Below are 230,686 nucleotides of genomic sequence, written 5' to 3'. Positions count from 1 at the left end.
AATCACCGCAGTGAGCTGATGTCGTCTTTCTTGGCTATAACCTGCTGAGTCCAACGACACACGCTCGCTCTCAGTGGCCAGAATCTGCAAGTACTGATTAATTTGATCGTGTCTTAAATGCCATTCGCCCAGCGGATAACCTAAGTATTCAGCTGGCAAGGTAATATCAGCGTTGATGTCTTCGCTGAGTAATCGTTGATTAATTCGTGTGTCTGCCGCGCTCGTCTGTGAAGATGCGCTTAAAGAAACAAAAAGTGGCAAGCTTGCCATCACAGCAATGAGTAGACGAACAAGGTGGCTTGGTAAACTAATCATAGGAGAAACAACATCATAAAATAAAACAATGCAATTACCATAAAGTGATTAAGCTTAAATCTCCATTAAAAACCCGCTTAAATAGGATATTTTTTGTCACACTTGCGAGATGAGGGCTATAAAGCAGGAGCAAGTAGGAGTATCATAGCGCTAAATCTTAGTAAATCACTCAAGTACTATTTAGATGGTGCACCATGTTGTACGGGTACTGATTGAGCTAAGTAGCATTTTTTTAAGTTTTTCAACGGAGCAGTTATATGATCAACATTACTGATACGGCTCAGGCGCATTTTGTAAAATTACTGGCCGATCAACCTGAAGGCACTCATATCCGTGTGTTTGTCATCAGTCCAGGCACCGCTCAAGCTGAGTGCGGTGTATCTTATTGTCCGCCAGATGCTGTAGAAGCAGATGATACTGAGCTTCCTTTTAATGGATTCAGTGCCATGGTTGATGAAAAGAGTGCACCATTTTTAGAAGAAGCTAGCATTGATTTCGTGACCGATCAGCTGGGTTCGCAACTCACGCTAAAAGCCCCTAACGCTAAAATGCGTAAAGTGGCTGCAGATGCACCGCTAAAAGAGCGTATTGAGTATGTGATTCAATCAGAAATCAATCCACAGTTAGCCAGCCATGGTGGTAACATCATGCTAGTTGAAATCACTGAAGAAGGAACCGCTGTTCTTCAATTCGGTGGTGGCTGTAATGGTTGTTCTCAAGTCGATATCACCTTAAAAGATGGTATTGAAAAGCAGCTATTAGACATGTTCCCAGGTGAACTAACAGGCGTTAAAGACGTGACTGATCACCAACATGGTGCTCACTCTTATCAATAAGTGTTAACGCAATATTGATACTAAAAACGCGGCAATATATGTCGCGTTTTTTTTATGGCTTTTTCAAGCTGAATGCCATTGAATATAGCCAGTTATTTACCCTTCCTTATTCTTTACCTTGTTACACTTGTAATGCTTTTGTTTGATGTAATGGCAGATGAGTATTAAACTTGCGCTATACCTGAAAGTATTATTAAGGAGAAACAAATGGTGTTTTTTGTAAATACTCGTAATGTTTCTTCTGCCAAAGGCTTCACCATAATCGAACTGGTTGTCGCGATTATTGTGTTGGCCATTTTAGCTGTTATCGCAGCGAGTCAGTTCATTGATGTGAAACGTGATGCTGAAATCAGCCGCGTAAAAGCAGTGGCGGCTTCGTTTGAGCAGTCAGTTACCTTTGCGCATACTCGCTGGCAAATTATTGGTGGAAGTGAACCAATGAATGATTTGCCTGATTTTGCTGATAACGATTTAGATATGAATGCCTTTGGCTATCCATTAGGCACAGGCAAAGGTAATCCAATGGGGAACCCAGTTAATATTGGCCAAGGTCAGGCTGGGTGTGTGGATTTGTGGAATGCATTGATAGAAGACCCACCTAGCGTTGCCATTAGAAATACATCTGATGATGTTGATTTTGAATCCTATCGCCATAGTGCAGATGGCGGTACTGGTGCGACGCAATGTACTTATGTATTAAGAACACTGGGAGATACCAGAGGACGAAATCGCGCAGAAATCAAGATTGTTTATGATTCGGTAGCAGGGACTGTCACTCCTTTCATTGAAGATTAACCCGTACTCCACAGGGAGAGTTTGGTGTAATTTCAACGTTTAATAAAACAAAACGGCTTACTGTTTCCAGTAAGCCGTTTTTTGTTGTCATTTTAGCGGTAACTAGCGTTTCTTTTTAAAGATTCGGCGGTAAAAAGTCACCGCACTGAATATTAAGATTACTGTGCCAATCAATGCGATGACAGTGATAAATGCCACATACTTAAACGGCATATTCATTGCGTCATGCAAAGGTCTAACAAACGTAGCGATTTGGCCTGAAAGTGGTCTATCGCTGTGAAGCAGTGCCGACTTAATTGTGCCTTTATCATAGTTCATGTTGATACTATCAGCTTGACGTAACCAAACGTCATTATGGGTATTAAATCGATAGCTATAAATTGCGTCAACAGGCTTTTTAGGTGCCTCTGCCTTCGCTTTTGGATCCGGTCTAGGCTGACGTGGCTTGCTGATTGATACTAACTCAGAATCTGGCCATACACTTTGTGCCGTTTGAATTTGGCTTTGCCAATCTTTTGCTTGGCTGATTGGGTATTGAATACTGCTATCTGGCGTTGTTTTAAGTGCGCCTGTCCACAACCCTTTGTAAGTAATTAAAAAGCCAGTAATACACAGTAAAAACAAAGGAACTGAGATGAAAAGTCCTAGTTGAATGTGGCTTTTTACTAAGCTGCTTGACTTAGTATTGCTTGGGATTGAATGCTTTAATCTGAATGTTTTGCGAACACGCCACCAAAGATAAATACCCACTAAGGTAATAACACCACCGATCATCGATGCCCATGCATTAAGGTATTTACCAAAATCGCCTAATAAGAAGTTGCGGTGTAGCCAGAACATGGTGCTATAGAGTGGAATATCTCTCATTTTATAGGTTGAGAGTTCATTTAAATCGTTATCAAAAGCAATGGAGTGGCCTCTTGCAGCGATTTCGACATACGGAGAGTATTCAGTTGGAAAGCGAACCGTGCTCATTTCAGGGTAACGTTCAAAAAGTGTTTCGGTAACGTGCGCTTTTTGCTCAGACGTTAACGGCACATATTGCTGCCCTTTGTCGTCCATTCTTTTAAGCATATCCATGCCGCCAAGATAAACACCTGTCGTTAACACAATCAGCATAGAAACACTGATAACGAAACCAACCCAGTTATGAAACCATTTTAAAGCAGGGACTACATTCATAGTGAAGTTCTCAAAGTACGTTATTAATGGCCAGTCAAAGATTGATAAGCCTGCTTCACTGTCAATAAATGACCGTCAAAGCAAAAATTTTGGGAATGATAATTAATCTCATTTATTTACACAATTAAAGAAATGTAAAGACGCAACTTAATCAGAAAGATTGCCAAACAGGTCACAGTTTTTAATGAATGTTAAAGATTGGGTATTTTAACAAGTGCATAACTATTCTCTATTTATTCACGTGTGTAGAAGGTGCTTATTTCAATTAAACCCTTTTCATATAAGAGATATGAGCTTATACACTTTGTTATAGTTATGTTAACTATTGATTTTAATCGATTGTTGGGTTTGTTTTGGGTTTCGGTGGTTTTGTGATGGAAAGTAAAATTTTTTATTCTGTTAACATTAAAAACAGTTAATACGCAATATCTATTCAACAACCGTAATGGGATTTGTTCTCATTAGTGCGGTTGTTCACAGTTCTTAACTCCATTCATAAATAAAACTTCACAAAACAAAGAACGCAAATGATAATCCATCTCATTAACGATAACTGCCAAATTAAGGGCTATTTTGTATGAGAATTTCACCAATTGCGTTCGCTGTTGTAGCAAGCTTAGCGTCAGCATCAGTTGCAGCAGAAGAAGCTGCGAATAACACTGAGTCAAGTCAGGGGTTTACCGCTGAAATTGAGCGCATTCAAGTCACTGGGATGAACTTCAACAACTACAAAGTGGGTTCTTCTTCTGGCGCAATGCGTGGCGATATCGACTTAATGGACACGCCGCAGTCTGTGAATGTGATCCCTGATTTTGTTACCGACGAGCAGTTAGCAAGAAACTTATCAGAAGTACTTGTTAACGATTCAAGTGTGACCGGTGGTAGTGAAAAGTGGAACCGCCAAGTATTCAATATTCGTGGTTTTGAATTAGATTCAGGTAGCGGCTTTTTAATTAATGGTCAGCAACAATGGTCTCACTACGTACAGCCAATTGAAACGCTACAACAAGTTGAAGTGTTGAAAGGTCCATCAAGTATGTTATACGGTCAGTCAGGTCCTGGTGGCTTGATTAACATGGTCACTAAAAAGCCAACTTATGACACGCTATTTGATGTCGCATTTGATACCGATGCTCACGGCTCTACTCGTTTTCAGTTAGATGCAGGCGGCGCATTAAACGATGCTGAATCTATTCGCTACCGCACTGTGTTAGTGAAGCAAGATACGAAATACTGGCGTGAATACCAAGACGGTAACGGTGAGCAAGAACAAGAACGTGACCGCTTTTTAGGTTACATCAACCTTGAATTTGACTTACACGATGACGTGATGCTGTCGGTTAAATATGACTACACCGATGACAAAACAGGTATCGATAGAGGTGGTTGGTTAGACGACAATGGTGACTTAGTTGGCGACCGTGAAGATATCTGGGATATGTCTTGGGCATTCACTGACAACAACGTAGAAAACTTAGGTGCTGACTTAACTTGGTATATTTCTGACGACTGGAAAATGACCACAGGTTATAACCACCAAACCTTTACTCGCCAACGTTTAGATTCGTCTCCTTCTATGGTGTCGGGTATGGATCCTGTGACCGAAGGTTACCAAATTAAAGCCTTTGACCGTTACGATGATTGGCAACACAAAACAGCTTATATGGATTTCACGGGTATCGTGAATGCCTTTGGCATGGAGCACCAATTATTAGTCGGTGCTAACATTCTTGATTATTACTACGGTCAGCTAAGAGACAGTGGCGATGCGCAAATTGTCATGCCTGGTCAAGATGTTCCAAGACCTGATCTTGATTACAACAATGACCCGACCAAGTCAGAATCTAGCTACAAGCATTATGGTTTCTATGTTCAAGATTTAATGACCATCAACGATGAGTGGCAAGTGCTTGCTGGCGTTCGTTATGATGAACAAAAGAAAGATGGTGAAGGTGAGAACAGTTATGCCGTATCACCTAAGTTTGGTGTGATTTACTCACCATCTGAGAATGGCAGTATTTATGTTAACTACTCAAAGAGCTTCAACCCTCAATCAATCGTGAGTAGTGATAACGATGTCAATGAAGGCATGAACTTAGAGCCTGAGTACGGTGAGCAATATGAAATCGGTACTAAGTGGGAACTGTTTGATGGTGGCTTATTGCTAACGGGTGCGGTGTTCGATACCACTGTGACAAACGTGACTGTGCAAGAGCAACTTGAACAACCAATTGGCGATAAAGAATACATCACAACTCAAAGTGGTAAGCAGCAACACCGTGGTTTCGAAATGGGTGCACAAGGTCAAGTTAGCGACAATGTGTTCATAACGAGCTCAATGATGTACTTAGATGCTGAATACATTACTAGCGCAGAAGATACTGCACAGCTTGATGGTAAAACACCTGTTGATGCACCTGAATGGTCAGCTAATATCTGGACACGTTACGAAGTCACTGAAGATTTAGCGTTTAACATTGGTGCAATTTATGTGGGTGAGCGTTTTGCTAATACACAAAACACCATTGTTAAAGATGACTATGTTCGTTTTGATTTTGGTGCAGCATATACATTTGCCGTGCAAAACACTGATATGAGTGTTCGTTTTAACGTTAAAAACCTATTTGATACTGACTACTTAGGTGGCGGTACTAACACTGACGTCACTGTGGGTGAAGGTAGAAACTTTAGCTTAGCGTTTGAAGCAAAGTTCTAAAATAAGTGTAAAACGGCCTTTAAGGTAAACCGTGTTTTAGTGAAAAGCCCTAACGTCAGCGATGATGTTAGGGCTTTTTTTATTTAGATAAATACTGCAAAGCAAGAATGAGGGCTAAGCTCACTTTATAGGTTGGTAGCAAGGAATTTCTCAATCGCTTTGAAAGTCATTAAACGATGTTGATTATTGCTTAGGTAGTGATTGCCATTTTCAATTTCGACATATTCAACTGGTTTATCTAATGCGTCTAACTTGCGATACATATCTCGGCTTTGACTGACTTGAACCACCTTATCGTTGTCGCCGTGGATCAATAAAATAGGCACATTAATTTTGTCAGCATGGCGAATAGGCGAGTATTCATAAAGTTCATCATAATCATCACCAAGGATTTTCTTAGTTAATTCATGGGTCGTATAAAAACGCGATAGTTTTACTAAATCCTCTACATCAGCGACACCAGCAAAACTGATGACACACTGATAAAGCCCTGGGTTCATGGCTGCGCCCATCATGGCTGCATAACCGCCGTAACTGCCACCAACAATACAAATTTTGTCAGGGTCTGCGATACCTTGGTTGATTAAATAGCGTGTGCCTTGATCAACATCGCCCTGCATGGCCTTACCCCAACCTTGCATCCCCGCCTTCTTGAATTCATAGCCTAAGCCTGTAGACCCCCTGAAGTTCATTTGCAATACTGCGTAGCCTCGGTTGGCAAAAAACTGAGTCCAATAATCAAAACTGTCAGAGACATAACTATGAGGACCACCATGTGGAAAAATGATCGTAGGCAGTTTTTTGGCTTCAATGCCCTTCGGCAGGGTGAGATAAGCTGGAATTTCTAAACCATCTTTCGCTTCATAGCTGATTTGTTGTGGCTCAACTAATAGCGCGGGTGTTAATTGAGAATATTTAGCAGCAATCACTTCCAGTCGGTTGGCATCACGATCGCCATACAAAAACAATCCGGGTTGAGTGGGGCTGGTGGCATACACCATATAGCGGCGTTCATTGTTGCTAAATTGAGTCAGGTAATTTTGGGTATCTGGCAGCGCAGCTTTTAAACGATTAACTAGCTTTTTATAGTTTTTATCCCAAAAATGATATTCATTGTCGTCACCAGTAGCTATACCAATTGCTTGACGCGTCACTTTAGAATGGATCAGAGTGGCATGCACATCAGTATTATCTTGTTTATATACCAATTCTTTTGTCAACTTAGGATCGGTTAAATCCACTTTGAAAACGGCATAAAAGCCTTCATGGTAAGCTTTTACATAAAGCGTGTTGGGATTGACATCAAACCCCAGTGGAATAACGGTTTCTTCAGAATAAGCTTCACTTTTCCACAACAGTCGTAAGTCGCCATTGGCTTCGGTTTGTTCATAAATTCGGTACTCGGTGGTGTCCCGATCTTGATAAGTGGCAATGCGTACCCGATGTTGTTGATCCGTCATCCAATCAATAACGTGTTCTCGATAATATTGTTCAGTGGTAAAGCTGCCGTTATATAAATTGACTTTGATGACTGTTGGTTCGCTGACTCGTTTACTGAAACCCGATACAGATAACAAAATATGTTCAGGATCTTTAGGCAATATATCAATAATGTCATGTTGATATTGTGGAATAAAGTCGAAACGTTTTAAGGCCTTTTTGGTTAACACACTGCTGGCTTCACCCGTGCTCAAATTGTATTTAATCAGTAAGGATTCATTGTATTTTTTACCGAATCGCTTAGAAGGCATGAATGCGGAGACTAGGAGTATCTCATCGCTCGCCCAAGTCAGATTAGCGATCATGAACTTTTCGTGATCGTTTTTCATTGGGATATGAAACTGACCTGTTTCAGTATTAAATAAGGCCACAATTTTATGTGGTACTTCTGCAGTATCGTCTAAAAGAAGTGAAGCAATATGCTTACCGTTGGGGGACAGTCGTACATGACTTACATCAGGAATACTGGCAAAAGCCTCAACAGGTAATTGGGTGACTTTTGATGTTTGCGCAGGGGCTGCAAAAGGCGTACTGGTGATACATAACAACAGTATCAACATAAAAATCCGTTTCATGTAAAGCTCTCTTTGGTATTGCCCACCCTCAATGTGAGGGTGGTGTTCAGTTGGTTAAAGTAAGTTTTTTTGTAGGAAGGCTTCGATTGCCATAAAGGTGTTAATGCGGTGCTTGTTATTACTTAAATAATGATCACCATTTTCAAGTTCGATATATTCAACTGGCTTGTTAAGGTCTTCGAGTTCATCAAACATATCTTCACTGTGTTGTACCCGTACCACCCGATCTTTATCGCCATGGATAAGTAACACTGGCACATTAATATCTTTGGCTTTACTCAGAGGGGAACGATCATACAGGGCATCATAATCATCGCCGATTTGTTTTTTGACGATTTCAAAGTTGGTGTAACGTCTTGACGACTTCACTAAATATTCGATGTCAGTGACACCGGCAACACTGACAGCACATTGATAAAGATCTTGAGTGGTAGCAACACCCATTAGTGCGGCATAACCACCATAACTAGCTCCCACAATGCAGATTTTATTGGGGTCAGCAGTGCCACGTTCAATTAACCATCGCGTGCCATCTTCAACATCATTTTGCATATCGAGCCCCCAGTTTTTAAGGCCCGCTTTCATGAAGTCATAGCCATAACCCGCAGAGCCCCTGAAATTCATTCTTAACACCGCATAACCTCGGTTGGCAAAGAACTGGGTCCAATAATCAAAACTGTTTGAGTCATAACTAATTGGGCCACCATGGGGGAAAATAATGGTCGGTAAGTTTTTAGCTTCTTGGCCTTTGGGGGTGGTTAGAAACGCTTGGATGTCTAAACCATCACGGGCTTGATACGTCAGAGTTTCGGTATCGGCTAACACATCAGGTGACAATTGCTTGTAGCGATAAGCAATAGGTAAGAGTTGGCCAGCATCTCGGTCGCCAAAAAAGTAGATCCCTGCCTCTTTCGCGTTGGTTGAATAAACGATATAGCGGCGCTCATTTTCACTAAATTGAGTGATATAGTTGCGGTAATCTGGCAGAGCTTTGTTCAATCCGTTAGCAAGGCCAATGTATTCTTTGTCCCAAAACGTGTATTCAGACTCATCACCATCATCAATGCCGATCACTTTCTTTTTTAATTTTGAATAAATTAGCGAACCATTGACGTCACTAAACTCTTTGCTGAAAACTAATTCTTTAGTGAGCTTAGGATCTTGTAAGTTAACTTTAAAAATAGCCTCATAGCCTTCATGGTAAGCTTGTACATAAAGTATGTCTTTATCTTCTGCAAAGCCCATTGGCCATACTTGGTCTTCTTCAAATGCTTCGAACTCCCAAAGGAGCCTGCGGTCTTTATGGGCATCAGCTTGCTCATAAATTCGATACTGGGTGTCTTTACGATAAATACCAACTCGAATTCTATTTTGTCGGTCTGTTACCCAATCGGTAATATTACTTTCAGCAGGTTGTTTGAAGCGAACGTTGCCATTATTTAAATTCACCTGAATGACGGATTCATATTGAGGTTTGTTTCCTAAGCCATTGATACCAAGTAATATATGTTTTTCATCATTAGGCAAGTAATCAATAATGTTGGATTGAATTTGCGGCATCCACTTAAACTTTTTAAGACCAAAACGGCTGAGTAAATTCGAGATTTTTTTCTTACTGACAGAGTAGGTAATAATGCGAGTTTCAGTGGTGGGAGTACCGTAACGAACGGCGGGAAATTTTGCTTCAACAAGAAGCAAGTCATCACTGGCCCAACTCATTGACAATATGACAAATTTTTCATTATCTGTTTGGACAGGAAAAATGGACTCACGGGTATCAATATCTAAGATATTGATGATTGCGCCTTGTTGTTTATCAGTATTAAGTCTGACTAACGAAGCGATAAGTTTGCCATTAGGTGACATGGTGACATGACTGACATCAGGAATGCTGGCAAAAGCTTCTAGTGGCAGTAGCTGATTTTTCGCTACAGCGATATTGGCAAACAGCATCACAAAGGCCGTAAGCGAGGTTAAAATCCGTTTCATTGAACTATCCGTACAGAAATATGTGTTAATTTAATGTTATCAGTAAAAAGGTGGAGATTGATAGTCCATCGATGCTTAAACTACTGAAAGTCATATATTTGCTTGAAGGTTTTACTGTAACGATAATGTAACCCTAACGACAGGCTCCGACACAGCATAAACGCACTCATCGCTGCCCATAAGCCATGATTGCCATAATCTTGAAATGCATACCAACAGGGAAAAAACACCGCAAATGTGGCGATGACCATACTATTACGCATAACTTTGCCTTGAGCTGCGCCAATATAAACGCCATCAAACAGGTAAGAGCCAAATGCCAAAAGCGGCATAAACACTAACCAAATTAGGTATACCTCAGCTTGTTGTTGCACGACCTCAATGCTGGTAAGCATAGTGATAATCGCATCACCCCCCAGATAAAATAATACACAAAAGCCCAATGAGAATAGTAACGACCAATAGCCCGCTAATGTCACTGAGTCATGCAATAGCGCTAAATCTTGTTGACCTATAGCGCGTCCGACTTCGGCTTCGGCATAATAAGCAATACCATCCAAAGCGTAAGAGATAAGCATCAACAAGTTAAGTAAAACCGCATTCGCAGCTATGATGTCATCACCTAAGCCAGCACCATAAAATGTCATAAAGGTAAAACTGGCTTGTAAGCATAGGCTGCGAATAAAAATATCACGGTTGAGTTTTAATAAGCGTGAATAACCTTTTAGGCTTAAATGAACTAAAAGCTGACGGAAGTGAAAATCGTCTTGTTGGTATAGCGCTCGTTTGACGATAGTCGCTGCAACTAAAAACGCACAAATATCGGCAATCACAGAAGCAAGAGCCGCCCCTTTGACGTTCCATTCAAAACCAATGACGAACAATACATCAAGGATAATATTCACTATGTTGGCAATGATTAACTGCCACATTGCCGCTTTGGGTGCTTGCCTGCCAAGTAACCAGCCCAATAACACTAAATTTACTAATGCAAAGGGAATCGACCAAATACGGATGTTAACGTACTCGCGACAAAAGTGTTGTACCTGTTCACTGGCTTGACTTAATGACAGAGCAAAATCGATTATCGGTTGCTGTAATAAAATCGCCGTAAAACCAAACATCAATGCCAGGCTGCAACCTTGAACCAGCAATTTTTGCTGAGTTACGTTATCATTAGCACCATAAGCTTGGGCAACCAGACCAGTGGTCGACATACGTAAAAAGCCCAACAGCCAGACAATTAAGGTAATTATTGTACTGCCTAGTGCCACACCGCCTAAGTAATAGGCTTCACTTAAATGACCAATAACAGCGGTATCGACTAAACCTAATAGTGGGATAGTGATATTGGATAAAATCATCGGCAAAGCTAATGCAAATAGCTGACGGTTTTTTTGGCTGTTAAATAGTAATACTTTTAAGGACATAGGAATCTTATGTTAAAACAAAGTCTGTTGGGATTAATTTGGCTTTTTTCTGTTAATGCGCATGCCGTGGTCATTTTGCAATACCATCATGTATCAGAAACAACGCCAGCAATTACCAGTGTGACGCCTGCTCAATTTGAAGAGCAGATGCAGTATCTTGCTGATAACGAGTTTACCATCATTAGCTTACAAGAAGCGGTTGATGCCATAAAACAAAATAAGCCAATCGCGGATAAAAGCATTGTCATTACTTTTGACGATGGCTATGACAGCATTGCAAAAGCGGCTGCTCCTGTGCTGAAAAAGCATAACTTTTCTTACACTTTGTTTGTGTCGGTTGAACCGATTGAAAAAGGGTATGCAGGGATGATGAGCTGGGATGACATTAATCAACTTGCTAAAGATGGTGCGACGATTGCCAATCACAGTTGGGCGCATGAGCATTTGAATCGTAAGCTTGAAGGCGAAACTAAGCAGCAGTGGTTAACTCGTATTGAGAAAAATTTATTAGACACCGAAGCTGAAATTAAAAAGCACACAGGCCAAAGTGTGAGAATGCTGGCTTATCCATATGGTGAATACAATGCTGATGTTGAAAACATCCTCAAGCAGCATGATTTTATAGGATTAGGCCAGCAATCTGGTGCCGCAGGTAAATACTCTGCATTAACCGCATTACCTCGTTTTCCTGTGGCAGGCCCCTATGCAGACTTGGATAGTTTGAAAGTTAAATTTACCAGTTTGAACATGCCCGTTCTCAAACAAAATATCAGTGACCCTTTATTAACTGCTGGTAATTGGCGTCCAGAGCTGACTGTTGAGCTGGATACTAGTGATATTTACCCACATCAAGTCATGTGCTTTGTTCAAGGGCAAGGGGCTAAAAAGCCAACGTGGATTTCTGAAACAGAATTTAGTATTCAAGCACCAGCTAGCTTACCAGCAGGGCGCAGCCGCTATAACTGCACAGCGCCAAGTAAGACCCAAAATGGCTATTATTGGTTTTCACAAGCGTGGGTGAGACCGAATAATGATGGAAGCTGGCCAAAAGAATAGGCTTTTGGTTTGATGTTTTGTTGATTTCCAAACTTCGTTTGGAATAGATCAAGATCGTGGGTTGTCCACCCACACCCGACCAAAAGGGAGTGAACACTGACTCCCTTTTCGTTGATTTTTATAAAACCTTTGCCGTAGCGGCTATGTTTTATTCATCATTTGAAATCAAAAGCCAATCAAGAGCGTGGCGCTTCGCCCACACCCGACGAAAGGGAAACAACAGCATTTCCCTTCTCGACATCCCTTGCCGCTCCGACGAAGTGTTCTTCCTCATGCTAAATGAGCGAATTTACTACCGCCTCAGATTCGCCATCCATGGCTCAACTGAGGCTATGTCGGCGTCCTGCCTCCATCACGTAAATTAGCTCAACGCATTCGGACACTTCCAACGGAGACTATTGAGCCCGCAGGTTAGTTTGTTGTGTCTGTGCGATAAATCGAGTACATAGGTTTTTAGGTGATTTTGATCTTCTTTGAATGTTCAATTTGAATTGAGGTAAGCAAGAAAATTACGTGAGTCTGGCCATGGCCTTTCTCGCACATCCATGTGCTTCAAGGCATTTAGTGCATCCTGTACTTAAGATTCTGGCTAGCTTTTGAGGGGAAGGGGCGCCCCATCGGAAGCGTTAGAGCTTCATTAAACCAAAGTTGTAGCTTGCTGAAGCGGACTACAAAAGAAGGTTAACGCTGGATGTGGCTCCCATTGAAATCTATCGCTTTTCAGAAAATTTCGTAGGGGCGGATGGGTGTTCCAAGAGGGAGTTGCCGTTCACTCCCTTTTGGTCTGGTGTGGGCGAAGCGCCATGACCTTGATCCTAATTCAAACGAAGTTTGGAAATGAATTTTGGGAAATGACGATCATAATCAAGAATGCGTTTTACAAATTTAAGATCTAGCTCATTTCTGCCCCGAAGTTAGTTAGAACCAAAGATCTATTTAAGAATGCTTATTTTCGTTTACCATTCAACATTTAATTGAAATTGCTCTTTTAAAGTTGCCATCCTTACTGCCTAGATTGCACCAGTTCTAATTAACTAGTTTTATATATAGGTATAATGAGATTTGGTTTAATTTAAATCAAAAAACTCATTAAGTATGTCTAAAGTCGTAATGTTGGCTTAATTTGAAAACTATAATTGATTGATAATATAAAAAATAAAATCAAAAGCTTATTTTTTAAACGATATTATCGCGCAAGCTCGTTTTGTTTTATGATGTTGAGAGTATTTTATTGCTTTACATCAAAGAGATAGAAAATGTACGATGATATAAATCAATAACTTAAACGGTCGGCTTTATCGGGCGCGCCGTTCAATAAGCTGTTATGTGTACAAGGTGCCATGGAAAAGTTTAGAGTTCGACCCGGCCATAAATCAAAAGGGCTTTTGATTGAGTTTTGGGGTGACCATCGAAGTGAAGATTATCCTAATATTCAAAAAATATTAGAAGTTGGTCTTTCGGCTAAACCGAAAAAACATCCCAGCTTAGATATTGTAAGCATTGGGCTTGCTACTGATGAATTTATCTCTCTGTGGGAATACGCAAACGGGGTATACGAGTTAGACGATGATATTTGGGCTTACTTTATTATGGCAACGGATAATAATGCTCAGGTTGTAAGTGATATTGAGCAGGTTTTATTAAAGTCTGGTGAGTTTGTAAAAGAAGAAGCAGACTTCAGCAAGTACACATAACAAGGGTTTTCAAGTCGGACTCGTAACAGCTTGCTCGGTTCCACTTCGTTTCACATTTTAGCAAGCTATTACTCGCCGCTTAAAACGGCGTTAGCATGAATATGAAACTTGTCGAAAATTCAAAGTTTGTTTTATTAATGACCGTAGGGAGTTTTGCTCTCGTGGCTTTAATGTTATTTCTTGGGTACGTGGACGATCCACGGTTCGCAGATAATGAACTCACTAATGATGAGATGTATTGGTGGGAAAGAATACTACTCATTCAAGGTGTAGTATGTGCAATTACATTGTGGGCTTGTTCTTCGTTTCATTGCTTTAAATTTAAAAGCAAATTGCTAGCAATAATTATTTTTGTAGTTTGGCCTTTAGCTTATTTATATAGTTGGGTAATTGCCATAATGTCTAGCATGCAGACGCAAGCTAACAAGAGTTCAAGCTGTCAACTTTAACTAGATACTTCTAACTCATTTTTGTCCAAATATGATTTAGTTCTCAGTATCAACCTTATAAAAAAGCCTCAATATTTTCATATTGAGGCTTTGTCATAATTCAATTTCTAATCAAAAAACACTATGCACTTTCAATAATCAATTTCAAATCAGCAACCAGTTCTTTATTCAAAATCTGTGGGATCTTCCCTGGTTGTTGTTTGGGTTTAAACACCGCAAACTTTTCCCCTTTAGGCGACACTAAAACATAGCTGGCACTGTGGTCTACCTGATAATCAGCGCCGTCACCTACCATGGCATAGGCGAAACCTAAATCACGGGTGAACGGGAACAGTTGAGTGTGGTCAGCTGTGACAGCTTTAAAGTCTCGATTAAAAAAATTGATGTAATCTAAGCGCTTTGTTTGCGTGTCTCTGTCTGGATCAACTGATACAAACACCACTTGAATATCTTCTGATACTGATTGCAGTTCAGCATAAGCGGCATTGAGTTTATTCAACGTTGTTGGGCACACATCTGGGCAAGAGGTAAAACCGACAAACAGTAAACTCCACTTACCGAGTAATTGTTGATTGCCAAACTCATTGCCCAACTGATCATGCAGGGTAAACGGTGCCAGTGGTCTTGGGTTATCAAAAAGATAACTACTTTGAAGGGCTAAGTCAGGCACCTGAGTCATCAAAGCCGTATTTGCTGATTGGCGAGGGAATAGCGCTGCAACCGCAACGCCTAAGCCCAACATGATGACGGCTAATAAAAGGATTTTTTTCAATCGGTCACTCCCCGTTTATTCATTGCAGCATTGGTTATTGCTATGCGCATAACTTAAGCCCATAGCTTAAACCCACAAGTAGTGATCAACTAATAGCACTAAGAATAAAATCATTAAGTGGTAAATAGAGAACTTGAATACATCCATTGCCAGACCTGGTTTGTCATGGAACTTTAATTGCCAAGCTTTATAGATAAACCCACAACTTAATAAAGTTGAACCGACTAAATAAACAGGTCCACACATGCCCACTAACACAGGTAATAAACATGCGATGGCCAGTAATAAGGTGTAAAGCAATATGCAAGTTTTAGTGAACTCTACACCATGGGTGACGGGCAACATCGGCACGTCGACTTTGGCGTATTCTTTTTTACGGTGAATCGCTAACGCCCAGAAGTGTGGTGGTGTCCAAGTGAAGATGATGATCACTAAAAGCAGGGCATTACCATGTAACTCGTTGGTGACCGCTGTCCAGCCTAGTAATGGTGGCATGGCGCCAGCTAATCCGCCAATGACGATATTTTGCGGTGTGGCACGCTTTAAATATGCGGTGTAGACCACTGCGTAACCAATTAAACTGGCGAATGTTAGCCATGCGGTTAGCGGGTTAACCAACGCATACAGAATAATGAACCCACCTAAGCCGATTGAAGTGGCGAAGGTCATGGCTTTGATTGCTGATACTTTGCCTTTAGGTAAAGGGCGGTTGTAGGTACGCGCCATTAAGCCATCAATACGGCGATCGATAAGGTGGTTATAGGCCGCTGCAGCACCTGCCATCATGGCGATGCCAATCATGCCAAAAATAAGCGGTTGAAGTGGAACAGCGCCGGGGAGCGCAAGACACATACCGACCAGCACTGTTAGCAGCATCAGTGCGACCACCTTGGGTTTGGTCATTTCAAAATAAGCGCGCCACTGTAGTGGGCTAGTGTTGGTTTTCGTTGCGCTTGCGGACAGTGAAAGTGATTTAGCCATAATAGAATCCTTGCTTAAGCTTTACGCCACAGCGCATAGTTAATGAAAATAACGGTTAGCAGTAATAATGCTGCGCCGCCATTATGTGAAACCGCAATACCAAGCGGCAGGTGCATAACAATATTGCTAATGCCTAATCCCACTTGGATTACGACGAGTGCGAACAACAACCAAGCACTTTTACGCATCACTGATGACTGTGCTTTTAGTAATTTAAAGGCCAGCCAACATAAACAAGCGGCAGTGATAATGCCCCAAATTCGATGGGTTACATGAATAGTCATGCGGGCTGGGTATTCTAATACGCCAAATTCAAAGCTAGGGTGATCGCCTTGAAATGGCGAAAATGCTTTGGCAAACGCTAAGTTATCCATCCAATTGCCTTCACATATCGGTAAGGTTGTGCAGGCTAATGCGGCGTAGTTTGATGAGGTCCAGCCACCCAGTATGATTTGTAATATCAGTACTAGCATGCTGACCATAGCAAGCGGTGCAAGCTTTCTGGCGTAGGCATCACCACCTGGGATCCGCAAAGGTTTGGTTCTAAGATAGAGTAATAGCAGTAACGAAAATAAACTGAATCCACCAATTAAATGACCCATTACGATAATGGGCATTAGCTTCATGGTAACAGTCCACATCCCGAGTGCGGCTTGAAATAGTATTAAGGCTGAAATAAATATCGGCAGTTTTTTAGGTGCATCTGAACGCTTCAAGCACACAATTAAAATGGTTAATACTAAAAGTCCTAGGGCTCCTGCAATATAGCGGTGAATCATTTCGAGCCATGCTTTTTTAGGCTCGACGGTTTGGTTAGGGAAATTTTCTTCGACTTTGGCTAATGCGGCGGAGTCACTTGGTACGCCAATATGGCCATAACAGCCGGGCCAGTCAGGGCAACCTAAGCCGGCATCAGATAAACGGGTATAAGCGCCCATTAAGATCACGGCAAAGGTAAACACCAAAGTGAATTTGAGTAAGGTTTTGATGTTCATTAACCGACCCTCGACAATTTGAGCATTTTGCGCAAGTCGCTGATCATGGATTTACCTTGCGCAATATTCTCTTCTTCGCCAGCAATACCTGGATATTGCATGACTAAGCTACCGAGGGGATCAACAATAATAAGCTGTTGCTTTTCCATCATTGAAGTTAGCTGTGGGCTGGCTTGAGCGGTTGCAAAAGGCACATTTAAACTGGCTAAAATTTGGGTGTCACTGCCGTCTTGTAACAAAACAATAGGGCTGACACGATCTTGATGTTTACCCAATGCCACATGACTTTGATGTAAAATGTATAAACGTTGTTGGCATTGCTCAAGGCATTGTTTTGGCAGTAGATAAAGTAGCTGCCACGACTGAGGCTGAGGGTTGTCCATTGATAAGCTCTGATAGCTTATTGAAGGCGAAATCAGTTGGCCTTTATTGGTCGCTGCACCATTATAAAGATCCATACTGAGCACGAGTTTGGCCATAGCTACGGGTAGAATAAATACCAACAGCAGTATATAAAGCGTCTTGTTGCTCTTTGGTTTTGCTGGGGAGTTCATACTTGCTCCTCTTGTTACGACTTATTTTGTTATAGGGTGTGTTGATTTCTTCAACGTTTTAAAACCAATCCATAGCATGAGCCCTAAAAAAACCGCTGCCATGGTGAACCATTGCAATGCATACCCTTGGTGTTTCTGTGCTGATAAGGGAATGGGTGTCCAAGGTTTTGCTAATGTCATTGTTGGAGTCACATCTGGCTGCAATACTGCCGGTGCCAGTTCGTGGCCTACTTTCTCTGCTAAGGCCACAAGGTTTAAATTTTGAAACCGAATCACTTCATGGTTATTCATTGAAAATGTTTCGGCATATAGCGCTTCGCTTAATGGGTTTGTTTGTTTTTGATAGACCCGCCCCGTTAACTCATATGGCTGATTAGGCATGGGAGTCAGTGCAGGCAGAATACGTCTGTCTTTATTAGCGCCAACAAACCCTAGTTCAACCATTAACCAAGGTTGTGACTCAGACACCTTGACCAATTGATATGCGAGATAACCCACTTGACCGTTATGAACTTGATTATCAAGTAATAAAATTTGTTCGCTGACTGCGATGGTATCGACAGTTAATCGGTAACCTGTCACAGGGTCATTGTTAGCTAAATTAAGTAAACTTTGGTAATCCAATGCGCTGGCGGCTTGTCGTTCAGCTAGCGTGGTTTGCCATGCTTGTTTGTACTCCGCTCTATCGAGTTGCCATAAACCTAACTTGACCAAAATAGAAAACACACTCACAGTAACAAGCAGCAATAACCCAGTAGATAGTCGCCAGACTCGCAAAGGAGAGCCCATGGCAGCGTTAGATACCTTAGTTATTTTCAAGCTTGTATTAGTACTACTGCTTGTATTCATATTATTTAATTTAGCTAGAGCCTTGTTTATTATGGTTAAAGCTGAAAACAAACAGCCAATGAGTCAATATTTGGGGCGACGCGTTATCTTTTCTGCTGTGGTGATGTTGTTATTGTTGCTGGCCCTAGGATTAGGCTGGGTAACACCTAACCCTAGGCCGTATTAGCTCGCCTCTGTAGAGGTGAGCCATACTCTTAAATGACGTAGACAAAAATAAATAAGCATAACCAGACTACGTCGACAAAATGCCAGTACCAACTACCAGACTGGAAGGCAAAATGACTCTCAGGGGTAAAGTGGCCTTTGAGCACCCTAAAGAACAGAATAATCAAGAACACAGTCCCCAATGTGACGTGCATACCGTGAAAACCCGTCAGTAAGAAGAAAGTGTTGCCGTAGATCCCTGATGATAGTGTCAGTCCCATTTCTTGATAGGCATGAATATATTCTTCAACTTGTAAAAATAAGAAGCCAATACCCAATAAGATGGTTAGTCCTAACCAGACTTTTAATGCCCCACGCTTAGACTTTTCAAGAGACACATGGGCAAAGTGTAAAGTGACTGACGATGCGAGTAATATCAGGGTGTTGTATAGGGGTAACCCTGTCCAAGGCATCGCTTCAGTCGTGGTGCCATCAGGTGTTTTAGTGAGTGGCCACATGGCCTCAAAAGTCGGCCAAAGCACTTCATGGGTCATGGCATTGTTTGAAGCACCACCTAACCACGGAATAGCGACCATTCGTGCGTAAAATAGTGCGCCAAAGAAGGCGCCGAAGAACATAATTTCAGAGAAAATAAACCAGCTCATTCCTTGTCTAAAAGAACGATCCATCTGCGCTGAATATAAGCCAGACATTGATTCATCAATGACGTTTTTAAACCAACCAAACAGCATAAAAATGATGACTGCGATACCAGCCACGAGGATATAGCCGCCCGATGTTTCTTCGGTGGCGAGTTGTTGTACGTACGAACCTGCGCCAAAAGCAATCAGGAATAACCCAATAGCGCCAATGATTGGCCAGGCACTTTGCGCTGGCACGTAATAAGTTTCATGTTTTGTTGTCATCTTGCTGCTCCTTGCTCTATGGCCGCAGTTTGTTTGTCTGTGATGTCATAGAGGGTATAAGAGAGAGTCAAAGTTTTAATGGAATCGGGTAAGTCAGGATCCACATAAAAGATTAATGGCAGTTCAGCATCAGCCTTTGCAGCTAGGGGCTGTTGATTAAAACAGAAGCATTCCGTTTTATTGAAATATGCAGCGCCTTGGCCAGGCGATACCGAGGGTATCGCTTGGCCCACAAGAGGTTTAGCAGAAAGGTTTTTTGCTAAAAATGCAGTGCGAGTTAGCTCACCTGGATGAACCTGTATTCTGTTCACTTTGGGGCCAAACTCCCATGGCATACTGCCTTGCACTTGGGCGATAAATTCAATAGTAATGGTGCGTTCTTTATCAACGACCACCGCTTCATAACGACTTGCTGTACCTTGAGGCTTTCCGTTAATGCCTAAGGTTTCGCAAAGCACGTCATAAAGCGGTACCAGCGCAAAACCAAAGCCGAACATACCTATTGATCCTAATACCAGACCTATAAGTAAGTTACGGTTTGATTTTGTTGGCTGGCTCATATCACTTCACCTCTGGTGGTGTGGTGAATGAATGGTAAGGTGCTGGGCTGGCAATGGTCCACTCCAGTCCTTCAGCGCCTTCCCAAGGTTTATCAGCCGCTTTCTCGCCACCTTTGACACATTTAATCACTACGGCTAAGAAAATTAGCTGTGATAAGCCAAATGCGAACCCGCCGATTGAGACAATTTGATTAATATCAGCAAATTGAATGGCGTAATCTGGAATTCGGCGAGGCATGCCTGCTAATCCTAAAAAGTGCATCGGAAAAAACAGCACATTGACTGAAATCACGCTACACCAGAAATGCCAGCGCCCTAGGGTTTCGCTATACATATGGCCAGTCCATTTTGGTAACCAATAATAGGCAGCAGCCATAATAGAGAACACCGCTCCAGTCACCAGTACATAGTGGAAATGCGCCACCACGAAGTAAGTATCATGGTATTGGAAATCAGCTGGTGTTATCGCCAGCATCAATCCTGAAAAACCACCAATGGTAAAGAGAATAATAAAGGCAATCGCAAATAACATAGGGGTTTCGAACGTGATTGAACCACGCCACATCGTTGCTACCCAGTTAAATACTTTTACCCCTGTCGGCACCGCAATTAACATGGTGCAGTACATGAAAAACAGTTCAGCAAATACTGGCATCCCTGTGGTAAACATGTGATGCGCCCAAACCAAGAAGGATAAAATCGCAATACTGGACGTGGCGTAAACCATCGAAGCGTAGCCAAACAACTTTTTACGACTAAAGGTGGGAATAATGGCCGAGATAATCCCGAACGATGGCAAAATCATGATGTAGACTTCAGGGTGACCGAAGAACCAGAAAATATGCTGGAACATGACGGGATCACCGCCACCTGCGGCATCAAAGAAACTGGTACCAAAGTATTTATCGGTTAATACCATGGTAACCGCACCTGCAAGTACGGGCATAACCGCAATCAGCAAGAATGCAGTAATGAGCCATGTCCATACAAATAATGGCAACTTCATCCAAGTCATGCCTGGTGCACGCATATTAACAATGGTCACGACCACGTTAATTGCGCCCATAATCGAACTGATCCCCATGATATGCACCGAGAAAACAAATAGTGCAGTGCTATCAGGGCTATAGGTTGTTGATAGCGGTGCATAGAAAGTCCAGCCAAAGTTAGGGCCGCCGCCTTCCATAAACAGTGAACTCAACAGAATCGCGAAGGCAAATGGTAAGATCCAAAAGCTCCAGTTATTCATTCGAGGCAGTGCCATATCAGGTGCACCAATCATCATTGGGATCAGCCAGTTGGCTAACCCTGTGAAGGCGGGCATGACGGCACCAAATACCATAATAAGACCGTGTACTGTGGTCATTTGGTTAAAGAAGTTAGGGTCAACTAACTGTAAGCCTGGCTGAAATAGCTCTGCACGAATGACCATTGCCATCGCACCACCAGTGAGGAACATAATAAAACTGAACCATAAATACATAGAACCAATGTCTTTATGGTTAGTGGTTAATATCCAGCGCATGATGCCTTTTGGCGCGCCATGATGGTGATCATCATGGCCGTCATGAGAATGTTCATCATGAGCTGGGGTAGTATCTTGTGTAATTGTGCTCATCTGTATCCCTTACTTTCCATGACCAACAACATCGGTGGCTTGAACAGCATCACCAGTATTATTTCCCCAAGCATTTCGCTCATACGTCACAACAGCTGCGAGTTGCTGAGGTGAGAGTATGGAGCTAAATCCTTGCATTGCTGTACCCGGTTGGCCATTGATAACCACTTCAAGGTGTCCTTCAACAGGCCCCATGACTAACGGACTGCCCACTAACGCAGGGAATGCGCCAGGTAAACCTGTACCAGCGGCTTGGTGACATGCAGCACAGCTGCTGAGGTAAACTTGCTCACCCATTGCCATCAGCTCATCCATAGATAAGTCATCCATAACAACGTCAGGCGTTGCTTCTTCAACGACGTCAGCAACCACTTGTTCTACCTCAGGTTGTGTCGCTGGTAACTCAGCAGGCAAAGTGACAGGCGTTGGCTTATCACTTGCATCGCTAGGTGCCCCACCAGAGTTCACATCTGCAGCTTGAACCACATCACCAGAATCATTACCCCAAGCGTTTCGCTCGTAGGTCACAACAGCTGCAATTTCTGTTGCAGTAAGCTGTTTCGCGAAGGCTTGCATGGCAGTACCAGGCTGGCCGTTGACGACAATATCAATGTGGCCAGCAACTGACCCTTTAATGATTGGGCTGCCGATAAGAGACGGGAATACACCAGGTAGTCCTGCACCATTTGGTTGGTGACAAGCGGCACATCGGCCCATGTAAACTTGTTCACCTTGAGCCATCAACTCATCAAAGGTCAGGGTTTGCGACAGTGACGCTTCGGCCGCGGCTTTTGCATCAGCAGTTAGTTGTTTTTGATCTTTTAGCCATTGCTCAAAGTCTGCTTCAGAAACGGCTTCAACTACCACCGGCATGAATCCGTGGTCTTTACCACACAACTCAGCACATTGACCTCGGTAGGTACCAACCTTATCAATCTTGGTCCAAGCTTCATTAATAAAACCTGGGTTAGCATCTTTTTTCACCGCAAATGCAGGAACCCACCAAGAGTGAATCACATCATCTGAAGTCATTAAAAAGCGTACTTTACGATTGATTGGCAGAACGAGGGGCTTATCGACTTCTAGTAGGTAAGTTTCAGTTTTCGTTTCTGTCCCAGTAATTTGATCGGCAGGGGTGGAAAGTAAACTGTAAAACTCGACGTCTTCATTAAAATAGCTGTAATGCCATTTCCATTGAGAGCCGGTTACTTTGATAGTTAACTCCGCATCACTTGGGTCTTCCATAGCAATGAGGGTTTTTGTGGCAGGAATTGCCATACCAATGAGGATAAGAAACGGCACGACAGTCCATGCTATTTCCACTTTGGTACTATCATGGAAATCAGCAGGTACTGCACCCTTTGATTTTCTATGATAAATCATGGAGTAAATCATGATTCCAAATACCACAACACCAATAGCACAACAGATATAAAGAATGATCATATGGAGGTCGTAAACCTTACCACTGATCTCTGTTACCCCTTGGGTCATGTTAAGCGGCATATCAGCCGCTGCAAGTGGCACTGCAAAAAACAGCACCATTAATCCATACAACAATCGCTTCACAAGACTACTCCTCTGCCAATTGCGATTTGCAATAACAACAAGGAAAAGTCACACAGTAATACTCTGCTCTATGCAAACTTTTCTATTCCCGAAAAAGTTTGATCACTTCAAAGTACACGGTGGCAGTGAGTATTAATACTCGATTATTCTATTGGGTTTTGGTGGCCACACTTGTACCTAATACTGAACTTTTCAATTCTTAAATTGACGCTTTTTATTCAAGGCTTTCTATACCGCATGGTACCAGCACAATCTTTACAGCGTTTTATCACTTATGTTCATTTTTACCACTAAGAGAGGTCAATAAATGTTACTCCCTTGTTAACTACATTACTTGGAGATTAAATATTGATCAAGATCACTTTATCATCTAATTTGCTGAAAAAAGGCGCAAAAAAAAGCCCGTCACCGAAATGAAGGGCTTTTTTAGCAAATAGACTTTAGTGAAATGCAGATAAATTCAATTGGGTTGCAGCCACAGGATTACTGGCGTTTAATTGGTCAACACGTAAGTGAGTATTTACATCTTCAATAATGACACCTTGCGCTAAGGCGCTTTTAGCGACTAATTGAATGCGACGATTATCACGAGCATCTAATGGGGTTGTCCATGTAATCACTGCGCTGGATGTACCACTTGTGAGTGCTTTTTCCATTGCCCACAGTGTTTCGACTTCATCTTTAGTGTGAACCAGTAATACACGGTCCATTCTGACATTGGCGTTCGCTAGAATTTGTTTGTAACCAATGTGAGGCGGATTAATCAGTACAATCCATCGCCCTTGTTGACTTAATACGGCTAACTGGCCGCATAGCTGAGTTAATTCAGTTAACCCTTGGTTAGCTGTTTGTTTGGTTTCGATACCTTGCTTTACTGGCGCAGCTGCTGATGCCATGTCCATCCATAAACCTGGGTGACGTGGTGCATTACCTATTAATGTGTTCATAACCAACCTCCATTACGGATAACGCCAACAGCGAGCCCTTCAATCGTAAGGCTTTGGCATGTTAAATCGACTTTTATCGGCGAGTACTGCTCGTTTTCTGCATGCAGATAAACAACGTTGCCTTTCTTTTCAAAACGCTTCACGGTGACATCATCATCAACACGGGCAACAACGACTTGACCATTTTTAGCTTGCTGCATTTTGTGAACCGCTAATAAGTCACCTTCAATAATGCCAATATCCTTCATACTGTCGCCACGAACACGTAGTAAGAAATTAGCATTGGGTTTAAACATTTCAGGATCAACTTGAAAGTATTGTTCAACATGTTCTAACGCCAAAATTGGTTCACCAGCCGCAACCTGACCAATCAGTGGTAAGCCTTCTTCGACTTCCTCTTCTTCTTGGACCATACGGATACCGCGAGAGGTACCTGGAATAATTTCAATGCAACCTTTTTTAGCGAGTGCTTTTAAATGTTCTTCTGCAGCATTAGCACTTTTAAAGCCTAATCTAGTGGCAATTTCTGCACGAGTTGGTGGCATACCTGTCTCGGCAATATTGCATTTAATTAATTCTAGAATTTCAGCTTGTCGTGGCGTTAAAGGTCTCATGTTGATTCCTGTTTTTTTATACAGTGACTGTCATTATATACAGTATCTTTGGTCGCGCAAGTATTAACCAACATTTTTTGCTGATAAAGCAATAGATATGAATTTTTATCGAAGTTTTTAGTTATTTAAAGCTAATTAAATCAGTGATTTATTGTTTTTGTGGGGCGTCGGTAAATTAGTGTGTTTTATTATTGATGACTCAAGTGAATAAGCCAAAAAGTACTGGATACCGTCTATTTATACAGTACTGTACCTAAATGTTTTGCTACTTACTAAGTGATTGATACTTGATGTTAGAACCAACAAAACTTGCTACTTAAATGTTAACTAGATTTACCGAGGTTAGTGTAACTGAATGATATTCTGGTATCCTATGCGCAATAAATCGTTGTTGATAATGCGAAGACCCATGTTAAAACCAGATTCTATCATTGCTAAATCATTACGTTGGATTCAGAAATTAATGGTACACAGTGTTGTTGTGCCTGAGGATCCGTTCGCTGACCTTAACTTAGATCCTGACAAACCAGTGGTCTATGTGATGAAAACGGAGTCGCTGAGTGATATTGCTGCCTTACATGAAATGACAGCTAAATATAACTTGCCAAGTCCGTATGAACGGTTAGATGTTGATGGTTTCAATACCCCTAGAATTGTGTGTGTGGAAGGGCGTAAACCCTTGTTTGGTAAGCGCCATAGTAGCGATAAATTTGTAGCAAACTTTACTAAGTTGCTCGAATTACACCAAAAGAACAAAGAACTCGACATCCAGCTTGTGCCTGTAAGCCTATATTGGGGTCGTATCCCAGGTAAAGAAGATGACACCATGACCGCTGCGGTTTTTGAGCGTGAAAACCCAACATGGTTACGTAAATGGTTAATGATTCTATTTTTAGGTCGCCATAATTTCATTCAATTTTCTAATGCCATGTCGCTGCGTTATATGGCTGATGAACACGGCACAGATGTCAGTATTGCGCATAAGCTTATCCGTGTGGCTCGTGTGCATTTTCGCCGTCAACGTAAAGTGATGACGGGGCCTCAGCTTCCTAATCGTCAAGCGATGTTCAATTCGCTGTTAAAGTCAGAATCCATCAAGCGTGCCATTCAAGAAGAAGCCGTTAACAAAAAAATTCCCGAAGAAAAGGCACGTGAAAAAGCCATTGAGTACCTTGATGAAATCGCAGCAGACTATTCGGATAACTTGATTCGTATTGCTGAGCGTTTCTTAACTTGGCTTTGGAACAAGTTATACAGTGGTATTAGCATCAAGAGTGCGGAGCAAGTTCGTAAACTGCATCATGATGGTCATGAAATCGTTTATGTGCCGTGTCATCGAAGCCATATGGATTACTTATTACTGTCATATATTCTTTATTATCAAGGCATGGTTCCACCGCATATTGCGGCAGGGATTAATCTTAACTTTTGGCCGGCAGGTCCAATGTTCCGCCGTGGTGGTGCCTTCTTTATCCGTCGTAGTTTTAACGGTAATAAGCTTTATACCGCAGTATTCAGAGAGTATTTAGATCAACTATTTGCTAAAGGCTATTCAGTTGAGTATTTCACTGAGGGTGGTCGTTCACGTACTGGTCGTCTACTTGCTCCTAAAACGGGCATGCTAGCGATGACGGTAAACAGCGTATTGCGTGGTATCGAGCGTCCTGTGACCTTAGTGCCAGTGTATCTTGGCTACGATCATGTCATGGAAGTGTCGACTTATCATAAAGAATTAAGTGGTAAGAAAAAGCAAAAAGAATCTGTATGGCAAGTGTTTGGTGCATTGCGTAAGTTGGGTAACTTTGGACAAGGTTACGTTAACTTTGGTGAGCCAATTAACGTGCAGCAGTTCTTAAATCAGCAGTCGCCAGATTGGCGTGAAGAAGTGGCTAAAGATCCTGAGCAAAAACCAACATGGTTAACGCCTGCGGTTAATCAATTAGCCAATAAAGTGATGACAAACATTAACAGTGCAGCAGCTGCGAGCTCTGTTACGTTAACCAGTATGGTGTTATTAGCCGCTGAACAAAATGCATTAGAGCGCACAGAGCTGGAACGTCAGCTAGATTTATATCTTAAATTGATGAAAGAAGTGCCTTACACTGATTACACCTCAGTAGCTCAAGGCAGTGCTAGTGAATTAGTTGATCAATGTCTATCACTGAAAAAGTTTACTTCGCACACTGATCAAATTGGTGAAATTATTGCGATTGAAGAGTCTTCAGCAATTGCGATGAGCTACTACCGTAATAACATCATCCATTTAATGGCAGTTCCTTCGTTAATAGCGAGTTGCTTGGTGCAATACGAAGAGTTTAATCGTCAAAAAATTCATGAAATCGTTAATGACTTCTACCCGCTACTCAAAGCTGAGTTGTTTATGGGGATTGAAGACTTACCCGCTTACATCGATAGCGTATTAAACTTATTTGTTGAGCAACAGCTTATTTCGGGTACAGACGAGTTTGAACTCAATCAAAGTAATATTACCCAGTTAATGTTATTGTCTGAAACTGTCAGTGAGACATTACAACGTTACGCGATTATCTTTAATTTATTGGCTTATAAACCGGATATTGAACGTTCAGATCTAGAAAGCGCGAGCCACTTATTAGCTCAGCGTTTAGGTGCTTTACACGGAATTACTGCGCCAGAGTTTTATGATAAAAAACTCTACAATAATTTGAGTGTAAAATTAAAAGAATTAGGGCACTTGTCGGGTAATGACAATCAGTTTGCTGTCATCCGAATTCGCGACCATGCCAATGGTATGTTGCGTTTATCTGTTCGTAAAACCATAGTAGATAGCGTCACTATGGAACATGGGTAACCACTAACTTTATGAGTTCAACACAATCACAACCGCACAATAAATCATTATTAGGCGGTGCTATGATTATTGCCGGTACCACAGTCGGTGCCGGTATGTTTTCCCTTCCTGTTGTCAGTGCTGGTATGTGGTTTGGCTATTCCATTGCCATGCTAATCGGTATTTGGTTTTGTATGTTGGTGTCAGGCTTAATGCTACTTGAAACCAACTTGCATTTTAAACCTGGCGACAGTTTCGACACGTTAACCAAAGTGACATTAGGCCAATTCTGGCGGATAGTTAATGGGCTTTCTATTACCTTCGTATTATATATTCTGACTTATGCTTATATCAGTGGTGGTGGCTCTATTGTGAACCACACCTTGTCAGGTATGGGCATTCATTTACCACAAAGTATTGCAGGCTTAGTTTTTGCCCTTGTGCTTGCTGCGATTGTGATGATTAGCACTAAAGTGGTCGACCGTATTACGACAGTAATGCTTGGCGGGATGATCATTACTTTCTTTTTAGCCGTCGGTAATTTGCTGATTGATGTGGAAACCGTGAACTTGTTAGTCCCTGACGGACAGGCGAGTTTTGCTCCATATATTTTAGCTGCCATTCCTTTTGGTCTGACAAGCTTTGGTTATCACGGCAATGTGCCAAGCTTAGTCAAGTATTATGGCAAGCAGCCTAATGTGATTATCAAGGCGATTTGTATCGGTACCTTTATCGCGTTAGTGATTTATACGTGCTGGTTAATTGCCACCATGGGCAATATTCCTCGTAGTCATTTTAGCGATATTATCGCTCAAGGTGGGAATATGGGCGTATTGGTTGCGGCATTGTCAGATGTGATGTCCAGTGCTTGGCTAAATACCATGTTAACTCTGTTTGCTAATTTGGCCGTTGCGTCATCTTTCTTAGGGGTGACCTTAGGTTTGTTTGATTATTTAGCAGACTTATTTGATTTTGATGAGTCGGCTAATGGCCGAATCAAGACCGCTGCAGTGACCTTTATACCGCCAACCATCTTAGGCTTATTATTCCCAGATGGTTTTTTAATCGCTATCGGTTTTGCCGCTCTTGCCGCGACAATTTGGGCTGCTATTGTGCCAGCGATGATGGCGTATAAGTCACGTAAAATGTTCCCTGATGAGAATAGCTTTAGAGTTCCTGGTGGTACACCGTTAGTGGTTGTAGTGATTCTTTTTGGTGTGCTAACAGCAGCTTGTCACTTATTGGCAATGGCTGATTTATTACCTGTTTATCGATAAGCTATACGCAATATTGATAATCTAAAAAAGCCCTCTATTGAGGGCTTTTTTGATGCAATTTTTCAACGTACTGAGTCGGTGATTGATGATGTAATCGCCTAAAACTTTTACTGAAGCTGCGTACACTGGCATAGCCAAGTAGCTGCGAAATCTCTTTAACCTCTTTGCCTTCAAGCATATATTTCACTGCTAAATTTCCTAAGATATAGCGCATTAACTCTGTAAAACTAAAGCCATTACGCTGCAATCGTCGCTGTAATTGTTGTTTCGAAAAACCACATAATTCCGAAAGGGAATCTAATGTGGGTAAACCATAAAAACGTATGTAATTCACCAGCTCATAAAGCACTTTAGGCGTGTCATGGGGTTGAGGCATATTTAAATATGAGTCGAGTTGATTGAGGCTAATACTACTTTTGTTATTGCGCTGAATATGTTGGGAGGTGGATAGCGAAGCCAAAAAGTGTTGTTCAGAGCTAATCAAGGAGTCGACATCAAGCCATATCTCGGTTTGCGGCGCATTCCAGGTCACTTTGGTTCCAAATATCGCTTCGCTCTCCTGTTGGTTAATGGCGGGGCCGCTGAGCATCACTTTAATCGGGGTGAAGTCTTTGCCTAAAAAGTGCTTGCAGGTATTTAGCAGTGTTAAGGCTATGCGGAGCGAGTCATGGGATTTGGCTTTGCCGCTGACATAGTTATTGCGATAGCACCATTTAATAATCTTATTCGACTGAGCACCGTAGTAACTTGCACCTGAATGAAAACAAGCCATGGCATAGTTAATGCGCCGAAAGGTAATTGCCAAGTCTGGAGTCGCCAAGAACCAGTTGTTAGGCATATTAAATTGGTTGACGGTTAAGTAGTGTTGGAGCGTCAACATATAATCTTGAACATTCGATAATTGCTCAATCTTACTCAGCCACATTGATACTTCCGAGTAAGGGATTAATGTCATGGGCTCATTCAACAAGCTTTGAGGGATCGATAGATCCTTTGCAGTGATGCCATAGTGAGCTTCAACCCCTTTTAGCACGGGTAAAATACAGCAAACTCGAATAAATGAAACTTCAAACGCCATGTCAATTTCTCGTTAAGTGCTTGGGTTCGGTAGATGATATTTAAGTAACTATATATATCAAAAAACATTGATAATTGATACGTATGGTTACTTTGTGTTGTGGTTTTGTCGTTTGGGTGCACACTACGCAGCATCTAAGTTAACAAGAGGTGCAATCACTATGAGTTTATTCAGTATGCCATTCGTCGATTCTGGAGTTGATGTTGCACTTCATGGTGTGGCTTTAGTTGTATTGGTCGGGGCTGTCGCTGCCGCAGGATTCGGTTTTTGGAAAGTTCACGAGTTGCCGATTCATAAAGCTCACAAAGAAAAACATCAACAAATAGGACTGATTACTGCGCTCACATGGATAGGGTTTATCTGGCATTGGGTTTGGGTGTTAGCAGTCATGGTCGCGTTTATTGATAGTGGTAAAGCATTAAGAAGGATCAGAGATATTTGGCGAGAGAATGAACGGGAAGAGCCTGTTACCGCCACTCCAGCAAAAGAGGAGATTAGCTCATGATTGAAGGTTTAGCAGTTTGGGCGTTGTTTATCTATATTTTACGCTTGGTAGGCATGCCTTGGAACAAAGGCACAAAAGCTTTTTCATACTTAGGCGGTGCTGGCTGGTTACTGTTTGTATGGGTAGGACTATTAAACTATGCGCCTATGGATATTACAGGTGGCTCTGTTGTGCAATCTCCGCATATTCAATTGCGTCCAGCTTCGACACAAATTAAAGGTAATGTAAAAGGTATCTATGTCGAACCTAACCAAAGAGTAACAGCAGGACAATTAATCTACGAGATAGATGATGAGCCTTATCAAATAGCGCTGAATAAGGCTAAAGTGCAGCAACAAACAGCTAAGGTTGCATTGTCACTTGCTAAAGAAGATATAGGTATCGCTGAAAAAGTGTTACACGCTGCGCAGTCTGATGTTGCGATTAATCAAAACCAACTGCATGCGAGTAAAAAAGACTTGGTGTGGAAGCAAACCACCATGAATCGTTATGTTGAACAAAACAGTAAAGTGGCTGACACCATTACTGAAAGTCAGCTGGATGAGCAACAAACGGCTGTCGATTTAGCGCAAGCGAAAGTGGATTCGTATGTGACACAAATTGCCAAATCGAATACCCAAGTACAAAAAGCAAAGTTAGATATTCAAAAAGCGCACTTAACAGTAGAAAGCCGTCAGTCTGATTTAGACAGTGAACTTGAAAATGTGGCTCAGGCGCAATGGAACTTGGACAATACCAAGGTTTTTGCACCTGCAGATGGTTATTTAACGAACTTCATCATGCGTGAAGGGCAGTATGTGGGGGTTGCACCTCGTATCCAAATGTATACCGATGAAAAGTACGTGCTTATGCGGGTGAATCATCAAGCGATTCGTAATGTGAAAGTTGGCCAAATGGCAGAGTTTGCTTCAGCAGTATATCCTAGCAAAATTTTCAATGCAGAAGTTGAAGGGATTATTGAAGCAACAGGTGAAGCTCAAGGTAGTTTGTTGGCTCGAGATGACAATGTTAGACAAACAACGGGGCAGAACATTAATAACAAGCATCACTTTGTGCGCTTAAAGTTACATGAGGCTGAAGGCTTTGATATTCCAGTAGGCTCTGTTGGCTTAGCATGGGTATCGGCGGCTAAACCTGTTGAGTTCCTCGCATTTTTAGATGTGATACGTGGAATTATTATCAGAATGAAGTCGCAAATATACTACATCTGGTCAATATAACCTCAGCTTATACAACCAAAGTTTGAATGGTATATCGCGTTAAAAACGCTCTCGCAAGAGGGCGTTTTTTTATGGTGCAAATTAAACTGATTATTCCCTCGACAGGCTAACTAAAACGGTCTTAACTATAGACATGATTTCCAAAATATTTGCAGTGTCAGTTTTAGTCTTGATAGTGAATATCAGATAACTTTGCCGTTAATCGCACTGAGCAAATATACATTTCAAGGATAGGTTTATGAATGTGACTCACTACATGCAAGGTCAGCCTTGCTGGGTGGAACTGGCCACTCATGATTGGTATTCCGCAAAAGGATTTTATCAAGCGTTATTTCAATGGCATCCTGATGATATGCCTATGCCAGAAGGGCATTACACTATGCTACAAATAGACGGAGATGATATTGCCGCTATGTATCAAATGCCCAAAGAAATGGCCAGCCTTCCCACGCATTGGGAGTTGTACTTTGCGGTTGATGATGTCGCTGAAACCGTTAAAGCTATTCAGCATGCTGGTGGAGAAATTATCGCAGGGCCACATACTGTGGGTGATTCTGGAAAAATGGCCGTCTGTCGCGACCCTGAAGGTGCTCGTTTTTCAATTTGGCAGGCGATAGAACATATAGGTATCAAGCGGACTTTTGAGCCAAACACCTTATGTTGGGTCGAGTACATGTGCCGCAATGTTGGCGTGTCGAAGAATTTTTATTGTCAGGTTTTGGGTTTTGATACTGAGTCAGTGGATATGTCAGAGGTGGGTGTTGCTGAATATGTGCAGTGGCTTGTTGCTAAGCAAGCTGTTGGCGGCATGATGGAGATGACCGAAGAGTTTGGTGATATGCCATCGCATTGGATGTTGTATTTTAGTGTCGATGATTGCGACATGATGGCGCAAAAGGCAGAGGAATTGGGCGGTAAAGTTTGCGTGCCTCCTACTGATATTCCAGATGTTGGCCGCTTTGCAGTGATAGATGACCCTCAAGGTGGGACGTTTTCTATTATCAAATTAAGCTTACCTGTTGCTAATGGATAATCTGCTTTAACTTAGGCTTTTGGTTTGATAGCTTAATGATGCTTTGCTGATGGTTTAGCAAAGCCTTCACGGAAATCAACAGAGCTCAAGGAAGCAGCATGCAGCAAACGAAAGAACACAAACTCGCTGAAATTCAAAAGAAAATGATGCTGGTGGCAATAATTGATTTACCTGGGACATTGCTATTAGCGATAGGTCTATATGGGATAGTTGTTGGCTACAGGCTTGAGGCTTTGCCAATGTTAGATAACCCCAATGTGCTTTACGTTATGATGGCCGTCGGTGCGAGTATCATGTTATGGGGTTTAGTCAGTATGTTTCGGCTTGCTCGTATCAAACAGCAAATAGAACACGATGATTCTTAAATAATGTGATTATTTTTACAAAAAAAGGCGCTATTTGCGCCTTTTTTAATGTGTTATTACTAGGTGTTAACTAAGTTTAGTTGATTGTTTTTGGAAGCTTTCTTCCGTAAATCAACAAGTAAATAGCAGGTATAACAAACAAGGATAATAACGGCGCAGTGACCATGCCACCGACCATAGGGGCGGCAATTTTTTGCATCACCTCATTACCTGTACCACTGCCCCACATGATTGGTAGCAAGCCGAAGAAAATGGTCGCAACCGTCATCGCTTTCGGACGAATTCGCATCACCGCTCCATGAATTAATGCTTCGGTTAAGTCGCTGCGTTGTTGGTATTGGCCTTGGCTTTTTCTATCTTTAATACTGTTATTTAAATAGACTTGCATGACGACCCCAAATTCAGCAGCCACGCCAGCCAGCGCAATCATGCCGACAGAGACTGCAACCGAGAAATTGAAGTCCAGTAAATACAATAGCCAAGCACTTCCTACTAATGAAAATGGCAAACTCAGCATAATCACTGAAGCTTGAGTGAATGAACCAAACGTCATCATTAGCAGCATAAATATCACCGCAATCATTAAAGGAATGACTAACTCCATTTTGGCTTCGACTCGCTGCATATACTCATATTGCCCAGCGAAGGTATAGCTATATCTTGCTGGTAATTGGATCTGCTCATCTAATGCTGCTCGAGCTGTCTCGATATACTCACCGATAGATATATTGTCTAAATCGACAAATACCCAACTGATTAACCTGCCGTTTTCGCTGGCCAACATGGGAGCCCCATCGCTAATCGTAATGCTGGCTAAATTGCCTAATGGCAAATATTTCCCTGTTTTTGTCAGGACAGGTAATGCGGTAAGTTTTTCTATGCTGTCACGCAACTCTCTTGGGTATCGAATATTAATGGGATAACGCTCTTGCCCTTGAATCGATTGCCCGACTTGCATACCGCCAATGGCCATTTGTACTACATCTTGTATGTCTTTCAATGTCATACCATATCGAGCAGCGTTTTTAAGATTTGGCTCAATATCAATATAACGTCCGCCGCTGGTTCGTTGGGCAAAAGCTGACTTAGTGCCAGGTAGTGAACTGACGACAGCTTCAATCTCAGTACCAATACGCTGTAACTCATCAATATTGGCGCCTGAAATCTTGATGCCAACGGGGGTACGCACCCCCGTGGAGAGCATATCAATACGGGTTTTAATGGGTTGAACCCATGCGTTGGTCATACCGGGGATTCTGACTGTTTGCTGCAACTCTGCAATGATCCCTTCAAGTGTCATACCTTCACGCCATGTATCACGAGGCGCTAACATGATTGTGGTTTCTAGCATGGTTAACGGTGCGGGATCTGTTGCGGTCATGGCGCGTCCGACTTTACCAAACACCCGCTTAACTTCAGGTACAGTCTTAATTAATCGGTCTGTTTGCTGCAAAATTTCAGCGGCTTTACCAGCGCTAACACCAGGTAAGGTTGTGGGCATATAAAGCAAGTCGCCTTCTTCGAGTTCAGGCATGAACTCACTGCCCATTTTCGTCATAGGATAAACCGCGCTACCTAGGGCGATTATCGCTAATAAAATGGTGAACTTGGGAAAGCGTAATACCAATCTGAGTAAGGGCTCATACATTGCAATGAGCAAGCGGCTGAGTGGGTTCTTTTTCTCGTCAGGGATCTTGCCTCGAACAAAATATCCCATTAATACAGGGATAAGGGTGATAGCCAGCAAAGCACTGGCTGCCATCGCAAATGTTTTAGTGAACGCTAACGGATGAAATAAACGTCCTTCTTGAGCTTCAAGAGCAAACACTGGAATAAAGCTTAAGGTGATAATCAACAGACTAAAGAAAAGCGCCGGACCGACTTCGATAGAGGCTTTGCGTACCAGCTCCCAATGCGCTTCTCCTGTGGGCGCTTGGCCTTGATGTTGCTGTCGGTAATGTTCAAGATGTTTGTGGGTATTTTCCACCATGACAATGGCTGCATCCACTACCGCTCCAATGGCAATGGCAATGCCGCCTAAACTCATGATATTGGCATTAACGCCAATCAAGTTCATCGCAATAAAGCTGATTAAAATTGAGATAGGCAGTGAAATAATCGCTACCAATGTTGAGCGAGCATGAAGTAAGAAAATCAGACAAATGATGCCAACAACCAACATCTCTTCTAAGACTTTGTTTTTAAGGTTATCCACTGAATTAAGGATGAGCTGTGAACGGTCATAAGTGATGACTAACTCCACCCCATCGGGTAAGCCGTTTTCGATTTCTGTCAGCTTTTGCTTAACATTGTTGATAGTGGATAAAGCGTTTTCGCCGTAGCGCATGACAACAATGCCACCGACCACTTCACCTTCACCGTCTAATTCTGCGATACCACGTCTTGCGCTTGGGCCTGTGCGCAGTTGGGCGACATCTTTCATCAATACAGGAATACCTGAATCAGAAACAATGCCTAATGGAATTTCGTTAAAATCAGCCAAGGTTTGGCGATAACCGGTTGAGGTAATCATGTATTCGGCTTCAGCCATTTCGATGACTGACCCGCCGGTAGAACTGTTGGAGTTATCGAGCGCATTTTTAACCGTCATCAAATCAATTTGATATAAGGCCAGCTTATGCGGATCGACAATGATTTGATAAGACTGCTCCATACCGCCAATCGTTGCGACTTCTGAAACGCCAGCCACACTTTGTAATTCAAGCTTTAAAAACCAGTCTTGCAGTGAACGAAGTTGGGCTAAATCATGCTGGCCTTTGCGGTCAACTAACGCGTACTGAAATACCCAACCAACCCCAGAGGCATCAGGCCCTAATGTTGGGGTGACATTATCAGGTAGCTGGGTTTGGGTTTGCGAAAGGTATTCCAATACTCTTGAACGAGCCCAATAAATATCGGTGCCATCTTCGAAGATGATGTAGACATACGAGTCGCCAAACATGGAAAAACCACGCACCGTTTTTGCGCCAGGTACAGCAAGCATGGCTGTTGATAACGGGTAGGTAATTTGATCTTCCACAAGCTGTGGTGCTTGCCCAGGATACGATGTTTTAACAATCACTTGTACGTCAGACAAGTCAGGCAAAGCATCCAGCGGTGTTGTTCGCATCGCTTGATAGCCAACTAATGCAACAACAAGGGTCAGTAGTAACACCATTGCTCGCTGCTTAATCGAAGTACTGATTATTTTTGCTAACATGACAGTCTCCGATTAATGATGCGCATGCGCATCTGATGTGTCAGTGGTGTTGTCTGCATTACTGCCACTTAGACGTTGTAAACTGCCTTGAATGCTGGCTTCGGAATCTAACAAGAATTGACCAGAAACAATGACTTTTTCACCTTCATCTAAACCATCAATAATCTCGGCTTTACCTTGAGCAATCATGCCAACTTTTACGGGAACTGAGGCAAAGCTGTTATTGTCACGCTGAACAACAACGCGATTTTCTCGTCCAGTAAGAATGAGCGCTTCAGTTGGAATTGAAAGCACATTACGTTTTGGCCCACCAAACAATTTTACATCGACCAGAGTGCCGGGTTTTAATTGCTTACCTGGGTTATCCAGCTTGATACGCACACGCATTGCTTTTGAGACGGGATCCAGCTCTGGGTATATGTAGTCAATGGTCGATTCTAAATCGAAAATCCCTTGAGCCGCAGAAGACACTTCAACGGGGCGTCCAATCTCAAGCCAGCTTTGCTCGTTTTCAAATACATCAGCAATCACCCAAACACTTTTTAAATCAACGATTTCAAATAATGTTGTGCCAGGTTCAACAAACATGCCGTGCCTTACCGACAGTTTGCTGACAAACCCATCTTGGTCAGCGTAGTAAGGTACGCGGTAAATGGTTTCACCTGTGCGTTCAAGTTGTTTGATGGTGCTATCACTCACTCCTAATAGCTCTAGACGCATGCGCGCTTTGCGCAGTAAGCTTGCGCCGCGTGCTTTATCTTGTTTAAGGTAATCAATGGCTTGCATATAATCATCTTGTGCAGTAATCAACTCTGGCGAATAGAGCTCATAAAGCAGTTGACCTTTTTTTACTTTCTGGCCGACATTGTGGACCATTAACGTTTCCAGCCAGCCATCAACACGAGTATGGGCGTGACCAATTCGGTTTTCATTGTATTCAACGGTTCCGATTGTACGTACTAATTTCCATAAGGTTCCGCTTGTAACTTGTTCACTGCGCATACCTAAAGCTTGTTGCATACCGCCTGATACGCCGACAAGTATCTCACTAGAACTTGCATCGCCCATGGTGACTTTTTCTAAATCCATACCACAAATAGGACAGCTGCCAGGTTCATCTGAAACCACGTGAGGGTGCATAGGGCAAACGTATTTAATATGACTCGTCTGTGCTTGCTTGTTAGCAGGTGTTAGCGTGGGTTTAGGTTGGCTTAGGATATTGTCTGCTTGCGTTTGGGTAGAAGTATCGACGACACTGGACGCCATTGCATGGGCATGTCCGGCATGTTCATCTGCGGAAAATTCCTCCTCTTCTTCTTTCACTAAAAACATATTGCACTGAGGGCAGCGGCCTTTTTCGTGGCTGGTTTCTTCTGGATGCATTGGGCAAACATAAGTAGAGGTATTTTTAGTCTCTTCTTGAGCGATATCTTTGGCAGCATGGGAGCCGGATACTTGTTTTGTCGACTGGTGAACTAAAAACATGTTGCACTGAGGGCAACGGCCTTTTTCATGGCTGGTTTCTTCTGGGTGCATTGGGCAAACATAACTCTGCTCAGTCGCTTGATGTATTTGACTATGCTGTTGTGCCTGAGATGGCATCGAAACAAGCGAGAACCCAACAGAAATCGCAATCAATATACAGTTTATGTGTTTCATAAAAACCTCAAATGGCGCTTATATGCGTCGCTGTGACGCTCAAATTCGCCTAAATATCTTGTCAGTAAAGCATTGAAATTGGCTGTGGCTATAACAGCTGACTTTCAGTATGAACAAGCGGTATTACTCTGTGATGTATCTCAGTGTATACCTACCGTTGTGCTCATGCCTTCTGTACCTATGCTTTGGCACAAGTAAAGCGGCTGATATAGCAAAGGTTGTTATACGATGGGAGGTTTGAATGCGGGTAAAGTTTGATGGAAAAAGAAATGCGGCAGAGCTGTGGCTTCTGCTTTGATATTAATGGGTGTCGCTAAGGTGATATCCAGGCTTTGCAAGTGACCGGTCATTGAGATTGTTAAGCAATGTCCACAGTCGATGCTGCATCCAGACACTGAATCACAACAGGCACTTGATGCCATTTGCACCATTTCAGGCATGGTGTCACAACATGAATGATCTTCTTCATCTGCTGAAGATGCCATTGCACTGCCCATGTGGTGCTTAACATTTGTATTAGAGGCGAGTTCGTAAGCGTCATGTGTCATGCTCGGCATAACCATCGCATAGCCATTAGTCACCAAACCTTGTCCGAGTAAAGCGAACAAAGCGAGGAAAGTCATGATGTGATGCGATAATGAAAGCTTCATGGTTCTCCAATCGGTGCCAACAAACAAATAAGTGATGAACATTTGAGGCAAGCAATGATACAAGTGCCAAATATAGCTTGTTAACAACTTGCCAGCAATCAAAGTGTCATAAAAAGCTTAACTTCTCATCTAGACCCATTAAAACCAAGATAGTTCAATGCGTTAATATGGCGTGTTTGATATGAGGAGTATTGTATCAAGTTAAAGAATCTTTGCGAATATGCTCAGCTTGTATTAGGTTTAAGTAAGTTGTATTGAGTCACTATTTATGTGGTTATTTAGATCTGGCTCTCATTTTGAGCATAATTTGGCAACTTATTAATTAAAACATGTCCTTAAATCATTTTTTTAAGGTTAAAACAACCTAGAATATAATTATTATTTTTAGAATTTAAAAATTATATTTTAGAGTTCAAAAATTATAAATTAAATATTCTATATTGGAGATGAGTGATGAACTGGCGTGCACTTTTTAAACCTAGCGCAAAATATTCAATTATTGCACTGATTATTGTCGGTGTGGTTATGGGTGTAGTGGGCTACTTCGCTACTCAACAAACTTTACATGCAACCAGTACAGATGAATTCTGTATGACTTGTCATAGTAACCATTCACTGAAAGATGAAGTCCTTGCTTCAGCTCACGGCGGCGGTAGTGCTGGTGTGACAGTTCAGTGTCAAGATTGTCACCTTCCACACGGTCCAGTTGATTACTTGATCAAGAAAATCATTGTATCGAAAGATCTATATGGTTTTGTGACTATCAAAGACTTCAACACGCAAGCTTGGTTAGATGAAAACCGTAAAGAACAAGCTGACTTAGCACTTGAGTACTTCCGCGCAACGGACTCAGCTAACTGTCAACATTGTCATACTCGCATCTACGAAGACCAGCCTGAAACAATGAAGAAAATGGCTAAAAGAATGCATGAACGCAACGCCAAGCAAGAAGGCGATAAGAGAAAGACTTGTGTAGATTGTCATAAAGGTGTTGCTCACCCTTACCCTAAAAAGTAAGTAGACCTATACAAGGGTAGTTCATTAGGAGTGATGACCTGAGAGACTACCGATTAAAAAAACCTCGCAATAGCGAGGTTTTTTTATGGCTTAAATTTGGAATCACCTCTTAAGAATAGAAGAAACGAATAAACAGAAAAGGAAATCAAAAGGCCGGCCGTTATTACGAATTTAACAATATGACCAGTTAAAAAACGATACCAATTACCATATCGCCGACACTCAAAGTTTGTATCCTCATATTAATTGAGCTGGGTAGCAGAGTTTGTTGCGAGCCATAATGTAGGTAATAACAAGGTAGGTAATGACAAGGTAGGTAATGACAAGGTAGGCAATTAAAAAAGCCCCACAACTGTGAGGCTTATATCAAAGCAGAAATATGATTATTTTTCTGCTGGTGGTAGGTCTAATACCTTTTGGCGGTAGACTAATAACCCAAAGACACCGAAAAAATATACCTTAATATAATCAATGAGTTTAAGTTTAAGTAAGCTGCTAAACATCGTATGGAATATCAGTAGCTGGAAGAAATGCATCATCACTGTAATCAGCAACAAGATATTTAAAATAATACTGACTTGCCCTTCAAAAGGAATAAACAGGTTATAAAACATCACTAACCAAGTGAGTAGGGTAAAGCTTTTACCTGCAGTAATAAAAAACTTCATTATTGACCTTTAATCGATTTGATATTGGAATAAACGGTAGATCACTTGACCTGCCTTTTTCTGTTTTAGCTCCACCCAAGTATTGGGTAGCTCAAGGACATCAAGTTCAGATTCCGTCTCGACATAAATCTGTGCATTCTCGTTGAGCCATTGCTTTTCATCCAGTAAAGCAATGGTCTTGTTCGCTAAGTTTTTTCGAAACGGTGGGTCGACAAACACGATATCAAAGCCTTGTTTATCCATTGGTCCTTTTTCAAGTATAGCCAAGCTGTCGCCATTAATGACGTCAGCATTGTCGCACTGTAAGGTTTGCAAATTTTGAGTTAGCTGTTTGGCTGCGCTGGTTTGTAATTCAAAAATGCGTGCATAACTGGCGTAACGAGAAAGCGATTCAAGACTTAATGCTCCGCTGCCTGCAAAGCAATCTAATACTCGTGCACCACGAACATCACTTGAAAGCCAGTTAAACAGGGTTTCTCGTACTCTGTCAGTGGTTGGACGTAAACCTTCAAGGTTATGAATAGGGAGCTTACGTGAACGCCATTGCCCTGAAATGATTCTGACTTGGCCGCTTGCCGAGTTATTTTTGGACATTTTGCCCTCGTGATTTTGCCTGAACAAAGAAAGTGGTAGACTATGCAACCAATTAGAATACTCGATATTTTATACCAAACTGAAGTGTAAGGGTGAGCAATCCTTTGTACATTATGATGAATGGGCTATCGAGACTATTTTTCCGAATTTTTTAGCTCAATAAGCACTGGTAGTAGACATGGCAAAGAAAGGTTTTTTTTCGTGGTTTCGTAAAGACAAAACCAAAGAACAAGAGAAAGTAACAACCGAGAGCGCACAAGAGCAAATTGATACCAGTCATGCTGATCAGCAAGCGCAAGAACAGGAAGCAGCACGCATTGCTGAAGAACAGCGTCTGCAACAAGAACATGAGCAAGCCAAGCAGGAACAAGCGCGTCTAGAAGCCGAACGCCTTCAACAAGAACGCCTTGAGCAAGAACGTCTTGAACAAGAAGGTTTAGCTGCGGAACAACTTGCTGAGGAACAAGAAGCTGCTCGTATTGCTGAAGAACAGCGTCAGCAACAAGAACGTGAGCAAGCAGAGCTTGAGCAAGCCAAGCAGGAACAAGCGCGCCTAGAAGCCGAACGCGTTGAGCAAGAACGCCTTCAACAAGAGCGCCTTGAGCAAGAACGTTTAGCTGCGGAACAACTTGCTACGGAACAAGAAGCTGCTCGTGTTGCTGAAGAACAGCGTCAGCAACAAGAACGTGAACAAGCCGCCCTTGAGCAAGCCAAGCAGGAACAAGCACGTCTAGAAGCCGAACGCGTTGAGCAAGAGCGCCTTCAACAAGAGCGCCTTGAGCAAGAACGTCTTGAACAAGAACGTTTAGCTGAGGAGCAACTTGCAGCAGAGCAAGAAGCAGCCGAACAAGAGGCGGCACGTATTGCTGAAGAAGAACGTTTAGCCGAAGAAGCGCAGCAAACTGATGCTGAACTCATTGATGAGCCGCAAGCAAAACCTGCTAAAGAAGGCTTATTTGCACGACTAAAGCGTGGCCTATTACGCACCAGTGAAAACATTGGTAGCGGGTTTATGGGTATTTTCCGCGGGAAAAAAATTGATGACGAGTTATTTGAAGAACTCGAAGAGCAACTACTGATTGCAGATGTGGGCGTTGAAACCACGACTCGCCTAATTGATAGTTTGACAGAGAGTGCATCACGTAAACAGTTAAAAGATGCTGAAGCTTTATATGAGCTGATGCGTGATGAAATGCAAAAAATTCTCGATCCTGTTGCTATCCCTCTTGTACCTGAAAACAGTGACGGCCCTTATGTTATTTTAATGGTTGGTGTGAATGGTGTTGGTAAGACAACCACCATAGGTAAATTGGCAAAACAGTATCAAAAACAAGGCAAATCTGTCATGTTAGCTGCGGGCGATACTTTCCGTGCAGCAGCTGTTGAGCAATTACAAGTATGGGGTCAGCGTAATGATATTCCGGTTGTTGCGCAACATACTGGTGCAGACAGCGCATCCGTGTTATTTGATGCATTGCAAGCGGCTAAAGCACGAAACGTTGATGTATTAATTGCAGATACCGCAGGACGTTTACAAAACAAAGGTCACTTGATGGAAGAACTGAAAAAAGTTGTTCGTGTCATGAAAAAATTAGACCCTAATGCACCGCATGAAGTGATGTTAACGCTAGATGCAAGTACAGGACAAAATGCCATTAGCCAAGCGCAATTATTCCAAGAAGCGGTTGGTGTAACAGGCATTACCATCAGTAAGTTAGACGGTACAGCAAAAGGCGGGGTTATTTTTGCTATTGCTGATAAGTTTACTATCCCAATCCGTCATATCGGTGTGGGTGAGCAAATTGATGATTTACGTACCTTTAATTCAAACGATTTTATCGAAGCATTATTTAGTCAAGACAAGGCAGAATAGTCATATATGATCCATTTTGAGCAAGTCAGTAAAATTTATCCAGGTGGCCAAAAAGCCTTGTCAGAAGTCAATTTTCGCCTGCATCAAGGTGAAATGGCGTTTTTAACCGGACATTCTGGCGCTGGTAAAAGTACCTTGCTCAAATTGATCACTGTGATCGAACGTGCTAGTGCAGGTAAAGTCTCAATTAATGGCCATGATATTGCTAAGTTAGGCAAAAAACATGTGCCATATCTTCGCCGTAATATCGGTATGATATTTCAAAACCATCACCTATTAATGGATAAAAGCGTATTTGATAACGTGGCTTTGCCTCTTGTTATTGAAGGCTTTTCCCATGGTGAAATTCGAAAGCGAGTTGCTGGTGCTTTAGATATGGTTGGTTTATACGGTAAAGAGCGCCATCTACCGGTCATGTTATCAGGCGGTGAGCAACAACGTGTTGGTATTGCCCGAGCGATTGTTAATAAACCGCCTTTATTACTTGCCGATGAACCAACGGGTAACTTAGATCCTAAGTTATCGATGGATATTTTGCGGTTATTTGAGACCTTTCATGATGCGGGAACAAGTGTGCTTATCGCAACCCATGACTTGGGCTTAATTGCTCGGATGAAATATCGCACCTTAACCCTACGCCAAGGCAAGATGCTAGGTGGTGATGAGATTTACACGACAGATACTCAGGGACAGGCGTAATGACAAATAAGGTGAGCATTACCGCAAGCAAACTACCGTTTACTGGTCGATTAGTGATGTTTTTCGTTCGTCATATTCAACAAGCGATGGCGAGTATTGGTGAGTTGTGGCGAAACCCTATTTCGTCAGTGATGACCATGGCAGTATTAGGGGTCAGTTTAAGCTTACCTGCGGCGCTGCAAGTCTTAGTAAAAAATGCAGAGAATATTACCCAATCGTGGAATAACGCTGCAGAAATTTCATTATTTATTAATGAAGGCCGAAGTGAGCAGTCCATTCAAAGCCTAATTTCCCGTATAAAAGTGTATGCCGAAGTGGATGTGGTTGATTATATTAACCGAGACCAAGCACTAGAAGAGTTTCAACGTTTATCTGGTTTTGGCGAAGCATTATCTTATTTAGATTCAAACCCGTTACCTGCCGTGGTGGTGGTCACACCTTTAGCGCGCCATTCTAGCCCAGAAGGGGCAAGGCAGTTGCTGGCTAAGCTTGAGCAAGAGCCTGAAGTGAGCTTTGGCCGCTTAGATATTGAATGGCTAGAGCGTTTGCAAGCCATGGTTAGATTAATAGAGCGTACTGTTTTAGCCATAGCGGCCTTATTGGTTTTGGCTGTGGTATTGGTTATTGGTAATACGATTCGCCTGGCTATTATGAATCGCCGCACTGAAATTGAAGTGATGAAACTTGTCGGTGCGACAGAAGCGTTTATCCAGCGTCCCTTCCTTTATACAGGTATTTGGTATGGTGTAATCGGTGGCGTTTTGGCGTGGATTATTATCAATTTACTGGTTTGGTACCTCGATTCTGCACTTGCTGAGCTATTGGGTTTGTATGGTAGTCAGTTGCAGATCCAATCTTTGAGTGTGGCTGAGTTAGTTAAGCTAGTACTGCTAGCTTCGTTCTTGGGGTGGTTGGGTTCATATTTGTCTGTTAGGCAACATCTTCGTGCAATTGAACCGTCTTAATAATTCTGTCGTATAGGCATGCTAGATTAAGACTATCGAAAAAATGAACATTTGTTCACTTGCATTTTCTTATGTTTCAGACGACTATCATTTAGCGCATATTTTATGTGCATTTCGGTGTTGAACCACTGTTGACATATCTTGTCTTATAATAGATAGTTCACCACTTACTTAAAATCTTTTAAGTAAAAAAAGTGTTCAAAACGCAGTAACTAGTAGGAGCTTTAATGGCCTTTCAATCGCAATCTATGTCACTCACTGTCCCTAGAGGAAGTAGCAGCTTAGAAGCATACATGCAATCAGTCACAGGCATCGAGATGCTTGGGGCAGAGGAAGAGCATGAGTTAGCTAAACGTTTGCAAGAAACTGGTGATCTACAAGCTGCGAAGAAATTAATTATGTCTCACTTGCGCTTTGTTGTGCATGTGGCGAAAGGTTATTCTGGATATGGTTTGCCGCAAGCGGACCTTATCCAAGAAGGCAACATTGGTTTGATGAAAGCAGTAAAACGCTTTGATCCTGATGTTGGTGTGCGTTTGGTGTCTTTTGCTGTGCATTGGATTAAAGCGGAAATTCATGAGTACGTGCTTAAAAACTGGCGTATCGTGAAAGTTGCAACCACTAAAGCGCAACGTAAATTGTTCTTCAATATTCGTAAAACTAAAAAGCGTTTAGGCTGGTTTAGTGATGAAGAAGTTGGCATGGTTGCAGAGAATCTTGGTGTGTCTAAAAAAGACGTTACCGAAATGGAGTCGCGAATGGCGGCGCAAGATCCTGCATTTGACTTAACCAACGACAATGACGACGACAGCAGCGCTGATTTTGCTCCTGTTCATTACCTAGAAGATCACTCTTCTGATGTGGCATTAGAAGTTGAAAATGAAAACTGGGAATCGGATTCACAAGCTCGTTTATTCTCAGCGATTAAAACCCTTGATGAGCGAAGCCAGCATATTTTGCGTTCTCGCTGGTTAGATGACGATAAAACCACATTGCAAGAACTTGCAGCCACTTATCAAGTATCGGCTGAACGTATCAGACAGCTTGAAAAGAATGCAATGAACAAATTGAAATCTTGTATGGAAATCTAAGTTAATTAGTGATGCTACCAAGATGATTAAAACCTGCTCCGGCAGGTTTTTTTATGCCTTGAAAAGACTGAGTATGTCTTTAGTTGTTTACTTCATTCAAGTTGGCTTTAACCGCAGCAATGATCGCTTTTCGAGGAACTTTAAGGCTTGTAGTGATGACATTTTCAGGCCATGAATAATACTGGCGAGGACGTTTAAAGCGTGCCACTTTCGCCAGGACATGTTGCTGTAACGATTCGATTACCTTTGCTGTAAGGGACGAGTGTTTATCTGTTAGCTGGATAATGGCAGCGGGTAATAAGCTAAACTGTGGGTCAGCTTGAGCAAATACCACTGCATCATTAACTAGAGGGTGCGACTTTAGCGCAGCTTCAATCTCCTCTGGGTGAATATTTTCGCCGCCACAGATAAACATATTATCAGTGCGTCCAAGCAAGTATAAATTGCCTTTTTCGTCCTGCTTTGCTCGGTCTTGAGTATTGAACCAACCTTGTGAATCCAGTGGCAATGTTAGTGATGCTTGGGTGATTGCTGCGTGTGAAGACTCATTTTTATCTGAGTCAGCCAAATAACCCAAGAATAGGCAGTCGCCTTTAACCCAAATGGTGTTATCGACGATGTTAAGTTGGCGATGCAATAATACTTGGCCGAGATGCCCCTGTGGATTGATAGCTGCCGTGGTGATTTGCGAACTCATCTCAGACATACCGTAACTGCAATAAGCATTAACTTGTTTGTCAGCAAGCGCTGAGACTAAATGAGGTTCTATAGCGCCACCACCTAATAATAAGGCTTTGACACTATCTAATGCGTGGGGATGTTGTGCAAGTAGCTTACTTAATTGCGCCGCAACCAGCGAAACGTGAGTCACTTTGCTTTCAATGATCTGTTGCCACAAAGCTTGGCTATCATTTAACACCACTGCTGCACCAGCAAGAGCGCATCGATTAATGATGGCTAAGCCACCAATATGAAATAGCGGCAAGGATAATAACCAGCTATCACCCTGTGCTAACGCGATGTTGTTAGCAGAACCTACTGCACTAGCAATGTGGTTTTCCAAGCAATGTACAACGGCTTTTGGCGCACCGCTAGAGCCTGAGGTCAAAATGATATTTAACGGTTGCTGGGGATTTATTTTAGGTATCGCGCCACCTAAAGCAGCGTTAGATAGCGAGATGGTAAGTTGCTGCTTGTTTACGACGCGATTATTGTCCGCTTTGTTATTGTGCTTAATGCTTGATTCATCCATAAATGAAGGTTCAAGCCATATCGCATCAATGTTAAAGCGTTGACATAATTGGTTAATTTGCTGTGCAGGAAAGCGTGGGGAAATGGGTAACAACACGGCACCCAAGTCAACACAAGCCCAATATAAGCAAACCATTTCGAGATTATTTTTGCTGACACAAGCGAGTCGGCTATGTTGTTTAATACCCTGAGTTTGCAACGTCTTAACTAGGTGGCAAACCATGGCACTGAGTTGCTGATAGGTTAACGAACCCACTGAACTTGATGCTTGCTTGATGGCGATAACATTCGGTTGATTAAGGGCTGTTTGATGCAATGGAGAAATCATCTTCATACCTATTTTATGCTGCCTACTTTTGCTCAATAGCGACCAGAATTAACCTTGGTAGTGTTGAAGCAGTTGACATACCTCAAGGTTAAGTTGATTGTCTGAGTTCATTAATGGCTGAGTAAAACTGGCAAGTGTGTCAAGCCCAGGAATTTCGTCTGGTGTTAACACTGCAGCAAGTTTCGCAAGATCCCCAATCCCAAGATTGGCCTCTAAACTTGAACTTAAAATACACCGCACGCCATGGCTAGTAGCAAGGTTAATCAGCTGAACTAATTTATCAATATTACCGAGTACCATAGGTTTGATTATCAAGGCTGCTAGTCCTTCAAGCATTTCAAACTGGTAATGACCATCATTTAAGGTTTCATCAAGTGCAAAGGGGATATGTAGGCTTTGGTATACAAGTTGGCTTTGCTCGGGCGTTTTACAAGGCTCTTCGATGTACTCTATAGCTTGTTTAGGTAGGCAAGCTAAGAACTCAATAGCTTGCTCAACGCTAAAACCTTGATTGGCATCAAGGCGTAATTTCAGTTTTGGATTAATAGCTAAAATTTGATGAATAAATGCAATTTCTTGCTCGATACTTGCCTGAGCAACTTTAACTTTAATGGAATAAGTCCCTATAGGTAACGCATTAACTTGCTGCGTTAAGGTCTCAATACTGGTGTCGTCTTTATAATAAAATAGGCCAACTTTACGTTCATCAACATGGGCATATTGAAATTGTGATGACGATTTAAACCCGAGCAAACTTAACCCTAAACCTATAGATGCAAAGGGCGCTTGATTGGCAAGTTCATTCAGTGCCTTGATAGGTTGCCCTATCAAAGAAGGTAACTGTTGTTCAAGGTATTCAATGACCTGTGATAATGATTCAGGACTAAACCCAGTTAGCGGTTCACCTTGAATATCAACACCTGACAAAGGGGCTATTTCAACAAACTCTGGGGCGCAGTTATCAAATGTGGCACTGATGATTAGCCCTAAACGTTGATTAATTCGCTGACTGGCGACGGGCAGAGCCGGTTCAAGGTCAATTTTATATTGATGTATGCTCAGTTCTCGGATGCTTGCTTGCGCCACATTGTCAGTCGTTTCGCCAATTTGAGTAGAGCATGAATGGCTTAAAGGTTGTGGGGCATCAAAGTGCATAAAGCAAATATCCTATAAAGCGATGGCCACCTCGGTTAAGGTGGCTAAATTTCATTTACCGTTAAAGGTTAGCTAAGGATATAAAAGTTGTACTATCCTTGCGGCAAACATCTGTGGTTGGGCTTTATGGGTATTGTGGCCAGAATTCGGAATACTGATCACCGACATATCGATTTTTTCTTGCCACTTAAGCGCCAGCTTAGAAAACTTGCTGTCTTGCTCACCCACCAACATGTATCTTGGGCAGTGTAATTGTTTCAACACTTTTTGGCCATTATCTTGTAAACTCAATGAAGTGCTTCTAAAGCAATGGAGTAGCGCTTGCGGATCATTTTTACTGCGTATACTAATCAGCTGCTCACGCGCGCTGTCTTGTAGATCTGCAAATACAGGCTGCTGATACCATTGGGCTAAAAAGTCAGTTATCGGCATATTATCGAGTTTATCTGCCCACTTTTGGTCATGTTTCAAACGAGCTTGTTTATCTCGAGTGGAACATAAGCCTAAATGGGCGGATTCTAGCATTAAACTTAACAATGCTTGTGGGTGGAACTTCGCAATGTGCAAAGCAACGCGCCCACCAAGAGAGTAACCCAGTAAATGAAACTGCGGGTAACCTAGCTTGATCACTTTATCGACAATGGTTTGAGCTAATACTTCAAAACCAGGAGAAGGTAATATTTGATCGTTTTCACCATGGCCTGGTAAATCGATACAGATACAATGAAAGTACTGGCTTAAAATGGGCAAACTGGCTTGCCAATCTTCTTTTGAACCTAAAAAACCATGTAATAAAACCAGTGCTGGTAATGCTGTGTCACCGTAACGTTTAATGGTTGGCATTAGTGTTGTTTCACCCATTGTGCAATGAGCTTTATTTGATCGCTTGCCTGATTGGGGCCAACATTGACTTCAATTACAGAAGTCCCTGCATAAGCCATCGCATCAGTATAAGCCTCATTAAAGCTAGATAAACAATCTACTTGGTTATAAGGCAAGCCAAACATGGCAGCGGCATAACCAAACTCCAGCCCGTGACTTAAACGGTAGAATTCATCTCTGACCGCTTCATTTGGCACAGGTAATAAATTAAAAATATTGCCGCCATCATTGTTGAGCACCACGATCACAAAAGGGTTTGTGATTTGTTTGCAGATAGCCAGCGAATTAAGGTCATGTAAACTGGATATATCACCAATTAACAAAGTACTAGGTTGTTGCGTGGCAAGGGCCATACCGCAGGATGTTGCAATTAATCCATCAATACCAGATGCACCACGATTGGTATAAATATGCGGTGTTTCACACGTTATAGGAGAAAACATGTCGTATAAGCGCACCGGTAAACTATTTCCAATAAACCACTGGTGGTTTGAGGTCTGCGCTTTAGCAAGTTGACGTACAACTTGCGGCTCACCAAAACTACTTTGATCTATGTGCTGTGTGAACAGCGCCTCTAGTTGCTGGTTCATTTCAATTAAAGGTAAAGCCCAATTTGCTGAAGATGAACGGGGCCAAGGCGCGTTACATATGGCTGAAACACTGGCTTGCCAAATACGTTTAGATTGATGGTTAGGATCGAGTCGTTGCTGATTAGGAAGTACTTGCCAATAACTGTGCCATTGATGTTGTGCAATAAAGCTAATAAGCCTTTTTGAGATAAATCGGCCGCCAAATACCAATAATCTATCTGCTTGCTCTACAAATTTGGTTGCTTTGGGGTGTAGCATCAATTGATCAATATGGCCGATAACACTTGGGTGTTGTCGTAATTGTGACTGCGCATCTGTGACGACTGGCCAGCCTAACTTTTGTGATAATTCGATGATGAGTGATGGATTATCATGAGGTGAAAGCGTACCCACTACAATGATGCCTTTGCCATGGACAAAACGCATCATGGTGTCTTCTGAGGGCAGGTTATTACAGGAAACCTGGCCATAGTCGGTATAAGGGTGGCTGTGATTTGCCCATTCTGAGATCGGTTGAGTATAAGATGCTGATGATGCTATCAGTGCTGGTAAACTCTCCAACTCGCTTGGGTAAAGTGGCTCACGATACATGCAATTAAAATGCACAGGTTGTTGAAGGTTAGCCACGGTTTCGTCAATTGTTGTTAAGAGTGTGTTTGGACTGATAGCGAGATCTGGCGTTGGCAAATTCACTTGCTTGGCATAATCAGCAAAAATAGCAGGTTGGATAATGGCTTGATTGGCACCGCAGCCAATAAGCTCAGGTGGCCTGTCTCCACTTAATACAATTAATGGAACTTGAGTTAACCATGCTTCAACGATGGCAGGGTATAAATTAGCAACAGCTGTGCCTGATGTAGTCACTATTGCAACTGGACTATTGCTGGATTTGGCAAGGCCTAGCGCCATAAAACCAAGTCCTCGTTCATCAAAATGCATATGGCGCTCAAGTTTATGTTGCGCCGCCGCAGCTAGGGTTAAAGGCGTTGAGCGTGAGCCTGGAGCCATGCAAACATGTTTTACGCCAAGCCGAGCTAGCTCTTCTAGGATTAACGCACCCCATAGTAAGTTAATGTCAGACGTAGGTTGTGTTTGCATAGTAATAAATACCCAATTAAAAGTGGCTGAAACCTAAGGTTTCAACATGGTTGTTTACGCTAAGTGTTAACCACAAACCTTACAGAATGTGAGTCACTGGCTTAATAAATGTTGGCTATTTTCATCAGTATAACCAATAAATTAATTATAAAATGTGCGTTACGCTTGATTGTTAATCCATTCGCTCATTACAACATGAGTTTTAATTTTGACAATATCGGCTTGCGCATCAATATACTCTCGAATTTCATGTAATCGCTTCATGGATGCCGCATTGACATACACCAATAAATCCATTTCTCCGGTGATTCCTTGGCAAGTGATTACCTCTGGAATGGCGTGGAAGACATGGACAACATCGGCGCAATTTGCCCGTTCATGCTGAATTTCAAAATAAGCGGAAACGCCTTCTTTTTGTGACTCGCTTAATAACACTTGATAGCCACGAATGATCCCTGATTGCTCGAGCTTTTTAATCCGCTCGGTTACAGCACTACGTGATAAGCTGACTGTCTCAGCGATATGAGAAATACTTTGGCGGGCATTGGCACGTAGTGCATTAATGATGAGTTGGTCGAATTTGTCCATGTGAAGTCTTACTCGCTTTAAAAGGCTGAACCGTTATAAGTGGGCCGCCATAATGTCGGTTTTTTGCATTAAACCCGTCAATATGGTGGTTTAATCCATTATCTTGTGGGGTATTTACGGCAGTTTGTTTATCATTTTAATTTTATAATTCTTTCAAACTTCACCACAGAATAAGCCAATGAATCAAATTACAGGAACGATAGGGCGCTGGCAAGGTGCCGGGTTGATGGCCACCACTTTGCTAGGTACAGGGGTATTTATTTTGCCGCAAATGACCATTGCGGTGGCAAATAGTGGTGCATTATTGGCGTGGGCTATATTAACCATCGCCATTTTGCCTGTTGCGGTGGTGTTTGGGTTATTGGCTAGTCGCTTCCCACATGCCGCAGGGCCTGCCTATTTTATTGAGAAAGCTTATGGCACCACAGCAGGGCGCACAATAGGATTAATTTTCTTGTTTGTGATACCTATTGGAGCGCCAGCAGCGATTTTAATGACTTTCCAGTTTATGGATGCACTTGTGTCTATTACTGGCTGGGGGCAATTAGCGGCCGAACTCACCATTGTGGCGGTATTGTTACTGCTTAATTATCGCGGGATTCAAGTTTCGGCCAAGTTGCAATTTGCGTTAACGCTAGCCATTGTCGCTGTTGTTGCTGTGCTATTTGGTGCGAGTGGCACCAATGTCAGCCAAGTGGAATCTTTTGCAAGTATGGCTTCACCAGAAGCTTCTACAGTGATGTTAGCTATGGGGATCGGCTTTTGGAGCTTTTTGGGCATCGAAGCCATGACACATTTAGCCAATGATTTTAACGATCCTAAAAAGGATATGTTACCGGCTATGATGATAGGCACTGTCCTCGTTGGCGTGATTTACCTTATCTGTACTTTATTGCTGTTGATGGTGCCAAGTGATAAAGAAGGCTTAGCCATGATCCACGCATTCAATGTGTTATTAGGTGATATCACTTGGCAAGGCATGGGTGCACAAGTGATTGGAGTATTAGGTATTGCCAGTGGTTTGGCGACGGTCAATGTGTATTGTGCAAGTGCAGCGAGATTATTGTGGAGTTTCAGTAAAGAAGGGGTGCTGCCAAGTTATTTTAGCCAGCTTAATGGCTATGGCGTGCCATTACGTGCGTTGAACACTATTTTGACCATCATGGCATTGGTCATCACCTTAACCTTTGTGACAGAGCAAAAGCTTGAAGATCTTATTGCATGGAGTAATGGTGTGTTTGTGATTATTTATCTGCTGACCATGCTATCGGCAGTAAAATTGCTCAGCAAACGTTATTTGCCATTGATTATTGGTGGTAGTGTATTTTGTATTGGCGTGGGCATCGCCTTAGCTGAAAATATGCTGTATTCATTTATTTTACTGGTGGTGATAGCTCCGTTTATGTATTGGCAGAAACAGCATCAAGCTCGCAAACAGTTGGCGTAGTACTCCCTAGGTTACCAAAACAAAAAACAGCGCTTAATGCGCTGTTTTTCTGTGACTAAATTATGCAAAAACCGAGTTAGCGTTGCTCCATGGCAATATTACGCATTTGAATGACTTCACTATGCTTTAAATACAGCAAATCAGCAGTTCGGCGAATGATTTGATCTTCGTTTCGGCACAATTTGCCATCAGAGTATGCCAGCTTCCACATACACAGTAGCAGCTTTTGCTTTTGCTCAATTGAGCATTGAGCATTAATTTCGGCGGTGAACTCAAATAACGACGTTGCGTTACCTTGAACTAATTTGGCCTCGTCAATTAATGCATTTGCTTCAGCTGAACTGATATTTAAGCTGTGACTAATCATGCTTGGGAGCATGGCGACTTCTTGCTCATCGAGCGTCTCATCTGCATACATGACTTCAAGCAGTAAACTCACTGCGGCTAATTTTAGCTGTTGCGCTTGCTCTTCAGGGGTCACTGCTTGAGCATGGGATTGTAAAAACTGTTTCAGTTTCGCGATCATTTTGCCTCCTACACGCCAGCTAATGAGCGCATTTAATGGGAAATCTATATTGATTAAGCTTAACAGAGACAATAATGCCGAGCGAATTGCTCGGCATTAAATTATGTTAATCCTAAATGCTGTTTGGCTTATAGCAATGAATTAACACCTTTCATCAGCAAATCGACTGTACCTTCGCTGCCGTTAGTCTCTAAATATGATTTAGCGATATCGACCATAGGCGCTACGTATTCTTTTTTGATACCAAGTTGTTCAAATGCATCATAAACCATAGCTGCACCTTCAAATGACTGACCTAAGTCACCCGCCTGGGATAATAACCCTGACATACCAGAATCTGAAGATAGCTCAGGTACTGCTGCGAGTAATGCATCGGCTCCAGGAATACTGTTTGATAGCTGGCTGAAATCAGAACCGCCTAGGTTTGATTGCGCTAGGCTTAAAAGCGTGCCTAACCCGCCTTCAGCTTGTTCTTGGCTTAACCCTAGTTGTGACATGACATTACCAACTAAGTCAGTAGATTGAGTAGCCGCAGTGTCTACTTGTTCTACTTTCTTTTCATCGCTTCCAAATACACTGTCTAACCAACTTGCCTGTGCTGGTGAAGTTACGGCAAACATCGCTATTAGAAGACTTACTGCAGGGCTTAATTTCATCATGGCCATCCTGTGGTTTTGTTGAATGATTAAAGGTGAGGTATCGATATTCTGTCACCATTTTAACGTTATTCACAAAAATGTGACAATTGATTTGATTAACTTCTATTAAGCTTCAATATCAATTGTGCAAAAACACTGTTTTTTCGGTATCCTTAGCAGCATATTTGTCTTATTTAGATTATTGGAAATCCCATGTCATTGTCTGCAATTTTGACTGAAGCATATAATTTCTTTCGTAACCATATTGCACAGCTTGCTTCGCTTACTGTGCCACTACTGTTAATTCAAGTAATGATCCAAGTGTGGTTAGGAACAGAACTCGCAGCGCAAGCTGAAGTAGAAATCCCACAGTTTGGCGCTATTCATGGTGCAGCCATGATGGCGTTACTGTTAATTTTTTCATTATTGATTGCCGCGCTAACCTTGTATTTAGAGGTTCGTTCACGAGGTCATGATGTGACCCCTGGTTTAGTGCTTAAAAACAGCTTTACCTTTGTGCCACCATTACTACTCGCAGGGGTATTCTCTGGTTTAGCCATTTTGGCACCTGTTATGTTATTTGCCGTGTTTGGGCCATTTTGGATTATTGGATTAAGTATTAGTTTCTACTTGTTTGCTCGCCTTGCATACGTCAACTTTATGGTTATCGTAGAACGTGTATCACCGCTTGAAGCCATTAAGAGTAGCTTTAAGTTTTCATCACCAATCGTATTGAAAACTATGCTTATTTTAATGTTATATCTGCCACTTTCTATGGTAGGTGGTATCGTGTTGCAGTTAACAGAATTCGGTGGTTTCCCACTACGCATTATTATTGATACCTTGTTCGCATTTTTAGGACTTTTCGTTAACGTTGCCTTATTTAGATTGTATATGGTTAACCGTACGACAGATGATAGTGAATCAGATACCACAGAAATCTAAATGCGAGTAATCATGCTAAGGAGCCACGCCAGTGTTAAATGATATTGAATTTATTGGCGGCTTCTCAGCTGACATCGTAGACGATTACACCAAAGCCAAAAGCTATGTTAGAGATATTCCAACACAGGCTTTGGTGTTCGTTCGTAGTTTTACCCATCAAGTCACCTCGCTATTAGCCGATAAACATTCCGTTAAATTTAATAGCCCTAACTTATATGACCGCATCGAGCAATTGAATCGAATGCGTTTTATTGATGTACCAACTACACGTGCGCTGCATCGATTACGCAGCGACGGTAACCGTGGTGCTCATCCAGAAAAATATCATTTAACGCAAGAGCAGCTTGTCTCACTGGCTGAGAAAACCATCAAGAATATCTTGTCGTTAATTACCTTGCTGTATCCAAAAGTACACCGAAAAAAAGCGCCTGAGTATCAGTTTGAAGCCTTTGATTCATATGTGGGGCGTGAGCTGTGCTATCAAGCTGTGATGCACAACGATCCGCAGGCTCAGTACCTGGTGGGTATGTCGCTTAAATCAAAAGCGTTAATGCAACAAGAGCAAGAGCAATCACTTGAGCAAGATACCGAAAATCAAGTTGAGTCAGCTGGCACATTTAAGCAAGCGGCTAATTGGTTTGAGCTGGCTTCAGACAAGCATCAACAAGCCTTATTTGAGCATGGCGTTGCTTTACTGCATGGCTACAGTGGTGAAAAAAATGCCTTAGCTGGCGAGATAGCTATTGAACGTGCTGCAGAAGCTGGCGTCATAGAGGCGAAAGCTCTATTAGGCTTCTTTTTCTTGGTTGGTAGTGAAAACTTTGCAGTGGATTTAGCGGTAGCGGCGAATTGGTTAGAGCAAGCTGCATTAGCTGAAAACACTGAAGCAATGTCAAACCTAGGCGTTTTGTATTATCAGCAACAACAGCTTGATAAGGCTTTTGAATGGATTAATAAAGCGGCTCAAGCGGGTTATCCTCATGCTCAATATCATCTTGCCTTGATGTTATTTAATGGTGAAGGCTGTGAAGCAAATCCAAATGCCAGTGAACATTGGTTGGCAGAGGCGGCCGAGCAAGGTCAATTAGACGCCATGTTTACCCGAGCCCAGCATATGCTTAATGATGATTCAGGTTTAGGGGCAGATGTGTGTTTAGCAGAGCGATATTTGCGAGATGTGATTAACTATGGCCGCAGTGTTCCTGCAATGATAGAGCTAAGTGTCGCGCTTGCTGATGGTGTATTTAAACGCATTGATGTGGTTGAATCGGCGTCATTGCTTAAACTAGCCAAACAATATGCTAATGATGAACAAGCTGAGATTATCGAACCGATTTGGCAATCGCTTCAAATTCAAATTGATAATGTGATCGCGCTTAAACCTAGTGAAGAAGAACTGAAATCTTTGATTCATGCACAAGGGATCTTGGCTTAGTTATGTTTTATTAGCCATATTCTATTTGTCATCAGGTAAAGTGAATTTTCAAAATCTGAGATTTTTTACACGCAACTATCAACTTCTTGAATGAAGAAACAAAAACACCGCCAAATGGCGGTGTTTTTGGTTGAGTCATGACTCATGTGTGACAAGCTAACAAACGTATTAATCAGGTTGATGGTCGAAGGTGCGACCGCTGCGTTGGCTGTGATTGCCTGCTTGCTTAAACATATCTGATTGGTAAACCGAACGTTCACGTTGGATGTTCGGATCGCCTCGATAAACCTCATCTGGTGCTTGTTGACCGAAAATTGGCTGCATTTTTGGGGCTAGGTACTTGCGCCCAAGTAGGTTTAACCCGATAAAGCTAACAACGGCAAACACAATTAAAAATGGCAGTAAAACAATCGACATCAAGCCAATAGCGATAATCGATAGTAGTGCAAAAATAGGATTCATGGTGCCAACTTTTTGTTTCAGTTGGGCTTGATTTATAAACTGGTTAAAATTCATTAATATTCCTCAATATACTGGCTAGACACGAATCAAAAGGCGATGGAAACGTCTCTAGAATGGCTGGTTAAACTCGAAGCCGTAGAATTTGTATATTAATAATGCAATGGAACAGCTATTAACGTCACGTTAAACCTGGTTAATGTTTGTTAGCTAAGGTTACGGGTTTGGGGCTGCAAGCATTAAGTCATTGGTTTTAATCAGTATCGTTTATTTGAATCTAGGAAAATTAAACATCGCTTTGATTCACGGCTTTCGCCACACTTTCACAAATAATATTCCGTAGCCATAAATGTCCAGGTGCTTGACTGTTACGTTCATGCCATAACAACACATAAGCCATTGGCATAAATTCAAATGGCAAGGGGACTTGTACCAAAGGGTAGAGTTTAACCGCGTGGCGGGCAAAGCTCGATGGTAAGGTAAAGATTAAATCGCTGTACGCGCAAATACTGGCAGCGCCATAAAAATCGGGCACTGTGGTGCTGATACGACGATGTAAGTTTTGTTCTGCTAGGTGATAATCTAGCGCCCACCAATCATTGCCTTCGCAGCGCACTTGCACATGTGACATTGTGAGGTAGTTTGCCAAATTCCATTGCGGGCTTTGTATTATTGCTAGCATGGGGTGATCTTGGCGAACCAAGCATACTTGCTTATCTTTAAATAGGGTTTGATGCTCGATACCGTCTGGTAGTTGCTCAATTTTTAAATCGGCTTGAGGGTGAGTGTCACGACCTGCAATACCAAAATCAATTTGTCCTAACTGTAAATCTTGCATCGACTTTTCGGTCCAAACATACGAGTCGAGTTTGACGTTAGGGGCATCATGTAACAATGTGCCGATAAAATACGGTAGCAAAGTTTCGTAAGCACTTTCGACCATGGAAAATGAAAAATGTTGATTACTGCTTGCAGGCTCAAAAGTTGGTGGTTGGGTGAGCTGATGCAATGTCTGTAATATTTGTGGCAATTGCTCGCCTAATTGAATGGCATGCGCGGTAGGTTTAAGTCCGTGTGCGGTTCGCTGAAATAATGGATCATCTAAGGTTGAACGTAAGCGATTGAGACTTTTACTCAATGCGGACTGGCTTAAGTGCAAGCGGCTGGCGGCGCGCGTGACGCTTTGTTCTTCAAGTAAGACTTGAAGAATGACCAATAGGTTGAGATCAATTTTAGCCAGATTATCAATATTCATATGATATTCCTCTAGGGAAATTTACTTAGGAAATCATACCATTTCTATTCATACCATGAGTAGTCTAAAATGCGCGCCTAAATCAATACCCGAAATTAAGAAAGAGACTAGAGCAAATGAGACGTAACCTGCTACCCACCTTGATGTTTATGGTGCTATTAAGCCCATTGGCCATCGATATCTACTTGCCTTCTATGCCAACGATGGCGATAGAGTATGGTGTGAGTGGTAGCCAAGTTCAGTCGACATTAGTGCTGTTTTTGTTTGCGATGGGCCTAGGTCAAATTCTGATAGGTCCTTTAGCAGATCGTTTTGGGCGCCGTCCTATCGCATTATTTGGTATCGTCCTTTATGGCGTTAGCAGTCTTATTGGCGCAATGGCACAAGAGTTTGAAGTGCTACAATTAGCTCGAGTTTTACAAGGCTTAGCAGCTTGTTCAACCTCAATTGTAGTATTCAGTGCGGTACGTGATTGCTATAGCAGCAAAGAAAGCGTCAAAATGTACAGTTATTTGAATGGCGCTATTTGTGTTATTCCTGCTTTGGCACCAACACTAGGTGGCTTACTCGCGCTGCAATTTGGTTGGCGATCTACATTTATTTTTATGGCACTGTACGCCATTATCGTGCTCGCAATTGTCCTCATTAAATTCCCAGAAACTCGTCCAGAAAACACCGATACCAGTGGCCCTTTATATCGTTGGGCACGTTATAAGCCAGTGCTAAGTGATCCGCATTTTATGTTTTATGCGAGTACTTGTATGGTGGCTATGGCTTCTATTGTCACGTACGTATCGTATTCACCTATGTGGCTGATTGGCGAGTTAGGGGTAAGTGAACTTGAGTTTAGTGGCTTATTTGGCTTAAATGCTGCGGTAAATATTGCTGCGTGTTTTGCCGCGCCAGTGTTGGTTAAGCATATTGGCAATCGCCCAGCAGTTATTGCTGCACTCGCAATGATGTTGTTAGCTGCTGTTATTGAAGTCGTCATGCAGTTAGCTGGACCTGAAACAGGTCTTGCAGCAGGGTTTGCCTTCATGTTGCCAATGATGTTGTTATGCATTGGTTTTGCAGTATTACTTGGCCCTGCAACGTCAATGGCTTTATCTGCTTTCGGTGAAAGAGCGGGTACTGCAGCAGCCATGTTAGGCTGTATTCAAATGAGTGGTGCATCTGTGTTAGCGGGCTTAATTCAGATGACTGACATCAGCGCTCCTTATGCCGTAGCCTTCTTAATGGGTGGTTTATCGTTAGTATTGCTATTAATCATGTCGATAAAAAGTTTAAGCCATTTGCATATGGAGCAAGTACAGCCAGAGCATTAATGGTTAGAGTCTGAATTAAATACCAATGCCGCTGGAGGTTATTCAGCGGCATTGTTGTTTTGGTTCTAGAAACGAGCGTTAATCGCGATACCGAAACTGGTATCTGAATCGCTATCAATAAAAAGCTGCTCTATTGAAGCTCTAGCGGAAATGTATTTAGAGAACTTCCAGAAATAGCTGGTATTAACTGTATAAACATTAAAGCTATCATCACTAATATAGCCACTCGTGTCGCTGATAAAGCCTTCTGGACTTTGGCTTGAATATGAGAAAGTGCTTTTACTATCATAGTTTAGATATTTATAGCTAGCACCAACAGACCAAGCATTTGTAATGTACCAGTCTGCATCGATAATTAACGTCGTCTCCTCATGTTTCCCTTTATTACTTGACTCAATCATTTGTGGAATTAAATCATCAGTTCCGTTAACAGTATACGTAGTGTATGCACTGTGAGACTTCGACTTAATTTCGGCATAGGTCACTAGTGCAGTTAGCATTAAACCAGACGTTTTTTCAAAAGGTAAGTAATGCTCGTATTTGGCGGCTATGGCATCGTAATCTTCTGAACTTTGAGAATTGTATGAATCATACCAAGCGTGATTGGAGTTTGAATAAGTGTTGGAGTGTGAGTAAGTTAAGTATGATAACGTAACTTTAGCGTATGGATTGAAATAGTAGCCAGCATTGATTTCATAGGTATCTTCATCACTAGAATCAAACCATTCACGCTCTTGTGTTACTAGGGAGTAAGCACCGCCAATAAAAAAGCGAGAATCGAAAATATATTCACCACTAAGTGCATAAAGGTCTTGGTGATCTGTTGTAGCGTAACGAGCTGAAACAACAGATGACTGGCTTAAATACGGTGCAAGTTCAAGAGGGACATCGGTTTGGTCTACGCCTTGAAAAAAATAACTATATGTAGCGCTTGCTAAACCGTCTGAGCTTTCACTGGTGTCAAGAAACCCAATTTCGGCTTGGTGATGAAAGCTACTTTCTGAACTTGATGGAGAGGTATCTGCTGCAAAAGAGGCGCAGCTTGCAAGGTAAAGTATCACCGAAAGTGATATTTTATTGATAGTCATAATTCTTCCCTGAGTTAAAATATATCCTAAACATAGGCTTAATTAGCAAATGTTATTCAAGTAACATTACATATAATTTCTTTTATTACAACAGGCTATAATTTTAATGAGCAGAGCTTTTTGCCAAAAATGTGCTTATCCACAGTCGGCGTGCGTGTGTAGCAGCGTGAAAACAGTGAAGGTCAAAACCGAAGTGATTGTGCTGCAGCACCCTTCAGAGGTTGAGCATGCTAAAAATACGGTTAAGTTATTGTGCTTAACCTTACCAGAGACTCAAGTTGTGGTAGGGGAAACAGCAGAAGACTTTGCTGAGCTGCAAGTGTATCTGCAACAAGCCAGCAAGCCTGTATATTTAGTCTATCCAAGCGAAACAAGCCAACGTGCTTCAGAGTCAAATTCACCTGAAGATTGTACTATTTTATTGATTGATGGCACTTGGCGAAAAGCCTTCAAAATGCTGCAGCTTAATCCTTGGTTACTTGATTTGCCGGCATTGCATATTGAGTTTGAAGGCGTGTCACAGTATCGCATTCGTAAAGCGAAACGAAGTGATAGCTTGTCGACGCTTGAAGCGACAGCATATATGCTGCAAGCCATTAATCCGACATTGGATATAGCGCCAATGTTTGCAGCCTTTGATGCGATGGTGCAACATAAGCTAGATGCCATGCCGCCAGCTGTGCGTGCTCGTTATGATCAAGAACAATAACAAGGAAGATATACCGCATGTTGAATCAAACGCGATTGGGTAACACATATTTCATTGCTGTCACGGTAATGGCAATCTTGAGTGCGATCAGTTCATGGCACGTGAGCGCAAGTGAAAAGCCTAGGCTGACATTATCTCAAAAAGCGGATCAAGGGCGAATTGACTCCAAAAAGACTGAGCAAGAACAGTTAGAAAAAGCTCGTAAAGCAGCAAGTGATACCCAAAATCGTGAGCAAGAAGTCTTAGCTCGTCAAGAGTCTGGTGAGTGGGAAAAAGAGCAGATAAAAAAGTCTCAAGCACAATTTAATGAGCGTGAATCTCGTGCCGACAAATATCTGCGAGAAGCAAAAGAAGCTGCCGCGAAAGAACGAAAAATTGAAGAGAAATAGCCTCCAGCAGTTAGCGCTGTTAGCAGATTACTCACTAATCACTGCTCGGTAACCTTCACCATTTTCTTTGGCCACAAATGTTAAATAGTGGTCAATACTATCGATACTGTCTTCATGATAATGGGATACAAACAATAACTGGCTCAGGTTCTCTTTGGCGATCAGCTCAAGGGTCTTTTTAACTAAACGTATTCCCAAGTAATCTAAGCCTTGATAAGGCTCATCTAAAATCAGCAACGTAGGCTGCTTAACGAGTGCTCGAGCAATCAGTAATAATCGTTGTTGGCTATAGTCTAATTGCTTTATCGGTGTATTGGCGTACTCAATCATGTGCAGCATGATGAGCCAATCTTTTGCGACAGCTTTCTGGTCAGCACTGGCTTGCTGATATAAGCCTATCGAGTCATAAAAACCTGATAAAATCACATCTGTCGCGCTGCAATTTATCCGATATTGTAAGTGGAGTGCTGAAGACACCATGCCAATATGCTGTTTAATTTCCCATATGGTTTCGCCGGTGCCTCTTTTTTTGCCAAAAATATGAATATCATTGCTATAGCATTGAGGGTGGTCGCCAAATATTAACCCTAACAAGGTGCTCTTACCGCAACCATTTGGGCCTTTAATTTGCCAGTGTTGGCCGTTATCAATTCGCCAATTCACATCGGTAAAAATCGTTTTATCGCTATAGGCAACCTTGCCATTTTTAAGTTCAAAAACCGGATTGTTAAAATGACTCTGGTGGCGATGTCGTTGCATTGTCGCCAACATTAATTCGCTTTGTACCTGAGTTTGTGAGGTTATTTGGGCGATGACTGGGTGCTGCTCCCAATCGTGCTTGTTCATCTTTCTGTCTAACTTTCCGTGGCTGAAAATAGCAATGTTATCTATCCACTTGGGTTGATCTTCTTCTCTTGAAAACACCAGTAACATCGGGATTGGTAATTGGCTTAAATAGTCAGATAAAGCATCTCGATGTTGAATATCTAACCCTGAAAATGGATTATCAAGCACTAAAAAGTCTGGCTGACTGGCGATGGCAATTGCCAGCATGACTCGTCGTGTTTCCCCTGTCGATAATTCTCGAAACCCTTGCTCTTGTAGTGAGTGTAGATCTAGCTTTGTCAGTAGTGCATCAATGGGCTCGGGGTTATTGGTTTGTCTGCTACCCGCTGCGGGCAGTGCTTGTTTTATCAGTTCGATGACTTTAGTGCCTGTGTCGACAATATCTTGAAAATCTGTGTCGTCACTTTCAAGCTCTAAGGCTAATAACCTTTGCTGCTCGGTTAATGAAACTTGGGCAATGCGATGTGCCGATATACTCATGTCACCTGACAACACCTCAATATCTTTGGGTTGGTTAGTCAGTTTGTTATCAAATAATGCAGCGGATTGCTGGCAAAGCAGATCGCCTAGTATGGCTCCAATATCACCATGAGCACTAAACACTCCCCACGACTGGTTGTGAATATGCCAATCGGCAATATCCAGTGTCAGAGAGTGACTCAATGCAGTGAATTGATTAAATTTGATATCCATTAGCTAATGTCCTTGTGTTGCAACCACTGGCGAAAGGGTAACGATTCGCACAGGTTAATCGTACAGAAGTTCACTAAGTAAACAAATCGAAACAATTTCTTAGGTTCTCCTTTAACAAAATATTTAACAACTCGAGCCAGACCTTGTAGATTGGAATGCTACAAAAAATGATAATAACCATGGATGATAATATGCGCCTCTCTACTTTAGCCTTATGTGTTGCGACACTGTCAGGCACGTTTGCTCCTGCCGTTTTTGCCAATAGCCCTGATGCAGCTAAATTGACTGCGAATGTTGAACAAAAAGTCATTGAGTGGCGCCGGGATTTACATCAGCATCCTGAGCTATCTAATCGAGAATTTAGAACCAGTAAAGTGATTGCTCAGCACCTAGAATCATTAGGTTTAGAAGTACAAACTGGTGTGGCTCACACAGGCGTTGTAGCGATTTTAAAAGGGGCAAAACCTGGGCCATTAATTGGTATTCGTGCTGATATGGACGCATTGCCTGTCACTGAAGTGGTGGACTTACCTTTTGCCTCAAAAGCCACAGATACTTATCGTGGTCAAACTGTAGGCGTGATGCATGCATGTGGTCATGATACCCATGTGGCGATGTTAATGGGCGTGGCTGAAAACCTTGTTAATGCTAAAGATAGCCTTGCTGGTGACGTAATGTTTATCTTTCAACCGGCTGAAGAGGGCGCGCCTGCAGGCGAAGAAGGCGGCGCTGAACTCATGCTCAAAGAAGGTTTATTTGCCAAGCGTAAACCTGAGCAAGTGTTTGGCATGCATGTGACTTCAAGCTTACCTACTGGTGTTATTGGACTTCGTTCTGGCCCTGCAATGGCCTCGGAAGATTCGTTTACGATTACGGTTAAAGGCCGTCAGACTCATGGTTCACGTCCTTGGGGCGGAGTGGATCCTATTGTGGCATCGGCGCAAATTATTAACAGCGTACAGACCATAATTAGCCGTCAAGTCGATGTGACTAAAGCGCCAGCGGTCGTTAGCTTTGGTGCCATTAATGGTGGTATTCGCTCAAACATCATTCCTGATGAAGTAGAGCTGATTGGTACTATTCGTACCTTCGACCAAGACATGCGAGCAGATATTAAAGTTAAGCTGGCTGAAATTGCAGAATTATCAGCTAAAACCCTTGGGGCAACTGCCACAACAGAAATTGATGCAGGTTATCCTGTGACAGTAAACAATCCTGAATTAGTCGCTAAAATGCGCCCTGTTATTCGCAGTGTTGTAGGCGAGGATAACTTAATTGAGCCAGGGCTGATTACTGGCGCTGAAGACTTTTCTTATTACGCATTAGAAACACCGGGTTTGTTTTATTTTCTTGGGGTCACCCCAGCAGGCAAAGATCCTGCAACAGTGGCCAGCAACCATTCACCGGCGTTTTATGTGGATGAGTCTGCATTAAAAGTTGGTGTGCAAACCATGACACAATTGGCGTTAACGGCCTTAAGCGCTAAGTAATAAAACGAATTACCTGACAAGTAACAATCTTGTGTCAGTTAACAAAGACTATGAAAGATATCGTCGCTGTGACGGATGATTAAAAGGAAACCAACATGAAACGCAGAATGACCGCGTTATTGGTATTACTCAGCGCTTGGGTTAGCGTAGCGCAAGCTACCACTCAAGAAGATGTAAATACTTTTACGTTAGATAATGGCATGAAAATTATGGTGCTAGAAGACAGCAGCATACCCAATGCCAATATGTATCTATTTTGGAAAGTCGGTTCACGTAATGAAGTGCCAGGGATTACCGGTATTTCACACTTCTTTGAGCACATGATGTTTAACGGTTCAAAAAAGTATGGTCCGAAAATGTTTGACCGAACGATGGAAGCTGCTGGTGGTGCTAACAATGCCTACACCACTGAAGATATAACCGTGTATACCGATTGGTTTCCTGCCAATGCATTAGAGACCATTTTCGACTTAGAAGCCGATCGTATCGCCAACTTAGATATAGACCCTGAAATGGTCGAAAGTGAACGTGGCGTAGTGCAATCTGAGCGAACCACTGGCCTAGAGAACTCTAACTGGCGCACCATTCAAGAGGAAGTTAAAGGTGTGGCATTTAGAGCGCATCCTTATAGCTGGTCAGTGATTGGTCATGAGTCAGATATCGCAGCTTGGAGTTTAGAAGATTTACAGCAATACCATAAAACTTATTATGCACCCAATAATGCCGTCGTGGTGATTGCTGGGGATGTGAAGGTTGCTGAAGTCAAAAAGCTGGCCAAACAATACTTTGGCGTCATTCCTGCGCAAACGCCACCTCAAGCTGTGCGCACTGTAGAGCCACTTCAAAAAGGCGAGCGTCGCGTGTTTGTGGAAAAAGCGTCAGTGAGTACGCCAAACGTGATGCTGGCATACCACGTACCCTCGACAAAACATGAAGATTATTATGCACTTGATTTGCTAAATACCATTTTTAGTGAAGGTAATAGCTCTCGTTTATATCAAGGGCTAGTTGACAAACAAGTTGCATCAAACGTGGTGTCTTATCTGCCATTATCATTTGATCCTAACCTGTTTTATTTTCTTGGTGTGGCAAATGCGGGAGTCGATGCGGAGCAACTTGAAGCCAACATGATTGCGGAAATTAACCGTATTAGCACTGAAGGGGTGACTCAACAAGAGCTTGAAAAAGTTAAAAATATCAAACTGATGAATTTCTATCGTACGATGCAAACCATTAATGGTCGTGCCAATACCTTAGGCCGTTACGAGCTGTATTTTGGCAGTTATGACAAACTATTCAGTGCCCCAGAGGCATATAACAAAGTCACAATAGAAGACATTCAACGTGTGGCGCAAACCTATTTACGTAAGGCCAATCGCACCGTGGGCGTGTTAGCTGCAACAGAAGGAGCTGACCTATGATGTCATTAGCAGAATTTACCTCAAAACGTACGCTTACAGCCATGGCGCTGGCATGCTCATTAGCCTTAACAGGGTGTGCAAGTACTACAGGCACCAGTAAAACGGTTGATACTGGCAGCTTTAGCATGCCTCAATACGAATCAATGACCTTAGATAATGGCCTAAAAGTGAACTTTATGGTGCAGTCTGAAGTGCCGATTATTAACATCAATGCGGTTGTCAGAGCTGGTGCTGTTAATGACACTACCTCAGGCGTGTCGTATATGACTGCTAAGAGTTTATTATTAGGTGCTGGTGGCAAATCGAAGGCGGAAATTGAGCAAACCATTGATTTTCTTGGTGCAAGTTTAAAGACCGCTTCGGGGCGTGAAAGCTCACAAATTGATGCTGACTTTATGAGTAAGGATCTCGATACCGTACTTGCGATAATGCAAGATGTGTTGATATCACCAGACTTTGATAGCGCTGAATTTGAAAAATTAAGACAGCGTGAAATAGTGGGATTATCGCAAGCAAAAGAAAGCCCCCGCGCGGTTATTGGTCGTTACTACACTAAAATGGTATTTGGACAGCACCCTTACGCTAACCCAACAACGGGTAACAGCGTTTCGTTAGCTGAGATTAATATTGCACAATTACGTGCTTTCCATAAAAGCTATTATCAGCCAAGTAACATGGCCATTAATGTTGTCGGTGACTTTGACCCAGCCCAAATGAAGGCAAAGTTAACTCAAGCTTTTGGTCGCTGGCAGGGAACTGAAAAAGCCGTCCAACCTGATTTATCACAGGGATTACCGTCACTTAATGCTAGCCGAGTATTGTTAGTTGATAAACCTGATGCGATTGAAACAACATTTGTTTTTGGTGGTTTAGGTATTCGCCGTGATAACCCTGATTATGTAGGGCTAACGGTAGTCAACACCATTTTAGGTGGCCGTTTTACTTCATGGTTAAACGATGAGTTAAGGGTCAACGCTGGATTAACTTATGGCGCTCGTTCTGGCTTTAATCCTTTTTCTGATTCTGGGGTTTTCCAAGTCAGCACTTTTACCAAAACCAGTACGACTAAAGAGGCCATGGACTTAGCGTTAAAAACCTATGCGCGTTTATGGGAACAAGGGATAGATCAGCAAACCTTAGATTCAGCTAAAGCCTACGTAAAAGGCCAATACCCGCCTAAATTTGAAACAGGTGGTCAGTTAGCTGAGCTAATGGCAGATATGTATATCTATAAATTTGATGATTCTTTCATCAATGAGTTTCAAGCCAAAGTCGATGGCTTAACCCTTGAAGATACTCAGCGTTTAATAAGTACCTATTTCCCTCAAGAGAATTTGCAGTTTGTGTTGATTGGTAATGCTGCTAAAGTTGCTGATATTGCTAAAGAATATGGTGAAGTCACGCAGATTAATATGACGGACGTGGGCTTCGGTCAATAACATTCATCTCGTCTACTTTTGATCGTAAATGCCTTTCTTATTTGAGAAAGGCATTTTTTATTGGTCAAATTTGTCGGTTCAATAACTGCCGTTATTTGCAAAAATAGTTTAGTTATTTGAAAATCGTGATGGAATAAAATAATGTGCTAGCTAATCACTGATTAAGCTTACTTCAAGGCCTTTTAGTCCATGTCTTATAATATTGGAATCTCAAAAATAAGCTGTAGCTTAGCCCTCTTGTTAGGATTTATAGGGATGCTGCCCGCTGCCAGCGTGAGCGCTGCGAAAGTGGATTTGAGCCAGTTTTGTCCACGACTTGATGGTGACTGGGTTGGCTCGGCGGCTAAATCGGGCTCCAGACCAAAACAAGTGACAACTGCTGCAATTTGCTCATCTGATAAACGGAATCTAATGCTGACGGTGAGCCGTGGCGACAGTAACCCCAATAGTGAAGTTTGGTGGTTTCGTGCACATAGTGGTGATGTACTCCTGACGTACACTGACGGTGTTGGTGCAGATAGAGAGCAAGTTTTTAGTTTATATCAGCGTGGGGATAGTTTTACTTTTTTAGGAAAAGGGCAACTTAATCAGCGGCCTGCATTGATTCGTTTAAGCTTTGAGCCCTTATCATCGACGACTAGCGCTCCAATTGATAATGGTAATAATGACAGTTGGTTGTGGCGTCAAAGTGCGCATTATCTTGATGATGATAGCCAGCAATATCAATTGATCCGCGCGATTGAGCTGACAACTGTTCAGCCCAATTAGCCAGCGCTACAAGTTAAATTAGCTATTCAGCTCCAGCGTAATCAAGCTGACGCCAAGCCTCATAACTAATAATCGCCACAGAGTTGGATAGATTTAAACTGCGATTACTCGCAGCCATCGGAATGCGTAAGCGTTGGCTGGTGGGAATAGATTCAATGATATCCATAGGTAATCCACGGGTCTCAGGACCAAATAACAATACGTCATCAGCGGCAAATTCAAGCTCACTATGTGGGCGGCTGCCTTTAGTCGTGCACGCCATTATGCGCTTGCCTTGCATCGCCTCAAGGAAGGCTTCAAAATTCTTGTGGCGAGTGATATTGGTTAAATCAGCATAATCTAAGCCAGCTCTACGAAGCTTTTTCTCTTCTAAATCAAAACCTAACGGCTCAATCAAGTGAAGTTTTGCCCCGTTGTTGGCACACAGACGAATTATATTACCCGTGTTTGGAGCAATTTCTGGTTCATAAAGCGCAATATGGAACATGTTAAATACCTTGATTGAATGAATCGAGAATTATACTCAAAACATCATAACCAGGGAAAGAAATCATCAAGATGATGATGTTTTCCCTGACATTCTGCATATGGCTCCTGCTAACGCTTATCTGAGAGTTAGAAAGGTAGCCTTAGGTTACTGCATGGTTTTAGGCAGGCTAATGACAACACTTAGGCCATGGGGAGAGATATTTTTTGCCTCAATGTTACCTTGGTTGAGCTTAATGGCTGCTTGGGTAATGGCCAGACCTAATCCCCAGCCACCTGACTCACGATCGCGAGCATCATCAGGTCGGTAAAACGGCTTAAAGATTTCTTCTAAGTCGGCTTCATCAATCCCTTGTCCATCATCATCAATGGTGATCACCACTCGATCTTGTACCTGTTCTGCCGTAATAGAAATCACAGATTCGGCATAGCGAATCGCATTTCTCAGCACGTTTTCTATCGCCCGAGATAAGGATTTTGGGTAATGGTCGAGACTGATTGTTTCAGGGATCTCAATATCTAAGCGTTTTTGCTGCTGCTCGGCTTCAAACTCTGCATCATCAAGAATATGGCTAAGCGATTCAGCCAGTTCAAGATGGACTTTATTTTCAGTGTTGCTGATGGTGACACGAGATAGGGTTAATAGCTCAGATATGAGGGCTTCTAACTGCTCTGCTTCATAGCCAATACGTTCAATATCAGGGCTACTTTGATCTTTCTTACGGGCTAATGCCAATGACAATTGCAGCCGGGTTAACGGCGTACGTAGTTCATGAGAAATATCACCCATTAAGCGTTGTTGATTATTCATCATGGTTTCGATGGACTCTGCCATCGTATTAAATGCTTGGGCCAGCTCGCCAATTTCATCCCCACGTTTTACCACGCTGGTTTCGACTCGGCTTGATAAGTCTCCTCGCGCTAGCGCATTAGAGCTTTGCTTGAGTGAACGTAATGGCTTACCTAAGTTCCAAGCTAAAAGGCCGCACAGTAGACCAGACATTAACATGGCGATAATGGCTGTCAGCAGCTTGTTATCACTGAAAAAGAAAAACCAAGGGCGTGGGTGATTATCTGAAATACGTGCATAGACGCGGTAAGGCTTCTCACCTGCTATAAATTCGTAAGGACCGAAAATTAACTCAGTGCGGAATTGGTGACTAATAGGGGCACCATTGTCTTCGCTGATAAGTAAAAACTCACGAAAAGTACGTGGTACTTTGTTCGTATTTAACACCCTGCTTTGCTCGTCAAGAATATAAAACTTAAAGCTTTTTCCATCACGATTTCGGTGACGATTTAAACGTCTTAACGCTTGTTCATCTTCAAGTAGCGACGGCTCTTCTATAAAGTGCTCTGCCGCACGTTTGAGCAGTTGTGTTTGTTTGTCCGACAAAGGGAGTTGATCATGGCTTTGCTGTAAAAAAGGCAAAATCGCCACAAAGGCGATGATGAGCGAACTGCATAGCCAAAAACCCAGTAATAACTTAACAAATAAGCGATTTATAGAAGAGAGGAATGTCATTACGGGATCCAAATATAGCCTTTACCACGGATGGTTTTTACTCTTGGTCGGCCATCGCTGCGTTCAGGTAATTTTTTGCGCAAGTTAGATAAATGCATGTCTAAGCTGCGATCAAATGGCATTAATTTTTTACCGAGTACGGTTTCGCTAAGTTGTTCTTTTGTGACCAAATCGCCCGCTTGGGTGATCAAGCTATGCAGTAAGGAAAACTCAGTACCCGTTAAGATAATAAGTTGTTCGTTACAATAAAGCTCTTGTCTTGCTTGGTCTAAACTGAGGTCACCAAAATCTAATCTAACTTGCTCATTTTTGTCAGCTTGAGTTAAAACCGAGCGGCGTAAAATCGCGCGCATACGTGCAATTAACTCACGGTCGTTAAACGGTTTTGGTAGGTAGTCATCAGCGCCAATTTCAAGGCCAACCACGCGGTCAATTTCATCACCACGAGCAGTTAACATGAGTACTGGCGTTTGCTTTTGAGTTCTGAGGGCACGTAAGACTTCAAAGCCATTAAGTTTTGGTAGCATTACATCAAGTAAAATTAAATCAAAATCTTGGTTCTGTGCATAATCAAGGCCTTGTTGGCCGTCAAATGCTTGGGTCAATTCAAACCCTTCAAGTACCAAAAGCTGGGCTAATAATTCTGATAAACCTGCGTCATCATCAACTAATAAAATACGACTCATTGCGATCCTCACTCTTTTATTAATTGCACTATATAACGAATGAGGATCCAAGTTTAGCAACATTGCACTCTTTTACATAAAGATGAGTAAGTGCGACATAAATTTTGCTATGCGTTATCACCTAGCCGCACTATTTTTCTGCGACGTGATATTTTCCATCAGTGCGAATATATACCATTGCCCCTTGCGCTGACGTTGTCACGTTATGGCTGAATTTACCGTTAGAGCCAAAATAACTGCCCGCGGTTAATCCTTTACTGTTTGGTGTTTCAACAGATTGATAGTTAAGGCTACCTTTGATAACAATGGCTCTAAACTCTTCAGCATCGCTTGTCAGTGTTCCACTAAAGTTGGCTGGCAATTTTATCATTGCACCGCCGAGCTCCCCGACTTTGTTACTGCCCCATAATGCGGTTATTTCAGCATTATTTCCATTGATAGACTTCATGTCGGTTTGGTCTAGCCAAACAAGATTTGATTGATGAAGATTTATTGGTCGTTCTCCATTGTCAAATTGCTCACTAGATGGTTTAACCAAATAAGGGCCACTATCAATTTCAAGGAAGATGAGGTTGTCTTCTCCATTGGCTGCAGTGATGTGGTTCTCGCCAGCAGGTTGTGTCCAAAAAGAACCTGTTGGCATCCACATGGTTGCGGCATCGGGATCGTCATTATGCATTTTCCCCTCAATAACCACACCACGATAAGTAATGTTATGAATGTGGGGAGGTGAGGAAAACCCTTTATTGAATTTTACTAACATACCCGTTGGCACATTTTGGGTGCGATCGCCCCAAAGGTTGGCCGCCCCAGGGCTTTTATCGCCACGAAGTGGGTTTAAATATCCCCAGTCAATATCAGCTGTCGTGATGACTTCTGACTGAGGGGAGGTTTCTGCAAAGACAGCGGTGGCAGGTAAAGTGCTGAGTAAAATAGCCGGTAATACTGTGTGTAATAGATTCATGTTTGCGATCTCTGTCGGTGCTGAATATCGTGATTAAAATAAGATTTTTAAAATTAATCTCAAAGTATCAGTCAATTATAGTTGCTAAAGGAAATACAAAAAGACCACTTGGTGAGAAACAGTATCAAACAAATCGGCATAATCCAGCACTTCATAAATTTAGCTATTACAAAATATTATTAAAAACATAAATATTGATAATTTAACTTTTTGGTTGTAGTTCTCCTATACTTTTCTCATCGAAATTAGCCCGACTTTATGAACAACAACTGGAGAGATAAATATGTCTGCACCTATACCTTACCCAAGAACGTTTTCTCATATTGGTATTTCAGTACCTGATTTAGAAGCGGCAGTGAAGTTCTACACCGAAGTACTAGGTTGGTACTTAATTATGGAACCAACAGAAATTACTGAAGATGATTCTGCCATTGGCGAAATGTGTACGGATGTATTTGGTGCAGGTTGGGAGCGTTTTAACATTGCCCATCTCTCTACCGGTGACCGTATCGGCGTCGAACTGTTTCAATTCAAGAATCAAAAGAATCCAGAAGATAACTTTGAATATTGGAAAACTGGCGTGTTCCACTTTTGTGTTCAAGATCCTGATGTTGAAGGACTAGCAGAGAAAATTGTTGCTGCTGGTGGCAAAAAACGAATGAAAGCACCGCGTTATTATTACCCAGGTGAAAAACCGTACCGCATGATTTACATGGAAGATCCATTTGGAAATATCCTAGAAATCTACAGCCACAGTTATGAATTACATTATGCCAGTGGTGCATATAAATAACATTCACAGGGGCTTATGGAGGCTATTAGGTTTTTCGTAATCCCCGTTTTCAATCTGTTAGACATCCTCTATTGTATCGCCGTTATAGGAACACACTATGTTTATCAATCATCCCAGTCGAAGAGAATTCATGAAGTTACTGGGTGTCAGTTTAGGGGCCGCCGCTTTGCCTATGGCATTAACGGGTTGTGCGTCTGCCACCTCGCAACAAGAGGCTACTGCTGAGGCCGCAGCAATGCCAGATTCACCTACACCGTACCCTAGAACCTTTTCTCATATCGGTATCTCGGTGCCAGATTTAGAGGCTGCAGTTAAGTTTTACACTGAAGTCTTAGGTTGGTACTTAATCATGGAGCCGACAGAAATTGTTGAAGATGATTCAGCCATCGGTGAGATGTGTACCGACGTTTTTGGTCCAGGGTGGGAGCGATTTAAGATAGCCCATTTATCTACTGGCGACCGAGTTGGAGTGGAGTTGTTTGAATTTAAAAATCAGCAAAACCCTGACGATAATTTTGAGTATTGGAAAACAGGTATTTTCCATTTCTGTGTTCAAGATCCTGATGTTGAAGGTTTGGCTGAAAAAATTGTTGCCGCTGGGGGTAAAAAACGCATGAAAGCGCCTCGTTATTATTACCCTGGTGAGAAGCCATATCGGATGATTTACATGGAAGACCCTTTCGGCAATATTTTAGAAATCTATAGCCATAGCTATGAGTTAACTTACTCGGCTGGAGCTTACCAATAAAGTTTATTGGAAAACTAAATAACAAAAGCGAGTCTTAGGTATAAGACTCGCTTTACTGGTTACTGAGCTTTTATAGCGAGATTAAGACTTTTGCTTCAAGCGTTTAATCTTAACGATGACATAAGTCAGCAAGATAGAACCTACAATCAAGCCTACAGAGAACACCACGTTTTGCAGCGCCATCGGGTCGATAACAAGCATGCTGCCTAAACCTAACATCATAATACCCGACATTAGTTTAAGTACTTCGCCTTCTTTTTCCGTTAGCTTACGCTTGCCAAGAGTGGCTGCGAATACAATCACAATGGTTGCTAATGGAATAACGTAAATGACGTTATAAGCGATGAGATACATATAACGCTCAATGGTATCTAATCCCGAAATTGATAACACAGACGTGTAAATCATCGGGAAACCAGCAGTACAAAGTAACTCATAAGCGTTGGCCATAATCGCCAATAACGCAGAACCGAATATTAAGGTTGGTAAAGAGCTGGTTTTAGACAATTTCCCCATCCGCTTTATTAAGCTGCCACGGTTTTCAACCGACATAGACAAGCTGACATCGCCCTTACCAAAGAAGAAGTCCTTTATGTTGACCAAGGCGGCCACCAGTGCAATTAATCCCGCACCTGTGATAATCCAGCCTCCGTCTCCACCACCTAGTAATTGGAACAGGTTGAGCCATGCGCTCATGAAGATGAAGTAAATAAAGCCTGAGAAGAAAACGAAAATTCCGCCCACTAATAGCATGCGTCCACGACTGCCCGCATTCACCATGATGCTTAATAAAAAGAGCAATACGAAGAAGGCGCAAGGGTTAAAGGCATCGACGCCAGCTAGCACTAAGGTCAATACAGGTAGCGACATTTTTTCAGGCTGAACAGCACCGATCAGTGGAATATCAACAGGCTGTACGTGAGGGGTATCATCTAGTTTGGCTTGGCTTGCTGCATTTGAACCAAAATCCATATCACAGGTACTAGGGTTGTTTGGATCTGAATTATCCGAGCAAGTTTCAAATAACGGTGCATCAGCGGTGGTTTTATCTTCATAAAAATCACCCATTAAATCTTCAGCAGGCATGGTGCCGCCATTTCGCTGATAACATGCTTCTAGGCGTTCAAGAATATAGCGACCAGTCACATCATGGCTATTATAGCCTGTAATGGCTTCGCCACAGACGGCAAAGTAAGGCACTGACTTGGGCTCGACGCCGGTTTTCTCGCCTATGGCCATCAGTTTATCAACATTGCCTGGTTCTGATATAAGGTAATCATGTTGATTTATCCAGCTATATCGCTCAGCAAGTGCATCAATGAATGGGTGTGCTTTACGGCAGTGTGGACAGGTTTCTGACCAGAAAAAATGTAAATTTACCGAGGGTTCAGCGGCGCTATTATCTATCCATAAAGCATCATCATTTGCCTGCGCCATACCGGCAAAAGAGAGCAATAAACCACATAACAAAATCAATCGGCTGAAAATCTTACTCATCCATAACCTCAACTTATACACCTTATTAAAACGTTCAATTAGTGTTATCTCAGATACATATGTCCTATGTAGGTTCAGTATGAAAATGATCCCTTTTTATATACGTGAACTGGCTCCCATTATGGTGTATGAGATTACTTTTGTTCCAGAAATGAGATCTTTACATAGCTTTACCGAGGCTAAACCCTTACTGACATTGCAATTGCTAAACTAGCTTCATATCAAAAACGCATTAAATACACATAAATTCGTTTTGGGATATTGAAGACGACATTCTGTTAGCAGTGTTACTTAAAAAAGGGATTAAGCGCTGTTAGCCCATTGTTTTAATTGAGTAAAGCACATAGATAGGTGACATTATGAAATCACGTTTAACAGTAAAAAATAGTTTATTAGCCTTTGTTGCTACTTCAGCATTATTAGCTGGTCAAGTGTACGCAACAAGCACAGACACCAATACTCAAACTGAACAGACTCAAGAAAAGGGTGAGCGAGCACATGGTGGTAAGCACCATGGCAAGAGCATGCATAAAAGTATGCGTAAAATGCTACGTTCACTTGATTTAACTGACACTCAACGCACAGATGTAAAAGCGATTATTGAGAAGTACAAAGAAGAGAAAGGCGAGCGTCCATCAGCAGAAGAACGTGCTGCACATAAAACTGAAATGCTAGCGCTTATCAGTAATGCAAACTTTGACGATGCCAAGGCTGATTCAATCATTGAAGCGAAACAGTTGAAGCAAAAAGAAGGCATGAAAAACTTCATGAAAATGCAAAATGAAATCTACCAGCTACTGACTGAAGAGCAAAAAGAGAAGTTTGACTCACGTTTTACCAAAACCAAAGGTAAAGGTCGTGGTTAATTGTTAACTGACTCCGTTATACTGGAGGTTACCACTGCATTTATTTAGGCGTGATGACCTCTATTATGACAACAGATTCAGACTACGATTTTTGGGTTAAGTTAGCTAGTCGCGCAGCTGTAGCCACAGCGTTAATCCTTATTGTGATCAAATTGCTCGCATGGCTCTATTCTGGGTCTGCGAGCATGCTTGCATCGTTAACCGATTCGTTTGCCGATGCACTTGCCTCAATCGTTAATTTTATTGCCATCCGTTATGCTATTTTGCCTGCTGACAGTGATCATCGTTATGGTCATGGAAAAGCTGAACCATTAGCCTCGCTTGCTCAATCTGCCTTCATCTTAGGCTCAGCATTCTTATTACTGTTTTATGGTGGAGAGCGGTTATTCAATCCTGTTGAAGTCTCTCATGCTGGTTTAGGCATGGTGGTGTCTATCATTGCGCTAGTGATGACATTTGCCTTGGTGATACTGCAGAAAAAAGCGTTAGCAAAAACCAATAGTACTGTGGTGGAAGCGGACTCACTGCATTATAAATCTGACCTATTTTTAAATGGGGCAGTGTTACTCGCTTTAGTACTGGCACAATATGGCTGGTGGTGGGCTGATGGTTTATTTGCGGTATTAATTGCTTTATACATAGGTCATCAAGCAATAGATTTAGGTTATCGCTCTATTCAGTCCTTGCTTGATCGTGAGCTAGATGAAGCAACCCGTGAAGACATCATCGCAATTGTTAAGCAAGACCCTAGAGTGAATGGCTTACATGACTTACGTACTCGACAAGCGGGTAAGACCACGTTTATCCAGTTTCATATCGAGTTAAAAGGCTCATTACTATTACGTGAAGCCCATGAAATAACCGACAACACTGAGAAACGTTTATGTGAAGCGTTTGATAGTGCGGAAGTGATAATTCACCAAGACCCTATCGATTAAATGCATATCAAACAGCTCTTTGCAACGCTAACTGTGTTGAATTTACTTGCAATAGACCCGCTATTGACGCGTAAATTCGCCTTGTTATCAGCGCAAAGCTCAAGTTTGAATTTAACTGATTTATTTTAAAAGAGTGAATATGGCTATTTAAACATAACTTATTGAACTCTTATCCCGAGTTCAGGTTATTTAGATTGCTACTAGATTCATATAAAGACTAAAAGCCGCTAACAAGTTAATTTGTTAGCGGCTTTTTTATGTCTGTTTGAGCAAGATAGGCTAATAACCTAGCTGTTTAAATTGCTTAACAGCGAGTGAAACAATATTGTCGATACTGTTATCGACATTAACAGTGACGACTAAGTTTTCTTGGCTAGGATCTTCAAGGGTAGCAAACTGGCTGTCGACCATGTTTTGTTTCATAAAGTGGCCACTTCGAGCCTGCATTCTTGCCAAGATAAGATCGTAACTGCCTTGTAGATATAGAAAAGCGACTTGTTGGTTACCTTCTCGTATGGTGTCTCGGTATTGTTGTTTTAGTGCAGAGCAAACAATGATGGCCGTTTCATTTTTTGATTCGATACTGTAAGCCGCGTCTCGAACGCGCTCTAACCATGGTGCGCGATCATCATCGTTTAATGGCTCGCCACGGGCCATTTTTTGAATATTAGCTCGTGGATGCAGGTCGTCACCATCAATAAATTTCGCATTCAAGCTATTTGCTAACTTTTCGCCAACGGTGCTTTTACCACAAGCACACACACCCATCACAATAATGGTTTTACCGGTCATTTACGTACCTCAAATCAGGGTTGATCTATATACTTTAGCCGTTTCGAAAGTATATCTCGAAGCTGAGTGATAGTACCGCGTTGAGTTGATTTTTTTTGACTAGATTAGATTTAATCAACTTGATAAAGAATACCTAAAAGAACGATGGAACATACCATGGACACTTTAGCTCAATCTGCTGATCCTACCTACCTACTAATGGTCGCTGCTGCGGCTATAACTGCTTTACTCTTATTGATCATAAAACTCAAAATGCACGCCTTTGTGGCGTTAACATTAGTGAGTTTATCAACTGCCCTTGCGACAGGAATTTCTACTGAACAAGTCGTGCCGACGATGATGTCAGGCTTTGGTGGCACGTTGGCAGCTGTCGCGCTTTTAGTAGGCTTAGGTGCCATGATTGGTAAAATCTTAGAAGTTACAGGTGGGGCGCAGGTATTAGCCGACAGCCTCATAGGCCGTTTCGGTGCAGAAAAAGCGCCATTGGCATTGGGTGTTGCCTCACTCTTGTTTGGTTTCCCTATCTTTTTTGATGCGGGCTTAATCGTGATGATGCCGATTATATTCAGTGTGGCCAAACGTTTTGGCGGTTCACCATTAAAATATGCGCTGCCATCTGCAGGTGCCTTTGCGGTAATGCATGCTTTTGTGCCACCGCATCCAGGCCCGGTTGCCGCAGCTGATTTACTTGGGGCAAACATAGGTATGCTGCTAATGATTGGTATTTTAGTGGCAATCCCAACTTGGTATATAGGGGCTTATTTGTTTGGCTTATATGCAGGCAAGAAGTTTGATATTCCATTATCCAAAGTCTTTTTAAGCTCTGAAACCGTGATTGACCCGGCTAAACAGCCTAAATTCATTACGGTTCTGATGATTTTATTGTTACCAGTATTGCTAATATTTTTAGATACAGGCTTGAACACCTTGAGCGTAGCAGGTGTGATAGATGGCAGTGCCACTTGGGTTGAAAGCCTGCGAATGCTAGGTAAAACTCCCATTGCATTGCTAATAACCTTACTCGTTTGTCTTGCTGTGTTTGCTAAAGATTACGGTATGAAGCAGCTTGAGAAATTGTGTGGTGATTCTCTCGCCCCCATTTGTGGTGCAATTTTAGTGACAGGCGCTGGTGGTATGTTTGGTGGTGTATTACGTGCTAGTGGTATTGGTGAAGCCTTAGCTGGAGTATTAAACGATACCGGTATGCCCATCATTGTAGCAGCCTTTGTCATTGCAACATGTTTGCGAGTAGCGCAGGGGTCGGCAACGGTTGCATTAACCACAACAGCAGCGTTAATTGCGCCTATGGTCGCTGTGACTTCGGGTCTGACACAGTTTGATCTTTGTTTTATTGTCATTGCCATTGCTGGTGGCTCGACGGTATTGTCTCACTTTAATGATTCAGGTTTCTGGCTTGTGGGTCGTTTAATGGAAATGGATGAGAAAACCACTTTAAAGACCTGGACCGTGATGGAAACATTACTTGGGACTATCGCCTTTATTATTGTCGGTGTACTGAGCATGGTTATTTAGACTGAATTTAGGTTTTTAATACGTTAAGCCAGTATTAATCTATTAGTTAATGATAAGAAGGAGCAGCAATGCTCCTTTTTATTAGCTTATCGTTATTGACACATTTTCGAACAAATACCTACATTTGAAATGATTGATGAGTGAGTGCTTTCTGCTATGCTGCCTGCGCTGATAGAATTATTAAGGAATGATAATGAAACGCTTATCTGTAGTAGCAAGTGCAATATTAATGGTCGGTTTATCTTTTAATGTCACAGCCGAAGAACATAAAGCCCGCGATACGGGTTGGTATGTGGGTGGTGAACTGAGTAATGTACAACTGGAAGTCGGCAGTTTTGACGATTCTGGTGCAGGTTTCGGTGCTTATGGTGGTTATAACTTCAATCATTGGTTTGGCATTGAAGGAAAATGGATGCTGACCAATGATCTACAAGATGGTCGTGTTGATCTTGGTTTAGCTGTTTTTTCGGCTGCGCCGAAATTTACTTGGGCTATCAATGATACCTTTTCTGTTTTTGGTAAAGTGGGCTTAGCGATTCGTGCACTCGAAGTTGACCCAGATTACGATTATGACGAAGGCTTTGATACTGCCGATTGGAGTGGTGTTAATGTGCTTTACGGTGTTGGCATAACAGCTGCTGTTTCCGAATCACTGCGCTTACGTTTAAGTTATGAGTATGCCACCGGTGACTTAGATGCCGATCGTTCTGAAATGCTAGATATTGATGCAGATACTTCGCAGTTAGCATTGGGGCTGCATTACCAGTTTTAAACTGAGTGCTCTTAGTATAAAAAGATAAAGCGAGTGTAAATAAAGAAGGATAGCTTTCGCTATCCTTTTTGTTTTAACTCTTGTCGTAAATTAATCCATTTCTAATTCTTTGAGTTTACGCGTGAGGGTGTTTCGCCCCCAGCCTAAACGTTTTGCTGCTTCTTGCTTATGACCTTGAGTATGCTTGAGCGCTGTTTTTAATAATATCCGCTCAAAGGCTGGTTGCACTTCTGTGAGCAAATCACTTTCACCCGCTGATAGCTTTTCATCAATCCATTGGGTTAATGCCACTTGCCAATCTGAAACGCCGTCAGTTCTTTCACCTGAAGCGACTGGGTCCTTAAGTAACTCAGCGGGTAAATCCTGAGGCAAAATCTCTTGGCCTGAGGCCATCACCGTTAACCAGCGACAAGTATTTTCAAGTTGTCTAACATTACCGGGCCAAGGTAATTGCTCTAATTTGGTTGCTGTTTCTTTTGTCAGTACTTTTGGCTCTACACCGATTTCTTTTGCTGCAGAAATCAAAAAATGGGTGGCCAATTGAGCAATATCTTCACGACGCTGCGACAGTGGTGGTAGGTGAACTCGAATCACGTTTAAGCGGTGAAATAAATCTTCACGAAAATCGCCTTTTTGCACCAATAATTCTAAGTCTTGGTGTGTTGCGGCAATAATCCGCACATCGACCTGTACTGCCACATGGCCACCGACGCGATAGAACTGCCCATCGGCAAGAACACGTAAAAGGCGGGTTTGCACATCAAGTGGCATGTCGCCAATTTCATCTAAAAACAGAGTTCCGCCATTGGCTTGTTCAAAGCGACCTTGGCGGACATTGGCTGCTCCTGTAAAGGCGCCTTTTTCATGACCAAATAGTTCAGACTCTATTAGGTCTTTTGGAATAGCAGCCATGTTCAATGCGATAAAAGGGCTATCTTTACGAGGGCTGTGTTTATGCAGTGCGCCAGCAACCAGTTCTTTACCAGTACCAGATTGACCATTAATTAATACACTAATGGATGAACGAGATAGGCGACCAATCGCACGGAATACCTCCTGCATTGAAGGTGCTTCACCAATGATCTCAGGGGTTTTCACCACTTCGGGTTCTTCAGCTGGCGGAGGGACTTGTTCTGTTGCATGGGTCAGTGCGCGTTCCACTAACGCAATGGCTTCATCAATATCAAATGGCTTTGGTAAATACTCAAAGGCACCCGCTTGGTAAGCGCTGACGGCACTGTCTAAATCAGAGTGCGCCGTCATGATAATGACTGGAATATGCGGGTAGTGCATTTGTAAGCGATCAAGCAAGGTTAAGCCATCGGTTCCAGGCATGCGGATATCTGACACAATCACAATGGGTTGTGAGATTTCTAATGCTTGCCATAATGACTCGGCCGCAGCAAAGCTGGCAGTAGAAATCTTGGCACCCAGTAGGGCTCTTTCTAATACCCAGCGAATAGAACTATCATCGTCGAGGATCCAAACTTGTTCGCTTATACTCATGTTACTTCCTCAATAGCCATCAATGGCATGTTATTGTAATGGCAGGATAATGGTGAATTCTGTGTGCCCTGGTGCCGATACGCAATCAATGCGACCTCCATGTAATCGTGCAATATTATGCGCAATCGATAAGCCTAAACCTGAGCCGTCCTCTCTGCCTGTTACCATTGGATAAAACAATGTATCCAGTAGTTCTGCCGGGATCCCAGGTCCGTTATCAATAATCGATAGCGCCAATACTAATTTGAACCTTTGAGTGCCAATAGTGACTTGGTGCTGGGTTCTGCTTCTAATGAGTATTTCGCCACCGGTTTTCTCAAGCGCCTGAGTGGCATTTTGTACTATGTTAAGCACGGCTTGTTGCAGTTGATCAGGATCCATATTCATATCGGGAATGGATGGGTCGTAATCTCGCGCTAACGTGACGTTATCCGGTAGGGTTAACTCAATCAGTTTTAAGACTTTTTGCACTACTTGGTGGATATTGTGTTCGGTATGCTGGGTAGGACGTTGTGGTCCCAATAGCTTATCAACCAAGTTTCTTAGCCTATCGGCTTGCTCAATAATTAGATCGGTGAACTCTTTTAATTGCGGCTCAGCTAACTCACGTGAAAGTAACTGGGCTGCACCTCTGAGGCCGCCTAATGGGTTTTTAATTTCATGGGCAAGGTTGCGCACTAAGAATTGCGCAGCTTGTTGTTGGGCATCTAAGTTTAGTTGCTGGTGGATACGATGTTGCTGATCGACTTGTCTTAGCTCGAGCAGACTTAAGTCATCTTCATGCTCCATGGGGATCAAGGTGATATCTATAATGTGGTGCACACCGTCAAGGGTTATTAACGCAGCAGTATTAACTGTAATCCCTTGGCTGGCTTTTACCGAATCAATTAAGAGTTCAGATTCTACTCCCATAAACTGATAGAGTTCAGGCAAACGCTGTTCTCGCAATTTATTTACACTGATCCCTAACAGCTGCTCAGCTGCCGCATTGGCATAATGAGGCATCAGCTTGCTATCGATAACAAGAACAGCGGTAACTAAATGATTCAGCAGATTATTTGTATCCATCAATTGTCCTGCATATTGAAGTTGCACCACCATGTTGCACCAGTATGGTGCACTAAGCAACTTATTCTACATCGACAATCAATTTAATAATCTTTTAATATTGTTTCTCTATCTATATGAAAAACAATATTTTTATTCAGTCCTAGGTGTTGGTCTAGGTTTATTAAGAATGGAAGCCTGATGTAGAAATATCTTTCTAGCAGAACTTGATGCAAGGACTTTGCCGTTTTGGGTCAAAATCTTAACGACAAGATTATGTTCACCGCGATTTACTTCAGTGACATTGAAGATTGCACTGGATTGAGGCTGACCATAAAGAATGTCGTCAATATACAGTGCAAGTAAATAACCATTGGGTAGTTCTGGTGCCGCACTGGCGACAACAGTGAAGTTTCCTTGGTTACTTCTGATGGTTTCTTCTTGAGTTGGATTAACGATTCTCACCCTGTAGGTAACCGCTTCAGCTGGTTTTGTATTGGAATCCACTTCGGCAGGAACACGAACAGAAATGCTATTTTGCGTATTTTGATTGAGCTCTACTGTTTCGGCATTTTCCCTTGGCTCGTCGCTGTAGTGGACTTTACCATTCTCATCTACCCAGCGATAAACCGTTGCATGGCTGCTTGAGAGGACAATACTGGTTAAAATGAGACTAATGATTAAGACTAAGCGCATGTGGGATTCCTTCACCTTTGGCGTTCAACACATTAATACTAGCTTCTTTTTAACATAAAATCAGCAATTACTGATGAACTGCTGACGCTAATTACTTGTACTGGCAGCGATATTCACTGATTTCGTTAGTGCGAATTTTAAAGTTAACATTGGCATCTAATTCAAATAATTCGCCTGCTGTGACGGTTGTCCAATCTGTGGCATGAGGTAATAACACCTCAAATTTACCAGAGGTGATATTCATGATTTCAGCTTGGCTGGTATCAAAGTTATATTCACCAGGTAGCACAACCCCAAGGGTTTGATGACTACCATCAGTAAAATGAATTGTGCGACTGATGACTTTACCATCAAAGTAAATATTGGCTTGATTAGCCACGTTAACATTTTGAATCACAGACATTTTGCGATATTCCAACCTAAGAGATAATAAGTAAGGGTGAATATATATTCGTTTAAAGTGAATATAAAGACTGTTAGGTTATAGGTTAGATGAAATCAGTTTTTTATTTGCTGTACTGGTACTTATTAGAATAACAGGCAATAAAAAACCCGCCTGAGCGGGTTTTCATATTCAAATTACGTTAGCTAAACTTAGCTACCAGAGCGGCTAGCACGCTTACGGTCATTTTCTGTTAAATGACGCTTACGAACACGAATATTTTCAGGTGTTACTTCAACTAACTCATCATCATCGATGAACTCAAGTGCTTGCTCAAGTGTCATTTGGATGTGCGGAGTTAACACTTGTGCTTCATCAGTACCTGATGCACGCATGTTGGTTAGCTGCTTACCTTTCAGACAGTTAACAGTTAAGTCGTTAGAACGTGAATGAATACCAATCACTTGACCTTCGTAAACTTCTGCAGCGTGACCGATTAATAGACGACCACGGTCTTGTAAACCGAATAATGCGAATGTTAGGGCTTTACCTGTTGCATTAGAAATCAATACACCGTTAGCACGTTGACCGATGTCACCGCCTTTCACTGGACCGTAATGGTCGAATGAATGGTAGATAAGACCTGTACCAGAAGTTGCAGTCATGAACTCAGTTTGGAAACCGATTAAGCCACGGCTAGGAATGATGAAGTCGATACGTACACGACCTTTACCATCTAGTTGTAGATCTTTCATGTCACCTTTACGCATACCTAATTTTTCAATTACGGTACCTTGGTGCTCTTCTTCAACGTCAACAGTTAATGTTTCGAATGGCTCGCACATCTCACCGTCGATTTCTTTGGTGATAACTTCTGGACGAGATACTGCTAATTCGTAACCTTCACGACGCATGTTTTCAATTAAGATCGAAAGGTGAAGCTCACCGCGACCAGAAACACGGAAACGATCTGGAGAATCAGTTTCTTCAACACGTAGTGCAACGTTGTGGACTAGTTCTTGTTCTAGACGCTCAAGGATATTACGTGAAGTAACGTACTTACCTTCTTTACCCGCGAACGGAGAAGTGTTCACTTGGAAAGTCATTGTTAACGTTGGCTCATCAACTGATAATGCAGGTAATGCTTCAACTTGGTTAACACCACAAACAGTGTCAGAAATCTGTAAGTTACCTAAACCGGTAATCGCAACGATATCGCCGGCGTTGGCTTCAGCAACTTCGTGACGGTCTAGACCCATGTAACCTAATACTTGGCCCATTTTACCGTTACGAGTTTTACCTTCAGCATCAACGATTGTGACTTGCTGGTTAGTTTTAACACTACCACGCTTAATACGACCAACACCGATAACACCTACGTATGAGTTGTAATCAAGTTGAGAGATTTGCATTTGGAACTCACCTTCAGCATCTGCATCAGGAGAAGAAACCTTCTCAACAATCGCTTGGAAAAGCGGTGTCATGTCTTCGCTTGTTTCTTCAGGATCAAGAGTCGCGAAACCGTTTAATGCAGAAGCATAAACGATAGGGAAATCTAACTGTTCGTCAGTTGCACCTAAGTTGTCGAATAAGTCGAATACTTGGTCGATAACCCAATCAGGACGTGCACCAGGGCGGTCAATCTTATTGATAACAACGATTGGCTTAAGGCCTTGTGCGAATGCCTTTTTAGTAACAAAGCGAGTTTGAGGCATTGGGCCGTCAACTGCGTCTACTAATAATAAAACTGAATCTACCATAGATAGAACACGCTCTACTTCACCACCGAAATCGGCGTGACCAGGAGTGTCTACGATGTTAATACGGTAGTCGTTCCATTTGATGGCAGTGTTTTTTGCCAGAATGGTGATACCACGTTCTTTTTCAAGATCGTTAGAATCCATTACACGTTCTGCGGCTTCGCCTCGACTTTCAAGGGTGCCTGACTGAGCCAATAGCTTGTCTACCAAGGTCGTTTTGCCATGGTCAACGTGAGCAATAATGGCGATGTTACGTAAATTCTCTAACACGGATAAAACCTCTATACCATCAAATAAAAAATAGGAGTTTATAGGGCTGATAAGTATAGCCACTATAAAAAAGCGTGCCATTCTACTCCACCGAGCGCCGAGTAGATAGGATTATTTTTGAACAGGTCGTTTTTAATAAAAAATTAAACACTAAAGATAGAAGATAAAAACGAAAAAGGATCATACTGCCGCAATAAAATGACGCTTTAATGAACTAGATCAATTCATGCGCTAAAAACCCTGCACCGAAATGGACTTTTGCACCAATTGTGATCGTAGTGGTGCACCGTATTTGTGCAATATGGCTTTTTCTATGGCTAGTGATTTTTTTATTAAGCTTTAAATCAATCACTTACCTTTCTGGCATGGAAATAGCTTTTAATTGAACAAATTCGCAAAGCAGATAGTTTGTCTGACGAATAACAAGATTATATTAAGGGACAACCCTTTACCCTACCGGAGGCTTAAGAATGTCAGTTGAATCAATATTAAAACAAATTGAAGAACTAGAAGTTAAGTTCGTAGATTTACGTTTTACAGACACTAAAGGTAAAGAGCAGCACGTCTCTATTCCTTCTCATCAAGTAAACGAAGATTTCTTTGAAGATGGCAAAATGTTCGATGGTTCATCTATCAACGGTTGGAAAGGTATTAACGAATCTGACATGGTATTGATGCCAGATCCTTCTTCTTTCTTACTTGATCCGTTTACTGAAGAAGTGACTGGTCTTATTCGTTGTGACATTTTAGAACCTTCTACTATGACAGGTTATGAGCGTGACCCACGTTCAATCGCTAAGAAAGCAGAAGAGTACTTAAAATCTACCGGTATTGCTGACACTGTATTAATTGGTCCAGAGCCAGAGTTCTTCTTATTTGACGACGTTAAGTTTGGTACTGACATGTCAGGTACTTTCGTAAAAGTTGACGCGAAAGAAGCGGCATGGAACTCAGGTACTAGCTACGAAGATGGTAACACTGGTCACCGTCCATTCGTTAAAGGTGGTTACTTCCCAGTTGCACCAGTTGATTCATCACAAGACATTCGTAGTGCAATGTGTCTAATTCTTGAAGAATTAGGTCAAGTAGTTGAAGCGCATCACCACGAAGTAGCTACAGCGGGTCAAAACGAAATTGCGACACGTTTCAACACGCTTTCAAACAAAGCTGATGAAATCCAAATCATGAAGTATGTTGTTCATAACACTGCTCATGCATACGGTAAAACAGCGACATTCATGCCTAAGCCAATTGTTGGTGATAACGGTAGTGGTATGCACGTTCACCAATCTTTAGCTAAAGATGGTGTTAACTTATTCTCTGGCGATAAATATGCAGGTTTAAGTGAAACTGCACTTTACTACATTGGTGGTATCATCAAGCACGCTCGTGCATTGAATGCATTCACTAACCCAAGTACTAACTCATACAAGCGCCTTGTACCGCATTTCGAAGCGCCTGTAATGCTTGCTTACTCAGCACGTAACCGTAGTGCTTCAATCCGTATCCCAGTGGTACCAAGCCCTAAAGCTCGTCGTATTGAAACACGTTTCCCAGATCCAACCGCTAACCCATACTTAGCATTCTCTGCATTGCTAATGGCTGGTCTTGACGGTATCCAAAACAAGATTCACCCAGGTGAAGCAATGGATAAAGATCTATATGACCTACCTGCTGAAGAAGCGGCTGAGATCCCACAAGTTGCAACGTCTCTAGAAAACGCACTAGAAAACTTAGCAGCTGACCACGAATTCTTAACTAAAGGTGATGTATTCAGTAAAGACTTTATTGAGTCTTACATTGCACTTAAGTCTGAAGAGTGTGAGCAAGTATCTCGTACTACTCACCCAATGGAATTCCAACTTTACTACAGCCTATAAGCTTTGGCTTAACGCTCATGTAAATTGGCCATAGGCTAAATTCAAAGCCCTTGATGATTATCATCAAGGGCTTTTTTATTGGTTACTTTTCGCTTTATCTCATTCCAAATTTAATTGTATCAATATGTATCTGATAACTTTTGGTTATGATGCTAATAAGGATTAACAATTATTCACCTTTCATTTTAGTCACTAATATACGCTGCATAACAAGCGCTTACACAGTCAGGTGACGGTATAGCAACAAGATGGGACCACTCATCCTCAAGACTAAATTTAATGAGAGAAACAAATGAAAGTTAAACTATTAACCACGCTCGTTACTGCTGCTTTAATGACAGCTTGTTCATCAGATTCTTCATCTCCAGAAAGTGATTACAGAACCATTACTGTTGGTTTTGACTACGGGTTAATTATCGATCCTATGGCCACAGATGTTGCAGGTTCTGCTAGCGATCATTTATTAACTGATGATTATTACCTTCTTATTAACGGAGTTGATAATAAAGAAGAAGCGATTGGTCCTTTCAGTATTGATGATAGTTATACCTTTGAAGTAAGAGATGGTTACCATTTAGAAGTTGTACATGGTGAAATCTTAGAAAAGTTAGAAGCTGAAGTCACAGATGAGTATTCTGTAGCGGGAAATATGACGGTTGCGACAGATATCGATTCGTACACAATGACGCTTGAGAATAGGCATTTTACTTATGTGACGGTTGATTCAAGTGAAAAAATCGACAACATTAAGGTTAATGGTGAAGAGCTATATGACAGCGAAGAGAAAAGCTACTTTCACGCATTCGTAAATGGTGAAACATACATTATCGAAGGGGTTACAGAAATGGGACCTTTCGAACAAGAATTAGATGCTGTAGTAGGCCAACATCATAAGTGGTACATCATTGAAGGTGATGGTGGTTTCGAAATTGAGAACGATTGGGATATTGTTGATCGACCTGCTGAGCCTCAAGAGCCAGCTATTCCAGAGCCGGATTTTAGCTATAAGGGGTTAGAATTGGTAGCCCTTGATCTTGAAACTGCTACTTATACTGCAATTGTAAATTCTGAAGCGTTTCCACAGACTGGTTTATTAGTGCCTTCTGATGTTTCTATTGCACAAGTTAAATTTGAAGCATGGATGAAAAAAGACGATGAATTATATGGCTACACCAATATTTGGCTATCTGATGGCGTTGCAACTAAATGTGCGACCATTTTTAGCGATGAAACTGTGAAGTATTACGACACGAATTCGTGTAGTGCTGGAGACGCTGAGAACTTCAACTCTTGGGCAGAGTTTACGGAAGAAAGAAGCGAATTAGCGTTTCAAAAAGGACGTCATGAGTTTGGCTTAGGCTTGGTGAACATTATTCATCGTAATGCTCAAGCTCAAGAGGATGATGTCGTTCAAGTACATATGTCATATGACGTTATTGTAGAAGAGGATTGTGATTATCATCGTGTTGATAATGGCACGTGCGTAGGACAAAGTGTGGAAATAAAAAATACCCAGTCACGTACTTCAGTTGGTATTCAAATAGAAGGCTTTGAAGCAGGCGTGACAACGTTATCAGAGTTAGCTAACCCGCAAGTTTCATTAGAGAATGAACAAGACGCGTTCATTAACTTTTATTGTAAAGCAGGGCTGCAAGCAGACAGTATTAGTTATCAATTAACTCAAGATTGGGACACATTTACAAAAGCTAACCAAGATTGTGAACTTGTGTCGTATCAGGGGGTTGATGCGTTAGGTAGTCATGCGGTTCTAAGAAGTGGCAGCACGACACTAAATCAACATCAATTTAGCCTTACTAATTTCGAAATTGTTAAACAGTAATCGGCCTAGAGCTTGATTAATGAGGTATTGATTGTGTTTCAATACCTATCTACCTAAATTTTAGCCATTTGGTTGCTCACGCCCAGTACTTTATTGTGCTGGGCTTTTTTGTGAACTCTCATCAAATACTTGTGCAATAAGGTGGCTAAGCCAATTCATTAATGGACTAGAACGGTTTTTATAGTGGATATATGTAGCAATGTCTTGCTGAAGCCATTTTTCTTTGTTTTTAAACTTAATAGCACGTAATTGAGGGTAAAGACTCATATCAAGAAAGCCAGATAAAGGCACAATCATGTCTGTTTTACTCACGGCCTCAATAACAGCAGAAGGCAGTTCTGAACGAAACTTAATTGAGTAATCTAGATTATATTTTTCAAAGACTTGTTGAGCAAAAGTGCGAGTGGCATTCCAATCTGCTGCGATGATAGTGGCAAAGTCAAATTCGGCAGCTTCAGGGATAGTGATAATATTCTTTTTACAAGGGTGCCCATTTCTCACATAGCATTTAAACGTATCTTGAGCTATGACAGTTTCAGAAATCTCTCCAGGTAACTGACTTACTTGATAATTAATTCCTAAATGTATTTGATCTTGTTGAATACTAGCTAAAGTGTCATTAGACCATTTATACATATGAACTTTGCAGTTTGGTGCCGCAGCATGAATTATGCCATACAGCTTACTGCCGATACTGTTGAGTAAGAATGAAGAAAGGGCAATATTTAGCGTGTCATCTAACGCTTCAGGTGAAAAAACATTGGCACTGTTAATCGCAATTTCAAGATTTTGGTAGATTGGGCTAACACTTTTATAAAGCTTGTCAGCAAATGATGTAGGTTCAAGGCCAGTAGATATTTTCACAAACAACTCTTCATCAAAATGATGGCGAAGCTTTTGTAGTGATTTACTGATAGCGGGCTGAGTGACGAATAAACGATTGGCGGTTAAACGCATATTTCGTTCTTGGTACAAAATGAAAAAGACATGTAACAGGTTCAAATCAAGGTTCTGAAATAAATTTTTAGCCATGGTTTTGCCTTTCATTTTGCTGGTGAATCTAATCTAGCAGTTATCCTCTACTTATCTCAATTTATAGTTGTATTTTATAAAGATTTTTCCCTTTTGCAGTTAATTGTCGGTATATTAATTGTGCAATCAAATGGATTAATCGTTGCTACTGTTCGCAGCGAATTCAGCACAGCCCGTTATACTCAATATTACGCCAGCTAAGACTAAGGAAGGATAATGATTAATTACGCCAGTCATCGATGGTTTCATAAGCTTTGCATTAGCTTGACGCTTTGGATTTGTTCCTTTTCTGTATTTGCTCTCGAATGGCCTCAAGAAGTCGAAACCAAGTTAGGAACATTAGTTGTTTACCAACCGCAGCCAGAATCGCTTGAAGGTAATGTGCTGCAAAGTCGTGCGGCTATGTCGTTTGAAGTGAAAGACCAAGCAGACCCAGTATTTGGCGCTTTTTGGTTTAGTGCCAGAATCGATACAAATGATGATGTCACTACGGTGCGCAATATTCAGGTGACAGAAGTCCGCTGGCCGTCATCAACTGAAGAAGATCAGCAAACCTTTACCGATACGGTATCTGAAGCATTAGCGAGCACCAGTTTTGAAATCTCAATGGCACGCCTTTCTGCAAGTTTAGAAACCGCAGACCAAGTTAAACGCAGTTTAGATAATATTAAAAATGACGCGCCAGAAATTATTTTCAGCTCAAGGCTGAGTGTGTTGCTGTCTTATGATGGCGAACCTCAATTCCGTGATATCGACAATAGTGATTACGAGCGAATACTGAATACGCCATTCGCAGTGGCTAGAGATAAAAAGTCTAAAAAACTGTACTTGAGCAGTGGGACTTATTGGTACGTTGCGGACGATCCAATGGGGCCTTGGCAAGTCACTCTTTATCCACCTGAAGACTTGGTCAGTATGGTTAATACCGAAGATGACGAGCCAGCTAAAAGTACGGCTAATGCGCCGCAGATTATTACTTCTGATGAACCAACTGAGTTAGTCTCGACAGATGGTGCCCCTAAATGGCTGAGTCTGATTGATGGTAAGTTATTGTACGTTAGTAATACCGAAACACCGTGGATTAGAGAAACCAGTTCAGGCGACATGTATGTTTTGCTTTCTGGACGCTGGTTTAAGTCGAAAAAACAAGCTGGTCCTTGGGCCTTTGTGAGAGGTGATAAGTTACCTGAAAGCTTTAATGATATTCCACCTGAGTCTGATATTGGTGGCTTGAGAGTATCAGTTGCTGGCACTGATGAAGCTAATCAAGCGATGCTCGATGCGCAAATTCCACAAACTGCAGCCATTAAACGTGATGAAGCCAAGCTAGAAGTCGAATATGACGGCGAACCTAAGTTTGAAGCTGTAACTGGCACAGCTGTTTCTTATGCTGTGAATACCTCTACCCAAGTCTTGTTGATTAATAAGGTGTATTACGCCGTTGATAATGGTGTGTGGTTTACATCAAAAACGGCTAAAGGTCCGTGGATTGTTGCTGATGAGATCCCGAATGAAGAAATCGCGCAAATACCGGCTAGCTCACCTGTTTATAACACGACCTATGTGCAAGTTTATGATTCAACCCCAGAGGTGGTGTATGTTGGATATACCCCTGGTTATATGTGGTCGTATCCATACTATGGCGTACCAATTTACGGTACGGGCTGGTATTACCCACCTTATTGGGGCCGCTATTATTATCCTCGTCCACCAACCTGGGGCTTGCATGTTGGCTATAACCCTTGGACAGGCTGGAATGTGGGTGTGACATGGAGTAATGGTTTTTTCCGTGCAGGCGTCGTGTGGGGCGGAGGTTATGGTTATCATCGACCTTATCGTTGTTGTGGTGGTTACTATGGTGGCGGTTATCGCCGTCCTGTAGTGATCAATACTGGTGACATCAACATTGGGAACAGTATCAATGTCGGTAATCGTACTAAAATTTCCAATAGAATGAATAAAGCTAATATTAATGGTAATCGAGTCGGTCGAGATAACTTATATCAACGCCCTGCGACCCGAGATCGGTTAGCCAGCCCTGCAATTGCTAATCAAAACCTTAAAAAAGCGACGCACAACAAGAATCGTACAAATGATGTGTTTGCCGATAAGCACGGCAACGTGGCTCGTGATAATCAAGGTAAGTGGGAAAATCGCAGTGATGGTAAATGGAATACTGCGCCGTCTACTCGTGATTTGAGTAAACCTAGCAGTGTAAGCAAGCCTTCAACTTTGCCGTCTAGTCGTCCATCGACTCAGCCCACGTCTAGGCCTTCTACTATGCCGTCAAGTAGGCCGACAACACGACCTTCAAATATGAATAATTCAATTAACCGTAGCCGTCCTACTGGCGGCTTTGATCATCAAAGTTTGAATCGTTCACGACAAGCTCGTCAATCCGGTATGGCAAGAGAAGGTCATGCTAGGGGACGTCGCTAGTTCAGATGAATAAAGCCTGTTTTTACAGGCTTTATTCACTTCTGCATCATTGAAATAAAGATTGAAATCAGATGTTAATAATGGAATGGATTTATGTGGAACACACTTAAAGCTTATCGCTCATCGATAATTCTACTTGTGGCGTTAATGCTGGGTGGGATGTTTGGTTTTTTACTGCCAGAAATGGCAATAAAACTTAAACCTATCGGGCAAATTTTTCTGAATTTATTGTTCATGATTATCGTGCCATTAGTTGCAGTTAGCGTTATGTCATCGATTGCCAAAATGACAGACTTAAAAGCATTAGGGGCGATTCTCGCCTCGATCATGGCGGTATCGGTAATGATGGCTATGATCCCCGCAATTGGCATTGTGTTGTTAGCACTGGCTTATGATCCTGCTCAAGGCGTGACGCTTGAGCTTAAAGAGACTGTGGAAACCGCAGGGAGTATGGATTTTGTAAGTTTATTGACAGCGAATGATTTTGTGGGGTTATTGTCTAAATCGAATATTTTGGCATTAATTATTATGTCAGTGATTAGTGGCATTGCCATTGGTCAATCAGGCGAAGATGGACGTAAAGTTTCTGCGTTATTGGATAGCTTAAATACAGTCATCATGAAAATCATTGCCATATTAATGTATCTTGCGCCTATTGGCTTAGGGGCCTATTTTGCTGCCACTATGGCCAGCCAAGATGCAGAGTTAATGGGCACCTTTGCCCGTGCCGTAGGATTATTCTTGGTGGCGACTCTGGTCTACCTCACCTTAGGGTCAACAGTATACGCATGGCTTGGTGGTGGTATTCAGGGAGTAAAGCGCTTTTGGCAACATATGCTGGCACCAGCAGTAACAGCATTGGGCACCAGTTCATCACTTGCGACCTTACCAGTCAATATTCGCAGTGCCAGCAAAATGGGCTTGAATGAGCAGATTGCTGAGATAAGTTTGCCGTTATTGGTGAACTTAAATAAAGGCGGTGCAGCAATGATCACGGCTTTGAAGATAGTGTTTATATACTCGTTACTGGGGATGGAGTTTACCTCTGAGGTATTCATGCTCACCATTTTAATTTCGGTATTGTCTGCGTTTGTGATTGGCGGGGTGCCGGGAGGCGCTTTTCTTGGAGAAATCTTTATTGTCACCACCTTGGGACTGCCCCTTGAGGTGATCCCTATTTTGGTGATTCTGGGAGCAATTACAGATGCGGCATCAACCGTGATTAACGTAGTGCATGATTTAACCGCAACGCAGATTATTGAGCGAATTAATGGTAAACAATATCAGGCCGAATCAGTCGGTTAAATCGTTTATCAATCAGCGTGTTTTATTATCTAAATAACCAGGTTTGATGATTGTGAGAATGGCTTTTACTGCTTATTGCTATAGGCCATTCATTGCAACTAGAGTAACTATTCAGTTTTCGACGCTAATGGTTGAACAGTCTTTGAGCATATGTAACAATGCGCATCAAATTTTGTAACATTATTTTACACTTAGCTCATGCAACATTATGTAGATTAATTGACTAAGTATGAGAAAAATAAACGTCATTTTAAGGCGTATAACAGATGCTAATGCGTGATGACATGACTGAGCCGCGTTTCTATACGCAGTTTTATTATCGTAAATTAGCGAAGTAACCTGAGCATGGAATCTCAATGAAATTACCTTTTCGTCATTTACTGTTTCTGGTGATGACTTTTATGTCAATAATCCCCATTACAGCAATTTCATTTTGGTCTGCAAATTCTGCCCTCGAAAACGAATATAAGATGGTCTATGACAAGCACTTATTGCTTGCCAATAACATTACCACGGCATTAAATCGATATGCTGTGGATGCCTTAGCCATATTTACTGCGGTGACCAATACCAGCGCCAACAAAGCTGAATTAGATAATGATATGCAGCTGCTATTGAACTCCATTGATGTCGCATCTATTGCCATGTATCAGCCAAATGGTCAGCGTAAAAGGGTGCTTTTGGGCTCAGAGCAAGCTCAACCTGAAGACTTAACCAGCGAGCTCAATCCTTTTGAGTTAACAGGGCTAGCGCAAGCACGATTTACTCCTGTACATAAACAAGGTGTCGCTGTGCCCACTTTGTACATGATCCGTCAAACCGCAGATGGGAATATTTGGTTAGCTACCTTAAAAGCGACTTATATTGAACAAGTGCAAAATGCGGTCATTTTTGGTGAGAAAGGACATGCTGCTATTGTCGATCAGTTAGGAAATGTATTGGCGCACCCAAATAAACAATGGCAGTCTGAAGCTAAAAACATCAGCAAGATCAGTATCGTTCAGCAAATGATGGCGGGAGAGTCTGGCGTGAGCCAGTTTTATTCACCTGCAGTGAAAGCAGATATGATTGCGGGATTTGATGTTGTGCCAGCAACAGGTTGGGGCGTGATGATACCGCAGCCATTGACTGAGTTAGATCAACGTGCATTTGATGTGATTAAAGTGACCTTATTGATTGCGTTTGTTTCGTTATTGGTGTGCTGCGCTATTAGCTGGTGGATTGTTGGTTTAATCACTCGCCCAATTGATATTTTAACGGCTAAAACACGCCTTATTACCGAAGAGGCTAGCGATACTGTTTCTCGACGTTATCGTGGTTTTCATACTGCTGAATTTGCCAAGTTATTCGATAGTTTTAGACAAATGTCATTAGAAATTCGTAATGGTCGAGAAGAGCTAGAAATTAGAGTCGCACGCAGAACCGCTGATTTGGCTCAAGCGCAGGCTAAAGCGCTTCATTTAGCTAACCATGACACAGTGACTGGGCTTGCCAACCGTGTGGCAATCAGGGAGCAAATAGCGTCGTTATTGCACGAGAGTAAACACTTTTCTTTATTGTTTATAGATCTCGACGGTTTCAAAGCCGTCAATGATCAATACGGCCACAAAGTCGGTGACATCTTATTGAAAACCTTGGCTGACAAGGTCAATAAACATTTGTTCATTGATGATGTATTAGCTCGATACGGTGGCGATGAGTTTATTGTGCTGATGCCAAATATGGATTCTATCGTGGCAGCTGAATGTGCCGCTGAAAAACTACTACAATTATTCAGTGAACCATTGATTATTGAGGATAAAGTGATAGCAATTAGCGCCTGTATTGGGCTTGCGCTATCAATAGGGAAAGATAAAGACACGGATAGCTTAATTCATCGTGCTGATACCGCAATGTATCGTGCAAAACATCAAGGTAAAAACCAAGTTGCGGTGGCAAGTTGATGGTGCTTTGTTGTTATTTTTGGAGGGGATATGCGCAGTCTCTATATGCCTAATAAGCCTCAGCAGATGGCTTGTTTTTCTAAACGTGAGCAAGGGTTTAGTTTAATTGAGCTTGTCGTTGTGATTATTGTTTTGGGCATTTTATCTGTCATTGCTGCGCCGAAATTCATTGACTTAAAACAAGATGCTTACGCAGGTCAAATGCAAGGCGTGTCAGGTGCCATTGGTAGTGCTAAAGAGCTCGTTCACTCAGCGTGTGTTATCAGTCGAGATTGTGACTCAACTGCGCCAGCAAGTGGTAGCAATACTATTGTAGTTGAAGGTGAACGAATAAGTTTAGCTTATGGTTATCCAAGAAACACTGAAGCGGGTATAGCGCGAGCAATAAATATTGTTGATGGAGATGACTTTGAACTGACCCGTTACAATATTGGTGGCCGAAGTGGCTTACGTATCAGGCCTGCTGCAGATTACTCAGTGAATGACTGTGAAATTCGTTACTCAGAGCCTCAAACTGCCATCGAAACCCCACTAATTGAGAGGGATCTTGCTGGCTGCTAGTTTGCTAGTTTGCTGGTTTTGTTTAGTACTCTGCTTGGATTCGATCAATAAAAGTGTGGATGTCATCAGCATCAGTATAAATATGTGGTGACACTCGTATTCCCATATTACGTGCATCAACGCTGATATTATGCTTTTTAAGCATTGTCATAATATGTTGTTGTCGCGCTCCAAAATCTAAAATGACTGTTGCGCTTTGGCGTGAAGCATCTCGCGGTGATACCGTAAAGTCAGCAAGGGCCTTAGTGAGTTTTTGGATCATTTGTTGATTGTGCTGGCGCAAATGCTCAATGCCGATACGGTGGAAATATTGCAGACTATTTGTCGCAATAGCGTATGGCGAAATCGAAGGCGTTCCTCCCCAAAACCTCAGTGCACTCGGGTGATAGCTAAAGTGATGGATATCAAACTCGAAAGGGTTTTCATGGGAAAACCAGCCGACATCTTGCGGGCGACAATTTTTTAATTGCCACGGGTTAATCCATAAGTAAGCAGCGCCCGGGCCTGAGCATAACCACTTAACACTAGAGCCAATCATAAAATCTGGGTTCAGTTCGCTTAGGTTAATGGGAATAATCCCAGCTGACTGAGCGACGTCAATTAAACTCAGGCAACCTTGCAGCTTTGCGTGGTTAATTATATGGCGAATTGGTGCCTGTTGACCGGTATTGGAATAAACATGGCTAATAAAAACTAAGTCTACATCCTCGCTGATATGCGACTGCCAAACAGCTTCATTGGTGATATCTAGCTGTTTAGGAATAAAACGAATTTCACAGTCTGGTAATGCTTTCTTTATTGCAAATCCCATACTCGGAAAGTCAATTTCACTCATTAAAATGACGCTATTACGACGTTGCAATCGAGGAATGGACATCACTAGCTTAGTGAGTCCACTTGACAAGTTTACCTGGGGGCAAAACGCATCGGCTTGGTGATGAAATAGTCTAGCTAGGGCGTGTTGAAAATCGGTTATTATTGTAAGCCATTGCTGCCAAGGCTCAATATTGCTTTGTTGCCACGGCGCCCAGAACGCTTCCCCGAAGGCTTGTTGGGCACTAATAAGCGGCCTGCCCACCGAATGGCTGAGCAAATATGTGCCATCGGCTAAACAAAAGTCCTGTTTCAACGTGTCGCTCATGCTTTGTGATTGATTCATTTTAAGCTGGCCTGTAATGTTTTTATATCGTCAAAACGAGTGTGAATATCATCACGTTTGTTTGCTGCACGGCGGTCTCGAAGCTTCTCTAGCGCTGCAATCAATACTGGCAATGGCGGACCACTGGCGGTGACTTTTGCCATATGTTGTTGTGCCATGTCGGTAGATGGCTGGCTAATATACTTACTTACAAGTTGGTCGTGATGCTGAATGGCGCCTTGACCATGGCGTTGGCACACCACAAGAAATTGTTGCAGATTTTTTTGATACCAAGCTTGTTGACTGGCTGAACGTTGAAGTAAGAAGTCATCCATGATGCTTTGACGGCGCATGCAGTCACGTAAAATCCGCTGATCCTCAGGCATCATGTATAAAAATTTATCGACTAAAAGTTGAGAGTAAGATTGGTCGTTGGCAGCACATAGCCCTAGCTGTAAATCAATCACATTGATACCCGCAAAGTCACCCGCATTGGCGCCACGATAAACCTGTGAACCTACTCGATAGGGTTTGTAATAAGGTCTAACACAATAGAAAAATCGGTCTGCATCTAATTTATTGAATAAGCGGCTATTTGAATCTATAACTTCAGATAATGCCTGTTCTGCGACGGTTAATAGGTCGAAGCAAATCGGGTGGGAAATACCTAAAGGTTGGATTTTTAGTAGGGCATCAGCTGCCCGTTTATATGCCAAAATCCCTTTGGTGTTGTAGTCGACAAATATCTGCTCGTCTTCGAGGCTGGTAAAGCGTTTATATGTGCCATTAAGTGCACGGTTGTGGGTGGTTAAATGTGCGGTTGCGAATCTGGGCGTGACACCAATAGAGGCGCCAATATGCATCGCTAATGCCGATGCTTGTTTCAGAGGCGAGTGGGTTTCTCTGGAGGGCTCTGTAATTTCATGACGACGACACGCTGCCATAAATAATCCCACATTACCGAGCAAATCGAAGGCACTGTCAAATCCTTGATCGGTATTGCCTTCCTCCAATAAATGACTGATTAAGTCATTACCTTGAGTGAGTAACACTTGTTTTATGTCATCGCCAATACCTTCGACATTGTTTTTATCAGCTTGCTCAAAATAGGCCTGCTCAAGCTGATCATTTATCGCCACAAATCGATGACGGATCCATTCATCAAAAGCTTGGGTATGGCGGGTCGGTGTTTTCATCGATGACACTCTTATGCTGGTATAGGTTTAATGTAATGGGATCTAGGCTAGCATTATGCCGTGGGGGAAATTCACCAAATTGAGTGGCTAAAAATTCATCTTTGCGCAGGAATTAACTCAAAAATGTGATAATTTGAGTGAAATTCACTCATTTCAAGCTGGGTTACTCACGATGGATAAAAAGGATCGACAATTACTCAATGTGCTACAGCATCAAGGTCGTATTGCGATATCTGAGTTAGCTAATCAACTAAATATGTCAGACACTCCCTGTTTACGGCGAGTGAAAAAACTCGAACAGCAGGGCGTCATTATTGGGTATGGTGCCCACTTAGAACCTAAAAAGTTGGATTTAAATGTCGTGGTATACGCTTTTATTCGATTAAAAGAAAATTCTGATAATTCGGCGCGCTTGTTTGAGTCTACTGTTGCTCAATTGCCACAAGTTATGGCGTGTTCTGTGGTGACAGGAGCATATGATTACCTATTAAAAATTGTGGCAGCCGATTTATTGAGTTATGAGCAATTTGTGAAGTCAGCTTTAGGGAGCATTGATTGTGTTGCTGGGATTGAATCGACTGTGGTGCTTAAACAAAACTTCAGTCGTACTGTGTTACCCATCTAACCTTTGAAAAGGCTGTAGAACATAGGGTGAAATTAAGAGATTGCAGTCTTAAGTTGATGTAATACTGTTAGTTTATACGATAGGCTAGGTGCAATATTGCCTCTGGGTTTTTAGTGAACACTCAATATCATTTACTGGGTGGTTGCAAATGATAGACGTTGTTGGAAATGGACTTTGAATGAAAAGCGTTAACTTTGCTTGGCTTATTTTAATAGCATTATTGCTTATGAGTGGATCTATTCAGGCTAATGTATTTAATACTCAAATTAGTATCCAATGTAATCATTGTCGTACAGATGCCGATTTTCACCATGCGGCGCTTAATGCTTTACAAGATAGAGAGCAAAAACAGATTGATGTTGTCAACTTTAGTCACTTTGAGGTGCGACGTTTTGATGTCAAAAAGCTTGAAGTGGAAGTATGTAGTGATTACCGCCGCTCGGCAACAAAGGGGTATTGTGAGCTCTCCGATTACTCCACGATAAAGCGCCTAACATTGCCACACATTGTGCGTGAGCAATACATTGTATTGGCGGAATATCTACTACAACACGATTTCTTTAGCCCGTTTAATATACAGGTTGATCCAAACCTAGTTGCTTCAGCTTGGACCTTGTTACAAGATAAATACCAAGCACAGGTCGTTAAAATGTGGCAGCAAGATGCCTCATTTACGTCACTTTATCAGCGCTGGCAGGCCGGTAAATTCATGACGAATCAAATGGGGTTTACCTTTAAGCATCTGTCACCCAATTTGGTGTTTCATTTTGCTGATCAATCTCGGTTTGATGCGATTATTGATACACAGGCGATAAATGCGACAGGGGGTGATGAAGCTGCAATTACCGCAGCTGAGGTTACCCGCTTAGGTGTTGATAATATACTTAACGTTGAGTTTACCTATTTAAATGATAGGCATGCTAACCACCTAGATGCCACGCAGGCTGAGCCATTAGATGATGGTGACTTGTGGTCCTTTCGCTCTGTCGATGATGCAGACTTTATTGCGATGAAACAAAAAGCAGCGCAATTGAGTTTACAGGTTTTACAGCAAGATACTGCCACAGGTATTAAGGTTAATTTATCAGCCTGTAAAGCAGACTCTCGACCTTGTAATCAATAACGAACGATTTAAAAAATAAAGAATAATAACAATAAAAATGACAGTAAGCCGCCACAAATCACCGGATAAATAATATAACCGTCCGTGGTGCGTTTAGCTCTTTTGGTACAAAGCTTACCGAGAATTAAATTAAAACCCAGAAGCAATGCTAAGGTTAACAGCCCTTGGCGAAAAGTCATTTTACTGATTGTTGAGGTCGTATAAATCAGTAAAAACCATTCCAACAATATCAGATAAAGAAAGAGCTTTTGTAAGCCATCAGGTCCTTTTCTTCTATCTCTGGCGCGCATAATTCTCTCCCTATCGTTTACGACAGAAACATTAGTGATTCAGTGGTTTACGGTCGTTACGCTTTGGCGTTATTGATATACACCAAGAGTTTGTTGATGTCGTCTGGCTTTGATTTCCACTTGCCGCCAATAAAGTTTAATCTTTGGTTAATTGGATACTGTCGCATAATGGTAAATTCAAATAAGGATTGCTCCACTTCGAGCCAAATCGATTGATTTAGCTCAAGCTGAAGAGGAGTGATTAATCCTACTCCGCCTAAGCTAATATCTTTGATATTGGCAATCCCTAACTCTTGAGTGATAAACCAGATTTTTTGATGTAACTTTACGCTGATCCCATCGCAAGCTTGTGCGAGCTCTTCATTGGACTCTCTTAGACTGTGTCTAATATGATCTCGGTTATCTGTGACAACAGGTGCTGTGGTCTCCTCGCGTTGCTCTCGCTCAATAAATTCCGTCACCTGCTCTTGATCTGTATTCATTAGTTTGGATACCGTGTTCTTGGCATGTTTTGTTCGGCAGCTTTGATTGCTGAATCAACTTTAAGATTAATATCTTGATTATCTTTACTGTGGCGGCTTTGTAGCCCTGTCATCATCCTCAGGCTGTCTTCAGCCTCTTGGGTTAATACCAGTAGCTCAATGCGCCTGTTTGCCGCCGCTGCAGGTTCGTCTGGAACATAAGGCGACTGATCTGCCATGCCTGTAACTTGTACGACTTGCTTATAGTCAACACCACCGGCCTCAAGAATACGTCTAGCAAGTAATGCACGTTGGCTCGACAGCTCCCAATTGGTGAATGTACTACCGGCAAATGGCAATGAGTCGGTATGGCCAGAAATACTCAAACCGTTATTGATTTGCCCTAGTAGTTCACCCAAAGCCAGTAGTAAATCTTCAAAGTAAGGTTGGATAGTGGCACTGCCACGGGTAAACATGAATTGCTCAACATTGTCATGAACAAGAATTCGAATCCCTTGAGGCACTATTTGTAAGTTCACATTGGCGCTCATATCGACATTGGCAATAATCTTGTCGATTTCGCGCGCCAACAACTCTAATTGTGCTTGGGTTTCAAACTCACCCGGTAAGATTGAGTTCAACTCATTACCTTTGCCTGACGGAGAGCTTTGTTCACCTAGAGCGTGACGCTTATCGATAGCGATATCATTCTTACCTTGTCCTGCTGATGGCACGATAGAGGTTTCGATACTCATGCCGCCTTCTAAATCGATAATGGACGATGAGTTGCTTAAATCAAACGGGTTTATTGGGCCCGATGAGAACATGTCGCCTTTGAGGTATTGCACGATTAAGGTGCGTTCTCGTTGATCGGCCACTTGCATGATCCACAACACCATAAACAATGCCATCATGGCCAAGGTAAAGTCGGCAAAGGCCACCTTCCAAGCGCCGCCATGAGCGGCATGTTTTTTCTTACGCTTTTTCCGGCTAATGATCACCGGTTCGGGTTGAATTGCCATTAGCCACGTTGCTCCTCAATCCAGCGTTCAAGCTCAATAAATGAAGGACGGTTTTCTGATTGAATCTGTTTACGACCGGCATCAAGTGCGAGCATCGGAGGTTTGCCTTTAGCAAAGGCGGTGAGCGCGGCCGCAACACAACGCAGTTGTGCACTTTTACGATCGACTAAATGTTCAAGAGATTTCGATAATGGGTCAAAAAAACAATAACAGGCGAAAATACCAATAAAGGTACCGACCAGCGCGGCAGCGACTTTGACGCCAATCATGGTAATTGGACCGTCAATATTAGACATGGTAATGATAATGCCCATTACTGCAGCTAAGATACCAAACCCTGGCATGGCTTCAGCTATTTTGGCTAAAGCATGAGAAGGCCTAAGACTGTCTTCTTCAATCCGTTCAATCTCCTCAGCTAGCATATGTTCTAGATCGTGAGGTGACAGCTTACCAATCGACTGTAAGCGCAAGTTGTCGATGAGGAATTGCAGTACTTGAGGGTGTTCAAGCACTGCTGGGTACATTAAGAAAAGGGAACTTTCGTTGGGCTTATCGATATGTTCATCAAGAACTTTTAGCCCTTGAGATTGGATTTGGCTCATTAGCATACCCATTAAACCAAACAACTGCGGGTATAGCTCTGGATCTTCTTTTTCGGTTGAGAAAACAGATTTGACTTGCTCAACCATTTCATCGAGAACGGCGCGGGGAGAGGCGATAACTAATGCGCCTAAACCAGCGCCAAAGATAATTAGGATTTCAGCAGGTTGCCATAATGAGGTTAGGCTGCCCCCTGCCCATACATATCCACCAAATACTGAAAAAATAATGATCGATATCCCAATTAACTTGCTCATATTTCCTGCCTGGTATTATCGCTCCCACTGTTGATATATTTGCTGAAGATTCGCAATAGCCTGTTTATGTAGTTGGCATATTCGTGTTTCAGTTAAACCAAGAGTCGCAGCGATTTCTTTTAAATTAAGTTCATGTTGATAGTAAAGCGACAGGATTACTTGCTCTCTTTTGTTTAATTTCGAAATTGCTTTAAATAATGTGTCTTTATTGGTTATTTGCTCAATAAAGCAACTCTTATCCTTAAAGTTAACCCCTTCGGTTAATAACTCATCAAGACTCTTCATTGACTCTGATTGAGTCGCAAATAAGCGATCACGGTACTGTTCCTTATTGAGACCTAAGGACTTAGCCACTTCGACATCAGTTGGTTCACGGCCAAGTTCTCTGATGAGCTTTCTGACCGTGTCATTGAGTTCATGTGCTTGCTGTCTTACTGGACGAGGGCGCCAGTCTTGGCGGCGCAATTCATCTAAAATAGCGCCGCGGATCCGTTGCCCTGCAAAAGAAATAAACCCATTGTCATATTCACCCGGATAACGTCTTGCTGACTCAAGTAAAGCCATCATGCCTATTTGTTCCATGTCCTCTATGGCCAAAGCTGCACCGCAATGGGTTCTAAGGTGAGACACTGACTTCTTAACTAACGGCAAGTATTGCTGCATAACCTGCGCTTCAGATAAGCGGTGGACATGCTTCTCTTCAAAAGCTTCTTGATAAGCGAGTTGACCGGATTGCATATGACAGCCCCTTTTATTGAATAACCATTCTGGTAAATAAAACGTCGTCTAATTCAATGGAAAAATTGTTTTCAGTTAGCACCGTTGCCAATAACACTTGCGCTTCGGTTTGCAGTAATTCCAGTTGGTGGCTGGCATGAAGTTCTTCATATTCTTTTTGGGAAAACATTTTCATCAGTGCATTTTTTATCAGTGGATCAGCATCTCGAATGATGTTGGCAGCATCATCAGATCGGCTTTTTAATGCCATCTCTAATAACAAATAGTGCGAGGTGTCTTTACCCGGCACCGAGAATATGAATTTTTCGAGCGGGTAAAATTGCGCCACCTTAGGCGCGGGTTCAAAGGCGGTGAAAGGCTCGCCGAACAACTCTGGTGACTTCCAACCTACCCAGAATATCCCTGCAGACCAGGCAAGAAATACCATAGTTAATCCGCTTAATTTCCCGATTTTTTTGCTACCTATAGCCATTGTGTTTTTCCTTTGTTAAGCGAGTAAATCAACTTGTTCAGGCTTTAATGAGTCTGATTGAGTGAGTGAGCTAACGTCTTGTTGCTCATGTTGTTGATTCGCTTCTTCTGAAATGAATTGCTGCGTTATTGGGTCACGCGATGTGTGTTGCTGCTCTGATGAGGTGTCCGACATTTCAAAATCAATTTGACCACCATGTTCCATTTCTAAATCATGACGCAGTCTCTCTAACCCCATTTGTAGGGCATCACGTACGCTATTGTTGGCTGCGTGCATTTGAATATGTAGCCGATCACCATCAAGGCGAATATTGAGCTCTACTTTGCCAAGTTCAGGTGGGTCTAAACGCAATTCAGCAGATTTAATTTGCTGATCAATTTGAAACCTGAGTTGATCCCGAAGTGGAGAAAGCAGCTCGTTCGACTGCTGTAACATGGGCGCAGATTGAGACACTGAAACAGGGCCCCACTGGCTCGTTGCTTGTGTTTTAGCTGCGGTTTGACTGAGTTGGTTAATGACTTGGTTAATATTATCTAACTCTGTGCTTACCCCGTCAGTCACTGGCGGTGTTATTGCCGCTGCTGGAGCCATATTGAGGTGCATTTCCATCGCAGGCTGCATGCTTTGTGGTGCCAAGGAGGTTGTTACCGATGTCGGCTGTTGACCATTGGGCAAGCCAGAGGCTAATTGATTAACCTGGGCTTGTGATGGCGCTGACGACTGGCTAACTTGCTGGTTTAGTAAAGCTAAAAAGTCACGTAATTCAGGGCTAATTGATGATGGAGAATTCGCGCTATTTTGCATTAACGAAAGTTCGCTTAAAACTGACTTAACTTGCTCTGAAGCTAGAGATAATGCCGCTGGATTTTTACTATCAAACTCATTTGTTAATGCCGATAACGCCCCTGCAAGATAGGGGTTTTGCTTTATCTCACTGATAAGGTGGGCAGGGATGTGGCTTATCGCACTATTTTGTACAGTCACATTTTCTTGAGGCAATGTGACGACGTTTTTATCTGGTGAGACAAGGGATGATGGCAAGGGCATAACAAATCCCATATCGCCTTGAGATTCATGCTCAAAATCTGATTGTGTCTCACTTGAAATGCTAAAAGGTTGCGATGACGAATGACTCGCCATCGCAGATAAATTGGACACATTAGTTATCATAAATTTCACCGCAAAGACTGGTTAGCTTATAAGCTGAGATACCGTCTTTTGTTGCTTGGAACTGCTTCATCTCTTTATTCAGCAAGTCTTTTTCTGCTGTAGCCTGAGCAATCACCAATTGATGGGTTATTGAAAGGGATTGGCGAGCCAATAATTGCTGCTGAGTTTTGGGCTTACCCTGAACGGTAAGCGCCATCATCATTAGCTCATTAACTTTTTCTACCTTCTTCCAGTCTTTTGCTTTGGCATATTTAATCAGTGCAGCTTCAAATTGCTGCCACTGATTAGTTGAGGTTGGCCCAGCCGGCTCTGACATCTGTAATTACCTTAATGACGGGGGTAAGCTCAGTGACGCTGTTTTCAACACTAGCGGTCACTAATTGACGACTGCAGTAGTCGTAGAGGCGGTTTAGTGTGATGGCGACTTCACCACCATTCTCTAAATCCAACATCGAATCCAAACCATGAACAATGTTGAGACACTTGTTGACACTTTTCCCTTTATCTTCATAGCTTTGTCGCTCCATGTATCCACTGGTACGCTCAATTTCTTCCAGTAAACCGTCCAACAACATACGCACCATTTCATGGGGATTAGCTGAGGCGACTCTGGCGTCTAGTGTGGTTTGCTTGTAAGCATTAAAAGGATCGTATTCGTTCAACATTGTTCATTTTTCCTAATTAAAATAGGCCACTAGCAGTGTTTAGCTTGTTAATGGTGTTTTCCATTGCGGTAAACTGAGTGAGTAAAATTTGGTAGCGTTGACTCATCCGTTGATCATGACGAGACATGTTGTCTTCGATTTGCTCCACTTGAGAATCAAGGTTCTTTTGCTTTAAATCGATATAGCCATTATTTTTAGTGAATGGGTCGATGATTGAATCGATACGATCAATGTAACCACCGTCAGCGGTAAACATTTCTTTGATCGCATCTGAGTCACTGCTAATGGCTTGAGAGAGCTTTTCATCGTCGACAGACAGCTTGCCATCACGACCCATTTCAATGCCGATATCAGAGAGGCGCATGCCATTGGGGGCTTCATCGAAAATGGCGTTACGAACACTGTTTTGCAGCATACGCAGGCTTGAATCGCCTTTTAAAATACCGATCTGATCTTCGCCGACTGATGAGTTTTCATCATCATCGTCTTCATCGTCATCATCTTTGTCTTTGTCGCCATTAATATCATCTAAAACCGAGCTCCCCATTGAGCGGGTGAGTTGGTTTAGTTGCGTCATTAATTCATTGAAAGAATCAACAAAATCATTAACGGCTTTTTCGGTGCCTTCGGTATCGTTACCTATGGTAATCGTGGCGCTTTCACCGACGTTATGGGCTTTTTTCAGCTCGATATTGACGCCATCAATGACGTTATCGAGGTAATTGCTGCTACTGGTGATATCAATGCCATTAAGGGTAAACTCGGCATCTTGGGCTTTAATTCTTTCTTGAGTACCCCAGTCAATGTCATCCATCTCCATGGTGACAATGTTGTCTTTTCCGGTTTCATCAGATGTCAGCATCAATTCAACTTGACCACCTGTTCTGACTAAAGAAGCTGTGACACCAGGGTTGTCAGGATGATTATTGATTGCATCACGTAAGTCACTTACCGTTGCGTTACCAGAAGCGTTAAGCTCAGCCATATCAATGTCGATGCTATTGCCACCGACATCGATGCTGACTACACCAGTGGTTGGTAGAATTTCATCTTCACTTGTGAAGGATTTAGTGATTTGATGCGCTTGAGCCAGCTGCTTAACATATAAATCGTAAACGCCAGCAGGTGCATCACTGTCTACTGTGATGGTGGCACTGTCATCGCTAATTTCAGACGTTTTACCTTCGAAGGCATCACCGTTTAAGTTTTCCAGATTACTGGTCATCTTGTTTAAGGTGCGTTCTAAAATTTTATAAGCATCAATTTGTGCTTTGCTGTTATCTAAGTTGTTTTTAAATAAAGCATCTTTACTCATTCGTTCTGCAGCAACTAATTGCTCGGCAAATGAGGCGGCACTCATACCTGAAATCATGGCAACTCCTATTGGCTAACTAGCTTAAATGGCAATCTTTATGCCAATGACTAAGCTGTTGTTTGGTAATCTTTTATTGTTTGCTTGTCGGCTAGGTGACTTCCGTTTTATTGAGCCGGGTGGAAGCTGGGCTTCCGTTAGTTTGTCTATTATTTACAATTATGTTTAACAGTGGTTCAAAGCGACCATAAATCGTTGCAACTGAATTTAAGTTACTGATTATTATCGTTGATAGTAAACTGCAGACTGCAACTTATGCTGGGAGGGCGTTAAAGATAAAAAAGAAGTTGAATTGTAAGAGTTCTTTTAAATAGGTTGCTGAAGATACTTCACTTATCCCTACTCATGGTCGCCTTTTCATATATAGATCCGTTTTAAAAGGCTAACAATCGTGAAACAATCCATAGTTAAACCCAATTTTGTCAAAAACTTTAATTGCATTGGAGCGAGTTGCGAAGACAGCTGCTGCTTTGGTTGGAATATTCAGATAAACAAAGCAAATTACAAAAAAGTGATTAAACATCCAGAGTTAAAAGACTTAGCTGTTGTGGCGCTGAAGAAAGTCAAAAAAAGTGAGCATCATTGGGCGCAAGCAATTTTAGATAAACAAGGCGGGTGCCAATTTCTTGATGAAAATAGCTTATGCCAAATACATGCAAAAGCGGGTGAGCAGTACTTGAGTACAACCTGCCAAACATATCCTAGATTGAGTCGAGGTTGCGATGGTAACCGTTATGAAAGTCTTACTTTATCTTGTCCTGAAGCTGTACGTATGGTGCTGTTTAAGGATGATGCGTTTATATTTGAAACAACAACATACCAAAGTAAGCAGTTGACTAAAGCGACCCCGTTGTGGGCTCGTATTACGTACGACTGCAGCCTACAATTGTTGCTCAAACCTGGAATGCCACTTGAGTTAAGTTTACTTGCTATCGGCGTTCTGATGAATACGGCTGAATCAGCAATGAAGCATCAAGCTCCAAGTGAAAATATTGAAAATATGTACCATCAATTGGATGCTTTGTCGGACTCTGGCGCTCTTAAACAGCATTTCGATGGCTTTGATAGTGATAATAAGCAGCATAAATTACATGCGTTTAGTTCCATTCATCTATGGCTGAATACCAATAGCGTAAGGCGTGGTCGAGAGCGGTTCGAACAAATCAACCTTGCTATTAAAAGCTTAGCTGATGAAGAAAAGCGGTTCTGTTTTGATAAAATTGATGGTATTTGGCAGCAACAAGTTTTACCTCTTTTGGCACAGTATCCGACATTATTTCAACGCTATGGTTTTTATTATCTTTATCAAATGAACTTTCCGGTTATTGATAAGCTTTCGCCTTCTGAAGCGTATCGATTGATGATGGCTGACTTTTTTATGCTTAGAATTTACTTAACTGCGATGGTGAATTATCGAGGTGAACTTACAGAAGCTGATTTAGTGATGTGTTTTCAGGTGTACCATACTCAACGCCAGCATAAGCAAAATTTTAGTCGGTACATTATTAACTTATTGAATGAGTGTGGTTTTGTAGATGTTCCCTCTATAGTTTCATTATTAGCTGCTCAGAAATAATTGAGGGTATTTTTAAATGTAAGGTTTGATATTAATTAAATCAGCAAAACAATAAAAACACAAAAGGGCCATTTGGCCCTTTTAGTGTCATTGGGTTTGATTAGCGTAATAGACCCATAACTAACCCAGTGTTTTGGTTAGCGTTCGAAAGTACAGTAGTACCTGCTTGAACTAATAACTGGTTTTTAGTCATGTTAGCTGATTCAACTGCGAAATCTGCATCCATGATTCGGCCTGCTGCAGCTTTAGTGTTTTCAGTAACGTTAGTTAGGTTTGAATCCGTGTGACCTAAACGATTAATGTTAGCACCTAATGTTGAGCGCTCTACACCTACTGCATCGATAAACTTATCAACTTCAGTGATTGCTTTAGTTGCTCCACCTGCGGCAGAGATATCCTCAGTCACACCTGCTAGATTAGCTTTATCTACTTTTACATCTAAGGTTTCAGCTGCACCAGCACCAATTTGGAAAGTAACACCAGCAGTCAGTGAGTCAAATAGTTTATTGCCAGAGTACTCTGTATTATCAACAATTCGAGTTATTTCTTTAGTAAGCTCTTGGAATTCGTCGTTCAATGCTTTTAGATCTGTTGCAGAGTTCACGCCGTTAGCTGCTTGCGTAGCAAGCTCTTTTTGACGCATTGCAATTGTAGAAAGTTCTTCAAGCGCACCATCAGCAGTTTGTAGCATAGAGCTTGCATCATTCACGTTACGGCTAGCTTGCTCCATACCTGTTACGTTTGCATTTAAGCGAGTTGCAATTTGTAGACCTGCAGCATCATCAGCAGAGCTGTTGATACGAAGACCTGTTGATAAACGCTCCATAGCGTTAGTCATTAGATCGTTACTTTTAGTCACTGAGTTTTGAGCGATGTTTGAAGCATGATTAGTATGAACAGATAACATAATGTTTTCCTATAGTTTAAAGTTTTGGTCTCACAATTAATTAAAACGACACAGGAAAACGAAACTGAATCGGAGTGATAAAAAAAATATTAAAATTTTGTTCAAATGAGGGAGTAAAACAAAATCTTGAAGCTTGGTATAAACCCCAAAGCCCATCAAATATAGGGCGTGAGGGATGTGTGATGAAGGTCGAAATGAATTACAACAAAGGATTTTTCACGAATAAAACTCATTATCGTGAGAAACAATATATCTATGGCTTACTTTTTAATAGTGATGACACATGGTCACGGCTGACATTAGCTTGCGCCATTAAGGACGTCACCTGGGCAGAAAAAGGTGTAGGCTGCATCAGTTCTTTGAGTTTAGCCATGTTGTTATCAAGGTTGCCATGAAGTTGTTCTTGGTAGTTAGTTCGCTTTAATTGCTGCTGCACTTTTTGTTTGCTGCTGCGTAACTCCATCAACTGTTGATTCACTTTTTGCTGAGTTTTAGCAATTTTAGCCTGTGTTTGTTTAATGTCCTCGGGCTTATCGAAACGCCACTCTTTTGGATCTTGCCAAGATAATATCTCTACCACTTTTACTGTGCGAGCTTCGCCAGCTGGCAGGCGTTGTCCTTGGCCTGACATCAGTAAACCCGCTTGTATCTGTTGCCATTCACTGTGTTCACTGCTGAGCATAGCTGAATCTCGTGCAGGTGCTTGTACCGTTATCCCAATGTCTTTTAAAGCATGAGTCAGTTGCTTGGCTAAGTACTGGCTATTTTGATGCGCGGGTAATAACGCACTTGCAGCTTGATTCCCATATTGTACGGTAATGCGTTCATCACGGGTTTTTACCCCAATTAAATCAACCGACTTGAGTTGAAAGAAATGCTTAGCTGCTGGGCGCTGGCTATTGATTAAGTTCAGTTGGTGATCAACTAACGGTTGCTGTTGATAACTGATATCGAGCGCTGCTAGTTGTTGTTGGAGTTGCTTTGCGGTATCAGATTGTTGTTCTGAAAGACCATGCTGCAAAGAGGCATTACTGAGAGGTACTTGCAGTTTTTTGAGTAATTGCGACACCTTTAGTAAGCCTTGTTCAGCCACTTGATTGGCTGAAATAGCATGCTGGCCTTGAGTGACTTTCGCCCACTTTTGGTAGCTTGCTAATCTGTGGGTTGGAATCGAAGGCGCAGGTTTGGCTGTCGCTGGCTGTGAACTTGGCACAGCGGTAGGTGCTGGCGCAACCGTTTGGTTGCGCTGCAATACATTGAGACTCTCGGAAATACCTTTAAGCATGGATTTGGTTAACTAACTTACATGTGGTTGAACAATGATAACTGACTTACCTGCACAAAAGACTGTTGCGTCACCTGTAATGTGGTCAACTTCAAATTAAACTCAGCTGTGGCTTGAGCATAATCTAAGCCTTCGGTTTCACCGATGACTTCTTCGCTGAATAAAATGCGCTCTGTGTGAGTTGTTTGCATCAAACTAAGGGCATTTTGTTTACCACCAATATCAGTAATAGCGCCGCTAATGCTTGCTAGAGAATCATCTAATGTCGCTAACATATCTTCAGCTGCTTGGGTAAAAACATCATCGCCAGGACTTAAATCTGGGTCATTCAGTACATCGATAAATTGCTTGGTTTGATTCAGGATATCAGTGCCGCCTGATGAGAATAAAAATTCTTTAGCAGTCACGTTACCTGTCATCCAAGCTGAGCCGGATATCTGTACTTCTCGGTGGCCATCATCGCCCTGATAAAAGTAGTTACCATCAGCATCAATACCGATAGGAGCTGTCCCTGTCTCGTTACCTGAAAACAGGTAGTTTCCGCCGTCATCTTTTGCATTAACCACATCCACAAATGACTCTAATAATTCACTTAGCTCGGCAGCGTAAGCGGCTCTATCTTCAGGAGATAGCGCACCGTTATTGGCACCGATGGTGATTTCGCGCATCCGCATTTGCAGGTTAGTCATGCTTGAAAGGTAGGTTTCAGAGCGATCTAAACTGGTACTAAGTGATTCAGTGTTTTGTAAGTATTGCGATGTTGAGGCTAAATCTCGCTGTGTTGTGATGACCTTAGCCATGCCAATAGGATCATCTGAAGGACGCAAAATGGACTTACCTGTGGCCATTTGTTGATTCACTCTAGCCACATCACTGGTGAGGTTTTGCATGCTTTGTAGGTTTTGGCTGTACATATTCATCATGCTAACGCGCATTACAGAATTCCTTCAGTTAGATAGACATTAAAAGCGTTTGGAACAATTGATCAGCGGTAGAGATGACCTTGGCATTGGCTTGATAAGATTGTTGATAAATAATCAAATTCACCCCTTCTTCATCCATGCTGACGCCACTGGTACTCGCCCATTGTGATTGCGCTTCCATTTGCAGTTTTAATGCCGTGTCCTGGGCCATTTGCGCTTGGCGAGAGGCTGAGCCGAGTTGACCGACTTTACTGGCATAAACATCACCCATAGTGGTCGTGACACCCATAGACTCGAACGTAAACTCGGTATTGGCGAGTTCTAATATGTCTTTTAAGTTGTCGTTATCACCGGGTGTACCATCCTTACCAAATGCCAGCATTTCAGCGGTAAAGCCGTCACTGATTTTGATGGTGCCCGCAGGGTTACTCGGGTCGTAAGTGAATAAATCCAGGGTCGGCTTTTCGCCGTTAAGGTCCGTACCTTCGCGCAATACTGCATTAAACTCGTCAGCGACGGTTTGTGCGAGCTCGTTAATAAACGCCATTGACTCAGCTAAGCTGGTATCACGGTAATCGAGTAATGCTCCAAAGCTACCTCCGGCGGTTTCATCAATCGGAAAACTGGAGTTACCAAACTGGATACTGACCTTAGATAATTGTGGGTTATCAGGATCTGGCTGAGTTGATAGCGTTGAAGACTGAGTGCCAGAAACCAACGGCTGTCCTTGAGCCAATGAGATGTTCTTCATCCCTTGAGAATCTTCAACGACGCGGATATCAACAATCACGGCTAAGTCATCAATCGCAGCATCGCGCGCATCAAGTAACGACAGCGGTGGGTTACTTCCTGATGATTGGATTTCTGCATTAAAGCTGGCAATCGTCTCAAGCAAAGCATTGATTTCTTTAGTTGAGGCGTTAATTTGTCCTTCGACCTGCTTAAGCTGTGAGTCGATACCGTCACTGATAGAATTGAATCTTTGGGTCAAGGCACGAGATTCATTTAATACACTTTGACGATGGGCAATTTCATTGGGTTGCTCCATAGCTGAGTTGAGCGAAGCGAACAATAAATCTAAGCCAGCGGAAATGTTATTGCCCTCAGAACCAAATATTTGCTCGGCTTGAGTGTAATAACTGGCTTGAACACTGGTAAAGCCGACATCACTGGTGGTTTTCCACAGTTGCGCCACTTCATACTGATCTGAAATACGACGAACACCGTCAACCATGACCCCCATACCGCTACCGTAAGCACTGCTGCCTACAGAACTCATCAATACAGATTGGCGTGAATAGCCTGGTACCATTGCATTGGCAATGTTATTTGATGTGGCATTGAGTGCTGCCATACTGGCATTAATGCCTGACATCCCAATATTGAGCATGCTCATATCTAATCCTCATGTCACAGCGTCGAATCCAGTCGATATTGCGAATTGTTCGCCGCTGTTATTTGTTCGGTTTGGCCATTAGTGGAATATTTAACGCTGGCTGCATGGCTGTTGTGTTCACAGTCATCACTGAATTTTGTTCAGTTTTTGCAGGTATTTGCGCGCTGGTATTCTCAACTTGAGTGACGTGTTCAGTATGGTTATTAGAAGCGACACTATCAGGAGCTGACTTAAGCCCTGCGGACAATTGTTTTGTCATTACGCTAGCAAGGCCGGTGCTTTGTAGCTGACTTAATCGACCCGCCAATTCAGCATCATGCCAGTCTCGGTACATGCCATCATTTTGAGATGATAATGGACTGTCTTTATCGGCCATGACATCAGATGCCGAGCGCATTTGTTTGAGCACTGTCTGTAAAAATTGGGCTTCAAATTGTTGGCTCACCAGCTCTAAAGCACCATGTTCACCATTGGCTTCGATTAAGTCTTTTGCATTGAGGTTATTCAGATAACCGTGGTTATTATCTAATTTCATTAAATCACCACTAATTCAGCTTCTAATGCGCCAGCTTCATTAAGCGCTTGCAGTATTGCCATTAAGTCCATTGGTGAGGCGCCTAAGCTATTGACTGCTCTTACAACATCATTGAGTGCAATGCCTTCTGGCCACACAAACATATGCCCATCACCTGTATCAATATCTATATCACTGTCACTACCAACCACAGTTTGACCTTGCCCTTGGCCTATAAACGGCGCATTGGGCTGGCTGACAAATTCTTGCTCTACAATCGACACGACTAAGTTACCGTGGCTGACAGCTGCTTTTCTAACAACGACATTGCCACCCATCACTACCGTGCCTGTACGGCTGTTAAACACTACGCGGGGGGATTTTCGCCCTTGTTCAATTTGCAGCTCTTCAAGGATAGACATAAAGGTCACACGCTCACGATTTGATTCTGGCGCACGAACTAAAACCTTAGCGCTGCTATCGGCTTCTGCGACATCAGGGCCAAATAACTCATTCACAGCTCGCTCTATATTGCGTGCAGTTTTAAAACTGGGATCGCGCAGGTTAAGGACAATGTGTTCGGTTTCGTTAAAGTTACTGTGGATCTCTGCCTCTAGCAGCGCTCCGTTAGGAATTGCCCCTACGGTCGGAGTATTAATCGTCAAAGACGTACCGTTACGACCTTGAGCTGAAATGCCGCCAACGACCAAGTTACCTTGTGCCACGGCATATACTTCGCCATCGACAGCACGTAGCGGGGTCATCAGTAAGCTGCCGCCACGTAAACTTTTTGCATCACCCAAAGATGACACGGTCACATCAATGGTTTGGCCCGCACTTGCCAGTGGTGGAATGGTGGCATGTACAGCGACCGCTGCGACATTTTTCAATTTAGGGTCGGTTCTATCATCAATTTGTACGCCAAACTGCTTGAGCATATTAACGATAGATTGGCTGGTAAAGCGCACTTGGTTACGGTCACCGGTGCCATCGAGCCCCACAACTAAACCGTATCCTACGAGTTGGTTATCACGGATACCTTGCACATCAACAATATCCATCAAATAACGATTTTGAATGGCTTGTTCTGTTTGCGGTGCAGCAGTGGTTTGAAATGACAAAATAGTCATTAACACGCTCGCAAAAAATGCGATAGCTTGTTTCATTTAACGCTCCATGCCTGCACGAATTGGCAGGCACTAACAAAAGTAAACTGGATGAGATGACGCTGTGCAAGTCGTGTCATTACAGCGGAAACCAAGGGCTATTAAAGTATCGAGACGCCCAACCCATTTGGTTACTGTCTGAAATTGCACCCTGACCGCCATAGATAATTCTGGCATCAGCAATACGTTGAGATGAAATAGTATTGTCGTTGCCAATGTCATCGGTGCGGATCAGTCCGAGTAATCTAAGGTACTCATCACCTTGGTTCAGTCTGAGCCATTTCTCGCCTCGAATGAGCAAGGCGCCGTTAGGTAACACTTTGGCGACCGTGACAGTAATGGAACCGGTTAATTGGTTTTGTTGAGTGCTTGAACCTGTGCCGTTAAATGAACGTCCCGTATCTGCGCCACCGCTGCCAGCAAAACTGCTGTTGCCTGACGAGCCTTGTGCGCCAATAGACATCGAGCTTTCTTTATTGGTTTTGGTATCAGCTTTTTTGCTCGAATAAGTTTTTTCATCCAGTGACACAGTGAGGATATCGCCTTCACGAAATGCCCGTTTATCTTTAAAAAGTGTCAACATATAACCTTGACGATAAACACTACCATTACTGGCTTCTGGCAAGCTGTAATCAATTTCTGGGGGAGCCCACTCTGGCTTACCCGGTGCCGTTTCTGGCTCAGGAAGGTGAGATGCACAACCCGATAGCAGTAGTACTATCGCAATCCAGCTATGTCGCATAATATTCCTTGTCGAGACGAAGTTAACCTGACCATGAGTCAAAGTATTACAAGGGTATTGAGCAAGGTTATGCCTTGCTCAATTCCTGTCGTGAGTGTTTACAGTGCTTGGTTTAAGAATTTGAGCATGTCATCTGATGAGGACACGACTTTGGCATTCATTTCATAAGCACGTTGAGTCGAGATCATTTCAACCATCTCTTCAACAACATTAACGTTGGCACCTTCAAGAGAACCTTGGCGAATTTGGCCAATAGCTTGATCGCCTGCAACCCCTTCAATCGCAGCACCAGATGCGCCTGTTTCACGATATAAGTTGTCTCCGCGCGCCTCTAAACCAGCAGGGTTGGTGAAGTTAACTAAGGTGATTTGGCCTAATTCTTGTGCTTCGGCTTGGCCCGCCATTTGTGCAGACACTTGGCCGTCTGATGCAATGGTTACGGTTAACGCATCTTCCGGAATTTCGATATTGGGTACTAAAGGCAAACCTTGTGATGTCACCATTAAGCCGTCGCTACTACGGAAAAATTGGCCATCACGGGTATAACCCAAGTCACCATTTGCTTCTTCGATTTGGAAGAAACCTTGGCCTTGAATCGCCATATCTAACTGCTGACCTGTAGTAAGAATGTCGCCAGTAGTGAAGACTTTTTGAGTACCAGCAACGCGAGTACCTGTACCTAATTGAAGGCCTGATGGTAATTCATTTTGCTCATCAACTTGGCCGCCAGGCTGGCGTTGTACTTGATAAAACAAATCGTTAAATGCCACACGGTCACGCTTAAAACCTGTGGTGTTAACGTTAGCCAAGTTGTTGGCAATGGTGGTCATTTTAGTGTCTTGAGCACTAAGGCCCGTTTTACTTACCCATAATGCAGATTGCATGATGTGATTCCTTTTATTTTATTCTGTCGTGCGTGTTTTGTTATGCATCACGCATTAAACGATTACCTGATTCAGCCAGTTTCTCGGCGCTTTGCATCAGTTTCACTTGCACTTCAAATTGGCGGCTTAAGTCCATTGACGCTATGAGTTCGCTTACCGCTTTAACATTACTGGCCTCAAGAAAGCCGCTACGCACTAGCACTTCATCGTCTGCGGCTAATGGCATTCCATCGTTACTGTAAAACAGTCCATCTTGGCCTTTTTGAATTTGCTGTAAGTCTGGGTTAACCAGTTTTAGCTGACCGACTTCTTCGGTAATGTTGCCTGTGTCGGCAACGATACTGATGCGACCATCATCACCAATGAATAGCTCTCGGTATTCGGGTAGCACGATTGGACCATCAACGCCTGCGACAGGGCGACCATCTATGGTTAATTGCCCCGCAGCATCAGGCACGACGACACCAGAGCGGGTATAAGCTTCTCCATTAGGTGTCATCACACTAAATAGACCGCCATCATTGATGGCTAAATCTAATGTTCTGCCTGTTGGGTTGAGCACACCTGCCTGTTGGCTAAAGCCGCTACTTTCAGTTTGCGCTAAGACTCGAGTGTGTAAGCTATTACCTGTGGGGGTGACCACTTTGGCATTCACACGCTCAAGATCTGCCTTAAAGCCAGTGGTATCAGCATTTGCCAGGTTGTTGGCTCTGATAGCTTGGGCTTCCATGACTCTGGTCGCGCCTGTTGCAGCGGTATACAGCATCTTATCCATGGTTCAGCCTTAAATAACGTTTAGTAATGCTTGCTGCATAGTCGAGTTGGCATCTAACACTTTGGCATTTGACTGGTAGTTTCGCTGGGCTGTCATTAAGTTAACCATTTCAGCGGTGTTATCGACATTTGAGCTTTCTAGGTAACCTGCATTAATTGACCCTAAGGTGCCTGTTGTTGGCGTGCCAATCATTGGTTGGCCCGCTGAGTTAGTGGCAACCCACGCATTTTGACCTACAGGGCTTAAACCATTTGGGTTGTTGAAATCGGCTAACACCACTTGCCCTTGAAGTTGCTCTTCACCATTGGTGTAAGTGCCGTACAAGTTACCGCCATCGTCAAGGCGAATACCGTTAAGTTCACCAGATGTGTAACCGTTTTGGCTTAGGCTTGAGTTGTTATAGTCAGAAGCGTATTGGGTGCTTTTATCAAAGCTGAGTGCCAATACCATTGCGGCTGCACCGCCAGTAATATCTCGTGGGATGTCTAATTCAAAATCAGCGCCAGCAGTCAGCAAACCGTTTTCATCAAATGACAGTTGATGACCCGCAGCTGGCGTAATATCTTCATCGCCCATCACATAGTGAACTGACCACTCATTGTCATCCGTTTTAACAAAGTATTGCGTTAGTGCGTGCTCATTACCTTGTGAATCATAGGTCGTCACAGTACTTGAAGAGTGATACGTCGATGCATCATCTTTATCAAACGGTGTGTCAGTTTGGTCGATTGCATCGACTCGAGAGTCGAGGTTAGACACTAAGCTAATGGTGCTGGTTGCTGAAGCAGGTAATGAGCCAGCCTGTATTTGTAAGTCTGTGACATTACCGTTTTGTAATTGCCCGCCAGGTCCGACACTGTAACCTTGTAAACGGTTACCCGCTGGATCGGTTACATAGCCATTGGCATCTTGATTGAACATACCTGCACGTGAGTACATGGTGCTGCCATCTTGACCGCTAAGAACAAAGAATCCATCACCTTGAATTCCCATATCAAGTTGACGACCTGTGTACGCAAGGCTGCCTGCCATCGAGAAGTTTTGGCTAGTCGACATGGTATTTACACCGCCAGGTTGGCCACCATTGTAAACGGCTGCAAATTCGCTACGGCCACTACGGAAACCAACAGTAGAACCGTTAGCAATGTTGTTACTGATGGTGTTTAAGTCTTGTGTTGTTGCTTGTAAACCACTTAATGCGATATTGAACGACATGGTGTAATCCTATTAATTTTTGTTATGAGACTTCAGAGATTTCGAGAACAGAAACGGTGCCAAGCCCGTTACCTAATTCGGCCATCATGACGCCGGAGGCACTGACAAAATGAACTTTTTCAATGGTTGCAGCGATGAAGGTATCTGCGGTTTCTGTAACATCATCAGCAGTGATATTGGCTTCGATACTGTATTCGCCAGCAGGCAAATCTAGGGCTTCTGGATCAATGGTAAAGGCCACATCACCAGGCTCTTGAGTACCTAACTCTAAGGTATGTACCACATCACCATTTTCGTCGATGATATCGATACTGAGTTCTTCAACCGCATTACCTAGATAGACTTTGCCATCAACAGGTAAGCCGTCTATTTCAAGCTCTGATGCTGGCACCATGGCCGTTTTGCCTACAAGTTGCGCTGATTGCACAATGGCTAAATTTTCCATCATCACCATGCTGGTGGCTTGATTTGCGCGCATGTGCTCAAGACTTTCTACTTGTGAGAACTGTGCCAGTTGAGTGACGTACTCAGTGCCATCAATAGGGTTGGTAGGATCTTGATTTTGAATTTGCGCAATCATCAGGGTTAGAAATTCATTGCGGATAGATGAAGCATCATTGCCTGGTGAATTCATGACTTCTGTGGCAGTGGCAGCAGGGTCATTACTGGTTGTACTTGGGGTAACATTCATTATTTGTTTCCTAGCTGCAAGAGCCCTTGTTGCATAGAACGAGCACGGTTCATCACTTCTACATTGGTTTCAAATGAACGACTTGCTGCCATCATGTCAGCCATTTCTTCAACTGTGTTGACGTTTGAATAGGCGACATAACCGAGTTCGTCAGCAAAGGGATGATCAGGCTCGTATCGCATATCTAACGGAGCATCGGTTTCGACAATGGCGGCGATTTCAACTTGTGCACCAGCGGCTTTGCCTTCTTGGGTTTGGTTGTAGATCGTTGAGAAAACCGGCTTCAATGCACGATATGCATCATCAGGGTTTTCTGCCGCAGCACCTGAGTTAGCCAAGTTACTGGCCACAGTGTTTAAACGAATGGTTTGTGCGTGCATACCTGCACCCGCAATTTGGTATATTTCTCCAAATGACATATCAGTTCCTATTGTCCTTCGATAGCCGAGCGTAAGCCGGAAATTTTCATGTTCAAGAAGGTGAGACTCGTTTGATAATCCATGGCATTTTGCGAATACCTCGCCTGTTCTTTACCCAGCTCAACGGTATTGTGATCCGCAGAGCTTTGGTAAGGCACACGGTAGGCTGTTTGGTAGTCTCGACCGACATCCATTCCCGCATTGATTTGCGTCATGACAGCTTTGAAATCTAAATCCTTCGCTTTATAACCAGGAGTTTCAGCATTGGCTAAGTTACCCGCCAACATCTTGCTTCGCTCGACTCGAAAATCTAATGTTTGTGCGTGAATGCCTAAGGCGGTGTCGAGGTTGATAGCCATTAAAACTCCTAGTATGGTATGGACGATTTCAATATTTGCCTTGTCTATCCAATTAGTGTGCCAAAAGTTTAAAGCGAGTTTTATCAATGGTTTGTGACTATTTTAAAGATAAGATCGGAACGCTAGTTTCCTGTGTGACACTGGCGGCATCCTGTTTGCTTCCGCTGACAATACATGCGCAAGATCACAGCAATGCCACAGGGCAACTAAAGCAGTCTTTTACGCAAATGGTAGAAAAGGAACTAGCCAACTGGCAGCGACAAGCAGGGCTTGATGCCATCAAACACACGATTGATGTGCATTTACCTTCAGGGGCTGCTAACTTGCAGCAATGCCCAAACGCGCTGGTGATTAGCAGCGGTGCTAGATTGCCTTTTGGCAATGTTCAACGTCGAGTGACATGTGAATCATTAGGGTGGAGTTTATTTATTCGTGCTCGTGTTGATGTCACTGCCAATGTCCCTGTGGCAAATAGACCATTGGCAAGAGGCGAGCATATTTCTGCCAGTGATATTGAGCTGCAATGGCTTAAATTGACTCCAGCAGACCGAGATCTTATTACTCAAAAATCGCAATTAATCGGTCATCAAGTCAGCCACAAACTGCGTCGGTTCAGAGCGATTAAAACCAGCCAAGTGACTAATCCTCAATGGATTAATATTGGTGACCGGGTGATTATAGAAGCTAAAATGAATGGCTTTTATGCCAATATGCCAGGAGAAGCATTGGAGTCTGGCGGAGAAGGATCCACCATTCGAGTCCGCAATTTAAGTTCTGGTAAAATTATTCATGTTTACCCCACTGCGAAAGGCAGAGTGAAGACCTTATTTTAAGCAGGTCAAATAGACCCACTGACCTGCGAACTTTTCAGTCTTAGCTATCAAATTTCATGTTCAGTATTACAGCTCAAAGCTTGTCAACGTCCATAGGCTAAATTGTGCATCAATCCGCTTAAGTTATCAGGCTGATTTTATGATGATGATATTTTAGTTTTCTTGTTTATTAGCCGCCTTTAATAGATATCGACGACATATATGGTGAACCATTATGGATATCAACAAAATTTCTAGCGCAGTCACCGCTGACATGGGCACAACGAAAAGCAAATCCAATACCTCGCAACAGCATGAAGTTGCCGAGCTTAAAACACGGAAAATGCCTGTGCAAAGTACCGTGAGTGATGATTGGAAACTGATTGAAAAAAACCAGCCTAACCTAGCCAGTATGGACGATTTTGACGCCGCAAAAGTGGCTGAATTACGTCAAGCATTGCAAAACGGCACATTCAGTTTAGATGTGAAAAAAATAGCAGAGGCGATGAAGCAAAATCATGGGTAATCAAGTGGAACAACCACATCAAGGTTCGGCTGCACCAGTATCTAAGCGGGAGCAAGTGCAAGGGTTATTGCGTGGAATAAGAGTGGATATTGATGGCTACAAACAGCTTCATGGCTTATTAATCCGCCAACGTGAATTAATGAAACGCCGTGATAATGCTGGTTTAGCCTTGCATAATGAAGCGCAAACACAATTGTGTGAAAAGCTAATGGAGCGCGCTAAAAACCGTTCAAGAACCTTAGTTGCTTTAGGTTTTACGGGTAACAGCAAAGGTATGGAAGACCTCATCGCCAGACTGCCTCAAGCCAGCCAAAAACAAGTACTGTTATTGTGGCGCAACTTGGTTGATTTAGTAAAAGAAAGCCAACAGTTTAACGAAGAAAATGGCAAGTTGTTGGTCAGCCAACAAGAAGTGATTAACTCGTTATTGAACAAGCAACCAGAAAGTCAAAACGACTATGGGTATGCTAGGTAATATTTATTCAAGCGAATAAATATTGAATTCACTCATTTCTTTTGCAAAGAGTTGTTTATAATTTTTTATTGATCTTATCAATAATTTTAGCAGGATACTCTATTGAGTCTGAGTCAAAATGATAGAAAACTAATACGTCCTTAATAGATAGGGCAACTAGGTTTATAGCTTGATCAAAATATTGTAAAGATTTTTCATCATCGTATGCAGAGCCAAGTATTACTTTCTCGCCATCGGAGTTTTCCGCTAACGCACCTACATTTCCGTGAGAGTGCATAGAAAGGTATGAATAATAGGCATTATATAACTCGACCAATTCAGCTTTTTTAAAGCGTTCCCAAACAGATAATTTCTTACCAAGCTTTTTGTATTCTTCAGCAGCGCCACTATTTATATGTTTGTGTAACTCATATAAGCGCCAGTGCTGTGCCTTAGTCATAAAGCTAGGATGATTGACATCTCTAATACAACATTGAAGGTCAACATAAGATTCTAAAGCGGAACGCAGGATCACTGGAACCGAAGATATTCTTCTGTTGTTCAAAAGTATAACTGCATCTAAACACAACTCAGATACTCTTATACTTAGTGCAAGAATGTATTTTTCTTGCAGGTTATTATGCTTTATAGATTTAAACTTCTCGTTACGAAACTTTAATAAGCCAACCCAATCATCTACCGTACCTGCAGTCATAGCCATTCTCCCCCTAATAGTTTTTACCTCGCCCCACCGAGAATAGATGACGTAAGTTATTGATTAATATTAATCCTATTTCCCTACCAGCCTGATGTAAAGGTAACTTTTTTAAATTTGGAACAGGAATTAAAGTCGTGGCGTTTCGTCTACACCAGATCAAGAGTTGAAACATCGCCTCATCGTAAGCGTTAGTGATTATTACAGCTTGCCTAAGAAGACTTCAAAAGAAGGTTAACGCTGGATGATTCTCCGTTGGAAATTTTGCTGTTTAAATTTCGCCGGAGCTGCGGGGTGTTCTAAGAGGGAGTCGCAGTTAACTCCCTTTTAGTCTGGTGTGGGCGAAGCGCCACGACGTTAATCCAAACGGAGTTTGGAAATATGGGAGAAATCACGAATGTTAGAATTGGGTGTGGGCGAAGCACCAGGACTTTGATAAAATCCAAACGAAGTTTGGAAATACAAAGAATCTTTCACTTTGAAAGTTAGCAATTTTTGCTTCTAAAATAAGTTCTGTGCTTTCTTGATAAGTAAGCTAGCGCAAAGCTAATCACTATAATGGGGATTGAGTAATACGTTACCTTTACTCCAACGTAAGTTAAGTTCATCACAAGGAAAAGATATAACAAAGTTGTTCCTATGCAGGTGATTGCCGACCATTTATGAAGGTTGCCCCAAATGACACTCTTATTTATATTCAAATTAACCTCTGTGCGCTAATAAAGTAAGGGGGAGGGGAAAGCTAAACGAAGTTTGGTAATAAAAAACATCATTTAAGTATGTTTACTTAAGCTGATACCGACAGGCCAAATCATCCATTTGTTTTTGTTCTTGTTTATTAATATGAGCTTGTCGTTGTTTGAGACGATCTTGATAGAACCAATTAATGCCTTGTTGGCGCCCTAACTGGCTACGCCATATTTTATCCACTCTTTGATGTTCCTGTTCTAATAATATTTTTTGACGTGTGAGCTTCTTTTGTAGGGGCTGAATTGCGTTAATCATTTGCACGCTATTTTGCATTAATAGCGGGTTGGCGCATTGTTGTGGGTAAGCGTGATATTGGCTGACCATGCTTGATAGTTGTTGCTGCTGCTGGGCGATTTCAAGCAAACGCTGTTGGCTGGCATTCTTTTGCTGGCTGAGCTGATGCAGTTTCTTTTCTTCTTGTTGGCATAACTGTAAAAGCTGTTTCATTTTACGATCTCTACAATGCGCTTTGGTTGATGACGTACTGCTGCATCTGCCTTATTCAGTCGAAGGAGGTGCTTGGTAACCCAGACCTTCAACTAACTGCTGTAATTGGCTGATGCTATGTTGATGGTCTGCTTGACTATGGGTCGCTTGCTGTAAAAAAGCGGCCATTTGTGGGTACGCTTGTACTGCAATATCAAGCTCTTTGTCTTGCCCAGGCTGATAACCACCTAAAGGCAATAATTCTTTCACCTGCTGATATTTACTATTTAAATGCCTAAACACTTGTCCGTGAGACAAGCTGTCAGAGCTGGCAACTTGCGCTGCAAGTCGGCTTACAGAAGCGCCAATATCAATGGCAGGGTAATGGCCTTGTTCAGCCAGTTTTCTATCTAGCACTATGTGGCCGTCAAGGATGGCTCGAGCGGCATCGGCAATAGGATCTTGTTGATCATCACCTTCCGTTAATACGGTATAAAATGCAGTTAAGGTGCCTGTAGGGTGTTGGCCGTTTCCTGCCATTTCGACCAAGCTAGGAAGCTGGGCAAACGCTGACGGCGGATAACCTTTGGTTGCAGGTGGTTCACCTAAGCTTAAGGCAATTTCTCGCTGCGCTTGTGCATAGCGGGTTAAAGAGTCAACTAATAGCAGAACTCGCTTTCCTTGATCTCGGTAAGCGCAAGCAATGTGATGGCACAGTCGCATAGCACGCATACGCATCAATGGGGTGGTATCTGCTGGAGCGGCGATGACAACTGAACGTTGTCGACCTTCTTCGCCCAATGATTGCTCGATAAATTCACGCACTTCACGGCCACGTTCACCAATTAGCCCTACGATGACAATGTCAGCCTCAGTAAAGCGGGTCATCATGCCTAACAGCACACTTTTACCGACACCAGAGCCAGCAAATAACCCTAAGCGTTGACCACGGCCGACGGGCAATAAAGCATTGATAGCTCGGATCCCGACATCTAAAGGTTCGGTAATTGGCTTACGCTGTAGCGGGTTAGTGCTCATTTGCACCATAGGAATGGTTTGTATTTGGCTAAGAGGGCCAAGGTCATCAAGTGGCTTACCTAAGCCATTAAGTACACGGCCAAGTAAGCCTTTACCAACAGGTATTTGACAGCGCTCAGCAATAGGGATCACTCTTGCGCCAGGCATCAGTCCTGAGGTGTGTTCAATTGGCATTAAACAGACGGTGTCTTTGTAAAACCCGACAACCTCAGCTTCGACGACTCCACCATTGCGACACTCAATATGGCAGCGATCGCCTGTACCTAGTTGGCAGCCGACAGCCTCAAGCAGCAAGCCATTGACTCGAGTGAGCTTGCCATACACTTGTGCCACTGGCACAGACGGCCAGTCAATGATCTCGGCGCTTGTTTGAGCCGAACTACTGCTCACTGGCGCCTCGAGTTTCGTCTGTAGTATCTGTTGTTGCCTGATTGACACTTGTATCTGATGACAGTTGTTGCTCGATATCTGTGCGCTTTAAGTGATTCTCTACTTGATCTAAACAGGCATTGAGACGGGTTTCCATTGAAGCATCGGCATCGGATTTATCGCCCACAATACGACAACCGCCCGCACTGATAGTGTTATCAGGGACTAAAGTCCAGTCTTGCACTTTATCAGCTGCGATGTCTTTTAATTGCGTGACAGCTGATGGCTCAAGATGAATTTTCACGTCAGTGGGAGCATCAGGAATCGCGGCTAGTGTTTCTTCAACTAAGGCAAGAATTTGTTGAGGCTGTAAGGTCAGTTCACATCGGATAACTTGAATTGATACTCGACGAACCAAATCTAAAATCAGCTCCTGTTGCTGCATCACCTGCTGAGTATGACCTTCTTCGAGCAAAGATTTCATTGCTGACAATGGCGTAATTAAGTTATTAAGTTGCTCATCAATAGCTTCTTTACCCTTTAATTGCCCTTCAATTCGTCCTTGATTAAATCCTGCGGCATAGCCAGATTGTTGGCCTTCTTTGTGGCCTGAAACTAAGCCAGCTTCATGACCTTTTACGACGCCTTCATCATAACCTTTATCAAAAGCTTGTTGGTAATCTTGCCATGATGGCTCTTCATGGTTTTGGGCAAGCTCGTCTGCATGTAATGGGCTAAATTGGTGACGGCGTACACGCTCGCCGCTGAGGCGAAAGCGTCTGTCAGAATGCGGTGACTTGTTCATGGCTTTACTCTTTTGATCAGTCAAAAATGGGCTCATTACTCAACAACCTGTTCTTCAAACAGCTGTAATTCTATTTGGCCTTCGTCCATCATTTGCTTAGCCAGTTCCATAATGTCTTTGCGGGCTGCTGTGGCTTGACTCAATGGTACTGTGCCTATGGCTTCAATTTGGGTTTCTATCGCTGAAGACATACGCTTTGGTAATGCTTGCAGTAAGGTTTTCTTAAGGTCTGATTCAATACCTTTAAGCGCTAGCGCTAACGTATCGGCAGGCACAAGCGCCATGATTTCTTGCAAGGTTTCCGCTTTTTGACGACCTAAAATAATAAAGTCGAACATGTTGTCTGCCACTTCACCCGCCAGTTTTTTATCGTGGAGCTTAATCATCTCCATCAATTGCTCTCGGTTACCTTCAAAGCGATTGAGAATGTCGGCAACTTGGCGAATACCAGATACTTGAGTATGACTCTTTTCCATTGCTATGAGCATGCATCGTTCTACGAGGTGGCGCAGTTCTTCAACGACACCGCGCTCAAGCTCTCCTAATTGAGCGATACGAACCAGTAATTCGTCTTGGCCTGCTTCTGGTAAACCTGATAATACTTGGGCTGCACTTTCAGGTGGCAATAAACCTAAAAGTACCGCTTGAAGTTGGCTATGTTCATTGGTGATTTCACGGGCAAGTAACTTAGGGTCGACCCACTCAAGACGTTTAACCAAGGTTTTGATTTCGTCACCATAGATGTTGTCTATCAAGCTTTTTGCTACACGATCCCCTAGGGCTAAATCGAGGGTTTTTTGCAGGTATGAGCGTGAGGCGCGGGCAATACCTGATTGCTCTTGGTAGCGCTTAAAAAAGCGTCCTATGACAAAGTCGGCTTCATTTTGAGTAATGCTCGATAGGCGAGCCATTTTATGGCTCAAATGCTGCACATCATTACGGTCTAAATGAGCCATCACTTGCGCTGCGCCTTTCTCGCCCATGCTCAATAGGATCATGGCAGCTTGGTCGAGATTATCTAAGTTAATATCAAGTTCATTCATCATTAGTCTTTTCCTATCTCGCTATGAGTGTTGTTTAGCATCTTTGTCGCTGATCCAGTGGGCAATGACTTCTGCTACACGAGCGGGCTCTTTTTCAGCGAGAACACTGAGGTGCTCCATTTTCACTTTTAGCGGAGAACTGGTTTCTGGTAGTCCAATATTCATTAGGTCATCATCAGCTTGAGGCTGACCGAGTCCCATTAGCTCATCAGCAAGAGACTGCGCATCACTATTGCTACTGTCTAATTTCGCAGGGCTAGGCTCTTGATATTGATAATTATCCTGCTCTTCAACTTCCTTCATCGCACTTAAGTCAACGGTTTTAGTTAAGTGACGAACTAACGGACGTAAGACAAAGAAAATCAGTCCAATACCGAGTAGTAACCCAATAAAGTAACGCAGGTATGACTCGTAACCTTCTGTTTGCCACCATGGCATAGGCTGGAATTCAGCTACTTTCGCTGGCGCAAAATCAAAACTATTGATACTAAATTGATCGCCACGCGCAGCGGTAAAACCAATGGCGTCTTGGACCATGTTGCTCATTGATTCAAGTTGCGCTTCAGTCCAACCGTTTTCGCCTGCAGCTTGATTATTTAACAACACAGAAATTGACAGGTTCTCTAATTGCATTTGTTGGTAGCGGGTATGTTTAACCGAACGTCCTACATCAAAATTACGTTGAGTTTGCTGAGTGACATTGCGGCGTTGATTGGTTTCAGTACCTTCTGCAGCTGGAGGCTGGTTACTGAGCGCACCGGGTATTCCCATGGCCAAGTCACCATTGACTTCATTTGAGCTTTGCTGTTCGTTGCGCATAACAGATTGAGGGTCGAGTGACTCATTCGTTTCTTCGACTTGATTAAAATTAACTTGCGCAGCGACCTGAACTTGGAAATTTTCTTGCCCAAGGATTGGCATTAACATACTTGAAGCACGGTTGATGAGGCTTTGCTCTAGCTCGTGGGTGTACTTGAGCTGGCGATCTCGTGCTTGGGTAATGTCATTATTGAGGGTTAACGCTGAGCTTAAGTGATTACCTTGTTGGTCGACAACTTGTACTTGCTCTGCAGTCATTCCTGTGACACTGCCTGCAACCAGATTGACAATTGATTCAACCTGTTCTGATTGAATGTTGCTACCTGCATAAAGATCAAGCATGACCGATGCCGAAGGTAATTCAGGTTGCTGTCTAATAAATAGGGTTTTTTTAGGAATCGCTAAATGCACTCTGGCTGTACGAACGGCACGTAGCGCCATAATGGTACGAGAGAGTTCACCTTCAAGACTGTAGCGATATTTAGCTTGCTCCATAAATTGGCTAGTACCAATCCCTGAACTATCTAGTGACTCCATTCCCATCGGCATTTGTGCTTTCACGCCACGGGCTGCCAAAATCATTCGCGCTTTGCCGAGTCTGTCTTCAGGCACTAAAACTAACCCAGAATTAGTATCAAGACGATAGCTTATTCCTTCAGTTTCAAGGACTTCAATAATTTGCGCCGTTTCGACTTTTTCCTGGCTACCGTATAAAGGTCGGTAGCCTTGGCTTGCGGTCCATAACATAAGCACGATGACGCAGGCCACGACGATGGCGAAAACCGCAAGTACGGCAACTTGTTTATCGCCTTGATTGAAACTGGTCCATTTCTCTTTTATCGTCGCAAAAGGCGATTTTTTCTCTCCAACCTCGGTAACGGGTTGGCTAGTTTGAGTAAGAGTTGTAGGCATTGTGTCTAATTTCCTTGCACTAAGGCGGTTTAGGCTATTGAAACTTATCGTTAATGAACTGATTTATATCAATATTGATTAAATCGGCATTTTCATTACGTCATCGAACGCTTGTACCAAACGGTTTCGAATTTGAATCATAGTGGCGAATGACAAACTGGCTTTTTGTGAGGCCACCATGGCACCAACTAAATCATCACTTTCGCCACTATCGACAGCACGCATAAGTGCTGATGAGGTGTTTTGGTCGGTGTTAACTGCAGCAACCTTTTGCTCCATCAATTCAGTGAATGAAGGGTGTTGAGTGCCAAAGTCTCTCGGATTTGGACCGACTTTGATGGCGCCTTTGGCCATTTCTGAATGGACATTCATTTGGTCCATTAATGTTTGAACATTGGTCATTGGTGCACTGACCATGGTTGCATTAGCCATTGGTTTTCCTATCTATTTGCTAGAGGGTAATTACGCTACTTTGCCAAGAGCAAGGTCTATGTCTATCCCTTGTTCGCGCATTTGAGCAAGTTTGTAACGCAATGCACGTGTTGTCATGCCAAGAGATTCTGCGGTGAGGTTTCGTTGACCATTGAAGCGTTTCAGTGTGTCTATGATGTATTGAAACTCTGCTTGTCGTTTAGAGTCTTTCAGGCCACTTTGTTGAGGCGCTAATTGAGCAGTTTGTTCTGCTTCTATGCCTAAGTCAGCGGTCTGAATCGCTTGACCACGGCGCATGATTAATGCGCGCTGAATTGTATTTTCAAGCTCTCTTACATTGCCACTCCAGTCATGGCCGAGCAGTACACTACGGGCCTGATCACTGAAGTAACAGACTTGTTCAGAGTTATTGTTGTGGTACATGTCTAAAAAGTGCTCTGCAATAGGCATGATGTCTTCACGACGTTGTCTTAGTGGGGTAATTTTTAGCGGTAATACATCTAAGCGGTAGAATAGATCTTGCCTAAACTCACCATTCTCAACAGCTTTGCGTAAGTCTTTATTTGTTGATGCAATCACGCGAATATCGAGTGGAATCGCTTTATGGCTGCCAATTCTTTCAACTTCGCGCTCTTGTAAAACTCGCAGTAATTTAGCTTGTAAGACGAGCGGCATTTCGCCGATTTCATCTAACAGTAAAGTGCCACCATTGGCTTGTTCAAACTTACCTGATTGATCGCTGACAGCTCCAGTAAAGGCGCCTTTGACATGGCCAAATAGAATTGACTCTAAAATACTTTCAGGAATGGCCGCACAGTTGATCGAAATTAATGGGGCTTGTGAACGATTAGAGTGACGATGAATATAACGGGCTAATGGCTCTTTACCTGTACCACTTTCACCAGTCAATAATACCGTAGCATTGGTGATTGCTGCACGTTGAGCAAGCATCAATAATTGACGACTGACAGCGGATGATGCAACGATGTCTGAATCAATTTTATCTAAAGTTTTTAGACGGGTTAACAGTGCAATAAGTTGTTGATTATCAATCGGCTGCAACAGATAGTCTTGCACTCCTGACTGCATTGCAATACTAGCCAATTCGGTTTGTTCTGGATCAAGTAAGGCAATCTGATTCTTACTCGGGTACATGGCTAAACGCTGTGCTACTTGTTCAGGTTCACAATCTGATAAATTCACCAGATTCAGCCAAGGCGATGGCTGGTGATTGCTCCATAACTGAAAGCCATTGCTTAGCAATAATGCGGCAGCGGTTTCACACAGTTGGCAATCGACCAACTGGATTGAGTATTGCTGACTCATCGACTGGCCTTCTGCGTTTTGAGAGCGGTAAGGTTATTCGTTTTAACTAATCTCACCATAACGCGACGGTTCAGCTCACGTCCTTGGGCACTATTATTACTGGCAATGGGGGTTCTTGTGCCATGATGGCGCACTTGAATCATTGTATTGGGCACGCCAAGCTCAATTAATCTTGCTTGAACTTCAAAAGCGCGCTCCTTGCTTAATTGCAAGTTCACAAAGTGATCTCCTGATGCGTCAGCATGCCCATCGATAAGGACTTCTGTGACATTGTCATCAGCCGCAATATAGCGAGCAATTGCGATTAAATCCTGCTCGTACTCAGGAGATAGATGTGTCGAGTTGCTATTAAACTGCATATCCACTCTGCGTACATAGGAAAAAGGCTTAGGCAGCAGGTTTTGCTTACATAATCTAAATTCTCTTACGATGGCACGAGTAGAGACGGGTGAAGAATTCACCTTATATTTGATATTTTTACCTGGATCAATATTGACTTGCCACGTGAGCCCTTGCTCTAAGGCCTCTAAAAAAGCTGCGCTGTTTCGGCTCGTTTTAGCGGTATGACCTTGCCAGTTTAGTTCTGATTGTGCAAAAGGGGCGTTGTTCTGCTGCTGCCATGAAGAAGATTCAATTATTATTTCGCTGGCATGATCACGCAGGCTCAGCCAGTCAGCAGTTAAACTAATGAATAACTCGTCACCAGGCGTGGCGGTGAGCATAAAGTCTCCGAACCCATCCACTTGGTGGCTTATTTCACAGTGAAATATATTTCCACTGAACTCCCAAGAAGATTTTTCCATCTTGGTTTGATATTTATTCTCTATTACTCCTGCATACGATTTAAGCGGAAAAATAAATGCGATAATTGTAATCAGTATTATTTTTTTCAATTACTAACATCCTATTTTTATTTGTTATGTCTGTAACGTAATAAAGTTTTGCAGTATTAAACACTAAAAGAAAAATGATTAAAATGAATTTTTATAAAAAGTTTTAAATAGTGCAAGCTTTATTGTTTGTTCATATATATGTCATTGTCTTTCGTTATTTAAATGATGTAGTATCTTGCCGAAATACTGATTCCTCTAAGTTATATAGAAACTAGACACAGTTATCTGGTTTTTAAGTATCTGATTTTATTGAATTTAAAAATTAATTTTTGTTATTTTAAAATAAATTTAAAGTTTTTTACGATTATAGTCGCTTTGTAATAATATTTATTTTTTTGTTTTTATATTTGGTATTTATTTATTATTTAAGTGTTGTTGGTTATTTGTTTTGATTATCTGTTTCTGTGGTCGTTGTTATATGTACTACTAGCTGATTTATTATATTTGGTTGTCAAAATATATTTGTTTGCCAAAAAAATGTCGCCTGAATTGTTTGTATATTAATAAGGTGGTCGTTTTTAGTTCAGTTGCGTGTGGGTGATAATATAATTTTGATACATATTATTACGGTTATTAATTTATGGATATTTTATAGTTAAGTGAGTTTTAAATTAAAATGAAAACCACAGCTAAAGCAAGTTTGATTAAGAAGCAGCAGCTTCCAAAAGTGAGAACCGTTGCGTTAGTTCAAGAGAAACTTGCACGCAGCCGACTAGTATTGCAACTAGAGCGTTGCCATAGAACGCTGCTCGACAATATAAATGACTTATTAGGGCCGATTATTGGCCAAGGTCATCACGCATTGTCAAAAGTATCGCTTTCAACCGATCTGAATACAGTAACACCTGACTTAAACCACGCGTGGTTTTTGATGAGTTACCGCCGAACTCCACTGGCTTGGTGGCGAATTGATAAATGTACGTTAGATCAGTTAGCTAGCGGTTATTACGGTAGTTTCTCTAGCCCGTTACAGTCACCTTTACGGGCGCCTAGTTTGTCTGAGTTTCGTTTGGTGAAGCGTTTATTGCGTTCTGCGTTGGACGTTTTACCGATAACTGAACTCGATGACGACGGCTTAGATCTTGAATTGGTGGTGAATACCACGCCATTAGAGGTGCCTCTTGCTTGGACTCTGAGCTTTCCAGCAGAGCATGTTGGCCCGCCAATGATGTTATGCATGACAGAATTTGCTTTGGGATTGATGGCTGAACAGCCAAGTGAATATCAAGCTGCTGAAAACCTCAATAGCCAATTAAGTCAGCGTTTAAGACAAATTCCGATAAAAGCCACGTTAGAAATTGGTCATCAATTAATGCCTGTGACGTCATTAGAAGGCTTGAAAGTCGGTGATATTTTACCGATGAGTTTGCATTCTCGCTGCCCAGTGACTATCGGTCGCAGACCCCTATTTTATGCCACTGTTCATAATGATGATGGACAAATGGTCGCCAAACTTACCCAGGAAGCGTTTCACCCAGAGGACTCTACCCATGCCTGAAAATATACTTTTACAAGATGATGAATTCTTACTTGATGATGATCTGTTATTAGAAGATACCCTAGCAGAGCCACAACCTGCTCCAAAGGCTAAAACCTTAAAAGAGATGTCATTTTTTCACCAGTTACCAGTGCAAGTGACATTGGAATTAGCGAGTACAGAAATGTCTTTAGGTGAGCTAACCCAAATGGGAGAAGGTGACGTTGTTGCATTGGATCGCATGGTAGGCGAACCATTGGATATTCGTGTTAATGGTGCTTTGTTAGGTCGTGGTGAAGTGGTTGAAGTGAATGGTCGATATGGTGTGAGATTGCTTGAAGTAGAAGCGATAAGCTTAACTGGAGCAAACGACTAATATGGTTCGTGTCATCCTGCTTCTGTTATGCCTATTAGCACCCAGTGCTTATGCTAATGATGGATTAACCTTATTCACTTTAGCGGACGGCGACCAGTCGCAAACCGTGAACGTCAAATTAGAAATCTTAGCCATGATGACCTTGCTAAGTTTTTTACCTGCGATGTTGATGATGATGACAAGCTTTACTCGAATTATCATTGTGTTAGCAATTTTGAGGCAGGCGTTGGGCTTACAACAAAGTCCACCTAATAAAGTGTTAATTGGCATTGCTTTAGTCATGTCTATTTTTATTATGCGCCCCGTTGGTGATGTGATTTATGAAGATGCATTTTTACCCTATGACAAGGGTGAAATTGAATTAACAGAATTGATTGTGAGGGCAGAAGTGCCTTTACGACAATTTATGTTGGCGCAAACTCGTGAAACAGATTTAGAGCAAATGCTAAAAATTGCTAATGAGCCAGTGACATTAACCGCAGACGAAATCCCCTTCTTTGTTTTGATGCCTGCATTTGTATTGAGCGAGCTGAAAACAGCATTTCAAATTGGCTTCCTACTTTATATTCCCTTTCTAGTGATTGATTTAGTGGTTGCGAGCGTCTTGATGTCGATGGGGATGATGATGCTGTCGCCATTGATTATATCTCTACCATTTAAACTCATGGTGTTCGTGTTAGTGGATGGTTGGGCAATGACTGTGGGTACGTTAACAGGCAGCTTTGGCTAGCTAGGGTAGACGATGATACATCTAGCATGGATTTTAATGACCAGTACAAATCAAATGATTGAACAGCTGAAGCGGCCACCTGCGGGAGCAATAAGATGGATGTAAACGAGCTAACGTCATTTTTTGCTGAAGCGATATTTTTAGTGGTGATGATGGTGGGCGTATTGGTCGTGCCAGGCTTGATTGTGGGACTGATTGTCGCTGTGTTCCAAGCGGCGACCCAAGTGAATGAGCAAACATTAAGCTTTTTACCTCGCTTAGTGTTAACGCTGTTGATGGTGTTATTTGCAGGTGAGTGGTTGTTGATGAAAATCAGTGACTTGTTTGAGCGGCTATTTTTCAGTATTCCCCATGTGATTGGTTAGGCGAGTAGATGAACGCATTTAGCATGGCTGAGCCGCTGAATTTTGACTGGGTAGATAGCAACTGATGTTGTCGTTAACATCGGTACAAATCAGTGCTTTTATTGGCTCATTTTGGTGGCCATTCTGTCGGTTTATGGGGGCATTTATTGTGATGCCTTTTTTAAGCAGTAACTATATTCCGGTCAAAATACGACTGCTATTTGCCATGCTGTTGAGTGCTCTGGTGGCGCCAATTTTACCCCCAGTGCCTGCCGTTGACGCTATCTCACTAGGGGCTGCGTTATTGGCCGTTGAGCAATTGCTTGTTGGCTTTATGTTGGCATTATTTTTACTGATAATGATCAGTGTAATGACCAAGATGGGCGCGATGATGTCAATGCAAATGGGCTTGGCAATGGCCATTATGAACGACCCTGCTAACGGCAACTCTAATCCTATTCTTGGTCAGTGGTTTTTACTGTATGGCACGTTATTATTTTTGGCGTTAGACGGTCACTTAGTTGCTATTGGCGTTATCGTTGATAGCTTTTATTTGTGGCCAATTGGCATGGGCATATTTGAGTTGCCTTTAATGGGACTGGTTGAGCGAGTTGGCTGGTTATTTGCGGCCGCATTTATGCTGGCTTTACCTGCGATTGTCGCCATGTTGATGGTTAATTTAACTTTTGGTGTGTTGAGTAAATCTGCGCCTTCATTAAACGTGTTTGCCTTAGGTTTTCCTATGTCGATGTTAATGGGGCTGCTGTGCGTATTCTTTTCGTTTAGTGGCCTTGCCAGTCGCTATAGTGACATTTGCCTCGATGCTTTATCTAGCATGCATCAGTTTATCGGGGGCTAGTGATGAGCAATAAAGATACCGGTCAAAGTAAAACTGAACAGGCAACACCACAAAAACTCAAAAAAGCCCGCGAGCAAGGGCAAGTTCCACGCTCTAAAGACTTAGCCGCATCAGCGCTGATCATTGGTTGTGCTGTCATGCTAACGAGCAGCGCCGAGTGGATAGGCAGTGAAATGGCCGAAATTACTCGCTTCAATATGAATCTCACTAAAGAGCAGTTAAATGAGCCCAAAATGCTAGAAATGCATATGGGGGCTGCGATTGTCGGAATTCTACATCTTCTTGGGCCGTTATTTATCTTAGTGGCCGCTATCGGCATGATTGCAGGCGCATTACCTGGTGGGCCGCTATTTAGTATTAAAAATGCCTTCTTCAAATATAGCCGTATTGATCCCATTGCTGGCTTAGGGCGAATGGTGTCAATTAAATCATTGGTGGAGTTGGTTAAATCGGTCTTAAAAATCACTTTGCTAGTCAGCATCATGCTGTATTTTTTGCAGAGTAACTTGCAAGGCATTATGGCAAGTAGTCAGCTGCCAGTAGATGAAGCCGTTAAATACAGCATTGATACGATATCAACTGGGATGTTTTATTTAGGCGTCGGTCTGCTGATTATCACATTTATCGATGTGCCATATCAGTATTGGCATCATCATAACGAGCTAAAAATGTCTCATCAGGAAGTGAAAGATGAGCATAAACAGCAAGACGGTAAGCCAGAAATTAAAGCTAAAATTCGCCAAATGCAGCAAAAAATTAGCCGCTCTCGTGCTGATGTTGCTGTGCCACAAGCCGATGTATTACTGGTTAACCCTACTCATTATTCAGTTGCACTTCGTTATGACGCTGATAAAGCAGATGCGCCTTATGTTATTGCTAAAGGAGTGGACGAACTGGCGCTTTATATGCGTGATGTAGCAAAACGTAATGCGGTTGAAATTATTGAAATCCCAGCACTGGCTCGTGCGATTTATTATTCCACTAAGATTGAACAACAAATTCCAGCGGCATTGTTTGTCGCTATTGCGCATGTGCTGAGTTACGTGTTGCAAATCAAAGCAGCAAGAACAGGCAGCCAAGAGAAGCCTGAACCATTGCCGCATTTTTATATTCCTCCCCATTTACGACATGATTAAAGGAACCATTAAACCATGAATTGGTTTGCACAAGTCTTTACTGGCAATCGAAGCTACATCGGTATTCCGATAATGTTATTAGCCGTTCTGGCGATGGTCATCTTGCCATTGCCACCTTGGCTGTTGGATATTTTATTTACGTTTAACATCGTACTTGCAGTAATGGTGTTGCTAGTCAGTGTATCCATACGTCGGCCTTTAGAGTTTTCGGTATTCCCGACGATATTGCTACTCGCCACCTTAATGCGATTAACTTTGAACGTTGCCTCAACTCGTGTGGTGTTAATCGAAGGCCACAATGGTGGAGACTCGGCAGGTAAAGTCATTCAAGCATTTGGTGAAGTGGTGATTGGCGGTAACTATGTCGTAGGCGCCGTGATCTTCTTAATTCTGATGATTATCAACTTTGTGGTGATTACCAAAGGTGGTGAAAGGATATCAGAGGTTTCAGCACGTTTTACTCTGGATGCGTTGCCTGGTAAGCAAATGGCAATTGATGCTGATTTAAATGCTGGGATTTTAAGTCAAGAACAAGCCCGTGTTCGACGTCAAGAAGTTGCTCGAGAAGCAGATTTCTATGGTTCGATGGATGGTGCGTCTAAATTTGTGCGTGGTGACGCTATTGCTGGCATCTTGATCCTGCTGATTAACATTATTGGTGGTATTGCCATTGGTGTGTTTATGCATGGTATGGGCGCAGCTGATGCATTTAAGACGTTTGCCTTACTGACCATTGGTGACGGTCTTGTTGCTCAAATCCCATCATTACTATTAGCTACCGCAGCGGCGATTATTGTAACCCGTGTTTCGGATGCTGAAGAAATGCCTGAGCAGCTGCAAAAGCAACTGCTTGCAAACCCAAAAACCTTAGCAACAGCAGCATTGGTAATGCTGATTTTAGGTTTAGTGCCAGGTATGCCTGGCATGGTATTTATTTCTTTCGCTGCTTTATTGGCTTTTGCTTCTTGGAAACAAAGCCAGCATAAACCCGCCGTTGTTGAAACCAAGCTTGAAGAGCGACTGGAAAGCAATACTACAGAACCATCGCCACCAAGTTGGGATGCATTACCTTATACCGATTTGATTGAAGTACGTTTGGGGTATCAGCTAGTGCATTTAGTTGAGCGGACTAAAGGCGCTGAGTTACAAAAACGCCTAACAGGGATCCGCCGCACCTTGTCTGAACAAGCGGGCTTTTTACTCGCAGAAGTGCGGGTGAGGGATAACTTATCGTTAGCGCCAAATGCTTATCAAATTAATATGATGGGTAACCCAACAGCGACAGCGGAGTTGCAAGCTGAAAAACTGATGGCGATTCAAAGTGGGCCGGTATTTGGTGATATTGATGGAATCATTACTAAAGAGCCTGCCTATAACATGGACGCGATTTGGATTGACCAAGATGCTAAAGCGAGAGCATTAAACTTAGGTTATTCGGTGGTGGACAATGCCACTGTGATAGCGACACACGTCAGTAAGCTGATCCGTGAAAACCTGCCTGACATGCTGCAACACGATGATGTGTTGGCGCTCAGTGATCGCTTGGCAAAGCAATCGCCCAAGTTAGCGGAAGCGCTTAACGGTGCGTTAAGTCCAATTGTGCAGTTAAAAGTGTATCGGTTATTACTGAAAGAGCAGGTGTCATTAAAAGATATCCGCACAATTGCAACCACACTACTTGATTGCAGTGAAAACAGTAAAGATCCAGTGCTGTTAGCTGCAGATGTGCGTTGTGCTTTAAGAAATAACATAGTACATAGTATTGCTGGCGCTGAACCCAAATTGAATGTACTGACATTAGCGCCAGAGCTTGAGCAAACCTTAATGAACGCCTTAACCCAATCGCAGCAGCAAGGTCAGGTCGCGCTGGATAGCTTCCCTGTTGATCCAACGTTACTGGCTCAGTTGCAACAAGGTATGCCGCAAATCTTAGCTGACGCTAAAGAGCAAGGACATAGTCCACTGCTGTTGGTTGCACCACAGCTTAGGCCGATACTGGCCCGCTATGCTTTAGCATTTGCAAGAGGCTTACATGTATTGTCGTACAATGAAATACCTGAGAGCCGAGAGCTTATGGTGGCAGGTCAGCTTGGTTAACACCTTTGTCTGAACCTTGTGTAATAAAAAGGCCGAAGCGTTTTGCGCTTTGGCCTTTTTTGAATGTTAATCTTGTGACAAACACCAATAAAGCTAATCGCTACGCAGTGATGAATAGCTGTGATAAATAAAAGCGGTGATGACGATAAAAGTGGTGCAGAGTATTAAAACCTGACTTGGTTACGACCTCTGTCTTTAGCTCGATACAGGGCTTTATCTGCCAGTTTCATGCTTTGCTCAAAGCTGTGTTCAGGTTTGTGCTCGGCACAGCCAATAGAGACGGTAACGTTGACGGTTTTCTTTTTTACAGGGGCTTTATTACGCTGTTTCTTTGAGCTGTTCTTTCTATTTTCATCTCTCAGCACAATGTCATAATCTTCAATACTTTGCCTCACATCATCAAGATGAGAGTAAACTTGTTCTATGTCTTTACGGGGAAATACAATCGTGAACTCTTCGCCGCCATAACGGAAGGTTTTGCCGCCACCAGTGACTTTGGATAATTTTACTGCCACCAATTTTAATACATCATCACCAACATCGTGCCCATAAGTGTCATTAAAGCTTTTGAAGTGATCGATATCGACCATAGCAACCGTGTACTTTCTGCCTAAAGCTAGGCTTAAATTAAACAAGGCTCGACGTGACGGTAGTCCCGTGAGTTCATCCCGATAAGCTAAAAAGTAAGAGTCGAACAGGACTGTGATTAAAAAGCTAATCGCAATACAGCTAAATAGTACAGATAACGGCAGGTTAGTCGGCACCAAAAAGTAGCCCAGCCATAGCAGTAAACAAATACCAAGGCTGGTTTGTGCTAAGTTGCTTTTCCAACTGAGCTTACACAGTAAGATGATTGCCAGTGGATAAATAGGGAGCAGATACAAGGGGGACTGCTCGATTGTTAACCCAATACTTTGCTGAAATTGACTAATCGTTGCCGAGTATTGGCCAGTGAGATACACCCAGCAATAGGCGATTAAACCACAAAGAACAATGCCACCAATACGATAAAAACTGTGCACACTGATGACGCCGCGATCTTTAATAAAACAAAATAGCGTGATCACCAAGGTGCCAAAAAGTGGTAAAAATTGATGAATGACAGGCGATAAAAACAGACGGTTACTTTGCAATGCGTAAAAGGTGAGTAACATCAAACCTATATAAAACAGTCGACTACGATTAAATTGCAAACAAATTAATGAAGATGCCGCCAATAACCAATAAGGTGCAAAATGTAGGGTGTCTTGCCAATCAATCCAATGAGTTTGAAAGTGTTCTAATAAGCCTAATGATAGAAAAGTGATAATAATCGGCAGTATAAAAAAGCGCATGGTATGCATTAGGCTGCTCATTGAATCCACCATAGTAAACTAATAAAAGTAAGCATTAAAAAGTTAGCAATTAATATAAGACGTTACGGGTTAAATGTATGTAGCGAGTAGACTTCCATTTTGGTGCAGCTTGCGATGCTGTTGCCATTTATACCTGTTACCATTTTAGGCTTATTACCGTTTAGACATGGTGCGTTTATATAAAAACTGCTACTAACAGAGCGACCTTGAATGCGGCAAACTGAAATATAAATCAAATCGGTTTAAGTTAACATCTGCTTACCCGATAACTGTGGGCTAGGCGAAAGGGCGGGCTAGGCTCAATAAAAATGGCGCCGAAGGAAGAGGTCTTCAAGCGCCATTTTATGCTTCATGATATCAATGGTGGCAGTTAGCCTTTTTCCATTGCCTCAATAAACTTATTTGATTCAGCAATTGATTTATTCATTTCTGAAATCAAGCTAGAAATGTCAGACTGTAAGCTATTAAACTCGCCTTTAATTGCGCCAATGGCTTGGGCATTAAGGTTATGCTTTAAGTACAGCATGTTGTCTTTCATCGCGGTTAAAATCGGAGGCATTTTGGCTTCTGCACGGCGCATGCCTTTGACTAATGAATTATACGAACGCTCAGTTTCGTTTAACTTATTAGTGCTATTACGACGAAGGCTTGCTTTACTGATTTCTTGAATTTCAGCTTCCCACTCTTCGAATAAGGCTTCGGCCACATCTTCAACTTTATCAATGCGGCTACCAACTTCATCGGCTGCTGATTGAGCTGATTCATATTCATCTTTAGCTTTGTTATAGGCGTCTTCTAAATCGCCGCCATCGAAAGCGAGTAGTGCTTGCATCTCTTCGAGAGCTGAACTGAATTGTTCTTGTGCTTCTTCTTGAGACTCTTTTGCTTCTTGAACGCGATCCACCATGATGTCACGCTTGTGATAGCCAACTTTTTCCATTGCACCGTAATAGGCGCTTTGGCAGCCACTTAGTAACAAGCTTGCGCTAAGGAAGGCAAGTGATATCCATTTCTTCATCTTATGCTCTCTTAAATGTTGTCGTTAAATTAATCTGCTTTAAACATGGCAGCATCAATGATGCTCCAAAGATGAAACACCGCTCCAATGATGGCGGGAATAATAAGTACCCAGAAGAAATAACACACTGCAGTGATCACGAAGAATAAAATTGCAGCAATGATACGGCCTTGAACGAGTTGCCCTAAGCCTGGGAAGAAAACACTGGCAATGGCGGCGATGACATTGCCAGCTGAACCTTGTTGAGACATTAAAAAACTCCCTTGGAGTGTAACTATCGTGTTATAACATTGTACGAAGTTAACTCGGTAATTGAAAATAAATAATCAGAGAAAATTGTGACAAATAAGATAGATGTAGCGTATTTAAAAAATATTAATCTCAGTATTTGGAAATTTATCGTCCATGTAAAGCGACGTGTGGTTGAAGATCAAATTAACGTTAAAGCAGGTCATTTAACTTATGTCACCTTACTGTCGTTAGTTCCAATGGTTGCTGTGACCATGTCGATGCTGTCTGCTTTTCCTGTATTTCAGGGGATCCGCGGCAAGATTGAAAGTTTTATTTATGACAATTTTTTACCTGCAGCGGGTGACACAGTACAAATCTATATCAATGAATTTGTTGAAAATGCTTCGAAAGGCACGTTTGTCGGTGTCATTGCGTTAGTGGTCGTAGCGTTAATGTTGATTTCTGCCATTGATAAAGCATTAAACAATATTTGGCGTACCACAGAGACCCGCTCTTATGTGGTGTCTTTTTCGATGTATTGGATGGTACTGACCTTAGGTCCAGTGTTAATTGGGGCAAGTTTAGTGGCAACCTCATATGTCGTGTCACTTAAAGTATTTGAAATGGCAGAAATTTCAGGGCTGATGACTTGGCTGGTTGAGCGTTTACCAATGTTGTTTTCTGTAGCATCAATCTTACTTTTATATATGGTTGTTCCTAATAGAAAAGTTCGATTTTTACATGCGCTACTTGGGGCTATCGTTGCGGCAATGCTGTTTGAAGCAGGTAAGAAAGGATTCGCGTTTTATGTGACTCAGTTTCCGAGTTATGAGGCCATTTATGGGGCTCTGGCGACGATTCCTATCTTATTCGTTTGGGTCTATGTGTCTTGGATGATCGTGTTACTTGGCGCTGAAATTACCGCTGCAATGCCAGAATATTTACAAAGAGACATGTTGGCTGACAGCACTTCGGAAAATAGTGAGGCGCAAGCCAGTGATGACAGCAATGGTATCGCTGCAAGTGAGCAAGAAAAGAGTAATCAAGCAGCGTCTACTTTTAACACTCAGGCATCTAATAAAACGTGATTGCTAAGAGTCTAATAAAGCGTATATCAGCAAAATATTAAGTAATTTTGTTGGGCTTCTGTCATTATCATGGGCAAGTGGCCTGACTTTTTCGCTCCCATTTGGGGTAATTATAAATGTCATTCAATAGCAGAAGTCACAATGAAAGCCTACTGCTATGGCAGTAGTGCAGTCTGTATTCTATAAGGAAAGCAAATGAAAAAATTGATTTTAGCGGCATGTGTATTAGGTTTATCGGCTTGTGCAACAACAGATAATAACACTTCAGAAAGTGTTGTATCTGCTGCCCCTGCCAGCATTGACATGACAGGAATGACGGACCAACAAGCTGCTGATGCGCTTTATAACGCATTGATTAAGTCTAGTTATTTAGCGACTAAACTCAGCCCTACCAGTGTGGCTGTGCAATTTGGCGATAATCAATTTGTATTGCAACCAAGTATGAGTGAAAAGGGAATAGACCGCATTTTAACGAACCGTTTATTTGCCGTTCACCCGCAATTACATGGCAGTAAAGAACTGTTGGTTTTGATTGGTTCATTAAACCAAAAGCTTAATTTTGCAAAGTTTGTTGTTCGTGAAAATGGCGGTGTGATTCAGGTTCAAGGTGCTGCGACATTTGTTGATTCTATTCAAGTTGAAGAATTACGTCGCTTTATGTTGTGGACCGATGAAGGTTTAAAGCAAGTGGGTAAATCTTTACCTAAAGGTTCTGAGCACTTGATCAAACCTATTCCTGTGATTAAGCCTGACACGGGCGCATAATCTTGTAGAATATCGGCTCTCTCGGGTCGATTAATAGGAAGTAACTTTGATTGGGTTAATTCAACGGGTGGCACATGCCAGTGTCACCGTTCATCGTGATGATGATAAGCATGTAACAGGTAGCATTAATAAAGGTTTATTAGTGCTGCTTGGTGTTGAAAAAGATGATGACTTGGAAAAAATGCGTAAGTTGGCTAAAAAAGTGATGGCTTACCGTGTTTTTGGTGATGAAAATGGCAAAATGAACCTCAACCTGCAACAGGTAGGTGGCGAACTGTTAGTCGTGTCTCAATTCACCTTGGCAGCAGATACTGGCCGAGGGTTACGTCCTAGCTTTTCTTCTGCAGCAACCCCTGAACAAGCTAATGAGTTGTATGAAGCTTTTGTTGCCTATTGCCAAGAGCAAGGCGTGGTGACGCAAACGGGTGAGTTTGGTGCAGATATGAAAGTTGAATTGCTCAATGATGGTCCAGTTACCTTTAATCTTCAGGTATAACGGAAAGGCATCATGAATACTGGCTCATCCAGGATAGCGGTTTTACTTAATGAGTTAACACAGACGTGGCATCAAACCATTCCTGTGAGTCAGTTTATGCAAGTTACTCCGCTCAGTTTTGACAATCAATGCTTTACTGTTACAGCGCCACTTTCTCCCAATATTAACCTTCATCAAACTATGTTTGCTGGCAGTATTTATACCTTAATGACCCTAACGGGGTGGGGAATGTTGTGGTTACAACAACGCTTGGCTGGAGTAGAAGGCAATATTGTTTTAGCCGATGCAAACATTCGATATTTGGCTCCTGTAACCGAAGCGCCAATAGTGACAGTGATTTGGCCAGAATCACTGACTGATAGATCAACTTCTTCTGGGACGGAGTTACCCGATATGAGTGTCTTCGAAGCAATTAATAATGGTAAAAAAGCGAAGGTTAAGCTTGAGGTGCAATTACATTGCGCAGGTAAGCTCTGCGCTACGTTTAGTGGCTTATATTTTAGTTACTAATTCTTAGAGAATCGTTAGGTATTATTCAAGGACACAACCACGTCGTATAGGCCTAACTGAGGGTATCCTTCACTAGATTACTGACTTAAAGATTCGCAGCACAGTAAGTCCTTCATTGCTCCACCATTTACTGCACAACTGAACCCTTTAGATTCGAATATATCGCAACCCTTTTGCGCTCTTATCCCGGCGCCACAATATACGACAAATTGCTGTTCTACATGATGGGCATCAAGCCAAACCGGTAATTCAGTTAACGGTACGTTTATGGCTTGTGGTAAATGGCCACTCGCAAATTCATCAGGGTTTCGTACATCAATTAGCATTGCACCATGCTTAATTAACTCCCAACAGATTGCAGTGGCTTGTGGCCCTGTCAGCTTGGTATTTGCCGAAATCGAAGTTGTGCTTGCCGTGACCATTAGAACCTCACTTTGATTTGTATTAGATTTTATTCAATAAGATTATTCTAATGCACTGTAAAGATCAAGGTTGTTAATAACAAGAGCATGAAGTGGTCATGCTCTATAACTAATGTTGATGACAAAATGTTTATGACTTACCGCTTATTACTTAGGAATTAACGCCCATGCATCACTAACCAATGGGCTTAATAAAACTTCGCTAAATATTTAGTGGCGTATTTGCGTAGTTTTTTCTGTTTTGCATTTTGTGCGACGGCTTCCACATCAGCTTTAAAGTCTTCATTACCTGAGGTCGCTAGCGCGCGTGTTATCCAAGCGTAAGTATCTATGGCTAGCTTATTGTCGTCGATTAAACGCATAGGGCTAAGTTGTGCTGCCAGTTGTTGCAGCATGTAATTATCAAATAATCGCTCATTTGCGATACGTTTTGCCGTCGTTCTCATCAGCTCAAGGTTGTCACTACGTAGTGCTGCAGCATATACATTAGCTCGATGTGACTGCTCGGGGTTGTATTGACTTTTGTCTTGTAAAATCGGGTTCCATTGCTCGAATTTTGATAAGTCAGCTAGTGCACGTTTGGCGTATTTACGGATTTTCTTATGAGCATCGCCTTGTGCCAGTTGGTTTAGGTATTCACGAAATTGAGGATCGCCAGAATAGCTAAGCCCCTTTATTAACCAGGCAATATTATCAATGACATGCTTATCTTTGGCCGATGGTAATAAGGTATCTATCTTGGTTTTAATCGATTGGTAGGTACTGGGATCATTCAAACCAACGAAGAAAATAGACTCAATGGCTTGCTCTTGTTTATAGGTATCATCACCTGCAAATATCTGTTGGTATTCTTCCTTTGTATAAGTATCAGCCTGAGCGATTGGACTGAGTAAACTGAAGCTGGCAATTAGGGCTATTGGCAATAAGCACATTGGTTTCATGACATATCCTTATGACTGGAAGTTAATGGTGAACGCATTGATTTATTTAGTAAGGTTCTAATTTCTTCTAATTTTATTTGTCTGCAAAGTTGTACTTAATCGTTTTTTCATTAAGCTGTATTGATTGTTCAGTTTAACATCATTAAGAAGTCTATGTCCTTAAGCGAAGATTCAAGAAAAGCATTAAAAACGATAAACGCTTTGATTCTAGATAAGCGTTTTTCAAAGGCAGATGAGTTGCTTCAACCTTTGGTTGATTTAGCTATCGAAGAAGCGTTATTGATGAAGGCTGACTTGTTGTTACAGCAATCTCCGCAAATAGGCTTAAAGTACCTTTTTGAACTGTGCAAAGGGAATATTGCTGGTGCTAATTTTAAAGCCGCTTTTATATTGTATTTTCACCCTGAGGTGGGAGTGGACTTCCGACCATATCTGTTTAGTGCTTTCAAGCAAGGCGATCCCGAGGCAATTATTGCTGCTGCAAATTTGTATTTACAACAGGGCTTTGTTGCTAAAGCTAGTCAGATTTTAACGAAGAATCGTCATATTTCAGAGGTGAATCAGTTAACTGAGTCACTTGGTTTAATTTCTGACAATGAAGAAGCGTTATTAGACTTTAATGATATCCGTAGGGCTGACCTTTCTAAGTTAACGTATGAATCGGTAGCGCCTGAGATTAACTTATTTTATGTTGATGATTTCTTAACTGACTTTGAGTGTTTGTGGCTAAAAAACTGCGCACTGTGCGAGCTTAAGCGCTCTATGGTTGTTGATGGCGAGAGTGGCTCAAATATTGTGAGTAATGTTAGAACAGGCTCTGTGGCTCAACTAGCGCCTACTGCTAATGATTGGGTGCTACTTAACATTGAGATGAAAATCGCTGCTTATTTCAACATCCCTATCGAAAACGGTGAGTTAAGTAATGTTCTTAAATATGAGGTTGGGGAAGAATATAAGCCACATTATGATTTTTTTCACCCAAACGATAAAGGCAGCGAACAAGCTTTAAAAGATGGCGGTCAACGATTCAAAACCGTTTTAATTTACCTTAATGATGTTGAGCAAGGGGGAGATACGCACTTTCCAAGGTTATCGAAATCGGTGCGAGCAAAACAAAAACGGTTGGTTGTGTTTAATAATACCGACAATAGTTATGGGCCTTTACCCTTATCTTTACACCAAGGAATGCCTGTCATAAAAGGTGAGAAATGGCTTTACTCAAAATGGTTAAGAGTAAAGCCGACGTCCTACCTAAAATGTTTACAACAATTACATGTACGTTAGGTAAGCGTCTTATCCCTGCCAACGTTTAAAAATAAGCGAAGTATTAATCCCGCCAAAGGCGAAGTTATTACTCATGACATAGTCAGTGCTGATAGAGCGAATTTCGCCTTGAATGTAATCTAACGGTGCACACTCAGGGTCAACCTCATCAAGGTTTAAGCTGGGTGCAAACCAATTTGCATTCATCATTTCTATACTGACCCAAGCTTCGAGTGCGCCGCATGCACCTAAGGTGTGCCCTGTATAGCTTTTCAATGATGATATAGGGGTATGTGAACCAAATACTGCGTAAGTTGCTTGTGATTCTGCAATATCGCCTCGATCAGTTGCTGTGCCATGGGCATTGATATAACCCACTTGCTCTGGTGCGATTGCAGCATCCTTTATAGCCAATCGAATCGCCACTTCCATTGTTTCTGCATTGGGTTGAGTGATATGCAACCCGTCTGAATTAGTGCCAAACCCAACGAGCTCCGCGTAAATTTTAGCGCCACGGGCTTCAGCGTGTTCAAGCTGCTCAAGCACTAAGGTGCAAGCGCCTTCTCCAATAACTAAACCGTCGCGCTGACGATCAAATGGTCTTGGTGTCGTTGTTGGTGAGTCATTTTTCGTGCTGGTGGCAAATAAAGTATCAAATACTACAGCTTCTGTTGGGCAAAGTTCTTCACCGCCACCTGCAAGCATCAGTTTTTGCTGTCCAAACTTAATGGCTTCATAGGCGTAGCCAATTGCTTGGCTTCCTGAAGTGCAAGCGCTACTTGTGGTATGCACTCGGCCTTTTAGGCCGAAAAAAACGCCGACATTGACTGCGGTAGTATGGGCCATCATACGAATATAACTGGTGGCATTGATGCCGGACATATCGCCATGTTTCAGCATGTCACCAAAACCAATAATGGGGTCTGTACTGCCAGTTGATGAGCCGTAAGCGATGCCCATATCTCCTGATGACACAACCGGATCGTCGAGTAAGCCTGCATCTTCTAATGCAATTTCACTGGCACGCGTTGCCATGATTGAGACACGTCCCATGGAACGGGTTTTTTTTCGAGAGTAATGCTTGGGTTGCTCGAAATCGGTTATTGGCGCGGCAAGACGAGTATTGAGATTAGGGTATTTATCCCACTCAGTCATCGTGATCACACAGTTGTATTTATCTTGTAGCCGTTTAGCGATAGTTGGCCAGTCTTGGCCCAATGCTGAAATACCGCCAATACCTGTGATAACAACTCTATGGCTCATATCATGCCTCCATTGACCGAAATCACTTGGCGAGTAATGTAGGCTGCATCTTCAGACATTAAGAAATTGGCGAGCCCAGCGATTTCATTCACTTTACCCATACGGCGCATCGGTACGATTTGATTAACCATGTCCTTAGGGAAGTCGCTAACCATGTCGGTTTCAATTAACCCAGGTGCGATACAGTTGACGGTAATTTTGCGTTTGGCAAGCTCCAAAGACAGTGCTTTTGTCGCTCCGATAAGTCCAGCTTTTGATGCGCTGTAATTCACTTGACCTCGATTACCAGCGATGCCAGAAACTGATGCCATAGTGATGATTCTACCGCCTTTACGAGCTTGGATCATTGGCATAATGGTTGGCTGAATGACATTATAAAATCCATCCAGGTTGGTGTGAATAACACTGTCCCATTCATCTTCTGTCATTGCCGGGAAAGCAGTATCTTTGGTGATACCTGCATTTAAAATCACGCCGTAATAAGCGCCATGTTGTTCAATATCAGCTCCAATTTGCAGCTTCGCAGCCTGTCGGTCTGCTACATCAAATTGAATTAAACTGGCTTCGACACCCAAGGCTTGGATTTCTGATTGAGTTTGCTGTGCCGCTGCAGTGTTACTGTGAAAATGGATGGCAATATTAAAGCCTTGCGCTGCAAGTTTGAGCGCGATGGCTTTACCTATACCACGACTTGAACCTGTCACTAGGACTCTATTTGTTGTTGTCATTGTTTCTCCGTAGGGACTGCAGGTTTACATTAATCGTTGTGTTCATAGTACGCTCGTCACTGATCTCGAGCCTAAGTCGATAAGGTTTCATTGATATAAGCTTGGGTATCTTGAGGCTGAAATACATTAACATTGGCTGAGGCAATGATTTCATTATCAAGAGTAATTTGACAATCGAACACCGCAAGTCCTGATGCTTCTTGATATAAACGAGTCACATCAACTTGATATGTGTTATTGAGCAGATACGTTGGCTGCATCATGCTCAGTTTACGGGTGCCCAATAAAAAGCCGACTCGAATTTTATCTTCAATAAGGTGCGCTTCCACGCCTGCTAATGCGGCAATACTTTGCGCCATGTATTCGATACCAACATAGTTAGGGACGCCATTCAATTGTTGACTGAAATAAGCGCTTTGCTCAGTGATCTCAACTTCAGTGGTGAGGCTATCAGGTTGATGTTTAATAATGCGTGTCACTAATATCATCGGTGCTTTATGAGGCACAAAGGCTGATATATCTTGCGATAGCAATGTTTCAGGAGCGATTTGCTTGGTCTGTTGCTCAGTCATTTTAATGCTCCGCTTTTGCAAAAATAACACTGGCATTACTGCCGCCAAAGGCAAACGAGTTACTCATGATGAATGTGAGCTCGGCTGATTGTCCTGGAGTAACGAATGGCAATATCGGGTTATTCATATCTTGTTGCTGATCCCATACGTGCGGCGGTAATTGTTGCTGCTGATTAGCGTCACTGAGCAATAAGTAACAAAAAGCCGCCTCAATGGCGCCAGCAGCGCCCAAGCAATGGCCAACTAAGGGTTTTGTCGAGCTACATAAAGGGATGCTTGCCGCTTCGTTGTTATTGCTTGAATTAAAAACTTGCTGCATGGCTAAGGATTCCATCGCATCATTTTTAGGCGTTGCTGTACCATGCAAGTTAACGTAAGAAATTTGTGCAGAAGTGATACTGGCATCGGCAAGTGCTGCCTGCATAGCGCTAATCGCACCTAAGCCTTGAGGGTGGGGCGCTGAAATATGGTGAGCGTCTGATGACTCGCCAATACCCGCTAAATAGACCTGAGATTTCGAGCGTGATTGCGCATCCTCCTGTGCTTTTTTCAGCACAAATAAGGCGGCACCTTCACCTATATTAATTCCATCACGGTGTTGGCTAAAGGGATTACATAAGCCTTTAGACACTGACTCTAAGGCATTGAAGCCGTTTAACGTTAATTGACATAAACTATCCACACCGCCAACAATAACAACGTCACATAAATCAGCTAAAAGTAATCTCTTAGCACTAGCGAATACTTTGGCACTCGATGAACATGCCGTAGAAACTGTGTAACAAGGGCCGCTTAATTGATATAGCTGACGCAAAAAGTCGCTCGTGCTGCCAAGTTCTTGTTGGGCATAATGATAGCTAGGTGGAAATTCACCATGTTGTTGATGATAGGCCAGTGCTGCCTCGCCTTTAGAGATGCCTGATGTGCTGGTGCCTAGCACCACTGCCACTCTATCTGCACCGTATTGCTTTTTAGCGTGCTCGATATCGGCTGTTATTGAGGCTGCGGCGGTGTAAAGCAATTGATTATTACGGCAATCAAATTGCGTCAATTCAGCAGGAATGTCCAAAAGGTTAGCATTATTAATGGCGCCGACTCGTGTGCTTGCATTAAACAGCAAGTCATCACGCAGCACCATGGCGTCAGTGCTTGCTGATAGCAAGTTTTGCAGCACGTCTTCACTGCTATTGCCTAGTGGCGTACAAAGCCCGATTTGTGTAATTGCTATGGCACAGCTCATAGTTAATGTTTCATCTCAAATTCAGTGATGTTAGAAAAGCCAGATAGCACTTTGCTGGCTCAACATTTTTGCATTATAGCAATGGCGTAATCACTAGGGTGATATTCGCGGCTGGAAAATGTAAGCTCACATTGGATTTCCAAGGGTTAACATCGGAGTAATCAATTGTAATCGCGTGTTTTTTATTCACCATTAACGCACTGCATCGTGGTTGTTGGCAATCAAAGTCAATCATTTCACCTTGGTTTAAATAGCCATTGACCTGCTCATGAGGCCAATATATCAGCTGCATAATTGCCATTAAATACTCAGCTTTAAAATCTTCACCCATTAACACGTTCTGTTGGCTTAACACTTCATCGCCGTTATAGGTGACCGTAAATAATGGCTGTCCAATTGGAGCAAGGCCGACTAAGGTCATTTCTGAGGTGTCTAATGCAAGTTCTGTGAGTAGTTCGTGATGCTTTTCACCATGGGTAAAGCTAATCTTCTGACTTAACACTTGCTCGCTATTGGAGCTGTTTTGTAACAAAGGTGCCAAGCAATAATTCACTTCTGGCGTCAGCTTTACGCAAGTTTGTCGCTGTAGCTGGTGGCTACAGCCTGTGGTTAACATGACGAGTAGTATTCCTATGACTGGCATTAATTGACGCATGATTAACTCGCTATCGTTTGTTCACGGCACAAATCAACAATCATATTGAGTCGGCGCTCTGAATCTTTAACAAAAGGGTTGTTCGTATCCCAAGCGTAGCCTGCGAGGATGGAACAAATCATTTGTTTAATGGTTTGATTAGGATCGTTGTAAAAAATTACATCTTGGAAGCGTCCGTCATACCAAGCTTGAACATAAGTTCTAAAGGTATTTACGCCAAGCATTAAGGGCTTGGCATAATCTTGCTCCCAATCAACTTGTTCGCCATCGAGCTGCTTCACTAATGTCGTTGCAGCCATTTGTGCTGACTGCATTGCAATGGTGACACCGGATGAAAATACCGGATCTAAAAACTCACCAGCATTACCTAATAGTGCAAATTGAGGCGTGGCTAACGTTGACACATTGGCTGAATAACCTTTTAACGTCGCACATTCTTGCACGACCTTAGCTTGGCTTAATAACGCTTTTAAACCAGGCTCTTCGTTAATCAGTTGCCATAATTGCTGCTCTAAATCACCTTGGTGATGTTCAATTAAGTGAGGCTCTGCGACCACCCCAATTGAGCAGCGGCCATTACTGAACGGAATAAGCCAATACCAAATATCTTTTTGTGTCGGATGGACGCTGATGAGAATTTTTTCTCTGTCAAAATTTGCATCAGTAATATTATCGTCAATATGAGTGAATATTGCACTGCGTGAAGGCAGGCTAGATGCTTGCTCAAGATCTAATAACCTTGGAAGCACTCGACCAAAACCGCTGGCATCAAGTACATATTGTGCCGTAATTTGATAACTGTTTGCTTGCTCATCAGTCACCGTTAGCACTGGTGAGGCATGTTGGTTTTCGCCTAAGTCGATAGCATTAACACTATGGCCATAGCGAATCTCTACCCCTTGCGATACCGCTGTATCTGCCAATATCTTATCAAACTGGCCTCGTTGTACCTGAAAGGTGGTGCCAGGACCGGGAGTAAATTTTTCAGTAAAATTAAAAGTCGTGTACTGATTATTTCGGCGAAATGCTGCGCCATTTTTAAATTGAAATCCCGCCGCTTCAACTGCTGGCAACATGCCGGCTTGTTCAATAAATTGCATGCAGCAAGGTAATAAACTTTCTCCAATAGAGAATCGAGGGAAGTGCTGCTTTTCTACAACCAATACGCGTTTTCCTTGCTGGTGTAATAAGCTAGCCGCTACTGCGCCAGAAGGGCCTGCGCCTATAATCACTACATCGACGTGCAGATGTTGAGGTAAGTTTGCACTGTTTTCATCCATGCTAGTGCCGAATGGGTTACTTTCCATATTGGGTAACTTCTCTTGTTATGAAACTGATAAGTGGTGCGAGTAAAAAGGTAAACCCGATCCCAAACAACAATGTTAAGCCAAAATAATGTATCGCATTGGTTTGACTGAGTGCTAACAATCCAAAAGCGAGCAATGTTGAGCAAGCCGACATAAAGACTGCCATCATCACTCCATTAGCCCCTGCCTTCTTATGCGGTTTTACCGAAGCAAAAAATAAACTGTAATCAATTCCAATACCGAGCACTAAAATTAATGCCAACGCGTGGAACAAACTTAATGGCGAACCGACAATACCCAAACTGGCTAAGGTCAGTAGAATGGAACTGACTGGAACCAGCACAATCGCTGCCGCCAATTTAAGACCAAATCTTACACTAAAGATAACAATAGCGATGGCGCAAACTAGGGCCAACAATTGCAATGTAATGAGCCGAAACTGGCTCATTAATTGAGAAATTTCACCGACTTTATCTACTACAGTAATAGATAATTGGCTGTCATTAACTCGTTGTGTTAACGCTGTTAAATCATTAATCCCGCCGAGTAAGATAATACTGCCATATTGCTGGCTTTGGGAGTGTTCTGATGGTGCTAACCATAATGCCGCTAAATCATCACCTGCAATGTTAATCACTGCGTTTGGTTCGATGAATTGCCTGCTTGCTTGCTCAAGCTGCTTGAGCAGCGCTGGTTTAATGGATTCATCGATTCCAAGGCCTGCAGTAATGTCATCTAAGTGCTGCTGGTAGAGTGCCTGATATGCTTGATAGTTTTGCTGCTGTTGCAACTTGCTAGGTAAATAGGGGCTTAGGCTAACAAAGCTTTGTATCTCGTTTGCCTCTACTGCTTGGGATAATAGTGATTGAGTCTGTTCAAGCTGAGATAATAAACCTTGTTCGCTATCAGCGCTGGCGAGAATAAACTGATTGTCAGTGCCACCACTCAGTATTTGCCTCAGCTGGTTTTCGGCTTGGACAATGCGATCAGGGCTTTGCTGTAAGTTACGAATATCATCATCGCTACTGAGTTGGGTAAAACCTAAGCCGATAAATAGAGGTATGCCAACCATCATCACAATCGCTGTTTTGGATAGCTTGCGATCAGTGGGGCTGATGATGATTGTTTTTAACCAATTTAGGTAACGACTTGCCCATGATAATGCCTTAGTCGCGCTAGGTAAGCGATGATTGGCTAATAAAGGATAGGCAAACACTAGGGTTAAATAAGCACCAAACAGGCCTGCGGCGCAAAAGATTGCGACTTGCTGCATGCCGGGAAAAGGGGTTAAACCAATCGCGATAAATGCGATGCTGCTGGTCACTAATGCCAGTGTTAATGCTGGCAATATTCGTTGAATGACTTGAGTGGCCGATTGGTTTTTTAACGCCATTTTTTCACAGTAAAAATGGAAGCTATAGTCGATTGCCACACCAATTAAGCTAGTACCGAATACCAGCGTCAGTAAGTGCATTTCACCAAATAGGGCGAGTGTGGCCACTGTGGCAAATAAAAAGCCGCTAGAAAGGGTCACAACGGCTAGTGACAGTGGCATAACACTTCTAAAAGCGAACCATACTAACAGCATCACGCCAATTAGGGAGATGCTGCCAATGGTCGAAATCTCAAATTTGGCGGTTTCAGTTGCTGCTTGGGCATGAAATAAGGTGCCAGCTTGGATCGTGTTTATCTGAGGATATTGACGGCTTATCTCCGCTAAGCTGTCGGTTAGCACTCGGCTTTGATCTGCTTGCCCTTGAGGACTAAAAGCGCTTTGTACTCCTTTGGCAATCACAATAGCAACGGGTTGAGATTGGCTAGAATCAAGCAGTATTCCTTGTTCAGTGGAAAGTGAGTTGATTGGCGCGAGTGCCAGTAAATTATCAGGAAAAAGCAGTAGTGGGTCTTGCGTTAACAATGCGCTACTGGCAAAACCAAAACCGCTATATAGCTGGTGCTGCGCGGCAGTGAGCAATCCTTGCCATTGAGGAGGCAATGGCTTGGGTGTGCTCGACGTTAATAAGGGTGAGCCTTGTGCTGTGATGCCAAGTGTCGATCGTTGTTTTTCTGTCAGTAACATAAACCGCTTTGAGAAGTAGTATTTGCTCAAGGCTTGCATGGTATGACTATCGCCACTACGAACATCAGTAAAGATGCTTGGCTCTTGTTTTAGCTGGTTAATCAGCAGGGTTGCCGCATTAACCGCTTCAGCGTTGTTATCGGCAATCAGGCCGATATAAACTTGATCGGCTAAGCGTTTTTCGACACGGTTTAATGCCGTTTGGGTCAGTGGTGCTTCTGATATTTTAGGCAGCATCGCCAAAATATTACTTTGAATCGTCGCACCGGCTTGCCATAAATTTATCCCATATCCACTGACGACTATGATGAGTAAACACCAAACGATAAAGCGTGATAATGCGTGTTGCGGTGAGTTAAACCAGCTGGCAAGGCGTGACATTATTGACCCTCTGTCACTGATGGTGTGGGTTTAAGGTCAAATTGTTGTAAATCCATTTTGCTAAGGGTTGGGCTGACATGCGCAAACTCGATAACGGTTTTATCTCCGTTCAATTGGTCTTTTTCGGTGATTGTTGGCTTTTCAGATAGCATGGTAAGGCGATGTATTTGCTGCTGTCCTTCGAGCACCATAGCCCCGATGGCTTTAGCAATTAGCGGGTCTTTGGCCACTAACCCCAGCTGCCAATATGGGTTGTGTTGGTCAATATCGGGGGCCATGTATAGATGAAAATCTTTAGCTAACGCATCAACATCTCCCGTGAGAAGACCTTGCATTAATTGCGGTAGTTGCTCTGCCATGGCTGAACTGGTTTGGTTTGCTGTTGTTTGTTGAATATTGCCAAAGCTGTCTTGTTGAAACAGGGTATTTTGCTTCAATAACAAGGTGCTTTTAAAAGGGGTTTGCTGTTGCCATAGTAAGCCAATGTCTTGGCTAAACATAAACTGACCAGCACTTTTTAGTGGACGTTTTAACACCGCTAAATGGCGAGTTTGTTGAAACAGCCCCTTGGCTTGCGTCCCGAGTTGTAGTTGGCTCGCAAGATGGGTTAACTGCTCGTTGGAGGCGGTCGTATTAAAGAGAGTGACAACTTGCGCTGCGCTGAGTGCTGTTGGCTGTATTTTTTTAGGTACTGTATTAGCGGGTAGGGTTGTCTGAGTGGTGTCGCCGACACTTTGCTCACTTGTTTGAGCTTGCTTAAGCTCAAAGCTATTCGTCTTGTCTGTGCCATTGCCATATGCGTAAGTTTGACCTACCAGCAGGAAAAATACGAGTACACAGTAAAAAACGCCTAGGGACTTCATGACGCACTTACCTTGAGCGATGATAATCGCTCACGTTCCTGAATGAGCTCATCAGTGAGGCTTGATTCGTCCAGTAATGGCAGGATTCTCGCGCGAAATATATCCGGAGTAACGAAGCACAACTCTTCAGTATTAATCTCAACGGCAGCCTGAATGGTATAGCCTTTTGTGATGCGCTGCTGGGTGTCAGCATCTTTAATTTGATAATTAATCCGTAATCGATTTTCCCATTCAACAATTGCGGCATGGACAATGAGCTTTTGATCAAAGGTGCTACTTTTTACATATTTAAGCTGGGTATCAACAATCGGCCAAGCATAGCCTGAATTCATCATTTGACGATAGTTATAGCCAAGTTCGTCAAGTAACTTACAACGGGCAACCTCGAAATAGCGTAAGTAGTTACCATGCCAAGTGATGCCCATAGAGTCGACATCATGAAAAGGCACTATCATTTCTAATTCAGTGCTAAAAATGGCTTTCATTGTTAACAGACCTCCCACTCACCAAGCTGAATCTTGCTAACAGTTTGACGTAAAACGGCTTCAAGTGGGCGATCTTCGGTTAATAACTCAAAGTCTGCACTGACTTGCTGAACGGTTTTCGCCAAAGAAGGGGTTAATGATTCTTCTGCCAACTCTTGTTGAGCAATTCGCAGGTGAATACCTTGAGTCATTGCCAGCAGTGCAGCAGCTGCGACTTGTTCAGTTAGCTGTAATACTCGCATACAGTCTCGAGCTGCAATGGTGCCCATACTGACTTTGTCTTGGTTGTGGCATTCTGTTGAGCGTGAAAAAACACTGGCTGGCATTGTATTTTTAAGTGCCTCTGCAGTCCAAGCGGATACGCCAATTTGTACCGCTTTAAAGCCATGGTTAATGGATTGTCGTGCGCCAGTTGATGCAGATAAATTAGCAGGTAACCCATTGTTGAACTTAGGATCCATGACTAACGCCATTTGACGGTCAATTAAATCAGCTAAGTTAGCCACAGTGTTTTTCATTGAATCCATGACAAAGGCGATGTGGCCACCATAGAAATGGCCACCGTGAAGAATATGCTCACCTTCACCATCGACAATTGGGTTGTCATTAGCACTGTTTAATTCAGTTTCAATAAACTGACGCATAAAAGGTAATGCATCTTGCAGTACGCCAATAATATGTGGAGCACAGCGAATCGAGTAGCGATCTTGCAGTCTGTCAGAGTTTCTCGGATGGGTATGGTGATTTAAGTCTTCACGAATCCAGGTGGCAATTTGGTTTTGGCCTGGGTGAGGCTTAGCATCAAATAAAATATCATCAAAGTGGTTCGAGTTTCCTTTGAGCGTTAATGATGCCATGGCGGTGATACGACTTGATAATCGTGCCAAGTACTGAGCTCGGTCATACGCTAAACAAGCTAAAGCCGTCATAACCGCAGTGCCATTCATTAAGGCTAAGCCTTCTTTTGGACGAAGGGTTAATGGAACAATATTTAGCTCAGCGTATACGTCTTTTGTAGCGCGACGTTGACCTTGATATGTCACTTCTCGCTCACCGACTAAAACGGCTGCTAAATATGATAACGGGGTTAAATCACCACTTGCGCCTACCGATCCTTCTTCTGGTATTACAGGGCAAATGTCTAAATTCAGTAGTAGCTCAATACGCTGTAATAACTCGTAAGTGACACCTGATTTACCAACAGCCAAGGAATTGAGACGACAAGCCATAATGGCACGCGACTGCATTGGCGAGAATATATCTCCTAAACCACAGCCGTGAAAACGTGATAAATGCAGCGGTAGCTCGTGGACTAAATCTAATCCGACTGTCACAGTACATGAGTCGCCATAACCGGTTGTTACCCCGTAAACCACACCTTCTTCATGTAAGAGACTATCAATAAAGCGTGCGCCTTTTTGAATGTACTCTTGGTATTGCTGGCTATCATTTAGCTTTACTGGTGCGCCTTTTGCGACACTGACAACTTGCTCTAAGCTAATAGATTGCTGACCGAAAGTGACCGTTGCCAAAGTTGCTGCTGAAGAAGTGGTTGATTGGCTCATGGTATTACTGTTCCTGCTTGAAATTGGGATTGCTTGAATGTGAGGGCGACGACAGCTCAGTCGAAGGTGTCACTTCTGTGGGGCCTGAATCTCTTTGGGAGTCTTCATCACGGCGCCAAAAATCGTAAAAATTAAACCATTGCAATGGTTGTTGTGTCGCAAAATGCTCAAGTCGGCGGCTATATTCTGTCGCCGCGTCAGCTAATCGCTCTGTTCGACCTTTACGAGGCCCTTTTAAACTGTCTGACAAGTGTTCGACATGGACACGATAACGACCATGCTCTTGTAAACAAAACATAGTGTAAACCGGACAATCAAGTAGCCCAGCTAGAATAAAGGGGCCTTGTGGGAATGCGGCTTGTTGATCAATAAAGTCGTTATAAAAAACGCGACCTGCAGTATCAGATGAGGTGCGGTCTGCTGCGATAACGACTAATTCTCCAGCGGCAATTTTATCTTGTAATAGCATCGCGGTGCTTGGTCCCAATTCATTGACTTGAATCAGATTTAAACCACTATTTGGGTTTAATTGTTTTAGCACGTTATTAAAGTTTTCTGCATGACTGGTCAGCACCATCACATTGACTTTGACTTGTTGCTGGTGGATAGAGATCGCACGGCAAAGTTCAAGGTTACCTAAGTGAGACACCAATAATACTGCACCTTGGCCAGATGCCACTTGGTCTGCTAGAACGTGTCTGTCAGGAAAGTCTACCTGTGCCAGTTTAATACGATCGCACCATGCATCGATTCTATCCAGTGCCGCATTTCCAAAAGCAAAAAAGTGCTTCAGGCTGTCTCGCCATGTAACAGGATCAGATAATTGTTCATGCTGCGGATGTTTACGCTTAACTCGACGTAAAAAGTCCATGGAGGCGTTTCTTGCGGTTACGCCAGTAAGAAAGAAGTAGCAAATGACAGGGTACATGATTGCTCTACAAAGCCAATGACCGCCTAAACGATAGCTGTCAGCAATGAGCTTAATTCCCCAATAACTGCCACGCTCACCCATAGCTGACCAGTGCTTATTAGCGTTTTTTTTTGACAGAATTTGCGGCAAACGTTTTAGCATCCCGAAAAATAAGCCGGTATGCATTGCTGAAATGCGGACATTATCTTTAATACCTTGAAAGTGACTAATGCCATCTTCAGGGTAAATCACCTTGGTAGAAATATGCTTTATTGGTACACCTTGCCAGTGCAGCTTGACCATGATTTCAATATCAAAGTCCATGCGTTCGCCTAACGCTTGCTGTTTAAATAGCTGCTCTGTAGCAGCAAGAGGGTAAACCCTAAAACCGCACATTGAGTCTTGAATATCAAAACTGAGGGTTTCAACCCACACCCAAAAGTGGGTGATATAACGGCCATATAAACGCCCTTTAGGAACTGACTCATCGTATTCGGGTTTGCCTGAAATCAACGCAAGAGGCTGTTCTGATGCGGCTTCAATCATGGCTGGAATATCATCTAGACAGTGCTGACCGTCGGCATCAATTTGCAAAGCATGGCTATAACCATCTGCATAAGCTGCCCGCAGACCTGTGGTAACTGCTGCGCCTTTACCTCGATTAAAGGGATGCGTTAGTAAGGTTACCCAATCATACTTATCTGCTAATGATTGCAATAAATAACGCGTTTCATCATTACTACCATCGTTAACTAAATAACAAGGTAAGCCTAAAGGTGCTAAAGCGATTAATGTGTCAGCAATGGCTTGTTGGTGATTATAATTGGGAATAATCAGAGCCAGTTTCATGATTGGCTATCCTTATTGCATGTTGCTGAGGCCAAAGCTAATGCGATGCGGCCTGAAGCAAACCGTTTGTCACCATCACGATAACTAAAGGTTAATTTTGACTTGGCGGCATTGTGGCTAATGAATAGCTCAACTTCAGTATCAGGTAACATTAATTGTTGAAACTTAAGCACTTCTAACGTGGCAACGGTAGGCTCGTAACCAAATGCTTGGCAGCCAAGCTGAATTGCCCAATCAAGTTGGGTGACGCCAGGTAATACGGCTTGTTCTTCAAAGTGGCCTTTAAAATAATCTAACTCGGCAGACACAAAGATCCGCCAACAGATCTCATCTTCATTGCTGTGCTGCGCTAATATTTGGGGTAACGCTGATTTAATCATCATTGAATACTGCTAATAGATCGGTTTGTACACGCTTACCCTGTGCGTTAAGCGGTAATGTATCAGGGTAGCGCCAGCGGCGTGGTAACGTGACTCGTTCGAACTGACTTAATAGATGCTTTTTAAGATGATTATTGACACTTAATTTACCGGCATCATCAAGCTGCTCTAATCCTTCTTCAGATAAGCAAATTGCCGCACCTAGCATGATTCTTGGCTCGGTTAGTTGAACCACAGCAGCTTCTTTCACAAACGGATGAGTGCAGAGCAAGCCTTCCATTTGCGCTAGAGATAAACGTTTTTCTTCCACCTTTACGATGCGGTCGAGTCGGTGTAACAAGGTAAAACGGCCATCTTCAGCTAATTCAATCTTGTCATCACACTTCATCCATTCATTACTGGCAGGTAAATAAGGTGACTTGAGCATCAATGCGCCATCTTCATCATTCTCACATATCTCAACGCAGCTGAAAGGAAGCCAAGTTCTGTTTGGCTCCATTTGACGTCGATAGGCAATACCGCCAGTTTCTGTGCTGCCAAAGACCTCTATAGGGAACTGACCATAGCAGGTATGAATGTGCTGAGAGGCATCGTATGACAAAGGGCCACCTGAACTGAAAATCAGACTTGGTGCTAACTGTTGTTGTTCAAACTCTAAAGCTTCTGGCAAGCGTGATAATTGGGCAGGACTACTTATCAAGCATAAGTTCGGCATTAAGGCGATGTAGTAACTTAAGGTTTCAGGGTATTCAACGAGATCACTTAAAAACGGACGACTTGCAGCTAAAGGCCACAATATTTTGAATAACAAACCATAAATATGTTGATGTGAAACGGTAGAAATAACGCTGCACTGTGGCAGTCGAGATGCAAAGGTTTGTTCTAAAATGCTGACTTCAGCATCCAGTTGTTCAATTGACTTTGCAATGGCTTTAGGTTCGCCGCTACTCCCTGATGTGAATAAAACTAACTCGCCAATTTGGCTGGTTTCAGGCCAAGATTTATTGGCAAGGCCGAGCTCTTTTTTAAGCAAGATAAATTGCTTAACTTCACTAAGAGGCTGATCTGAAATTACCCCATCAAAGGCATGGTTTAGCTCAGTTAGCGTGCCACCTTGGATATTAGCGGGCAAAACCACTTGCTTACCTGCAAGCAAGGCTGCACACATGCCAGCAGCAAATAAATCACTGGTTTCAGCTGCGAGTAACCAACGTTTGATTGGGCTGGCATTAAGTTGTTCAAATAGATGGGCAACATGGGCTGTAAACAGTGAACCCGTCACAATGTCATGATGATTGAAACTAATTAATTGTTGCGTTTTAGGGCCATTATGTAGCCAGTTTATCAGCAAGTTATTCATGTTTTTTCAACCAAAATTTGCGATATAACCATTCTCCACCGAGTAATAAACCCATGAGGATATAGGCAATGAATCCATTATAAAGCGTCCACCATTCAAGCGAGGCAAACTGTGCAGTGTAGAGCGCGAAACTGCCATTGATGATAAATAATCCACACCATAGACGGGTGACATTATTTAAATAACCAATGGCCGAATCAGGTAAATCTGGTTCTTTTAATCTGGCCAAACGTTCAATCATACTTGGACCTTGTTTTAGTGAGTAACTAAATAGCCCTAGCATAGTGAGGTTTATCACCACTGGGTAGAACAGTAACCAATCATTGCGTTTAGCAATAAAGCTCGCAGCTGTGAGTCCAATGCCCACCAGTAGCGGCAGCGCCATAGACTTAAGTTGTTGCTTACTCAGCGCAAGTCGCGCAATTAATACAGCACAAAGTAGTAATGCTATTGTGCCTGGTGGTAAGAACTGCAAACCTAAATACACCGCTATCGGGTAGCAAATAAGTGCGATGGCGGTGATAATTTGCAGTACTAGCACCATTAATCTTTCATTAAACCTTCAATCGCATTAACGACATCTTCAACTGTACGCACTGTTTTAAATTGCTCTGGTTGAATCTTTTTTCCGGTCATTTGTTGAAGCTTTATCACTAAATCCACAGCATCAATACTGTCTAAATCAAGTGCTTCATAAAGTGAAGCATCTAAGGTGATATCTTCTGCTTCAATTTCAAAATCATCGACTAAAATTTGCGTCAACATGTCTAGGATTTGATCACGATTTTCCATGATGACTCCTAAGAACGCTGTGATTCAATAAAGCTAGCTAAGCTTGCTACGCTGTAAAAGTGTGCTTTAGTTGCTTCAGAGTTAGCTTCTATTTTGATATCGAATTGCTTTTTAATTGCTAAACCTAGCTCAAGCGCATCGATTGAGTCTAATCCTAAGCCTTCACCAAATAGTGGTGCGTCAGTTTCAATATCGTCGATACTGACATCTTCTAAGTCGAGGCAGTCAATAATGAGCTGCTTAATTTCGTTGTGTAAATTCATATTAATATTCTAATTGTGATTGGTGTAATTAATGTTTGCTCATGTTGCGTAATGGCGGTAATGCTGTGAGTTGCTCAGCGTAATACTGCTGCAACTCTCTTGTCAGAACTCTGGCCATTTTAGCTTCATTGTTTTGACTAGCATCATACCTTAGGTACTCAAAAGGTGCGCCCATTTCTACAGACATATTGATTGTTTGCCTTGGTAGTTCGTACCAAGGTTGCTGCTTTGTCAGTCCGGCCACATCAATACGAAGTATGACAGGCATGATATCAGTTTGTGTACGTAATGCGATATTTGCAGCGCCACGTGCAAATGGATTTGTTTTAGCCCCCACAAGGGTACGAGTGCCTTCTGGGAAAATAATTAAGTTTGTATCTGTTGCTAACACTTGCTGACAGTCTTTTAGTAACAAGTCTGCACCACGATTAGGAATATACCCTGCTGATGCTAATACACCGCGTATAAAGGGGTTGCGCCATAATCCTTGTTTAACAATACAACCGGCATTGGGCATTAAACTGATTAACACCACCACATCAACCAAGGTTGGGTGGTTAGCCACCACTATCACTCCTTTTGCCTCGCTTAAGCTAGGGAGCGTTTTGGTACTGACTTTAATGACACCGGTTGCACTGAGCATCCACACAAAACCTTTAAACATAATGTGGACCGCTTTTTGTACTCTGGCAATTCGTTGCTGTTTTGTACCCGGCCACAAACGTAATACTGGTAAAACAGTGAGCGAGCTTAATAGTCCACCTAAACCAAAAACAACATAACATAAGGTGCCACCTATCCAACGAGGTACATATGCTAGCCCCGTTAAGTAAGGGGCGGGTTCAGGGAACTCTACTGCGCTGTTTTTATTCGTCATACTCTGCAACTTATAATATCAACGACTTTCATGTCGCTGGGTCGTGTGGTCATGATCTAATTGCGGGGTCAATTGCCACTGCCAATGAGCCAATTGACCTGTTAGCGAAGTTTGCGAAGCAATAGCATGAATAAATTGCGCATAACTGATTGGCTGGGACTCGTTTGTATTGCCGTTTGATAGCGTCAATTGACCTAGAACAGTGCGCTGATGCTCAGTGCTGTTGGCTGGGGCAAGATATAAGCCCATTGCCAAAGGTAATTCATATTCTTGGGTGTATTGATTGTAAATAGGCGGGACAGGATCGTCACCAAAGACAAGCAGAACCGGTTCAGGGTTTTCAGCTAGCTGCGCAAATGCTTCAATCATGGCTTGGGATAGGCTTTCTTCACCTGCTGCAACAGAAGTTGAAGCTGCGGTATTGCCACTCACTATACCGTAAATGCCACTGGCTGTGTTGTGTACTGACTGGCTGAAAGCTAATGGAGAAAGCGCTTCTTTATCAACAATATCTTGTAATAAACCCAGTGTGCGAGTGAGTTCGCCATGACGAGAAGCAAACACGCTGCGGCAATGTTTTGCGGGTTGGCAGTCATGGGCTGCAGTCAGCATCATTTTAGTTAAGCGGCTAAAACGGCGACGTTGCATGGCTGGCACGTGAGCTAAAGCGGGAGAGGTTTTATTTTCTGTAGTCGGGGTGACAGCATTATCCCATTGGCGCCAGCTTTCTTTATCTTGAAAGTCTAGAGACCATGCGCCCCATGAAAGAATATCAAATACTAATTGCACTACATTGCCTCTGGTACGACTCAGGTATCCCTTGCTGAGATGGCCACATCGATAGGGTTTGGACGCTATGAATATGGCAGCTTGTTGTTAATTTAATAACGTCAGCAATTGTACCGTAATATTTAGCATCACAAAAACAAAAAATAGCGACATAAGATCGCTATTTTGTGGGTGCTTGAACTGCAAACCTAATCGAGTAACTTGCTCTTATTCGATTAGGGTTTGGCTGCGATAGGTTGGCTAGTACTAAAAATACCTACAAAAGCTAGTTGTTTAGCTGTTGTTTAAGCTTTCTTACAGCACCTTTGATTTTCTTGGTATTTTCAGGCCCCATGCGCACCATTAATTTTTGAATGTTGGGTAGCGACTCAAGTTTAGGGTCAACAAATAAATAGTTAACACTGATTGATGACAGCTCAATTGGATCTTCGATAATGGGGGCTGCCAAAATCACATCAAATGCTTCTACCATACGTTCATTGAAGCTCATGTCACTATAACCAAGTTCTTCGAATGCTTCGTCAAATAAAGGCGATAACTCTTCAAAAGTACTGATTAACTGTTCATCATTCATGCCCGCTATCATGTCTGCATAGAGATCATAACGGTGGTAGCTGTCTGGGTTTAAGTAGATTTTGTCGGTAATTTCACTGACGCTAAAGCTGTCTTTAGGACCTTTTAAAGGGCTGGCTTTATGAATGACTTCACCTTGTGCCATGTTGTCGACAAATACCACAAACTGGCGAGCAATGTCTTTTTTAAGGATGATGGATTCGATTTTCATTCCATCAGCCATTTCAATGGTTTTTTGCTCTACAAAATCATCACTTTCGGTCAGTGCTGGTAGTGGTTCAACGACCACTTCAGGTTCTATTGGAATGATTTCGGTCGGCTCTACCACTTCTGGTTCAACAATCACTTCTTCAATTGGCTCTTGCTCGATGGGCTGTTCAGGCACCGGCTCTGGCAATTGTACTGGTGTTGGGGCTATCACCTCAGGTTCAGACGGCTCTGACGTGAAATAGAAATAACCTGCACCAGCCAAAATAACGGCAATGGTTACGCCGATAACACCTGCATTGCTGCCACCTGCACGGCTCGATTGTGGTGTTGCTCTGTCTTCTTGATTGACTTGCATTTCTATTCCTTAGCTTTAAACATCAAAAGTGGAACTGAACACGAGATAAATATTGTTTAGCCTCAAGCTCATCACTCATTCTGCAATATTATTAACGCTTGTCTAGTGATAATAGACCTAAGTTAACAATAATTTATGCTTGTACGTATTGCTGGCGATCACCTAACCAACGGTGAATGATGCCATCAACATTTTCAGGTACTTGTCGCATGACATGTGCGGCAAGTTTTTGGGTGTTTTCAATTAAATACTGGTCTCTGACCAAATCTGCTATTTTCATTTCTGCCAGCCCAGTTTGACGAGTGCCGAGCACTTCACCTGGGCCGCGGATCTCTAAATCTTTTTGGGCAATAACAAAACCGTCATTACTCGACCTTAATACACCAAGTCGTTTTGTTGCTGTTTGCGACAATGGCGCTTTGTAAAGCAGTAGGCAATGACTCACGACTGAGCCTCGACCGACACGACCACGTAATTGGTGTAATTGCGCTAAGCCCAGCCTTTCGGGGTTTTCAATAATCATCAAACTGGCATTGGGTACATCAACACCAACTTCAATCACAGTGGTTGCCACTAGTAAATGTAGCTCACCCGCTTTAAATTGAGCCATTATTTGCTGTTTTTCTGCGCTTTTCATTCGTCCATGCACCAGACCAATGTTGAGCTCTGGTAATAAACGACTGAGCTCTTCTGCTGTATCTTCAGCAGCTTGGCATTCCAGCACTTCAGATTCTTCAATTAAGGTGCAGACCCAATAAATTTGTCGATTGTCGTTTAAGGCTGCTTGCTTGACCCGCTCAATGACTTCATCACGGCGATTATCACTCACAGCAACTGTACTGACAGGCGTTCTGCCAGGTGGTAGCTCATCAATGATAGAGGTTTCTAAGTCGGCATAAGCTGTCATTGCTAATGTGCGAGGTATCGGAGTGGCTGTCATGATCAATTGATGAGGATGAAAACCTTGGCTAATGCCTTTTTCACGTAGGCCCAACCGTTGATGCACTCCAAAGCGATGCTGCTCATCGATAATTATCAGTGCTAATTTGTCAAAATTGACTTGCTCTTGGAAGATGGCGTGGGTGCCAATGACCATATTGGCGCTACCATCAGCGATATCCGCTAGTGATTGAGCCCTTGCCTTGCCTTTTAGTTTACCTGCAAGCCAGCCGACTTTTAGTCCGAGCGGCTCAAACCACGCTGCAAAATTAATAGCATGTTGTTCAGCCAACAATTCGGTGGGTGCCATCATCGCCACTTGGTAGCCATTTTCAATGGCTTGTAGCGCTGCCAGTGCAGCAACTAAGGTTTTTCCTGAACCGACATCACCTTGCACTAAACGCATCATTGGTGTTGGTTTCTCAATATCTCGGCTTATGTCTGCGACCACTCGCTGTTGAGCCCCTGTGGGTTTGAAGGGCAGGGCTTTTAAAAACGGGTTTAGTAGTTGGCCTGTTGCCGAAAGCGTGACAGCTTTATCAAGGTTGTTACGTTGACGCAGCTTTAACATACTTAAATTGTGCGCCAATAACTCTTCTTGTACTAACCGCTGCTGAGCAGGATGCATCCCCATCTCCAAGTCAGCTTGTTCGATGTCATTGGGAGGCCTATGTATTAACTGTAAAGCATGGCTAATACTCATATTATTTGGTTGCAACTCGGCGGGGAGCAACTCGGTTAGCCCGCCGTGAGTTAGGTGAGTCAGTGCTTGTTCGGTTAGTTTAATCCAACTGGCTTGTTTAAGACCTTCTGTTGAAGGGTAAATGGGGGTCAGTGAATCACTTAATGCTGGATTCTCGCCTTCTTTGATTATCTTGTATTCGGGGTGAATAATCTCAAAGTGTCTTTTACCGCGCTTAATTTCACCATAAGCGCGAATAATCGCGCCGTTTTGCATGCCATTACGTTGGGCAACTGAAAAGTTAAAGAAACGTAGGGTTAGCATTCCTGTGTCGTCTGCAATAGTGCAGGTCAGCATGCGTTTGCGGCCAGGGACAATTTGGGTAGAAATGATTTCTGCTTCGACAGTGCCATACATGGCAGGATATAAACTCGCAATGGGATAGATTTGGGTGCGATCTTCGTAGCGCATAGGCAGATGAAACAGCACATCTTGTACTGTTTTAATACCCAGCTTATCGAGTTTTTCAGCGACTTTTTTGGCTATGCCTTTTAAGTCGGTAATAGGAACCTGATCCAATGGTTGCAAATCCACAATGCCTTCATATTGTCGAGTGTTGGCGCTATCATGCTAGCAAGGGTTAACAGAGTTATCCAATAAGTTATACAGTTCACTATCGAGTGAGAATGCTTGCTAGAGACAATAGTACTGTAAATATATACAGATATTTATGCCTATCTTAGCAGAGTTTTAATACAAGGCAATAATATTCCCCTTTTTGGCAGCTAAGCAACGCTATAACCAGCCTTTTTGTTGAGCGATACGGGCAGCATCAATACGATTACTGGCATTAAGCTTACTGATCGCTTCAGACAAGTAATTCCTGACTGTCCCTTCGGCAATGAACAGCTTCGCGGCAATATCACTGGTAGATAATCCTTCGCTGGCAAATCGTAACGCTTTTCGTTCCTTATCATTTAGCGGATCAATATCCCCGATGGCACTGATTGCAAGCTCTGGATCGATCACCTTTTTGCCAGCCATGACCTGCTTGATTGCCGATAATAAACTTTCTGTGGGGGCATCTTTTAATAAAAAGCCATCGACGCCACAGCCAAGCGCTCGCTTGATATAACCGGCTCGACCAAAGGTGGTTAAGATAATGACTTTGGTTTGCAGTGCTGCACCATGCTGTTCTTTAAGCCATTGCGCTAATTCAAGGCCTGTATGCCCTGGCATTTCGATGTCACTGAGCAGTAAATCAAACGAGTGTTGTTTGAGTAACGCAATAGCCTGAGTGCCGTCTTCGGCTTCTGTGACTTCAACTGGGCCAATGGTTTCATCATTGCTAAGAGTGAGCAGTGCTGAAAGCGCTCCTCTCACCATAGCTTGATCCTCTGCCAGTAAAATTTTCATGAATCAGCTGTCCTTATCGGTAGAAAGAGGCAATGAAATCGTGAACTGATAACCATCGGTAATTTGATAGTTAAATGCGCCTTTGAGCAATTGAGCCCGTTCTGCGATGCCTTTTAGTCCATTCCCTTCCACTATCGCTTGTGTTGATGAATTATCAGATAAACGTACGTTTAGGGTGTTGTTTTGATGGCTAAACTGCCACCAACATTCAGTTGCGGTGCCGTGCTTGAGCATGTTATTGACTAGTTCAGTAAACATTAACCCTAGTTGTGATTCATATAATTCGGGCATCTCGGGCAGTTGGCCGTTGACGTTCACTTCTATGCTTTGTTCTCGAAGGGATGCGGTTAATTGCTGTAAGGTGTCAGCCAAGCCTTTATGTTTATAATCCGATACTGTTTGTCTGATTTGACTAAGGCTGTCTCTGGCTATTTCTGCTAATTGACTCAAATGTTCTTTTGCTAAAGGCAGGTTTCCTGCTTCAACGAGTTTTTCCGCTAACTGCGCTTTAAGGGCGATAGACGATAAGTTGTGACCCATAATATCGTGAAGATCTCGAGCAATTCTTTCTCGTTCTAGGGCTGTCGCTAAACTGGCAATTTCATCATTTGATTGACGTTGCTGACGTCTAATTCGCTCATTGTTATGTTCTACTACACCAAATAATCCCACCACAAACACGATTAACATGCCGTATAGCGGGAAATAAAATGCGGGATACCCTACAAGGTAGTTTAGTGTCCATAACCCAATACTGATGGCGATAAAACTGATAATGCTGGTGCGTAATGAGTAAAAAAAACCAATAAAAAAGCCCGCAAAACTAAAAAATGAAATTCCGCCGCTGGTAAATAAACTGGCGATAACCGCAGTCGAAATCATTAACGATATAGGGTATATGGCTTTTGCTTGGCTACTTTTATAAGCCCAAAAATAACCGTATAAGAATGGAATTAATAGCAATAGACTAATGCTTACACGCATAACATCATCACGCATAAACCAAATAGGTATGAAATAAAAAATGAGGTTTAACAAATAGACCCAAGCCGTTTTTTGCTTGTAGGCTTTTTCTGGGTGGTTGTTTTCGTTAGTGGTCATATCCGTGTGAACCATTCCTTGAACAGACTGATTGGCAGTATCTTGAGTATTCATAACCTTTCCTTAGCAAGTTAGCATACTGCAACCCATCGGCAATGGGTAGCAGTAGCTAACAGGTCCCGTGGCATTATTGACTAGCATTCACTGTAGAGGTTGGGTTTAGCAGGAAGTTAGCCCAACCATAGTCTGGATTAATAGTTAACGCTTGTTGCCAGTCCTGCTTTGCGGCATCTTGTTGACCGAGCTCTTGTTTGGCAAGACCTCGCCAAGTGTAAGCTTCAGCATGTCCCCAACAGATCTCATCACAAGGGTTTTGATAGCGTGCAATGGCTAATGAGGCCAACTCACTGGCTTTGTCGTAACCTCCACCATATTGCGCAGGCGTGTAAAATGCACTCATAGCTTTAACTAATGCAATTCGAGGGTTGTCGGGACTTAATTGTTCAGCCTGCTGTAATAAAGCGCTTGCTTTAGATGATAATTGTTGGGCTTTAGCGCCGTCATAAGCGATTTGCATGCCATAGATTTGCGCGAGTAATGTCATCGATTCAGCATGATCTTCACGACTGATAACTGCTTCAAGTGTGGCTTGTGCATCAGTAAGCGCACGTTTTGCGACACCACGTTGTCCTAAAATATTGGCAGTAATTGCAATACGGTATTGGGCATAGGCATGTTCATAATCAACACTTTGCTGGCTGATTTGATTGAGCGCTTCAAGGTTCATGGTATTGGCTGCAGCATCAATACTACTGATATCTGCGACACTGGTTTGACTGACTAAAGATAAGGTAGCGGCAATAAATAATGTTTTCATGATTAACTCCGTTTATTCAAGTGTGTGTTGAGTGCAGAGTTAGTATTCAATATTGGCGTGAATGTGTGCAGGCACAAACGTCATCAGTTTATGATGACAAATGTCATTAATAAAAAAAGCCAGCATACTGAATTAGCATGCTGGCTTATGGTTTAGTCCTGATGTTATCGTCTTAGGCTTTTTGTTTGACCCTATCGCATAGACTGAACCGTTTTTATACTTACGCTTGGATCACTAAGAAACTGATATAGCCTAAATAGCTGGCGACTAAAACAGCAGCTTCTCGGCGACCAATCCGCAGGCCTGTGTAAGCAAAAGGCAGTAGTACTGCTGCTAATGCGATCATGACCACCCAGTCTATTTGGCTTATCTCATTACTGATAATAGGGTGGATAAGGGCCGTTACCCCTAAAATCCCTAAAATGTTAAATAGGTTTGAGCCAACAACATTACCAATCGCTATATCACTTTCGCCTTTCAGTGCTGCCACAATAGAGGTGACAAGCTCCGGCATACTGGTGCCTATCGCGACGATGGTGAGGCCAATAACCACCTCACTAATACCTATCGACTTTGCCATGGCAACTGCGCCATCGACAAACAAAATGCCGCCACCGACCAGCATGGAAATACCGACAATAATCATTATTACTGAAAGGAGGTTGCTTTGATTTGTTGTACTTTCAGAGTCGTCATTTTGTTGTTTGTCTGCTGTGAAATAGCTAAACAATAAGTAACTGATAAGCAATGTAGTGAGAATGACGCCATCAAAAAAGCTTAAACCACCATCCAGTAATAACCCCCAAAACAATAATGAGGCCGCAATCATAATAGGGATATCTCGGCGCACCATTTGTGATTCGATTTTTATTGGACGGATAAGCGCGGTTATTCCTAAGATTAAACCGATATTGGCAATGTTTGAGCCGATAACGTTGCCCAACGCAATTCCGCTATTACCTGCAATAGCTGATTTAACACTCACTGCAAGCTCAGGGGCGCTGGTACCAAAGGCCACGATTGTTAAACCGATAATAAGCGGCGTAAGTCCCAACTTGAGCGCGATTTGACTTGCTCCTCGCACGAGTGCTTCTGCACCTAGGGTTAAAATCAAAAAACCGCCGATAATCGACAACATAATTAGCATGATTCACTCTCAAAAATGGCTGAAACCGAAATGGACGGCAAGCATAGTGATTTTTTAGTTTTGCGCAATTTAAATTATCGAGCCGGAGGTTAAATTTTGTTCATATAGCTTAGGTATAGCATAGGGTTATTTCGCAAATACCAGGAACAAAAAAGCACACCAATAAGGTGTGCTTTAATCAGTCTAACCAAACAGCGGGTTAAATTTCATCTTCCCAGCAAATTTTCGCACCACGAATACCATCAACTTTGGCACTAAACTGCTTTTCTAGCACGTGGCGTTTAATTTTAAGCGTTGGTGTCATTGCATCATTTTCAATGGTCCAAGGCTCTGTTACCACAACCATAGCGTCAACATGCTCGTGTGATTCTAAGTTAGGGTTAATGCTGTCTAAGGTCGCCTTGAGTGATGAGCGTACTTCTTCACGAGGTTGCAACGCAGCACCTTCTGATAATTGAATCAATGCCACAGGGTGCGGTAAACCCGAACCAATGACACACAATAATTCAATATGTGAATCTTGAGCTAACTTACGCTCAATTGGGACTGGCGCAACATACTTACCTTTTGAGGTTTTGAAGTTGTCTTTAACGCGACCCGTAATTGAGATAAAGCCTTCATCATCAATTTCACATAAATCGCCAGTATGGAAAAACCCATCTTCATCAAAACAAGCTTTGGTGACTTCTTCTTGTTTGTAATAGCCTTGCATTAAGCCAGGGCTTTTAACCATCAGCTCACCTTCGTCACTACGGCGCACTTGACAACCTTCGACTGGGCGCCCCACTGTACCAATTTTAGTGGCATCGAATGGGAAGTTAATTATCGAGTAAGCACAGTTTTCAGTCATGCCCCAAGCTTCAGAAATGTTCATGCCGATTTTGTGGTACCACTCAAGCTGGCTTGGTGGAATAGGTGCTGAACCTGAACCCAGCAAACGACAATGTTCCAGCCCTAGGCCTTTTTGGATCTTACGTTTAACTAAGCTGCTAATGATGGGGACTTTAAGCAGGAAGTCCAATTTAGCTTCACCGGCTTTTTCAATAATATTGAGCTGGAATAGTGTCCATAAACGTGGCACCGAGAAAAATACCGTAGGACGACAACGCTGCACATCTGCAACAAACGAGTCTAGGCTTTCAACAAAGGCGACCGAAGAACCTGAGTAGAATGACGATCCTTGAATTGCGACACGCTCAGTAATGTGGGCTAATGGCAGGTAAGATAATAATCTGTCAGTGGTATTGGTTTTTAAATCACGTACGACGGCTTCACAAGTCCAACCGTAGCTACCAAATGTTTGAATTGCGCCTTTAGGTTTACCGGTAGAGCCTGAGGTATAAATCAGCGTCATGACTTGCTCTGCGGTTGGCGTCGGCGCATCAACTAATGGCGTGCCAAGTTCAAGAATTTTGTCCCAGTGATACTGAGAAGGCATGGTGTCATATGGCATTGCAAGACGTAAGATTTCACCACCTACCCCCGCTTCTTGATCTGCCCAGAAATCTAATTTACCTGTAAAAATGGCTTTAGCTTCACTATGCTCAAGGACATAGCGAATAGTCTCAGCATTTGCTGTTGGGTAAATCGGCACACTGATATAACCGCCATGCATTAATGCTAAATCAGTGATAAACCATTCAGCACAGTTTTTAGAAAGTACTGCGACTTTATCGCCTGGTACTAAGCCTAAATGACGCAGTGCACCGGCAACTTGCTGAACTTTTTGTTGTACTTCACGCCAAGTAAAGTCAACGTACTGACCATTGATAGGTTGGCGTAAATAGACTTCATTACCCTGGGTTTCTACCCAGTGCGACAACATTTCTACTGGCGTTTTCATTAGATTTTCCATTGACGATTCCATGTTCTTTTTTGTTTTAATGTAGGTCGTGTTTATTTCAATGTCTTTAACGTAATAATCTATTGTAATCGCATTGAATATTTAATCAGTTCAGACCAGTTATGTAGGCCTAAAACGTTATATATATGCATAAAGTACGACTAGTACTCACATATGTAACATCTTCAGGTATTACACTAACTGGCTCCCATTGAACGAGTAAATAATGAACACGATGATTATCAGTATGGCGATTTAACGCATTCTTCGCAAACGTTAAGCTGTTAATTTTTAATAAATACAACTAATAAACTAGCATATTCAGCTGAGATGTGAACCGTTATCGAGTAATAGCTCTAATAAAAAGGGCGCCTATTGGCGCCCTGTAGAGGAAAAGTCGGTTTGTGACCTAGATCTCCATTATTCCATCCATTTCAACTAAAGAGCCCTTTGGAAGCTGTTTTACACCAATTGCAGCACGTGCAGGGTAAGGTTGGCTGAAGTATTTAGCCATGATGTCATTTACAGTTGCAAAGTGAGAAAGGTCAGTTAAGAAGATATTGAGCTTCACAATATCTGACATGTTGCCGCCAGCGGCTTCACATACTGCAGTTAAGTTTTCGAATACTTGCACAACTTGCGCAGAAAAGTCATCGCTGACCATTTCCATTGTGCTTGGGACTAACGGAATTTGGCCTGATAGGTAAACAGTGCTACCCACTTTTACAGCTTGAGAATATGTGCCAATTGCTTGTGGAGCTTTATCGGTTGCGATAATGATTTTTTCTGCCATGACGCCCTCTGCGAAAGTAAAAACTTCAAAATTGAAAATAAAATGCAAGCAAACCTAAGCTGCCTCATAGAGTTAGAGTCATTCAGCTTAGGAAAGTTAGATTAGCAATCTTACTAGCGATTACGTGAGGTGCGCAAGACTTCTGGCAATACGCGAATACGGCGCATGACATTGGCGAGGTGAACACGATCATCAACCGAGATACGCAGGTTAATGAGGTAAACACGGCCATCGCGTTCTTCAGTGCTCAAGTTATGAATGTTTGAGCCTGCCGCAGCGATAATATTGGTGATCTTAGCTAGAGCGCCTTGATGGTTAACAATTTCAACCCGCAAGTTAGCTTGGTAAGTTTCGCCTTCAACGTTATCCCAATGTACTGGAATATATTTATCAGGCTCACCTTGATAACCACGAATATTGGCGCAGTTTTCCATGTGAACCACTAAGCCTTTACCTGGACTCACGTGGGCAACGACGGCATCACCAGGAATAGGGCGACAACAGTTTGCGAAGGTAACAAGCATACCTTCAGCACCACGTATTGGCATTAAATGCTCTTCATGATCGTCGTCATCTTCGTTCTTAGTCGTGAGGTTCTTACCTAGTAACCGCTGAGCAATCACAATGCTCATGGCATTACCTAAGCCGATATCCGCCAAGAGTGACTCTAAATCGTCATGTTTGGTTTCAGAGATGACCTTATCCAGTTGCTCAGCATCAATGCTATCAAGCTTGGTTTCACCCAAGGCATGATTTAATAGGCGTTTACCTAATGCTACAGCATCGTCACTGGTCAAGCTCTTCAGTACTTGACGGATTTTACCGCGCGCTTTACCGGTTACCACAAAGTTTAACCAAGCGGCATTTGGACGTGCGCCCTTAGCGGTAATAATTTCCACTGTTTGACCGGAGATTAATGGCTGACTGAGTGGGTATGCTTGACGGTTTACACGTGCGCCAACACAGGTATTACCCACATCAGTATGCACTTCGTAAGCAAAATCGACGGCAGTCGAGTTAACCGGAAGTTCTAAAATACGACCTTCAGGCGTGAAGACGTAAATTTCTTCTGGGAAGAGTTCGGTTTTAACGTTTTCCACAAACTCGAATGAACTACTGGCGCTTTGTTGCAGCTCCAGCAGACTTTGCATCCATTTATGGGCACGAATTTGAGTGGTACTTTGTTGCGAACTACTGGTGCCGCTCTTATACATCCAATGAGCAGCAACCCCTTTATCTGCCATTAAGTCCATTTCTTCAGTACGAATTTGTACTTCAACTGGAACCGCATGAGGGCCAAATAATGAGGTATGCAATGATTGGTAACCATTGGCTTTTGGAATCGCAATATAATCTTTAAAACGCCCAGGGTGTGGCTTGTAAAGACCATGCATGGCACCTAATACGCGGTAACAGGTATCAATGGAATCGACCATGACTCTGAACGCATAGATATCCATGACTTCTTGAAACTGCAGTTCTTTATTGCTCATCTTACGATAGATGGAATAAAGGTTTTTCTCACGACCTTTGACAGTGCCTTTAATGCCGGCATCTTCAAGACGAGTCGTAATCGCACCTTCAATACTGTTAATCAGTTCTTTTCTATTACCACGGGCTGCTTTAACGACTTCTTTAAGCACACGGTAACGCATTGGATAATAGGCTTGGAAACCTAAATCCTCTAACTCGCTTTTGATATTATGAATACCAAGACGGTTGGCGATCGGTGCGTAAATTTCTAAGGTTTCGCGAGCAATACGACGACGCTTGTCGGGACGTAATGCACCCAAAGTACGCATGTTATGCGTTCTGTCAGCAAGCTTGATTAGAATAACGCGGATATCCTGCGTCATTGCCATCATCATCTTGCGGAAGTTTTCGGCTTGGGCTTCTTTTTTATCGCGAAACTTAATTTTATCGAGTTTTGACACACCCTCAACGAGTTCAGCCACGGTTACGCCAAATAACTCAGTGAGTTCTTCTTTGGTAACTGGGGTATCTTCGATGGTGTCATGAAGCAGGGCTGCCATTAATGTCTCGTGATCAAGACGCATGTCAGCCACAATGCGGGCTACCGCAACGGGATGGGTAATATAGGGTTCGCCACTTGTGCGCATTTGCCCTTCATGGGCATCACGCGCAACAATGTACGCCTGCTTGAGTAACTCTACTTGCGCGGGTTCTAAATAACCTGACGCAGACTCCTTAAGACCTTCAAACAGATACAAGTGGCGCTACTCCTTAAAGCGTACGGCCTTCAGCAATTGCTGCAACAGCAGCAATTTCAGCGGCTTCACGCTCACGAACAGTTTGACGTTCGTCAGCATCTAAAGTGTTAGAGGTGACTAAGCCTAATTCGATTTCGCGTAGAGCGATAACCGTTGGCTTATCATTCATCTCTTCAACCATAGGGTCTTTACCTTGCACAGCGATTTGGCGTGCACGACGCGCTGCAACCAGGATCATGTCAAAACGGTTGCCGATTTGTTCTACGGCGTCTTCTACAGTTACGCGAGCCATGTGGTGAAACTCCAGTGTTATCTATGGGAAAAAAATGACGCAAAATTGTACACTATGACAATTAATCTGCCAACAGATCGTTAATCATACCACTGTGAGTATGGATCTGACTAGCACAGGTTGATCTTTGACTGCGAATGATCGCGCAAAGATCGCCTAAAGCCACGTCAAAATCATCATTTACAATAATATAATCTGCATCTTTATAGTGTGACATTTCTGATACAGCTTCAGCCATACGTCCGTCAATGACGTCTTGACTGTCTTGACCACGGCCAGTTAAACGGCGTTCAAGTTCAGCTCTTGAAGGAGGTAAAATAAATACCCCAATGGCTTCTGGCATGAGTTTTTTGACTTGTTCAGCGCCTTGCCAATCAATATCTAAAAATACATCAATACCATTTGCTAATGTTTGTTCAATAACCGTGCGGGATGTGCCGTAATAGTTACCAAACACTTCAGCCCATTCAAAGAAGGATTCTTCAGCAATAAGCGCTTTGAACTCTTCAACCGAGACAAAGTGATAATGTTGACCATTCACTTCACCTGGACGTGGCTGACGGGTGGTATGAGACACAGACACTTGCATGTCGCTTGGCTTATCTTTCAGTAAAGCAGAGATAAGTGAAGATTTACCGGCGCCACTTGGGGCAGACACAATAAATAGATTTCCTCGAGCGCTCATAGTGCAATTTCCAACCAGATTATTTATCAGGCCGAGTATTATACTCAAAGCCATACAATTTGCGAGATTTGTGATAGAGAAAAATGCAAAAATCTGCACTAAAAATAGCAAAGAATTCTGCGTTGAATTTAGCACTCAATCCCCGACTGATATAGATGCAGCACCTAACTAGCCTGAATTTAACCTTAATCGAAAAAGACAATGGATAAGTTTCCCCTTCGATTTAGTACCAAATAGTGCTTTTTAGCATTTTTTTGTGCCATTTTACGTGGGTTTCACTGACTTTAGCGTTGAAATTGTTTAGTCTGCCAACAGTTCATTTATTTAGATATTGGGATTGCTTGTGTCATTCGCCTCCTTATTTTGTCGCCAAGGTCGAGATAACGGCCTAAGAGCCTTAGCCATTCAATTAAGCTGCTTAGTCTTTGTGTTATTGATTGCGCAACTTTTTTCAAACTCGATTGTGACATTAATTGCAGCTGTCTTAGCGTTACCTATTTGCGCGTTAAGCACTTTACGTCGCTTAAAAGATGCGGCTAAACCCAATACGTTGCTTGCGATCCCTGTACTGTTGTTGCTGCTGTTTAGTATGTCGCTCAGTTTTAGCTTCCCTGTGGCTGTGTCTAGTATTGTTTTTATTCTTGCTGCGCTGACAGCGGGTGGCTTTGCTTGGCTTGCTGCGCCTAAAACAAATCAGCGTAAACCTGCTTATGTTATGGGCTACTTTGGGCCTCATGCTAAAGCATCGGTAAAGCTTGGCGATGTACGCCGAAGACAAGAGCCAGTTATGGGCGGCGAGCATGCGTTTTCATCAATGACTGAAGATAATGAGCAATCTGTTTATGATGCCGATGATGTCAGTTATGAGCCAGGTTATCAGCATGAAACCGTTTATAAAGATGATATTAAAGCCCAACAACATAATATTGATGAGCAAGCCGCTTATGAAAGCGATGATAAACCGACCTACCGAGTTGACCGTGGTGCATTAGAGTCTGGCTCGTTATCTGAACTGCTAAAGTCATGGCTTGTTTGGGGACAAAACAATCAAAAAACGCTAATGATGCTAGCTAAAGGGCTGGGTGTTGTTAGTGTCATTACGGTAATTATTTACCTCATAAGCTTACTATTTACTAACAGCGATGTTGAACAAGAGCCAGTAGAAATAGCGCCTATCGAGCAGCCTGCAATCATTAGCGAGACAGCAAGCGTTAAGCTCCCAGATGGGTTTTGGCTGATTTTACAACAAGATATTTTAATCATTCGCTGGTTAGGTGATGAAGGCGATGCGCAATCTATTTGGCGTTTAGATAACGCAGAAGGTGATAAACGCTGTGCTGAATTAGTGTTTAACGACGGCAGCAAATTCCGCCCTATGCAGGTAGATTTAATGGCAGACAGCGGTACTGAAGCTCGTTTTTCTCCTCTAGATAACGCTAAGATCATCAACAATATAGCCATGCGAGGTAGTTTTAAAATGTGCGGATTTAATTTTAGTTTGAAGGGCAGCCAAGCAACATTGTCTAGTCAACCTGATTTTGCGCACTACTTAAAAAGCCTTTAACCTCGTGAGATAGTGGGAATAGTGTCGTTTTTGTTGAGTTTTAAGGCATTACTGGTGCATAGCTAGTCTTGTGCTCAGGGATGGATTAGACTATCGGGCTCGCGATAAAAAATATGGAGTGTTGGGTGGTGGAGTTTATTAGGCAAACAATTTTGCCTTTGTATGGAATTACTGATGAAAATGCCAGTATTGCCCCGTTAGGCAATGGCCATATTAACCAAACCTTTTTGGTGAGATGGTCTACAGGGCAACTTGTGCTACAGCAAATTAATACTACTGTGTTTACCGAGCCAGACGTATTAATCGAAAATGCGGCAAAAGTCAGTCATCACCTAATACAAAAGTCCACTCTTGGTGAGTATCAGCTTGATGTCATTTCGCCTGTCGTATTAAAAGATGGTCGCTTATCTGTCGACCTTGGTGATAGAGGTTACTGGCGCGCCATTAGCTACTTAGCTAACAGCCATACGATTGAAGTCGTGACCAATACTGAGCAAGCTGAAATGGCGGCCAGTGCTTTTGGTCACTTCGCTTTCGCATTAAGTGACTTAGATGCCAACAGCCTAATCGATGTTATTCCCAACTTTTTAAACTTACCGCAACGTATCGAGCAGCTTAAACAAGCCATTGCCGAAGATAACGCAGGCAGGCTTGAGCATTGTAAGCCTTGGGCTGACTTTGTGCTTTCTCAGCAGGCACTTTTCGCAGAGCTTGAACAAATAGAAAGCCAATTACCGCTGCGAGTTTGCCATAACGATACCAAAATCAACAACATGCTATTCGATAAACGTGACATGTCGAGCATGGCAGTTATTGATATCGACACCTGCATGAAAGGCTACTTAATGTATGACTTTGGTGACATGGTGCGCGCGTTTTGCTCACCAGAGGAAGAAGACTCAACAGCACTTGATAAGGTCGTTGCTCGTCCTGAAATCATTGCTGCAGCCACCCAAGCGTATACCGACCAATTAGCTGCAATTTTAACCCCGCTAGAAAAACGTAGTTTGTGGTTAGGCATAAAGGTAATGGCGTTAATGCTTGGGTCGCGCTTTTTAACCGATCACTTAAATGGTGATGTGTATTTCGGTATTCATCGCGAAGGCCATAACCTCGACAGAGCTGCCAACCAGTTAACCGTATACAAAAGCTTAGTTGCACAAGAAGCGCAACTGATGGCGCTATTTGAATAATTCAGCCAACTGTATATATCAGTAAGGGTAAATCATGAAGTACCAGTGGATTTTGTTTGATGCCGACGAAACCCTATTTGATTTTGATATTTTTGCTGGTTTACAGCTGATGTTCTCTCGCTTTGATATCGAATTTAATGCCAGTGATTTCGCTTTTTATCAAACCGTAAATAAGCAGTTATGGGTTGATTATCAGCAAGGATTAATCGATGCCGCGGAGCTGCAACACACACGCTTTTTACACTGGGCGACCAAATTAGGCTTAACGACCAAGCAGCTTAATAGCGACTTTTTAGCTGCTATGGCTGATATTTGTCAGCCGTTACCGGGCGCTAAAAAACTCATTAACAGTTTAGAAGGTAAAGCCAGTTTAGGGATCATCACTAACGGCTTAACAGAATTACAAAATGTGCGATTAGAACGCACTGGATTTAAACCTGCATTTGAACACGTAGTGATTTCTGAACAGTTTGGCAAAGCTAAGCCCGATGTGAGTATTTTTGAGCACACGTTTGAGTTAATGGGTCATCCAGACAAAAACACTGTATTGATGGTGGGTGATAACCTGCATTCGGATATTCTTGGTGGCGTTAATGCAGGTATTGATACCTGTTGGCTTAATCATCATGGAAAGGATGTGGTCGATGGGATTACCCCCACCTTTGAAGTCAAAGACTTGCATCAACTGCACGATAAATTGCACTCAAGTCACCGCTAAACCTCTTTTTTAGACAGCATAACGTCAATGCCATCATTAATAAAAAGCCACTCAATTGAGTGGCTTTTTCGTTCAGTTTGTAAGAGTTATTCGCTTGCCGCAGACTTTGGAAATGCCTTATGAAAAGCAATCATAAAGTCTTCTCTAATATGTTGCTCTAAATGGGTCGCACGTTCAGTCGGGCAAAAAATCATGATATTCACTAGTTGCTCGCCAGCAGGCCCACTATGGATATGAATATGAGGCTCTGGCCCTGGCAAATCGACCCCTGCATGCTTTTCTATCACATTGTTGTAGCGGGTGGCGACTTCTAAAAAGTCTTCGCAGTGAGCTTCAATTTTTTCAACTAAACCTGGGAACAACGGATACAAGTTTACAAACTCAACCACTGTAATCGTAAAGCTGTGGTACACATAGCGTTTCATAAAGTTAAGGTTTTTCACCGCATAACTAAAGAACATACTATTAGGGAAGGTGACTGTTTTCCCCGTGTAATGGTACTGACCATGGTGTAAATCAATCTCTTGGATCACCGTCGCCATTAGATTGTGCTCGATGACCTCACCACACAGCTTGCCCACTTCAATCCAGTCGCCAATTACAAATGAGCGTGAGCTTGCACGTTGTATCGAGCCGGTAAAACACAAAATGATTTCTTTTGACGCCACCACAAAGGCAATCGCAATCGCAGTTACCGATAGTGCAAATTTATTAATCTCGGTTTGCCACAGTAAAAACAACACCATGACGATTAAAATAAAGGTGCCGTTTTTGGTGCGAGACATCCATTTACGTTGTCCTTCACTCACAAAAGCCACATCACCACGGATCTTAGACACCACAAAGCGTTTAAGCATCGACAGCAGTAGGATAATTAGTACAGTAACAAACAACTTATAAGTTGCTAAAAAATCAATGACGATAGTAACTTGTTCCACAAAACCTTCTTTAATAACGATAACTTGGTGATGAATTCAGCTATAAGGTTCACTGTAACATAGCCATAGATTAAGTCAGCTTTGACTAGTAATTTTAATGGAAAAATCTTTCGCTGTAAGCAGGGCACACTCGCAGTGGTATAGCGTTAAAATGCAGAAAGTAAATGAAAGCGAAGCTGTCAGAATGCCGTTTTTATAAAAATCCAGCTTTGATAAAAATCCAGCTTTGATAAAAAGACAGCTTCGCTAACATGCAATTGCACTAGAAGTGATAAAGCGGATTATTGCTTCAAGAATATATAGCCAGCCTTTTCTGCGCCCCACACTTGCTTATCCTCGCTGTCATAGCCGCGATCCCAACTAACAATACTGTCTTTGGTTACGGTCACTTCAGATGTGGCATAGCTTGCCCCGCGCAGCTGACTTAAACAGGTTTTCTCATCGGTGGAGCCTGCAAAGTGCTGCTCAGCCTCAGACCAAGTTAAAAAGACCGTACACCCTGCTTTTTCAGTTAAGTCACTTGGTGTGAGTTCGCTAAGCGGCGCCGCATTTTTGTAAGCACCCGCAAAGCTTTTGTCGTTTTCAAAAGTGTATACCTTGCTGGAAAATTTAGTGTCAGACAATGCCGTCACTTCATACACGCGTTGACGATATGGCTTATCTAAATGCGTTGCAGCAGCTTGCTCTACATAAAGCCACGTCGAATTTTCTTTAGGCCAAATCTGCACCATATTAAGGTGAATATTATAAAAATCTTTATCGTCGATTGATTGCTGCTGACTATCGAAATGTCCCTGCATCCACTCAAGTAACAAAGCTTGTTTGTCTTGTTCAGTCGCTTGAGAGGTGATTGGCATTAGAGCTAAGGCAGAGAGTACGGTGGTTAGAGCAATATGAGTTAATGATGTATTCACAGGAAATCCTTTCCGTTAAATGGGGTGTTTATTGTTTTAGTTAGTAGATGTAATGAGCCACTTAAGCTAATTATCAGGTAAGTTAACCCATAGATTGGAAAGAGTAAAATTTAAGGGTGAGTCAAGCATTAAAAAGCCCAGCACTCGCTGGGCTTTAACGCTTGAGTATAAAGAAATCTAATTACTCAACGTTTTGGATCTGCTCACGCATTTGTTCAATCAATACTTTAAGCTCTACCGCTGCGGCGGTGACTTCTGCGCTGATTGATTTAGACGCTAGGGTGTTAGATTCACGGTTGAACTCTTGCATCATGAAGTCTAGACGGCGGCCTTGTGCGCCTCCTTTTTTGAGGATTAAACGCGTTTCAGCAACGTGTGCGTCAAGGCGGTCCATCTCTTCTGCGACATCCATCTTTTGTGCAAGCAATACCATTTCTTGTTCCATACGGGCTGGATCAAGTTCGCCAGTGATTTCGGCTAAGCGGTTGGTGAGCTTGTCACGTTGCCATTGCATAACGGCTGGCATGTGTTCACGCACGATTGCTACTTGCTCGACAATTTGGTCTAGGCGAGTTTGCAACATAGTGTTGATGGCTTCACCTTCACGGCCACGGGCTTCAATAAATTGTGCAACGGCGCCGTCAAATGCACTAAGTAAATCTTTATTAATTTCACCCATGTCTTGTTCTGCACCGGCCATCACACCAGGCCAGCGTAGTATGTCTGCTAAGTTAAGTTCACCGTGGCTAGATTCTTTCTTTAACCAATCAGCAGCGTTCAGCAGTTGTTTGGCTAAGTCTTGGTTTAGGCGCATTTCACTGCTGCCAGACTCTGATAATTCGTAACGTAAGTTTACTTCTACTTTGCCGCGGTTTAAGCGCTTACGCAGGCGATCACGTAATACAGGCTCAAGGCTACGCATTTGCTCTGGTAAACGCAGGTAGGTTTCCAAGTAGCGTTGATTGACTGAGCGGATTTCCCAAGAGGCAGTGCCCCATTCGGCTTTATGCTCAATGCGAGCGTAGGCGGTCATACTTTGGATCATGTTTGAACCCTGATTAAGTTAGCGGCAATTGTATGGTGTCGATTATAGTCTGCTAGCAGTGAAGGTCAAAGTATACAAAAGCTTATGGACTAGGTTTTACATTAATATGCAACTTACGCCGACTTTTTAGGTCATATTGGCTACATATGTGCGGGCGAATGGATTTATCAAGGCTGCTTGTTACTGGTAATTAACGTGTTGTTGGCAATGAGCATCGAATTACACGATTGAATTGTTTATAGTAAGCCTACATCTGCTGCTTGTGCCTGATAGGTTTAGCTGTTTTATTATTTTGGAGTAGTCAATTGGACCATTTTGTGTGGAATCTCGACCCTGTGTTAATTTCGTTTATGGGTCTTAAAGTACATTGGTATGGTGCCTTGTTTGCCTTGGCCATTGCGAGTGGGTTTCAGGTAATGAAGCGCATGTATAAAAAAGAAGGCTTGGATGTTGAATCGCTCGATAATCTACTGATGTACTGTGTGATAGGGATTATTGTTGGCGCACGTTTAGCACACTGCTTTTTTTACGATCCAAGTTACTATTTTGCCAATCCGATGAAAATTTTAGCTATTTGGGAAGGCGGTTTAGCCAGCCATGGCGGCGGGTTAGGGGCGATATTAGCGCTGTATTATTACAAGCGTAAAACCGATATGCCGTTTTTGTTTTTGCTCGACAGATTAGCCATTGCGACCGCGATATTTGGCTTTTTTGTGCGTATGGCCAACTTCGCCAATTCAGAAATTTTAGGTCTGCCGACCACTAAGCCTTGGGGCATTATTTTTGAGCGTGTGGATTTATTACCGCGCCATCCTGCGCAGTTATATGAAGCGATTAGTTACTTAATTATCTTTATTTCGCTTTATGCGGTGTACAAGTTTACTAACTTAAAAGAAAAGCACGGCGTGATTTTTGGCTTGTTCTTGTGCAGTGTGTTCAGCGCCCGCTGGGCCATCGAAATGGTCAAGGTTAAGCAAGCTGCATACGCTACAGAATGGACCATGAGTGCAGGACAGTTATTGAGTATTCCATTTTTAGTGGTAGGCGTAGCCTTACTGATATTACCGTTTGTGAGAAAGCAAAAGTAAACGCGAGATTGGTTTAATATGAATCGATAACAGGCCGTGACTTGATAAAGTCGCGGCCTTTTTTTGCTCTAATTAAAACTGCTTAAAATAATGTGTCAATATCGACAGTTTGGCCTTGTTCAAGTTGTTTGATGCCTGCGGTAATAGCGGCGTTGACAGGGGTACTGACATTGACTTGTCGACCTAGATTGACCACAGCGCCATTGAGATAGTCGATTTCAGTTTGGCGTTTGGCTTGAATATCTTCCCACATCGATGAGCGGGCTTTAGGGTCTATGTCCAGCATTTGCTTAGCTATGAGGTTAAATAACCAATCTGGCATTGAGAGTATTAATGGCAACCATGTGGGTTTTACTTTGGTAAATTGCGTTAGTGGCAGCTTGGCTTGCTTGCACACGCTTAGCCACTCTTTCATTGCAAGGCTAAGTAGTTTGCGGGTGCGGCGCTGACTGAGCTGTTGTTTAATGGGCACATCAGTAATGGCGTTGAGTGCATTATTAAGGTTAAGTAGCAATTTCCCGTGGATCACAGGCGCCATATCATCAACAAGGATGCATTCGCTTTGTTGGGCTTTACGCATTGCCTGTTGTATGGCTTTAGTGTGTTGAGTGCTGGCAAAGGTAAATTGGCCTTCGGTGCCTTTATGAAACGTCGCATTAGGCTGTTGCAGCACGTTAAATGGGGTAATCCCTTGGCTGACATGACGATGTGTTAAAAGCGGTAATATTTCATCTAAGCTGCCTAAGCCATTTTGCATAAAAATAATGCTGCTTTGTGAGTGCGTTATTTGCAGTAATTGCTCGGTAATGGCTGCTAGCTGGTGGCATTTTACGGTGACAAAGATAACGTCAAATAGTGGAGCTGGGTTTACTTTGTTTTGTAAATTGCTGTTAGAGTCAATATTTTGATTTGTTGCTAGTTCGGTAATTAACGCCTTGGGCATCACTTTTTGATGTAAACCTTGGTAACTGGTGAGAGTGATACCTTGGTTTTCAATAATGCTGCGCTTAATTCGCTCGCGGCAGATGAGGCTCACATTCAGTTTTGCCATCAGTAGTTCGCCTGCGAGGTAGCAGCCGGTAGAGCCAGCTCCAAATATGGCAATATTCATTATTTTCCTTAACCTTTGCACCGAATCCTAATCCAGTGTGCCTTTTTGTTAATAAAAATCCAATAAGGGTTTTGTTTAGCGTGGCATCCGCGCAAACAAGTCACTATAATGTGCAGCCAAATATGCACGAAATTAAACTGCATAAGCTTAGATTCAAATATTAGATGCTGAGTCTAGATTCAAATATTAGATACAGAATTTGTCATCGATTCCACAAATAGGAAATTCATATGCGCCCAAGCGACAGAACACCTGCACAATCTCGTCCAGTTACGATTACTCGTCAATTTACAGCTCACGCTGAAGGTTCGGTGTTGGTTGAATTTGGTGACACTAAAGTTTTGTGTACCGCAAGTTTTGAAGAAGGCGTACCGCGTTTTCTTAAAGGCCAAGGCCAAGGCTGGGTAACTGCTGAGTACGGTATGCTTCCTCGTTCGACTCATAGCCGTATGCAACGTGAAGCTGCCCGTGGCAAACAATCTGGTCGTACTCAAGAAATCCAACGTTTAATCGGTCGTTCTTTACGTGCTGCAGTAGACATGAAAGCGTTAGGTGAGAACACGATTGTTATCGATTGTGACGTGATTCAAGCTGATGGTGGTACTCGTACTGCTGCAATTACTGGTGCATGTGTTGCACTAGTAGATGCATTAAACTGGGCGCGCGGTAAAGGCATTTTAAAAACTAACCCACTTAAGTTCTTAATTGCAGCAGTGAGCGTTGGTATTTATAAAGGTGAGCCAATCTGCGATTTAGAATACATCGAAGACAGCGCGGCTGAAACCGACATGAACGTAGTTATGACTGAAACTGGCAAGATGATTGAAATCCAAGGCACTGCCGAAGGTGAGCCGTTCAGCCACGAAGAGTTATTAAGCTTACTTGAGCTTGCTAAGCATGGTATTCGCGAAATCGTGGATACGCAAAAAGCAGCATTAAGCTAAAACGTATTTGATTAAGGGGCTCTGTTAATAAGAGCCCCTTTTTTTAAGCTTTATTTAGGCTTAGTCGTCATTAAATAAAAACAGATAACAGTGTTAAGGAGATAATGTGAAAGCATATCAACGTGAGTTTATTGAATTCGCTCTTGAGCGTCAGGTATTACGCTTTGGTGAGTTCACCTTAAAATCAGGCCGTACTAGCCCTTACTTTTTCAATGCGGGTTTATTTAATACGGGTCGTGATTTAGCACGTTTAGGTCGTTTTTATGCTGCTGCATTGGTTGATTCTGGTATTGACTACGATTTAGTGTTTGGTCCGGCTTACAAAGGTATCCCTATTGCGACAACGACGGTTGTAGCGCTTTGCGATCACCATGATAAAGATGTGCCTTATTGCTTTAACCGTAAAGAGAAAAAAGATCATGGTGAAGGTGGCTCGTTAGTGGGTAGCGAGCTTGCAGGTAAAGTGATGCTAGTGGATGATGTGATCACCGCCGGTACTGCTATTCGTGAGTCGATGGAAATCATTGCAGCCCACGATGCAAGCCTAGCGGGCGTATTAATCGCACTTGATAGACAAGAAAAAGGCAAGGGCGAGTTATCAGCGATTCAAGAAGTTGAACGTGACTTTGGCTGCGCTATCGTATCTATCATTAAGCTAGGTGATTTAATTAATTACTTATCTGAAAAACCAGGAATGGAAAAAGAGCTAGCGTCAGTGAGCGCTTACCGTGAGCAATACGGTATTTAATCCACCTTCGTTAAAAATAAAAGCCAGACTTGATGTCTGGCTTTTTTGTGTTTGTTTTGCAGCTAGCAGGGTTAATGATTGCTAACTAACACTTAGACTGGTGTAAAAACTCAGCACGGGTTGCAGGGTTTGATTTAAAAATCCCGCCTAATGCCGTGGTGGTGGTTGAACTAGTTGAGTCCATCACGCCGCGAGATTTAACGCAGTAATGCACTGCATCCATTTTAACGGCAACATCTTTAGTTTCGAGCAGCGTTTGCAGTGCAACTAAGACTTGCTGGGTCAGTCTTTCTTGTACTTGTGGGCGCTGGGCAAAAAAGCGCACAATGCGGTTTATTTTTGATAAACCGATAATTTTAGTGCGAGGCAAATAGGCCACAGTCGCATAGCCATCAATGGTGACTAAGTGATGCTCACAGGTGCTGGTTAGGCTTATGTCTTGCACACGCACCATTTCATCAACGCCCATCTTATTGTCGATGACAGTGATTTTAGGGAAGTTCTCATAATCAAGCCCTGAGAAAATCTCATCAACATACATTTTAGCAATGCGGCGAGGCGTATCCATTAAGCTGTCATCTGATAAGTCTAACGCCATTAGCGTTAACACTTCTTTCATGTGATGTTCAATTTTTTCTTTACGCGCTTCTGGAGTATGAGTTTGCGGCAGCATCGGGGTTTCTAACCCTTGCTCAGTCAGTGCTGTTTTGACCTTTATTGCAGCTTCACTTAATGCCATCTTATCCTCCAACCACAGGGGTAATGCGTACTTCTGAGTGTATGTTATGAACCGTGATACTGCTGCAAATGCCGTATCACGAGGGAGGGGGATAATAACGTGATTTGAAGCAAATTAATATTACTGACATAAAAAAAGCCGACCTTTTTAGTCGGGTATAGCACGAGCTAGAGCAAATATGACTTATTTTTTATTGGCTTATGATTTTAGTAATGAATAAAAGCCAATAAAAAACGCACCGAAGTGCGTTTACATTATTCTACTTTGAAGGCTGATTTAGCTGCGTAACAACTGCTGCTGAACAAATTGCCATTGCTCGTCAAAGTGCTCGGTAGGTTTTTGTTTAAATTCACTACGAACAAATTGGGCGATTCTGCCTTCGGCGATAGCTAATAATAAGTTAGCTAAAATGGCTTCATCTAAATTAAAACCATGGCCTTCACGTAAGGTTTTTTCACGCAGTATTTGCTTAATTTGGGTTTCAATTTTGGCAAATAAACCACTGATGCGGCTGCGTAGACGCTCGTTCTCGCCCAGTAGTGCGTCGCCATTGAGTACCCGTGAAATACCTGGGTTACGCTCAGAGAAGACCAGTAATAGCTGTAAGACTAATTCACAGCGTTTCATGGTGTCTTTCTCTTCATCCATAATCAGGTTTAAACGAGACAAAATCGCGTCTTCAATAAACTCAATTAAGCCTTCAAACATTCTTGCTTTACTTGGGAAGTGGCGATAAAGCGCCGCTTCAGAAACACCAACTTCAGCTGCCAATTTAGCAGTGGTAATACGTTGGCCAGGGCTGGTTTCCAGCATGTGCGCGAGACACTGTAAAATGTGCTCACGACGATTTATTTTTGGGCTAGCCGCCATTTGTTATTCCTAGGCTTGTGACTACTTGTAAAGGTTATTTGGTACCTGAGTGACCAAATCCGCCTTCACCACGATCTGAGGTATCAAACTCATCGACTAAGGTAAATTGTGCTTGAACAACAGGAACAAACACCAGTTGCGCTAAACGATCACCTATTTCTAATGTAAAAGGCTCATCGCTACGATTCCAGCAAGACACCATTAATGGTCCTTGGTAATCAGAGTCAATTAAGCCGACTAAGTTACCTAACACAATGCCGTGTTTATGCCCCAAACCTGAGCGAGGCAAAATCACTGCCGCAAGACTTGGATCGGCAACGTGTACTGCAATCCCAGTGGGGATTAACACTGTTTTACCTGGCTCAATGACCATGGTGGTATCGATCATGGCGCGCAAGTCCATACCAGCACTGCCTGGTGTGGCATAATTTGGTAGTGGAAACTCGCTGCCTATGCGGGAGTCGAGTAACTTTAATTCTACAGGTGTCTTCATGATGTTTTTATTTTTGTTGCTATTAAAGTAAGTAATTGTTTTGCTAGGGCCAGTTTATCGGTTGCTGGCAGTTGTTGACTACCGTTCTGCCAAAAAACATGTAATGCATTGGCGTCAGCATTAAAACCAAGCCCAGCGATTGATACGTCGTTTGCGGCAATTAAGTCCAACTTTTTTCGCTCAAGCTTGCCACGGGCGTATTCTTCTACGTTATCGGTCTCAGCAGCAAAACCTACAGTAAAAGGACGATTTTTTAATGCGGCTACATTGGCAAGAATGTCTGGATTACGGATCATCTCAAGCTGCATATTCTCAGCTGATTTTTTGATTTTTGATTCTGCTACTTCAGCAATGCGGTAATCTGCGACAGCAGCACAGCCTATAAAGATATCCTGACCATCAACATGCTCCATAACAGCATCAAGCATGTTTTGGGCTGATTCAACATCAATACGGTTGACATGACTTGGGGTCGCTAAATTGACTGGCCCTGATACTAAGGTGACTTCAGCGCCCATTTGTGTCGCCGCTGTGGCCAATGCGAAGCCCATTTTGCCTGAACTATGGTTAGAAATATAACGCACTGGGTCAATAGCTTCTCGAGTTGGGCCTGCTGTGAGGAGTAGTTTGACTCCGGCTAATGGTTTAGGGCCAAAGAAATTGATGAGCTGCTCAGCAATGGCTAACGGTTCCATCATCCGCCCAGGACCCACTTCGCCACAGGCTTGGTCGCCACTCGCTGGCCCCCATACTGTGATGCCTTTGCGAGCAATATTGGCAAGGTTTTCTTGAGTGGCTTGATTACGATACATTTGCTGGTTCATGGCTGGACACACTATTACTGGCGCTTCTGTGGCTAAGCAGGTGGTCGTTAGCAATTCATCTGCCATGCCAGCATTAATGCGGGCAATAAGGTTTGCTGTTGCTGGCGCTACGATGACTACATCAGCCCAGCGAGCTAATTCAATGTGCCCCATTGCAGCTTCAGCTGCGGGATCCAGTAAGTCAGAAGCAACAGGGTGACCTGATAAAGCTTGAATGGTTAACGGGGTGATAAATTCCATGGCGCTTTGGCTCATGACCACACGAACATCTGCGCCACGTTCTTTGAGGCGACGAATTAAGTCAGCACTTTTATACGCGGCTATGCCACCACCGATACCCAAAAGGACTTTTTTATTTGTCAGCATGTTTACTCAATCCTGCTATCCAGTTCATTGGCGCTACAATATCACAATCAACCTAAATGGTGACGATCCGAAATTAAAATTTTCGTCCATACTCTATGGTTATGTTGGCAGTGATGCGTGAGCTAACAGGAATATTGACTGAATTTGATTTAAGCAATAAACAAGGGAGTGTTTATGGCAATAAAAGATTGGCCAGAAGGAGAAGGACCACGAGATAAGTTACTTCATCATGGTGCAGGGCACTTATCAGATGCAGAATTATTGGCTGTATTATTGCGAAATGGGTTAGCAGGCCATAATGCGGTGGATTTGGCACGAGGAATGATCACAGAATTTGGCGGATTACGGGCTTTATTTTCAGCATCACAGTCTCAAGTGTGTCAATTAGCGGGTGTTGGACCGGTAAAATTTGCTCAAATGCAGGCTGCATCGGAGATTTCGAAGCGAATTTTTCAAGAAAATATGCATCGAGGACAAATTTTAATAAATCCTGATTTAACTCGGGACTATTTAATGAGACAATTAGCAGACCGATCCTATGAAGTGTTCGCATTATTATTGTTGGATAGCCAACATAGAGTGATTCAGTTTGTAGAATTATTCCGCGGAACGATTAATTCGGCATCAGTATATCCACGTGAAGTGGTGGCGTTGGTGCTGGAGAAAAAGGCTGCGGCAGTCATAGTGTGTCATAATCACCCGTCTGGCATTGCAGAGCCAAGTCAGGCAGATCGGCAAATTACTGACAGATTAAAAAAAGCCCTCTCTACTATCGATGTTTCTCTATTAGATCATATGGTTGTAGGTGATCAGCAGATAATATCCTTTGCTGAACGTGGGTGGATATTTTAAACAACACTTGATCTTAGTTTTGTTATCGTGTATAAAATGCGCCCTCTTTGTGCCTCGGGCGACGGCCACACGAGGCACATAAATGCTCGAGCGTTTTAAAATTGTTTTTGGAGAAGATTGACATGTCAAGAGTATGCCAAGTAACTGGCAAGAAGCCGATGGTTGGTAACAACCGTTCGCACGCTAAAAATTCGACTCGTCGTCGTTTTTTACCTAACCTACAAAACCACCGTTTTTGGTTAGAAGAAGAAAAACGCTTCGTGCAACTACGTGTATCTACTAAAGGTATCCGTATCATCGATAAAAAAGGTATTGAAGTTGTAGTTAAAGAACTTCGTGCCCGCGGCGAGAAGGTATAATAGAAAATGGCTAAATCTAAAGGTAATCGTGAGAAGATCAAATTAGTATCTAGTGCTAAAACTGGTCACTTCTACACTACTGAAAAAAATAAGCGTAACATGCCTGAAAAAATGGAAATCAAAAAATTTGATCCAGTTATTCGTCAGCACGTTATCTACAAAGAAGCTAAAATCAAGTAATTGATTTTTCCTCCTTTTAAAAGCCCCTTTTTAGGGGCTTTTTTTTGGCCTTTTTTCAGCCCCACCTATGTCATACCAACTGTCTTATCCATTTTTAAGTAGCAATATATCTTTACAGTGCTTTGTGCTGATTATTTAGTGTGAGTATTAAACTTGTCATCTTGGCTGATTAGGCTGCGTATGAGTGAGTGCTTACCTGTATATTGGCCAACTATTTTACAAACCATGGCAAAAGGGTCGCTTTAATTAAGTGATTGGCTAGCTGATATTTTATCGAATACTAACGTGACACCGCTTTTGAGACTTTTTTTGAATAGTTAAATACTAAAAAGCGCTAAATATCCCAATAAAAGTCTTTTAAAGTGAATTTAAATGCAATAATATTGATTAATTATTTTTGGTGTCGTATTTTGAAATAGACACTGAATACCGTTAAGTTTATTTGTTAGGGGTTAATGTGCCTTTAAGAACCACAGAACTTGTTGATGGATTCCGTCACTCAGCGCCATATGTCAATGTGCATCGCGGCAAAACCTTCGTTGTGATGCTTGGTGGCGAAGCACTGTTACATAATCAATTTAGAGGCATTCTCAATGATGTCGCCTTGTTGCACTCTTTAGGGATTAAAGTCGTGCTAGTTTATGGTGCCCGCCCTCAAATTGACGCGGCATTACATGATGCGAACATCGAGCCTACGTATCACAATGGTGTGCGTATAACCGACGAAGACTCGCTTAAAGTCATTAAGCAAGTTGCCGGTGCTGTGCAATTTGATATTACCGCTCGCTTATCGATGAGCTTGGGTAATACACCGATGCAAAATGCGCAAATCAACTTAGTGAGCGGCAATTTTGTTATTGCACAGCCATTAGGTATTGATGATGGCGTTGATTTTTGTCTGACCGGTAAAGTGCGCCGTATTGATACCCAAGGGCTAGAGCGTCAATTAAATAATAATTGTATTGTGCTCATGGGCCCTATGGCGGTTTCAGTGACTGGTGAGTGTTTTAATTTAACGGCTGAAGAGGTTGCCACCCAAGTGGCGATAAAGTTAAAGGCAGATAAGATCATTGGCTTTAGTAATACTCACGGCATTTTAGATGAGTCAGGCGAGGTGATTGCCGAGCTGATGCCAAATGGCGCGCAAGCTATTTGGGATGACATGAATCAAGCTGGCGAAGCCTGTGTTGGTACTATGGCCTTCTTAAAAGCCAGTATTGATGCGTGTCGTAATGGCGTGCCACGTTGTCATTTAGTGAGTTACCTTGAAGATGGCACCTTGTTGCAAGAGCTATTCTCTCGTGAAGGTATTGGTACTCAGATTGTGACCGAAAGTGCCGAACGATTACGTCGGGCAAACATTGGCGATATCGGTGGTATCTTAGATTTAATTAGACCACTAGAAGAGCAAGGGATACTGGTTAGACGCTCTCGTGAGCAACTGGAAATGGAAATCGAACAGTTTATGCTGATTGAGCGTGACAGTTTGGTGATTGGTTGTGCAGCACTGTATCCATTTGAAGAAGATAATGCCGGTGAGTTTGCTTGTTTAGTCGTGCATCCCGATTACCGTGATGCCGACAGAGGTAGCGTGCTATTGAATAACATTATTGGTCAAGCCAGAGTCAGAGGTTATTCACGGCTATTTGCCTTAACGACTCGCAGTATTCATTGGTTTTTAGAGCATGGCTTTAATATTGTTGAGGTTGATGCGCTGCCGAATGTCAAAAAGCAGCTATATAATTTTCAACGTAAATCAAAAATATTGGCCCTAGATTTATAAGGTTTATTTATAACACTAGATTGAACATTAATGTTGAATACGTGATTGTTTGATACTTACTGAAATGCCACAACATGTTAAGCCATGGGGTGGCATTTTTGTTATGCTCGCAAAATATTGCATTATTCCAATCACATGCTCTATTAAGTCGGGCGCTTAATAAAAGCGAATTTTAGGTATAGAAAATCAATGAATATAGAACTGGCAGGGCTAACAGCGAATGGTTTAGCTAATTTCATCGGCGTTATGATGGGCTTATTGCTGCTCACGTTACTTTTAAAACTGAAAAAGATGCCAAGCATGGCCGTTTACGCAAGCTTAGGGATAATTATTGCGGTGTTTGGTTTGTTTTCTATTACCTTGTATCAAACGCAACACGCGGAGTTATCGGCTGAGGAAAATCTTCAGGTGACACTGACTATTCCACTCTACGGACAAGTATTTCAGCAAGATGAATTAGTTTGGCAGCAAGCCAGAGTGATTAATCTTATTGAGGCGCCGCAATATATGCCTACAAGACGAACGAATGGTCTTGGCTTGTCAGGTTACTCATTAGGATGGTTTACGCTGCAAAACGGCGATAAGGCGTTAGTATCAGTGACTACAAATGAGAATGTCTTGTTGTTACCCACTGAAAAGGGGTATTCGTTGTTGTTATCGTTAGAAAACCCGCAAGCAGCAATGACAAAAATGACTGCTTGGCAGGATTAAGTCAATTGGCTGTTAGCTTTGCTTTAAACGACGGCGTCGTTGTAGTGCCATATCGGTAGTAAAGACCACTAAAGCACTCCAAATAAACCCAAAGGTGATGCCCTTTTCAATATCGAATGGTTCCTTGTATAAAAATATTGCCAAAATAAACATGATACTGGGACCGATATACTGAAAGAATCCCAGCATCGATAGCGGAATGCGCATGGCTGCACCAGCAAAGCACAATAATGGCACTGTAGTGACAATACCTGCTGCAATCAGTGTGAGGTTCATTGTCATATCATTAGTCAGCATATTCGCGCTGGCTGTGTCTAATGTGAGCGCTAAATAGCCGAGTGCGATAGGGAGCAAAATAGCGGTTTCAACTAATAAGCCTGTTTTAGCGTCGATATTGACCTTTTTACGCAGTAAACCATAAAAGCCAAAAGAAGCTGCTAATGCCAGAGATACTAAAGGTATTGAGCCGAATGAAATGAGCTGAATCAAAACGCCAATACTGGCTAGCGCCACTGCAGCCCACTGCAATTTGCGTAATCGCTCAGATAAAAAGACCATTCCCAATAGCACATTAAATAATGGATTAATGAAGTAGCCTAAGCTGGCATCAAGCATTTGATCGTTATTAATGGCCCAAATAAATATCAACCAATTAGCTGCAATGAGCACCGAGGTGAGTGCTAACACCAATAGCTGTTTGGGCTTTTTCAGCAAGGTCGTTAAGCGAGAGAAACCGCCCAAAAACTGCATTAAAATGATAATAAAAATAAATGACCACACGACACGGTGCGCTAAAGTTTCCAGCGCAGAAACCTCACTCAGTAACTTGAAATAAAGTGGTGCAATTCCCCATAGACAGTAGGCACAAATGGCAAGGACTATGCCTTTACGATGTTCAAGATCTTGCATGGGAATCCAGTATGAAGCGATAAAGAAGGCGATTGTAGGTGGCTTACGGTAATCTCTCAAGTAATTCGCGAAATCATTTTACGTATATTGAATATACAAAAACTTTACAGTTGCCAAATAGACATTGATGTTCAATTGAATTATTCGCATCCGGCTACTCAACCCATCATATCAGCCAACCATATAAGTTCCCGTGCCAAATGCGATATGAGTACCTTGTTCATTATGCAGCTCCATTCTGCACACTGAAACACGATTACCTGAACGGATCACACATCCTGTAGCGGTAAATATTTCTCCTCGGCCTGGGCGAAGGTAATCGACTCGCATATCAATTGTACCGAGCGTAGTGAGCCGTTGTTCTAACGCTTCAATGGTCCAATCTTCTCGGCTTGAAACTAAGCCTGCAAAACAGGTTAATCCACCGACAACATCGAGCAGTGTGGCTGTCACTCCACCATGTAATATGTGTTGATGAATATTGCCAATGAGTTCGGGTTTCATTTTAATCACCACTTCAACACCGTCGATATCGTAACGCTTGATTTCTAATCCGAGTAGATTATGAAAAGGAACATGCTTATCAAAAATATCAGCCACTTGTTGTAATACTTTACGTTGAACGTCCGTGGTCATAGTTGGCCTTTAGTTAGCAAGTCATGCTGAAATACATGAACGTGATGAGATAGAGTATTTAATCTAACTTAATTAGCTTTATAAAATCAATGGTGCATATTTGAGCAGTTGAGGTCAGCTATTGCGCATTGATTCGAGACATATGCACAGCAGTGCTTTAAAATGGCGCTTCTTATCTTCAGCTCAAAAGATGGACAATCATATCTCAGGTTCAGTAGAAGCACAGCCGCAGCAGATTTCAGTTCCCACTCCAGCATTGGAGCAGGACGCACTCGGCTATCATTTACAACAGATATTTGGTTATCGTGACTTCAGAGAAGGTCAGCGTGAGATTATTGAGCAAACGTTAAACGGCCAAGACACATTAGTTATCATGCCCACAGGTGGCGGTAAAAGTATGTGTTATCAGCTGCCAGCTTTATTACTGCCAGGGTTGACAGTAGTGGTGTCACCTTTGATTTCTTTGATGAAAGATCAAGTGGACAGCTTAACTCAATCTGGGGTTGCGGCAGCTTATTTGAACTCATCCTTACCTCGTGAAGAAACGGTGGCAATACTACGTCGTTTGCATCAAGGTGAAATTAAGCTGCTATATGTATCGCCAGAGCGCTTACTTCGTCCTGACTTTATTGAGCGTTTACATGAATTACAGGTATCTCTGTTTGCCATTGACGAAGCGCATTGCATCAGTCAATGGGGCCATGATTTTAGACCTGAATATGCCGCCCTTGGTCAGCTAAAACAGATATTTCCATACATTCCACTGATGGCGTTAACAGCTACAGCTGATCAAGCAACTCGTGAGAGTATTTGCCAGCGGCTTCATATCACGCCATTTTGCTTATTATCTAGCTTTGACAGACCTAATATCCGTTACACTGTGGTCGAAAAGCTCAATGCTGCTAACCAGCTAAAGCAGTTTTTACAACTGCAAAAAGGCAGTAATGGCATTATCTACTGCAGTAGTCGACGCCGTGTTGATGAAGTTGCTGATCGCCTCAAGCTGCAGGGCTTCAGCGCTGCTGCGTACCATGCGGGTATGACACAAGAAGAACGTGTTGATATTCAAGATAAATTTTTAAAAGATAAAATCGATATTGTAGTGGCAACTGTTGCCTTTGGCATGGGGATTAATAAATCCAATGTCCGCTTTGTAGTGCATTACGATATTCCGAAAAGCGTGGAGTCTTACTACCAAGAAACAGGCCGAGCAGGACGAGATGGCTTAGATGCTGAAGCTTACATGTTATTTGACCCTGCTGATATTGGGCGCGTGAAGCATTTAATTGAGCAATCTGAGCCAGGTCCGCAACAAGATGTGGAGTTCCATAAAATGAATACCATGGCGGCGTTTGCTGAAGCGCAAACATGCCGCCGTCAGGTATTACTGCATTACTTTGATGAAAGTGCTGATAAGCCTTGTGGTAACTGCGATGTCTGTATTGACCCGCCTAAAAAGTATGATGGCAGTGAAGATGCTAAAAAAGTTTTGTCTTGTATCTTTAGACTAAACCAGCATTTTGGGGTGAATCAGGTCATTGACGTGTTACGTGGCTCAAAAGCGGCCAATGTGATGGATCGTGGCCATAATAAGTTATCCACTTGGGGAATTGGCAAGGAGCAAAGCCATGAGTATTGGTTGTCGGTTACACGTCAACTCATTCACCTTGGTCTGGCTTCACAAGATATTACCCGTGGTTCATCTGTTAAGCTCAACGAATCAGCAAGAGCCGTGTTAAAAGGCGAGGTGACATTGCAACTTGCAGAGCCTCGTATTCAATTAGTGACCACTAAACGTCGCAGTAGCGCCTCTCGTGCGCCGCAGCAATACGACAGAAAGCTCTTTGCACGCCTGAAATTACTACGAAGAGAGCTGGCCGAAGAGCATGACGTTCCGCCATACTTAGTATTCAATGACGCAACATTAGCTGAAATGGCGGCAATGGTACCCACGAGCGCCGGAGAAATGTTAGCGGTGAATGGTGTTGGTGAGCGTAAGTTAAGCCGATTTGGTAATGCCTTTTTGGATGAAATTAGCCAATACTTAATCGAAAGCTAGTTAATCTTTGGTACAAGGCTTATTGCGTTATCATCAAGGATGTTAGCGAGCCGTTTTAATGCTAGGTAATGAAAGCGTGATGGTTCTTCACCTCCTCAGTTCTTCACTTCTTCAATTCTCGTTTGTCGTCAATTTTAGCTCTCTTATATTTCACTAGCTTGATTTCATCATTCTCGTTATGGCCTTCCTTTGTGTGCAACCGCTTTGATTAGGTTATCGCGCAAACATGATTAACAGGTGTTTTTAATCACGAACGATCTATTTCATTCAGTTACTATGCTAGTCCCATATTCAATGTTTGCTGGCTGCGTATTGATTCGCATGGCTGATATAACAAAAATGGCTTAATCACTTCAAAAAATTTATGCACTTTTTTATTGGTGATGATACTTAGTTGTTTGATGCAAATTATTTTTGAAAATAAATCCTAGAATCAGCGTATATCAAGGTTTACGTTGGGTTTTTCATTATCGCTACACTGTTTTAGGGAAGATTGACTGTCGAGTCTGATTTAGCTTTAAGGGATAATTGAACAAAAGATGAATAAAATAGGGTTGACACAGCAGGCTTGTCACGTTAAAAAGTCAGTATAGAACATTTCAATTTAAGAATAATTAGTTAACTTTAATGAATATTTATAGTGGTAACATTCTCCTAGGTCTCTTTCTTCTCTTACGCAAAATTTGCGCGGAGTCCTTTGTGTTACTTGCTAAATAAGTTTACTTGCATTCACAAACCCCGCGCTAACAGCCGCGGGGTTTTTTGTTTCTGTACCCAATTGATTTTTAGAACAAACAAATAGACGAATGACTTGCTAAACACTTTTAATGGCGTCGCAGTTATTTGTTAGATAACCGAACAAACTTTTACCTGAACAACAAAGTTCGATGGAGAAAACTGATGTCCAATAGAGTCATAATATTTGATACCACATTGAGAGATGGTGAGCAGGCGTTAGCAGCAAGTTTAACGGTTAAAGAAAAGCTGCAAATTGCTCTGGCGCTTGAGCGCTTGGGTGTTGATGTTATGGAAGTGGGGTTTCCTGTGTCATCCCCAGGTGATTTTGAATCAGTGCAGACCATTGCTAGAACAATTAAAAACAGCCGTGTTTGTGCATTATCTCGTGCTCTTGAAAAAGACATTGATGCAGCAGCTCAAGCGTTATCTGTTGCTGAACAGTTCCGTATTCATACTTTTATTTCTACATCGACTATTCACGTTGAAAGCAAATTAAAACGTTCATTTGATGACGTACTTGATATGGCTGTTGGGGCTGTTAAATATGCTCGCCGTTTTACTGATGATGTTGAGTTTTCGTGTGAAGATGCGGGTCGAACACCTATTGATAACCTATGCCGTATGGTTGAACAAGCCATTAAAGCGGGTGCTCGCACCATTAATATTCCTGATACCGTGGGCTATACCGTGCCAAGTGAGTTCGGTGGCATCATTCAAACGCTATTTAATCGTGTACCTAATATCGATCAAGCAGTGATATCAGTGCATTGTCATGACGATTTAGGTTTGTCTGTGGCTAACTCTATTACTGCTGTTGAGCATGGCGCTCGTCAAATTGAATGTACTGTAAACGGTATTGGCGAACGAGCGGGTAATTGTTCATTAGAAGAAATCGCCATGATCCTATCGACGCGTAAAGGTTTATTAGGGCTTGAAAGCAATATTAATGCAAAAGAGATCCATCGCACCTCTTCATTGGTGAGCCAGCTATGTAATATGCCTATTCAAGCGAACAAAGCTGTCGTGGGCACCAATGCGTTTTCTCATTCATCAGGCATTCACCAAGATGGCATGTTAAAAGCGAAAAACACTTACGAGATCATGACACCAGAAAGCATTGGTTTGAATCGTAATAATTTAAATATGACATCACGCTCAGGTCGCCATGTCATTAAGCATCGTATGGAAGAAATGGGTTACCAAGCTTCCGATTACGATATGGATAGCCTTTACGAGCAATTTTTGAATTTAGCGGATAAGAAAGGTCAAGTATTTGATTATGACCTAGAAGCCTTAGTGTTTATGGAAGCTCAATCTCAAGATGATGATCATTACGCATTACAACATTTGATGGTGCATTCAGACTCTACAGAAGGCGTGGCAACTGCCACAGTGCGTATTACGGTGGATGGTAAAGAGATGACAGAAGCGGCGACCGGTAATGGTCCTGTTGATGCTGCGTACAATGCCATTGCAAGAGCAACAGACCGCACCATCAATATTACTAACTACAAATTAGGTGCGAAAGGTGAAGGTCAAAATGCCTTAGGCCAAGTTGATATTACCGCAGAATACAATCAGCAAACTTTCCATGGTCTAGGGTTAGCAACAGACGTGGTTGAATCCTCAGCACAGGCACTCGTTCATGTGATGAACTTAATTTATCGTGCAGATAAAGTAGCTGATTTTAAACAACAGATTCATAAAGATAGGGAGTTAGGTGGAGTATGAGTTATCAAGTAGCAGTATTAGCAGGGGATGGTATTGGTCCTGAAGTAATGGCTGAAGCACGCAAAGTGCTAAAAGAAGTTGAAGCCAGATTTGCACTAAATATTGAATATGCTGAGTACGATGTTGGTGGTATTGCCATTGATAACCATGGTTGCCCGTTACCAGAATCAACTTTGAAAGGTTGTGAAGCTGCAGATGCCGTATTGTTTGGTAGTGTTGGTGGCCCTAAATGGGAACATCTAGCCCCTAATGATCAACCTGAACGTGGCGCGTTGTTACCGCTTCGTGGTCATTTTGATTTGTTCTGTAATTTACGTCCTGCCAAGTTGCATACAGGACTTGAACATATGTCACCGCTGCGCAGTGATATCTCATCACGTGGTTTTGATGTGTTATGTGTCCGTGAGTTAACGGGTGGTATTTACTTTGGTAAGCCAAAAGGGCGCCAAGGTGAAGGCGCTGATGAAGAAGCGTTTGATACGATGCGCTATAGCCGCCGCGAGATTGAGCGCATAGCTCGCATTGCTTTTGAAGCTGCTCAAGGCAGAAGTAAAAAAGTGACATCAGTCGATAAGGCTAACGTTCTGGCTTGTTCAGTATTATGGCGAGAAGTTGTTGAAGGCGTCGCTAAAGATTTCCCAGATGTAGAGCTTGAGCATATCTATATTGATAACGCGACAATGCAATTGTTACGTCGTCCGAATGAATTTGACGTTATGTTATGTTCAAACTTATTTGGCGATATTATTTCTGACGAAATTGCCATGTTGACGGGCTCGATGGGGCTATTGTCATCTGCGAGTTTAAATAGCAGTGGTTTTGGTATGTATGAACCTGCTGGTGGCAGTGCACCAGATATCGCCGGCCAAGGTATTGCCAATCCAGTGGCACAAATTTTATCAGCTGCCTTATTGCTGCGTCATAGTTTAAAGCTTGAAGAAGCCGCGAGTGCGATAGAGCGTGCGGTAAGTAAAGCCTTGTCTGAAGGTTATTTAACGGGCGAGTTATTAAGTGCTGATGAACGCCAAAATGCTAAAACAACGTCAGAAATGGGCGATTTTATCGCTAATGCTGTTAAGGAAGGTGTGTAATGGCAACTCAAGCAAGTGGTGCTCAGACTCTGTATGAAAAAGTGTGGGATGCCCATGTACTGGCATCGCCAGAAGCTGAGGCGCCGATTATCTATGTGGATCGCCATTTGGTTCACGAGGTGACATCACCGCAGGCCTTCAGTGGTTTAAAAACCGCAGGGCGTAAACTCCGCGCACCTGAAAAAACTTTTGCAACCATGGATCATAATATCTCGACATTGAGCGCGAGCTTAGATGCGATGAGTCCAATGGCACGTATTCAAGTGGAGACATTAGCGCAAAACTGTAAAGAATTTGGCGTTAAGCTTTATGATATTCACCATCCTAACCAAGGTATTGTTCATGTAATGGGGCCGGAATTAGGCATTACACTTCCTGGTACTGTCATTGTTTGTGGCGACTCGCATACGGCGACACATGGTGCATTTGGTGCATTGGCATTTGGTATTGGTACCTCAGAAGTTGAGCATGTGTTAGCAACCCAAACTATGCGTCAGCTGAAAGCGAAAACCATGAAAGTGGAAGTACGTGGTCATGTCGCTGAAGGCATTACAGCAAAAGATATTGTGTTAGCCATCATTGGTCGCTTAGGCATGGATGGCGGTACTGGTTATGTCGTTGAGTTCTGTGGTGACGCTATCGAAGCGCTATCAATGGAAGGTCGCATGACATTATGTAACATGGCCATTGAAATGGGCGCTAAAGCAGGCATGGTTGCGCCCGATCAAACCACATTCGACTATCTTGAAGGGCGCGAGTTTTCTCCTAAAGGCGATGACTGGCAGCAAGCCGTTGCGGATTGGACAGCGTTAAAAACCGATCCAGATGCAAGCTTTGATGCAGAAGTGATTTTAGACGCTGCCGATATTGCACCACAATTAACTTGGGGAACAAATCCAGGTCAAGTGGTTCCGATTGATGCAGAAGTGCCAAATCCAGCGAGCGAGCCAAATGCGACAGTGCGTAGTAGCATGGAAAAAGCCCTTGAATATATTGGCCTAACTTCTGGTACCAAAATGGTTGATATTCCGATTAATAAAGTCTTTATTGGTTCGTGTACTAACTCTCGTATCGAAGACTTACGTGCAGCTGCGCACCATGCTAAAAACCGTAAAGTCGCTGATGGCGTCACTGCGATTGTGGTTCCAGGTTCTGGACAAGTTAAATTACAGGCAGAAGCAGAAGGGTTAGATAAAGTCTTCCTTGATGCTGGTTTTGAGTGGCGCTTACCGGGTTGCTCTATGTGTTTAGCAATGAATGATGATCGATTAGAAGCTGGCGATCGCTGCGCATCGACCAGTAATCGTAATTTTGAAGGTCGCCAAGGCCGTGGCAGTCGAACACATTTGGTGAGCCCTGCAATGGCAGCTGCAGCAGCTATTGCTGGTCATTTTGTTGATATCCGTAAGCCTTATTAATCCATTACCACTAGAAGAGAGAAACAGATGCAAGCTTTTACTCAACATACTGGTCTAGCGGTTGCGATTGATAGTGCGAATATCGACACTGACCAAATAATTCCTAAGCAATTCTTATCAAAAGTGACAAGGGATGGCTTTGGGGTACATTTATTCCATGATTGGCGTTATTTAGATGAAGCGGGTGAGCAAGATAATCCAGATTTTTCATTAAATTTACCTCGTTATAAAGGTGCGTCGATTTTATTAGCTCAAGAAAATTTTGGCTGTGGTTCAAGTCGTGAACACGCACCATGGGCGTTAGCCGATTTTGGTTTGCGTGTGGTCATTGCGCCCACTTTTGCTGACATTTTTTATGGCAACTCGATCAATAATGGTTTATTGCCAGTTAAGTTAACTCACGATCAAGTCAATCAATTGATGGTAGAGGTTGAGGCCAGTGAAGGTGCGAATATTACCGTTGATTTAGTGTCGTTAACGGTGACCTCACCAACTGGGAGTGTTTTCGATTTTTCGATTGCTGAATCAGCTAGACATAAGTTATTAAACGGCTTGGATGCAATTGGCTTAACCTTAGAGTATGCACAGGCAATTACGGACTATGAGGCGAATATACCTGCTTGGCGTCGTTAATCGCCATGACAATATGTCTGCGATTAGTGACGTGATTTTAAACAGGTTTAATCAAATTGTTGCTATTGGGCTTAAAATTAACATTTAAGCTTACACTTGTACCAAGTTTATATTAGCTAAAGCCCTTACTATGATAAGTAAGGGCTTTTTTATTGATTGATATAAATTATATTGGCTTAATAGTTTGATTTTTAAGGTTTTGTCTTTTTATCTTTCATTGTTTTACACAAAGGTAGTGAAACTCACTGCTTTTTTGGGGATACTTGCGTTCAGTAATATATTTTTGTTATCTGATTGATATTTAAATTTTTATTATTCTGTTTGATATTTTTCTATTGGGCTCTTAGCGAGTATTTTTTAAAAAACGTCTCTGAGAGGGCGTTTTTGGTGTGAGCTGTGTCACCAAAGATGTTTTCTGTTACTGGTTTTGTAGTTATTTACTCTGTTTTAAGGCTTTGGCTTGTAAATTTATTCTGCATCAGTAAACTTGCCGCGATTTCAAATTGAGCAATTGCTCTAATGATGTAAGAGATTAAGCAAACATTAGATTTGCTACAAACAGAGACTAATAATGAAAAAGACACTATTGACTGTGGCAGTAAGTGCCATGCTTTTCGGGGCAACGACTCAAGTGAATGCAGCTGGTTTTCAGTTAGCGGAATACTCATCAACGGGTTTAGGCCGTGCTTTTGCTGGTGAAGCGGCAATGGCAGATAATGCTTCGGCTCAAGCAAGAAACCCTGCAATGTTAACTTACCTTGAAGGTCGTCAACTTTCAGCAGGTGCGATTTACATCATGCCAAATGTTGATGTGGTAGGTGACGTCAGTATTTCTTCTCCAATATTAGATTCTGATCCTGTCATTATTGCAGCGGATGCTACTGATTTTGCTGATAGTGCGGTTGTGCCTAACTTTTATTACTCTAATCAGTTGAATGACAACTGGACTTGGGGTTTAGCGGTTAACTCAAATTACGGTTTAGCGACAGAGCTTGATGCAACCCATCCTGCGTCTTTATTCGGTAATGAAACTGGGATTACAACTGTCGAGTTTAACCCGAATATTGCTTATAAAGTTAATGAAGCATTCAGTGTCGGTGCCGGATTACGTGTGGTGTATGGTGAAGGCCATGTTGGCGCATCTATGCCGGGTTGGATTGATGGCGTGAAACAAGCCGTTCCTACTCTTGCCCCTCAACTTCCTGATGCAGGTGCGAGCCTTAAGTATATGGAAGGTGATGATATTGCCTTAGGTTGGCAATTAGGCACAAGCTGGCAGATCAATGAAGCGCATCGTTTAGGCTTTGCTTATCACAGTGGTGTTGAACTTGAGTTAGATGGCTTTGCATCTGGCTTATTGTACGATGGCGGTCAAGATGTGCACATTGAAGGCTACTTACCGATTGAGTTACCAGCATTTGCTGAGTTAGCTTCACATCACCAATTAACTGAAAACTGGGCAATGCATGCAAGTGTAAACTGGACTCAGTGGAGTGTTTTTGATGAGTTAGTAGCATACTTCCCTGGCGAAACTAAGCCAATTGACTCAACAACGGGTTTACCATTGGAGTCTGATTTAGTTAAAGAAGAGAATTTCAAAGATAACTGGCGTTTTGCTGTCGGTACAACATATCAACTTAACGACAAGTGGTTAGTTCGTGGCGGTATGGCACTAGATCAAGGTGCTGCGCAAGACGAATACCGTTCAACAACAATTCCAGATTCAGATCGTTTATGGTTCAGTGCTGGTGCAGGATATCAAGCAACGAAAAACCTAACGGTTGATTTTGCTTTGACCTACATCAAAGGTGTGGGGGACGCGCCAATTGACGAAACTCAAGACCTACTGGGTTTAGCATCAGTTAATTATAGCGGTGATGTTGAAGCTGATGTTTGGTTAGCTGGTATTCAACTAAGCTATAAAATGTAATTTGAAACTGTAGATTACATTGAAAAAGCCTCGCACTCGCGGGGCTTTTTTGTAGGCTAAATATAGCTTACAGCACAATTATTCTCATTGTGAGTGTAACGGACTTGAGATCGGTGATTATCCGTCTTAACTTAGTAAAGATAATTTTTACAGTGTTATATAGCGCAAGCGTGCAGAACACTTTTTAAAATAACACTGCTGACAATCTATAGGTAGATAATGACTTCTAAGAAATATGTTATTGCGCTCGATCAAGGTACGACAAGTTCTAGGGCGATTGTATTCGATCACAATGCCAATATGGTTGCAGTGGCGCAAAGAGAGTTTTCTCAGATATATCCTCAAGCTGGGTGGGTAGAACACGATCCGATGGAGATTTGGTCGTCGCAAAGTTCGTCATTAATCGAAGTCTTAGCAAGGGCGAGTATTAGCGCTGATGAAGTGGCATCAATTGGCATCACAAATCAACGTGAAACAACAGTGGTGTGGGATAAACGCACTGGTAAGCCAATATACAAAGCCATTGTTTGGCAATGCCGTCGTAGTCAAGCTATATGTCAGCAGTTTAAAGCGGATGGGTTAGAGGAGGATATTAAGTCTGCCACAGGTTTAGTACTCGACCCTTATTTTTCTGCCAGTAAAATTAAGTGGATTTTGGATAATGTTGAAGGTGCGCGTGAAGAAGCCCAAGCGGGAAATTTGTTGTTTGGCACAATAGATACTTGGCTAGTGTGGAAGTTGACTCAAGGTAAAGTGCATGTAACCGAGCCGACTAATGCGTCACGGACGATGTTGTTTAATATCCATCAGCAGCAATGGGACGAAAAACTGTTAAAAGCGTTTGATATTCCAAGGGCAATGCTGCCAGAAGTGAAACCTTCTTGTGCTGTTTATGGCACAACCACGATTGCTGGTGGTGAGATTGCCGTTGCTGGTATGGCGGGAGATCAGCAATCTGCGTTATTTGGTCAGCTTTGTTTTGAGCCAGGAATGGCAAAAAATACTTATGGCACAGGTTGTTTCTTATTAATGAATACAGGCCAGAAAGCCGTATCATCAACTCATGGCTTATTAACCACTGTAGCAATTGGTGGAGACTTATCGGTAAATTATGCATTAGAAGGCTCAGTGTTTATGGGCGGTGCTGTGATCCAATGGCTTCGTGATGAAATGGGCTTGATTCAGGATGCACAAGACACGGAATATTTTGCTAATAAAGTGGAAGATACCAATGGAGTGTATTTGGTACCTGCATTTGTTGGTTTAGGAGCACCTTATTGGGAACCTGATGCTCGTGGCGCGATTGTCGGTCTGACACGTGGCGTTAACCGCAGTCATATTATCCGTGCAGCATTAGAGGCGATAGCCTATCAAAGCCAAGATTTACTTGCAGCGATGAGCCAAGATTCGGGAGTCCCGTTGACTCAAGTTCGCGTCGATGGCGGTGCAGTTGCAAACGATTTCTTAATGCAGTTTCAAGCTGATATTAGTGATGTGGATGTGATTCGACCTCAGGTTACAGAAACTACGGCGATGGGGGCTGCATTTTTAGCTGGGCTAGCTGTTGGTTTTTGGCAATCAACTGTTGAACTTAATAATATCGCAGCGGCTGATAAAACGTTCTTTGCATCGATGGAAGCCGATGTACGCAATCGTTTATATTCAGGTTGGAAAAAAGCTGTCCAACAAACAGTTTAATGGTGAAGTTTACACTTCTATATCGATATGTCTTGCAGGTGATTTAGTATCTGCGGGTTGAGCTTGGTTTGTATTAGGACGTGATATAGCTGCATTTGGGGTTGATGTGTTTGGTGGCAATTGCGATTGCGGCGCTTCATGACTATCAGCATCTAAGGCATTACTGTTGCTTACCTTTTTGACATCTCGTTTAAAACTACCCACTTGCTTTGGTGGTGTTGCTGTTATGGCATATATGGTGTCTAAGCTCATGATGGCCTCCTCATGGTTGTCGATAAATGATGGATCTAAGTCGATTCATATACTATATCGGCAATCTTTGGTTAGTATTTAGACAATTTAAGTATAACTTTGTTTCATCTTTCTTGGTATTTTCCCTTTTGCTTATACGCAATGGTCATTTTTGACTCACATGTGCTGCTCTGTTTTATATATCATTCAATAGAACAAAATGTGCTGGTTAACGGCAATCATTATTGCCAGTCAGTTATCGACATCATGTTTTCGGTGGATTTTTATTTTTATTTTGCCTGTAAGATCGACCCTATTTGTTATTTTTATATGAAAATGGTCACAATTTGGATCAAATCCCCCACATTCTTTACTGAGATGAACGCTGTTATGTCTATGGTTTCGTTCATTTACCCATCTAAAAACCACTTTTATCCACTCGCTTATCATTAATTAAAATTTGCTGCGAACCCGCTTCAGAACTGGATTTAATTAATGTTGTCATCCCTTGACAATACTTGTGTTGTGTCCCTAAACTTAAGGGTTGTGGGGAATTGTGGATATTTGTGGGAAATTTAATAACAAATTATAGGATTTGATGACCGTGTTTCGGGGTGCCAGTGCAATAAATATGGATGCAAAAGGACGGATCGCTATTCCAATGCGATACCGAGAATCCTTGCGCGCCGAGCACGAAGGCATTGTGGTTATCACCGTTGATATTCAATCACACTGCTTACTGATCTATCCGATCCATGAATGGGAATTGATTGAAGCCAAGTTATTACAATTGTCTGACACAGATAAAGTCGAACGTTCTATGAAACGTAGATTACTCGGTCACGCTCACGAATGTGAGTTGGATGGCAATGGACGTGCGCTTGTTCCACCTGCATTAAGACAATACGCCAGCTTGCAAAAGAAAACGATGTTGGTGGGTCTACTCAATAAATTTGAATTATGGGATGAAGCTGCTTGGCAACAACAGATGGATGAAAGCCATGAGTTGATTCAAGCAGAAGATCTCGCAAACCATGAAAGATTAGCTAATTTTTCATTATAAATAACCCAATTAAGAAGAGTCTAATGAGCCAAGAATTTGCCCATTTATCTGTACTACTAAAAGAAACCGTTGATGGTTTAAATATCCATGAAGATGGCATCTATATTGATGGCACTTTTGGGCGTGGTGGTCATTCTAGGCATGTATTAAGTCAACTTGGCGACAATGGACGTCTAATTGCGATCGATCGTGATCCCCAAGCTATTGAAGCGGCTAAGCAATTTGCTGATGACCCTCGCTTTCAGATTGTTCACGGAGGTTTTGGCCAATTGGCTGACTACGTTACTGAGCTCGGGCTTAAAGGCAAAATTGATGGTGTGTTATTGGACTTAGGTGTGTCATCGCCTCAGTTGGATGATGCTGAACGTGGTTTTAGTTTTCTACGCGATGGTCCACTAGATATGCGAATGGATAACAGCCAAGGTCAAACGGCTGCTGAGTGGATCGCCAAAGCAGAAATTGAGGATATGGCTTGGGTTTTTAAAACCTACGGCGAAGAGAAAAATGCACGTCATATTGCCCGATGTATTGCTGCTGACCGAGAAGAAACTCCTTTTTTACGCACAAAAGATTTAGCCGATCTAATTGCTCGAATTACTAAAAATAAAGAGCGTAATAAGCATCCAGCGACACGTGTTTTCCAAGCTATTCGTATTTATATCAACAGTGAGCTTGAGCAAATTGAGCAAGCGTTAGAAGGCGCAGTTTCAGTATTGGCGCCAGAAGGCCGCTTATCGGTGATCAGTTTCCATTCTTTAGAAGACAGAATGGTAAAACGTTTTATTCGTAAAAATAGCCAAGGTGAAAGCGTGCCACACGGGCTACCGATAACAGAAGCGGAAATAAATAAATCGAGAAAGCTAAAAGCGATTGGCAAAGCAATGAAGCCGTCGGATGTTGAAATTGAGCAGAATCCACGAGCACGAAGCTCGGTGTTACGCGTTGCTCAACGTCTTGATTATTAATTATTGAGCACAGCGACATCATAAAGAGGTTAATTTGGGACAATCATCAATAAAATTATCACGCATTGTGATTGCCGATATCTGGCGACATAAGTGGATTTTATTATTGTCGATGGTGGTGTTAGCCAATGCGGTAGGGGTGGTTTATACCAGCCATGCCACGCGTAAGTTGACCTCGCAGTTAGATCAGCTTTTACAAGAGCGGGATCGTTTAGATATCGAGTGGCGCAATTTGTTACTCGAAGAGCAATCTAAGTCTGAGCATAGCCGTGTTACTCGTATTGCTACTAAAGATTTAAAAATGGTTCGACCCTTACCTAAAGAAGAAGTGGTTATCAGGCTGCAATAACAGAAAAGGAATGATTGAGTCAGTAAAATGAGCAGACAAGCAAAACGTAAGTTAAATCCAGAGTTAATTCCATGGCGATTATTCGTAGTGGTAGGCTTTGTTTTGCTTTTATTTACGGCCTTGATTGCTCGAGCGGCTTACATTCAGATTATTGAACCAGATAAATTGCGTCACGAAAGTGATATGCGAACCCTTCGTACCAGCAGTAACCAAGTGCAACGTGGCTTAATCACTGACCGTAACGGCGAAATGCTTGCGGTGAGTGTGCCTGTGCGTGCAGTGTGGGCAGACCCTAAAGTGTCGCACGACAAAGAAGCATTTAAAGATATGCGCCGCTGGCAAGCCCTTGCAGATGTATTGCATTTACCTGTTGAAAGCATTGTAGGCAAAGTGCAGCGAGATCCTAAACGCCGCTTTATCTATTTAAAACGTCAAGTGACTCCTGCAGTTGCTGAATATATTAAGCAGCTAAAAATTGCTGGTATTTATTTAAAATCCGAATCTCGTCGTTACTATCCTGCTGGTGAAACTGCAGCGCAATTAGTTGGTTTGACGAATATTGATGATGTCGGCATTGAAGGTATTGAAAATGCTTACGATAGCTGGCTTACAGGCACGCCTTCTAAGCAAAAAGTACGTAAATCTCGAGATGGTAAAGTCGTCCAACGTCTAGATATTGTTGAAGAGGGTGAAAGCTCAAATGATTTAGTGTTGAGTATTGACCAGCGAATTCAGCAGCTTGCTTACCGTGAGTTAAAACGCACAACAGAAATTAACCAAGCAACGTCAGGTTCAGTGGTGGTGCTTGATGTTCATACTGGTGAAGTGTTAGCGATGGTGAATACACCATCTTACAATCCTAATTCTCGAGAAAACCTACAATCGTATCGAATGCGTAACCGTGCATTAACCGATACGTTTGAGCCTGGTTCAACAGTAAAACCGTTTGTGGTTGCTGCAGCATTAGAGGCTGGCACAATTGAACGTAATGATTTAATTAAAACCTCACCGGGCTGGATGCGAGTGGGTGGTCGTCAGGTACGTGACCCGATTAATTATGGCGACATGACTTTAGATAAAATCTTAGTGAAATCCAGTAACGTAGGTATCAGTAAGGTATCGCTATCGATGCCAGTGCAAGAGTTATTGGGTACATACCAGTCAATGGGGTTAGGTAATTATTCTGGCATTAATCTCGCGGGTGAAAGTGCCGGATTGATTCATGATCGTCGCCGCTGGTCTGATTTTGAAAGAGCCACTCTTTCATACGGTTACGGCTTAACCGCTACGCCACTACAGTTAGCACGAATGTATGCCACCCTAGGAAGCGGCGGTGTGCTTTATCCTGTTTCGGTGTTAAAACTCAAGCAAGCCCCTCGTGGTGAGCAGGTTATTTCTGAGCAAACAGCCAAAGATGTCATGGAAATGATGCTGGGTGTGACTGAAAAGGGTGGCACTGCGACCCAGGCGCATATTGATGGCTATCCAATTGCAGGTAAAACAGGAACCAGTCGTAAATCAATTGCTGGTGGTTATGGTGATGATTATGTGTCGCTATTTGCCGGTGTCGCGCCAGTTCATAACCCTCGCTTAGCGATATCTATCGTGGTTAACGAGCCAAAAGGCGATCGTTACCATGGTGGTGATGTTGCAGGCCCAGCATTTGCAAAAATCATGTCTGGAGCATTACAGATGCTCAACGTAGAGCCATTGAATGAGAAAGAAAAAGTGGAATTAGCTGCCATTGCTAGGAGGGCTGAATAATGCTTCTTAGTGATTTGCTTGCTCCTTGGTTTCATTATGCCGGTCGTGAGATCGTGGCCTCGATGACATTAGATAGTCGTCAAATTAAACCAGGCAGTTTGTTTGTTGCATTACCAGGCCATCAAGTTGATGGCCGTCAATTTATTGATAAATCCATAGACTCTGGGGCGATAGGTGCGCTTATTCATACCGATAATCCGGATGAGCATGGCAAAGTTGAACATCATGATACTGGCGCAGTATTAGTCTACTTTTTTCAGTTAAGTCGTCAGTTATCGGCAGTCGCAGCACAGCTTTACCCGGTTCAAAGGCAAGCAATGTCAATTATTGGCGTAACTGGAACAAATGGTAAAACATCAGTTAGCCAGCTAATTGCACAGCTCGTTACCCTCAAACAGCAAAAAGCTGCGGTGATGGGGACACTAGGCAACGGTGTGTGGGGGCAGTTAGTTGATAGCGGTAATACCACGGCTGATGCGATAACGATAATTGAGCAAATTAGTGCTTTTCAGCAGCAAAATGTGTCAGCGTGTGCCATTGAAGTATCTAGTCATGGCCTGGTACAAGGCCGAGTGGAGGCCGTTCCTTTTGATACGGCAGTGTTTACTAATCTTAGCCGTGACCATTTAGATTATCATGGTGACATGGATGCGTACGGCGCAGCCAAAAAGCGTTTATTCACCTTTCCATGTGTTAAGCATGGCTTACTCAACTTAGACGATGCCGTTGGAGCGCAATGGTATGCTGAATTCGATTCCCACACTATGTTTGGCTTTAGTACAAAAGCACCTGTGACTTTACAAGATATTGAAACGCAGCAATTAGCGCGGTTTTATACGGATAATATGCAGTTTAATGATGCAGGTGTTAGTTGCGACTTTTATTACCCTTCAAATGTCAATGATCAGCAATCAGCATTAGTTAAAGCTAAGTTAACATCGCCACTGCTTGGTGATTTTAACTTATCAAATCTTGTTGCAGCGATAAGCGCACTTTTCTTACAGCAATCTAGCCCTAATCGTGACTCAATGAATGAGTTATTGGCGCTTGTGCCATTGCTCACCCCAGTAGCGGGTCGTATGGAGCGCTTTAATCAGCAAGATGGCCCAACTTTGGTCGTTGATTACGCTCATACACCAGATGCTATTGAGCAAGCGTTAAAAGCATTAAGAATCCATTGTCATGGTACTTTGTGGTGTGTTTTTGGTTGCGGTGGTGATAGAGATACAGGTAAACGACCATTAATGGCTCAAGCGGCTGAGCATTACGCAGATAAGGTCATGGTGACAAGTGATAATGTGCGTAGTGAAGACCCTATGACCATTATCAATGATGTTGTCGCTGGTCTAAATAAGCCCGAGCTTGCTTTGACAGAAATTGACAGAATCACAGCCATTAAGAAAGTCGCTACATTAGCGAAAGCAGGTGACATTGTTTTGCTAGCAGGTAAGGGGCATGAGACTTATCAAGAAGTGTCGGGTAAAAGAATTGATTATGATGAGCGTGCGCTAGCTATGCAATTAACGGGCTGTGACACTATGAACAGTGTTAGCGAACAAAAGGGGCGCCTATGATCCCTATTCAATTATCCGACTTAGCACGTGAGTTAAATGCCACGTTAGTCGGCGCTGACATAGAAATTAATGATGTCACAAGCGACAGCCGTAAGATGGCTGAAAGCAGTTTATTTGTTGCATTAAAAGGCCTGCGTTTTGATGGGCATCAATTTGCGTCAACCGCGATTGAAAATGGTGCGCAAGCGTTATTAGTCGAGCATGAACTTGCTGTTAATGTACCTCAATTAATTGTGAGTAACACGCAAAAGGCAATGGGCGCTATCGGTGCGTATGTTCGTCAACAAGTGTCGCCAATTGCGGTAGCATTAACTGGGTCAAATGGTAAAACGACTGTGAAAGAAATGGTTGCGACGATTTTATCGCAGCACCATAACGTGCTTTACACAGCGGGAAATTTTAATAATGAAATTGGTGTGCCGTTAACCTTACTTAGGTTAGAGCATCAACATGAATTTGGTGTGTTTGAGTTAGGGGCAAATCATCTGGGTGAAATTAATTATACTTCATCTTTAGTGACGCCTCAGGTGGCGTTAGTCAATAATGTTGGCCGTGCTCATCTTGAAGGTTTTGGCTCGATTGAAGGTGTTGCTAAGGCCAAGTCTGAAATCTTCAATCATTTACAAAAAGATGGCGTAGCAATCATAAATGCTGACGATCAATTCTCACCATTTATGATGGATAAAACTGCCGAATTTACGCAACTTAAGTTTTCGATATCAGCAGAGAATGAAGCTGATATTAAGGCGTTAGATATCGTCGCTGATAACAGCGGATGTTATCAATTTAGCTTAGAGTACCTTGGAAAATCACACCTTGTACATCTTCCATTAGCAGGCTTGCACCAAGTCAGTAATGCTTTAGCTGCTACCGCTATTTGTATTGCGCTTAACATCCCCGTTTCTGACATTGTGACAGGGCTCAGCCAGTTGTCACCAGTGAAAGGGCGAATGGTGCCGCATAACTTAGGCAGAGTATTATTAGTTGATGATAGTTATAACGCTAACCCAACTTCTGTCGATGCCGCAATGAATTGGCTTAAACAAACTCGAGGTTTTCAGTGTTTAGTGCTGGGAGATTTAGGTGAATTAGGTGACAATAGCGCCCTTTTGCATGCGGAAGTTGGTAAACAGGCCAAAAAAGCTGACATCGATGCCTTGTTTTGTTGTGGTCAACTGACTGAATCAACAAGTAAAGCGTTTGGAAGCGAGCATTATGAGGATACTAAATCCTTAGCAAAAGCGTTAATTGAAAAAATAAATCAGTTACCTGGTGAGGTAACCATTTTAGTAAAAGGTTCTCGAAGTGCAGCGATGGAAACTGTAGTCGAAGAGTTGTTAGAAGCCAATAGGCGTGGGGAGTTTGTTTAGATGCTGGCTTATTTAGCTGAGTATTTAACCCAGTTTTACAGTGGGTTTAATGTTTTTTCATATGTGACTTTTAGAGCCATTCTTGGCCTGATGACAGGTCTTATCTTTAGTTTATGGTTTGGTCCGAAACTGATTGAGCGATTGCAGTTGATGCAAATTGGTCAAGTTGTCAGAAATGATGGCCCTGAATCACATTTTAGTAAGCGTGGAACACCTACAATGGGTGGTTTACTGATACTTGCTGGTATTTTTGTCAGTGTTTTACTTTGGGGTGACCTATCGAATCGATACGTCATTGTCATGTTATTTGTACTTGGAACATTTGGTGGTATTGGCTTTCTTGATGACTATCTAAAAGTGGTTAAAAAGGATTCCAAAGGTCTTATTGCACGTTGGAAATATGCTTCGCAATCTATCGCAGCCTTGGTAGTTGCGTTTTATTTGTATAGCTCGGCATCAATTCCTGGTGAAACGCAATTAGTTGTCCCGTTTTTTAAAGATGTAATGCCGCAACTTGGTCTGCTTTATATCGTGTTGGTTTACTTCACGATTGTTGGGGCGAGTAATGCCGTTAACTTAACAGATGGACTTGATGGTTTAGCGATCATGCCAACAGTGATGGTAGCAGGCGCTTTTGCACTGATTGCTTACTTATCTGGCCACGCGCAATTTGCTAATTATTTACATATTCCACATTTACCCGATGCGGGTGAGCTGGTGATTGTATGTACGGCAATTGTTGGAGCTGGTTTAGGTTTTTTATGGTTTAACACATACCCTGCACAAGTTTTTATGGGCGACGTTGGCTCGTTAGCGCTAGGCGCAGGCTTAGGTGCTATTGCGGTATTAGTGCGACAAGAAGTGTTATTGGTGATCATGGGCGGTGTTTTCGTGATGGAAACTGTGTCGGTGATTTTACAAGTTGGTTCATACAAATTGCGCGGACAACGTATATTCAGAATGGCGCCAATTCACCATCATTACGAATTAAAAGGTTGGCCAGAGCCAAGAGTGATCGTTCGCTTTTGGATTATTTCATTGTTCCTAGTCATGCTAGGACTGGCAACCCTTAAGTTAAGGTAGTTAGCAATGCAATCAAGCTATTCACATATTGTTTTGGGACTTGGGGCGACAGGGTTATCTGTGGTTCGTTATTTGATGTCTCAAGGAATAACACCATTGGTGATGGATAGTAGGCGTACACCACCAGGTCAAGATACGTTAGCGCAGGAGTTTCCTGATGTTGAGTTATTAACCGGTGGCTTTGTTTGCCGATACTTAGTGCAAGCTAAGCAAATTATTGTGAGTCCGGGTATTCCTATCGACACGCCTGAAATCCGTGCTGCTATGGATATGGGAATTGAGGTTATAGGTGATGTTGAGCTATTCGCTCAAGCAATAGCAGATAGACCGCCTTGTGTTGTCGCTATTACTGGTTCAAACGGTAAAACAACAGTGACTACCTTAGTGTATGACATGCTCAATGCTGCAGGTAAAAAAGTCGCAGTTGGTGGCAATATTGGTATTCCTGTTTTGGACTTACTGGCTACAGATGCTGAATTCTTTGTACTAGAGCTATCAAGCTTTCAGCTAGAAACAACCCATAGCTTGCAATGCATTGCAGCGACTTGTTTGAATATCAGTGAAGATCATATGGACAGATATCACGATATTCATTCGTATCGCGCCGCTAAGCTGCGCTTATATCAGCAAAGCCGCTTCGTGATGTTTAATCGTGATGATGCGTTAACTTATCCAGATGAGCCAACAAACCAAAATACGTTTGGTTTAAGTGTACCTGAAGGTGACGAATGGGGCTTAGCTGACGGCAAAATCTTGCATGGTGAAAGTGAGATTATGAATTTGCATGAGGTGAGCTTAATTGGTAGCCACAATCAGGCAAATTTACTGGCGGCGATGGCATTGGCTGATGCCTGCGGTATTGATAAGAATGTGATGATCGAGATTGCCTCACATTTCAGTGGGCTTGCGCACCGTTGTGAATTAGTCGGGTTGAAACAAGGTGTCACGTACATTAATGACTCAAAAGCCACCAATGTTGGTGCTACGGTTGCAGCCTTAAACGGACTAAGCGATCACTTGGGCGACCTCATTTTAATTGCTGGCGGTGAAGGCAAAGGTGCAGATTTTAAAGAGCTTGAAAAATCACTGACCAATGTTACTCAAGTGATTACCTTTGGCAAAGACGGAAGCAAAATTGCGCAGTTAAAAGCTGACAGTATTGAAGTGAATAATTTGGAAGAGGCCGTCGCGAAAGCTGTTGAGATCACTTTTTCTGGCGATATCGTGCTACTTTCGCCAGCTTGTGCAAGTACTGATATGTACAAGAACTTCATGGATAGAGGTGATCACTTTAAACAATTAGTGGAGCAGATTGAAGATGGCGAGGGGTGAGCAACAACTTAGCTTATTCCAACAAGTCCTAAAAAGGCCTTGGGCAAACATTCTGTCTGAAACTACACCCAGTGATCAGCTTTATGACCGTAGTTTATTTTTGGCTGTTGCAGGGTTAATTACATTTGGCTTTGTGATGGTGATGTCAGCGTCTATGCCTGAAGCGCAGAAACTGACAGAGAACCCGTTTCATTTTATATATCGCCACGTAGCGTATTTAATGGGATGTGGTGTGATCGCTTATGCCGTACTCAATATTGAGCTGAAGTTTTGGGAGCGTTACAGCGCATATTTAGTGTTGTTGGTGTTGCTATTACTGGTAGCGGTATTAGTGGTGGGAACCACAGTCAATGGGGCTACCCGCTGGTTGGCGATTGGGCCTGTGAGAATACAGGTCGCTGAGATAGCCAAGTTTGTTTTTATTATTTACATGGCGGGGTATTTAGTTCGCCGTCATGGTGAGTTAAGAGAAAACAGTAAGGGGTTCTATAAACCTATTTTTGTCTTTTTACTGTTTGCTTTTTTGATTCTTGCTCAACCAGATTTAGGTACTGTCGTCGTACTTTTCGTCTGTACTGTCAGCCTGTTATTTTTGGCAGGAGCACGAATCATGGACTTTTTGGTACTGATATTTCTCGGTATCGCCATGTTTGTTTTTTTAGTGGTGTTTGAGCCTTATCGAATGCGACGGGTGACGTCATTTTTAGACCCATGGGAAGATCCCTTTGGGAGTGGTTACCAGCTAACTCAGTCACTGATGGCTTATGGTCGTGGTGATATTTTTGGGCAAGGTTTGGGTAACAGTATTCAAAAACTGTCGTATTTACCAGAGGCACATACAGATTTTATCTTTGCTGTTATTGGTGAAGAACTTGGTTTTGTTGGTATTGTTTGCGTATTAACTGTGCTGTTTTTTGTATCGTTTAGAGCGATCCGATTGGGTAATTTGTGTTTGAGTATTCAGCGCCCATTCGAAAGTTATTTAGCATATGGCATTGGTATATGGATTTGTTTTCAGACAGTAGTCAATGTGGGGGCCAGTATTGGTATGTTGCCCACTAAAGGTCTGACGCTGCCCTTTATTAGTTATGGCGGTAGTAGTTTATGGGTCATGACGGCAGCGGTAATGTTACTGATACGAATTGATCATGAACGGCGGTTAAGTTTAACGCAAGCGGTGCAAGGGAGAGTAAAAAAGTGAGCCCTAATATGACTGATGCACCTAAATTATTGGTGATGGCTGGCGGCACGGGCGGACATGTATTCCCGGCGTTAGCAGTTGCAAAAGAATTAGCCAAAAAAGGTTGGCAAGTACGCTGGTTAGGTACGGCTGACAGAATGGAAGCAAGGCTGGTTCCTCAACATGGATTCGATATTGAGTTTATTGATATCAAAGGTGTGCGAGGAAATGGAATAGTAAGAAAATTGGCTGCACCATTTAAAATTATACGTTCAATATTACAGGCTAAAACGTTCATTAATGAATATCAGCCAGACGTGATTTTAGGTATGGGTGGTTTTGCCAGTGGCCCAGGTGGTGTGGCGGCAAAATTGGCAGGCGTGCCTTTAGTATTACATGAGCAAAATGCAATTCCGGGCATGACTAATAAGTTGTTATCTCGCATTGCTAACAAGGTACTTTGTGCATTTCCGAATACCTTTTTACCGGCAACCAATGCAGAAGTCGTTGGTAATCCAATTAGACAAGAGTTAATTGAGCTCGGTCAAAAAGAGAAAGTATGTGATGACGAAGCCTTAAAGGTGTTAGTTGTTGGTGGCAGTTTAGGCGCAAAAATATTTAACGATGTCATGCCGGATGTGGTTGGGCAATTAAGTCAACAGCATTCAATTACCGTGTGGCATCAAGTAGGTAAAGGAAACCAACCTACTGTCAATAGTCACTATCAGGACAAAGGCCAAGCAGCCAATGTCAATGTGGCAGAATTTATCGATGACATGGAAGCCGCATATCGCTGGGCAGATGTTGTTGTTTGTCGTTCAGGTGCATTAACAGTATCTGAATTAGCCGCTGTAGGACGGGCAAGTATTTTAGTGCCTTATCCTCATGCTGTAGACGATCATCAAACTATCAATGCTTCAGTATTAGTAGAGGCTGGTGCGGCAATTTTATTGCCGCAAACCATAGTAAATGCAGATAATCTAGCTGAGAAGTTAACCCTTTTCGCTGAAAAAAGACATGTTGTATTAGAGATGGCTCAGCAAGCAAGAAGCGTTGCTGTTTTAGATGCCACCCAACGTGTTGCAGGTATTTGTGCTGAATTAGCACGAAAGGATTGAAATGACAAAAACAGAAAAGTACGCCCAATTACGTAGCATGATCCCTGAGATGAGACGGATTAAGAAAATCCACTTTGTCGGAATAGGTGGTGCAGGCATGGGCGGGATAGCCGAAGTATTAGTAAATGAAGGCTATCAGATCAGCGGCTCAGATATTGCTGTTAATAGTGTGACTGAAAGGCTAGAAAGTTTAGGGGCAAAAATCATCATTGGCCATCAGGCTGAAAGCGTTACAGATGTTGATGTTGTGGTCGTTTCAACGGCAATTGATAAGCAAAACCCTGAAATAATAGCTGCTAAAGAACGCCGTATTCCGATTGTCCGTCGTGCTGAGATGTTGGCTGAATTAATGCGTTACCGTCATGGCGTTGCAATTGCTGGCACCCATGGTAAAACAACGACGACAAGCTTGATTGCCAGTGTATACGGTCAAGCTGAACGTGATCCAACATTTGTTATAGGTGGATTGCTCAATAGTGCCGGAACCAATGCACGTTTAGGGACAAGTCGTTATTTGATAGCCGAAGCCGATGAAAGTGATGCAAGCTTTTTGCATTTACAGCCTATGGTCAGTGTTATTACAAACATTGAAGCTGATCATATGGACACTTATGGTGGTGATTTTGAGAAGCTAAAGACGACCTTTGTCGACTTTTTACATAACTTGCCATTTTATGGTGTTGCCGTGATGTGTATTGATGATGAAGTCATTCAAGAAATCATGCCAAGAGTCGGTAGACAAGTCGTTACTTATGGCTTTAGTGATATTGCTGATGTACAAGCATTGGATTTCAAGCAAGTTGGCCATCAGTCGCAATTTAACGTACGCCGAACGGGCCGTGAAGATTTAGCCATAGTGTTAAACCTTCCTGGCGAGCACAATGTGTTGAATGCACTGGCAGCGATTGCAGTCGCTACTGAAGATGATATTGATGACGAAGCTATTGTTGCAGCACTTGCAGAATTTGAAGGGATCGGAAGACGTTTTCAGCATTTAGGTGAGTTTGATACAGCAAACGGTAAGGTGATGTTGGTTGATGATTATGGTCATCACCCAAGTGAGGTACTTGCAACGATCAAGGCGGCTAGAGCAGGTTGGCCTGATAAGCGCTTAGTGATGGCATATCAGCCACATCGATATAGTCGTACCCGTGATTTGTATGAAGATTTCGTTGAAGTATTATCTCAAGTCGATGGCTTACTGTTACTTGATGTATACGCAGCGGGTGAAAGTGCCATCCCTGGAGCAGACGGCAGAGCATTATGTCGCTCAATAAGATTGCGTGGGCAAGTTGATCCAATATTTGTCGCATCGCCTGAGTTACTTGCTGATGTGTTGCCTGACGTTTTACAAGAGGGCGACTTATTGCTGACTCAAGGCGCTGGTAATATTGGTGCACTATCCAAAATGCTTGCATCATCTAATTTAGGTTTTGATGAGTCGAACAAAGAAAGTGTTGATTGATTATTAAACGATAACTGTTTGTAAATAGAAGCTTTAATACAGTCAGCATGCTAGATATAATGGTGAATTGCCAAATGAAAGTGACCAGATACAGTTGGGAGTTACAGTAACCGTGGCGTGGAGTGATAAAGCTCGCCAATTAAAAGGCCATTTGAGTCAAGTCAATTGGTACTTATATACCGGATTACTGTTTTTACTGACAGTGCTGCTGACTATCGTATGGGCTGGCTTAAAGCTGAATGTATTATTGAACGATGCAGATGCATTGCCTATTGATGCTGTAGCGATTAAAGGTGAGCGAATTTATACCACAGATGCAGAGATTCAAGCTGCATTACAAGCATTAATGCAGCGCAGTTTTTTTAGTGCAGATGTGGTTGAAGTGCAGTTAGCGCTAGAAGCATTACCTTGGGTACATCATGCGTCAGTGAGACGTGAATGGCCGGCTAAATTGAAGGTGACATTACAAGAACAACAGGCTGTAGCACACTGGAATGGTGACGATTGGCTTAATGTTCATGGTGATGTGTTTATTGCTCAATCACATGAAAGTATCGCAGCATTACCAATGCTTTCTGGCCCAGAAGATATGTCTTCTGAAGTGTTAACGAGTTATCAGCAATTGGCTGATTTATTGAGTATTAATGGTTTTAAGCTTGCGAGTTTAAGTTTAAGCCCACGGCATGCATGGCATGCGACATTGGATAACGGCATCCTTCTTGAATTAGGTCGAGAAGATAAGATGTCGAGAATACAAAGATTTATAAATGTTTATCCTGAAATAACAAAAAATGACAAGCCAATAGCAACCATTGATTTACGCTATGACACGGGTGTTGCCGTTGGCTGGGACGATACTAACACAGAGAGTCGACACTAAATGACCAAGAATCAGGAAAGAAATCTTATCGTAGGCTTAGACATTGGCACGTCCAAAGTCGCAGTGATCATTGGTGAAGTGCTACCCGATGGTGAGATAAGTGTGGTCGGTTTAGGTAACCATCCTTCACGTGGCATGGATAAAGGTGGTGTGAATGATTTGGACTCTATTGTAAAAAGTGTTCAACGTGCACTTGACCAAGCTGAACTAATGGCTGACTGCCAAGTATCATCAGTCTATTTAAGCATTTCAGGTAAGCACATCGCCTGCCAAAATGAAAATGGCATGGTGTCAATTAATGATGAAGAAGTAACGCAAGAAGATGTGGACAATGTGATTCACACCGCTCGCTCAGTTAAGATCCCAACAGAGAGAAGGATCTTACATGTGTTACCGCAAGAATATTCTATCGATGTGCAAGATGGTATTAAGAGCCCAATTGGCATGTCAGGTATGCGTATGGAAGCAAAAGCCCATATTGTCACTTGTGCAAACGATATGGCAAAGAACATCACCAAGAGTGTTGAGCGTTGTGGTTTAACAGTAGATGACTTAGTTTTTTCAGGTATTGCTTCCGCTGATTCTGTTTTAACTAATGATGAAAAAGATTTGGGTGTATGTATTGTCGATATTGGTGGCGGAACGACTGATATAGCGGTTTATACCAATGGTGCATTACGACATTGCGCAGTGATTTCTGTAGCCGGTAACCAAGTAACGAGCGATATTGCGAAGATTTTTAGAACGCCATTAACTCATGCCGAGCAAATTAAAGTGCAATTTGCTAGTGCACGAAGTTCAATGGTGAGCCGTGAAGACAGTATTGAAGTTCCATCAGTGGGTGGTCGTCCTTCACGCAGTATGTCTCGTCATACGTTGGCAGAAGTCGTAGAACCAAGATACCAAGAATTATTTGAATTGGTATTAAAAGAATTAACTGACAGTGGTTTAGAAGATCAAATTGCTGCAGGGATTGTATTAACGGGCGGAACAGCTTCTATTACAGGTGCTGTTGATATTGCTGAAGCAACTTTCGGCATGCCAGTTAGGGTAGCGTCACCGCTACCAGTGAAAGGCTTAAATGAATATGTTGATCAACCTATTTACTCAACAGGAATAGGTTTGCTTCATTATGGCGCCAGACGCGTTATCGAACGTCAGTTCGAACGTCCTGAGCGTCAAGGGGTTACCAGTCTTTTGAATCGGGTCAAAAGCTGGTTTAAGGGTGAATTTTAATAACGCAGGCAAACGGAGATCAGACAATGTTTGAGATCATGGACACTCATAATGACGAGGCGGTGATTAAGGTCATCGGCGTCGGTGGTGGCGGCGGAAACGCTGTCGAACATATGGTTAAACACAGCATCGAAGGTGTTGAGTTTATTGTAACGAATACGGATGCTCAGGCATTACGCAAATCAGGCGCTGGCTCAACAATTCAATTAGGACGTGATGTCACTAAAGGATTAGGTGCTGGAGCGAACCCTGATGTGGGTCGCCAAGCTGCAGTTGAAGATAAAGAAAACATCCGCGCTGCGATTAAAGGCTCTGACATGGTCTTCATTGCTGCAGGTATGGGTGGCGGAACGGGTACTGGTGCTGCACCAGTCGTTGCAGAAATCGCTCGCGAAGAAGGCATTTTAACAGTAGCGGTAGTTACCAAGCCGTTTCCGTTTGAAGGCAAAAAGCGCATGACGTTTGCTGATCAAGGCATTGCGGAGCTAGCAAAACATGTTGACTCATTGATCACAATTCCGAATGAGAAATTGTTGAAAGTCTTGGGCCGTGGAACGTCATTGCTAGACGCTTTCGCTGCGGCAAACAATGTTTTATTAGGCGCAGTGCAAGGTATTGCTGAACTAATTACGCGTCCTGGTCTAATTAACGTGGATTTCGCCGATGTGAAAACCGTGATGTCAGAAATGGGTAATGCCATGATGGGCACAGGTGTTGCAACTGGTGATGATCGTGCAGAAGAAGCTGCGGAAGCTGCAGTTGCAAGTCCTTTACTAGAAGATATTGATCTAGCTGGCGCGCGTGGCGTATTGGTCAACATTACAGCCGGTATGGATATCAGTATTGAAGAGCTTGAGACTGTGGGTAACCACGTAAAAGCATACGCTTCTGATAATGCGACAGTGGTTGTTGGTGCAGTTATTGATCCAGAAATGAGCGAAGAGTTACGTGTAACTGTTGTTGCTACAGGAATCGGCGCTGAGAAAAAGCCTGATATTCAATTAGTGACTAAGCCTGTTGCTCGTCCAGAGCCTGCACCGGTTATTGAGCCTAAAGTTGAACCTGCAGAAGAGCCAGTACCAGCCGCTAGCTATGTAGCGCCTACTGGAAATGCGGTTCCAGCACAGCAACCTGCGGCGCAACCTGCAACGCGTGCTGACGGTGATTACTTAGATATTCCAGCATTTTTACGTAAGCAAGCTGATTAATTGTTGAAAGTAAAAATGAAAATCTAAAAACGCTAAGATGTTGATAAAATGTTACTTGTGTAAGTAGAGGCGTAGAAAAACACAGTAAAGGAGTCTTTTTTGTGAAAAGACAATTTTATGGTAGTATATCGCCTCAGCTTACTGGGTAAACTCAGTAAAAGCAGTGCAATAATGTTTATTAATAAGTGATTAAAACGGGTAACTGAATGATTTTTCAAAGAACTGTTCAAAAAATGGTGAAGAGTACTGGTGTCGGATTGCATTCCGGCAACAAGGTAACTCTGTGCATTATGCCCGCACCTGTTAACACTGGTATCGTACTAAGACGTACAGATTTAACGCCTGCAGTGGAAATTCCTGCTAAGGCAAATCTTGTTCGTGAAACAACAATGTGTACGGCATTGGTTAATGACGAAGGTGTTCGCATTTCGACTATTGAACATTTATTCGCAGCGCTTGCAGGCCTTGGCATAGATAACGCTGTTATCGAAGTTGATGCTCCTGAAATCCCGATTATGGATGGCAGTGCAAGCCCGTTTGTTTTTTTACTGCAAAGTGCAGGTATTAAAGAACAAGCAGCCGCTAAAAAATACATTAAGATCAATCAAACCATTCGTGTTGAAGATGGAGATAAATGGGCTGAATTAAAACCATTTAAAGGTTTTAGAGTTGATTTCAAAATTGACTTCAATCACCCAGAAATTTCGCGTAGTCAGCAACACATGGTGATGGATTTTTCAACATCTGCGTTTGTTAAAGATATTAGCCGAGCAAGAACGTTTGGCTTTATGCAAGATATTGAATACCTAAGAGCTAACAATTTAGCGTTAGGTGGCAGCATGGAAAATGCTGTAGTGCTTGATGAATATCGTGTTCTTAACCCTGATGGTCTGCGATATGAAGACGAGTTTGTTAAGCATAAGATTCTTGATGCGTTCGGTGACTTATATGTAGCAGGACATGCCATTGTTGGTGAGTTCTGTGCGTATAAAACTGGTCATGCTCTAAACAACCAATTGGTAAGAGCATTACTGGCACAACAAGAAGCTTGGGAGTTAGTCAGCTTTGAAAATGAAGTTGATGTACCACTTAGCTTTATGGTGCCGGGCGCTGTATCTTTAGCGTAAAGAGTTAAGATTGCCTATTACGGCTGGCTAATGCAGCCAGCCGTTTTAGTTTTTCACCAAGAGACCCTTCAACGTGATCAGCCAATGTTTGCAGATGCTCTGCAGCGACAGGGCTGATTTTTGCGTAATTAGTTGGTGCTTTACTTGGTGTTATTGCTAACCCTGGGTTGACTTTAACCTCTATTGCGGTAAGCATTGGAAGCGTCTCTTCCTGAAGTTGTTGCAGTAGTTTGGTCTTTTGGAAATTTATTCTAGCAGCCCATGCAGCCGAAGTAGTTTCAATAACAAGAACACCCTGACGAAGATTAGCGACTTTTAGCTGCTCACTAACAGGACCATTTAAACTCTGCTTTACGTAAGTATTCAGCTGGTTTAATAGCTCTGCTTTTTCAGCTAGTTCCGGTAATGTTCCCGATTGATGTAGTAATCTACTGAGATCTTGAGGGGGCTTTTTCATATGATAATAAGATGGCTGAGTTAGGCTATGAGTGTAACAGTTTTTATTCAAGGTCGAAATGGAGTAACACGTTGGCATCCTAGCAAACGTTGGTTGCTTCTACCTATCCTATTAGTGGCAGCAGGAACTGGTCTTTACCAGCAAAATGCTGATCGCTTTGCTGCACAGCAGACGAAAGTTGATGAAAATCAAAAGTTGCGTGAACAGCAAAAACAACAAGTTCTAGACCTCAAAAAAGCGACTGAAACTCAACTAAGTACATTAGTTGCTCACGTCGCACGCATGCAAGCTAATGTGACTCGTTTAGAGGCATTAGGCCAGCAAGTCGCCGAAAACAATTTACTTGAAGATCAATTTGATTTTACTGCTGACGTTGGTGTTGGTGGGTTAAGTGAAATCGGTGCAGGTGTTGAATTAAACCAACTGCTAGACGATATGTCGCAGCTGGCATCCAGAATTGATAATAATAATGTTCAGTTAGCACTACTTGAAACTGTGTCAACTAATCTCCATATAGATAAAGAACGTTATATATCAGGGCGACCAATTGTCAAAGGTTGGTTATCTTCGCCCTACGGTTTACGAAATGACCCTTTTAATGGTCGTAGAACAATGCATAAAGGCATTGATTTTGCGGGTAAAGAAGGAGGCGATGTTATCGCGACTGCTGCAGGCGTGGTGACATGGTCAGGAAATATGCTTGGTTATGGTGGGCTTGTCGAAATTGATCATGGAAATGGTCTTCGAACCCGCTATGGACACAATAAATCTATGTCAGTAAACGTAGGTGACGTCGTTGCCAAAGGCGATAAAATTGCCAGTATGGGTAGCACAGGCCGTTCAACCGGTCCCCACGTGCATTACGAAGTATTGCGAAACGGACAACAAATCGATCCTAGAAAGTTCGTTTATCGCAAGGCTAGTTAATAACATTTTCGGTTAAGTCGCTCAATTGAGCTCAACCTACAAGAGATAAGTGATTAAGATGTTAGGCAAATTACTGACAAAAGTATTCGGCAGTCGTAACGACCGTACCTTGAAAGGCCTTGGTAAAGTTGTAACTAAAATTAATGCATTAGAAGCTGAATATGAAAAGCTGACTGATGAAGAATTAAAAGCAAAAACGGACGAGTTCCGTCAGCGTATTGAAAATGGCGAAACGTTAGACGCAATTATGGCTGAAGCATTCGCAACAGTGCGTGAAGCCTCTAAACGTGTATTCGAAATGCGTCACTTCGATGTGCAGTTATTAGGTGGTATGGTGCTAGATAGTAACCGTATTGCTGAAATGAGAACAGGTGAAGGTAAAACATTAACTGCTACCTTGCCTGCTTATTTAAATGGTATTACAGGTAAAGGTGTTCACGTTATTACCGTGAATGATTACCTAGCAGCACGTGATGCAGAAAATAACCGACCTTTATTTGAATTCTTAGGCTTAACTGTTGGCATTAACGTGGCAGGTTTAGGTCAAGTCGAGAAAAAAGAAGCGTATAACTCAGATATTACTTACGGTACTAACAACGAGTTTGGTTTTGATTACCTTCGTGACAACATGGCATTTTCGCCTCAAGAACGTGTTCAGCGTCCATTACATTACGCCCTAATTGATGAAGTCGACTCAATCTTAATTGATGAAGCACGTACGCCGTTGATTATTTCTGGCGCAGCCGAAAATAGCTCTGAGTTGTACATAAAAGTTAATACACTTATTCCTAATCTTATCGTTCAAGAAAAAGAAGATACTGAAGATGAAATTGGTGAAGGTGATTTCAGTATTGATGAAAAGGCTAAGCAAGTTCACTTTACAGAACGTGGTCAAGAAAAAGTAGAAACTTTGCTTATCGAGCTGGGTGTATTGGCTGAAGGTGATTCACTTTATTCAGCAGCTAACATCTCGTTGCTGCATCATGTTAACGCAGCGCTTCGTGCGCACACTTTGTTCGAGCGTGATGTCGATTACATTGTTAAAGACGGCGAAGTTGTTATTGTTGATGAACATACTGGTCGTACAATGCCAGGACGTCGTTGGTCTGAAGGTTTACACCAAGCTGTAGAAGCTAAAGAAGGTGTTAATATTCAGAATGAAAACCAGACATTAGCATCTATCACATTCCAAAATTACTTCCGTCAATACGAGAAGTTAGCCGGTATGACAGGTACAGCTGATACTGAAGCATTTGAATTCCAACATATCTACGGGCTAGATACGGTTGTAGTTCCGACGAACAAGCCAATGATTCGTAATGATATGGCTGACTTGGTGTACTTAACAGCTGCTGAAAAGTACAACGCAATTATTGATGATATTAAAGGTTGTCGTGAGCGTGGTCAGCCAGTGCTAGTTGGTACAGTATCAATTGAGCAATCTGAATTATTAGCAACACTTTTAAAGCAAGCTAAGATCCCGCACTCAGTATTGAATGCGAAGTTTCATGAAAAAGAAGCACAGATTGTTGCAGATGCGGGTAGTTCAGGCACGGTAACTATTGCTACTAATATGGCAGGTCGTGGTACCGATATCGTCTTAGGTGGTAACTGGAAGGTTCAAGTTGATGCATTAAAGAACCCAACAGATGATCAAATTGCTAAAATTAAAGCTGAATGGCAAGTTCGTCATGATGCAGTAATTGCAGCTGGCGGTTTACACATCTTAGGTACAGAACGTCACGAATCTCGTCGTATTGATAACCAATTACGTGGTCGTGCTGGTCGTCAAGGTGATGCAGGTTCTTCACGCTTCTACTTATCAATGGAAGATAGCTTAATGCGTATCTTTGCATCAGATAAAGTAACGGGCATGATGAAAAAACTAGGTATGGAAGAAGGCGAAGCCATCGAACATCCTTGGGTATCACGTGCTATTGAAAATGCACAACGCAAAGTAGAAGCACGTAACTTCGATATTCGTAAGCAATTGCTTGAGTATGACGATGTTGCTAATGACCAACGTCAAGTCGTTTACTCACAACGTAATGAGTTAATGGATGCTGAAAGTATCGAAGATACGATTTCAAATATCGAACAAGATGTAGTAAGCAGTGTGATTGATCAATATATTCCGCAACAATCTGTTGAAGAGCTTTGGGATGTTCCAGGTTTAGAGCAACGATTAGAACAAGAATATGGTTTAAAACTGACAATCCAACACTGGTTAGATACTGAAGATGATCTTCATGAAGAAACTTTACGTGAGCGTATCGTCAACAGTTGGAGCGATGCATACAAAGCCAAAGAAGAAATGGTTGGCTCACAAGTGCTTCGTCAATTTGAAAAAGCGGTAATGCTGCAAACTCTTGATGGTTTGTGGAAAGAGCATTTAGCGGCAATGGATCATTTACGTCAAGGTATCCACTTACGTGGTTATGCTCAAAAGAACCCTAAGCAAGAATATAAACGTGAATCGTTTGAATTGTTCCAGCAAATGCTTGAGTCACTCAAACAAGATGTGATTAGTGTCCTTTCAAAAGTTCAGGTACAAGCACAGTCTGATGTTGATGAAATGGAACAGCGTCGCCGTGAAGAAGAAGCTAAGATCCAACGTGATTATCAACACGCTGCTTCAGAAGCGTTAACTGACAACAGTGAAGCAGAAGCGGCGATGCCAAGAACGGTAATCCGTGATGGTGAGAAAGTTGGTCGCAATGATCCTTGCCCTTGTGGTTCAGGTAAGAAGTACAAACAATGTCACGGTAAATTAAGCTAAAAACGCTTTCTTTATATAGAACCAAAAAGCAGCTATTGATAGCTGCTTTTTTTATATCCTGATTTTAGGCTGAAAAAACGCCATTCTTCTTATGTTTGTGGATAACTATGGGGGTAAATAGTGTGTAGCTTGTGGCTAATGAAAAACATGCAAAAAAATCATATTTTTTTGCAAAAAGCCCTTGCACGGTTTCATAATCTCCCTATAATGCGCATCCACTGACACGGCAAACCACGCAATAGCATGGTGTACACGCCAAATCAGTTCACTGAAAAGTGACGCTGAAAAGAGTTTTTAAATTAGTTTAAAAATCACTTGACGCGATACGGGAATTGCGTAAAATACGCATCCCTAGCCACTCGGGCTTACCGAGATGCGCTAACGCTCTTTAACAATTTATCAAGTAATCTGTGTGGACACTCACAGGTGTTGAGTTAATCGAAATTGCTCACTCTTTCTCATAAAGAATGTAGCAATCAAAATTATTATCAATATTTTCTGTATCACGTAAGTGATGAGTGTTCATAGCAATATGTAACAAACAGGATGTAGATTCTTCCGAGTCTGCATAATGTAATCAGAATTCATTGAGCCGAGACTTAGTCTCAAAAAACTTTAATTGAAGAGT

At 42.5% G+C, this 230,686-nt stretch carries 217 protein-coding genes (1 of these 217 cut by a window edge); 92 read left to right on the top strand and 125 right to left on the bottom strand.

What is annotated here, in order from left to right:
• Positions 1-315: the beginning of a M14 family metallopeptidase gene (locus AB4128_RS01085; RefSeq protein WP_372036367.1), read on the bottom strand. 2,304 nt of this gene lie to the left of the window's left edge; the window shows 315 of its 2,619 coding nt (coding positions 1-315); the start codon lies at positions 313-315; its stop codon lies off the left edge, out of view.
• A gap of 257 nt (positions 316-572) precedes the next feature.
• Here AB4128_RS01085 and nfuA point away from each other — a divergent pair, with 257 nt between their 5' ends.
• Positions 573-1,151 (top strand): Fe-S biogenesis protein NfuA, encoded by a 579-nt coding sequence (gene nfuA / locus AB4128_RS01080; RefSeq protein ID WP_055025978.1) that lies wholly within the window; start codon positions 573-575, stop codon positions 1,149-1,151.
• A 207-nt stretch (positions 1,152-1,358) separates the two neighbouring features.
• Positions 1,359-1,946 (top strand): type II secretion system protein, encoded by a 588-nt coding sequence (locus tag AB4128_RS01075; protein ID WP_055025979.1) that lies wholly within the window; start codon positions 1,359-1,361, stop codon positions 1,944-1,946.
• A 102-nt stretch (positions 1,947-2,048) separates the two neighbouring features.
• Here the strand turns inward: AB4128_RS01075 and AB4128_RS01070 are convergent, their stop codons facing one another.
• Positions 2,049-3,128, bottom strand: coding sequence for a PepSY domain-containing protein (locus AB4128_RS01070; RefSeq protein ID WP_055025980.1), 1,080 nt, complete (start codon positions 3,126-3,128; stop codon positions 2,049-2,051).
• Positions 3,129-3,705: 577 nt separating this feature from the next.
• Here AB4128_RS01070 and AB4128_RS01065 point away from each other — a divergent pair.
• Positions 3,706-5,844 (top strand): TonB-dependent siderophore receptor, encoded by a 2,139-nt coding sequence (locus AB4128_RS01065; RefSeq protein WP_372036365.1) that lies wholly within the window; start codon positions 3,706-3,708, stop codon positions 5,842-5,844.
• A gap of 125 nt (positions 5,845-5,969) precedes the next feature.
• On the opposite strand, the gene AB4128_RS01060 is transcribed toward AB4128_RS01065, so the two are convergent.
• The 3 genes from AB4128_RS01060 to dinF all read right to left on the bottom strand — a co-directional run bounded on the left by AB4128_RS01060 (position 5,970) and on the right by dinF (position 11,338).
• Positions 5,970-7,919, bottom strand: coding sequence for an alpha/beta hydrolase family protein (locus AB4128_RS01060; protein ID WP_372036362.1), 1,950 nt, complete (start codon positions 7,917-7,919; stop codon positions 5,970-5,972).
• A 54-nt stretch (positions 7,920-7,973) separates the two neighbouring features.
• Positions 7,974-9,908, bottom strand: a complete 1,935-nt coding sequence (locus tag AB4128_RS01055) for an alpha/beta hydrolase family protein (RefSeq protein ID WP_372036360.1) — start codon at positions 9,906-9,908, stop codon at positions 7,974-7,976.
• Between the two features lie 80 nt (positions 9,909-9,988).
• A complete protein-coding gene (dinF, locus tag AB4128_RS01050; RefSeq protein WP_372036358.1) occupies positions 9,989-11,338 on the bottom strand; it encodes an MATE family efflux transporter DinF in 1,350 nt (449 codons plus the stop codon).
• Between the two features lie 9 nt (positions 11,339-11,347).
• Between dinF and AB4128_RS01045 the strand changes: the two genes are divergently transcribed.
• The gene (locus AB4128_RS01045) at positions 11,348-12,394 is read left to right on the top strand and encodes a polysaccharide deacetylase family protein (RefSeq protein ID WP_372036355.1); all 1,047 of its coding nucleotides are present in this window, start codon (positions 11,348-11,350) and stop codon (positions 12,392-12,394) included.
• Positions 12,395-13,734: 1,340 nt separating this feature from the next.
• Entirely contained in the window at positions 13,735-14,088 is a 354-nt protein-coding gene (locus AB4128_RS01040; protein WP_372036352.1) for a hypothetical protein, read from the top strand.
• Between the two features lie 570 nt (positions 14,089-14,658).
• On the opposite strand, the gene AB4128_RS01035 is transcribed toward AB4128_RS01040, so the two are convergent.
• The 5 genes from AB4128_RS01035 to AB4128_RS01015 all read right to left on the bottom strand — a co-directional run bounded on the left by AB4128_RS01035 (position 14,659) and on the right by AB4128_RS01015 (position 18,628).
• Positions 14,659-15,279: an SCO family protein gene (locus AB4128_RS01035; RefSeq protein WP_080917335.1), complete on the bottom strand. Its 621-nt coding sequence runs from the start codon at positions 15,277-15,279 to the stop codon at positions 14,659-14,661.
• A 96-nt stretch (positions 15,280-15,375) separates the two neighbouring features.
• Positions 15,376-16,290 carry a heme o synthase gene (gene cyoE, locus AB4128_RS01030; RefSeq protein WP_055025405.1) on the bottom strand — a complete coding sequence of 305 codons (915 nt, stop codon included), beginning with the start codon at positions 16,288-16,290 and terminating at the stop codon, positions 15,376-15,378.
• A gap of 14 nt (positions 16,291-16,304) precedes the next feature.
• The gene (locus AB4128_RS01025; protein ID WP_372036349.1) at positions 16,305-17,285 is read right to left on the bottom strand and encodes a heme A synthase; all 981 of its coding nucleotides are present in this window, start codon (positions 17,283-17,285) and stop codon (positions 16,305-16,307) included.
• Positions 17,285-17,839, bottom strand: a complete 555-nt coding sequence (locus tag AB4128_RS01020) for a hypothetical protein (protein ID WP_372036347.1) — start codon at positions 17,837-17,839, stop codon at positions 17,285-17,287. The genes AB4128_RS01025 and AB4128_RS01020 overlap by 1 nt, the downstream gene beginning before the upstream one ends.
• A gap of 21 nt (positions 17,840-17,860) precedes the next feature.
• Positions 17,861-18,628 carry an SURF1 family protein gene (locus AB4128_RS01015; RefSeq protein WP_080914603.1) on the bottom strand — a complete coding sequence of 256 codons (768 nt, stop codon included), beginning with the start codon at positions 18,626-18,628 and terminating at the stop codon, positions 17,861-17,863.
• Between AB4128_RS01015 and AB4128_RS01010 the strand changes: the two genes are divergently transcribed.
• The gene (locus AB4128_RS01010; RefSeq protein ID WP_055025401.1) at positions 18,627-18,854 is read left to right on the top strand and encodes a DUF2909 family protein; all 228 of its coding nucleotides are present in this window, start codon (positions 18,627-18,629) and stop codon (positions 18,852-18,854) included. The genes AB4128_RS01015 and AB4128_RS01010 overlap by 2 nt on opposite strands.
• A 28-nt stretch (positions 18,855-18,882) precedes the next feature.
• Here AB4128_RS01010 and AB4128_RS01005 read toward each other — a convergent pair whose 3' ends face one another.
• The 6 genes from AB4128_RS01005 to lexA form a co-directional block, all read right to left on the bottom strand.
• Positions 18,883-19,758, bottom strand: a complete 876-nt coding sequence (locus AB4128_RS01005) for a cytochrome c oxidase subunit 3 (RefSeq protein WP_055025400.1) — start codon at positions 19,756-19,758, stop codon at positions 18,883-18,885.
• Positions 19,755-20,318 carry a cytochrome c oxidase assembly protein gene (locus AB4128_RS01000; protein ID WP_065110194.1) on the bottom strand — a complete coding sequence of 188 codons (564 nt, stop codon included), beginning with the start codon at positions 20,316-20,318 and terminating at the stop codon, positions 19,755-19,757. Before AB4128_RS01000 ends, AB4128_RS01005 begins: the two co-directional genes overlap by 4 nt.
• 1 nt (position 20,319) lies before the next feature.
• On the bottom strand, positions 20,320-21,936 hold the full coding sequence (ctaD, locus tag AB4128_RS00995; protein WP_055025398.1) for a cytochrome c oxidase subunit I: 1,617 nt from the start codon (positions 21,934-21,936) through the stop codon (positions 20,320-20,322).
• A gap of 9 nt (positions 21,937-21,945) precedes the next feature.
• Positions 21,946-23,505 (bottom strand): cytochrome c oxidase subunit II, encoded by a 1,560-nt coding sequence (gene coxB, locus AB4128_RS00990; RefSeq protein WP_055025397.1) that lies wholly within the window; start codon positions 23,503-23,505, stop codon positions 21,946-21,948.
• 440 nt (positions 23,506-23,945) lie between these two features.
• Positions 23,946-24,452 (bottom strand): cell division inhibitor SulA, encoded by a 507-nt coding sequence (locus AB4128_RS00985; RefSeq protein WP_372036341.1) that lies wholly within the window; start codon positions 24,450-24,452, stop codon positions 23,946-23,948.
• Positions 24,449-25,066, bottom strand: a complete 618-nt coding sequence (gene lexA / locus AB4128_RS00980; RefSeq protein ID WP_055025395.1) for a transcriptional repressor LexA — start codon at positions 25,064-25,066, stop codon at positions 24,449-24,451. Before lexA ends, AB4128_RS00985 begins: the two co-directional genes overlap by 4 nt.
• A 409-nt stretch (positions 25,067-25,475) precedes the next feature.
• Between lexA and plsB the strand changes: the two genes are divergently transcribed.
• Both plsB and mtr read left to right on the top strand, forming a co-directional pair.
• Entirely contained in the window at positions 25,476-27,896 is a 2,421-nt protein-coding gene (gene plsB, locus AB4128_RS00975) for a glycerol-3-phosphate 1-O-acyltransferase PlsB (RefSeq protein WP_065110192.1), read from the top strand.
• Between the two features lie 11 nt (positions 27,897-27,907).
• Positions 27,908-29,152 carry a tryptophan permease gene (mtr, locus tag AB4128_RS00970; RefSeq protein WP_055025393.1) on the top strand — a complete coding sequence of 415 codons (1,245 nt, stop codon included), beginning with the start codon at positions 27,908-27,910 and terminating at the stop codon, positions 29,150-29,152.
• A 34-nt stretch (positions 29,153-29,186) separates the two neighbouring features.
• Here the strand turns inward: mtr and AB4128_RS00965 are convergent, their stop codons facing one another.
• Positions 29,187-30,230: a helix-turn-helix domain-containing protein gene (locus tag AB4128_RS00965; protein WP_065110191.1), complete on the bottom strand. Its 1,044-nt coding sequence runs from the start codon at positions 30,228-30,230 to the stop codon at positions 29,187-29,189.
• Between the two features lie 160 nt (positions 30,231-30,390).
• On the opposite strand from AB4128_RS00965, the gene AB4128_RS00960 reads away from it, so the two are divergent.
• The 4 genes from AB4128_RS00960 (at position 30,391) to AB4128_RS00945 (ending at position 33,353) form a co-directional block, all read left to right on the top strand.
• Positions 30,391-30,735: a hypothetical protein gene (locus AB4128_RS00960; protein ID WP_055025415.1), complete on the top strand. Its 345-nt coding sequence runs from the start codon at positions 30,391-30,393 to the stop codon at positions 30,733-30,735.
• Positions 30,732-31,955, top strand: a complete 1,224-nt coding sequence (locus AB4128_RS00955; RefSeq protein WP_080914607.1) for an HlyD family secretion protein — start codon at positions 30,732-30,734, stop codon at positions 31,953-31,955. Before AB4128_RS00960 ends, AB4128_RS00955 begins: the two co-directional genes overlap by 4 nt.
• A 238-nt stretch (positions 31,956-32,193) precedes the next feature.
• Positions 32,194-32,988 carry a VOC family protein gene (locus AB4128_RS00950; protein WP_372036338.1) on the top strand — a complete coding sequence of 265 codons (795 nt, stop codon included), beginning with the start codon at positions 32,194-32,196 and terminating at the stop codon, positions 32,986-32,988.
• Positions 32,989-33,086: 98 nt separating this feature from the next.
• Complete coding sequence (locus AB4128_RS00945) at positions 33,087-33,353, top strand: tetraspanin family protein (protein ID WP_080914608.1); 267 nt, start codon at positions 33,087-33,089, stop codon at positions 33,351-33,353.
• 76 nt (positions 33,354-33,429) lie between these two features.
• Here AB4128_RS00945 and AB4128_RS00940 read toward each other — a convergent pair whose 3' ends face one another.
• The 3 genes from AB4128_RS00940 to AB4128_RS00930 form a co-directional block, all read right to left on the bottom strand.
• Positions 33,430-36,573, bottom strand: a complete 3,144-nt coding sequence (locus AB4128_RS00940) for an efflux RND transporter permease subunit (RefSeq protein ID WP_080914609.1) — start codon at positions 36,571-36,573, stop codon at positions 33,430-33,432.
• A 12-nt stretch (positions 36,574-36,585) separates the two neighbouring features.
• Positions 36,586-38,232 carry an efflux RND transporter periplasmic adaptor subunit gene (locus tag AB4128_RS00935; protein ID WP_372036335.1) on the bottom strand — a complete coding sequence of 549 codons (1,647 nt, stop codon included), beginning with the start codon at positions 38,230-38,232 and terminating at the stop codon, positions 36,586-36,588.
• Between the two features lie 221 nt (positions 38,233-38,453).
• A complete protein-coding gene (locus AB4128_RS00930; RefSeq protein WP_156003102.1) occupies positions 38,454-38,882 on the bottom strand; it encodes a hypothetical protein in 429 nt (142 codons plus the stop codon).
• A 453-nt stretch (positions 38,883-39,335) separates the two neighbouring features.
• Here AB4128_RS00930 and AB4128_RS00925 point away from each other — a divergent pair, with 453 nt between their 5' ends.
• Entirely contained in the window at positions 39,336-39,899 is a 564-nt protein-coding gene (locus AB4128_RS00925) for a NapC/NirT family cytochrome c (protein WP_055025386.1), read from the top strand.
• Positions 39,900-40,282: 383 nt separating this feature from the next.
• Here the strand turns inward: AB4128_RS00925 and AB4128_RS00920 are convergent, their stop codons facing one another.
• Positions 40,283-40,567 (bottom strand): DUF1145 domain-containing protein, encoded by a 285-nt coding sequence (locus AB4128_RS00920; protein ID WP_055025385.1) that lies wholly within the window; start codon positions 40,565-40,567, stop codon positions 40,283-40,285.
• Between the two features lie 9 nt (positions 40,568-40,576).
• The gene (gene rsmD / locus AB4128_RS00915; protein WP_055025384.1) at positions 40,577-41,161 is read right to left on the bottom strand and encodes a 16S rRNA (guanine(966)-N(2))-methyltransferase RsmD; all 585 of its coding nucleotides are present in this window, start codon (positions 41,159-41,161) and stop codon (positions 40,577-40,579) included.
• Between the two features lie 178 nt (positions 41,162-41,339).
• Between rsmD and ftsY the strand changes: the two genes are divergently transcribed.
• From ftsY to rpoH, 4 genes are all read left to right on the top strand, one after another.
• Positions 41,340-43,034: a signal recognition particle-docking protein FtsY gene (gene ftsY, locus AB4128_RS00910; RefSeq protein WP_372036331.1), complete on the top strand. Its 1,695-nt coding sequence runs from the start codon at positions 41,340-41,342 to the stop codon at positions 43,032-43,034.
• A gap of 6 nt (positions 43,035-43,040) precedes the next feature.
• A complete protein-coding gene (gene ftsE, locus AB4128_RS00905) occupies positions 43,041-43,733 on the top strand; it encodes a cell division ATP-binding protein FtsE (protein WP_055025382.1) in 693 nt (230 codons plus the stop codon).
• Positions 43,733-44,698: a permease-like cell division protein FtsX gene (gene ftsX / locus AB4128_RS00900; protein WP_055025381.1), complete on the top strand. Its 966-nt coding sequence runs from the start codon at positions 43,733-43,735 to the stop codon at positions 44,696-44,698. The genes ftsE and ftsX overlap by 1 nt, the downstream gene beginning before the upstream one ends.
• Positions 44,699-44,925: 227 nt before the next feature.
• The gene (gene rpoH / locus AB4128_RS00895) at positions 44,926-45,789 is read left to right on the top strand and encodes an RNA polymerase sigma factor RpoH (protein WP_055025380.1); all 864 of its coding nucleotides are present in this window, start codon (positions 44,926-44,928) and stop codon (positions 45,787-45,789) included.
• Positions 45,790-45,868: 79 nt separating this feature from the next.
• Here rpoH and menE read toward each other — a convergent pair whose 3' ends face one another.
• From menE to AB4128_RS00870, 5 genes are all read right to left on the bottom strand, one after another.
• Positions 45,869-47,368: an o-succinylbenzoate--CoA ligase gene (gene menE / locus AB4128_RS00890; protein ID WP_372036328.1), complete on the bottom strand. Its 1,500-nt coding sequence runs from the start codon at positions 47,366-47,368 to the stop codon at positions 45,869-45,871.
• 48 nt (positions 47,369-47,416) lie between these two features.
• Positions 47,417-48,523 carry an o-succinylbenzoate synthase gene (gene menC / locus AB4128_RS00885; protein ID WP_372036327.1) on the bottom strand — a complete coding sequence of 369 codons (1,107 nt, stop codon included), beginning with the start codon at positions 48,521-48,523 and terminating at the stop codon, positions 47,417-47,419.
• 72 nt (positions 48,524-48,595) lie between these two features.
• Complete coding sequence (menH, locus tag AB4128_RS00880) at positions 48,596-49,366, bottom strand: 2-succinyl-6-hydroxy-2,4-cyclohexadiene-1-carboxylate synthase (RefSeq protein ID WP_372036325.1); 771 nt, start codon at positions 49,364-49,366, stop codon at positions 48,596-48,598.
• On the bottom strand, positions 49,366-51,093 hold the full coding sequence (gene menD / locus AB4128_RS00875) for a 2-succinyl-5-enolpyruvyl-6-hydroxy-3-cyclohexene-1-carboxylic-acid synthase (RefSeq protein WP_372036323.1): 1,728 nt from the start codon (positions 51,091-51,093) through the stop codon (positions 49,366-49,368). The genes menH and menD overlap by 1 nt, the downstream gene beginning before the upstream one ends.
• 159 nt (positions 51,094-51,252) lie before the next feature.
• The gene (locus tag AB4128_RS00870; RefSeq protein WP_055025377.1) at positions 51,253-51,681 is read right to left on the bottom strand and encodes an Lrp/AsnC family transcriptional regulator; all 429 of its coding nucleotides are present in this window, start codon (positions 51,679-51,681) and stop codon (positions 51,253-51,255) included.
• 178 nt (positions 51,682-51,859) lie between these two features.
• On the opposite strand from AB4128_RS00870, the gene yjeH reads away from it, so the two are divergent.
• Positions 51,860-53,128: an L-methionine/branched-chain amino acid transporter gene (gene yjeH, locus AB4128_RS00865; RefSeq protein WP_080914619.1), complete on the top strand. Its 1,269-nt coding sequence runs from the start codon at positions 51,860-51,862 to the stop codon at positions 53,126-53,128.
• A 76-nt stretch (positions 53,129-53,204) separates the two neighbouring features.
• Here yjeH and AB4128_RS00860 read toward each other — a convergent pair whose 3' ends face one another.
• Together AB4128_RS00860 and AB4128_RS00855 are read right to left on the bottom strand one after the other, a co-directional pair.
• Positions 53,205-53,654: a TerB family tellurite resistance protein gene (locus tag AB4128_RS00860; protein WP_055025375.1), complete on the bottom strand. Its 450-nt coding sequence runs from the start codon at positions 53,652-53,654 to the stop codon at positions 53,205-53,207.
• A 128-nt stretch (positions 53,655-53,782) separates the two neighbouring features.
• Positions 53,783-54,310 (bottom strand): DUF2780 domain-containing protein, encoded by a 528-nt coding sequence (locus AB4128_RS00855; RefSeq protein WP_055025374.1) that lies wholly within the window; start codon positions 54,308-54,310, stop codon positions 53,783-53,785.
• Between the two features lie 195 nt (positions 54,311-54,505).
• On the opposite strand from AB4128_RS00855, the gene AB4128_RS00850 reads away from it, so the two are divergent.
• Together AB4128_RS00850 and AB4128_RS00845 are read left to right on the top strand one after the other, a co-directional pair.
• The gene (locus AB4128_RS00850; protein WP_055025373.1) at positions 54,506-55,237 is read left to right on the top strand and encodes a hypothetical protein; all 732 of its coding nucleotides are present in this window, start codon (positions 54,506-54,508) and stop codon (positions 55,235-55,237) included.
• A 31-nt stretch (positions 55,238-55,268) separates the two neighbouring features.
• Complete coding sequence (locus tag AB4128_RS00845) at positions 55,269-56,672, top strand: DUF4145 domain-containing protein (protein ID WP_372036321.1); 1,404 nt, start codon at positions 55,269-55,271, stop codon at positions 56,670-56,672.
• Positions 56,673-56,840: 168 nt separating this feature from the next.
• On the opposite strand, the gene AB4128_RS00840 is transcribed toward AB4128_RS00845, so the two are convergent.
• Positions 56,841-57,188: an NfeD family protein gene (locus AB4128_RS00840; protein ID WP_192021894.1), complete on the bottom strand. Its 348-nt coding sequence runs from the start codon at positions 57,186-57,188 to the stop codon at positions 56,841-56,843.
• 229 nt (positions 57,189-57,417) lie between these two features.
• Positions 57,418-58,386, bottom strand: a complete 969-nt coding sequence (locus AB4128_RS00835; protein ID WP_080914620.1) for a LysR family transcriptional regulator — start codon at positions 58,384-58,386, stop codon at positions 57,418-57,420.
• A 116-nt stretch (positions 58,387-58,502) separates the two neighbouring features.
• Between AB4128_RS00835 and AB4128_RS00830 the strand changes: the two genes are divergently transcribed.
• Positions 58,503-59,711, top strand: coding sequence for a multidrug effflux MFS transporter (locus AB4128_RS00830; RefSeq protein WP_055025369.1), 1,209 nt, complete (start codon positions 58,503-58,505; stop codon positions 59,709-59,711).
• Positions 59,712-59,776: 65 nt separating this feature from the next.
• On the opposite strand, the gene AB4128_RS00825 is transcribed toward AB4128_RS00830, so the two are convergent.
• Positions 59,777-60,799: a putative porin gene (locus AB4128_RS00825; RefSeq protein WP_080914622.1), complete on the bottom strand. Its 1,023-nt coding sequence runs from the start codon at positions 60,797-60,799 to the stop codon at positions 59,777-59,779.
• A 106-nt stretch (positions 60,800-60,905) separates the two neighbouring features.
• Here AB4128_RS00825 and AB4128_RS00820 point away from each other — a divergent pair, with 106 nt between their 5' ends.
• Together AB4128_RS00820 and AB4128_RS00815 are read left to right on the top strand one after the other, a co-directional pair.
• On the top strand, positions 60,906-61,508 hold the full coding sequence (locus AB4128_RS00820) for a tRNA-uridine aminocarboxypropyltransferase (RefSeq protein ID WP_372036319.1): 603 nt from the start codon (positions 60,906-60,908) through the stop codon (positions 61,506-61,508).
• A 68-nt stretch (positions 61,509-61,576) separates the two neighbouring features.
• Entirely contained in the window at positions 61,577-61,897 is a 321-nt protein-coding gene (locus AB4128_RS00815; RefSeq protein WP_174567616.1) for a hypothetical protein, read from the top strand.
• A gap of 27 nt (positions 61,898-61,924) precedes the next feature.
• Here the strand turns inward: AB4128_RS00815 and AB4128_RS00810 are convergent, their stop codons facing one another.
• A complete protein-coding gene (locus AB4128_RS00810; RefSeq protein ID WP_372036317.1) occupies positions 61,925-63,436 on the bottom strand; it encodes an ATP-binding cassette domain-containing protein in 1,512 nt (503 codons plus the stop codon).
• A gap of 191 nt (positions 63,437-63,627) precedes the next feature.
• On the opposite strand from AB4128_RS00810, the gene AB4128_RS00805 reads away from it, so the two are divergent.
• The 4 genes from AB4128_RS00805 (at position 63,628) to AB4128_RS00790 (ending at position 68,554) form a co-directional block, all read left to right on the top strand.
• Entirely contained in the window at positions 63,628-64,926 is a 1,299-nt protein-coding gene (locus tag AB4128_RS00805; protein ID WP_197495564.1) for an amidohydrolase, read from the top strand.
• A 95-nt stretch (positions 64,927-65,021) separates the two neighbouring features.
• Complete coding sequence (locus tag AB4128_RS00800) at positions 65,022-66,347, top strand: pitrilysin family protein (protein WP_055025364.1); 1,326 nt, start codon at positions 65,022-65,024, stop codon at positions 66,345-66,347.
• Positions 66,344-67,786, top strand: a complete 1,443-nt coding sequence (locus AB4128_RS00795) for a M16 family metallopeptidase (protein WP_372036314.1) — start codon at positions 66,344-66,346, stop codon at positions 67,784-67,786. The genes AB4128_RS00800 and AB4128_RS00795 overlap by 4 nt, the downstream gene beginning before the upstream one ends.
• Positions 67,787-68,041: 255 nt before the next feature.
• A complete protein-coding gene (locus tag AB4128_RS00790; protein WP_225442147.1) occupies positions 68,042-68,554 on the top strand; it encodes a hypothetical protein in 513 nt (170 codons plus the stop codon).
• A 22-nt stretch (positions 68,555-68,576) separates the two neighbouring features.
• On the opposite strand, the gene trmL is transcribed toward AB4128_RS00790, so the two are convergent.
• The 4 genes from trmL to AB4128_RS00770 all read right to left on the bottom strand — a co-directional run bounded on the left by trmL (position 68,577) and on the right by AB4128_RS00770 (position 72,215).
• Positions 68,577-69,041: a tRNA (uridine(34)/cytosine(34)/5-carboxymethylaminomethyluridine(34)-2'-O)-methyltransferase TrmL gene (trmL, locus tag AB4128_RS00785; protein ID WP_055025361.1), complete on the bottom strand. Its 465-nt coding sequence runs from the start codon at positions 69,039-69,041 to the stop codon at positions 68,577-68,579.
• A gap of 147 nt (positions 69,042-69,188) precedes the next feature.
• The gene (locus AB4128_RS00780) at positions 69,189-70,565 is read right to left on the bottom strand and encodes an ATP-binding protein (protein ID WP_055025360.1); all 1,377 of its coding nucleotides are present in this window, start codon (positions 70,563-70,565) and stop codon (positions 69,189-69,191) included.
• On the bottom strand, positions 70,565-71,251 hold the full coding sequence (locus AB4128_RS00775; protein ID WP_055025359.1) for a response regulator: 687 nt from the start codon (positions 71,249-71,251) through the stop codon (positions 70,565-70,567). The genes AB4128_RS00780 and AB4128_RS00775 overlap by 1 nt, the downstream gene beginning before the upstream one ends.
• Positions 71,252-71,381: 130 nt before the next feature.
• Positions 71,382-72,215 carry a DUF4437 domain-containing protein gene (locus AB4128_RS00770; protein ID WP_055025358.1) on the bottom strand — a complete coding sequence of 278 codons (834 nt, stop codon included), beginning with the start codon at positions 72,213-72,215 and terminating at the stop codon, positions 71,382-71,384.
• 283 nt (positions 72,216-72,498) lie between these two features.
• Here AB4128_RS00770 and AB4128_RS00765 point away from each other — a divergent pair, with 283 nt between their 5' ends.
• Positions 72,499-73,008 (top strand): lactoylglutathione lyase family protein, encoded by a 510-nt coding sequence (locus AB4128_RS00765; RefSeq protein WP_055025357.1) that lies wholly within the window; start codon positions 72,499-72,501, stop codon positions 73,006-73,008.
• A 235-nt stretch (positions 73,009-73,243) separates the two neighbouring features.
• Positions 73,244-73,756, top strand: a complete 513-nt coding sequence (locus AB4128_RS00760) for a lactoylglutathione lyase family protein (protein WP_055025412.1) — start codon at positions 73,244-73,246, stop codon at positions 73,754-73,756.
• A gap of 81 nt (positions 73,757-73,837) precedes the next feature.
• Here AB4128_RS00760 and AB4128_RS00755 read toward each other — a convergent pair whose 3' ends face one another.
• Positions 73,838-75,253, bottom strand: a complete 1,416-nt coding sequence (locus tag AB4128_RS00755) for a hypothetical protein (protein ID WP_055025356.1) — start codon at positions 75,251-75,253, stop codon at positions 73,838-73,840.
• A gap of 359 nt (positions 75,254-75,612) precedes the next feature.
• On the opposite strand from AB4128_RS00755, the gene AB4128_RS00750 reads away from it, so the two are divergent.
• Together AB4128_RS00750 and AB4128_RS00745 are read left to right on the top strand one after the other, a co-directional pair.
• A complete protein-coding gene (locus AB4128_RS00750) occupies positions 75,613-76,119 on the top strand; it encodes a Spy/CpxP family protein refolding chaperone (RefSeq protein ID WP_055025355.1) in 507 nt (168 codons plus the stop codon).
• A gap of 65 nt (positions 76,120-76,184) precedes the next feature.
• Entirely contained in the window at positions 76,185-77,057 is an 873-nt protein-coding gene (locus tag AB4128_RS00745; protein ID WP_055025411.1) for a cation diffusion facilitator family transporter, read from the top strand.
• Positions 77,058-77,336: 279 nt separating this feature from the next.
• Here AB4128_RS00745 and AB4128_RS00740 read toward each other — a convergent pair whose 3' ends face one another.
• Positions 77,337-77,849 (bottom strand): gluconokinase, encoded by a 513-nt coding sequence (locus AB4128_RS00740; protein WP_055025354.1) that lies wholly within the window; start codon positions 77,847-77,849, stop codon positions 77,337-77,339.
• Between the two features lie 156 nt (positions 77,850-78,005).
• Between AB4128_RS00740 and AB4128_RS00735 the strand changes: the two genes are divergently transcribed.
• Positions 78,006-79,382, top strand: a complete 1,377-nt coding sequence (locus tag AB4128_RS00735) for a GntP family permease (RefSeq protein WP_372036310.1) — start codon at positions 78,006-78,008, stop codon at positions 79,380-79,382.
• A 193-nt stretch (positions 79,383-79,575) separates the two neighbouring features.
• Positions 79,576-80,154, top strand: coding sequence for an outer membrane protein (locus tag AB4128_RS00730; protein WP_055025352.1), 579 nt, complete (start codon positions 79,576-79,578; stop codon positions 80,152-80,154).
• Between the two features lie 90 nt (positions 80,155-80,244).
• Here the strand turns inward: AB4128_RS00730 and glnG are convergent, their stop codons facing one another.
• The 5 genes from glnG to typA all read right to left on the bottom strand — a co-directional run bounded on the left by glnG (position 80,245) and on the right by typA (position 85,815).
• Positions 80,245-81,660, bottom strand: a complete 1,416-nt coding sequence (gene glnG / locus AB4128_RS00725; protein WP_055025351.1) for a nitrogen regulation protein NR(I) — start codon at positions 81,658-81,660, stop codon at positions 80,245-80,247.
• 30 nt (positions 81,661-81,690) lie between these two features.
• Positions 81,691-82,728, bottom strand: coding sequence for a nitrogen regulation protein NR(II) (gene glnL, locus AB4128_RS00720; protein WP_055025410.1), 1,038 nt, complete (start codon positions 82,726-82,728; stop codon positions 81,691-81,693).
• Positions 82,729-82,860: 132 nt separating this feature from the next.
• A complete protein-coding gene (locus tag AB4128_RS00715) occupies positions 82,861-83,403 on the bottom strand; it encodes a DUF4124 domain-containing protein (protein ID WP_055025350.1) in 543 nt (180 codons plus the stop codon).
• Positions 83,404-83,494: 91 nt separating this feature from the next.
• Positions 83,495-83,806, bottom strand: a complete 312-nt coding sequence (locus tag AB4128_RS00710; RefSeq protein ID WP_080914636.1) for a pyrimidine/purine nucleoside phosphorylase — start codon at positions 83,804-83,806, stop codon at positions 83,495-83,497.
• Positions 83,807-83,997: 191 nt separating this feature from the next.
• Positions 83,998-85,815 (bottom strand): translational GTPase TypA, encoded by a 1,818-nt coding sequence (gene typA, locus AB4128_RS00705; protein WP_055025409.1) that lies wholly within the window; start codon positions 85,813-85,815, stop codon positions 83,998-84,000.
• Between the two features lie 470 nt (positions 85,816-86,285).
• Between typA and glnA the strand changes: the two genes are divergently transcribed.
• Together glnA and AB4128_RS00695 are read left to right on the top strand one after the other, a co-directional pair.
• The gene (glnA, locus tag AB4128_RS00700; protein WP_055025348.1) at positions 86,286-87,695 is read left to right on the top strand and encodes a glutamate--ammonia ligase; all 1,410 of its coding nucleotides are present in this window, start codon (positions 86,286-86,288) and stop codon (positions 87,693-87,695) included.
• A 292-nt stretch (positions 87,696-87,987) separates the two neighbouring features.
• Positions 87,988-89,535: a hypothetical protein gene (locus AB4128_RS00695; protein WP_372036306.1), complete on the top strand. Its 1,548-nt coding sequence runs from the start codon at positions 87,988-87,990 to the stop codon at positions 89,533-89,535.
• A 90-nt stretch (positions 89,536-89,625) separates the two neighbouring features.
• On the opposite strand, the gene AB4128_RS00690 is transcribed toward AB4128_RS00695, so the two are convergent.
• Positions 89,626-90,567 (bottom strand): LysR family transcriptional regulator, encoded by a 942-nt coding sequence (locus AB4128_RS00690; RefSeq protein ID WP_372036305.1) that lies wholly within the window; start codon positions 90,565-90,567, stop codon positions 89,626-89,628.
• Between the two features lie 216 nt (positions 90,568-90,783).
• Between AB4128_RS00690 and AB4128_RS00685 the strand changes: the two genes are divergently transcribed.
• The 4 genes from AB4128_RS00685 (at position 90,784) to AB4128_RS00670 (ending at position 96,815) form a co-directional block, all read left to right on the top strand.
• Entirely contained in the window at positions 90,784-93,006 is a 2,223-nt protein-coding gene (locus AB4128_RS00685; protein WP_372036304.1) for a carbohydrate-binding family V/XII, read from the top strand.
• 93 nt (positions 93,007-93,099) lie between these two features.
• Positions 93,100-94,311, top strand: coding sequence for a dicarboxylate/amino acid:cation symporter (locus AB4128_RS00680; RefSeq protein ID WP_282167527.1), 1,212 nt, complete (start codon positions 93,100-93,102; stop codon positions 94,309-94,311).
• Between the two features lie 356 nt (positions 94,312-94,667).
• Complete coding sequence (locus tag AB4128_RS00675) at positions 94,668-96,254, top strand: sensor domain-containing diguanylate cyclase (protein WP_055025345.1); 1,587 nt, start codon at positions 94,668-94,670, stop codon at positions 96,252-96,254.
• Between the two features lie 30 nt (positions 96,255-96,284).
• Complete coding sequence (locus tag AB4128_RS00670; protein WP_055025344.1) at positions 96,285-96,815, top strand: type II secretion system protein; 531 nt, start codon at positions 96,285-96,287, stop codon at positions 96,813-96,815.
• A gap of 22 nt (positions 96,816-96,837) precedes the next feature.
• Here AB4128_RS00670 and AB4128_RS00665 read toward each other — a convergent pair whose 3' ends face one another.
• On the bottom strand, positions 96,838-97,956 hold the full coding sequence (locus tag AB4128_RS00665) for an aminotransferase class V-fold PLP-dependent enzyme (RefSeq protein WP_372036389.1): 1,119 nt from the start codon (positions 97,954-97,956) through the stop codon (positions 96,838-96,840).
• A 14-nt stretch (positions 97,957-97,970) separates the two neighbouring features.
• Entirely contained in the window at positions 97,971-99,149 is a 1,179-nt protein-coding gene (locus AB4128_RS00660) for a monodechloroaminopyrrolnitrin synthase PrnB family protein (protein WP_372036301.1), read from the bottom strand.
• Between the two features lie 172 nt (positions 99,150-99,321).
• Here AB4128_RS00660 and AB4128_RS00655 point away from each other — a divergent pair, with 172 nt between their 5' ends.
• Both AB4128_RS00655 and AB4128_RS00650 read left to right on the top strand, forming a co-directional pair.
• Entirely contained in the window at positions 99,322-99,774 is a 453-nt protein-coding gene (locus AB4128_RS00655; RefSeq protein ID WP_372036387.1) for an Lrp/AsnC family transcriptional regulator, read from the top strand.
• A gap of 178 nt (positions 99,775-99,952) precedes the next feature.
• Complete coding sequence (locus AB4128_RS00650) at positions 99,953-100,897, top strand: hypothetical protein (protein WP_372036298.1); 945 nt, start codon at positions 99,953-99,955, stop codon at positions 100,895-100,897.
• 8 nt (positions 100,898-100,905) lie between these two features.
• Here the strand turns inward: AB4128_RS00650 and AB4128_RS00645 are convergent, their stop codons facing one another.
• Genes AB4128_RS00645 through fliD form a run of 10 tightly spaced genes read right to left on the bottom strand, consistent with a single transcriptional unit; the run spans position 100,906 to position 107,944 of the window.
• Complete coding sequence (locus AB4128_RS00645) at positions 100,906-101,187, bottom strand: hypothetical protein (RefSeq protein ID WP_055025340.1); 282 nt, start codon at positions 101,185-101,187, stop codon at positions 100,906-100,908.
• A gap of 56 nt (positions 101,188-101,243) precedes the next feature.
• Positions 101,244-101,669, bottom strand: a complete 426-nt coding sequence (locus AB4128_RS00640; RefSeq protein WP_055025339.1) for a hypothetical protein — start codon at positions 101,667-101,669, stop codon at positions 101,244-101,246.
• On the bottom strand, positions 101,669-102,670 hold the full coding sequence (locus tag AB4128_RS00635) for a flagellar motor protein MotB (RefSeq protein ID WP_055025338.1): 1,002 nt from the start codon (positions 102,668-102,670) through the stop codon (positions 101,669-101,671). The genes AB4128_RS00640 and AB4128_RS00635 overlap by 1 nt, the downstream gene beginning before the upstream one ends.
• On the bottom strand, positions 102,670-103,527 hold the full coding sequence (motA, locus tag AB4128_RS00630) for a flagellar motor stator protein MotA (protein ID WP_055025337.1): 858 nt from the start codon (positions 103,525-103,527) through the stop codon (positions 102,670-102,672). Before motA ends, AB4128_RS00635 begins: the two co-directional genes overlap by 1 nt.
• A gap of 15 nt (positions 103,528-103,542) precedes the next feature.
• Complete coding sequence (locus AB4128_RS00625) at positions 103,543-104,265, bottom strand: RNA polymerase sigma factor FliA (RefSeq protein WP_055025336.1); 723 nt, start codon at positions 104,263-104,265, stop codon at positions 103,543-103,545.
• 13 nt (positions 104,266-104,278) lie between these two features.
• Positions 104,279-104,737 (bottom strand): flagellar basal body-associated protein FliL, encoded by a 459-nt coding sequence (fliL, locus tag AB4128_RS00620; RefSeq protein WP_055025335.1) that lies wholly within the window; start codon positions 104,735-104,737, stop codon positions 104,279-104,281.
• A gap of 15 nt (positions 104,738-104,752) precedes the next feature.
• Positions 104,753-105,907, bottom strand: coding sequence for a flagellar hook-length control protein FliK (locus AB4128_RS00615; protein ID WP_372036294.1), 1,155 nt, complete (start codon positions 105,905-105,907; stop codon positions 104,753-104,755).
• The gene (locus AB4128_RS00610; protein ID WP_055025333.1) at positions 105,897-106,223 is read right to left on the bottom strand and encodes a hypothetical protein; all 327 of its coding nucleotides are present in this window, start codon (positions 106,221-106,223) and stop codon (positions 105,897-105,899) included. Before AB4128_RS00610 ends, AB4128_RS00615 begins: the two co-directional genes overlap by 11 nt.
• Positions 106,192-106,572, bottom strand: a complete 381-nt coding sequence (fliS, locus tag AB4128_RS00605) for a flagellar export chaperone FliS (protein WP_055025332.1) — start codon at positions 106,570-106,572, stop codon at positions 106,192-106,194. The genes AB4128_RS00610 and fliS overlap by 32 nt, the downstream gene beginning before the upstream one ends.
• 16 nt (positions 106,573-106,588) lie before the next feature.
• Complete coding sequence (fliD, locus tag AB4128_RS00600) at positions 106,589-107,944, bottom strand: flagellar filament capping protein FliD (protein WP_372036292.1); 1,356 nt, start codon at positions 107,942-107,944, stop codon at positions 106,589-106,591.
• Positions 107,945-108,335: 391 nt separating this feature from the next.
• Between fliD and fliB the strand changes: the two genes are divergently transcribed.
• Positions 108,336-109,520 carry a flagellin lysine-N-methylase gene (gene fliB, locus AB4128_RS00595; RefSeq protein WP_080914652.1) on the top strand — a complete coding sequence of 395 codons (1,185 nt, stop codon included), beginning with the start codon at positions 108,336-108,338 and terminating at the stop codon, positions 109,518-109,520.
• A 100-nt stretch (positions 109,521-109,620) separates the two neighbouring features.
• Here the strand turns inward: fliB and AB4128_RS00590 are convergent, their stop codons facing one another.
• From AB4128_RS00590 to AB4128_RS00530, 13 genes are all read right to left on the bottom strand, one after another.
• Positions 109,621-110,427 carry a flagellin gene (locus AB4128_RS00590; protein ID WP_372036291.1) on the bottom strand — a complete coding sequence of 269 codons (807 nt, stop codon included), beginning with the start codon at positions 110,425-110,427 and terminating at the stop codon, positions 109,621-109,623.
• Between the two features lie 253 nt (positions 110,428-110,680).
• Entirely contained in the window at positions 110,681-111,712 is a 1,032-nt protein-coding gene (locus tag AB4128_RS00585; RefSeq protein ID WP_192021915.1) for a hypothetical protein, read from the bottom strand.
• Between the two features lie 17 nt (positions 111,713-111,729).
• Positions 111,730-112,647 (bottom strand): flagellar hook-associated protein FlgL, encoded by a 918-nt coding sequence (gene flgL / locus AB4128_RS00580; RefSeq protein ID WP_372036289.1) that lies wholly within the window; start codon positions 112,645-112,647, stop codon positions 111,730-111,732.
• Positions 112,648-112,663: 16 nt separating this feature from the next.
• Entirely contained in the window at positions 112,664-114,031 is a 1,368-nt protein-coding gene (gene flgK / locus AB4128_RS00575; RefSeq protein WP_055025318.1) for a flagellar hook-associated protein FlgK, read from the bottom strand.
• Between the two features lie 58 nt (positions 114,032-114,089).
• Positions 114,090-114,566 carry a rod-binding protein gene (locus tag AB4128_RS00570; RefSeq protein ID WP_192021916.1) on the bottom strand — a complete coding sequence of 159 codons (477 nt, stop codon included), beginning with the start codon at positions 114,564-114,566 and terminating at the stop codon, positions 114,090-114,092.
• On the bottom strand, positions 114,566-115,675 hold the full coding sequence (locus AB4128_RS00565) for a flagellar basal body P-ring protein FlgI (protein WP_372036384.1): 1,110 nt from the start codon (positions 115,673-115,675) through the stop codon (positions 114,566-114,568). The genes AB4128_RS00570 and AB4128_RS00565 overlap by 1 nt, the downstream gene beginning before the upstream one ends.
• A gap of 115 nt (positions 115,676-115,790) precedes the next feature.
• Positions 115,791-116,453: a flagellar basal body L-ring protein FlgH gene (gene flgH / locus AB4128_RS00560; protein WP_055025315.1), complete on the bottom strand. Its 663-nt coding sequence runs from the start codon at positions 116,451-116,453 to the stop codon at positions 115,791-115,793.
• A 98-nt stretch (positions 116,454-116,551) separates the two neighbouring features.
• A complete protein-coding gene (gene flgG, locus AB4128_RS00555) occupies positions 116,552-117,337 on the bottom strand; it encodes a flagellar basal-body rod protein FlgG (protein ID WP_055025314.1) in 786 nt (261 codons plus the stop codon).
• Between the two features lie 40 nt (positions 117,338-117,377).
• On the bottom strand, positions 117,378-118,112 hold the full coding sequence (locus AB4128_RS00550; RefSeq protein ID WP_080914659.1) for a flagellar basal body rod protein FlgF: 735 nt from the start codon (positions 118,110-118,112) through the stop codon (positions 117,378-117,380).
• A 9-nt stretch (positions 118,113-118,121) separates the two neighbouring features.
• Positions 118,122-119,327, bottom strand: a complete 1,206-nt coding sequence (flgE, locus tag AB4128_RS00545) for a flagellar hook protein FlgE (RefSeq protein ID WP_055025312.1) — start codon at positions 119,325-119,327, stop codon at positions 118,122-118,124.
• A 22-nt stretch (positions 119,328-119,349) separates the two neighbouring features.
• Positions 119,350-120,018 carry a flagellar hook capping FlgD N-terminal domain-containing protein gene (locus AB4128_RS00540; RefSeq protein WP_372036286.1) on the bottom strand — a complete coding sequence of 223 codons (669 nt, stop codon included), beginning with the start codon at positions 120,016-120,018 and terminating at the stop codon, positions 119,350-119,352.
• Positions 120,018-120,437: a flagellar basal body rod protein FlgC gene (gene flgC, locus AB4128_RS00535; protein ID WP_055025310.1), complete on the bottom strand. Its 420-nt coding sequence runs from the start codon at positions 120,435-120,437 to the stop codon at positions 120,018-120,020. The genes AB4128_RS00540 and flgC overlap by 1 nt, the downstream gene beginning before the upstream one ends.
• 8 nt (positions 120,438-120,445) lie before the next feature.
• On the bottom strand, positions 120,446-120,796 hold the full coding sequence (locus tag AB4128_RS00530; RefSeq protein ID WP_055025309.1) for a flagellar basal body rod protein FlgB: 351 nt from the start codon (positions 120,794-120,796) through the stop codon (positions 120,446-120,448).
• 155 nt (positions 120,797-120,951) lie between these two features.
• Here AB4128_RS00530 and flgA point away from each other — a divergent pair, with 155 nt between their 5' ends.
• The 3 genes from flgA to flgN all read left to right on the top strand — a co-directional run bounded on the left by flgA (position 120,952) and on the right by flgN (position 122,609).
• Complete coding sequence (gene flgA / locus AB4128_RS00525) at positions 120,952-121,629, top strand: flagellar basal body P-ring formation chaperone FlgA (protein WP_225442148.1); 678 nt, start codon at positions 120,952-120,954, stop codon at positions 121,627-121,629.
• A gap of 214 nt (positions 121,630-121,843) precedes the next feature.
• The gene (gene flgM / locus AB4128_RS00520) at positions 121,844-122,134 is read left to right on the top strand and encodes a flagellar biosynthesis anti-sigma factor FlgM (protein WP_055025307.1); all 291 of its coding nucleotides are present in this window, start codon (positions 121,844-121,846) and stop codon (positions 122,132-122,134) included.
• Positions 122,127-122,609, top strand: coding sequence for a flagellar export chaperone FlgN (flgN, locus tag AB4128_RS00515; protein ID WP_372036282.1), 483 nt, complete (start codon positions 122,127-122,129; stop codon positions 122,607-122,609). Before flgM ends, flgN begins: the two co-directional genes overlap by 8 nt.
• 55 nt (positions 122,610-122,664) lie before the next feature.
• Here flgN and AB4128_RS00510 read toward each other — a convergent pair whose 3' ends face one another.
• From AB4128_RS00510 to AB4128_RS00470, 9 genes are all read right to left on the bottom strand, one after another.
• The gene (locus AB4128_RS00510) at positions 122,665-123,303 is read right to left on the bottom strand and encodes a DUF5677 domain-containing protein (protein WP_372036280.1); all 639 of its coding nucleotides are present in this window, start codon (positions 123,301-123,303) and stop codon (positions 122,665-122,667) included.
• A gap of 783 nt (positions 123,304-124,086) precedes the next feature.
• A complete protein-coding gene (locus AB4128_RS00505) occupies positions 124,087-124,500 on the bottom strand; it encodes a flagellar FliJ family protein (RefSeq protein ID WP_055025293.1) in 414 nt (137 codons plus the stop codon).
• A 51-nt stretch (positions 124,501-124,551) separates the two neighbouring features.
• Positions 124,552-125,907 carry a flagellar protein export ATPase FliI gene (gene fliI, locus AB4128_RS00500; RefSeq protein WP_372036278.1) on the bottom strand — a complete coding sequence of 452 codons (1,356 nt, stop codon included), beginning with the start codon at positions 125,905-125,907 and terminating at the stop codon, positions 124,552-124,554.
• Complete coding sequence (gene fliH / locus AB4128_RS00495; RefSeq protein WP_119968236.1) at positions 125,897-126,691, bottom strand: flagellar assembly protein FliH; 795 nt, start codon at positions 126,689-126,691, stop codon at positions 125,897-125,899. The genes fliI and fliH overlap by 11 nt, the downstream gene beginning before the upstream one ends.
• Before the next feature lie 35 nt (positions 126,692-126,726).
• Positions 126,727-127,737: a flagellar motor switch protein FliG gene (locus AB4128_RS00490; RefSeq protein ID WP_055025292.1), complete on the bottom strand. Its 1,011-nt coding sequence runs from the start codon at positions 127,735-127,737 to the stop codon at positions 126,727-126,729.
• A gap of 18 nt (positions 127,738-127,755) precedes the next feature.
• The gene (gene fliF / locus AB4128_RS00485) at positions 127,756-129,465 is read right to left on the bottom strand and encodes a flagellar basal-body MS-ring/collar protein FliF (protein WP_372036275.1); all 1,710 of its coding nucleotides are present in this window, start codon (positions 129,463-129,465) and stop codon (positions 127,756-127,758) included.
• Positions 129,466-129,543: 78 nt separating this feature from the next.
• A complete protein-coding gene (gene fliE, locus AB4128_RS00480; RefSeq protein WP_055025290.1) occupies positions 129,544-129,897 on the bottom strand; it encodes a flagellar hook-basal body complex protein FliE in 354 nt (117 codons plus the stop codon).
• A 30-nt stretch (positions 129,898-129,927) separates the two neighbouring features.
• The gene (locus AB4128_RS00475; protein WP_080914663.1) at positions 129,928-131,223 is read right to left on the bottom strand and encodes a sigma-54-dependent Fis family transcriptional regulator; all 1,296 of its coding nucleotides are present in this window, start codon (positions 131,221-131,223) and stop codon (positions 129,928-129,930) included.
• Positions 131,220-132,116, bottom strand: a complete 897-nt coding sequence (locus tag AB4128_RS00470) for an OmpA family protein (protein ID WP_144430198.1) — start codon at positions 132,114-132,116, stop codon at positions 131,220-131,222. The genes AB4128_RS00475 and AB4128_RS00470 overlap by 4 nt, the downstream gene beginning before the upstream one ends.
• A gap of 616 nt (positions 132,117-132,732) precedes the next feature.
• Between AB4128_RS00470 and AB4128_RS00465 the strand changes: the two genes are divergently transcribed.
• The 7 genes from AB4128_RS00465 to flhA all read left to right on the top strand — a co-directional run bounded on the left by AB4128_RS00465 (position 132,733) and on the right by flhA (position 139,135).
• Positions 132,733-133,614 (top strand): flagellar motor switch protein FliM, encoded by an 882-nt coding sequence (locus tag AB4128_RS00465; protein WP_065110133.1) that lies wholly within the window; start codon positions 132,733-132,735, stop codon positions 133,612-133,614.
• Entirely contained in the window at positions 133,607-133,969 is a 363-nt protein-coding gene (fliN, locus tag AB4128_RS00460) for a flagellar motor switch protein FliN (protein ID WP_055025287.1), read from the top strand. Before AB4128_RS00465 ends, fliN begins: the two co-directional genes overlap by 8 nt.
• Before the next feature lies 1 nt (position 133,970).
• A complete protein-coding gene (gene fliP / locus AB4128_RS00455; RefSeq protein ID WP_055025286.1) occupies positions 133,971-134,699 on the top strand; it encodes a flagellar type III secretion system pore protein FliP in 729 nt (242 codons plus the stop codon).
• Between the two features lie 95 nt (positions 134,700-134,794).
• Positions 134,795-135,064 carry a flagellar biosynthetic protein FliQ gene (locus AB4128_RS00450; protein WP_055025285.1) on the top strand — a complete coding sequence of 90 codons (270 nt, stop codon included), beginning with the start codon at positions 134,795-134,797 and terminating at the stop codon, positions 135,062-135,064.
• A 64-nt stretch (positions 135,065-135,128) separates the two neighbouring features.
• On the top strand, positions 135,129-135,902 hold the full coding sequence (gene fliR / locus AB4128_RS00445) for a flagellar biosynthetic protein FliR (RefSeq protein WP_055025284.1): 774 nt from the start codon (positions 135,129-135,131) through the stop codon (positions 135,900-135,902).
• Between the two features lie 2 nt (positions 135,903-135,904).
• Entirely contained in the window at positions 135,905-137,038 is a 1,134-nt protein-coding gene (flhB, locus tag AB4128_RS00440) for a flagellar biosynthesis protein FlhB (RefSeq protein WP_055025283.1), read from the top strand.
• Positions 137,039-137,053: 15 nt separating this feature from the next.
• Positions 137,054-139,135: a flagellar biosynthesis protein FlhA gene (flhA, locus tag AB4128_RS00435; protein ID WP_372036270.1), complete on the top strand. Its 2,082-nt coding sequence runs from the start codon at positions 137,054-137,056 to the stop codon at positions 139,133-139,135.
• Positions 139,136-139,299: 164 nt separating this feature from the next.
• On the opposite strand, the gene AB4128_RS00430 is transcribed toward flhA, so the two are convergent.
• From AB4128_RS00430 to AB4128_RS00420, 3 genes are all read right to left on the bottom strand, one after another.
• Entirely contained in the window at positions 139,300-140,490 is a 1,191-nt protein-coding gene (locus tag AB4128_RS00430) for a GGDEF domain-containing protein (protein WP_080914667.1), read from the bottom strand.
• Between the two features lie 370 nt (positions 140,491-140,860).
• Positions 140,861-141,508: a DUF2959 domain-containing protein gene (locus AB4128_RS00425; RefSeq protein WP_055025280.1), complete on the bottom strand. Its 648-nt coding sequence runs from the start codon at positions 141,506-141,508 to the stop codon at positions 140,861-140,863.
• 29 nt (positions 141,509-141,537) lie between these two features.
• Positions 141,538-141,759, bottom strand: coding sequence for a hypothetical protein (locus AB4128_RS00420; RefSeq protein WP_055025279.1), 222 nt, complete (start codon positions 141,757-141,759; stop codon positions 141,538-141,540).
• 87 nt (positions 141,760-141,846) lie between these two features.
• On the opposite strand from AB4128_RS00420, the gene AB4128_RS00415 reads away from it, so the two are divergent.
• From AB4128_RS00415 to AB4128_RS00400, 4 genes are all read left to right on the top strand, one after another.
• Positions 141,847-142,827, top strand: coding sequence for a virulence factor BrkB family protein (locus AB4128_RS00415; RefSeq protein WP_372036268.1), 981 nt, complete (start codon positions 141,847-141,849; stop codon positions 142,825-142,827).
• Positions 142,828-143,022: 195 nt separating this feature from the next.
• On the top strand, positions 143,023-143,592 hold the full coding sequence (locus AB4128_RS00410; protein ID WP_055025277.1) for a hypothetical protein: 570 nt from the start codon (positions 143,023-143,025) through the stop codon (positions 143,590-143,592).
• Positions 143,593-143,638: 46 nt separating this feature from the next.
• Complete coding sequence (dtd, locus tag AB4128_RS00405) at positions 143,639-144,088, top strand: D-aminoacyl-tRNA deacylase (RefSeq protein WP_055025276.1); 450 nt, start codon at positions 143,639-143,641, stop codon at positions 144,086-144,088.
• Between the two features lie 12 nt (positions 144,089-144,100).
• Positions 144,101-144,598, top strand: coding sequence for a thioesterase domain-containing protein (locus tag AB4128_RS00400; protein ID WP_372036265.1), 498 nt, complete (start codon positions 144,101-144,103; stop codon positions 144,596-144,598).
• 77 nt (positions 144,599-144,675) lie between these two features.
• Here the strand turns inward: AB4128_RS00400 and AB4128_RS00395 are convergent, their stop codons facing one another.
• Both AB4128_RS00395 and AB4128_RS00390 read right to left on the bottom strand, forming a co-directional pair.
• Positions 144,676-145,020 carry a rhodanese-like domain-containing protein gene (locus AB4128_RS00395; protein ID WP_119968173.1) on the bottom strand — a complete coding sequence of 115 codons (345 nt, stop codon included), beginning with the start codon at positions 145,018-145,020 and terminating at the stop codon, positions 144,676-144,678.
• A gap of 188 nt (positions 145,021-145,208) precedes the next feature.
• Positions 145,209-145,961 (bottom strand): hypothetical protein, encoded by a 753-nt coding sequence (locus AB4128_RS00390; RefSeq protein WP_372036264.1) that lies wholly within the window; start codon positions 145,959-145,961, stop codon positions 145,209-145,211.
• Positions 145,962-146,114: 153 nt separating this feature from the next.
• Here AB4128_RS00390 and AB4128_RS00385 point away from each other — a divergent pair, with 153 nt between their 5' ends.
• On the top strand, positions 146,115-147,245 hold the full coding sequence (locus AB4128_RS00385) for a 2OG-Fe(II) oxygenase (protein ID WP_372036262.1): 1,131 nt from the start codon (positions 146,115-146,117) through the stop codon (positions 147,243-147,245).
• A gap of 9 nt (positions 147,246-147,254) precedes the next feature.
• Here AB4128_RS00385 and AB4128_RS00380 read toward each other — a convergent pair whose 3' ends face one another.
• From AB4128_RS00380 to gmk, 29 genes are all read right to left on the bottom strand, one after another.
• On the bottom strand, positions 147,255-148,487 hold the full coding sequence (locus AB4128_RS00380) for a beta-ketoacyl-ACP synthase (RefSeq protein WP_055025272.1): 1,233 nt from the start codon (positions 148,485-148,487) through the stop codon (positions 147,255-147,257).
• A complete protein-coding gene (locus AB4128_RS00375) occupies positions 148,484-149,215 on the bottom strand; it encodes a 3-ketoacyl-ACP reductase FabG2 (protein WP_372036260.1) in 732 nt (243 codons plus the stop codon). The genes AB4128_RS00380 and AB4128_RS00375 overlap by 4 nt, the downstream gene beginning before the upstream one ends.
• Before the next feature lie 71 nt (positions 149,216-149,286).
• Complete coding sequence (locus AB4128_RS00370) at positions 149,287-149,787, bottom strand: thioester dehydrase (RefSeq protein WP_080914673.1); 501 nt, start codon at positions 149,785-149,787, stop codon at positions 149,287-149,289.
• 1 nt (position 149,788) lies between these two features.
• Positions 149,789-151,027 carry a beta-ketoacyl-[acyl-carrier-protein] synthase family protein gene (locus AB4128_RS00365; protein WP_080914674.1) on the bottom strand — a complete coding sequence of 413 codons (1,239 nt, stop codon included), beginning with the start codon at positions 151,025-151,027 and terminating at the stop codon, positions 149,789-149,791.
• 73 nt (positions 151,028-151,100) lie between these two features.
• Positions 151,101-151,682, bottom strand: coding sequence for a DUF3261 domain-containing protein (locus tag AB4128_RS00360; protein WP_055025268.1), 582 nt, complete (start codon positions 151,680-151,682; stop codon positions 151,101-151,103).
• A 2-nt stretch (positions 151,683-151,684) separates the two neighbouring features.
• A complete protein-coding gene (locus tag AB4128_RS00355) occupies positions 151,685-152,962 on the bottom strand; it encodes an NAD(P)/FAD-dependent oxidoreductase (protein WP_372036383.1) in 1,278 nt (425 codons plus the stop codon).
• 16 nt (positions 152,963-152,978) lie between these two features.
• Positions 152,979-155,450 carry an MMPL family transporter gene (locus AB4128_RS00350; RefSeq protein ID WP_372036258.1) on the bottom strand — a complete coding sequence of 824 codons (2,472 nt, stop codon included), beginning with the start codon at positions 155,448-155,450 and terminating at the stop codon, positions 152,979-152,981.
• Positions 155,450-156,313 carry an outer membrane lipoprotein carrier protein LolA gene (locus AB4128_RS00345; RefSeq protein ID WP_372036256.1) on the bottom strand — a complete coding sequence of 288 codons (864 nt, stop codon included), beginning with the start codon at positions 156,311-156,313 and terminating at the stop codon, positions 155,450-155,452. The genes AB4128_RS00350 and AB4128_RS00345 overlap by 1 nt, the downstream gene beginning before the upstream one ends.
• Positions 156,310-156,798: a thioesterase family protein gene (locus tag AB4128_RS00340; RefSeq protein ID WP_055025264.1), complete on the bottom strand. Its 489-nt coding sequence runs from the start codon at positions 156,796-156,798 to the stop codon at positions 156,310-156,312. The genes AB4128_RS00345 and AB4128_RS00340 overlap by 4 nt, the downstream gene beginning before the upstream one ends.
• 2 nt (positions 156,799-156,800) lie before the next feature.
• The gene (hutH, locus tag AB4128_RS00335) at positions 156,801-158,363 is read right to left on the bottom strand and encodes a histidine ammonia-lyase (protein WP_282167129.1); all 1,563 of its coding nucleotides are present in this window, start codon (positions 158,361-158,363) and stop codon (positions 156,801-156,803) included.
• A 4-nt stretch (positions 158,364-158,367) separates the two neighbouring features.
• Positions 158,368-160,122 (bottom strand): glycosyltransferase, encoded by a 1,755-nt coding sequence (locus tag AB4128_RS00330; RefSeq protein ID WP_080914679.1) that lies wholly within the window; start codon positions 160,120-160,122, stop codon positions 158,368-158,370.
• Positions 160,119-160,502 carry a thioester dehydrase gene (locus tag AB4128_RS00325; protein WP_055025301.1) on the bottom strand — a complete coding sequence of 128 codons (384 nt, stop codon included), beginning with the start codon at positions 160,500-160,502 and terminating at the stop codon, positions 160,119-160,121. Before AB4128_RS00325 ends, AB4128_RS00330 begins: the two co-directional genes overlap by 4 nt.
• The gene (locus tag AB4128_RS00320) at positions 160,495-161,862 is read right to left on the bottom strand and encodes an AMP-binding protein (protein ID WP_119968181.1); all 1,368 of its coding nucleotides are present in this window, start codon (positions 161,860-161,862) and stop codon (positions 160,495-160,497) included. The genes AB4128_RS00325 and AB4128_RS00320 overlap by 8 nt, the downstream gene beginning before the upstream one ends.
• Positions 161,855-162,406, bottom strand: a complete 552-nt coding sequence (locus AB4128_RS00315; RefSeq protein ID WP_065110115.1) for a hypothetical protein — start codon at positions 162,404-162,406, stop codon at positions 161,855-161,857. The genes AB4128_RS00320 and AB4128_RS00315 overlap by 8 nt, the downstream gene beginning before the upstream one ends.
• Complete coding sequence (locus AB4128_RS00310; RefSeq protein WP_065110114.1) at positions 162,406-162,654, bottom strand: acyl carrier protein; 249 nt, start codon at positions 162,652-162,654, stop codon at positions 162,406-162,408. The genes AB4128_RS00315 and AB4128_RS00310 overlap by 1 nt, the downstream gene beginning before the upstream one ends.
• Before the next feature lie 8 nt (positions 162,655-162,662).
• On the bottom strand, positions 162,663-162,917 hold the full coding sequence (locus tag AB4128_RS00305) for a phosphopantetheine-binding protein (protein ID WP_055025258.1): 255 nt from the start codon (positions 162,915-162,917) through the stop codon (positions 162,663-162,665).
• Between the two features lie 28 nt (positions 162,918-162,945).
• Positions 162,946-163,794 (bottom strand): 1-acyl-sn-glycerol-3-phosphate acyltransferase, encoded by an 849-nt coding sequence (locus AB4128_RS00300; protein ID WP_055025257.1) that lies wholly within the window; start codon positions 163,792-163,794, stop codon positions 162,946-162,948.
• Between the two features lie 18 nt (positions 163,795-163,812).
• Positions 163,813-164,583: a beta-ketoacyl synthase chain length factor gene (locus AB4128_RS00295; protein WP_372036253.1), complete on the bottom strand. Its 771-nt coding sequence runs from the start codon at positions 164,581-164,583 to the stop codon at positions 163,813-163,815.
• A gap of 265 nt (positions 164,584-164,848) precedes the next feature.
• On the bottom strand, positions 164,849-165,721 hold the full coding sequence (locus tag AB4128_RS00290; protein ID WP_372036251.1) for a DUF3014 domain-containing protein: 873 nt from the start codon (positions 165,719-165,721) through the stop codon (positions 164,849-164,851).
• A 133-nt stretch (positions 165,722-165,854) separates the two neighbouring features.
• A complete protein-coding gene (gene recG / locus AB4128_RS00285) occupies positions 165,855-167,930 on the bottom strand; it encodes an ATP-dependent DNA helicase RecG (protein WP_372036381.1) in 2,076 nt (691 codons plus the stop codon).
• A gap of 207 nt (positions 167,931-168,137) precedes the next feature.
• On the bottom strand, positions 168,138-168,758 hold the full coding sequence (locus AB4128_RS00280) for a response regulator transcription factor (protein ID WP_372036249.1): 621 nt from the start codon (positions 168,756-168,758) through the stop codon (positions 168,138-168,140).
• 3 nt (positions 168,759-168,761) lie between these two features.
• Positions 168,762-169,913 (bottom strand): sensor histidine kinase, encoded by a 1,152-nt coding sequence (locus tag AB4128_RS00275; RefSeq protein ID WP_372036247.1) that lies wholly within the window; start codon positions 169,911-169,913, stop codon positions 168,762-168,764.
• A gap of 73 nt (positions 169,914-169,986) precedes the next feature.
• Positions 169,987-170,676: a hypothetical protein gene (locus tag AB4128_RS00270; protein WP_372036245.1), complete on the bottom strand. Its 690-nt coding sequence runs from the start codon at positions 170,674-170,676 to the stop codon at positions 169,987-169,989.
• 220 nt (positions 170,677-170,896) lie between these two features.
• Complete coding sequence (locus AB4128_RS00265) at positions 170,897-171,823, bottom strand: calcium/sodium antiporter (RefSeq protein WP_372036243.1); 927 nt, start codon at positions 171,821-171,823, stop codon at positions 170,897-170,899.
• 199 nt (positions 171,824-172,022) lie between these two features.
• Positions 172,023-173,678: an AMP-binding protein gene (locus AB4128_RS00260; RefSeq protein ID WP_372036241.1), complete on the bottom strand. Its 1,656-nt coding sequence runs from the start codon at positions 173,676-173,678 to the stop codon at positions 172,023-172,025.
• 397 nt (positions 173,679-174,075) lie between these two features.
• Positions 174,076-174,459, bottom strand: coding sequence for a RidA family protein (locus AB4128_RS00255; protein WP_055025250.1), 384 nt, complete (start codon positions 174,457-174,459; stop codon positions 174,076-174,078).
• A gap of 113 nt (positions 174,460-174,572) precedes the next feature.
• Positions 174,573-176,690, bottom strand: a complete 2,118-nt coding sequence (spoT, locus tag AB4128_RS00250; protein WP_055025249.1) for a bifunctional GTP diphosphokinase/guanosine-3',5'-bis pyrophosphate 3'-pyrophosphohydrolase — start codon at positions 176,688-176,690, stop codon at positions 174,573-174,575.
• A 13-nt stretch (positions 176,691-176,703) separates the two neighbouring features.
• Positions 176,704-176,982 (bottom strand): DNA-directed RNA polymerase subunit omega, encoded by a 279-nt coding sequence (gene rpoZ / locus AB4128_RS00245; protein ID WP_055025248.1) that lies wholly within the window; start codon positions 176,980-176,982, stop codon positions 176,704-176,706.
• 61 nt (positions 176,983-177,043) lie between these two features.
• On the bottom strand, positions 177,044-177,667 hold the full coding sequence (gene gmk, locus AB4128_RS00240; protein ID WP_055025247.1) for a guanylate kinase: 624 nt from the start codon (positions 177,665-177,667) through the stop codon (positions 177,044-177,046).
• Between the two features lie 343 nt (positions 177,668-178,010).
• Between gmk and AB4128_RS00235 the strand changes: the two genes are divergently transcribed.
• The 3 genes from AB4128_RS00235 (at position 178,011) to yjjG (ending at position 181,142) form a co-directional block, all read left to right on the top strand.
• The gene (locus tag AB4128_RS00235; protein WP_372036238.1) at positions 178,011-179,231 is read left to right on the top strand and encodes a hypothetical protein; all 1,221 of its coding nucleotides are present in this window, start codon (positions 178,011-178,013) and stop codon (positions 179,229-179,231) included.
• Positions 179,232-179,356: 125 nt separating this feature from the next.
• Positions 179,357-180,424 (top strand): phosphotransferase enzyme family protein, encoded by a 1,068-nt coding sequence (locus tag AB4128_RS00230; protein WP_372036236.1) that lies wholly within the window; start codon positions 179,357-179,359, stop codon positions 180,422-180,424.
• Positions 180,425-180,458: 34 nt separating this feature from the next.
• Positions 180,459-181,142: a pyrimidine 5'-nucleotidase gene (yjjG, locus tag AB4128_RS00225; RefSeq protein WP_055025244.1), complete on the top strand. Its 684-nt coding sequence runs from the start codon at positions 180,459-180,461 to the stop codon at positions 181,140-181,142.
• A gap of 86 nt (positions 181,143-181,228) precedes the next feature.
• Here the strand turns inward: yjjG and AB4128_RS00220 are convergent, their stop codons facing one another.
• The 3 genes from AB4128_RS00220 to AB4128_RS00210 form a co-directional block, all read right to left on the bottom strand.
• Positions 181,229-182,080 (bottom strand): mechanosensitive ion channel family protein, encoded by an 852-nt coding sequence (locus AB4128_RS00220; RefSeq protein ID WP_119968188.1) that lies wholly within the window; start codon positions 182,078-182,080, stop codon positions 181,229-181,231.
• Positions 182,081-182,361: 281 nt separating this feature from the next.
• Complete coding sequence (locus AB4128_RS00215; RefSeq protein WP_119968189.1) at positions 182,362-182,994, bottom strand: chromophore lyase CpcT/CpeT; 633 nt, start codon at positions 182,992-182,994, stop codon at positions 182,362-182,364.
• A 181-nt stretch (positions 182,995-183,175) separates the two neighbouring features.
• On the bottom strand, positions 183,176-184,039 hold the full coding sequence (locus AB4128_RS00210) for a YicC/YloC family endoribonuclease (RefSeq protein ID WP_055025236.1): 864 nt from the start codon (positions 184,037-184,039) through the stop codon (positions 183,176-183,178).
• A gap of 305 nt (positions 184,040-184,344) precedes the next feature.
• Between AB4128_RS00210 and lgt the strand changes: the two genes are divergently transcribed.
• Entirely contained in the window at positions 184,345-185,127 is a 783-nt protein-coding gene (lgt, locus tag AB4128_RS00205; protein ID WP_080914698.1) for a prolipoprotein diacylglyceryl transferase, read from the top strand.
• An 82-nt stretch (positions 185,128-185,209) separates the two neighbouring features.
• Here lgt and AB4128_RS00200 read toward each other — a convergent pair whose 3' ends face one another.
• Positions 185,210-186,238, bottom strand: coding sequence for a 2-dehydropantoate 2-reductase (locus tag AB4128_RS00200; protein ID WP_372036232.1), 1,029 nt, complete (start codon positions 186,236-186,238; stop codon positions 185,210-185,212).
• A gap of 230 nt (positions 186,239-186,468) precedes the next feature.
• Here AB4128_RS00200 and rph point away from each other — a divergent pair, with 230 nt between their 5' ends.
• Together rph and pyrE are read left to right on the top strand one after the other, a co-directional pair.
• Positions 186,469-187,182, top strand: a complete 714-nt coding sequence (gene rph / locus AB4128_RS00195) for a ribonuclease PH (RefSeq protein WP_055025233.1) — start codon at positions 186,469-186,471, stop codon at positions 187,180-187,182.
• 106 nt (positions 187,183-187,288) lie between these two features.
• Positions 187,289-187,930 (top strand): orotate phosphoribosyltransferase, encoded by a 642-nt coding sequence (gene pyrE, locus AB4128_RS00190; RefSeq protein WP_065110096.1) that lies wholly within the window; start codon positions 187,289-187,291, stop codon positions 187,928-187,930.
• An 85-nt stretch (positions 187,931-188,015) separates the two neighbouring features.
• On the opposite strand, the gene folE is transcribed toward pyrE, so the two are convergent.
• The 4 genes from folE to coaBC all read right to left on the bottom strand — a co-directional run bounded on the left by folE (position 188,016) and on the right by coaBC (position 191,222).
• Entirely contained in the window at positions 188,016-188,669 is a 654-nt protein-coding gene (folE, locus tag AB4128_RS00185) for a GTP cyclohydrolase I FolE (RefSeq protein ID WP_055025231.1), read from the bottom strand.
• A 276-nt stretch (positions 188,670-188,945) separates the two neighbouring features.
• On the bottom strand, positions 188,946-189,539 hold the full coding sequence (slmA, locus tag AB4128_RS00180) for a nucleoid occlusion factor SlmA (protein WP_055025229.1): 594 nt from the start codon (positions 189,537-189,539) through the stop codon (positions 188,946-188,948).
• Between the two features lie 34 nt (positions 189,540-189,573).
• On the bottom strand, positions 189,574-190,032 hold the full coding sequence (gene dut / locus AB4128_RS00175; protein ID WP_055025228.1) for a dUTP diphosphatase: 459 nt from the start codon (positions 190,030-190,032) through the stop codon (positions 189,574-189,576).
• Positions 190,029-191,222 (bottom strand): bifunctional phosphopantothenoylcysteine decarboxylase/phosphopantothenate--cysteine ligase CoaBC, encoded by a 1,194-nt coding sequence (coaBC, locus tag AB4128_RS00170; RefSeq protein ID WP_372036230.1) that lies wholly within the window; start codon positions 191,220-191,222, stop codon positions 190,029-190,031. Before coaBC ends, dut begins: the two co-directional genes overlap by 4 nt.
• 174 nt (positions 191,223-191,396) lie before the next feature.
• Here coaBC and radC point away from each other — a divergent pair, with 174 nt between their 5' ends.
• The 5 genes from radC (at position 191,397) to AB4128_RS00145 (ending at position 195,107) form a co-directional block, all read left to right on the top strand.
• Positions 191,397-192,074, top strand: a complete 678-nt coding sequence (radC, locus tag AB4128_RS00165) for a DNA repair protein RadC (RefSeq protein ID WP_055025226.1) — start codon at positions 191,397-191,399, stop codon at positions 192,072-192,074.
• 122 nt (positions 192,075-192,196) lie between these two features.
• Entirely contained in the window at positions 192,197-192,433 is a 237-nt protein-coding gene (gene rpmB / locus AB4128_RS00160; protein ID WP_055025225.1) for a 50S ribosomal protein L28, read from the top strand.
• Positions 192,434-192,439: 6 nt separating this feature from the next.
• Complete coding sequence (rpmG, locus tag AB4128_RS00155) at positions 192,440-192,613, top strand: 50S ribosomal protein L33 (protein WP_055025224.1); 174 nt, start codon at positions 192,440-192,442, stop codon at positions 192,611-192,613.
• A 457-nt stretch (positions 192,614-193,070) separates the two neighbouring features.
• Positions 193,071-194,396, top strand: a complete 1,326-nt coding sequence (gene argA / locus AB4128_RS00150; RefSeq protein ID WP_065110094.1) for an amino-acid N-acetyltransferase — start codon at positions 193,071-193,073, stop codon at positions 194,394-194,396.
• A 189-nt stretch (positions 194,397-194,585) separates the two neighbouring features.
• On the top strand, positions 194,586-195,107 hold the full coding sequence (locus tag AB4128_RS00145) for a PH domain-containing protein (RefSeq protein WP_055025222.1): 522 nt from the start codon (positions 194,586-194,588) through the stop codon (positions 195,105-195,107).
• Between the two features lie 12 nt (positions 195,108-195,119).
• Here the strand turns inward: AB4128_RS00145 and rarD are convergent, their stop codons facing one another.
• Together rarD and AB4128_RS00135 are read right to left on the bottom strand one after the other, a co-directional pair.
• Positions 195,120-196,016 (bottom strand): EamA family transporter RarD, encoded by an 897-nt coding sequence (gene rarD / locus AB4128_RS00140; RefSeq protein WP_372036226.1) that lies wholly within the window; start codon positions 196,014-196,016, stop codon positions 195,120-195,122.
• A 171-nt stretch (positions 196,017-196,187) separates the two neighbouring features.
• The gene (locus tag AB4128_RS00135; RefSeq protein WP_055025220.1) at positions 196,188-196,652 is read right to left on the bottom strand and encodes a thioesterase family protein; all 465 of its coding nucleotides are present in this window, start codon (positions 196,650-196,652) and stop codon (positions 196,188-196,190) included.
• A gap of 190 nt (positions 196,653-196,842) precedes the next feature.
• Between AB4128_RS00135 and recQ the strand changes: the two genes are divergently transcribed.
• The 7 genes from recQ (at position 196,843) to glpK (ending at position 207,950) form a co-directional block, all read left to right on the top strand.
• The gene (gene recQ / locus AB4128_RS00130) at positions 196,843-198,711 is read left to right on the top strand and encodes a DNA helicase RecQ (RefSeq protein ID WP_080917350.1); all 1,869 of its coding nucleotides are present in this window, start codon (positions 196,843-196,845) and stop codon (positions 198,709-198,711) included.
• Positions 198,712-199,611: 900 nt separating this feature from the next.
• Positions 199,612-201,180, top strand: a complete 1,569-nt coding sequence (gene leuA, locus AB4128_RS00125; RefSeq protein WP_055025219.1) for a 2-isopropylmalate synthase — start codon at positions 199,612-199,614, stop codon at positions 201,178-201,180.
• Entirely contained in the window at positions 201,177-202,271 is a 1,095-nt protein-coding gene (gene leuB, locus AB4128_RS00120) for a 3-isopropylmalate dehydrogenase (protein WP_055025218.1), read from the top strand. Before leuA ends, leuB begins: the two co-directional genes overlap by 4 nt.
• Positions 202,271-203,689: a 3-isopropylmalate dehydratase large subunit gene (gene leuC, locus AB4128_RS00115; protein ID WP_065110090.1), complete on the top strand. Its 1,419-nt coding sequence runs from the start codon at positions 202,271-202,273 to the stop codon at positions 203,687-203,689. The genes leuB and leuC overlap by 1 nt, the downstream gene beginning before the upstream one ends.
• 27 nt (positions 203,690-203,716) lie before the next feature.
• A complete protein-coding gene (gene leuD, locus AB4128_RS00110) occupies positions 203,717-204,322 on the top strand; it encodes a 3-isopropylmalate dehydratase small subunit (protein WP_372036223.1) in 606 nt (201 codons plus the stop codon).
• A 571-nt stretch (positions 204,323-204,893) separates the two neighbouring features.
• Positions 204,894-206,252, top strand: a complete 1,359-nt coding sequence (locus AB4128_RS00105; RefSeq protein WP_282167096.1) for an outer membrane protein transport protein — start codon at positions 204,894-204,896, stop codon at positions 206,250-206,252.
• A gap of 219 nt (positions 206,253-206,471) precedes the next feature.
• A complete protein-coding gene (gene glpK / locus AB4128_RS00100) occupies positions 206,472-207,950 on the top strand; it encodes a glycerol kinase GlpK (RefSeq protein ID WP_372036221.1) in 1,479 nt (492 codons plus the stop codon).
• 9 nt (positions 207,951-207,959) lie between these two features.
• On the opposite strand, the gene AB4128_RS00095 is transcribed toward glpK, so the two are convergent.
• The gene (locus AB4128_RS00095) at positions 207,960-208,202 is read right to left on the bottom strand and encodes a hypothetical protein (protein WP_055025213.1); all 243 of its coding nucleotides are present in this window, start codon (positions 208,200-208,202) and stop codon (positions 207,960-207,962) included.
• Between the two features lie 583 nt (positions 208,203-208,785).
• Between AB4128_RS00095 and mraZ the strand changes: the two genes are divergently transcribed.
• The 15 genes from mraZ to lpxC all read left to right on the top strand — a co-directional run bounded on the left by mraZ (position 208,786) and on the right by lpxC (position 225,895).
• A complete protein-coding gene (gene mraZ, locus AB4128_RS00090) occupies positions 208,786-209,244 on the top strand; it encodes a division/cell wall cluster transcriptional repressor MraZ (protein WP_055025297.1) in 459 nt (152 codons plus the stop codon).
• Positions 209,245-209,267: 23 nt separating this feature from the next.
• Positions 209,268-210,209 carry a 16S rRNA (cytosine(1402)-N(4))-methyltransferase RsmH gene (gene rsmH, locus AB4128_RS00085; RefSeq protein ID WP_055025212.1) on the top strand — a complete coding sequence of 314 codons (942 nt, stop codon included), beginning with the start codon at positions 209,268-209,270 and terminating at the stop codon, positions 210,207-210,209.
• Between the two features lie 34 nt (positions 210,210-210,243).
• On the top strand, positions 210,244-210,558 hold the full coding sequence (ftsL, locus tag AB4128_RS00080) for a cell division protein FtsL (RefSeq protein ID WP_055025211.1): 315 nt from the start codon (positions 210,244-210,246) through the stop codon (positions 210,556-210,558).
• Positions 210,559-210,585: 27 nt separating this feature from the next.
• Positions 210,586-212,322, top strand: a complete 1,737-nt coding sequence (locus AB4128_RS00075) for a penicillin-binding protein 2 (RefSeq protein ID WP_055025210.1) — start codon at positions 210,586-210,588, stop codon at positions 212,320-212,322.
• Complete coding sequence (murE, locus tag AB4128_RS00070) at positions 212,319-213,896, top strand: UDP-N-acetylmuramoyl-L-alanyl-D-glutamate--2,6-diaminopimelate ligase (protein ID WP_372036378.1); 1,578 nt, start codon at positions 212,319-212,321, stop codon at positions 213,894-213,896. The genes AB4128_RS00075 and murE overlap by 4 nt, the downstream gene beginning before the upstream one ends.
• Positions 213,893-215,266 carry a UDP-N-acetylmuramoyl-tripeptide--D-alanyl-D-alanine ligase gene (murF, locus tag AB4128_RS00065; RefSeq protein ID WP_372036217.1) on the top strand — a complete coding sequence of 458 codons (1,374 nt, stop codon included), beginning with the start codon at positions 213,893-213,895 and terminating at the stop codon, positions 215,264-215,266. Before murE ends, murF begins: the two co-directional genes overlap by 4 nt.
• Positions 215,267-216,349, top strand: coding sequence for a phospho-N-acetylmuramoyl-pentapeptide-transferase (gene mraY / locus AB4128_RS00060; protein WP_055025207.1), 1,083 nt, complete (start codon positions 215,267-215,269; stop codon positions 216,347-216,349). It begins immediately after the preceding gene.
• Between the two features lie 6 nt (positions 216,350-216,355).
• The gene (murD, locus tag AB4128_RS00055; protein WP_372036215.1) at positions 216,356-217,681 is read left to right on the top strand and encodes a UDP-N-acetylmuramoyl-L-alanine--D-glutamate ligase; all 1,326 of its coding nucleotides are present in this window, start codon (positions 216,356-216,358) and stop codon (positions 217,679-217,681) included.
• Positions 217,668-218,882 carry a cell division protein FtsW gene (gene ftsW, locus AB4128_RS00050; RefSeq protein ID WP_055025205.1) on the top strand — a complete coding sequence of 405 codons (1,215 nt, stop codon included), beginning with the start codon at positions 217,668-217,670 and terminating at the stop codon, positions 218,880-218,882. Before murD ends, ftsW begins: the two co-directional genes overlap by 14 nt.
• Positions 218,883-218,890: 8 nt before the next feature.
• Complete coding sequence (murG, locus tag AB4128_RS00045; RefSeq protein ID WP_372036376.1) at positions 218,891-219,979, top strand: undecaprenyldiphospho-muramoylpentapeptide beta-N-acetylglucosaminyltransferase; 1,089 nt, start codon at positions 218,891-218,893, stop codon at positions 219,977-219,979.
• A gap of 1 nt (position 219,980) precedes the next feature.
• Complete coding sequence (murC, locus tag AB4128_RS00040; RefSeq protein ID WP_372036213.1) at positions 219,981-221,444, top strand: UDP-N-acetylmuramate--L-alanine ligase; 1,464 nt, start codon at positions 219,981-219,983, stop codon at positions 221,442-221,444.
• Between the two features lie 112 nt (positions 221,445-221,556).
• Positions 221,557-222,324, top strand: coding sequence for a cell division protein FtsQ/DivIB (locus AB4128_RS00035; RefSeq protein WP_144430197.1), 768 nt, complete (start codon positions 221,557-221,559; stop codon positions 222,322-222,324).
• Positions 222,325-223,560: a cell division protein FtsA gene (gene ftsA / locus AB4128_RS00030; protein ID WP_055025203.1), complete on the top strand. Its 1,236-nt coding sequence runs from the start codon at positions 222,325-222,327 to the stop codon at positions 223,558-223,560.
• Between the two features lie 26 nt (positions 223,561-223,586).
• On the top strand, positions 223,587-224,768 hold the full coding sequence (gene ftsZ / locus AB4128_RS00025) for a cell division protein FtsZ (RefSeq protein WP_055025202.1): 1,182 nt from the start codon (positions 223,587-223,589) through the stop codon (positions 224,766-224,768).
• A gap of 206 nt (positions 224,769-224,974) precedes the next feature.
• Complete coding sequence (gene lpxC, locus AB4128_RS00020; protein WP_055025201.1) at positions 224,975-225,895, top strand: UDP-3-O-acyl-N-acetylglucosamine deacetylase; 921 nt, start codon at positions 224,975-224,977, stop codon at positions 225,893-225,895.
• 4 nt (positions 225,896-225,899) lie between these two features.
• On the opposite strand, the gene AB4128_RS00015 is transcribed toward lpxC, so the two are convergent.
• Positions 225,900-226,352, bottom strand: a complete 453-nt coding sequence (locus AB4128_RS00015) for a DUF721 domain-containing protein (protein ID WP_055025294.1) — start codon at positions 226,350-226,352, stop codon at positions 225,900-225,902.
• Positions 226,353-226,379: 27 nt separating this feature from the next.
• Here AB4128_RS00015 and AB4128_RS00010 point away from each other — a divergent pair, with 27 nt between their 5' ends.
• Together AB4128_RS00010 and secA are read left to right on the top strand one after the other, a co-directional pair.
• Complete coding sequence (locus AB4128_RS00010) at positions 226,380-227,279, top strand: M23 family metallopeptidase (protein WP_055025200.1); 900 nt, start codon at positions 226,380-226,382, stop codon at positions 227,277-227,279.
• 58 nt (positions 227,280-227,337) lie between these two features.
• Positions 227,338-230,058 carry a preprotein translocase subunit SecA gene (gene secA / locus AB4128_RS00005; protein ID WP_065110082.1) on the top strand — a complete coding sequence of 907 codons (2,721 nt, stop codon included), beginning with the start codon at positions 227,338-227,340 and terminating at the stop codon, positions 230,056-230,058.
• Positions 230,059-230,686 lie beyond the last annotated feature (628 nt).

It is taken from the genome of Shewanella sp. 10N.286.52.A9 (assembly GCF_041468985.1).
Classification (GTDB): domain Bacteria; phylum Pseudomonadota; class Gammaproteobacteria; order Enterobacterales; family Shewanellaceae; genus Shewanella; species Shewanella japonica.
Note: the sequence above shows the minus strand (reverse complement) of the source record. Positions and strands in the feature narration are given on the sequence as shown.

What these genes read in the sequence shown, in the direction of transcription:
- AB4128_RS00365 (WP_080914674.1), bottom strand. Translation starts at nt 151,027, where the DNA reads ATGAGCTGTGCCATAGCAATTACACAAATCGGGCTTTGTACGCCACTA.
- AB4128_RS00815 (WP_174567616.1), top strand. Translation starts at nt 61,577, where the DNA reads ATGGCAATCTTGAGTGCGATCAGTTCATGGCACGTGAGCGCAAGTGAA.
- ftsY (WP_372036331.1), top strand. Translation starts at nt 41,340, where the DNA reads ATGGCAAAGAAAGGTTTTTTTTCGTGGTTTCGTAAAGACAAAACCAAA.
- AB4128_RS00410 (WP_055025277.1), top strand. Translation starts at nt 143,023, where the DNA reads ATGAAAAAATTGATTTTAGCGGCATGTGTATTAGGTTTATCGGCTTGT.
- flhA (WP_372036270.1), top strand. Translation starts at nt 137,054, where the DNA reads ATGAATTGGTTTGCACAAGTCTTTACTGGCAATCGAAGCTACATCGGT.
- AB4128_RS00260 (WP_372036241.1), bottom strand. Translation starts at nt 173,678, where the DNA reads ATGGAAAATCTAATGAAAACGCCAGTAGAAATGTTGTCGCACTGGGTA.
- menC (WP_372036327.1), bottom strand. Translation starts at nt 48,523, where the DNA reads ATGCACTTTGATGCCCCACAACCTTTAAGCCATTCATGCTCTACTCAA.
- AB4128_RS00735 (WP_372036310.1), top strand. Translation starts at nt 78,006, where the DNA reads ATGGACACTTTAGCTCAATCTGCTGATCCTACCTACCTACTAATGGTC.
- glnG (WP_055025351.1), bottom strand. Translation starts at nt 81,660, where the DNA reads ATGAGTATAAGCGAACAAGTTTGGATCCTCGACGATGATAGTTCTATT.
- AB4128_RS00330 (WP_080914679.1), bottom strand. Translation starts at nt 160,122, where the DNA reads ATGAAACTGGCTCTGATTATTCCCAATTATAATCACCAACAAGCCATT.
- ftsA (WP_055025203.1), top strand. Translation starts at nt 222,325, where the DNA reads ATGACCAAGAATCAGGAAAGAAATCTTATCGTAGGCTTAGACATTGGC.
- AB4128_RS00750 (WP_055025355.1), top strand. Translation starts at nt 75,613, where the DNA reads ATGAAATCACGTTTAACAGTAAAAAATAGTTTATTAGCCTTTGTTGCT.
- AB4128_RS00760 (WP_055025412.1), top strand. Translation starts at nt 73,244, where the DNA reads ATGCCAGATTCACCTACACCGTACCCTAGAACCTTTTCTCATATCGGT.
- leuC (WP_065110090.1), top strand. Translation starts at nt 202,271, where the DNA reads ATGGCAACTCAAGCAAGTGGTGCTCAGACTCTGTATGAAAAAGTGTGG.
- rpoZ (WP_055025248.1), bottom strand. Translation starts at nt 176,982, where the DNA reads ATGGCTCGCGTAACTGTAGAAGACGCCGTAGAACAAATCGGCAACCGT.
- AB4128_RS01025 (WP_372036349.1), bottom strand. Translation starts at nt 17,285, where the DNA reads ATGAACATCAAAACCTTACTCAAATTCACTTTGGTGTTTACCTTTGCC.
- AB4128_RS00420 (WP_055025279.1), bottom strand. Translation starts at nt 141,759, where the DNA reads ATGTCTCAACAAGGTTCAGCTGGCAATGTCATCGCCGCCATTGCCAGT.
- AB4128_RS00965 (WP_065110191.1), bottom strand. Translation starts at nt 30,230, where the DNA reads ATGGCGTTTGAAGTTTCATTTATTCGAGTTTGCTGTATTTTACCCGTG.
- AB4128_RS00870 (WP_055025377.1), bottom strand. Translation starts at nt 51,681, where the DNA reads ATGGACAAATTCGACCAACTCATCATTAATGCACTACGTGCCAATGCC.
- AB4128_RS00375 (WP_372036260.1), bottom strand. Translation starts at nt 149,215, where the DNA reads ATGACAACAACAAATAGAGTCCTAGTGACAGGTTCAAGTCGTGGTATA.
- AB4128_RS00370 (WP_080914673.1), bottom strand. Translation starts at nt 149,787, where the DNA reads ATGACTGAGCAACAGACCAAGCAAATCGCTCCTGAAACATTGCTATCG.
- AB4128_RS00075 (WP_055025210.1), top strand. Translation starts at nt 210,586, where the DNA reads ATGAGCAGACAAGCAAAACGTAAGTTAAATCCAGAGTTAATTCCATGG.
- ftsW (WP_055025205.1), top strand. Translation starts at nt 217,668, where the DNA reads ATGGCGAGGGGTGAGCAACAACTTAGCTTATTCCAACAAGTCCTAAAA.
- AB4128_RS00385 (WP_372036262.1), top strand. Translation starts at nt 146,115, where the DNA reads ATGTCCTTAAGCGAAGATTCAAGAAAAGCATTAAAAACGATAAACGCT.
- AB4128_RS01035 (WP_080917335.1), bottom strand. Translation starts at nt 15,279, where the DNA reads ATGTTGGGCTTAGGCGTTGCGGTTGCAGCGCTATTCCCTCGCCAATCA.
- AB4128_RS00755 (WP_055025356.1), bottom strand. Translation starts at nt 75,253, where the DNA reads ATGAGTAAGATTTTCAGCCGATTGATTTTGTTATGTGGTTTATTGCTC.
- fliH (WP_119968236.1), bottom strand. Translation starts at nt 126,691, where the DNA reads ATGAACAAGTCACCGCATTCTGACAGACGCTTTCGCCTCAGCGGCGAG.
- folE (WP_055025231.1), bottom strand. Translation starts at nt 188,669, where the DNA reads ATGGCATTAAGTGAAGCTGCAATAAAGGTCAAAACAGCACTGACTGAG.
- murD (WP_372036215.1), top strand. Translation starts at nt 216,356, where the DNA reads ATGCAATCAAGCTATTCACATATTGTTTTGGGACTTGGGGCGACAGGG.
- hutH (WP_282167129.1), bottom strand. Translation starts at nt 158,363, where the DNA reads ATGAGCCAATCAACCACTTCTTCAGCAGCAACTTTGGCAACGGTCACT.
- yjjG (WP_055025244.1), top strand. Translation starts at nt 180,459, where the DNA reads ATGAAGTACCAGTGGATTTTGTTTGATGCCGACGAAACCCTATTTGAT.
- dut (WP_055025228.1), bottom strand. Translation starts at nt 190,032, where the DNA reads ATGAAGACACCTGTAGAATTAAAGTTACTCGACTCCCGCATAGGCAGC.
- AB4128_RS00920 (WP_055025385.1), bottom strand. Translation starts at nt 40,567, where the DNA reads ATGAAGTTTTTTATTACTGCAGGTAAAAGCTTTACCCTACTCACTTGG.
- rph (WP_055025233.1), top strand. Translation starts at nt 186,469, where the DNA reads ATGCGCCCAAGCGACAGAACACCTGCACAATCTCGTCCAGTTACGATT.
- AB4128_RS00095 (WP_055025213.1), bottom strand. Translation starts at nt 208,202, where the DNA reads ATGAGCTTAGACACCATATATGCCATAACAGCAACACCACCAAAGCAA.
- AB4128_RS00945 (WP_080914608.1), top strand. Translation starts at nt 33,087, where the DNA reads ATGCAGCAAACGAAAGAACACAAACTCGCTGAAATTCAAAAGAAAATG.
- radC (WP_055025226.1), top strand. Translation starts at nt 191,397, where the DNA reads ATGGCAATAAAAGATTGGCCAGAAGGAGAAGGACCACGAGATAAGTTA.
- AB4128_RS00730 (WP_055025352.1), top strand. Translation starts at nt 79,576, where the DNA reads ATGAAACGCTTATCTGTAGTAGCAAGTGCAATATTAATGGTCGGTTTA.
- AB4128_RS01010 (WP_055025401.1), top strand. Translation starts at nt 18,627, where the DNA reads ATGGCAGCGTTAGATACCTTAGTTATTTTCAAGCTTGTATTAGTACTA.
- AB4128_RS00745 (WP_055025411.1), top strand. Translation starts at nt 76,185, where the DNA reads ATGACAACAGATTCAGACTACGATTTTTGGGTTAAGTTAGCTAGTCGC.
- trmL (WP_055025361.1), bottom strand. Translation starts at nt 69,041, where the DNA reads ATGTTCCATATTGCGCTTTATGAACCAGAAATTGCTCCAAACACGGGT.
- leuA (WP_055025219.1), top strand. Translation starts at nt 199,612, where the DNA reads ATGTCCAATAGAGTCATAATATTTGATACCACATTGAGAGATGGTGAG.
- AB4128_RS01020 (WP_372036347.1), bottom strand. Translation starts at nt 17,839, where the DNA reads ATGAACTCCCCAGCAAAACCAAAGAGCAACAAGACGCTTTATATACTG.
- AB4128_RS00450 (WP_055025285.1), top strand. Translation starts at nt 134,795, where the DNA reads ATGGATGTAAACGAGCTAACGTCATTTTTTGCTGAAGCGATATTTTTA.
- cyoE (WP_055025405.1), bottom strand. Translation starts at nt 16,290, where the DNA reads ATGGCTAAATCACTTTCACTGTCCGCAAGCGCAACGAAAACCAACACT.
- AB4128_RS00210 (WP_055025236.1), bottom strand. Translation starts at nt 184,039, where the DNA reads ATGATCCAAAGTATGACCGCCTACGCTCGCATTGAGCATAAAGCCGAA.
- AB4128_RS00640 (WP_055025339.1), bottom strand. Translation starts at nt 101,669, where the DNA reads ATGAATACAGATCAAGAGCAGGTGACGGAATTTATTGAGCGAGAGCAA.
- AB4128_RS00680 (WP_282167527.1), top strand. Translation starts at nt 93,100, where the DNA reads ATGTGGAACACACTTAAAGCTTATCGCTCATCGATAATTCTACTTGTG.
- AB4128_RS00325 (WP_055025301.1), bottom strand. Translation starts at nt 160,502, where the DNA reads ATGATTAAATCAGCGTTACCCCAAATATTAGCGCAGCACAGCAATGAA.
- AB4128_RS01065 (WP_372036365.1), top strand. Translation starts at nt 3,706, where the DNA reads ATGAGAATTTCACCAATTGCGTTCGCTGTTGTAGCAAGCTTAGCGTCA.
- AB4128_RS01040 (WP_372036352.1), top strand. Translation starts at nt 13,735, where the DNA reads ATGGAAAAGTTTAGAGTTCGACCCGGCCATAAATCAAAAGGGCTTTTG.
- AB4128_RS00615 (WP_372036294.1), bottom strand. Translation starts at nt 105,907, where the DNA reads ATGATAACTAATGTGTCCAATTTATCTGCGATGGCGAGTCATTCGTCA.
- recQ (WP_080917350.1), top strand. Translation starts at nt 196,843, where the DNA reads ATGGACAATCATATCTCAGGTTCAGTAGAAGCACAGCCGCAGCAGATT.
- AB4128_RS00490 (WP_055025292.1), bottom strand. Translation starts at nt 127,737, where the DNA reads ATGATGAATGAACTTGATATTAACTTAGATAATCTCGACCAAGCTGCC.
- AB4128_RS00465 (WP_065110133.1), top strand. Translation starts at nt 132,733, where the DNA reads ATGAAAACCACAGCTAAAGCAAGTTTGATTAAGAAGCAGCAGCTTCCA.
- AB4128_RS00805 (WP_197495564.1), top strand. Translation starts at nt 63,628, where the DNA reads ATGCGCCTCTCTACTTTAGCCTTATGTGTTGCGACACTGTCAGGCACG.
- AB4128_RS00540 (WP_372036286.1), bottom strand. Translation starts at nt 120,018, where the DNA reads ATGAATGTTACCCCAAGTACAACCAGTAATGACCCTGCTGCCACTGCC.
- AB4128_RS00810 (WP_372036317.1), bottom strand. Translation starts at nt 63,436, where the DNA reads ATGGATATCAAATTTAATCAATTCACTGCATTGAGTCACTCTCTGACA.
- AB4128_RS00290 (WP_372036251.1), bottom strand. Translation starts at nt 165,721, where the DNA reads ATGCAAGTCAATCAAGAAGACAGAGCAACACCACAATCGAGCCGTGCA.
- AB4128_RS00740 (WP_055025354.1), bottom strand. Translation starts at nt 77,849, where the DNA reads ATGACCGGTAAAACCATTATTGTGATGGGTGTGTGTGCTTGTGGTAAA.
- AB4128_RS00860 (WP_055025375.1), bottom strand. Translation starts at nt 53,654, where the DNA reads ATGATCGCGAAACTGAAACAGTTTTTACAATCCCATGCTCAAGCAGTG.
- fliF (WP_372036275.1), bottom strand. Translation starts at nt 129,465, where the DNA reads ATGCCTACAACTCTTACTCAAACTAGCCAACCCGTTACCGAGGTTGGA.
- AB4128_RS00660 (WP_372036301.1), bottom strand. Translation starts at nt 99,149, where the DNA reads ATGAAAACACCGACCCGCCATACCCAAGCTTTTGATGAATGGATCCGT.
- ctaD (WP_055025398.1), bottom strand. Translation starts at nt 21,936, where the DNA reads ATGAGCACAATTACACAAGATACTACCCCAGCTCATGATGAACATTCT.
- AB4128_RS00015 (WP_055025294.1), bottom strand. Translation starts at nt 226,352, where the DNA reads ATGAAAAAGCCCCCTCAAGATCTCAGTAGATTACTACATCAATCGGGA.
- menE (WP_372036328.1), bottom strand. Translation starts at nt 47,368, where the DNA reads ATGATTTCTCCATTGCATCAAACAGCCCTTAATCAACCGAATGTTATC.
- AB4128_RS00315 (WP_065110115.1), bottom strand. Translation starts at nt 162,406, where the DNA reads ATGGTGCTAGTACTGCAAATTATCACCGCCATCGCACTTATTTGCTAC.
- AB4128_RS00310 (WP_065110114.1), bottom strand. Translation starts at nt 162,654, where the DNA reads ATGGAAAATCGTGATCAAATCCTAGACATGTTGACGCAAATTTTAGTC.
- AB4128_RS00610 (WP_055025333.1), bottom strand. Translation starts at nt 106,223, where the DNA reads ATGTCAGAGCCGGCTGGGCCAACCTCAACTAATCAGTGGCAGCAATTT.
- AB4128_RS00340 (WP_055025264.1), bottom strand. Translation starts at nt 156,798, where the DNA reads ATGAAAGCCATTTTTAGCACTGAATTAGAAATGATAGTGCCTTTTCAT.
- flgG (WP_055025314.1), bottom strand. Translation starts at nt 117,337, where the DNA reads ATGCAATCTGCATTATGGGTAAGTAAAACGGGCCTTAGTGCTCAAGAC.
- AB4128_RS00940 (WP_080914609.1), bottom strand. Translation starts at nt 36,573, where the DNA reads ATGTTAGCAAAAATAATCAGTACTTCGATTAAGCAGCGAGCAATGGTG.
- AB4128_RS00550 (WP_080914659.1), bottom strand. Translation starts at nt 118,112, where the DNA reads ATGGATAAGATGCTGTATACCGCTGCAACAGGCGCGACCAGAGTCATG.
- AB4128_RS00305 (WP_055025258.1), bottom strand. Translation starts at nt 162,917, where the DNA reads ATGAATTTACACAACGAAATTAAGCAGCTCATTATTGACTGCCTCGAC.
- AB4128_RS00475 (WP_080914663.1), bottom strand. Translation starts at nt 131,223, where the DNA reads ATGAGTCAGCAATACTCAATCCAGTTGGTCGATTGCCAACTGTGTGAA.
- AB4128_RS00145 (WP_055025222.1), top strand. Translation starts at nt 194,586, where the DNA reads ATGAATATAGAACTGGCAGGGCTAACAGCGAATGGTTTAGCTAATTTC.
- AB4128_RS01045 (WP_372036355.1), top strand. Translation starts at nt 11,348, where the DNA reads ATGTTAAAACAAAGTCTGTTGGGATTAATTTGGCTTTTTTCTGTTAAT.
- plsB (WP_065110192.1), top strand. Translation starts at nt 25,476, where the DNA reads ATGTTAAAACCAGATTCTATCATTGCTAAATCATTACGTTGGATTCAG.
- rpoH (WP_055025380.1), top strand. Translation starts at nt 44,926, where the DNA reads ATGGCCTTTCAATCGCAATCTATGTCACTCACTGTCCCTAGAGGAAGT.
- AB4128_RS00930 (WP_156003102.1), bottom strand. Translation starts at nt 38,882, where the DNA reads ATGAAGCTTTCATTATCGCATCACATCATGACTTTCCTCGCTTTGTTC.
- fliE (WP_055025290.1), bottom strand. Translation starts at nt 129,897, where the DNA reads ATGGCTAATGCAACCATGGTCAGTGCACCAATGACCAATGTTCAAACA.
- AB4128_RS00270 (WP_372036245.1), bottom strand. Translation starts at nt 170,676, where the DNA reads ATGAAAACATTATTTATTGCCGCTACCTTATCTTTAGTCAGTCAAACC.
- AB4128_RS00955 (WP_080914607.1), top strand. Translation starts at nt 30,732, where the DNA reads ATGATTGAAGGTTTAGCAGTTTGGGCGTTGTTTATCTATATTTTACGC.
- AB4128_RS00530 (WP_055025309.1), bottom strand. Translation starts at nt 120,796, where the DNA reads ATGGCTATCAACCTCGACACCGCCTTAGGCATTCACGCACAAACATTA.
- AB4128_RS00590 (WP_372036291.1), bottom strand. Translation starts at nt 110,427, where the DNA reads ATGTTATCTGTTCATACTAATCATGCTTCAAACATCGCTCAAAACTCA.
- AB4128_RS00430 (WP_080914667.1), bottom strand. Translation starts at nt 140,490, where the DNA reads ATGAGCAGCCTAATGCATACCATGCGCTTTTTTATACTGCCGATTATT.
- menD (WP_372036323.1), bottom strand. Translation starts at nt 51,093, where the DNA reads ATGCAAACACAACCTACGTCTGACATTAACTTACTATGGGGTGCGTTA.
- rsmD (WP_055025384.1), bottom strand. Translation starts at nt 41,161, where the DNA reads ATGTCCAAAAATAACTCGGCAAGCGGCCAAGTCAGAATCATTTCAGGG.
- lpxC (WP_055025201.1), top strand. Translation starts at nt 224,975, where the DNA reads ATGATTTTTCAAAGAACTGTTCAAAAAATGGTGAAGAGTACTGGTGTC.
- ftsX (WP_055025381.1), top strand. Translation starts at nt 43,733, where the DNA reads ATGACAAATAAGGTGAGCATTACCGCAAGCAAACTACCGTTTACTGGT.
- AB4128_RS00645 (WP_055025340.1), bottom strand. Translation starts at nt 101,187, where the DNA reads ATGCGCGCCAGAGATAGAAGAAAAGGACCTGATGGCTTACAAAAGCTC.
- AB4128_RS00850 (WP_055025373.1), top strand. Translation starts at nt 54,506, where the DNA reads ATGTCATTGTCTGCAATTTTGACTGAAGCATATAATTTCTTTCGTAAC.
- fliR (WP_055025284.1), top strand. Translation starts at nt 135,129, where the DNA reads ATGTTGTCGTTAACATCGGTACAAATCAGTGCTTTTATTGGCTCATTT.
- AB4128_RS00265 (WP_372036243.1), bottom strand. Translation starts at nt 171,823, where the DNA reads ATGCTAATTATGTTGTCGATTATCGGCGGTTTTTTGATTTTAACCCTA.
- AB4128_RS00820 (WP_372036319.1), top strand. Translation starts at nt 60,906, where the DNA reads ATGAGCAGAGCTTTTTGCCAAAAATGTGCTTATCCACAGTCGGCGTGC.
- AB4128_RS01005 (WP_055025400.1), bottom strand. Translation starts at nt 19,758, where the DNA reads ATGACAACAAAACATGAAACTTATTACGTGCCAGCGCAAAGTGCCTGG.
- mtr (WP_055025393.1), top strand. Translation starts at nt 27,908, where the DNA reads ATGAGTTCAACACAATCACAACCGCACAATAAATCATTATTAGGCGGT.
- fliD (WP_372036292.1), bottom strand. Translation starts at nt 107,944, where the DNA reads ATGATTTCAGGTATGAGTGCCGCCTCATTTGCCGAGCAATTAGTTGCT.
- AB4128_RS00345 (WP_372036256.1), bottom strand. Translation starts at nt 156,313, where the DNA reads ATGAAGTCCCTAGGCGTTTTTTACTGTGTACTCGTATTTTTCCTGCTG.
- AB4128_RS00655 (WP_372036387.1), top strand. Translation starts at nt 99,322, where the DNA reads ATGGATAAAAAGGATCGACAATTACTCAATGTGCTACAGCATCAAGGT.
- AB4128_RS01015 (WP_080914603.1), bottom strand. Translation starts at nt 18,628, where the DNA reads ATGGGCTCTCCTTTGCGAGTCTGGCGACTATCTACTGGGTTATTGCTG.
- AB4128_RS00505 (WP_055025293.1), bottom strand. Translation starts at nt 124,500, where the DNA reads ATGAAACAGCTTTTACAGTTATGCCAACAAGAAGAAAAGAAACTGCAT.
- AB4128_RS00570 (WP_192021916.1), bottom strand. Translation starts at nt 114,566, where the DNA reads ATGAAATTAGATAATAACCACGGTTATCTGAATAACCTCAATGCAAAA.
- slmA (WP_055025229.1), bottom strand. Translation starts at nt 189,539, where the DNA reads ATGGCGGCTAGCCCAAAAATAAATCGTCGTGAGCACATTTTACAGTGT.
- AB4128_RS00840 (WP_192021894.1), bottom strand. Translation starts at nt 57,188, where the DNA reads ATGAATTTTAACCAGTTTATAAATCAAGCCCAACTGAAACAAAAAGTT.
- AB4128_RS00360 (WP_055025268.1), bottom strand. Translation starts at nt 151,682, where the DNA reads ATGCGTCAATTAATGCCAGTCATAGGAATACTACTCGTCATGTTAACC.
- AB4128_RS00320 (WP_119968181.1), bottom strand. Translation starts at nt 161,862, where the DNA reads ATGAATAACTTGCTGATAAACTGGCTACATAATGGCCCTAAAACGCAA.
- AB4128_RS00105 (WP_282167096.1), top strand. Translation starts at nt 204,894, where the DNA reads ATGAAAAAGACACTATTGACTGTGGCAGTAAGTGCCATGCTTTTCGGG.
- AB4128_RS00275 (WP_372036247.1), bottom strand. Translation starts at nt 169,913, where the DNA reads ATGAATACTCAAGATACTGCCAATCAGTCTGTTCAAGGAATGGTTCAC.
- AB4128_RS00255 (WP_055025250.1), bottom strand. Translation starts at nt 174,459, where the DNA reads ATGGCAGAAAAAATCATTATCGCAACCGATAAAGCTCCACAAGCAATT.
- AB4128_RS00670 (WP_055025344.1), top strand. Translation starts at nt 96,285, where the DNA reads ATGCGCAGTCTCTATATGCCTAATAAGCCTCAGCAGATGGCTTGTTTT.
- AB4128_RS00710 (WP_080914636.1), bottom strand. Translation starts at nt 83,806, where the DNA reads ATGTCTGTGATTCAAAATGTTAACGTGGCTAATCAAGCCAATATTTAC.
- glnL (WP_055025410.1), bottom strand. Translation starts at nt 82,728, where the DNA reads ATGGATACAAATAATCTGCTGAATCATTTAGTTACCGCTGTTCTTGTT.
- nfuA (WP_055025978.1), top strand. Translation starts at nt 573, where the DNA reads ATGATCAACATTACTGATACGGCTCAGGCGCATTTTGTAAAATTACTG.
- AB4128_RS00835 (WP_080914620.1), bottom strand. Translation starts at nt 58,386, where the DNA reads ATGAATATTGATAATCTGGCTAAAATTGATCTCAACCTATTGGTCATT.
- AB4128_RS00395 (WP_119968173.1), bottom strand. Translation starts at nt 145,020, where the DNA reads ATGGTCACGGCAAGCACAACTTCGATTTCGGCAAATACCAAGCTGACA.
- AB4128_RS00960 (WP_055025415.1), top strand. Translation starts at nt 30,391, where the DNA reads ATGAGTTTATTCAGTATGCCATTCGTCGATTCTGGAGTTGATGTTGCA.
- lexA (WP_055025395.1), bottom strand. Translation starts at nt 25,066, where the DNA reads ATGAGACCTTTAACGCCACGACAAGCTGAAATTCTAGAATTAATTAAA.
- AB4128_RS00650 (WP_372036298.1), top strand. Translation starts at nt 99,953, where the DNA reads ATGAAAAGCGTTAACTTTGCTTGGCTTATTTTAATAGCATTATTGCTT.
- secA (WP_065110082.1), top strand. Translation starts at nt 227,338, where the DNA reads ATGTTAGGCAAATTACTGACAAAAGTATTCGGCAGTCGTAACGACCGT.
- rpmB (WP_055025225.1), top strand. Translation starts at nt 192,197, where the DNA reads ATGTCAAGAGTATGCCAAGTAACTGGCAAGAAGCCGATGGTTGGTAAC.
- AB4128_RS00635 (WP_055025338.1), bottom strand. Translation starts at nt 102,670, where the DNA reads ATGGCAATTCAACCCGAACCGGTGATCATTAGCCGGAAAAAGCGTAAG.
- AB4128_RS00350 (WP_372036258.1), bottom strand. Translation starts at nt 155,450, where the DNA reads ATGTCACGCCTTGCCAGCTGGTTTAACTCACCGCAACACGCATTATCA.
- AB4128_RS00010 (WP_055025200.1), top strand. Translation starts at nt 226,380, where the DNA reads ATGAGTGTAACAGTTTTTATTCAAGGTCGAAATGGAGTAACACGTTGG.
- murG (WP_372036376.1), top strand. Translation starts at nt 218,891, where the DNA reads ATGACTGATGCACCTAAATTATTGGTGATGGCTGGCGGCACGGGCGGA.
- AB4128_RS00200 (WP_372036232.1), bottom strand. Translation starts at nt 186,238, where the DNA reads ATGAATATTGCCATATTTGGAGCTGGCTCTACCGGCTGCTACCTCGCA.
- rpmG (WP_055025224.1), top strand. Translation starts at nt 192,440, where the DNA reads ATGGCTAAATCTAAAGGTAATCGTGAGAAGATCAAATTAGTATCTAGT.
- mraY (WP_055025207.1), top strand. Translation starts at nt 215,267, where the DNA reads ATGCTGGCTTATTTAGCTGAGTATTTAACCCAGTTTTACAGTGGGTTT.
- murC (WP_372036213.1), top strand. Translation starts at nt 219,981, where the DNA reads ATGACAAAAACAGAAAAGTACGCCCAATTACGTAGCATGATCCCTGAG.
- AB4128_RS00795 (WP_372036314.1), top strand. Translation starts at nt 66,344, where the DNA reads ATGATGTCATTAGCAGAATTTACCTCAAAACGTACGCTTACAGCCATG.
- AB4128_RS00390 (WP_372036264.1), bottom strand. Translation starts at nt 145,961, where the DNA reads ATGAAACCAATGTGCTTATTGCCAATAGCCCTAATTGCCAGCTTCAGT.
- AB4128_RS00695 (WP_372036306.1), top strand. Translation starts at nt 87,988, where the DNA reads ATGAAAGTTAAACTATTAACCACGCTCGTTACTGCTGCTTTAATGACA.
- menH (WP_372036325.1), bottom strand. Translation starts at nt 49,366, where the DNA reads ATGCCAACCATTAAACGTTACGGTGACACAGCATTACCAGCACTGGTT.
- flgK (WP_055025318.1), bottom strand. Translation starts at nt 114,031, where the DNA reads ATGAGCATGCTCAATATTGGGATGTCAGGCATTAATGCCAGTATGGCA.
- flhB (WP_055025283.1), top strand. Translation starts at nt 135,905, where the DNA reads ATGAGCAATAAAGATACCGGTCAAAGTAAAACTGAACAGGCAACACCA.
- murF (WP_372036217.1), top strand. Translation starts at nt 213,893, where the DNA reads ATGATCCCTATTCAATTATCCGACTTAGCACGTGAGTTAAATGCCACG.
- AB4128_RS00780 (WP_055025360.1), bottom strand. Translation starts at nt 70,565, where the DNA reads ATGACATTCCTCTCTTCTATAAATCGCTTATTTGTTAAGTTATTACTG.
- AB4128_RS01060 (WP_372036362.1), bottom strand. Translation starts at nt 7,919, where the DNA reads ATGAAACGGATTTTTATGTTGATACTGTTGTTATGTATCACCAGTACG.
- AB4128_RS00300 (WP_055025257.1), bottom strand. Translation starts at nt 163,794, where the DNA reads ATGACGAATAAAAACAGCGCAGTAGAGTTCCCTGAACCCGCCCCTTAC.
- yjeH (WP_080914619.1), top strand. Translation starts at nt 51,860, where the DNA reads ATGAATCAAATTACAGGAACGATAGGGCGCTGGCAAGGTGCCGGGTTG.
- glnA (WP_055025348.1), top strand. Translation starts at nt 86,286, where the DNA reads ATGTCAGTTGAATCAATATTAAAACAAATTGAAGAACTAGAAGTTAAG.
- AB4128_RS00800 (WP_055025364.1), top strand. Translation starts at nt 65,022, where the DNA reads ATGAAACGCAGAATGACCGCGTTATTGGTATTACTCAGCGCTTGGGTT.
- flgL (WP_372036289.1), bottom strand. Translation starts at nt 112,647, where the DNA reads ATGCGCGTTAGCATGATGAATATGTACAGCCAAAACCTACAAAGCATG.
- AB4128_RS00950 (WP_372036338.1), top strand. Translation starts at nt 32,194, where the DNA reads ATGAATGTGACTCACTACATGCAAGGTCAGCCTTGCTGGGTGGAACTG.
- AB4128_RS00400 (WP_372036265.1), top strand. Translation starts at nt 144,101, where the DNA reads ATGAATACTGGCTCATCCAGGATAGCGGTTTTACTTAATGAGTTAACA.
- leuB (WP_055025218.1), top strand. Translation starts at nt 201,177, where the DNA reads ATGAGTTATCAAGTAGCAGTATTAGCAGGGGATGGTATTGGTCCTGAA.
- fliS (WP_055025332.1), bottom strand. Translation starts at nt 106,572, where the DNA reads ATGTTGAACGAATACGATCCTTTTAATGCTTACAAGCAAACCACACTA.
- AB4128_RS00675 (WP_055025345.1), top strand. Translation starts at nt 94,668, where the DNA reads ATGAAATTACCTTTTCGTCATTTACTGTTTCTGGTGATGACTTTTATG.
- AB4128_RS01055 (WP_372036360.1), bottom strand. Translation starts at nt 9,908, where the DNA reads ATGAAACGGATTTTAACCTCGCTTACGGCCTTTGTGATGCTGTTTGCC.
- AB4128_RS00830 (WP_055025369.1), top strand. Translation starts at nt 58,503, where the DNA reads ATGAGACGTAACCTGCTACCCACCTTGATGTTTATGGTGCTATTAAGC.
- AB4128_RS00775 (WP_055025359.1), bottom strand. Translation starts at nt 71,251, where the DNA reads ATGAGTCGTATTTTATTAGTTGATGATGACGCAGGTTTATCAGAATTA.
- AB4128_RS00280 (WP_372036249.1), bottom strand. Translation starts at nt 168,758, where the DNA reads ATGAAAATTTTACTGGCAGAGGATCAAGCTATGGTGAGAGGAGCGCTT.
- AB4128_RS01070 (WP_055025980.1), bottom strand. Translation starts at nt 3,128, where the DNA reads ATGAATGTAGTCCCTGCTTTAAAATGGTTTCATAACTGGGTTGGTTTC.
- flgH (WP_055025315.1), bottom strand. Translation starts at nt 116,453, where the DNA reads ATGCGACATAGCTGGATTGCGATAGTACTACTGCTATCGGGTTGTGCA.
- AB4128_RS00715 (WP_055025350.1), bottom strand. Translation starts at nt 83,403, where the DNA reads ATGCGCTTAGTCTTAATCATTAGTCTCATTTTAACCAGTATTGTCCTC.
- fliN (WP_055025287.1), top strand. Translation starts at nt 133,607, where the DNA reads ATGCCTGAAAATATACTTTTACAAGATGATGAATTCTTACTTGATGAT.
- AB4128_RS00690 (WP_372036305.1), bottom strand. Translation starts at nt 90,567, where the DNA reads ATGGCTAAAAATTTATTTCAGAACCTTGATTTGAACCTGTTACATGTC.
- glpK (WP_372036221.1), top strand. Translation starts at nt 206,472, where the DNA reads ATGACTTCTAAGAAATATGTTATTGCGCTCGATCAAGGTACGACAAGT.
- fliL (WP_055025335.1), bottom strand. Translation starts at nt 104,737, where the DNA reads ATGGCTATAGGTAGCAAAAAAATCGGGAAATTAAGCGGATTAACTATG.
- AB4128_RS00790 (WP_225442147.1), top strand. Translation starts at nt 68,042, where the DNA reads ATGCTGCCCGCTGCCAGCGTGAGCGCTGCGAAAGTGGATTTGAGCCAG.
- AB4128_RS00765 (WP_055025357.1), top strand. Translation starts at nt 72,499, where the DNA reads ATGTCTGCACCTATACCTTACCCAAGAACGTTTTCTCATATTGGTATT.
- rarD (WP_372036226.1), bottom strand. Translation starts at nt 196,016, where the DNA reads ATGCAAGATCTTGAACATCGTAAAGGCATAGTCCTTGCCATTTGTGCC.
- AB4128_RS00625 (WP_055025336.1), bottom strand. Translation starts at nt 104,265, where the DNA reads ATGCAATCCGGTCAACTCGCTTATCAAGAAGCTTTTGAAGAGAAGCAT.
- gmk (WP_055025247.1), bottom strand. Translation starts at nt 177,667, where the DNA reads ATGAGCGCTCGAGGAAATCTATTTATTGTGTCTGCCCCAAGTGGCGCC.
- flgE (WP_055025312.1), bottom strand. Translation starts at nt 119,327, where the DNA reads ATGTCGTTCAATATCGCATTAAGTGGTTTACAAGCAACAACACAAGAC.
- flgN (WP_372036282.1), top strand. Translation starts at nt 122,127, where the DNA reads ATGGGTAATCAAGTGGAACAACCACATCAAGGTTCGGCTGCACCAGTA.
- AB4128_RS00985 (WP_372036341.1), bottom strand. Translation starts at nt 24,452, where the DNA reads ATGAACACATTAATAGGTAATGCACCACGTCACCCAGGTTTATGGATG.
- rsmH (WP_055025212.1), top strand. Translation starts at nt 209,268, where the DNA reads ATGAGCCAAGAATTTGCCCATTTATCTGTACTACTAAAAGAAACCGTT.
- ftsE (WP_055025382.1), top strand. Translation starts at nt 43,041, where the DNA reads ATGATCCATTTTGAGCAAGTCAGTAAAATTTATCCAGGTGGCCAAAAA.
- AB4128_RS00425 (WP_055025280.1), bottom strand. Translation starts at nt 141,508, where the DNA reads ATGAAGAAATGGATATCACTTGCCTTCCTTAGCGCAAGCTTGTTACTA.
- AB4128_RS00855 (WP_055025374.1), bottom strand. Translation starts at nt 54,310, where the DNA reads ATGAAATTAAGCCCTGCAGTAAGTCTTCTAATAGCGATGTTTGCCGTA.
- AB4128_RS00135 (WP_055025220.1), bottom strand. Translation starts at nt 196,652, where the DNA reads ATGACCACGGACGTTCAACGTAAAGTATTACAACAAGTGGCTGATATT.
- leuD (WP_372036223.1), top strand. Translation starts at nt 203,717, where the DNA reads ATGCAAGCTTTTACTCAACATACTGGTCTAGCGGTTGCGATTGATAGT.
- AB4128_RS00585 (WP_192021915.1), bottom strand. Translation starts at nt 111,712, where the DNA reads ATGCTTAAAGGTATTTCCGAGAGTCTCAATGTATTGCAGCGCAACCAA.
- fliP (WP_055025286.1), top strand. Translation starts at nt 133,971, where the DNA reads ATGGTTCGTGTCATCCTGCTTCTGTTATGCCTATTAGCACCCAGTGCT.
- AB4128_RS00925 (WP_055025386.1), top strand. Translation starts at nt 39,336, where the DNA reads ATGAACTGGCGTGCACTTTTTAAACCTAGCGCAAAATATTCAATTATT.
- motA (WP_055025337.1), bottom strand. Translation starts at nt 103,527, where the DNA reads ATGAGCAAGTTAATTGGGATATCGATCATTATTTTTTCAGTATTTGGT.
- ftsZ (WP_055025202.1), top strand. Translation starts at nt 223,587, where the DNA reads ATGTTTGAGATCATGGACACTCATAATGACGAGGCGGTGATTAAGGTC.
- AB4128_RS00685 (WP_372036304.1), top strand. Translation starts at nt 90,784, where the DNA reads ATGATTAATTACGCCAGTCATCGATGGTTTCATAAGCTTTGCATTAGC.
- AB4128_RS00665 (WP_372036389.1), bottom strand. Translation starts at nt 97,956, where the DNA reads ATGAGCGACACGTTGAAACAGGACTTTTGTTTAGCCGATGGCACATAT.
- dinF (WP_372036358.1), bottom strand. Translation starts at nt 11,338, where the DNA reads ATGTCCTTAAAAGTATTACTATTTAACAGCCAAAAAAACCGTCAGCTA.
- AB4128_RS01075 (WP_055025979.1), top strand. Translation starts at nt 1,359, where the DNA reads ATGGTGTTTTTTGTAAATACTCGTAATGTTTCTTCTGCCAAAGGCTTC.
- AB4128_RS01000 (WP_065110194.1), bottom strand. Translation starts at nt 20,318, where the DNA reads ATGAGCCAGCCAACAAAATCAAACCGTAACTTACTTATAGGTCTGGTA.
- coaBC (WP_372036230.1), bottom strand. Translation starts at nt 191,222, where the DNA reads ATGCTGACAAATAAAAAAGTCCTTTTGGGTATCGGTGGTGGCATAGCC.
- AB4128_RS00825 (WP_080914622.1), bottom strand. Translation starts at nt 60,799, where the DNA reads ATGACTATCAATAAAATATCACTTTCGGTGATACTTTACCTTGCAAGC.
- AB4128_RS00380 (WP_055025272.1), bottom strand. Translation starts at nt 148,487, where the DNA reads ATGAGCCATAGAGTTGTTATCACAGGTATTGGCGGTATTTCAGCATTG.
- AB4128_RS00935 (WP_372036335.1), bottom strand. Translation starts at nt 38,232, where the DNA reads ATGAAACACATAAACTGTATATTGATTGCGATTTCTGTTGGGTTCTCG.
- AB4128_RS00510 (WP_372036280.1), bottom strand. Translation starts at nt 123,303, where the DNA reads ATGACTGCAGGTACGGTAGATGATTGGGTTGGCTTATTAAAGTTTCGT.
- flgC (WP_055025310.1), bottom strand. Translation starts at nt 120,437, where the DNA reads ATGTCATTTGGAGAAATATACCAAATTGCGGGTGCAGGTATGCACGCA.
- AB4128_RS00565 (WP_372036384.1), bottom strand. Translation starts at nt 115,675, where the DNA reads ATGACTATTTTGTCATTTCAAACCACTGCTGCACCGCAAACAGAACAA.
- AB4128_RS00770 (WP_055025358.1), bottom strand. Translation starts at nt 72,215, where the DNA reads ATGAATCTATTACACACAGTATTACCGGCTATTTTACTCAGCACTTTA.
- flgM (WP_055025307.1), top strand. Translation starts at nt 121,844, where the DNA reads ATGGATATCAACAAAATTTCTAGCGCAGTCACCGCTGACATGGGCACA.
- AB4128_RS00355 (WP_372036383.1), bottom strand. Translation starts at nt 152,962, where the DNA reads ATGGATGAAAACAGTGCAAACTTACCTCAACATCTGCACGTCGATGTA.